The following is a 224,347-nucleotide window of genomic DNA, read 5'->3' on the forward strand; positions in this document are numbered from 1 at the left end:
GCACGCTCGCCGAGGCGGCCCTCGCCGACCCCGCTCAACGCTCGGATCTGTTGCCCCGGGCGGTGGCGCTGTCGGCGCGCATGGGCGACATCATCGACGACCTGCTGACCCGGGCCCGCCTCAACGCCGGCGTCCAGCACCTGAACAAGGAGCTGCTCCGGCTCGATCTGCTGGTCGAGAGCATCGTCGATCAGCTGGCCGACCCGGTGGGCGGCCCCGGCGCGCGGGCCCAGGTCACGTTCCACTCCGAGGAGTGCACGGTCCGGGCCGACGCCCACCTGGTCACCCGCGCGGTGGCCAACCTGGTCGAGAACGCGCTGAAGCACGGTCACCACCCGGGTGTCGCGCCCGAGGTGGACGTCGTCGTGCTGCGGCCCGGGCGGATCACGGTCTCAGACCGCGGCCCGGGCATCGATCCGAACGTGGCGTCCGCGCTGTTCGGCCGCTTCCGGAGCGACGGTGGCTCGATCGGCCTGGGGCTCTCGATCACGCTCTGGGCGGCCGACCTGCACGGCGGAAAGCTGACCACCGCCGCCCGGCCGGGCGGCGGTGCGGTGTTCGAACTGGTGATCCCGGCCTGAACCCCGGGGACCGGGCCTGAACCCCGGAGACCGGGCCTGGACCCCGGAGCCGGGGCCTAGCGGTTGCGCGGGATCGTGCCGGTCTCGTCGAACGACGGGGGGCGCTCGTCGCGGCCCCGTGACGACTGCGGGGTGCCGGGCCCGGCGCTCCAGCCGACGTCGTCACGCTGCGCCGGCACGTCGGGGAACCGGCCGGTGCGTGGCGTGCCGTAGGTGGCGGGCTCGGACGAACGCCGCTGTTCGGGTAAGCGCCGGTCGTTCTCGTACTGCTGGTCGTCGGGCGAGGCGGGCCGGGAGCCGTACACCCGGGGCTGCGGCCGCTCGTCGGGCCGGGACGCCGGGGTGGCCGACCAGCCGCCACCGGGCGGGGTACCCACCGGCGCGCCGGACACCGGAAGCGACACCGTGCTGTCGTCGACGTTCGCTGCCACCGGTGGCTCGGGCTGCCCGCCGCCGGTGACTCCGGAAGCCGCGGCGGGCGCGGCCGGCGTCGACGCGCCACCCTTCTTGCCCAGGTCCTTGGGGAGCAACTGGGGCCGCCGCTGGGCCGCGACGTCCTCGATCCAGCCGAACGCGAGCATGCCCAGGATCGTCAGTACGACGGCGATGACCGCGCAGACCGCGGTACCGGCGGTCTCGCCGAGCTTCCAGACGCCGACCTTGTCGCCGACCGGGTAGCTGAGCTCGATCGCGACGTTGTGCCACAGGTAGATCACCATGGCGCGGCCGTTGACGATCGTGATCAGGCGGTCGAGCGCCTTGTTGTTGCCCACCCAGCTGAACTTCGGCGCGAAGCGCAGCAGGATCAGCACGATGCCGAATGAGAAGATCGCCTGCCCGGCCGGGATCAGGTTGAAGTCGTAGCTGTTCTCCTCCTGGTGCGTGAACGCCCAGAAGGTCGCGAGCGCGGCCAGCGCCAGACCGCCGGTGACCACCGCCGGTACCGGGATCTTCTTGAGCATCCCCTCGCGGTGCGCGAAGCCGAGCAGCCAGAGCGAGAGGAACGTGAAGCCGTCGGTGAGCACGCCTTCGCCCAGCTCGCCGGCCCAGCCGAAGCCGATCTTGCCGGTCGCGACCCCGACCATGACCAGCAGCGGGATCGTGATCATCGTCCGCGGGTACCAGCGGAACAGGATGAGCAGCAGCGGCGAGAGCAGGATGAACCAGACGATGCTCCGCATGTACCAGAGCGGCTCGGTGAGCGAGGCCGCCCACTCCGAGCCGGGCGGGTCGGACAGCGGGAAGATCCAGAACACCAGACGCCAGAGCGGCGGACGCTCGTCGGCCGGCCAGCCGTGCCAGAACATCAGCGGGATGCCGATGAGCCCGGCGAGCCAGAGGACCGGCAGTAGGCGCTGGAGACGGTTCTTGATCGTCTTCAGCGCGCCGCGGTCGAGCGAGCGGACCATCAGCGACCCGGAAATCGCGAACAGCAGGCCCATGGCCGGCCAGAAGCCGAGCCACGCCTCGGTCGAGAAGATGTGGTAGACGACCACCCAGAGGATGCAGAGGAACCGAAGAACGTCGAAGTAGCGGTCCCGGCCCCCGGTCGAGGCGCGCGCAGGCGTTTGCGTGGTCACCGAACCATGATCACCTTCTGAACGGGTGCGCATGGTTGTTTCAGGGAACTAAGTCCAGCGCACAGTGTACATTTACCGACACTCTTCGTCCTATCGGCCCACTTGATCGGGGCGATCGTCCGAGCGCGGACGCGACGTACCGTACTCCGCCGACGGGTAGTGGCCACCGGCCCGGGGGTCGGGATTCCGACCCTGCGGTCCGTACTGCTGCGGCGGGTACTGCCGGGGGTCGTACTGCTGCGGAACCTGCTGGCGCGGATCGCCGTACCGCGGGTCGGGGGCGTACCGGGGGTCGCCCCCGTAGGGCTGCTGATTGCCGTACTGGGCCGGGGCCGGGGCCGGGGCGGGGGTCGGCGGCATCGGCGGTGACTGGGGGGCCGCCTCGGCGGCAGCACCCGGCTGGAGCGGCGCGGCCAGCACCTTCACCTTCCCGGGTACCAGCTCGGGCTTCCGCCGCGCGGCGACGTCCTCCACCCACCCGAACGCCAGCACGAAGACGCCGACGAGCACCCAGGTCAGCGGGAACCAGGCGACCCAGATGTCGATCCCGAACTGCTCGAGCACGGTCATCGCGATCAGGATCGCCGCGTTGTGCCAGAGGTAGATCGTCACCGCGCGGGAGTTGAAGATCGTGATGATCCGGTCGATCACCGCGTGGCGCTGCAGCCACTCCATCCGCGACGAGTAGCGCATCAGGATGAACACGACGCCGAACGAGTAGAGCGCGAGCGTGAGGCTGCTGTTCTCCACCGACCAGGCCTTGCGGCCCTCCTCGAGCGCCTCGGCGTTACCCGGCCCGGCCAGCCAGCCGAGGCCGGCGGCGATCACCACGCCGCCGATCGCGAACAGGGCCGGCAGCGGCAGGCGCTTGATGATGCCTTCGGCGTGCGCGAACCCGATCAGCCAGCAGCCCAGGTACACGAGGACGTCGTTGAACGTGCTGCCCCACCAGTCGTCCAGCGGGAGGATGCCGACCTCGGCCAGGCCGAGCAGAGCGAACGGCAGGGCGAGAACCAGCCACGGCACCTTGCGGAACGGCTTGAGCAGCAGCGGCGACAGCGCCACGAACCACAGGTACGTCTTCAGGTACCAGAGGACGCCCCACGCGACCTCGCCCCACTCGCTGCCCGGCGGGTCGCCGACCGGCAGCAGCCAGAACGCCAGCTGCCAGAGTGGGGAGTCGCCGTTGGCGCCGTAGCTCCACTCCCGCGGTGCGCCGTCGTGCCAGATCATCAGCGGGATCCAGATCGCGCCGAAGGCCCAGACCACCGGGAGCAGGCGGCGGAACCGGCTCTTGATCGCGGCCAGCGCACCCTTGTCGATCGAGCGCACCATGAGCGTTCCGGCGAGCGCGAACATGACGCCCATCGCGGGGAACCAGGGGAAAATGGCGAAGCCGAACGCGTGGTAGGTGACCACTCGGATGATCGCGACCGCGCGCAGCGTGTCGAGATAACGGTCGCGGCCCTTTGCGGGGGTCGCCTTCGGCGCGGGCGCAGGGGCAGTCACGGACACGAGCACATGTTCCGGGAATGAGATGAAGTTTGGATGAGGAGAACAACTTCGGTTTGCTGCGAATGTTCACAGCCGTGCGGACATATCACGTGAGTGACCCCAGACCGCCGCCCGATCGGGGGTGTATGAGAGCGGAGTCACGCGGACGGTACGCTGCGGTGACGGGTCGACGCGCCTCCGCTGCCGGTGTTCACACCCGGCCTCCGCCCCCCATCTGAACGAGGAGTCATCCCTGTGTCCGAGCGCACGCTGGTTCTGATCAAGCCCGACGCGGTCCGCCGCGGCCTGATCGGGGAGGTGCTCGGGCGATTCGAGCGCAAGGGCCTGAGCATCGACGCGCTGAACCTGCGCACGGTCGACGCCACGCTCGCCGACGAGCACTACGCCGAGCACCTCGAGCAGCCCTGGTACCCGCCGCTGCGTGAGTTCATCACGTCCGGTCCGCTGGTGGCGCTCATCCTCTCCGGCGACGAGGCGATCTCGGTCGTCCGGACGCTCATCGGCGCCACCGACGGCCGCAAGGCCGCAGGCGGCACGATCCGCGGTGACTTCTCGCTGTCGAACCGCGAGAACCTCGCGCACGCGTCGGACTCGCCGGAGTCCGCTGCGCGCGAGATCAAGATCTGGTTCCCGGAGGCCTGAGCCTCCCACCGACGAACGAGGCCGCATCACGCTCCGAGCGTGATGCGGCCTCGTTCGTCGGTGAAGCCCGGGCTCAGTGCCGGCTGCGGCGCGGTTCCTCCGGCTGTCCCTCGGCCGGCGGGCGCTGCGCCGGGTAGCCGTTCCGGCGCGGCGGCTCGCGACGGGCCTCGCGGTACGCCTCGCTGTAGTCGGCGGTGGGGTGGTTCGCCACGTTGCGGTACTCGGCGTTGTAGTCGGCGGTCGGGTGGTCGTAACCCCCGAGCGGTGCGCCGTACTGCCCGGTCTCGTACTGCTGGTACCGGTGCGCGTCCGGCGTTCCGTGGCCGTTCTGCGGGTGCCCGGCCGGCCCGGCGGGGCGCTGCTGCGGGTACCGGTCGGGCTGGGTGTACTGGCCCTGACCGTACGGGTCGGGCCGTCCGTGCTGCTCCGGGCGGCCGTACCGGTCGTCGGGCCGGCCGTACCGATCGGGCGCACCGTACTGGTCCGGCCCGCCGTAGGGGCGTTGATCGTCGCCGGGACGGGCGGCGTTCGCGGCCACCGGAGCCGGGGTGTCCTCCGCCGCCTTGGCGGCCAGCTCGGCGGCGTGCTCCGCGCGCCGTTCCGCCGCCGACGGCCCCACCGGGAACAACCGCGGTTTGCGCCGAGCCGCCAGGTCCTCCACCCACCCGAACGCCAGCACGCACAGCGCGACGAGCACCCAGACGGTCAGGAAGTCCCAGGCGGGGTTCTCGACCAGCCCTTCCGGGAGCCAGCGGGTCAGCCAGTCGTCGATCGGGTACGACGCGTCGATCATCACGTTGTGCCAGAGGTAGATCGTCACGGCACGGTTGTTGACGAGCGCCACCAGCCGGCCGAGGAACGGTGTCCGGCCGATCCAGCTGGCGTCGGGAGCGAAGCGCAGCAGCGGGATGATGACCGCGATCGACCACAGGGCGTTGGCCAGCGGGATGCCGTTGAGGTCGTAGGCCTCGCCGGCGTCCGCGTCCTGCGCGGGGTGCCCGAGCGCCCAGGCAATACCACCGATCGCGCACGCCGCCACGAGGGCGATCAGCGCCGGCATCGGGACCTTCTTCAGCTTGCCGGTGCGGTGCGCGAACCCGAGCATCCAGCACGGAGCGAACATGCCGAGCGTCGAGACGAGGTCCCACAGGTTGCCCTCGTCGGGCGAGGGCAGGACGCCGAAGGCCTGCAGCAGCACGAGGCCGAGCGGCGCGACGAGCGTCGGGACCGGCCACTTGCGGAACGCCTTGAGCAGCAGCGGGCTGAGCGCGACCAGCCACAGGTAGGTGCGCAGGTACCAGAGCACGACGGTGAAGTTCGTGCCGAACTCGTTGCCGGGCGGGTCGAAGATCGGCACCACCCAGAAGATCAGCTTCCAGAACGGCACCGGTTCGCCGGTGTTCGGGTCGGTCCAGTTGGAGAAGGCACCACCGCCCCAGATCATGACCGGGATGATGATCAGGCCGAACAGCCACAGGGCCGGGAGCAGCCGCCGTGCCCGGTTCTTGATCACGGTGAGCGGAGGCTGTTTGTCCAGCGAGCGCACCATCAGACCGCCGGCGAGCGCGAACATCACGCCCATCGCCGGGAAAAGCCAGCTCAGCCAACTGCCGCCGAACGTGTGGTACGTGACCACCCGGATGATCGCCGCCGTGCGGAGGGCATCCAGGTAGAGCTCACGGTTCGGGCGCTTGGTGGGGCGATCGCTCACACCCGAGATCATTGATGTCTCTCCATGAGGGGATCGTGAGAAGCCAGGGGCACCTGTGGAGCGATTCAGGTGCAAATCAGGAGCTCGTCCGGACCGGGGCGTCCTGCCCGGGGAACGCCGACCAGGCCACCTCGCGGACGAGCAGCGTCGTCGGTGCGACACGCACCTCACCACCGGCGATGCCCACCGCGTGCACGATCCGGACCGGACGGCTCTCCTCGGCCGGGAACTGGTCGGCACGCAGGAGGCGCAGCGCCCACGGATCGGCCGGCTCCGGCGCGCGCGTGGCCGGGTCGTCGCCCCCGACCGCGTCCGGCACGGTCGTCTCGGGGTCGGGAGCGGTGACGGCGTCGGTGACGCCATCGGTGGCCGCGGGAGGCGCGCCCGTCGGGGGCCTCGTGCGCACCGGTCCGCGGAGGGATGACAGCGGCGGCTCGGCCGGGAGGCGGGGGAGCAGCGTGGGCCGGCGGTCGGCCGACACGTCCTCGATCCAGCCGAACGCGACCACGCCCAGACCGACGAGCACCAGCGCGAGAACGAAGCACGCCGCGGTACCCGCCGCGGTGCCGAGCCCCCAGACGCCGAGCGCGGAGCCGATCGGAAAACTGAGCGCGAGCGCGACGTTGTGCCACAGGTAGATCACCATCGCGCGCCGGTTGACGATCATGACCAGCCAGTTCGCCGGTAGGTACGGCCACCACCGCCGCTCCAGACCGGCCCACGCCGGTGCCGGGCGGAGCAGGAGCAGCACGGTGCCGGCCGAGAACAGCAACTGCGCGAGCGGGATCAGGTTCAGGTCCACCGAACCGGACGCCGGGTGGGTGAACGCCCAGACGACGCCGGCGACCGCGAGCACCGAACCGGCGACCAGCACGGTCACCCGACGGGCGTGCGCGATCCACTCGTCGCGGTGCGCGAAACCCAACAGCCAGCACGGCAGGTAGATCGAGGCGTCGCGGACCACCGCACCGAACCGCTCGCCGAGCGTCCACACGTCGAAGAGACCGGTTCCGATCGCGACGGCCACCGTGGCCGGGACCAGCACCGTCATCCGCGGGAAGCGCCGAAACAGCGGCAGCAGCAGCGGTGAGAGCAGCAGCAACCACAGGTAGGTCCGCAGGTACCAGAGCGGTTCGGTGAGCGCGCCGGCCCAGTCCGCGCCCGGTGGGTCGGAGAACGGCACCACCCAGAACAGCAGTTCCCAGCGCGCCTCCGGACGCCAGCCGAAGCCCACCATCACCGGTACCGCCAGCGCGGCCGTCGCCCACAGCGGCACGAGCAGACGCCGTAGCCGCCGGCCGACCGCGCGGCGGGTGGAGGTGTCGAGCGAGCGGGCGGTCAGCGACCCCGCGATCGCGAACAGCAGCCCCATCCGCGGCCAGTACGAGAAAACTGCCAGCGGGAACATGTGGTACAGCACGACGTACGCGATGCACGCGGCGCGCAGGACGTCGAAGTAGCGGTTCCGATCGCGGGGCGGAGCCTTCGAGGGTTGACGGACCGTCACGTGAACGCGCGTGGGGGGAGCGTCGACGACAGGCTTCGCGGGGGCTAAAGCGGTCACTGGCCCATAATTGCCCGATTCGCCGGCGTCATGGGGGACGCCTCTCGGTGATCACTACCAAAAGGGGGTGATCAGGGGAGCGAAACGGTCCGAAAGGCCAAATGTTCTCGACTAGACGTTTCGGTTGCGCAGAACCTCGAGCGCTTTGTCGGCATGGACCGACATGCGAAGTTCACTGCGGACGACCGCGAGCACACGCCTGTCGACGTCGATGACGAACGTGTGGCGCTTGACCGCCAGCGGGCCGAGGCGACGCTTGACGCCGTACTCGGCCGCGACCGTGCCGTCGAGGTCGGACAGCAGCGGATAGTCGAGGTTGTGGCGGCCGGCGAACTCCGACTGCACCTCGACGCGGTCGTTGCTGATGCCGATGCGCTGGGCTCCGACGGCCGCGAACTCCTTCGCGAGGTCACGGAAGTGGCAGCTCTCGGCGGTGCAGCCGGGGCTCATCGCGGCCGGGTAGAAAAACAGGACCACCGGTCCGCCCTCGGCCAGCAGGGTGGTGAGCTTGCGCGGCACACCGTCCTGGTCGGGCAGTTCGAAGTCCGGGGCCAGCTCACCTGTGTCCATCGTCGACCTTCGTAGCGCGGTTCGTCCGTGGTCACTCTCGCAGCCGCGCTGCGGTCCCGCCAGTCGGTGCGGGCAAGGCTGGTGGCCTTGCCCGCCGTCCGGAGGTCAGGCGACGCGACGCGGGCCAGACCCGCGGCGACGACGGCCGCCGCCGCGCTCGCTGTGCGCCGCAGCGCCGCCGGCCGTGTAACCACTGGCGCCGTTGCTGTCGGAGGTGTAGACCGACCCACCGGACCGGCCCGCGCCGCTCCGGCTCCGGCCGTTCGCGCCGCCCCGGCCGCCGTTCTCGCCGGTCGCGCCGCGGCCGCCGTGCGCCGCACCGCCCCGGCCGCCCGCCGACGACCGGCCGGCGGGCGCCGCTCCGTCGCGCTGCGCGGGTGCTGTGCGCCGCTGGCCGGCGGCCACCGGAGCCTCGTGCGTCGCGCCTCGCCCGGCGCCCCGTCCGCCGCTACCACGCCGCGAACGGCCGGCACCGGCCGGGCTCTCGCCCGCGCGTCCGCCGCGGGAGTCGGTCGCCGCGCCGCCCCGGCCGCGCCCGGCCGTGGCCGTCTGCGCGGGGGCCTGCGGTGTGACCGGCTCGGCCGGCGGGCCGGTGAGCTCGACGATCTCGGCCGCGCCGGGCCTCACCGCGACGGTCTTCGGCGCGATGCCCGCGCGGCGAGCCAGGGCGCGGACGTCGGACTGCTGGTCGGGCGTCGCGATCGTGACGACCACGCCGCTGGCGCCGGCCCGGGCGGTGCGCCCCGACCGGTGCAGGAACGCCTTGTGCTCCGCCGGCGGGTCGACGTGTACGACGAGCGCGACGTCGTCCACGTGCACGCCGCGCGCGGCGATGTCGGTGGCGACGAGCACCTTGACCGCACCCGACGTGAACGCGGCGAGGTTACGCTCACGCGCGTTCTGCGCGAGGTTGCCGTGCAGGTCGACGGCCGGTACCCCGGCCGCGGTCAGCGACCTCGCCAGCCGCCGCGCCCCGCTCTTGGTGCGGGTGAACAGCAGCGACCGGTCCCGCCCGGAGGCGAGCTGGCGCACGACGTCGGCCTTCGTGTCCGACGCGACCTGGAACACGTGGTGCTCCATCGTCGCGACCGGGGCGACGGCCGGGTCGACCGAGTGCGTCACCGGCTGGTGCAGGTACCGGCGCACGAGCACGTCCACGCCGTTGTCGAGCGTGGCCGAGAACAGCAGCCGCTGGCCGTTGGTCGGGGTGCGGTCGAGCAGACGCTTCACCGAGGGCAGGAAGCCGAGGTCGGCCATGTGGTCGGCCTCGTCGAGCACGGTGATCTCGACGCCGCCGAGGTCGCAGTGCCCCATCCGGATCAGCTCCTCGAGCCGCCCGGGGCAGGCCACCAGCACGTCGATGCCGCCGGCCAGCACGCTGATCTGCTTGCCCAGGCCGACCCCGCCGAACACGGTCGTGGTGGTCAGCCGGGCGGCGTCGGCGAGCGGACGCAGCACGGCGTGCACCTGCGTCGCCAGCTCACGCGTCGGAACGAGGACGAGCCCGCGCGGGCGACCGGCGCGCCGGGGCGCCTTCGCGGTGGCCAGCCGACTGACCACCGGGAGTACGAACGCCAGCGTCTTGCCGCTGCCGGTGCGGCCGCGCCCGAGCACGTCCCGGCCGGCGAGCGTGTCGGGCAGCGTGGCGGTCTGGATCGGGAACGGCGTGTGGACGCCGTCCGCGGCCAGCGCGTCGACGACGACAGCCGGAACACCGAGGTCCAGGAAAGTGCGGGCAGGGGAGTGCGACTGCTCAGCTGAGAGCAAGGAAGTCCTTCCAGATGACGGAACGCCCGGCTCGGGCGGCGGCTCGCAGTGCCGGCGAGCTCGGTGACGAAACCTCACGTCCAGGGCCCGCCACATTGCGTGCCGCTACACCCAGCCGGCGAGCGCGCCGGCCGATTCCGTCGTTCCGACGCCACTCTACCGGCACCAACCAGCGCGATCGCCCGCCGATTCCCGCCGCTCCCCTCCCGCACCTGGCCCGACCGTCCGAACGGACCGCCCGCCGGCGCGTTCAGACCTCCAGCGGGGGCGCGTTCAGACCTCCAGCGGGGGCGGAGTGTGCGAGGTGATCGCGAGCCGGTTCCAGAGGTTGATCGTCCCGATCGCGAGGATCAGGTCGGCCAGGTCTTTCTCCTCCCAGACGGCGGCGGCCCCGGCGTAGACGTCGTCGGGAACGCCGTGTTCGCCCAGCCGGGTCATCGCGTCGGTCAACGCGAGCGCCGCCCGCTCCCGCCGGGTGAAGAACGGCGCTTCGCGCCACGCCGCCACCGCGAACAACCGGCGGCTGTCCTCGCCGGCCGCGAGCGCGTCCTTGGAGTGCATGTCGACGCAGAACGAGCAGCCGTTGAGCATCGACGCGCGTAGCTTGACCAGCTCGAACACGACGGGCTCGACGTTGCTCGCGACGTACTTCTCCAGTGCCAGTACGGCCCGGTAGCCGTCCGGCGCGAGCTGGGCCGCGGAGATCCGGGGTTCGATGGTCACGGTGTTTTCGGTCATGACTCCCAGGACGAGCCGGGAAAAAGAAACGTGACCGGGCGCGGTAGGCTTGATCCACAGGCATCGACCCGGCCATCACCGGTGAGCCTCCGGAAGAACGGTCCGCCGGACCTAGTAGAACCGGACGGGTAAGGCCCGTCACAGCCGAGACAAGAGCGGGTCTCCCCGGAGACCAAGCGAGGTGGTACCGCGGGCGTTCGTGCCCGTCCTCGCACACGAGGAAGTCCGAGACCGTGTGCGAAGGGAAGCGTCCGATCATGGCGTATCCGCAGAACGACCCGAAGAAGCCGGTACCGGCTGCCGCGTCGTTCCCCGAGATCGAGCAGCGAGTGCTCGACCACTGGAGCAGCGACGCCACGTTCCAGGCCAGCATCGACGCCCGCCCGGCCGGGGAGAACGGCAGCAACGAGTACGTCTTCTACGACGGCCCGCCGTTCGCCAACGGTCTGCCGCACTACGGCCACCTGCTCACCGGTTACGTCAAGGACCTGGTCCCGCGTTACCGGACGATGAAGGGCGAGCACGTCGAGCGCCGCTTCGGCTGGGACACCCACGGGCTGCCCGCCGAGGTCGAGGCCGAGCGTCAGCTGGGCATCTCCACCAAGGCCGAGGTGCTCGACCTGGGCATCGCGAAGTTCAACGACGCCTGCAAGGCCTCGGTGCTGCGCTACACCCAGGACTGGGAGCGCTACGTCACCCGCCAGGCCCGCTGGGTCGACTTCGAGAACGACTACAAGACGCTCGACACCGACTACACCGAGAGCGTGCTCTGGGCCTTCAAGACCCTGTTCGACAAGGGCCTGATCTACGAGGGCTTCAAGGTGCTGCCGTACTGCTGGCGCTGCGAGACGCCGCTGAGCAACACCGAGACCCGGATGGACGACGTCTACCGGTCGCGGCAGGACCCGGCGGTGACGGTCGCGTTCACGCTGGAGACCGGCGAGAAGCTCTGGGTCTGGACGACCACGCCGTGGACGCTGCCGAGCAACCTGGCCGTGGCCGTCGGACCGACGTTCGAGTACGCGAAGTTCTCGAACGGCACCGAGACGGTCATCCTCGGGGCGGCGCGTACCGGCGCCTACGAGAAGGAGCTCGAGGGCTTCGAGCAGGTCGGCACCGTGACCGGGGCCGACCTCGTGGGGCTGCGCTACACCCCGCTGTTCGACTTCCTGACCGGCCGCGACGACGTGGACAACGCCTGGCGCGTGCTCTCCGGTGACTTCGTCACCACCGAGGACGGCACCGGCGTCGTGCACATGGCACCGGCCTTCGGCGAGGACGACCAGAACCTCTGCAACGCCAACGGCATCCCGACGATCGTCACGGTCGACGAGCACACCCGCTTCACCGCGCTGGTGCCGCCGTACCAGGGCCTGCAGGTGTTCGAGGCGAACAAGCCGATCAGCCGTGACCTGCGGGAACAGGACAAAGTCGTCCGTCAGGACTCGTACGAGCACCCGTACCCGCACTGCTGGCGCTGCGACACGCCGCTGGTCTACAAGGCGGTGTCGAGCTGGTTCGTCGAGGTGACGAAGTTCCGCGACCGCATGGTCGAGCTGAACAAGCAGATCACCTGGGTGCCCGGCCACGTCAAGGAGGGCTCGTTCGGGAAGTGGATCGCGAACGCGCGTGACTGGTCGATCAGCCGCAACCGGTTCTGGGGTGCGCCGATCCCGGTCTGGAAGTCCGACGACCCGACCTATCCGCGGGTCGACGTGTACGGCTCGCTGGACGAGATCGAGCGCGACTTCGGGGTGCGCCCGGACGACCTGCACCGGCCCTACGTCGACGACCTGACCCGGCCGAACCCGGACGACCCGACCGGGCGCTCCACCATGCGGCGGGTGCCCGAGGTGCTCGACTGCTGGTTCGAGTCGGGCTCGATGCCGTTCGCCCAGGTGCACTACCCGTTCGAGAACACCGAGTGGTTCGAGAACCACTACCCGGGCGACTTCATCGTCGAGTACATGGGCCAGACCCGGGGCTGGTTCTACACGCTGCACGTACTGGCCACCGCGCTGTTCGACCGTCCGGCGTTCACCACGTGCGTCTCGCACGGCATCGTGCTGGGCAACGACGGCACCAAGATGAGCAAGTCGCGCCGCAACTACCCCGACGTCTACGAGATGTTCGACGTCTACGGTGCCGACGCGATGCGCTGGTTCCTGATGTCGTCGCCGATCCTGCGCGGTGGGGACCTCGTCGTCACCGAGAGCGGCATCCGGGACAGCGTCCGGCAGGTGCTGAACCCGCTGTGGAACGCGTACTACTTCTTCACGCTGTACGCGAACGCGGCGGACTACTCGGCCGTCCGGCGGACCGACTCGACGAACGTGCTCGACCGGTACGTGCTGGCGAAGCTGCGTGACCTGGTCTCGGACACCACCGAGTCGCTGGACGTCTACGACATCTCGGGTGCCTGCGCCGGCGTCCGGAGCTTCTTCGAGACGCTGACGAACTGGTACATCCGGCGGTCGCGGGACCGGTTCTGGGCCGGCGACGCGGACGCGTTCGACACGCTCTACACCGTGCTCGAGACCGTCACGCGGCTGACCGCTCCGCTGCTGCCGATGCTCACCGAGGAGGTCTGGCAGGGTCTGACCGGCGGCCGGTCGGTGCACCTGTGCGACTTCCCGGACGCGTCCGAGCTCCCGGCCGACGCCGAGCTGGTGGCCGCGATGGACCGGGTGCGTGACGTCGCGTCGTCCGCGCTCTCGCTGCGGAAGGCGAAGAAGCTGCGGGTGCGGCTGCCGCTGGCGTCGCTCACCGTGGCGGTTCCGGACGCCGCGGCGCTGGAGCCGTTCCGCGACCTGCTCGCCGACGAGGTGAACGTCAAGGAAGTGCTGCTCCAGCCGGACGTCGACCTGGCCTGCTCGAACGTGCTGACCGTCGTTCCCAGGGCGCTGGGGCCGCGTCTGGGCAAGGACGTGCAGCGGGTGATCAAGGCGGTGAAGGCCGGGGACTGGTCGTCGGCGGACGGCACCGTCGTCGCCGGTGGGGTTCCGCTCCAGGACGGGGAGTACGAGCTGAAGCTCGTGCCGACCGAGCCGGACCGGTCGGCCGCACTGCCCGGCAACGTCGGTGTGGTCGTGCTCGACCCGGAGCTGACGCCGGCGCTGCTGGCCGAGGGCGTGGCGCGGGACGTCGTCCGGGCCGTGCAGCAGGCGCGCAAGGACGCCGGTCTAGACGTGTCGGACCGGATCACGCTGCGCCTTGAGGCTCCGGACGACGTCGTCTCCGCGGTGCGGGCCCACCAGGACTTCGTCGCGGCCGAGGTGCTGGCGTCGGCGGTCGAGTTCGGTCCGGTGGCGGACGCGGCGCACGCGGCCGAGGTCGGCGAGGGCGCTCCGATCCGCGTGGGCGTCGCCAAGCGCTGAGCCGGATGGGCCGTGCACTTTCGGGTGTACGGCCCATTTCGGTTGTTATGTAGTATTAAGGGCGTGTGGGGGGAATGGCGACTAGGCGTCGGTAAAAGCACCGGGGGCGGGATCATGCTCGTCGCCGCCGTGCTGGCGGGCGGCCTCGCGTTCACCGGCTGGCAGATCGGGCAGATGCGTGCCGACGGCGGCCCGGTGCAACTCGCCGAGCGCGGTCCGCTTCCGCAGGACCCCACCACCTGGCCGACGTCGTCGGGCGATCCGAACGAGCAGTCCCAGCAGGGTGCGATCGCGCCCGGCCCGCCGCCGGAGTCGGTCGAGGCCACCGGGAGCCCGACCGCGTCGCCCAGCCCGGTCCCGGTGCCCACCGGCCGCTGGGCGGGCATGGCCAGCGTGACGGTCACCGGCGGCGACCAGGGGTGCCGGGCGAACACGAAGACGTTCCGCACGCCGGCCGTCCTGCGTATCGAGGCCCCGCTGCGCGGCGACGGCAACGCCGTCCGGGTCACGTTCGAGTCCGACGACCCGGCCGCCGAGGGGTCGTTCCGGGTCGCGTCGAGCGTGCCGTCGACCGGCCGGGCCGCCACCCGGTGGTGGGTGCTGTCCGGCAACGGCGCCGGGGGTTTCGTCGGGCGGCTGTACCGCCCGGCCGAGGACCCGGTGCGGGACGCCGGTGAGATCGACAACCTGCTGTTCGCGACGCGGAGCCTCGACCAGCAGTGCGGCGCGCTGCTCTCCGCGCCGCTCAGCTTCCCGCTCGGGTCGGGGTCGTCGCTGCGGCTGACGGGGCAGGGTGCGCAGCGCAGCGTGCTGGTGACCGGGCGCACCAGCGACACCACCCGCTCGTTCCAGATCGCGTGGGCGTCAACCTGACGCGCGGGGTGAGCGGATCAGCAGTGCGGCCTCGAAGTCGTCGGTTCCGGCGGCGTAGAAGTGGGGCGTGTCCGCGCGGAAACGGACGTACGCCCCTGCCGTGGCCTGCTGCGGCGCCTCGACCGGACCGACGGTGGCGTCGCCCCGGAACACGGTGAGGTGCTCGGTGACCCCGGCCCCGTGGGCAGGTGACACCTGGGTCGCGCCGGCCCGGATATGGATCCGGTAGAGCTCGTACGTCGCGTCCGGCTCCTCGATCACCTCCAGGAGCGTCGCCTCGCCCGCCGCGCCCCGCACGACGGTCGCGGCCGTGTGCGGATCGCCTGCCGCCGGGGGGCTCAGCACGGCGGCGAGCGGCACGCCGAGCCGGCCGGTCACCGCGTAGAGCGTCTCCAGCGTGGGGTTGCGCACGCCGGTCTCCAGGCCGGAGAGCGTCGCCTTGCCGATCCCCGCCCGGCGCGCCAGTTCGGAGAGCGAGATCCCACGCTCCTCCCTCAGCGCGCGGATCCGGCGGCCCACCGCGGCCGGGTCGTCGTCCAGCGCCGCCGCTCGGGGAGCCGGGGCGGTCGGGGTTGGGCGGTCGTCGGACATGTGGTTATCCTGGCGCATCGAGCATCGTTCCGTTTATGGAACGGTCGTGAGGAGGACCGATGCTTCAGCCGGTGTTGGCCGGAGTCGTGACGGCTCTGGTCGGGTTCGCGAGCTCGTTCGCCGTGGTCATCGCCGGCCTGCGCGCGGTCGGCGCGGATCCGGCCGAGGCGTCGTCCGGCCTGCTGGCGCTCTGCGTCGCGACCGGTGTGACCGCGGTCTGGCTCAGCGTCCGGTACCGGACGCCGATGACGATCGCCTGGTCGACGCCCGGCGCGGCGCTGCTCGTCTCCACCGGCGCGGTCGACGGCGGATTCCCGGCCGCGGTCGGCGCGTTCCTGGTGGCGGCGCTGCTCGTCGTCGCAGCCGGTCTGTTCGGGCCGCTGGCCCGCTGGATCGCCGCGATTCCGGCGCCGGTGGCGAGCGCGATGCTCGCCGGCGTGCTCCTCGACCTGTGTCTCTCGCCGGTGCGTGCGGTCGTGGAGACGCCGCTGCTCGCGTTGCCGGTGATCGTCGTCTGGGCGCTGCTGACCCGGTTCGCCCGGGCCTGGGCGGTGCCGGCCGCACTCGTCGTGGCCGCGGCCGGGGTCGCGATCACGCGGTTCGACGAGGGCCTGGACGCCACGCTGCGGCCGACCGTCGCCCTCACCGCGCCGACGTTCGAGCTCGGCGCGGTGGTGAGCATCGCGCTGCCGTTGTTCCTGGTGACGATGGCCGCGCAGAACGTGCCGGGGATGGCGGTGATGGCCAGTTACGGGTACCGGCCGCCGCTGCGCCCGGCGCTGGTGACGACCGGGCTGGGAAGCGCGATCGCCGCGCCGTTCGGCGGGCACGCGATAAACCTCGCGGCGATCAGCGCCGCGTTGGCCGCCGGGCCCGACGCCCACCCCGATCCGGAGCGGCGGTGGATCGCGTCGGTCTCCGCGGGGGTCGGGATGACGCTGCTCGGGCTCGGCGCCGGGCTGGCCACCGCGCTGGTCGTCCTGGCGCCGCCGGTGCTGATCGAGGCCGTCGCCGGCCTGGCGCTGCTGGCCGCGCTCGGCGCCGCCTTGACCGCCGCGCTCACCTCGGCCGACTCGCTGTCCGGCGGGCGCGAAGCGGCGGTCGTCACGTTCGTCGTCACCGCGTCCGGGGTCACGCTCGCCGGCGTCGGCGCCGCGTTCTGGGGTCTGCTCGCCGGTGGGGCCATCCTCCTGCTGTTCCGCCGCCGGTCAGACCGGCCGGTGGACGTGGAAGTACTTGGGGCCGATGAAGCAACCGACCGCGCACAGTAGGTAGCCGAAGATGCTGAGGTAGGCGCCCGGCTCGAGCTCGGCGCCCTCGGGGAGCGACGCGAGCGCGGAGAAGTGCACCGCGGCGAAGCTGAGCAGGCCCAGCCCGGCCAGGATCCGGTAGCCGGCGCCCTTGAGCTTGAACAACAGGATCGCGACGCCGACGTACACGACGAACGCGACCAGCAGGATCACGCCGACCACCCCGACGGCCAACCCGGTGCCCTCGGTGTTGAATTCGCTGCCCATCGCCCCGGCGGCCGCCCCGACCAGCACCAGCGACAGCACGGTCGACCCGAAGAACGCCAGCCCGATCAGGACGTAGATGACGCCGTAGGTGATGCGCCAGCCGGCGTTGTCGGTGGTGCCCGCCATCGAGAGGAAGAACGCCCAGACCGCGATGACCAGCCACACGTACCCGAAGTACTGGCTGCTCCAGGTCTTCATCGCGTCGCCGCCGACGTCCCAGAGGTTGCCCATCAGGTCCCAGAGGTTGAACGTCTCCGGACCGGTGTCGACCCAGGGCAGCGACGGGCAGACGATCCCGACGATGAGCAGGCCGACCAGCGGCAGCGCGATCGCCGCCGAGGTGCGTGACCGCTTGACCGTGCGCAGCCCGGCCGGCGGCGGTGCGTAGGCCAGGTGCGGTGGCAGCGGCTGCCCCGGTAGCGGACCGGCTCCGTACGGTGTCGCCGGCGGGTAGGCCGGCGGTGGGTAGTAGGACGGAGGGCCGTAGGGCGGGCCTGGCTGCATGGTTCGGAACTCCCCGTAAGACGAGTGGTCAGCGTACCGAGGAGAACTCTGGTGCCTTCCGGGCTCGAGCGGATCCTCAGTTCGTGCCAGACGCGGCGAGCGGCCGGCCGTGCGCCGGTGCCGGAGCGCCACCAGGTAAGCGTGGCCTAACGTGACCGGTCGTAGAGTGGGCGCGTGGCCGCCGACTTCGAATACTTCGTCGCTTCTCCCGACCGGATCGCCTCGCTCGACCTGGGTCGCAGCCCCGCGAGCCAGTTGCCGTCGGCGACGGCCGCCGACCTGCCCGGCGTCGACCCGGCATTGGTGCTGTTGGCGTTGGTCGAGGTGCTCAGCACCGAGGAGTACGAGGCGCTGCTGGCGAAGGGGCCCGGCGAGGTCGTGCACGACGGCGGCGACGCGGGGCCCTGGGTCATCGCGATCGACGATTTTGTGGTCGCGGCGATCCAAGGTGCCGACGGCGATCCCGAGATGGAGTGGGACGACGCGGTCGCGCTGTGGAGCGGGCTGACCGAGCTCGACGAGGGCACGTTGCTCGAGACCACCGACGAGCTGCGCCGACTGTGCGGTCACGTCGACGCGGAGCACCGGCTGTACTGCTGGGCGAAGCATTAAAGGTGCCTTAAACGGTGCAACCGACGGCCTTCTCCTCACTTATGTGGACGCTCAACGTCCACATAAGTGAGGAGAACCAATGCGAGGTCGCCAATGGGGCGTCGCCGTCTTGCTCGGCGCGCTGGTGATCAACGGGGGAGGTGTTGCAGTCGCCGCCGAGGAAAGTAGCGGAGGGCGTTCCCCGGCCGCCGACGCACGACTTGCCGCCGCACTCCAGAAAGCCGTCGACGGACAGAAGTTCGCCGAGGTGCTCGACACGGTGCCGCCGTCGACGTCCGCGGCCAAGGAGCTCTACCGCACCGAACTCGCGCCGGACGACAAGGGCCGGTCGGCGGCGTCCGCCAAGCTCGCCGCCGCCGCGGCCCCGATCCACCAGACACCGCAGCTCGACGCGACGGTCATCAAGCTCGACCGGGCCGGACGGCCGATCGCCGCGGCGGACGTCATCCTGAGCCCGCAGTACCCGAACGGCAAGATCATCCCGCTCGACGCGAACCTGACGACCGACCAGGTGCGCTGGCGCCAGTGGGACGACGCGACCTGGGACAACGGTGCCCGGGGCACCGTCGACATCGTTCCCGGCCGGGAGAACGCCCCGGTCGACTTCATGTCGCCGTACCCGGCGTCGGTGCTGAAGCTGATGGTCGGCTTCGGCATCCTCCGGATGGTGGACGCCGGCGAGCTGAGCCTCGACGACACGTACACCTACACGCCGGTCGGGACGCCGAGCTCGCTGTGCGGTGGCGCGCGGGCGGCCACGTCGATCACCCAGCTGTTCGACGAGATGATCACGGTGTCGTCGAACCCGTCGACGTGCGCGCTGATCAAGCTGATGCACGAGCGGGGCAAGATCGACGGGCTCAACCAGCAGTTCGTCGACCTCGGCCTGCCGACGCTGCGGGTGAAGGGCACCAACCCCAACACCGGGGGCACGTGGGCGAACGCGGTGACGATGAGCTCGATCGACACCGCCAAACTGCTCCTGCTCTTCAACGGCTCCCCGGGGACGCTCTGGAAGACGCCGTCGGGGACGCCGGTGAACGCGTCGGTGCTCAGTGCTTCCTCGCGTTCGTACCTGCTCGGGAAACTGGGCGAGCAGGGGCTCAACCAGGTGCTCTCGACCACGAACTACTGTGGGCGCGCCTACCCGCCGCCGGGGATTCCGCAGGTGACGCCGTCGCGCTGGATCGACCCCGCGACCGGGGTCGTGTCGGTGGCCGGACGCAACTACGGGCAGGACGTGCGGCCGTGCAACGCGGCGGCGACCGTGACGTTCGCGCACAAGACCGGGCTCGCCGACACGTCGGGTAACGACGCGGGCATCGTGAAGTCGCTGCCGGGCAAGCCGTTCCGCTCCTACATCGTGTCCGTGCACTCGAACCTCGGGTACCGGTACGTCGACGCGGACCGGCCCGCGGATCCGGCCGGGGTGTACCCGGTCCAGTACACCGAGAAGCTGGCCCTCCTGGGCCGGGCGATCAACGCGCTGTAACCGGACGGGGTGCGGGGTTCACGCCCCGCACCCCGATTCGCTAGGCGGCTTTCGACGCCGCGATCCACCGGTCGACGACGTCGGCCAGGACGGCCAGGGGGAGCGAACCCCCGGCCAGGACCACGTCGTGGAAGGCCGAGAGCTCGAAGGAATCACCGAGCTCCTTCGTGGCTCGGGCCCGCAGCGACTGGATCTCCAGCCGGCCGACCATGTACGACAGCGCCTGCCCGGGATACGCGATGTACCGATCGATCTCGGTCGCGCACTCCTTCTCCGACACCGGCGTGTGCGTGAGCATCCAATCCAGCGCCTGCTGCCGCGACCACCCCATCGCGTGGATCCCGGTGTCCACGACCAGCCGTCCGGCCCGCCACGAATCGGTCGCGAGTACCCCGAGACGCGCCACGTCGTCGGAGTACAACCCCATCTCGTCGGCCAGACGCTCGCAGTACAGCCCCCACCCCTCGGCGTAGGCGGTGTCGTTGAGCAGCCGCCGCGCCAGCGGCAGCGCGGTGAGCTCCTGGGCCAGCGAGATCTGGAAGTGGTGCCCCGGCACGGCCTCGTGGAACGCCACGACCTCGGCCATGTGCCGGTTGCGCTCGGTCGGCGCCGACGTGTTCAGGAAGTAGGTGCCCTTCCGCGACCCGTCGATCGCCCCCGGCAGGTAGTACGCCGGCGGCGCACCCGGTGCCGCGGCCGCCGGAACCGGTTCCACGACGCACTCGGTCGAGGGGAGACGCCCGAACCAGCCCGGTGCGGCCGCCCACGCCCGGTCGACGGCGGACCGCGCCTGCGCGAGCATCTCCTCGCTGTCGGAGTAGCGCAGCGCGGGGTCGGTACGCAGACGCCGGAAGATCTCGGTCTGGTCGCTGGTGCCGAAGACCCGGCTGCCGGTCTCGGCGTACTCCGCCTCCAGCGCGCTGATGATCTGCAGGCCGACCTGGTGCAGCTCCTCCGGCGTGCGGTTCGTGGAGGTGTGCTTGCGCGCCAGCGTCGCGTAGATCCGCTCACCGCCGGGTAGGTAGGTGAGCCCCACCCGGTCGTCGGGGCGGCCGGCCGGCAGCATCTCGTCGCGCAGCAGATCGCGGTAGGTGGTGAGGGCGGGAACCACCGCCTCGGCGAGCAACCGATCGCGTTCGGTGGCGAACGCCTCCTGGTCGGCGACGCCGGGGCCACCGGCCACCCGCAGGCCCGAGAGGTCCTCGTCGGCGAGCACCCGGTCGAGGTGGTCGATCGCGGCCCGCACCAGCGACGCGATCGGCACCCGACCGGCCGCGACGCCTTCCCGGTGCCGCTCGCCGACCGCGGCGAAGTACGACGGGAACTGCCCGAGCCGGGCCAGGAAGCCGGCCGCCTTCTCCGGCGTGACCAGCGGCACGCGGGGCAGCAGGTCGATCAGCGTGGCCGCGGGGGCCACGAAGAAGTCGGTGATCGTCCACTCGACCGTGCGCAGCTCGGAAACCTCTCTCGTGGTGCCCGCGACGTGCGCCACGAAGTCCCGGGTCTGCCGGTCGGTCTCGCTCGTGACCTCGAGCGCGGCGGCGCGATCGGCCAGGTCACCGAAGAGGGCGCCGTAGCGCTCCTCGGCCGCCAGCGTCATGTCGGCCAGGCCGTCGTCGTAGCCGGGCAGGCCCAGGAGCGACGCGCCGAGGGGATCGGACTGACATACCAGCTCGAGCAGCTCATCAGCGAGTGAGGAAGCCGTTACGGAGGGATCGAGAGTCACGAGGAAAACCGTACGTCAACCGGACGGACGATGTTCCTCGATCCAGTCGTCGATGCGCTCCCACCATCCGTAGAGCCATTCGACCTGTTGGTCGGCGTCGTCGCGGGGGACCTCGGCCGCGGGCACGAGCCAGAACCGCATCGTGATCGTCTTGTCCATCGGCAGCTCACGCCACACGTCGGCGACCGTGAGCATGTGGTCGAGTCCGGTGTGGGCGACGAGCAACACGTCGGCGTCCTCCGGCGCGGCCGTCAGCGCGGCCACCACGCCACCGGGGCGCGGCGCCAGCACGTGGATCATTTCCTCGGCGCGCTGGGCGGCCCGGTGCAGACCACGTTTCTTGAGGCTCGCGATGATCTTCGCGCGGCGCTTCGGGGTGAAGTTGCCGCCCTCCGGGAAGATCACGAACGCGTCGTTCTCGTCCAGGCCGGTGGCCAGCGCCGCGATCTGGGCCTCGACCGCGTCGCCGCTGGCACCGGGGTTCGGCGAGATGAACCGGCTCGGCAGCCGGTTGAGCAGCACGTCGACCGCCGGATCCCACTGCATCGTGTCTTTGAGGACGATCCGGGGCTCGCGCGCGTACTTGTTGATGAGCGCGTTCGTCAGCAGGAACGAGTCGCCGGGACCGGCGTGCCGGCAGAGCACCAGCAGCGGCCGCCCGGGATGGGCGTCGGGGTCGGGCCCGTCGGTCGTGATCTTCAGCTTGAGCACGCGCCCGGCCTGCTTCGAGGCGATCTTCAGCACCCACCCGACCAGCTGGTAGTGCCGGACCTGGAATTTCGGGCTGCGCACCCGGGTGGCGCTGCACCCCGCGGCCAGCCACAACCCGAACAGCTCGATCAGGACGACGAGCTCCATGACCAGGTAGACGGCCACGAGCCAGACGACCCGGAGCAGCCGGCGGCGGCCCTTTAAGCCGATCGAGACCAGGCCCACCCCCAGCAGCCAGATCGGCATCGTGAGCAGCAGCCCGAACAGGATGCCGGCGAACGCCGGAGCCACGACGACGCGGCGGAACCACCGGGGGATCGGCATTCGTCAGACCAATCCGCTCTCGACCAGGTAGGCGGCACTGGCGCGGTAGGCGCTCTCGATCCGCGGTTCGATCCGGTTGAACGACCGGTAGGCGAGCGGACCGGACGTGTCCGACGACAGGCCGGTGGGTAGCACGTGCACCTCGATGTTCGTCGGCAGCGACGCCATGTCACGGGCGAACCGGTGCCGCCGGGCGATCTCGAACGAGACCATCGCCACCTCCCAGGGTCTGGTCGGCACCTGCAGCGGGCGCTCGATGCGGCCGACCTGGAGGACGAACACCTGGTCGGCTCCGAGTTCGATCGCGCGGCTGACCGGGATGCTGTTGACCAATCCGCCGTCGAGATAGTGCTCGCCGTCGATTTTCACCGGCGGCAGCAAACCGGGCACCGCGCAGGAGGCGAGTACCGCGTCGATGAGAGGGCCCTCGCTGAACCACCGCTCGGCGGCACGCTCGATCGAGGCGGCGCAGCACTGGAACGTCGTCGGGAGATCTTCGAAGGTCAGGTCTTTGAGCGGAGCGAGCAGCGCACGCAGCGGCTGGGCCGTGTGGGCGTGGGTGCCGCTGCGGACGAGCTGGCCGACCTGGCGGGCGACGTTCGCGCGGAAGACGTCCTTGGCGGCGGTGGAGGACCAGAGCTCGGTGAGCCGTTCCTCGGCCTCCTGCGGCGGCACCGCGGCGATGACGACGCCGTTCAGCGCGCCGATCGACGTGCCGACCACGAGATCGGGGTGGATGCCGGCCTCGTAGAGCGCGCGGACCATGCCGACCTCGACAGCGCCGAGGACGCCACCCCCTCCGAGGACGAATCCGACGGTACGGCCCATGCTGCGATCCTCACACGCCGGTACGACAGGACCGGGCGCGGCCCGGAGTGTCGACATCGGATCCCGTGTTTACTCTTGGTGGTTTTCGGTTGGGTCTTCGGTCTACTACTGGGTTTTCCGTCGGCTACGTTGGCGCAGGGGGTTAACACGGACGCTGAGGTCCTTCCCGTACCTGATAGCAAGGATGGTCATGACCGGCGACTACCCACCCTCGGACGGATCGCCTCACCCGCGTTCGGTGGGGTGGGCGGCCGGGGCCCCGGCGCGACCAGGGGCGTCGCCGGACCGTGCGGAGTCTCCGGAGGGCCCCGAGGACGAGTCGGGGGGCTTGTCGCGGACCGGCTTGATCCAGCGGATCGAGCAGCGCCGGAACCGTCCGGACGAGCGGGGACGACACCCGGACGACGGCGACTACTACCTGGACTATCTGCAAACGGCGGGGCATCGGGTATTAGGGCCGGCCGACGGGGGAGATGCGTGGTCGGACGACGGCCGGCCTCCGGGGCGGGACGATTCGGACGCCGGCCGGGGGTGGGGTGAGGACGCTCCGGAGCCGGATTCGGGTCGTTCTCCGGTGCCGCGGTTCGAGGAGCCTCGGTACGAGGAGCCTCTGTACGACGACGAGTCGTCGTATCCCGAGCGGGGGCGTTCGCGGCGGCGGGGTGCGGAGGACGTGGAGTCGCGGTACGAGGACGAGCCGTATCCCGAGTCGGGCCGGTCGCGGCGCCGGGAAGCGGAGCCGCCCTACGACGAGGAACGCGGGCCTTCGCGACGCGGCGGGGAGCCGTATCCCGCTGGTGAGGGGCGTTCGTCCCGACGCGGTGCCGACGATTCGACCCGCCCGATCGAGGGCGGCCGGGCCGCCGCCCGCCGGGCTCGGGAGGCCGCGGAGGCGCGGGGTCACGACGCGGTCGCGGAGGCGCGAGGTTACGACGCGGCCGTGGAGGCGCGAGGTTACGACGCGGCCGTGGAGGCGCGGGGGTACGACCCGGTGTCGGAGGGGTATGACCCGGCGGCGGCGCGGGGGTATGACCCGGCCGCGGGCGAGCGGGGGTACGAATCCGAGGGCCGTTCGAGGCGAGATCCGGACGACTCGGGCGGCTGGTCGACCGGTGACTTGGACCCGGCGTGGGAGAACCGGGAGTCGGGCCGCTCCGGGCGGGCGAGCGCTTCGGTCCCTCGCCAGCGTGGGAGCCGCGACTTCACTGACCGCGACTTCACTGACCGCGACTTCACTGACCGCGGTGGCGCCGACCGCGATGGCGCCGACCGCGATGGCGCTGGCCGTGATGCGATCCGCGGCGTTACCGACCGTGACGCGATCCGAGGCCGCGATGCCGATCGGGATGCGCTCCGCGACCCGGGTGACCGCCGCCATGGCACCCACGAGCCTGCTTCCCGCGAATCCCGGGGCCGCGAGTCCGGGGGTCGTGAGTCCGGGAGTCGTAACCCCGAAAGCCGTGAGCCCGGGAGTCGTGAGCCCGGGAGTCGTGAGCCCGGGAGTCGTGAGTCCGGGGGTCGTGAGTCCGGGGGGCGTGAACCGGGGAGCCGTGAGCCCGGGAGTCGCGAGGCTGGTGGCCGTGAGCCCGGGAGCCGTGGGCGCGCCGGTCGGGAGCCGGGTAGTCGCGAGTCCGGTCGCCGGGACCCGGACGGTCGCGAGCGCCGAGCCCGTGAGCCTCGTGAGCCCGGTGGCCGGGATCCGGTTCGGGACACCGGCGATCGGGGTCGCGGCGCTCGGGAGCCCGGCGGCCGGGATGCCGGCGATCGGAAGTACGGCGGCCGCGAACCCGCTGATCGGGACGCGGTTCGCGACACCGGCGGGCGGGGCCGCGACACCGGCGGGCGGGGCCGCGACACCGGCGGGCGGGGCCGCGGCTCCGGCGGGCGTGACCGCGACACCGGCGACCGCGACACCGGCGAGCGAGGCATCGGCGGGCGGGCCTCCGGCGCTCCGGTGAGCGGCGCTGCCCAGGTGAGCGTCGCTGCCCCGGTGAGCGGCGCTGCCCCGGTCTACGGCGCGGTGTCCGTGAACGGGGTGGCCCCGGTCAGCGGCTCGGCCCCCACCCGCGGCGCCGCCTCGGTAGGCGGCGTGGCCCCCGTGAGCGGCGCGGCCCACGACTACGACGCCTACTACGACCACGACGCACCCCCTAGGTACGGCGGACCTCACGGGCACGGCGAACCCCTCGAGCACGGCGAACCCCACAGGCACGGCGGACCCCATGCGCACGGCGGACCCCACGGGCAGGGCGCGTCGCACGGTCGTGGAAGCTCGCCCGGCCGAGGTGCAGCACCCGTGGGTGCCGTGGCCCCGGTGAGCGGCTCGGCTCCCCGCCGGGGTGCAGCTGCCGTAGCCCCGGTGAGCGGCTCCGCGCCTCGCCGAGGTGCGGCGTCCGTCGGTGGCGTGGCCCCGGTGAGCGGCTCGGCTCCCGGCCGAGGTGCGGCATCGGTGGGCGGCGTGGCCTCGGTGGGTGGTGTCGCCCCGGTGAGCGGCACCGCGCCGGGGCGGGGCGCCGCTGCGGTGGGTGGCGTGGCTCCGGTCAGCGGATCTGCGCCCGGTCGGGGCGCCGCCGCCGTCGGGGGAGTGGCCCCGGTGAGCGGCTCCGCTCCAGGACGAGGCGCGGCCCCGGTGTACGGCGCCGGACCCGCGAGCGGCGCGGCCTCGGTGGGCGCCAACCCGGCCGGCTCGTTCGGCGGGCCAGCACCGGCGAACGCGCCCGGCACCGCGCCCCCGATCTACAACGGCGCCCCAGCGGTCGGCGGAGCAGCGGTCGGCGGAGTAGCAGCCGTCGGAGGCGCCGCCCCCGCCGTACCGATGGGCGGAGTCGCCCCGGTCAGCGGCGCGGCCTCCGGCCCGACCGCCCCGGTCGGCTGGAACGTCACCGGCGACATTCCCTCCGCCTGGTCCGAGGACCGCCCCCGCGGAGCCTCGCTCGAACCGCCGGACTTGGGTCCCAGCGCGACCCAGCCGATCTTCACCAAGATGATGCTGCTCGGCCTCACCGGCGCCGGCCTCGTGATCGCGATCGTGTCGTGCCTGCTCGGCTCGGTCGTCGGCATCCCGCTGCGCGGCGAATCGGCCCCCGAGGTCAACGTGAAGGTGTCGGTCTCGCCGTCGCCCGTCTACGTCACGGTCACGCCGAGCGCCCCCGACGGAGCCGCCCCCAGCGACGGCACCCCTAGCGACGGCACCCCCGACCCCGGCGACGGCGCCCCCACCCCCTGACGACCGACCCAGGAACACCAAAAAGGCCCATAGCTACTCCGCTATGGGCCTTCGCTGTCTACTGTGGCGCCCCACCTACGATGGCGAGGGGAGCATCGTCGCCGTCACCTGATTCGACAGCTCATTGGTGCGTACGGTCTCGGGGAGGTCCCGGCCGGCGTCAGTCGAGGTCGGTCTCGATGCCGTGCCGGGTGAGGGTGTGCACGGCGGCGTCAGAACCGCCGGCGTGTGAAGCCAGCTCCGCGAAAGCGCGGCGCTCGCCCTTCTCATCGACGAGACGGGCCCAGGCGTCCCGGGCGTGCCGGGCCGACCGTGCACGCACCAGGGCGTTCGCGTCGGTTCCGGAGAAAAACATGTCGCACTCCTACTCTTCCGGGCGCTCCTTGCGCCCACGTCAACTGTAACGATCCAGAAGGCGGTCGTCATCCGCTGGAGGACGTGATCGTGGTCATGGCTCCGACGCTTCCCGGCCGACCAGTACCCTGGGGATCACTATGAGCGTCCAGTCGGTCTTCCCTCGCCTCGAAAACCTGCTCCCCAAGGTGCAGAAGCCGATCCAGTACGTCGGTGGCGAGCTGAACTCCACGATCAAGGACTGGGACGCCCACCCGGTGCGGTGGGCGCTCATGTACCCCGACGCCTACGAGGTGGGCCTGCCCAACCAGGGCATCCAGATCCTCTACGAGATCCTCAACGAGCGCCCCGACGCGCTCGCCGAGCGCACCTACGCGGTCTGGCCCGACCTCGAGAAGCTCATGCGTGAGAACGACGTCCCGCAGTTCACCGTCGACGCGCACCGTCCGGTGAGGGCTTTCGACGTGCTTGGCGTCTCCTTCGCCACCGAGCTCGGCTACACCAACCTGCTCACCGCGCTGGATCTCGCCGGCATCCCGATGAACAGCGCGGACCGCACCGAGGACCACCCGATCGTGCTCGCCGGCGGTCACGCCGCGTTCAACCCCGAGCCGATCGCCGACTTCATCGACGCCGCGGTGCTCGGCGACGGCGAAGAGGCCGTCAACGAGATGACCGACGTCATCCGCGACTGGAAGGCCGAGGGTCGCCCGGGCGGCCGCGACGAGGTGCTGCTGCGCCTGGCCCGCACCGAGGCCGTCTACGTCCCGCGCTTCTACGACGTCGACTACCTGCCTGACGGCCGCATCCAGCGGGTCGTGCCCAACCGGGCCGACGTGCCGTTCCGCATCCGCAAGCGCACGACGATGGACCTCGACGCCTGGCCGTACCCGAAGCAGCCGCTGGTGCCGCTGGCCGAGACCGTGCACGAGCGCGCCAGCGTCGAGATCTTCCGGGGCTGCACCCGGGGCTGCCGCTTCTGCCAGGCGGGCATGATCACCCGGCCGGTCCGTGAGCGGTCGATCACCGGCATCGGCGAGATGGTCGACGCGTCGCTCAAGGCGACCGGCTTCCAGGAGGTCGGGCTGCTGAGCCTGAGCAGCGCCGACCACTCCGAGATCGCCGAGGTCACGAAAGACCTGGCCGACCGCTACGAAGGCACGAGCACGTCGCTGAGCCTGCCCTCCACCCGCGTCGACGCGTTCAACATCGACCTCGCGAACGAGCTGTCGCGCAACGGCCGCCGCTCGGGCCTCACGTTCGCCCCCGAGGGCGGCAGCGAGCGCCTGCGTCGCGTCATCAACAAGATGGTGAGCAAGGACGACTTGATCCGCACGGTCACGGCGGCCTACTCCGCGGGCTGGACGCAGGTCAAGCTCTACTTCATGTGCGGGCTCCCGACCGAGACCGACGAGGACGTCCTCGAGATCGCCGAGATGGCGCACGACGTCATCCGGGCCGGTCGCCAGGCCGCCGGTCGTAAAGACATCCGCTGCACGGTCAGCATCGGTGGATTCGTCCCGAAGCCGCACACTCCGTTCCAGTGGGCGGCCCAGGAGGACCCCGACGTCGTCGACGACCGGCTGCGCAAGTTGCGCCAGGCCATCAACGCCGACCGCGGCCTCGGCAAGGCGATCGGCTACCGCTACCACGACGGCAAGCCGAGCCTGATCGAAGGCCTGCTCAGCCGCGGAGACCGCCGGGTCGGCCGGGTCATCCGGAAGGTCTGGGAAGAGGGCGGCCGGTTCGACGGCTGGCACGAGCACTTCTCCTACGAGCGCTGGATCGACGCCGCCAAGACGGAGTTGGAGCCACTCGGTGTGAGCCTCGCCTGGTTCACCACCCGGGAGCGCGAGGAGCTGGAGGTCCTGCCCTGGGACCACCTCGACTCCGGTCTGGACAAGGAGTGGCTCTGGGACGACTGGCAGGACGCGCTCGACTCGGTCGAGCAGGACGACTGCCGCTGGACGCCGTGCTTCGACTGCGGCGTTTGTCCCACGATGGACACCGAGATCCAGATCGGCCCCACCGGTAAGCGGCTTCTGCCGCTAACGGTAGTTAACAGCTGAAGGAGCCCGCCCTGTCTCGAATGCCCGACGGTCCGCCGCCGCCACCAGTCGTCCAGCGAGTCCGGCTCCGGTACACCAAACGTGCCCGGCTCCGCTTCACCTCGCACCGCGACTTCGCCCGCGCGTTCGAGCGGGCACTCCGCCGTGGCGGCGTACCGATCGCGTATTCGGCCGGGTTCAGCCCGCACCCGAAGGTCTCCTACGTCGGTGCGGCGCCGACCGGTGTGGCCAGCGAGGCGGAGTACCTGGAGATCGGCCTCGCCAAGGTCGTCGACGTCGAGCAGGTCCGGCAGATGCTCGACCGGGCGCTGCCGCCGGGTATCGACATCCTGGAGGCGGTGGAGGCCACCGGCGGGTCGCTGCCGGATCGAATCGACGCTTCCGAGTGGCGAATCGAGCTTCCCGGGGTAAGCACCGTTCGGGCGCAGTCGGCCGTGGCTGCGTTGCTGGCGGCCGGGACCGTGCCCGTCGAGCGTCGGACAAAAAGCGGTCAGCGGACGATCGATGTGCGATCTGCGCTGGTCAGCGTGGTTGTAGTGGAGGAGGTGGGGCCGGCCGGAACGACAGGTACCGCCTCCACCGAGGCCGAGCCGGGAGTGTCCACGGCTGACGCGGACGTTCCCTGTGCGATAATGATTTGCGTTGTACGGCATACGACACCCGCTGTACGACCCGATGACATCCTGACCGGTCTGCGCCACGTGGTTGCCAGCGCCGATCTGGACCCGGCGGAGCCACCCCGCGCCACACGTCTGGCGCAGGGAGCCCTCACCGCCGAAGGCCGGATCGACGACCCGCTCGAGGCCGACCGCGGCGGGCTCGCCATCGGTGCGTCGACCTAACCGGCGCGAATAAGAGACTCGGCGGTCGTCGGATTCTCCGGCTTCCGCTTGACAGCACCGATACGACACGCCCCTGAGTGGCCGCGGACACGCGCCCGGGGGCGGACGGGAGACTTGCCCGGATGCTCGACAACGAGCTGACCGGGGCCGGTTCGGCGGGGGAGATCCCCACCGGACAGACCACCGGTAGCACCACTAGTGACAGTTCCGCCGCCTCGACCGGCGCCGGCGCTCCGACGACCCCGGAACCGGCCGCGCGCCCCGCACGGCGACGTGCGGCCCGCCGACCGGCCGGGCCGCCGGCCGACCCGCCGTCGAACGGCCCCGATCTACCGGCCGACGCCGTGCCGGCGGCGGTGATCGCGCCGTCACCCGCGCCCGCTGACGACACGAACGCCGCTGACCTCGCCGACCCGGCGTGGCCCGTCGTGCCCGCTCCGGTGGCCGACGAGCCCGCTGCGGCCGAGCCGGCCCCGCGCCGCCGAGCCACCCGCTCGCGCCGCCGCGCGGCCGAGCCCGAGGCCGTCCCCGACGCGCCCTCGACCAGCGAGACCCCTGGCGTGCCCGCGGCGAGCGCCGAGGCCCCAGCCGGGCCCGCCCTGGCCGAGCCAGCCACGGCCGAGCCCGCCACGACGGAGGCCCCGGCCGACCCGACGCCGCCCGACGTGGCCGTCGAGGTCACCCCACCCCGTGCCCGCCGTCGCCGCCGCGCGGCCGGCGCCGAGCCCGAGGCCACCGAGCCACCGGTCGCGGCCAGCACGGTGACCAGCGGGGTCGCCGACCAGCCTCCGGCCGCGACCGAGGCCGCGGTCGTCGAGGAGACGCCCGCGCCGACCTCACGCCGTCGTCGGCGGTCCGCCGGCGCTCCCGCGGCGACCACCGGGGCCGACGCGCCCGAACCGATCGCTGCGGGCGACGGCGCCTCCGTGACGTCGGCACCGAAGACGGACGTGCCCGACGCCGGTGCCGCGGAAGCGGCCACCGGCGAGCCGGGCCTGCGCACCGCCGACACCCCGTTCGCCGGCACGGAAGCGGCGGAGCAGCCGTCCACGCACCGCACCCGCGTCCGCCGGGCTCCGATGGTCACGTTCATGGCGCCCGACCCGGCCGCGGTGCCGTTCCGGGCCCCCGAGCCCGAACCCGAGCCGGTCGAGGACGAGATCGAGCCGGCCGACGAGCTCGAAGACACCGAAGACACCACGAACGACGAGACCACCGCCGACGCCGACGCGGACGCGGACGCCGACAGCGACGAGGACGGCAGCGACGAGAGCCGCCGCCGTCGCCGCCGGGGTCGCCGGGGCCGGGGCCGCGGCCGGGGCGAGAACGGCGGGGAGGCCGGCGACGCCGACTCCGACGAGCAGTCCGCGGACGACGAGTCCGACCCGACCGCCTCCGACGAAACCGACGAAGCGGACGACGAGTCCGCCGACGGTGCCGCCGACGGTGACGAGGACGGCGGCACCAGCCGTCGTCGCCGCCGTCGTCGCCGCCGGGGAGCCGGTGACGCCGAGGTCTCCAGCGACGACCCGCCGAACACCGTGGTCAAGGTGCGGCAGCCGGCTCCGGCCGCGCCGCCCCGCTCGATCGAGGACGAGGTCCAGGGCGTCAAGGGCTCGACCCGCCTGGAGGCGAAGCGTCAGCGTCGCCGCGAAGGCCGGGAGAGCAACCGCCGGCGTCCGCCGGTGTTGTCCGAGGCCGAGTTCCTGGCCCGCCGGGAGGCCGTCGAGCGGGTGATGGTCGTCCGCCAGGTCGGTGACCGCACCCAGATCGCGGTGCTCGAGGACGACGTCCTGGTCGAGCACTACGTGACGAAGGCCAGTTCCGCCGCGTACGCGGGCAACGTGTACCTCGGCCGGGTGCAGAACGTGCTGCCGAGCATGGAAGCGGCGTTCGTCGACATCGGCAAGGGCCGCAACGCGGTGCTCTACGCCGGTGAGGTGAACTGGGACGCCGCTGGGCTGGAGGGTCGCCCGCGCAAGATCGAGGCCGCGCTCCGGAGCGGCGACTCGGTGCTCGTGCAGGTCACTAAGGACCCGATCGGACACAAGGGCGCCCGCCTGACCAGCCAGGTCAGCCTGCCGGGCCGCTTCCTGGTCTACGTCCCCGAGGGGCAGATGACCGGCATCAGCCGGAAGCTGCCCGACACCGAGCGCAAGCGCCTCAAAGACATCCTCAAGAAGATCGTGCCCGAGAACGCCGGTGTGATCATCCGCACCGCGGCCGAGGGCGCCAGCGAGGCCGAGCTGACGCACGACGTCGAGCGGCTCGAGGCGCAGTGGCAGGCGATCAAGGAGAAGTCGACGAAGGGCAGCGCGCCTTCGCTGCTGAACGCCGAGCCCGACCTGGTCATCCGGGTCATCCGGGACGTCTTCAACGAGGACTTCTCCAAGCTCGTCGTGTCCGGCACCGAGGCCTGGCCGGAGGTGGAGGAGTACGTGCGTGACATGTCTCCCGACCTGGCCGAGCGGCTCGTGCACCACACCGCCGAGACCGACGTCTTCGCGGCCTACCGCATCGACGAGCAGCTCATGAAGGCGCTCGACCGCAAGGTGTGGCTGCCGAGCGGCGGTTCGCTGGTGATCGACCGCACCGAGGCCATGACGGTCGTCGACGTCAACACCGGCAAGTTCACCGGGCAGGGCGGGAACCTCGAGGAGACGGTCACCCGCAACAACCTGGAGGCCGCCGAGGAGATCGTCCGCCAGCTCCGGCTGCGCGACATCGGCGGCATCATCGTCATCGACTTCATCGACATGGTGCTCGAGGGCAACCGCGAGCTCGTCCTCCGCCGCCTGACCGAGTGCCTCGGCCGGGACCGGACGAAGCACCAGGTCGCCGAGGTGACGTCGCTGGGGCTGGTGCAGATGACCCGCAAGCGGGTCGGCCAGGGCCTGCTGGAGGCGTTCAGCGAGACCTGCGAGACGTGCCGCGGCCGGGGCGTCATCATCCACAGCGAGCCGTTGATCGGTCGCCAGACCGGCGGGAACGGCTCCAACGGGGGCAACGGCGGGAACGGCCATCAGCACGCCGAACCGGCCGTGGCCGAGGTCAAGGAGGGCCGTCGCAGCCGCCGGAAGCGCGGTGGTGGCGGCGGGGGCGAGCCGGTCGGGCCGACGGCGGCTCCGGCGGTGGCCGCGGCCGCGGCGGCGATCCACGCCGCGAGCGCCCGTGCGGTCGCCGTGCCGGCCGACGATGACGACGACGACGCGCTCGTCGTCGACGAGATCGTCGAGGCCGAGGGTGACCTCGCGTACGACGTTCCCGACGCGGAGATCGAGCCGGTCGTGACGAGTGGCGCCGCCACGGCGCACATCGCCGCGGCTGCCACGGTCGAGGACACCGACCCGCTGAAGCCCGCGGACCAGATGGTCGTCAACGGTGTCGCAACTGTTCCGGCGATCGCCGAGCCCGCACCGGACGAGGTGCTCGTCGGTGAGCCGGCGCCGGTGAAACGGCCTCGGCGAGCCCGCCGGGCCGCGTCGCGTCCGGCCGGGCCACCGGAGGGGGCAGAGGCCGACTGACCTGGGCCGAGACCCTCGGTTCGTCGTTCGCGCACCCGGTACGGTAGTCTTTCCGTTGGCGCGTTCGCCGCGCCCCCGCTGTCTGCGCGCTAGTAGGCCAGGCAAGCACGCACGTCAGTTCATTGTCTTCCAGAGCAGGTAGGAGACCCGCGTCTCATGTACGCCATCGTCAAGACCGGCGGCAAGCAGTACAAGGTGGCGGTCGGCGACGTCGTCGAGGTCGAGAAGATCTCGGGCGCGCCCGGTGACGCGATTACGCTGCCGGCTCTGCTCGTCGTCGACGGTGAGGGTGACAAGGTGGACGTCACCCACGAGGCGGCCAAGCTTGCGGCCTTCACCATCTCCGGTGAGGTCGTGGCCCACACCAAGGGCCCCAAGATCAAGATCCACAAGTACAAGAACAAGACCGGCTACCACAAGCGTCAGGGTCACCGTCAGCCGCTGACCCAGATCAAGGTCACCGGGATCGAGAGCGGGAAGTAGGTCTTAGCGACATGGCACACAAGAAGGGCGCATCGTCCTCCCGTAACGGGCGTGACTCCGCCGCCCAGCGGCTGGGTGTGAAGCGCTTCGGCGGTCAGGTCGTGAAGGCCGGCGAGATCATCGTCCGCCAGCGCGGCACCCACTTCCACCCGGGCGACCTCGTCGGCCGCGGTGGCGACGACACGCTGTTCGCGCTGGCTCCGGGCGCGGTGACGTTCGGCAACAAGCGTGGTCGCAAGACGATCAGCATCGTCCCGGCGGAGGCCTGAGCCCGCCGGGTAGCGCAGTAAACAAAGGCGGGTCGGGCATACCGACCCGCCTTTGTCGTGTTCACCTTCTGACATCAAGATTGAGGAGTCACCGTGGCGACGTTCGTCGACCGAGTGGTGCTGCACGTCACCGCCGGTGATGGCGGCCACGGATGTGCCTCCGTGCACCGCGAGAAGTTCAAGCCGCTCGGCGGCCCCGACGGTGGCAACGGCGGCAAGGGTGGTGACGTCGTACTCGTCGTGGACCCGCAGGTGCACACGCTGCTCGACTTCCACTACCGGCCCCACGCCAAGGCGACGAACGGCCGCCCCGGGATGGGCGCGAACCGTTACGGAGCGAACGGCACCGATCTGGAACTGCGCGTCCCTGACGGCACCGTGGTGCAGGCCGAGGACGGCGAGATCCTCGCCGACCTGACCGGCGTCGGCACCCGGTACGTGGTGGCGCAGGGCGGTCACGGTGGTCTGGGCAACGCGGCGCTGGCCACGGCCAAGCGCAAGGCGCCCGGGTTCGCGCTGCTCGGCGAGCCCGGCGAGAGCCACGACGTCGTCCTCGAACTCAAGAGCGTCGCCGACGCCGGGCTCGTCGGTTTCCCGAGCGCCGGGAAGTCCTCGCTGATCGCGGTCGTGTCGGCGGCACGGCCGAAGATCGCCGACTACCCGTTCACGACGCTGGTGCCGAACCTGGGTGTCGTGACCGCGGGCGAGACCGTCTTCACGATCGCTGACGTGCCGGGACTGATCCCGGGCGCGGCCACCGGGCGCGGCCTCGGGCTGGACTTCCTGCGCCACATCGAGCGCACCGCCGTGCTGGTGCACGTCGTCGACACCGCCACCGAGGAGCCGGGGCGTGACCCGGTCGCCGACATCGACGCGCTCGAGGCCGAGCTCGCCGCCTACGGTGGCCTGGAGGACCGGCCGCGGCTGGTCGTGCTCAACAAGGTCGACGTGCCGCACGGCCGGGAGATGGCCGAGATCATCCGGCCCGACCTGGAGGCGCGCGGCTACCGGGTGTTCGACGTCTCGACCGTGACCCGGGAAGGGCTCAAGCCGCTGCTGTTCGCGCTCGCGGCGATCGTCGAGGAGGAGCGGGAGCGGCGTGGTGCGCCGGACCCGACCCGGATCGTGCTGCGGCCGGCCGCCGTGGACGAGACGCCGTTCACCGTGGAGCCCGACGACGAGGGCGGCTTCCTCGTGCGGGGCACCAAACCCGAGCGCTGGGTGCGCCAGACCGACTTCCAGAACGACGAGGCCGTGGGTTACCTCGCGGACCGGCTGGCGAAGCTGGGCGTCGAGGAGGAGCTGGCGAAGTCCGGTGCGCACGCGGGCGACGCGGTGACGATCGGCGGCGTGACGTTCGACTGGGAGCCGACGCTCGGCGGAGCGGCCGAGGTGCTGCTGACCCGTCGTGGCGAGGACCCCCGCCTCGCGCTCACCGACCGGGCCGGTGCGTCCGATCGGCTGCTCGCACGTCGTCGGCGCCGGGGGCAGAACCCGGAGAAGGGCGGCGAGCGCGGCATCCACGACTACGGCGACGATCTATGAGGTCGGCCGTCGCGGGCGCGCAGCGGATCGTCGTGAAGATCGGTTCGTCGTCGTTGACCGTCCGCGGGGGCCGGCTGGCCACCGAGCGGATCGACGCGCTCGTCGACGTGCTGGCCGAGCGGCGGAAAGCCGGCGCGCAGATCGTGCTGGTGTCGTCGGGGGCGATCGCGGCCGGGATCGCGCCGCTGGGGCTCTCCCGGCGCCCGCGTGATCTGGCCACCCAGCAGGCCAGCGCTTCGGTGGGGCAGATGCTGCTGGTGGCACGCTACGCGGCCTCGTTCGAGCGGTACGGCCTGACCGTGGGCCAGGTCCTGCTGACCGCGGACGACATGATCCGCCGGGCGCACTACCGCAACGCGAGCCGCAACTTCGAGCGGCTGCTGGAGCTCGGCGTGGTGCCGATCGTCAACGAGAACGACGCGGTGGCCACGGACGAGATCCGGTTCGGTGACAACGACCGGCTGGCCGCGCTGGTGGCGCACCTGCTCCGAGCGGACGCGCTGGTGCTGCTCTCGGACGTCGACGGGCTGTACTCGGGGGACCCTCGTCAGCCCGGGGCACGTCTCGTTTCCACAGTTCTGTCCGCTGCTGATCTGAACGATGTCGTGGCCGGCTCGGTGGGCGCTTCCGGGGTCGGTACCGGAGGCATGGCGAGCAAGGTCGCGGCGGCGCAGGTCGCGACGTCGGCCGGTGTGCACGTGGTGTTGACATCGGCGCCGAGAGCGGCCGACGCGCTGGCCGGGGCCGACGTGGGTACGTACTTCGCGCCGACCGGCCGTCGGCTGCCGACGCGGCTGCTCTGGCTGCGGCACGCCACCACGCCGCGCGGGCACCTGGTGCTCGACGACGGTGCGGTGGAGGCGGTCGTCTCGCGGCGGGCGTCGCTGCTCTCGGCCGGGATCACCGCGGTGTCGGGGGACTTCGTGGCGGGGGACCCGGTGGATCTGGTCTCGTCCGCGGGAATGTCGGTGGCTCGTGGTTTGGTCGCCTACGACGCTTCGGAGCTGCCGCCGCTGCTCGGGAAATCCACGCACGCGGTCGGGCCGAAGTACCGACGCGAAGTCGTTCACCGGGACGACCTCGCGTTGCTCTAAGATTGTTGAACAATCTAGGCGAAGGAGCAGGCGATGACGACCGAGCAGGAGGTCCGCGCCGTCGCGGCCCGGTCCAAGGAGGCCGCCGCCGAGCTCGCGCCGCTCTCCCGGGCCGAGAAGGACGCGGCGCTGCTGGCGATGGCCGACGCGCTGGTCGCGGCGTCCGCGTCGGTGCTCGCCGCCAACGAGCGCGACCTGTCCGCGGGCCGGGAGGCCGGGCTCGCCGAGGGCTTGCTCGACCGGCTGGCGCTCTCCGAGGAGCGCATTGCCGGGATGGCGCAGGGCCTGCGCGACGTCGCCGGCCTGCCCGACCCGATCGGCGAGGTCGTGCGCGGGTACACGCTGCCCAACGGCCTGGAGGTGCGCCAGATCCGGGTGCCGCTCGGTGTCGTCGGGATCATTTACGAGGCGCGTCCGAACGTGACCGTCGATGCCGCGGGGCTGTGTCTGAAGAGCGGTAACGCCGCTCTGCTGCGGGGGTCGGCGTCGGCGCACCACTCGAACACCGCGCTCGTCGGGGTGCTGTCGGAGGCAGCCGCGAAGGCCGGTCTGCCGGCCGACGCGGTGCAGCTGGTGCCGGGGGTCGACCGGGAGTCGGTCACCCATCTGATGCGGGCCCGCGGCCTGGTCGACGTGATCATTCCGCGCGGTGGCGCCGGGCTGATCAAGAACGTCGTCGAGAACTCGATCGTGCCGGTGATCGAGACCGGCGTCGGCAACTGCCACGTCTACGTCGACGCGGCGGCCGACCTGGAGATGGCCGCGTCGATCACGATGAACTCGAAGGTGCAGCGGCCGAGCGTGTGCAACGCGGCCGAGACGCTGCTCGTGCATTCGTCGGTGGCGGCCACCTTCCTGCCGGTGGTCGGGGCGCAGTTGCACGAGGCCGGCGTCACGCTGCACGTGGACTCCAGGGCTGCGGCCTCGGTGCCGTCGGGGCCGCTGACCGTGCCGGCCACGGACGCCGACTGGGAGACCGAGTACAACTCGCTTGACCTCGCGGTCCGGGTCGTCGACTCAGTAGACGAGGCCGTCGCGCACATCCGGCGCTGGGGGAGTGGGCACACCGAGGCGATCGTCTCGTCCGACACCCGGGCGATCCGGCGCTTCAGCTCGCGCCTGGACAGCGCGGCCGTGATGGTGAACGCGTCCACCCGGTTCACCGACGGTGGCGAGTTCGGCTTCGGGGCCGAGATCGGCATTTCGACGCAGAAGCTGCACGCGCGCGGTCCGATGGGCCTGCCGGAGATGACGAGCACCTCCTACCTGGTGACCGGCGACGGACACGTGCGGTGAGGCGTTCGGTTCGATGACGTGACGAGGCTCCCAATCCGGTTGGGCTTCCGGGGTCTTCGCGGCCGAGATGCGAAGATTTTCGGATGAGTGAAGGGCGTCCGCCCCGGCGGGTCGGGATCATGGGCGGCACGTTCGACCCGATCCATCACGGCCACCTCGTCGCGGCCAGCGAGGTCGCGAACATCTTCGCGCTCGACGAGGTCGTCTTCGTCCCCACCGGCAACCCGTGGCAGAAGGACGACGCCAAGGTCAGCCCGGCCGAGGACCGCTACCTGATGACGGTGATCGCCACCGCGTCGAACCCGCGGTTCTCGGTCAGCCGGGTCGACGTCGACCGCCCCGGTCCGACCTACACGATCGACACGCTGCGTGATCTGCGGCGCCTGCGCGGGCCCGACGTCGAGTTGTTCTTCATCACCGGTGCGGACGCGTTGTCGGCGATCCTCTCCTGGAAGGACGTCGACGAGCTCTTCGGCCTGGCCCACTTCATCGGGGTCACGCGGCCCGGCTACACGCTCTCCGACGACCACCTCCCGCAGGACGCGGTGACGCTCGTCGACGTCCCGGCGATGGCGATCTCGTCCAGCGGGTGTCGTGACCGGGTTCGAGCGGGTTTGCCGGTTTGGTACCTGGTGCCGGACGGGGTCGTCCAATACATCGAGAAGCGGCGCCTGTACCGGCCGTAATCGCTTCTGTCGTCTCTGGACGGATGTTTCGCCGATAGCGGCCCACGGGCATTCATGCCGTGAGCTTCGTCAGCAGCTTATCTGTCCAGAAGGGGGCAGTGTCGAAATGAGGAACGCAGGCCGCGCGGTGATGGCGATCACCGTCACGTTGGTTTTAGTCATCTGTTTGGGGATCTTCTTCGTGCTGGCGAACGCCAACCAGACGAACATGATCGTGGACTTCGTGACTGACATCGGCCGATGGCTGACCACGCCGTTCCAGAACCTGTTCTGGATGGACAACCGTGACCAGGCGGTTCTCGTCAACTGGGGAATCGCGGCCGTGGTCTACCTGTTCGTCGGGTCGGCGCTGGCCCGGCTGGCGCGACGCGGCTGAGCTTTAACACCGAAGGACGCCCGGGTTCGCCCGGGCGTCCTTTTATTTTTCGACGTTTGTTACCTCGTGGGCTACGTTTCTGCTGCTGTTTCGACGTCGAGCGGCCGCACGCCGACGATCGGCGTCGGAACGTGAGACGCTTGATCCTGGAATTGTCAGTTACAGGAAGGGGCCGCCGTGGCCGTCTCCGCCCGAGCAAACGAGCTGGCGCTCGCCGCCGCCCAAGCCGCCTCCGACAAGCTCGCCACCGACATCGTCGTTCTCGACGTCAGCGAGCAGCTCGTCATCACCGACGCGTTCGTCATCGCCTCGGCGCCGAACGAGCGCCAAGTGTCGGCGATCGTCGACTCGGTCGAGGAGCGGCTGCTGGGGATGGGTGCCAAGCCGGTACGCCGCGAGGGCGAGCGCGAGGGCCGCTGGGTGCTGCTGGACTTCGTCGACATCGTCGTCCACGTCCAGCACGCCGAGGAGCGGTCGTTCTACGCCCTGGAGCGGCTCTGGAAGGACTGCCCGGTCATCCCGTTCGTGGACGCCGCACTGGCCGACACCGGTAACCAGCAGTGACCGCTCGCCGGGTCCTGATCTGGCGACACGGACGAACCGAATGGAACGCCGCCGGCCGGATCCAGGGCCAGACCGACGTCCCGCTCGACGAGACCGGAGTGCAGCAGGCACTCCAGGCCGCGCCGTACCTGGCGGCCGAGGAGCCGGACGCGATCGTCAGCAGTGACCTGCAGCGGGCGTTCCGGACGGCCGAGGCGCTGGCCGCGCTGACCGGGCTTCCGATTAGCGTCGACCCGCGGCTGCGCGAGACCGGTTTCGGCCCGTGGCAGGGGCTCTCGCACGCCGAGCTCGCCGAGCGCTGGCCGGCCGAGTACGCCGAGTGGAAGCGCGGCGAGACGCCGGAGGTGCCGGGGATCGAGCGTCCGGCCGAGGTCGTGGCCCGGATGCGCGACGCGCTCGCCGACGCGCTGGGCGCGGTCGACGGCACGCTCGTCGTCGTGTGCCACGGCGGCGCGGCCCGTCGTGCGGTGCAGGCGCTGACCGGCTGGAGCGACGAGGTGGCCGCGCAGCTCGCGGCGCTGGGCAACTGCCGGTGGACGGAGCTGCGCCTCTCGTCGACGCGGGGTTGGCGGCTGCACGCGCACAACGTCGGCCCGCTGACCGGGGCCGCGTCCAACGACGAGCCGTCGACGGCCGCCGATGCCGAGCCGGCCGCTGACGACGAGCTGATCAAGGCCTCGGAACGGGGCTAATGTTCGTGCATGGCACCGCACGTCGCCGTCGTCACGGACTCCACCTCCGACATCCCGCGTGACCTGGTGGCCCGGTACGACCTGACCGTGGTGCCGACGTTCGTCACGATCGGCGAGGTGACCGGGCGCGAGGGCGTCGACATCAGCTCGGCCGACGTCGCGGCCGCGTTGAAGCAGGGGCGTGGCCCGGTGACGACGTCCCGGGCCACACCGCATTCGCTCGGTGAGGCGTACCGGCTGGCGTTCGCGCGCGGGTACTCCTCGGTGGTTTCGATCCATTTGTCGGCCGGGCTGTCGGGGACGTACGAGGCGGCGATGCTGGCCTCGGCGTCGGCTCCCGGCCCGGTGACCGTGGTCGACTCGCGGTCGATCGCGATGGGGCTCGGCGCGGCCGTGCTCGAGGCCGCAGGTGTCGCGCAGGCGGGCGGATCCTCGTCCCAGGTGGCGTCGGCGGCCGTCGACGCGGTCGAGCGCAGCACCGTCTTGTTCTACGTGGACACTCTGGAGCACCTGCGTCGGGGCGGGCGGATCAGTGCCGCGGCCGCGTTGATCGGCACGACGCTGTCGGTGAAGCCGATCCTGCGCGTGGAGGACGGGCAGATCGTCGTGGCGGAGCGGGTGCGCACCTCGGCTCGGGCGTTGGCGAAGCTCGAAGCGCTGGCGGTCACGGCGGCGGGCGTCGACGGAGCGGACGTGGTGGTGCAGCACCTGGCCGCACCGGAGCAAGCGGAGGCGCTGCGGGAGCGGCTGTTCGAGCGGGTGCCCCGGCTGGGACGGGTGTTGATCGGCGAGGTCGGGCCGACGGTGGGGACCCATGTGGGCCCGGGCTTGGTCGGCGTGGCGGTGACCCGCCACAAGTAGCACACCGAGGGCCCGTGGGCGGCTGTCCACAGCGCGCCGGGTTGTGCACAGCCCGGGTTCTCGCGGCTCTCGGGGGCCGGCGAACGAGCCTAGGTTCGGCCGACATGGGACGCCGAGAGGTGGTACGAGACGCGTCGATCGCGCGGTCGCGCGTCGAGGTGCTGTTCGATGACCCGGTTTCCGCGGTGCCGCTGCCGGGGGAGGAGCTCGGGTCGGCGGGTGGGTGGCGCCGGTGGATGCCGGAGAGCGTGCGGGGCGCGGCCTTCGGGCCGGGGCGGCGTGGAGTGTGGACGCTCGCGGTGGTGGCGCTCGTCGTCGCGCTGGTGGCCGGAATCGCGGCCTGGCGGGCGCGGCCGGACGCCGAGCCGGTCGACACGGCCACGATCGTGGATGCGCCGTCGCGGTCCGGGGTCGCGTCGGCGTCTCCGTCGACGGCGGTGGTGGCGGTCTCCGGCCGGGTACGGCGGCCGGGCCTGGTGCGGTTGCCGGCCGGTGCCCGGGTCGCGGACGCCGTGAACGCGGCGGGCGGCGCGTTGCCCGGCACCGATCTCAGCGCCCTGAACCTGGCCCGCAAGGTGCTCGACGGTGAGCTGATCGCGGTCGGGGTGCCCGGCGCCGCCCCCGATGCGCCCACCGCGGGCGGCTCCGGCTCACCGCTCGATCTGAACGCCGCCACCGTCGAGGACTTCGACGGCCTGCCGGGCGTCGGTCCCGTGCTCGCCGAGCGGATCGTCGCCTACCGCACCGAGCACGGCGGCTTCCGCTCGGTCGACCAGCTGCGCGAGGTCGACGGCATCGGCGACAGCCGCTTCGAGAAACTCCGTTCCCTGGTCCGGGTGTGACCGGCCACGATCGCCGGCCGGCCGCGGGGGCGGTGGCGCGGGCGCCGCTGGATCTACGCCTCGCCGGGGTGGCGCTGGGTGCGTGGGCGGCGACGTGGTGGTGTCTCGGTCACGGGCCCGGTGCCGCCGCGGTGGTGGCCGGCGGCGCGGCCCTGGTGGCGATCGCGGCGGGTCTCCGGGCCCGGGCTTCGGCGCGGCGATGGGGCGGGGTCGCGTTGGGGGTGGTGGGCGTGGCGTTGGGGGTGGGCATGGGGGCCGTGGCGGCGGCGCCGCGGTTGGTGGAGCGGGATTCCGGAGCGCTGGCCCGGGCGGTGGAGCGTTCCGGTCCGGTCGGGATGCGGCTCGTGGTGCGTGACGACCCGCGTCCGGCCGCGTCGCGGCGCGGCGGCGCGCCGCTCTGGGTGGTCGCCGCGTCGGCCGAGGAGATCACGGCCGACGGGGTCCGGCACATGACCTCCGGACGAGTGCTCGTGCTCGGCGAACACCCGGACTGGGCCGGACTGCTGCCCGGCCAGCGCGTCACCGTCGACCGCGGCCGTCTCCTCGCCCCGCACCGCCGTGACCTGACGGCGGCGGTCCTGCGCACCGCGGCCCGGCCGTGGAGGCTCGGGTCCCCACCCTGGTTGCAACGCGTGGCCGGGTCGCTGCGAACCGGCCTCCAGGAGGCCTGCGCACCGCTCCCCGGCAAACCTGGCGGCCTCCTCCCAGGCCTGGTGGTCGGTGACACCTCGAAGCTCGACCCGAGCGTCGACGACGCGTTCCAGCAGACCGGCATGACCCACCTGACCGCGGTCAGCGGAGCGAACCTCGCGATCCTGGCGGGGCTGGTGCTCGCCGCGCTCCGTGGCGTCCGCGCCGGCCCCGGCTGGTCCGCCGCACTGGCGGCGCTCGCCATCGCCGGCTTCGTGATCCTGGCCCGGCCGTCGCCGAGCGTCGTCCGCGCGGCGGCGATGTGCGGGCTCGGCCTGCTCGCGCTGGCCCTGGGGCGTCCCCGCGCCGCCGTCCCCGCGCTGTGCGTCTCGGTCGTGTTCCTCGTGCTCCTCGATCCGGCGCTCGCCGCCGCGCCGGGCTTCGCGCTCTCGGTCGCGGCCACCGCCGGTCTGCTGCTCGTCGCACCGGCCTGGTCCGGTGCGCTGAAGCGGCGGGGCGTGCCCGCCGTCGCCGCCGACGCCCTCGCGGTGCCCGCCGCGGCGCAGGCCGCCTGCTCGCCGCTGATCGCGGCCTTCACCGGCACGGTCAGCCTCACCGCGATCCCCGCGAACCTGCTCGCGGCACCGGCCGTCGCTCCGGCCACCGTACTCGGCCTGCTCGCCGCGGTCACCGCGCCGGTCGCGATGCCGCTCGCCACCGCACTGGCCTGGCTCGGGCAGTGGCCGGCCTGGTGGCTGGTGGAGGTGGCCGAGCGCGGCGGCCGCGTGCCCGACGGTCTGCTGCCCTGGCCCGGCGGCGCCGCCGGGGGCTGGTTGCTCGCGGCGCTGCTGGTCGCGGCCGCCTTCGCGGCCCGGTGGCGTCTGCCCCGCCGACTGATCGCGGTCGTCGGTGCCACGGTGGTCGTGGTCGCGCTGCCTATCCGGGTGGCGGCGCCGGGCTGGCCACCGCCGGGCTGGGTGGTGGTCGGGTGCGACGTCGGCCAGGGCGACGCGGTGGTGCTCCGGGCCGGGGCCGCGTCCGCGGTGGTCGTCGACGCCGGCCCCGACCCGGCGCCGGTCGACGCCTGCCTGCGGCGGCTGGGCGTCGAGCACGTCCCGATCCTGTTCCTGAGCCACCTGCACCTCGACCACATCGGCGGCCTCGACGGGGTGCTCCGCGGCCGGAGCGTCGGGGCGATCGCGATCGGGCCGTACCGGGAACCGCCCGAAGGCGCGGCGGCGGTGAGCCGGGAGGCGCGCCGGCACGGCGTCCGCATCGTGTCGTTGACCGCGGGTGGGCGGCTGACCGCCGGAGCGGTCGGCATCCGGGTACTGGGGCCGCTGCGCGTGCTGCGCGGCACCCGGTCGGACCCGAACAACAACAGCCTGATCCTCCGCGCCGACGTGCGATCGGTCTCCGTCCTGCTGCCGGGCGACGCCGAGCACGACGCCGAGCGGGCGGTGCTCTCCGCCGGTGAACCGCTGGACGTGGACGTGCTCAAGGTTCCGCACCACGGCTCGGCCTGGTCGGATCCGGCGTTCCTGGACGCCGCGCACGCCCGGGTGGCGCTGGTGGAGGTCGGCGCCGACAACGACTACGGGCACCCGGCTCCGGCCGTCCTCGCGCACCTGGCCCGGCAGGGCGCCCGGGTGCTGCGTACCGATCGGAGCGGAGATCTGGCCGTGGTCGCGCTCGCCGACGGCACGCTGTCCACCGCGGTTCGAGGGCGTCAGGGGTGACATATGGTGCACAGTGCGAGCGCGGGACCGCACCGTTGCGCGCACCGTGCAACGATGTTCGTCATGCCTGGCTCGGCTGCCCCCTCCACACTCGCGCCGCTGCACCTCGTCCTCGGGGACGAAAGTTTCCTCGCTGGACGCGTGGTCGCCGACGTGGTCGCCGCCGCCCGCGCGGCCGACCCGGAATGTGACGTCCGCGAACTCGACTACACCCAGCTGACGCCCGGCGCGCTGCCGGAGCTGTTCAGCCCGTCGCTGTTCGCCGAAGCGCGGGTACTCATCGCCCGCGACGCCCACACCGTGGGCAAAGACCTCGCGGCCGCGCTGCTGCAGCACGCCACCGCGCTCGCGAAGGACCCCAGCAGCGGCATCATCCTGGTCGTCACCCACCTCGGGCAGGCCCGCGGCAAGGCCCTGAGCGACGGGCTGAAGAAGGCCGGCGCGGAGACCACCACGGTCGCCAAGATCACCAAGCATCGCGAGAAGGTCGGGTTCATCCGGGACGAGATCCGCCGGGCCGGCGGGAAGGCGAGCGAGGAGGTCGCATCGCTGATCCTCGACGCCGTGGGGCCCGACCTGCGCGAACTCGCGTCGGTGTGCAGCCAGTTGGTGGCCGACACCGGTGGTCGCGTCGACCTCGATGCCGTGCGTCAGTACCACCGCGGGCGCGCGGACGTGACCGGCTACACCGTCGCCGACGCCGCGATGATCGGGGACACCGCCGGTGCTCTCGAGGCGCTGCGCTGGGCGCTGGCGATCGGCGTCGACCCGGTGCCGATCGCGGACGCGCTCGCCGACGGCGTCCGGAGCGTGGCGCGGGTAGCCGGCGCGCGGGGGAGCGGCTATCAGTTGGCGAGCACGCTGGGGATGCCGCCGTGGAAGGTCGAGCGGGCGCAACGCCAGGGCCGGGGTTGGTCCCCGGCCGGGCTGGCCACCGCCGCCCGGGTCGCCGCCACGGCCAACGCCGACGTCAAAGGCGGCGCCGACGATCGCAACTATGCGCTCGAGCGGGCGGTGCTCGCGATCGTCTCGGCCCGGGAAGTCCGGTGACGGGGCGGTTACTCACGGCTTTCCGGTCAGCACCAGCGCACAACCAGCAGCGCCCGCTGTACGCGCGGATCCTGCGTCTGCGCCACGTCGAGCCGGGCAAGGTGCTGTGCGCGCTGTTCTTCGAGGGCTCGATCGTGCTGGCGATGCTGCTGGCGTTCGCTGACCTGGTGAGCTGGTGGGGAGTGCTGGCCACGCCGGCGGTGGTGGCGGCGATGGTGAAGCTGAACGACGTGGTGGTGGGACGGCTACCGGATCCCCATGCCGCGCGGAGGCCTCGGGTGCGCCCAGAGGCACCGTTGTCTGAAGCCGCTGCGGCGGGTTCGGCTGGTGGGGTGGGTTTGGCGGGCGGGGTGGGTTCGGCTGGCGGGGCGGGTTTGGCGGGCGGGGCGGGTTTGGCGGGCGGGGCGGGTTCGGCGGGCGGGGCGGGTTCGGCGGGCGGGGTGGGTTCGGCTGGCGGGGCAGGCGGGATGGCTGGGGAGCCGGATACGGCGGCGGCGCTCGGGATCGTTCGGGTTGGGTCGGAGGATGCCGACGTGACCGTGCCGTTGCCACCGTTGCGGGCCAGCGATCCTGGCGCTGCACCGGATCGGCGCTGACGCTTTCTGGTGTTGTTTCGGCCGGCGCTTCGTCGCCGGGTCTGCGGGCTTGTGCCTGGGCCTGCGTCTGCGCTCATATGTGGGTCCGCGCTCGGGCCTGGGTCTGAGCCGCGCTCGTGTCTTGGTCTGTGCGTGTCTGGGTCTGAGCCTGGGTCTGCGCGCTCGTGCTCGGCGTGCGGGCTTGTGCTCGGCCTGTGGGCTTGTGCTCGGGCTGTGGGCTCGTGGTCAGCTTGTGCGCTCATGCCCGCCTGCGCGCTCACGCGTGGTTTGCCGGCTGAGGACTGGCCCGCGCTGGTGTCTGGCCTGCACCCCAGTGCGATCTCTGTGCCCGGCCGGCCGGCTTTCGCGCTTACGCCGATTCGAGCCATCTGCCGTTAGCGGACTGGAGCTTGCAGTGGTTGCGGCCAGTTCGAGCGATCAAGTATCGGTGGAAGGATTCGTGCTCTTGATCCCGCTTCGGGCGGTATAGGAGGTTCCGACTTCGCCGCTGGAATTGGGCTGGACGGTCGGCCCGAGCCGGGGGCCGACGACGGTCGGCCCGAGCCGGGGGCCGACGACGGTCGGCCCGAGCCGGGGGCCGAAAATGACGAAGGCACCGACCCTGTACGGGCCGGTGCCTTCGGTGCGTGCGGGCTCAGAGAGCGGCGGCGCGCTTCGCCATGGCCGACTTCTTGTTGGCAGCCTGGTTGGCGTGGATGACGCCCTTGCTGGTCGCCTTGTCGAGCGCGCGGGACGCGTTGCGGAGCTCGGTGAGCGCCACCTCGCGGTCGCCGGCGTCGGCAGCGGTGCGGAACTTCCGGATCGCCGTCTTGAGCGACGACTTGACGGCCTTGTTCCGCAGGCGCGCCTTCTCGTTGGTCTTGATGCGCTTGATCTGGGACTTGATGTTCGCCACGCGTAAGCCTCGGGTCTGGTCGTATTGTGCTGGCAGGTTCCGGCGATGGCGGGATGCTCTCGTGCGAAACACTCTCGTCGAGCAGCGCACATCGCGCGCCCACCGCGCGAATAGCCAGGCTACCAGCTACGCCACGATGGGTTCAAAACGCCCGCTCGCCTCGTGCACCAACCGGCAACATTTCTGGGCCTCCATCGCCCCACTCCGTGCCGCCACGAATGTCTCCCCAGCTCGGAGTTCTCCCAGCCCCGGCACTTCTCCGGCCCCGCGACACCCCGGCGCGTCCCCAAGGCCGGCGTCTCCCTAGGCCCGGCACCACCCCAAGGCCGGCATCTCCCCGGGCCCGCCACCTTTCGGCCCGGCACGTCCTCAGGCCTGGCACCTGGCGGGCCGCACATCCCGAGGCCCGGTACATCCGAGCGCCTCGGATGTACCGGGCCTCTCCGGGCGCCGGGCACCTCCGGGCCCGGCCTACGGCACTGCGGCGCCTCCTCCGGATCCCGTCACCTCCCCAAGCGGCCGGGCCCCGGCACATCTCCGGCCTACGGCACCTCCCCGAGCTCTCGGATCCCGGCACCTCTTCGGGTCTCGGCACCCTCCTCGGGTTCCGGCACCTCTTGGGCTCGGGCACCTCACCCTGCTCGGGCACCTCACCCTGCTCGGGCACCTCACCCTGCTCGGGCACCTCACCCTGCTCGGGCACCTCACCCAGTCCCCTGCACCTCACCCAGTCTCCGGCACCTCTTGGGTCCCGGGCATCTCTTCAGGCTCCGGTGCCCCTCCCACCCCTGCGCGAACTATCGCCGCCCTCTGGGTCCCGCCCCCTCATCGCGCCCCGTTCCTGCGCCCGTCCTCGCCGCCCCGTTCCTGCGCCCGTCCGCGCGTCCCGTGCCTGCGCCCATCCCAACGCGGGCCGTCACCACCCTTTACGCCCCGCCCTGCCCGAGCTGTCACCGCATCTGCCGACCCGATTCGTCTCGGGTGGCCGCTGCGGTAGGGCGCGGGAGACGACTACCTCCGGCCCGTGGGAGAATTGGGGTGGTGCCGACTCATGCGTCGGTGAACCGGTGCGCCGGGCAGCACGAACAGCCCCGCACCACTCAACGTCTTATAGGAAGAGAGGGACACCCGCGTGCCCCCGACGCCGCGCCCGGGATCCACCGACCCGAGCCTGATCCGCAACTTCTGCATCATCGCGCACATCGACCACGGCAAGTCGACCCTGGCCGACCGCATGCTGCAGATGACCGGCGTCGTCAACGAGCGTCAGATGCGAGCCCAGTACCTGGATCGCATGGACATCGAGCGCGAGCGCGGGATCACGATCAAGTCCCAGGCCGTCCGCCTGCCCTGGGAACTCGATGGAACCACTCACATCCTGAACATGATCGACACCCCGGGCCATGTCGACTTCACGTACGAGGTCTCCCGGTCGCTCGCGGCCTGTGAGGGCGCGGTCCTGCTCGTCGACGCCGCTCAGGGCATCGAGGCGCAGACGCTCGCCAACCTCTACCTGGCGCTCGAGAACGACCTGCACGTCATCCCGGTGCTCAACAAGATCGACCTGCCGGCCGCGCAGCCCGAGAAGTACGCCGAGGAGCTCGCGAAGCTGATCGGCTGCGAGCCCGAAGACTGCCTCAAGGTCTCCGGCAAGACCGGCGTCGGTGTCCAGCCGTTGCTCGACGAGATCGTCCGCCAGTTCCCGGCCCCGAAGGGTGACGCGAACGCCCCGGCTCGGGCGATGATCTTCGACTCGGTCTACGACACCTATCGCGGCGTCGTCACCTACGTCCGGGTCATCGACGGCCAGCTCAACTCCCGCGAGCGCATCAAGATGATGTCCACCGCGGCCACCCACGAGCTGCTCGAGCTCGGCGTCATCTCCCCGGAGCCGGTGCCCTCCGACGCGCTCGGCGTCGGCGAGGTGGGGTACCTGATCACCGGTGTGAAGGATGTCCGCCAGTCCAAGGTCGGTGACACGGTCACCAACAACGCCAAGCCGGCGCAGCAGAGCCTTCCCGGGTACGCCGAGGCCAAGCCGATGGTGTTCTCCGGCCTCTACCCGATCGACGGCTCGGACTACCCGATCCTCCGCGAGGCGCTGGACAAGCTCCAGCTCAACGACGCTGCGCTCGCGTACGAGCCGGAGACCTCGGCCGCGCTCGGTTTTGGCTTCCGCGTCGGTTTCCTCGGCCTGCTCCACCTGGAGATCATCCGGGAGCGGCTCGAGCGCGAGTTCGGCCTCGACCTGATCGCGACCGCGCCGAACGTCGTCTACCGCGTGATCATGGACGACACGACCGAGCACATCGTCACGAACCCGAGCGAGTTCCCACACGGGAAGATCGAGTCGGTCTTCGAGCCGGTGGTGCGGGCCACGGTGCTGGCGCCCAGCGAGTACATCGGCGCGATCATGGAGCTCTGCCAGTCCCGGCGCGGCACCCTCCAGGGCATGGACTACCTGTCCGAGGACCGGGTCGAGCTGCGGTACTCGCTGCCGCTGGCCGAGATCATCTTCGACTTCTTCGACCAGCTGAAGTCGCGCACCAAGGGCTACGCGAGCCTCGACTACGAGACCACCGGCGAGCAGGCCGCCGACCTGGTGAAGGTCGACATCCTGCTCCAGGGCGAGCAGGTCGACGCGTTCAGCGCGATCGTGCACAAGGACAAGGCCTACAACTACGGCACGACGATGGCCCAGAAGCTCCGCGAACTCATCCCGCGGCAGCAGTTCGAGGTGCCGATCCAGGCCGCGATCGGTGCTCGGGTCATCGCCCGCGAGAACATCCGCGCGATCCGCAAGGACGTCCTCGCCAAGTGCTACGGCGGTGACATCTCCCGGAAGCGCAAGCTGCTCGAGAAGCAGAAGGAAGGCAAGAAGCGCATGAAGATGGTGGGCCGCGTCGAGGTTCCCCAGGAGGCCTTCATCGCCGCGCTCTCCACCGGGGACGCCAAGGAGTCCGGCAAGAAGAGCTGACGTCGTCCGAGCGCTGCCCGTGCCAGGACTTCCGAACGGGCAGCGCATCTCTCGGCCTCAGACCTCGAGCGGCGGACGACGCAGCAGCGACCACGCCGGCGCCGCGGCGGCCACCACCGCCAGCACCAGGCAGACCGCGATGGACACCCCCAGCGGGATCCACGGAATGGACGGGGACGCCTCGCCCACGACCCGGGACAGCGCGCTCGTCAGGCCCAGCAGGCTGAGCACGGTCGCGGCGATCGCCAGCCCGCTGCCGACCAGCACCACCAGCGCCGCCTCGGCGACCACCACACGCAGCCCCTGGCGGGGCGTCGCGCCGGACAGCCGCAGCAGCGCCAGTTCCCGGCGTCGATCGAACGTCGCCATCAGCAGCGTGTTGACGATCGCCAACCCGGTGTAGAGCAGTGCGACCCCGAGCAACGCGGTCAGCGCGAGAGTGTTGCCTTCGTCGGCCTCGGCGCTACGTAGGTCGGCGTAGGCGGTGCGGTCGATCGCCTGCCCGCCGAGCGGCGTCACCGCCGAGCGGACCGCGTCGGGCGAGCCGCCACGCACGTACACCGCGTCGGCGAGCGCCGAGGGGTCGTGTTCCCGGACGGTCTCGATCGGCAGCAGCACGCTCGTCGACTGGATCGACGCCACGACGGCGGCCACCCGCAGCTTCGACGTCACCCCGTCGGCGAACGTCACCCGCACCGAGTCGCCCACGTCCAGCCCGGAGATCTCCGAGGCCGTGATCGTGCCCGGCCGCAGGTCGGCCAGCGAGCCCTCGACGACGGCGACGTCGAGCGTGCGACGCAAGGTGGCCGGGTCGACGCCGAGCGCGGAGCCACTCAGGTCGTGGCCCTCGTACACACCGTCGGCGTTCTTCGGGACGACCTCCCACACGGTCGTCGCGAGCGTCGCCGACACGGTGGCGTCGGGTACGGCGGCGCGGACCGCAGCCGGAACGTCGGCGTTCAACCCGGGACCGTCGCCGGGCACCACGATCACGTCCGCGGTGAGCCGCGCCCGCAGGTCGGCGTCGGTGGTGTCGGCGAGCGTCGCGATCGCTCCGATCATCGACCCGGCGACGCCGACCGTGACCAGCACCGGCGCCGCCGTCGACGCGACCCGCCGGACCGCGGTGAGCGCTCCCTGCCGCACCAGCATGGGCCCGGCACCGCCTGCCCTCGCGAGCGGTGCGGTCACCAGCCGGATGACCGGCGGTATCACCACCGGCGCCAGCAGCGCGAACGCCACCACGAACAGCTCCCCGACGAAGACGGTGAGCGCGATCGCGCCCTCACCGTCGACCCCCACGGCCGCGACGATCGACGCGATCGCGCCGGCCAGGAACAACAACCCGAAGACCCACCGGCCGACGGTCATCGTGCGACGCTCCACAGTCGCGTCACGGAGGGCATCGATCGCCGGGACGCGACCGGCTCGCCGGGCGGCGGCCCACGACCCGATCATCGAGACGACCAGCCCGACGCCGAAGCCGATCGTGAGCGGCCAGAACCGGGCTCGCGGCGCGAACGCCTCCGGCACCAGGTCGGCGTTCTCCAGCAGCACGGCGTACACCGTCGAGAGCGGGACCCCGAGCAGCGACCCGACCGCCGCGGCCAGGCCGCCGACAACCAGCGCCTCGACGTGGACCGAGCGGCGTACCTGCCGTGGCTGCGCCCCGACCAGCCGGAGCAGCGCGAACTCCCGGCGCCGCTGCGACACCGCGAACGCGAACGTCGAACCGACCACGAAGATCGCCACGAAGCCCGCCAGTCCGGCGGAAATGCCGAGCAGGGCGGTGGCGTCGTCCAGCTGCTGCCGCCCCGGATCGGGCTCGGCGAACCAGCGGTCGGCCCCCGTGCGCACGGTCGTTCCCGCGCCGGCGACGCGACGCACGGCCACCGCGACCGCGTCGACATCGTGCGAATCGGTGAGGACGCCGACGGCGCGCACCGTTCCCCACCGCGCCGCGGCAGCGTCCGAGACGTAGACGGCCGGCCCGTCGACCAGACCGGACACCCGCAGCCGATGGTCGCCGTCGGCCAGGCGCGCGGTGACCGTGCCGCCGGGCGCGACCCCCGCCTCGCGCCCGAGCACCACCTCGCCGTCGCCCGGCGCCGAGCCCGACACCAGGCGGACCCCGGCCAGCCGGCTGCTGGCCCAGCCACGACCCTCCTGGACGCCGACGGCAGCGACCCGGACCGAGAACGCGCGGTCGGCGATCGCGGCCGTGACGCCCGGGACGGAGGCGAGCCGCTTCTCGACGCCGGGCGGAGGCGGCGGGGGAGCCGCGACGATCGAACCGTCGTCCTGCCGAGTGCCCTGCACGACGATCGGCGCCTCGGGGTAGAGCGTCAGCGCGGTGGACAGCCCGTCGCGCGCGCCCACGCCGGCGAGCAGCTCCGCGGCACCGCTGATCAGCGCGGCGCCGAGCGCGACCGCGACGATCGTGCCGAGCAGCCCGGTCCAGCGGGCCTTCAGAGTCGTCAGCGTGAACATCAGGCTTCCAGGTGGGCGAGTCGGGCAGCGACAGCATCCGGGGTGGGGCCGACAATTTCGCCGACCAGACGACCGTCGGCGAGGAAAACCACCTGATCGGCATAGGAGGCAGCCACCGGATCGTGGGTCACCATGACCACCGTTTGGCGTTGCCGGTCCACGATTCCGCGCAGGAGCGCGAGCACCTCGCGGGACGTGGTGCTGTCCAGTGCGCCGGTGGGCTCGTCGGCGAACAGCACGGCCGGACGGGTGATCAGCGCGCGGGCGATCGCGACGCGTTGCTGCTGCCCGCCGGACAGCTCGGTGGGGCGGTGGCGGGCACGGTCGGCGAGCCCGACGGCGGCCAGCGCGTCACGCACTTCGCTGCCGGACGGCCGGCGCTTCGCGAGCCGCAACGGCAGCTCGACGTTCTGCGCCGCGGTCAGCGACGGGAGCAGGTTGAACGACTGGAACACGAAGCCGATCCGGTCGCGGCGAAGCAGGGTCCGCTGCACTTCGTTGAGTTTGTGCACCTGGACGCCGGCGACCTCGATCGCGCCCTCGGTGGGGGAGTCGAGGCCGGCCGCGCACTGCAGCAGCGTCGACTTGCCGGAGCCGGACGGACCCATCACCGCGGTGAACGAGCCGGTGGGAAATGTGAGCGAGACGCCATCGAGTGCGGTGACGTGCTGGCTGCGTGAGCGATAGACCTTCCGGACGCCGTGCAGCGCGGCGGCGACCCCGGTGTTCGTGTCGGTGGCGAGCATGACTCCAGCGAACCGTCCGGGGCGCCCGGGGTCACGGCGGGAGAATGGTGTCCTCGAGGTAGAGCCAGGTCTACTTCGGGCGGTCGGCGAATTGTCGTAGGGGTGCCCTAGGTTGCTGGGCATGGCACTCGACCTCATCGCGCTGCTGCCCGAGCCGTGGCAGGCCGTCCTCACGCCGTTCCTCGACCGCGACCGGGTCGCTGAGCTCGGGCGGTTCGTCGAGCGGGAGTACGCGGAACAGACCGTCTATCCGCCGGTCGACGACCTGTTCGCCGCGTACCGGCTGTGCGCGCCCGACGACGTCCGGGTACTGCTGCTCGGGCAGGACCCGTACCACGGCCCGAACCAGGCGCACGGGCTGTGCTTCAGCGTCCGCGAGGGCAACCGGGTGCCGCCGTCGCTGCGCAACGTCTTCAAAGAAATGGCTGCTGACGTCGGCACGGAGATGCCGAAGAGCGGTGAGCTGACGGCGTGGGGTCAGCAGGGCATCTTGCTGCTCAACTCGGTGCTCACGGTACGTGGCGGCAAGCCCGGCTCGCATGCCAACAAGGGCTGGGAGGAGTTCACCGACGCCACGATCCGGGCCGTCAACACGCTCGATCACCGCGTGGTGTACCTGCTCTGGGGTAGCTATGCCCGCAAGAAGGCCGCGCTGGTCACGAATCCGGAGCACGTCGTGCTCGAGGCGGGCCACCCGAGCCCGATGAATCCCCGTGGGTTCCTCGGTAGCCGGCCGTTCAGTGCCACGAACAAAGCGCTCACCGACGCCGGTCTGCCGGAGATCACCTGGGAGCTCACCGCCTGAAGCAGGCTCGACCCTGAGAAGTATGTCCAGCTCTACCGACACCGGGGCGGAGGCCACCTACGGTCGATCGTATGACTGGCACCCGCCCCATCCCGACGCTTCCCGGTGACCCGGCCGGCTCGGGGGCCACGTCCAGTGCGATGGCTCCCGCCGACGCGGCCGACTCGAGAACCGCAGCCAGCGGTCTCGGCTCGGCGGGCGCGCTCGGCTCGGCCGCCAGCACGCTCGGCTCCGCGGGCCAGCTCGGCTCGGCAGCCAGCCCCCTCGGCTCCGCGGGCCAGCTCGGCTCCGCAGGCCTAGTCGGCGCCGCGGGCTTGGCGGCCACCGGCGATCAGTCCGGCCCGCCCGCTGCGGCTACTGGTCACGCGGGAGCCCACGGCCCAGCGGACGTCGGCCACTCGGGCGGCCCCAGCGGCTCGGGCGACCCCAGCGGCTCGGGCGGCCCCAGCGGCTCGGGCGGCCCCAGCGGCTCGGGCGACCCCAGCGGCTCGGGCGACCCCAGCGGCTCGGGCGACCCCAGCGGCTCGGGCGACCCCAGCGGCTCGGGCGACCCCAGCGGTCCCCACCCCACCGAACCCTTCAACACACCCGGCCCAGGCCCCGGCGGCCTCACCGCCCCCACCCCCACCCCCACCGAAAACCAGCGCCCCCGCACCGCCTGGCAAGCGCTCACCCGTCCCCCGAAGAACTTTCTGCTCTCCTCCTGGCCCTGGCGCTCTCTGATCTATCTCGCCTCCGGGAGCGTCTTCGGCCTCGCCGTCGCCATCGGGCTCGTGGTCGTCGCGATGACCGGCGCGGTCCTTTCGCTCTTCGCGATCGGGCTCGCCGTTCTCGCGCTCCTGCCGCTCGTCGGGCTGATCATCGCTCCGATCGAGCGCCGGCGGCTGCGCCTCGTCGACGCCGAGCCGATCGGCAACCCGCATCGGCCGCCGCCGGGGCCGGGGCCCTGGGCCTGGTTCAAGCACCGGTACCGCGAGGCCGCCACCTGGCGCGAGCTGGCCGCCACGATCCTGCTCTCGGTGCTCGGCATCGCCGATATGGTCGGGCTGTCGGTCGCGGTCACCAGCGTCGGTCTGCTCCTCGGGGCCCCGGTGGTCGTCGCGGTCGACAACTCGGCCGAAGGCGCGATCATGTTCGGCGGCTGGCACATCGAGTCGGTCGCCGAGTCGCTGCCGCTCGTCCCGATCGGCGCGCTCCTGGCGGTCCTGATCGCGTACTTCGTCACCGCGTGGGCCGCCGGCCGGGCGCAGCTCACCCGCATCCTGCTGGCGCCCCGCGAGGCCGAGCAGGGCGAACGGGTCGTGGCGCTGACCCGCTCCCGGGCCCGCCTGGTCGACGCGTTCCAGGCCGAGCGTCGCCGCATCGAACGTGACCTGCACGACGGGGCGCAGCAGCGGCTCGTCGCCCTCACCGTCGAACTGGGGCTCGCCCGGCTCGACCTGCCGGCCGGGTCCGACGTGTCCCGGCGGGTGGGGCACGCGCACGAGCAGGCCAAGCTCGCGCTGGCCGAGCTGCGTGAGCTGATCCGCGGCATCCACCCGCAGGTGCTCACCGACCGTGGCCTCGCCCCGGCGATCACCGACGTGGCGGGGCGGACGGCGGTGCCGGTGAAGGTCGACGTGAAGGTGCCCCGGCGGCTCGCGTCGGAGATCGAGGCCGCCGCCTACTTCGTCGTCACCGAGGCATTGGCGAACGTGGACCGCCACAGCCGGGCCACCAGCGCCGAGGTCCGCGGGTCGATCGCCGACGGGCGCCTGAGCGTCGAGGTCATCGACGACGGCGTCGGCGGCGCGAACCCCACCGCGGGCAGTGGTCTGGTCGGTCTCGCGGACCGGGTCGCGGTCGTCGACGGCGTACTCACTCTCGTCAGCCCGGTCGGGGGCCCTACTCTGCTGCGTGTGGAGATCCCCGTCAGGTGAGGATCGTTCTCGCCGAAGACAGCGTCCTGCTCCGAGAAGGCCTCGTCGGCCTGCTCACCCGCTACGGCCACGAGGTGGTGGCCGCGGTCGGTGACGCCCCCGGCCTGGCCGAGGCGGTGAGAACCAAAGATCCCGACCTGGTGGTCACCGACGTCCGCATGCCGCCGACCCACACCGACGACGGGCTGCGCGTCGCGGTGCTTCTCCGCTCCGAGCGGCCGAACCTGCCGATCCTCGTGCTCAGCCAGTACGTCGAGCAGACCTACGCCGCCGAGCTGCTCGACACCGCCGACGGCGCCGGCGTCGGCTACCTGCTCAAGGACCGGGTCGGCGACGTCGACGACTTCGCCGACGCGGTGACCAGGGTGGCGAGCGGCGGCACGGTCGTCGATCAGGAGGTCATCCGGCAGCTGCTGCGCCGGCGCTCCAATCCGCTCGACCGGCTGACCGGGCGGGAGGAGGAGGTGCTGGGGCTGATGGCGGAGGGCCGCTCGAACGCCGCGATCGCCCGCAAGCTCGTCGTCACCGAGGCCGCGGTCACCAAGCACATCGGCAACATCCTGGCCAAGCTCGACCTGCCGATCGACGCCGACGACCACCGTCGTGTACTGGCAGTTCTCGCCTATCTTCGTAGGCTTGCCCTATGAGCGAGGTCGTCTCCGTCAACATCGGCGTCCACCGGGTGGTGCCGTGGACGCAGAGCATGGGCAGCACCGGGATCGACAAGCGCCCACAACCGGGCCGCGTCCGCGCGGTCGGCGTCGGGCTCGAAGCCGACGTCATCGTCGACACGAAGAACCACGGCGGGTACGACCAGGCCGTGTACGCCTACGCGAGCGAGGACGCCGACTGGTGGGAGCAGGAGCTGGACAAACAGCTCTGGCCCGGCGCGTTCGGGGAGAACCTCACCACTCGCGGCGTCGACTGCACCGGCGCGGTGATCGGGGAGCGCTGGCGGGTCGGGAGCACCGTGCTGGAGGTCAGCTGCCCGCGCATCCCGTGTCGGACGTTCGCCGGTTTCTGGGACGTCCCGCACCTGGTCAAACGCTTCACCGAGCAGGGTCGGCCCGGCGCCTACCTGCGGATCGTCGACGAGGGGGACCTCGGTGCCGGTGATGCCGTCGAGATCACCCACCGGCCCGGCCACGGCGTCACGATCGGCGAGGTCTTCCGCGCCCTCACCGGGGAGCGGTCGCTGGCCGCGAGAATCCTCGAAGCCCCCGAGCTGCCGGAGTCGATCCAGCACCGGGCGCAGCGGATGCTCAGCTTGACGCAGCCATCCTGACCTCGACGAACGCCTCGTCGGGTGCGGTCGTGTCGGGCACCCACTTGCCGCTGTCCGCAGTCCAGACGTCACCGTCGAACGCCACCCGCCGGACGCCGAACTCGTGGGCTTTGGCGACGAACCAGTGCGCCGACTGCCAGCCCAGGCGGGATTTCGCGCCGCCGCCCACCGCGACGGTGAGGATCGGTGTGTCGCCGTCGACGCTCGGGTTCACGGTCAGTTTCCCCAGGTCGGCGGCGAGCTCGGCGACCAGGGCCGTGCTCGCCGGCTGGCCCGACATGTCGGGCGGGCGCCGCAGCTGACAGGTGACCGCGCCGGCCTCGTCGCCGAGCAGCGCGGCGGCCAGCGTCGTCGCGTCGGACTCCCACTTCTGGTACAGCTCCGGGTGCGCGCTGCGCTGGACGGCCTGGGCGGCGTCGGTGAGGCGCATCTTCTGCCAGCCCCGCACCCGGACCAGGTGGTCGTAGAACTCGCCGGCGGCGTAGCGGGGGTCGGACAGCTCCTCGGGCGTTCCCCAGCCCTGCGACGGACGCTGCTGGAACAGCCCGATCGAGTCGCGGTCCCCGGCGTCGAGGTTGCGGAGCTTGGACTCCTGGAGCGCGGTGGCGAGCGCGATCGCGGCGGCCCGTTCGGGCAGGTCCCGGCGTGCCGCGGCCGCCACGATCGTCGCCGCGTGCGTCAGCTGGTCGGGCGCCAGGCGGACGACGTCGTTCGAGGCGTAGCTGCGGCAGGTGTCGGACAGGAAGGGCACATGCAGCTTGGTGAGCCTGGAGACGCTGACGATCGTCACCGTGACCAGGGCTACCAACACGACCGCCAGCACGGCCGCTTTGCGCATCTGACCTTCCTCCGTCCCGCAAACATATTCAGCGTTTGTGAACAACGATCAGGGGGTAACTCGGGTGCCCGCTGCCTGAGCCTACGACGTCCAGGTCCGCCCTAGGTGAGACGGCACTGGCACACTGGGGTGATGGCTGGACCTCCGCCCGACGGGCAACCCGCCCCGGACGACGGTCACCTCCCCGAGAGTGCGCTCAACCGGCTCGGCGAGCGTGGCTTCGGAATCTACGTGCACGTGCCGTTCTGTGCTGCCCGTTGCGGGTACTGCGACTTCAACACGTACACACCCAGCGAGAACGCCGGTAGCGCGGAGACCTGGCTCGCCGCCGCGCTCGCCGAGATCGACCTCGCAGGCACCGTGCTCGCGCCGGCCCCCGGCGGTCTGCCCAGGGTGGACACGATCTTCGTCGGCGGTGGCACCCCGTCGCTGCTGCCCGTCGACTACCTCGCGCGCGTCGTCGAGCGGGTCGGCGACGTGTTCGGCCTCACGTCGGGCGCCGAGATCACCACCGAGGCGAATCCCGAGTCGGTCGACGCGGGCGTGTTCAGCAGCCTGCGCTCCGCCGGTTTCACCCGGGTCTCGCTCGGCATGCAGTCCGCCCGCTCGCACGTGCTCGCCGTCCTCGACCGCCGCCACACGCCCGGCCGGGCCGTGCAGGCCGCTCAGGAGGCCAGGGCGGCCGGCTTCGCGCACGTCAACCTCGACCTCATCTACGGCACGCCCGGCGAGACCGACGAGGACTGGGCGGCGTCGCTGGCGGCGGTGGTCGCCGCGGGGGTCGACCACGTCAGCGCGTACTCGCTGATCGTGGAGGACGGCACCCGGCTGGCCCGGCAGATCGGCCGTGGCGTGCTGCCGATGCCCGACGACGACGTGCTCGCCGACCGGTACCTGATGGCCGACGAAGCGCTGACCGGCGCCGGCCTGCACTGGTACGAGGTGTCGAACTGGGCCGCGGACGAGGCGGCCCGCTGCCGGCACAACGAGCTCTACTGGCGCAGCGGCGACTGGTGGGGCGTCGGTCCCGGCGCGCACAGCCACGTCGGCGGCGTCCGCTGGTGGAACGTGCGCCATCCGGCGCGCTACGCCGACCGGCTGGCGGCCAAGACCTCGCCGGCCCAGGCCCGCGAGGTGCTCGAGCCCGACGACCGCCGGGTCGAGGACGTGCTGCTGCGTCTGCGTCTGGCCGAGGGCTTGCCGCTGTCAGCTCTGGACGCCACGGGGCGAACCGCCGCTGTGCGGGCGACGAACGACGGCCTGCTCGACGGGGGAGCGCACCGTCAGGGCCGGGCCGTGCTCACGCTTCGCGGCCGCCTGCTGGCCGACGCGGTCGTGCGCGCGCTGCTTACTTGATCAGCTTCATCGACAGGGGATACGGGTAGAACTCGTTGTTCGACGCCTTGACCCCGGCGATGATCCCGAACGCCACCGAGATCACGAACGTGGCCAGCGGCAACACCCAGAGGACGATCGCGCCGAACCCGAGCGTCACCGCCGAGCCGCAGAAGAAGACGACGAGCGCGACGACGTTCGCGATCGCCCAGGTGATGTGGAAGTTCAGTGCCTCCACCGAGTGCGCTCGCACGGTGGGGTTCGTCGGGCCCTTGCTGGTGTAGGCGATCAGCGGCGCGACCCAGCCGGCCACGGTGCCGCCGACGACCACACCGGCCACTCCACCGAAGTGGGCGACCATCAGCCACGTCTTCGTGTCGTCGACCGGCTTCGGCGGGTAGCCGTAGCCGGGCTGCGGCTGCCCGTACGGCGTTCCGTACGGAGGCTGCTGCCCGTAGGGCGCCCCGTACGGCCCCTGGGTCCCGTACGCCCCACCCGAGGTCGGCGACCCGCCGGACGAGGTCGGATAGGACGGCCCGGAGGCGGGATAGGGCTGCTCTGACCCGTAGGGGCCGGGAGCGTTCGGATCGGTCACGCACGCAGAGTACGGCCGTCAACCGAGGGGAACCCCATACTTCGGTAACCGATCCGACACAGCGAGCGGGTTAGGCTGGTGCCCGCGTGACGAAGGCGAGAGGGCAAAGGTGGACCAGTGGAGGAGACGCGGTGGCTCAGCCCGGATGAGCAGCGAACCTGGCGCTCGTACATCGAGGCGAACCGGCTCCTGAACGAGGCGCTGGACCGGCAGTTGCAACGAGACGCCGGCATGCCCCACACGTATTACGAAATCCTCGTCCGGCTCGCCGACGTGCCGGGGCACAGCCTGCGGATGAGCGAGCTGGCGCACTCGTCCCTGTCGTCCAGGAGCCGGCTGTCGCACGCGGTCTCCCGTCTGGAGGAACGCGGTTGGGTGCGGCGGGAGAGCTGTCCCACCGACGGACGCGGGGCGCTCGCCGTCCTGACCGACGAGGGCTTCGCGGTGCTCGAAGCGGCCGCGCCCGCCCACGTCGCCGAGGTACGCAAGCGCCTGATCGACCTGTTGACCCCGGAGCAGGTCGATCAGCTCGGCGAGATCGCCAGGGCGATCTGTGCCGGAATGAACGAGACGGTGCGCGCGTAATCGCGTCGTCACGGGAAGTGATTTCTCTGCGCGGAGGTGATTCTCCCCGCACGAAGGAAGCGGATGACCCGCTCCGCCCCGTATGCTTGGCACTCTCAGTACTGGAGTGCCAGCAGTGCGGTCGGGGAGGTGACGGCGTGACGCTCGACGAGCGCAAGCTGTCCGTTCTCCGCGCGATCGTCCAGGACTACGTCAACACCGAGGAGCCGGTCGGCAGCAAGTCGCTGGCCGAGCGTCACCAGTTGGGCGTGTCCCCGGCGACGATCCGCAACGACATGGCGGTGCTGGAGGAAGAGGGCTACATCGCCCAGCCGCACACCAGCGCCGGCCGCATCCCCACCGACAAGGGCTACCGCCTCTTCGTCGACCGGCTGGCCGGGATCAAGCCGCTGTCGGCGGCCGAGCGGCGCGCGATCCAGACGCTCCTCAACGGCGCGATCGATCTCGACGACGTCGTCACCCGCACCGTGCGGCTGCTGGCGCAGCTCACCCGGCAGGTCGCCGTGGTGCAGTACCCGAGCCTCACCCGCAGCTCGGTCCGCCACGTGGAGCTGGTGCAGCTGAGCGTCAACCGGCTGCTGCTGGTGCTCATCACCGACACCGGCCGGGTCGACCAGCGCACCGTCGAGTTCCCGTCCGGCATCAGCGACGACGACGTCAACGTCCTGCGCAGTGCGGTGAACAACGCGCTCGTCGGCCAGCGGCTCTCGGACGCGCCGACCCGCGTCGAAGAACTGCTCGACACGATCGCGCCCGCCCTCCGCCCCGCGCTGACCACTGTCGCGAGCGTTCTGCTGGAGACGCTCGTCGAGCGGCGCGAGGAACGGGTCGTCCTGGCGGGCACGGCCAACCTCACCCGCAGTACGGTGGACTTCCGGGGCTCGGTGTTCCCGATCCTCGAGGCGTTGGAGGAGCAGGTGGTGCTCCTCAAGCTCGTCGGCGAGGTCGACTCGCCGAGTATGTTGCGGGTCCGGATCGGCGACGAGAACCAGGTTGAAGAGTTGCGGGGCATATCAGTGGTGACAACGGCCTACGGTGCTGGTGACACCGCATTGGCAGGCCTCGGGGTGGTCGGTCCGACTCGGATGGACTACCCCGGCACGATCAGCGCAGTCCGCGCCGTGGCGCGGTACGTCGGTGAAATTCTCGCAGGGAACTGAAGCGGGGCTGGGCAGGGATATGCCTTCCGGAGTTGGGGACACACACGTGGCGAAGGACTACTACGGCATCCTCGGGGTGGCGCGGGACGCGACGCCCGAGGAGATCAAACGGGCCTACCGCCGGCTCGCGCGCGAGCTGCATCCGGACGTGAACCCTGACGCCGAGGCGCAGGAGAAGTTCAAGGACGTCTCGGTGGCGTACGAGGTGCTCTCCGACCCGGCCAAGCGCGAGCTGGTCGACCTCGGTGGGGACCCGATGGCGCCCGGCGGCGGCGGCGCGAGCGGCCCCGGTGGTCCGTTCACGATGGGCTTCCAGGACATCATGGACGCCTTCTTCGGCGGCGCCACCACCCGCGGCCCACGCCCCCGTACCCGCCCGGGTTCCGACGCGCTGATCCGCCTCGACCTCGATCTGGTCGACATGGCGTTCGGCGTGAACCAGGAGCTCACCGTCGACACCGCGGTGCGGTGCACGACGTGTTCGGGCGCCGGGACCGCGCCCGGCACCCACCCGGCCACGTGTGAGGTCTGCGGTGGCCGCGGCGAGGTGCAGACCGTCCAGCGCTCGTTCCTCGGCCAGGTCATGACGTCCCGCCCGTGCGCGGCCTGCCAGGGCTTCGGCACGGTCATCCCGCACCCCTGCCCGGGGTGTGCCGGTGACGGCCGGGTGCGCAGCCGCCGCACGCTCACCGTCAAGGTGCCCGCGGGCGTCGAGGACGGCATGCGGATCCGGCTGGCCGGCGAGGGCGAGGTCGGCCCCGGCGGCGGCCCGCCCGGAGACCTCTACGTCGAGGTGCACGAGCGCCCGCACGACGTCTTCACCCGTCAGGGCGACGACCTGCACTGCCGGGTCTCGCTGCCGATGACCGCCGCGTCGCTCGGCACGAACATCAACCTCAAGACGCTCGACGGCGAAGAGCAGATCGAGGTCAAGGCAGGCACCCAGCCCGGCACGGTCGTGCGGGTCCGCGGCCGCGGAGTGCCGCACCTGCGCGGCAGCGGCCGCGGTGATCTGCACGTGCACCTCGAGGTGCGTACCCCCACTCGGCTCGATGCCGAGCAGGAGCGTCTGCTGCGCGAACTGGCCAAGCTGCGGGGTGAGGAGCGCCCGGAGCCGATGCGGCAGCAGGGCGGTTTTTTTTCCAAAGTCCGTGACGCGTTCAACGGACACGCCTAGACGGAGCGCTCGTCCGACGTCCGACGAGCAGAGATGACTGATCCCGTCTTTCTCGTGGATGAGTTGCCGCCGGTCGGCCCGGCGGTGCTCGACGGGCCCGAGGGCAGGCACGCCGCGACGGTGCGCCGCCTCGGCCCCGGCGAAACGCTGCTGCTCGCGGACGGCGTCGGCGGCCGCGCCTCGTGCGTCGTCGTGGCCGCCGACCGCGACTCACTGCGGCTGGACGTCCGGACCGCCGAACGGGTGCCCCGGCCGACGCCGACGGTGACCGTCGTGCAGGCGCTGCCGAAGGGTGATCGCGGCGAAGCCGCGGTCGAGATGATGACCGAGGCCGGGGCCGACACGATCGTGCCCTGGTCGGCGTCGCGGTCGGTCACGCGCTGGAAGGAAGCCCGCGGCGACAAGGCGCTCGCGCGCTGGCGCAGCACCGCGCGGGAGGCCGCGAAGCAGTCCCGGCGGCTCTGGCTGCCCGAGGTCGCGGACCTCGCGTCCACTGCGGACGTCCGGAAACTGCTGTCCGTGCACGACGCCGCGTTCGTGCTCCACGAGGACGCGACCGCGCCGCTGGCCGGGACGTCGCCGGCCGCGGAGATCGGGACGATCGCGCTGGTCGTGGGGCCGGAGGGTGGCATCGCCCCGGATGAGCTGGAGTCCTTCGTGCAGGTCGGCGCGGTGCCGGTGCGCCTGGGCCCCACCGTGCTGCGCACGTCCACCGCGGGCGTGGCGGCACTCGCTGTCGTCAACGCGCTCACGTCACGTTGGCGTTAACGCGCATAACAGTACGTCTGGCCGGTTACTCTCGAGTTGCGGCGGTGAGAGGAGACCGGGATGCCACCGACCGGCGAGGCGACGGCTGCCTGTGAGCGTGTGATCCGCACGCTGCAGGCCGAGGAACGAGTTCCCGCCGTGGCGGCCGCGGTGGTCAGATCCGACCGTCCCGGGTGGAGCTTCGCGCTCGGCGACGCCGGCGCCGGCACACCGGCCGGGCCCGCGACGCAGTTCCGGATCGGCTCGGTCACCAAGACGTTCACCGCGGTCCTCGTCCTGCAGCTGCGCGACTCCGGAATGCTGGACCTCGACGACCAGATCGACGCCCACCTGGCGCTGCCCGCGCACGGCCAGCTGACGATCCGCAGCATCCTCAACCACACCTCCGGTCTCCAGCGCGAGCCATGGGGCAATCTCTGGGACACCCTCGACGTCCCGGACGACACCCGGCTGCTGGAGGAGGTCGCGAAGGCCGAGGCCGTGCTGAGCCCGCGGCGCCGGTGGCACTACTCGAACCTCGGTTTCGCGCTGCTCGGGCACCTGGTCAGCGCCAAGACCGGCGCGGCGTGGGCCGAGGTGCTGCAGGACCGCCTGCTCGACCCGCTGGGGCTCTCCGACACGACCGTGCTGCCCCGGGGTGACGCCGCTCAGGGCTACCTCGTCGACGCCTACTCCGACCACGCCCGCCCGGAGCCGCACTTCGACCTGCGGGGCGCCGCGGCTGCCGCGCAGCTCTGGAGCACCGCGGGTGACATGGCCCGCTGGGCGCTGTTCCTGGCCAAGCCGGACCCCGCCGTGGTGGCCCGGTCGACGCTCGAGGAGATGTACGAGCCGGTCGTGGTCACCGACCCGGTGAACTGGCACACCGGCTGGGGGCTGGGGCTGCAGGTCGCGCCGCAGGGCAGCGGCTCCGATCGGGCGGTGGACATCGGGCACAACGGCGCGATGCCCGGCTTCCTGGCCGGGGTGTGGTGCCGTCGCGGGGTGGAGATCGGGGCCGCCGTGCTCGGCTCGTCGGGCACCGCCGCCGGGATCACGTCGGCGCCGCACAAGCTGATCGCGGAGTCGCTGCGGCTCGATCCGGTCCGGGTCGAGCCGTGGACGATCGGCGGTCCGGCGCCGCGGGAGTACGCCGGCATCCTCGGCCGCTGGTGGTCGGAGGGCAGCGAGTTCGTGTTCCGCTGGACGAAAGGCCACCTGGAGGCGCGGTCGGCGTCGGCGGTGGCCGCGGCTCCGCCGGCGATCTTCGCGTTCGAGGCGCCCGACCTGTTCCGCACCGTGTCCGGGCGTGAGGCGGGCGAGCGGCTGGAGGTCTTCCGCGGCCCCGACGGCGCGGTCGACTACATGCGCTGGGCCACCTACCGGTTCACCCGCGACCAACAGACTTACGCCTGATTCTCAGGAGCCACACCCCGACCCTGCCCGGTAGGATTGGAAGGCAGAACAAGTCCCGAGAACGGAAGCAGGCGGAAGCGGCCACCCCGGCCGGCCCATGGCAGAAATCAAAGCGCCCACCACGGCGCAAACCCGCATCGTCGTCCCCGACGCCCACGCGATGGTCTCCCTGCTGGGCTCCGGTGACGCCATTCTGACCCTCATCGAGCGCTCGGTCGCCGCTGACGTGCACGTGCGCGGCAACGAGATCACGCTCACCGGTACCCCCGCCGACAACGCCTTCGCCGAGCGGCTCTTCGCCGAGCTGCTGACGCTCGTCGAGCGCGGCGAGGTGCTGACGTCGGACGCGGTGAGCCGCACGATCGCGATGCTCAAGTCGAACAGCGACGAGCGTCCGGCCGAGGTTCTCACCCTCAACATCATCTCGAGGCGTGGACGGACGATTCGTCCGAAAACGCTCAACCAGAAGCGCTACGTCGACGCGATCGACGAGCACACGATCATCTTCGGCATCGGCCCGGCCGGCACCGGCAAGACGTACCTGGCCATGGCCAAGGCCGTCCAGTCGCTGCAGGCCAAGCAGGTCAACCGCATCATCCTGACCCGGCCGGCGGTCGAGGCGGGGGAGCGGCTGGGCTTCCTGCCGGGCACGCTCCACGAGAAGATCGACCCGTACCTGCGTCCGCTCTACGACGCGCTGCACGACATGGTCGACCCGGAGTCGATCCCGCGCCTGATGCAGGCCGGGACGATCGAGGTCGCCCCGCTGGCTTACATGCGCGGCCGCACGCTCAACGACGCGTTCATCATTCTCGACGAGGCCCAGAACACCACGGCCGAGCAGATGAAGATGTTCCTCACCCGGCTCGGGTTCGGCTCGAAGATCGTCGTCACCGGCGACGTGACCCAGGTCGACCTGCCCGGCGGCGCCACCAGCGGCCTCCGGGTGGTCCGGGAGATCCTGGACGGCGTCGAGGACGTGCACTTCGCCGAGCTCTCCAGCAGCGACGTCGTGCGTCACCGCCTGGTCGGCGACATCGTCGACGCGTACGCGCGGTACGACTCCGACCACGCGCCGGCACCTCGCGACGGCGGTGGCCGCCGTGCCGCCGGCGGTCGCTCCGCCCGGCGCAGCTGACGCGGTGTTGGATAGGACCATGTCGATCGAGATCTCGAACGAATCGGGCCACGAGGTGGACGAGGCAGCGCTGCTGTCCGTCGCCAGGAGCACCCTGGACGAGATGGGTGTCAACCCGATGGCCGAGCTGTCGATCCTGTTGATCGACGTCGGGTACATGGCCGAGCTGAACCATCGCTGGATGGAGAAGACCGGCCCCACCGACGTGCTCGCGTTCCCGATGGACGAGCTCGACGCCGACCGCGGCCCGGGCGCGGACGAGGACGGCCCGGAGCCCACGCTCCTGGGTGACGTCGTCCTGTGCCCGGCCGTGGCCGAGAAGCAGGCCAAGGTCGCCGGCCACAGCACTCCCGACGAGCTGATGCTGCTCACCGTCCACGGCATCCTCCACCTGCTCGGTTACGACCACGCCGAGCCGGAGGAGGAGCGGGAGATGTTCGGCCTGCAGAACCGCCTGGTCAGCGCGTACCGCCGCAGTATCGGCATTCCGGCGGTCGCTGACATCCCGCTCAAGCCGACCGTCTCCGACCACTGATGAGCACCCCCGGGCTGCTCGCGGTCGCGGTCGGTCTCGTCGTCGTCGCCGGTGCGGTGGCCGCCGCCGACACCGCGTTCAACCAGATCTCGCGCGCCCGCGCCGAGGAGATGCTGCGCGCGGGCACCCGCGGCGCCGGGAACCTGCTGGCGCTCGTCGGCAACCTGCCGGTGCACGTCAGCCTGCTGCTGCTGATCCGGCTGGCCTGTGAGCTCACCGCCACCACGCTGGTGGCGATCGTCGCGATCGACCGCTGGGGCCCCGGCTGGGTGGCCGGCATCGTCACGGCCGCGAGCATGACCGTGGTCAGCTTCGTGCTGGTCGGCGTCGGCCCGCGGACGATCGGCCGGCTGCACCCGTATCCGGTGGCGCTGGCCAGCGCCGGCATCACCCGGTGGCTCGGCCGGGTGCTCAACCCGCTGGCCCGCCTGCTGATCCTCGTCGGCAACATGGTGACGCCGGGGCGCGGCTTCCGGGAGGGCCCGTTCGCCACCGAGACCGAGCTGCGTGAACTCGTCGACCTCGCCGAGGAGCGGGGCGTCGTGGAGAGCGAAGAGCGGGAGATGATCCACTCGGTCTTCGAGCTCGGCGACACGATCGTGCGCGAGGTCATGGTGCCGCGCCCGGAGATCGTCTGGATCGAGCGGACGAAGACCGTGCGGCAGGCGACGTCGCTCGCGCTGCGCAGTGGTTTCTCACGCATCCCGGTGCTCGGCGAGAGCATCGACGACATCATCGGCGTCGTCTACCTCAAGGACATGGTCCGGCGCGTGCAGGGTCAGCCCGAGGCCGACCGGCAGCTGCGGGTCGAGCAGATCATGCGCGACGCCGAGTTCGTGCCCGAGTCCAAGCCGGTCGCCGACCTGCTGCGTGAGATGCAGCAGCGGCGCATTCACATGGCGATCGTCATCGACGAGTACGGCGGCACCGCCGGGTTGGTCACGATCGAGGACATCCTCGAGGAGATCGTCGGGGAGATCGCCGACGAGTACGACAACGAGCGGCCGCCGGTCGAGAACCTCGACGACGGCGCGGTGCGGGTCACCGCCCGGCTGCCGGTCGAGGACCTCGGTGAGCTGCTCGACGTGCGGCTGCCCGACTACTCCGACGACATCGAGACCGTCGGTGGTCTGCTGGCGCACGAGCTGGGCAAGGTGCCGATCCCCGGCGCGAGCGTCCGGATCCAGAACCTGGAGCTGACCGCGGAGAGCGCCGGTGGGCGCCGCAACCGCATCGACACGGTGCTGGTCCGGCGGCACGAGCCCGAGCCCGCAGAATCACCGGCCGAGGAGACGCACACCGCCGATGTCTGAGCTAGCCCCGGAAGACGCGAAGATCGTCACGCTCGCCCGCTCCACCCGGGCGCGCAACGGCACCCCGGAGGGTGCGGCGGTACGTGACACCGACGGCCGCACCTACGCGGCCTCCAGCGTCGCGCTGCCGTCGCTGGGGCTCTCCGCGCTGCAGGTGGCGGTGGCGATGGCGGTGTCGAGCGGTGCTCCCGGCCTCGAGGCCGCCGCGGTGGTCACCACGTCCGGCCAGGCCGACGCCGAGGGCGTCGCCGCCGTCCGTGACCTGGCGCCGGGCGCCTACGTCCTGGTCGCGGACCCGTCGGGCACGGTCGTCTCCCGTTCGTAGGACGCGCTCCGGCGCAGCCAGCCGACCGTCCGGGTGGGAGAATGAACGAGTGAGCGATTTCCATGCGGGCTTTGCGTGCTTCGTCGGTCGGCCCAACGCGGGTAAGTCCACGTTGACGAACGCTCTGGTCGGGACCAAGATCGCGATCACCAGCAGCAAACCGCAGACCACGCGGCACACCGTCCGCGGCATCGTGCACCGCCCCGACGCGCAGCTCGTCCTCGTCGACACCCCCGGTCTGCACAAGCCCCGCACGCTCCTCGGCCAGCGCCTGAACGATCTGGTGCGCACCACCTGGGCCGAGGTCGACGTCGTCGCGCTGTGCGTGCCCGCCGACGAGCCGGTCGGCCGCGGTGACAAGTTCATCGCCGACGAGATCGCCGGGCTCAAGAAGAAGAACGTGCTCGCGATCGTCACCAAGACCGACCTGGTGGACAAGAAGCGCCTGGCCGAGCAGCTGCTCGCGGTCTCCCGGCTGGGAGAGTTCGCCGAGATCGTGCCGGTCTCGGCGAAAGCCGGCGACCAGGTCGACCTGCTCGCGGACCTGCTGGCCAAGTACCTGCCGGAGTCCCCGCCGCTCTACCCCGACGGCGAGCTGACCGACGAACCCGAGATGGTCATGGTCGCGGAGCTGATCCGGGAGGCCGCGCTGGAGGGCGTCCGCGACGAGCTGCCGCACTCGCTGGCCGTCGTCGTCGAGGAGATGGAGCCCCGCGAGGGCCGCGACGACCTGCTCGACGTCCACGCGACCGTGTTCGTCGAGCGGCCGAGCCAGAAGGCGATCGTGCTCGGCGCCGGTGGCGAACGCATCAAGCACGTCGGAAGCACCTCGCGGCGTCAGATCGAGGCCCTGCTCGGCACGCGGATCTTCCTCGACCTGCGGGTGAAGGTCGCCAAGGACTGGCAGCGCGACCCGCGTCAGCTGCGGCGGCTGGGTTTCTAGTTGCCGCTTTATCGGGACATCGGCGTCGTCCTCCGGGTGCAGCAACTCGGTGAGGCCGACCGCATCATCACGCTGCTCACCCGCCGCCACGGCCGGATCCGAGCGGTCGCGAAAGGGGTCCGCAAGACCAAGAGTCGGATCGGCGGGCGGCTCGAGCCGTTCAGCCACGTCGACGTGCAGTTCTACGAGGGCCGGTCGCTCGACGTCGTCAGCCAGGTGGAGACGCTCGACCCGTTCGGCAAGTACCTCGTCGACGACTACACCCGGTACACGACCGCGAGTGCGATCGCGGAGACCGCCGAACGGCTGACCGCCGAGGAACGAGAACCGGCGCTGCGTCTGCACCTGCTCACGGTCGGCGCGCTGCGCGCACTGACCGTCGGCGAGCACGACGCACCGCTGGTGCTCGACGCCTACCTGCTGCGCGCGATGAGCTACGCCGGCTGGGCCCCCGCGCTGATGGAGTGCGCGGTGTGTGGCCTCCGCGGTGCTCACCGTGCGTTCTCGGTGCAGGCCGGTGGATGCGTCTGCGGTAACTGCCGCCCGCCGGGTTCGGCGTCGCCGTCGACGGAGGCGCTGGAGCTGATGGTGGCGCTGCTCGACGGCGACTGGAACCACGCCGGGCGCACCGAACCGCCCACCCGACGCGAGGCGAGCGGTCTGGTCGCGGCCCACCTGCAGTGGCATTTGGAGCGGGGCCTACGCTCGTTGCCGCTGGTCGATCGCACGAACGTAGGGGAGAACTTTCGATGAGCAAGCGGCGAGAGCCGGTCCGGCCGCCGACCCCCCACGTGAGCGGGGCGCGTCCACCGGCGATCCCCGCCGACCTCGTGCCCAAGCATGTCGCGCTGATCATGGACGGCAACGGCCGCTGGGCCAAACAGCGCGGCCTGCCGCGCACGGAGGGTCACAAGCGCGGCGAGGACTCGCTGTTCGACGTCATCGAGGGATGCATCGAGATCGGGGTCAAGTACCTCTCCGCGTACGCGTTCTCGACCGAGAACTGGAAGCGGTCGCCGGACGAGGTCCGGTTCCTGATGGGCTTCAACCGCGACGTGATCCGACGCCGGCGCGATCAGCTGCACGCGATGGGCGTCAAGGTTCGCTGGGCCGGCCGACGTCCGAAGCTGTGGCGGAGCGTGATCGCCGAGCTCGAGGACGCGGAGGAGATGACCCTCGGGAACGACGTGCTGACGTTGCAGTTCTGCGTGAACTACGGCGGGCGCGCCGAGATCGCGGACGCGGCCGCCGCGATCGCTCGGGAGGTCGCGGCCGGGCGGATCTCGCCGGACAAGGTCAACGAGAAGTTGTTCGCGCGCTACCTCGACGAACCATCGATCCCGGACGTCGACCTGTTCGTGCGCTCCTCCGGTGAGCAGCGGATTTCCAACTTCCTGCTGTGGCAGTCCGCCTATGCGGAGCTGGTGTTCGACGACACGCTGTTCCCGGATTTCGACCGGCGCAACATCTGGCGGGCGTGCGAGACGTACGCATCGCGTGACCGCCGCTACGGGGGCGCGATTCCGAATCCGGTGTCCATTCACGACCCGGTCGGTCAACCGAACTAACTGACGCTAGGTGAAAGTGAGTGAACGCTGCGTCACTCTACCGAACGTCGATCGCGCAAGGTCCTATGGATGTCGGGCGGTCTCGCCCGACGGTCGCGGGGTACGCCTCGCCGGGGAGCGTCGGGTGGAGAGCGGTCGGGCACCGGTTCCCGGTCTGGTGCCCGACCGCGCGATCGACGCCCGGCGGCGGCAACTCCGGACGCCGCTGGTCGCGGTCCGCTCTCCCCGGCGTTCGTTGCGGGCCCTTCGGACGCTGGGTGATGATCCGGGCGCGGCGGCTATGGAAACCCCACCTGAAGCCGCTGCGCCCGGGCGGACCCGTCGACCGCCATGGGCTGAGGGCGATGCAGCTCATGGCGGCTCGGCGGTCGCTGACCCACTCGCGGTCGCAGCGAAATTGGGCACCGCCTCGGGGAGGTGGCGACCCCTCCCGAGACGATGCCGCTGGCTGATAGTGTGCACCCCCTCACCCTCTGCCGCTGATTGTTCTCCGAAAAGAATGAATGTCTTATTCACCTGTGGTGCCTGTGAGTAAGAAGCGGCGTATCGGGTCGGTCGAGCTCCTCGCGGGCATCCTGATCGCGGTCGTCGTCCTCCGCGGGCCTCTGATCACCGCGTTCGACAGCCCGGCCGCGCGAACCTGGGCCACGATCTTCGTCTCGATCGTCGTCCAGGCCCTGCCGTTCCTCGTCTTCGGTGTCCTGATCAGTGCCGCGATCGCGGTCTTCGTCCCGACGTCGTTCTTCGTCCGTGCGCTCCCGCGCCGGGCCGCGCTCGCGGTGCCGGTCGCCGGGGTGGCCGGGGTCGCGCTGCCCGGCTGCGAGTGCGGGTCGGTGCCGATCGCCGGTGGCCTGGTCCGGCGGGGGGTCGCGCCGGCGGCGGCGCTCACGTTCCTGCTCTCGGCGCCGGCCGTGAACCCGGTCGTGCTCGTCGCCACCGCGGTGGCGTTTCCCGGCCGCCCCGAGATGGTCGCCGCCCGGTTCGTCGCGTCGGTGCTCACCGCGATGATCGTGGGCTGGCTCTGGCTCCGGTTCGGCCGCGCCGACTGGATCCGGCTGCCCCAGCGGCCCGACCTGAGCACGACGCCGAAGTGGACGGCCTTCTGGCTGAGCGTCCGGCACGACGCGATCCACGCCGGCGGCTTCCTCGTCGTCGGTGGGCTCACGGCCGCGTTCCTCAACGTCACCGTGCCGCGCCGGTGGTTGGACGCGCTCGCCGACCAGCCCGTCCTCGCGATCCTGGCGCTCGCGCTGCTGGCGGTGCTGCTCTCGATCTGCTCGGAGGCCGACGCGTTCGTCGCGGCGTCGCTGAGCCAGTTCTCGCTCACCGCGCGGCTGGCGTTCCTGGTCGTCGGCCCGATGATCGACGTGAAGCTCTTCGCGATGCAGGCCGGCACGTTCGGCCGCGGGTTCGCGCTGCGCTTCGCGCCGCTGGTGTTCACGACCGCGGTGCTGATCAGCGTCGTCACCGGGAGTGTGTTGCTGTGAACCGTGAGGCGCAGAGCATCGTCCTGCTCCTGATCGGTGGTGCGCTGCTCCGCCTCACCGTGTTCTCCGACGTCTATCTGCGGTACGTGAAGCCCGGGCTGCGGTGGTACCTGGTCGCGGCCGGGGTGGTGCTCGTCGTCGCGGGCGCGATCACGCTCTGGCGCGACCTGTTCGGCGAGGAGAGCGAACACACCGGCCCGAAGGTCGCCTGGCTGCTGCTCCTGCCCGTGCTCACGATCTTCCTGATCGGCCCGCCGTCGCTCGGTTCGTACTCCGCGGAGAAGCAGGGCGCGGCCGCGGTGCAGCAACCGCGTTCGGACCTGCCGCCGCTGCCGGCCGGGAACCCGGTGGAGCTGTCCGTGCTCGACTACGTCACGCGCGCGCTCTGGGAGGACGGGGCCTCGTTCCGGGGGCGCCAGGTCCGGCTCACCGGTTTCGTCACGGTGGACGGGCGCGGCACCGCGTACCTGACCCGCATCGTGCTGAGCTGCTGCGCCGCGGACGGTCGTCCGCTGAAGGTCGCGCTGGCCGGGGTGCCGCCCTCGACGCTCGAACGGGACGTCTGGATCACGGTGGTCGGCGGTTACGACCCCACCCGGCACACCGACCCGGTCAGCGACGAGACCGTCCCGACGATCGCGGTCCGCACTCTCACCCGGATCGACGAGCCCACCGAGCCGTACGACGCGTAGATCGCCGGGTGCCCTGGAGTTCGAGGCTGGGCACGCCGCGCGGCCGCCGGAAATCGGCGCCGAACAACAGGTGCGGTTCGCTGATCGCCCAGGCTCGGAGCGCACCGAGAACGGTGCGCAGACGCTCCTCCGCAGAGCGGCCGGCGTCCCGCGTGGCCACGTCGTCGAAGTCGCCGGTGACCAGCGCGTCACGGTTGGCGAAGTACCAGTGGAGCGTCGGCCCCGACAGCCCGTTCTCGCGCGCGATCGCGTTGAGCGAGAGCGCTGCGGCGCCCGACCCGGCGAGCGGACGGAGCGCGCGTCGATAGTTGTGAACGTGCGGTCGGGATGTGGTCGTCCGGGTCGAGGCCTCCGGAGTCAGGGCAGGCGGCGCTACCCAGGGCCGGGATGCGTTCCCGTTCGCCCCCGGCTACGACCGCGTCGCACGATCGTCCGGGCCGGGGCGCGCAGCAGTTCCGGGCCGGGTCGCGTGTCGCGGCGGTGACACGCACCGGCGCCCGAGCCGAGCGGGCCGTCGCCCGCCGGTCTGGATTCGGCCGACGCGGGCGCGCTCGTGACCACCGTGCGCTTCGCGGCGCCGAACTTCCGCACCGATCCGGCCACGGCAGCGGTGTCGGGGACACTCGAGGCGGTGGTTACCAGGCGCTAGCCGCGCCACCGAGCCGCGGAGGCCCGGCTACCGAGCCGCGGAGGCCCGGCCACAGGCCGCGGAAGCGCGGCCGGATCACCGGCACGGCGGCGGACGTGGCCGGGCGACGGCTCAGCTGCGGGCGGCGCACTCGGCGCAGGTGCCGAAGATCTCCAGGGTGTGTGAGACGTCGGCGAAGCCGTGTTCGGACGCCACGCGGTTGGCCCAGCTCTCCACGGTGGGGCCGGCGACCTCGACGGTGCGGCCGCACACCCGGCAGACCAGGTGGTGGTGGTGCCCGCTGGAGCAGCGCCGGTAGAGGTGTTCGCCGCCCGGCGGGCGCATCACGTCGATCTCTTCGGCGTCGGCCAGGGCCTGGAGCGTGCGGTACACGGTGGTGAGGCCGACGGATTCGCCGCGCTGGCGCAGCAGTTCGTGCAGCTCCTGTGCGCTACGGAACTCTTCGACCTCGCCGAGCAATGCCATGACTGCCGTCCGCTGACGTGTGGTTCGGCCGACACTCGCTTGCATTGGGGCATCCTCTCCGGCCCGCGAGACGGGCTCCCACCCATCCTCTCAGGTCATATGCCGTAACCGCGATGTGTCGGGGGACCTAAGCCGTGTCCTGCGAATCCGTGCTCGACTGCGGCTCCGCCTGAGCGGTGCCTCGCTGGGAGCGAGAATCGCAGGACACGGCCTCACCGATCACGTGGGGGAATGTGCGGAGTGGGCTACCGCGTCACGCACGACGTGCGCTACGTGGGAGTCGGTCAGGGAGTAGGCGACCTCGCGGCCGCGGCGGTGCGAGGTGACGACGTCGGCGGCGCGGAGCACGCGCAGGTGCTGGGAGACCAGCGGCTGCGGCACGCCGAGCGCGTCGACGAGCTCGTGGACGCAGAGCGCACCCTCGTCGAGGCGCATCACGATCGCGATGCGCAGCGGCGACGCCAGCGCACGCAGCAGATCTGCCGCGGGGGTGTACCCCGCCACCTCGTCCCCCGGTGCGGAGAGAGCGGTGAGGGTGACCTCGGCGTCGGGCTTCATCGGCCCGGGACGCCCGCGCCGGTGGGTTCGGCCGCGACCGGATCGGGCGCGGGAGCCTCCGGGGCCGGCCGGGAGGGGCGGGCGGCCGCGCGGCGCTGCCAGCCGTGGACCGCGGCCGCCACCGCGGTCACGACGACGAACACCAGGACGGCGAGGACGACGATCGACGCACCCGACGGAACGTCCAGGTAGAACGAGCCGACCGCGCCGGTGAGCGCGACCGCGACGCTCAACCCCATCGCACCGGCCAACGTCGCGGCGAACCCCCGCGCAACCTGCTGAGCGGTGGCCACCGGGATCACCATCAGCGCGCTCACCAGCAGCACGCCGACGACTCGCATCGCGACGGTGACGGTGACCGCCGCCGAGACCGCCAGCAGGATGTTGAGCAGCCGCACCGGCACGCCCGACACCCGCGCGAACTCCTCGTCGTGGCAGATCGCGAACAGCCACGACCGCAGCCCGACGGTGAACAGCAGCACCGCGACCGCGAGCACGCCCATCACGATCAAATCGGACGGTCTCGTGGTGAGCAGTGACCCGAACAGGTATCCGAGCAGGTTGTTGTTGCCGCCGTTCGGCGCCAGGCTGATCAGCAGCACACCACCGGCGATACCGCCGTAGAACAGCAGCGACAGCGCGACGTCGCCGGAGGCACCGCCGCGGGAGCGGATCAGCTCCACCGCCACGGCGCCGAGCGCGGCCACGACGACCGCGCTGAGCACCGGGGACTGGCCGGTGAGGAACCCGAGCGCGACGCCGGTCAACGCGATGTGCCCGATGCCGTCACCGACGAGCGACATCCGCCGCTGCACGAGGTAGATGCCGACCGCGGGCGCGGTGAGGCCGACCAGGACCGCCGCGATCAGCGCCCGGACCATGAAGTCGTAGTGCAGGATGCTCATCGGTTCACCGCCTTGGCCGGCCCGGCGTGGTCGGGAACGCCGTCCCACTCACCGTGCGGGCTCGCCGTCGGGTTGCCGTGGACGTGGTGGCGATCGGTGTCGATCCAGTACCCGCCGACGTGCCCGTCGGCCCACGGCGCACCGTCGTGGGCGATCCGGCCGTGGTCGAGGACGATCGTCCGGGTGATCAGGTCGGCCAGCGGCCCCACCTCGTGCAGCACGACGAGCAGCGTGGTGCCGCGCTCGACCAGCCGCTCGACGGTCTCGGCGAACGCGCGCTGGCTGGCCGCGTCGACCCCGGCGTTGGGCTCGTCGAGCACCAGCAGATCGGGGGAGCCGGCCAGCGCCCGCGCGATCAGCACCCGCTGCTGCTGGCCGCCGGAGAGCGTCGAGACCCGTTCGCGGGCGCGGTCGGCGAGGCCGACGGTCTCCAGCGCGTCGGTCACGGCCGCCCGGTCGGCGGCGGACGCGAAGCGCAGGAAACCGCGGCGGGCCAGCCGGCCGCTGGTGACCACCTCGCGCACGGTGGCCGGCACGCCGGTGGCGGCACCGGCCCGCTGCGGCACGTACCCGACGCGCTGCCAGTCGTTGAACCGCGCGGTGGGGGTGCCGAACAGCGAAACGGAGCCGCCGGCCAGCGGAACCAGCCCCAGTAGCGTCCGGACCAGCGTCGACTTGCCGGAACCGTTGGAACCGAGCAGGGCGACGACTTCGCCGGCGGTGACCGAGAGTGAGACGTCGCGGAGCACCGGACGTTCGCCGAGCACGACCGTGGCGTGCTCGGCGGCGGCTACCGGGGATGATTCGTTCACTGGCACTGCAATGCGCCTCGCAGGGTTGTCAGGTTGGTGCGCATCACGGAGAAGTAGTCGTCGCCGCTGTTCTTCTCGATGCCCTCGATCGGGTCGAGGACCTCGGCCTTCGCGCCGACCTCGGCCGCGAGGGCCTCGGCGATCTTCGGGCTGACGAGCGTCTCGAAGAAGATCTCCTTCACCCCGTTCTGCTTCGCGTAGTTCGCCACCTCGGCGAGGCGGGCCGCGGACGGCTCCTCTTCCGGGGTGAGGCCGGTGATCGCCACTTGCGTGAGACCGTACCTCGCAGCGAGGTAACCGAACGCGTTGTGGCTCACGACTATCGTTTTCTCCTGACAGCTCGCCAGGCCCGTCCGGTATTCCTCGTCGAGCGTGCTCAATTTCGTGTCCAGCGCCTTGGCGTTCGCCGTGAATTCCGAGGCGTGGTCCGGGTCGAGGTCGCCGAGCTTCTTCGCCACCGCGTCCGCGATGCCGGCCAGGCGGGTGGGGTCGAGCCAGACGTGCGGGTCCTTGCCCTTCTCGTCCTCGTGCAGCTCGCCCTCCTCCAGCGGCACGTAGCCGTCCTTCAGCGGTTCGACGGTCGCCACGTCGAGCGACTTGTCCTTCGCGCCGCCGTCCACCGCGTCGTCGACGGCGGGCTGGAAGTCGCGCAGGTAGACGACCGCGTCGGCGTCCGTGACCTCGGCCACCTGCTTGGGGCTGAGCTCGAGGTCGTGGGGCTCGGTGCCGGGCTCGACGAGGTTCGTCACCGACACCCGATCACCGCCGACCTGCTGCGTGACGTACTGCAAGGGATAGAAGGCGGCGACGACATCGAGCTTGCCGTTCGCGGCGGCAGCGTCGGAGTCGGAGGAGGAGCAGCCGGTTGCCGCCGTGGCGACGCCGACAGCGAGCAGCGCGGTGAGGGCCGCGCGGAGGGGTCCGCTGTACATGACAACGATTCTCATTACTGATGACAACGAATGTCAATCTCGAGGCGGGGGTACTTGCGTTGTTACTTTGAGTGATTGTGCCTCGTTCGCTCAGACCTTGAGGACCGCGAGCAGGAGCAGCACGCCCACCACCGCGGCCCGGCCGAGCCGCGCCATCGGGGCCGCGGAGTCCCAGCCCAGCCAGGCGAGCCAGGCGACGAGCGCGGCGATCAGCACGATGAAGGCCGCGCCGAAGACGCCGGGGAGGAACGCGCCGGCCAGCACGAGCGCCATGACCCCGAGGATGAGCACGAGCCGCGGCAGACGCAGCAGGAACGTCAGCAGGGTGGTGGAGCGGGATCCCAGCTCGGGCACGGGGGATTGCCTCCTGAGTAGCGTGTGGGGGACATCATCGTGGCATTCGGAGGAGACGCCTTGCTGGTCATCAGCCGGTTCGACGTACCGGAGGCGGACGGAGAAGGCTTCCTGGAGCGGGCACGGGCGGCGCTGGCCGCGTTCGCGGCGCGCCCCGGGTTCGTCCGCGGACGCATCGGGCGCTCGGCGGACGTGCCGACGGCCTGGGCCCTGACCACCGAGTGGGAGTCGGTGGGCAGCTTCCGGCGCGCGCTCTCGGACTTCGACGTGAAGGTGCACGCGAGCACGCTGCTGGCCGAGTCGAGCGACGAGCCGAGCGCGTTCGAGGTGATGGGCAGCTGGGACGGCCCCGTGGAGACGGCCGGGCGCACCGACCGGGCCTTGGACGCGGACACCACTCGCGTGGGTGACCGTCCTGTTACGCGCGGGTAGCAACCTCGGGTATCCGTTCCGGGCGGGGTGAGGCAGGCTGAGGGTGTGCGGAGCGAACGGTCATGACCTGGGTTCCCCCCTCTAGCGGGGAGAGCAGCCGACAACCGGCCGGCGAGCCCTACGACCCACCGGTCCCCGGCTCGCCCCCCGGCTACGACGCCCCCGGCTACGACGGTTCGGGATATGGCGGCTCCGGATACGGCGGTCCCGGCTACGGGTCGCCGGCTCAGGGTGGGCCGGGGTACGGGCCGGCTGGTCACGGTGGTGCCGCCCCGCGCAGCCCGGCCCCCGGTGGTCCTCCGCACGGCGTCGGGACGAAGGCGGTCTCGGAGCGGGAAGCACGTCGTCAGCGCGCCCTGCGCGCGCTGCCGCCACCGCCGAGCGCGCCGGCGGGCATGGGGGCCGTTCCCGCCTTCGCGCCGCCGATGCCGCGCCCGAACCGCACCGTGCTGATCGTGTCGCTGGTGCTCGGCGCCACGCTCCTGCTCTGCTGCGGTGGCGGCGTCGGCGGGGTCGGCGGCCTGCTGTACTACACCTACGAGAACCAGCGGGACGACGCGGTGACCGCGGTGCAGTCCTACCTGGGTGATCTGCAGAACGCGCGGTACGACCAGGCCTACGGACGGCTCTGCGCCGAGGCGCGCTCCGAACGCAGCCTCGGTGAGTTCACCGAAGCCGAGCAGGTCGCCGGCCAGGTGGGCAGCTTCGCGGTGAGCGATCAGCCGCAGACCGACCAGGACGGCAACTGGGTGGTGGCCGCTCAGGTCACGCGGCAGGGCAATTCGGTGCGGTCCGAGCTCTTCCCGGTCACCTTCGAAAGCGGCAGTACGGTATCGGTCTGTCCCGGATAACCGGCATCTCGGTATCCACAGGGACGAAATGGGGTGGCGGCTGCCCCGACCCGGCGGGGTAGCCTGGCACGTCACAACCCGCCGAACTGCCAGTCCGGATGGAGAGATCCCGGTGTCCGCCGATCGTATGGACGTCATCGTCAACCTGAGTAAGCGACGGGGCTTCGTGTTCCCGTCGAGCGAGATCTACGGAGGCCTCCGGGCGTCCTGGGATTACGGTCCGCTCGGCGTCGAACTGAAGACCAACGTCAAGCGCCAGTGGTGGAAGACGATGGTGACGGGTCGCGACGACGTCGTCGGCCTCGACTCGTGCGTGATTCTCGCGCCCGAGGTCTGGAAGGCGTCGGGGCACGTCGAGACGTTCTCCGACCCGCTGACCGAGTGTCAGAGCTGCCACAAGCGCTTCCGTGCCGACCACCTCGAAGAGGCGTACGAGCACAAGCACGGCAAGCCGCCGGCGAACGGCCTGGCCGACGTCAACTGCCCGAACTGCGGCACGAAGGGCGCGTTCACCGCGCCGCGCCAGTTCTCCGGGCTGCTCAAGACGTTCCTCGGCCCGGTCGAGGACGAGACCGGTCTGGCCTACCTGCGCCCGGAGACCGCGCAGGGCATCTTCATCAACTACCGCAACGTCGAGCAGACCGCGCGGAAGAAGCCGCCGTTCGGCATCGCGCAGCAGGGCAAGAGCTTCCGCAACGAGATCACGCCCGGAAACTTCATCTTCCGCACGCGTGAGTTCGAGCAGATGGAGATGGAGTTCTTCGTGGTGCCCGGCTCCGACGAGGAGTGGCACCAGTACTGGATCGACACGCGTCTGCAGTGGTACGTCGATCTGGGCATCAACAAGGAGCGGCTCCGGCTCTACGAGCACCCGAAGGACAAGCTCTCGCACTACTCGAAGCGCACCGTCGACATCGAGTACAAGTTCGAGTTCACCGGCACCGAGTGGGGTGAGCTCGAGGGCATCGCGAACCGCACCGACTTCGACCTCAACGCGCACTCCAAGGCCTCCGGCGCCGACCTCTCCTACTTCGACCAGGAGAAGGGCGAGCGCTGGACGCCGTTCGTCATCGAGCCGGCGGCCGGTGTCGACCGCACGGTGCTGACGTTCATGCTCGACGCGTACGCCGAGGACGAGGCGCCGAACGCCAAGGGCGTGCTGGAGAAGCGCACCGTGATGAAGTTCGACCCGCGGCTCGCGCCGGTGAAGGCGGCGGTGCTTCCGCTCTCACGCAACACCGACCTGTCGCCGAAGGCTCGCGACCTGGCGGCGAAGCTGCGTCAGCACTGGAACGTCGACTTCGACGACGCCGGGGCGATCGGCCGGCGGTACCGCCGTCAGGACGAGATCGGGACGCCGTACTGCATCACCGTCGACTTCGAGACCCTCGACGACCAGGCCGTGACGATCCGCGAGCGCGACTCGCGGTCGCAGGAGCGGGTCGGCCTCGACGCGGTTGAGGGGTACCTGGCTCAGCGCCTGATCGGCTGCTGAACGATCTCCGCCAGGTCGGGGCAGGTCCGGTAGTCGGGGTGGGGGCACTCCAGCCCCCGCTCGACGAAGGCCAGCTCCTGCTGTGCCAGCGCGATGCGGTCCTCCAGCAGCTTCTTGCGGCGCTGGAGGACCGCGGTGCGTTCGGCCACGTCGCGGATCGCGAACATCTCGCGCAGCTCGCCCAGCCCCATGCCCAGTTCGCGTCCGCGCTGGATGAACCGCACCAGCCGGACGTCGAGATCGCTGTAGCGGCGCTGGCCGCGGCTGCGCTGCGGGCTGAGCAGCCCGGCGTCCTCCCACTGGCGCAGGAGGTGCTGGCTCACACCGCAGGCGTTGCTGACCTCGCCTATTGACCTCATGTGAACATTAGGGTCCACGGTTGACGGCATGGTCAACATGATTGAGTCGCTGGCCCACCGGGTGCTGACGTCCGCGTCGGTGGTCGCCGTCACCCGGCTCGGTTCGGCGGTGCACGAGGTGACGCTCGAGGCTCCGGAGTTCGGCACCTGGCGGTGCGTGCCGGGGCAGAGTGTCCGGCTGTTCGTCGGCAACGGATTACGTACCTACTCGGTGTGGACGCTCAGCGGGTCGACGCTGGTGCTGCGGGGTTTCTCGCACGCGGACGGGCCGGGGAGCCGTTGGATGGCTTCGGCGCAGGTGGGGTCGCGGGTCGCTCTGACCGCACCGAAGGGCGTGTTCGTGCTGGATCCGGCCGCGCCGTGGCACTTGTTCGTCGGCGACGACACCGGCGCCGTGCCGTTGCTGGCGATGCGTGCCTCGCTGCCGGCTTCGGCGTCGGTGCTGGGCATCGTGGTTTCGCGGGAGGAGATACCGCCGCTCGGGGCACCGTTGCCGTGGCGCTCGTCGGGGACGTTGCTGGACGCGGTGCGCTCACTGGAGCTGCCGTCGTCACCGGGGGTGGCATACGTGGCGGGGGAGCAGAAGGCGTGCCTCGCGGTGCGCGACCACCTGCGGACCTCGCTGGGGTGGCCGCGGAGGTCCGTGCGGGTGTCGGCGCACTGGACGCCGGGCAAGCGGGGCCTGGAGTAGCCGGCTGCGCCCCGCCCGGTGGGCGGGTAAGGATGGGGGCATGCGTGAACTCGGGCGGACGGTGGCGGAGTGGTTGGGCGCGGGGCACCGGGTCGCGGTGGCGCGCGTCGTGGACGTGCACGGCTTCGGGGCGGTGCCGGCCGGTGAGGTGCTGGCGGTGCGCGACGACGGAGCCCGCGCCGGGGAGCTGTTGCGCGGGGTCGCCGATCCGGTGATCTCCGGTGCCGTGCCGGCGGCGCTGTCGGGGGCGCCGTCGGTGGTGAATGCACCCGTCGGGGAGTCGGACGCGGTCGCCGCCGGGTTGGCGTGCGCGGGTTCGGCCCGCGTGCTCGTCCACGCGGTGTCCGACGCGTCGGTGTGGACCGCGCTGGCGGAGGGTTCGCCGGTGGCGCTGGCGACGTCGCTGGTCTCGGGAGAGTCGACGGTCCCGGGTTCGCCGGACGGGCCGGACGGGGCCGTCGCGGCGGAGGCGTCGCGGTTGCTCGCGGCCGGCGCCACCGGGCGTTCGGTGGTGGGGGACGTGCTCGTGGACGCGTGGGTGCCGACGCCGAGCGTCGTGACGATCGGCGGGGGTGTGCTGGCCGCGGCGATCGCGGCCCAGGCCGAGCTCCTCGGGTGGGCGGCCCGGAACGTGTCGACGGTCTCCGAGGCCGTCGCCGAGGTCGCCGCGTTCGGGCCGGCCGACGTCCTGGTGCTGCTCGACCACGACCCGGCGATGGACGAGGTGCTGCGCGTCGGGCTCTCCCACGGGCGGGGTTTCCTGGGTGCGCTCGGGTCGCGTCGCACCCAGGCTGCGCGTCGCGAACGCCTGCTCGCCGCCGGGGTCCCCGCCGACGCGGTGGGGCGCGTCCACGGCCCGGTCGGGCTCGACCTAGGTGCGCGCTCACCGGCCGAGACCGCGGTGAGCATCGTCGCCGAGGTGTTGGCGACCCGCTCCGGTCGTGGTGGCGCGGCCCTACGCGCGTCGGACGTCGCGATCCACTGAGCGAGGGAGCCCGAACCAGGGCAGGACGGTGTTCTCGAACCGGGTCAGCGCGTCGATCCGCTCACCGGCGAGGCCGAGAACGTAGAGGCCGGTGCCGTGGCTGATGCCGGTGGGCGTCCGCAGGTACGCGCCGAACGCCGGCTGGCCGTTGGCGCGCGTCGGCACGAGATCGAACCGCCGGCCGGTCGCGAAGATCCGGGCGAAGAAGCGGGTGACGAGTTCGCGCCCCTGGTATTCGAACGGGGTCGGCGGCATCGAGATGAAGACGTCCTCGGTCAGCAGCGCCACCAGGGCGTCGACGTCGGCCGACTCCCATGCTTCGACGAATCTCGCCGTGATCGCGTCTTCGGTGGCCGAGCCCGGTGCGGGCGGGTCCTCGGTCGCTCGCCGGTGTCCCAGGGTGGCCCGAGCGCGCTTGAGCGCACTCTTGACCGACTCGACGCTCGAGTCGAGCATCTCGGCCACCTCGTCGGCCCGGAAGCCGAGGACGTCGCGCAGCACGAGCACCGCGAGCTGCCGGGGCGGCAGCGCCTGCAGCGCGGTGACGAAGGCCAGCGAGACGGCCTCGGTCTGCTCGTAGCGAGCCTCCGGCCCGGCCACGTCGGCCAGTAAGGCGTCGGGGAACGGCTGGAGCCAGACCGTGTCGCTGAGCCCGGTCGGCTGGGGCGCGTCGGCGACCGGCGGCGCCCACTCGGCGACCGGACGCCGACCGGCGGCGCGGCGTGCGTTGAGGCACTGGTTGGTGGCGATCCGGTAGAGCCAGGTGCGCAGCGACGCGTGTTCCCGGTACCCCCCGAGTCCTCGCCACGCGGCCAGCAGGGTGTCCTGGAGCGCGTCCTCGGCGTCCTGGAACGAGCCGAGCATGCGGTAGCAGTGCACCCGCAACTCGACCAGGTGCGGCCCGGTCAGTTCGCGGAACGCGTCGTTGTCGCCGTTACGAGCCTTGGTGATCAGATCCGGTGCCACGTGCTCCCCGTCCGTGTCGTGCGGTTGGTCCTACTGACACCGCCGGGAAGCGAAAAGGGGCGGCCCCTTTCGTCGAATCGCGGTGTCTACCCCAGTGGTAGCCGACTCCGGCACGACGGGAGAACCCGAATGGGAAAGATCGTGATCACGACGAACGCCACGCTCGACGGGGTCGTTCAGGACCCCACCGGAGAGGAAGGGTTCGACCGCGGCGGCTGGTTCGAGCGCTTCGGCGGGGCCGACCTCGCGGAATGGGCCCGGGTCGAGACCGAGGAAGCGCTCGGTGCCGAGGCCCTGCTGCTCGGCCGACGCAGCGACGAGTGGTTCGGCACCCGGTGGTCGTCCCGGACCGGGGTCTGGGCGGACCGGCTCAACGCGATGCCGAAGTACGTCGTCTCCGCGACGCTCGAGCGCCCGGCCTGGACCAACGTGACCGTGCTGCGCGGCGACGTCGCCAAGGAGGTCGCGGCGCTGAAACAGGCCGTGGACGGGGAGATCCTCGTCTACGCGAGCTATCAGCTCGGTCGGGCGCTGCTCGAACACGACCTGGTCGACGAGGTGCGTCTGGTCGTGTTCCCGGTGGTCCTGGGCGCCGGCGTCCGCCTCTTCGGCGCGACCGGTGCCGCCAAGCCCCTGCGACTCCAGGAGAGCCGTGCGCTCGGCGACAACCTCACCTTCCTTCGCTTCCAGGCCTGACGAGGAGCAATCATGCCCACCGACGCGATCCGCGAACTGATCGACCGCTTCGCCGTCACCGACGTGCTGTCCACCTACGCCCGACTCGTCGACGAACGGGACTTCGCCGCCGTCGGCGCGCTGTTCACCGACGACTGCGTGGCGGAGTACGGCGTCCGTGAGTCCGACGTCCTGCGCTCCTCGGCCGCGGTGACCGACTGGCTCGCCACGCAGCTCGCCGACGGGACCGCGACCAGCCATCACCTCTCGAACGTGACCGTCGCCTTCCCCGACGCCGACCACGCCGAGACCACGTCCTACGTCCACGCGTGGCACGGCGTCGCCGGAGCCGACGTCGACCCGGTCGTCCTGGCCCGCTACGTCGACCGGTTCGAACGGACGCCGACCGGCTGGCGCATCGCGCACCGCCGCATGTTCGCCCACGGGCTCATCGGCTTTCCCGACGGCGTGATCCGGCCGCTCGTCCGCCGGGAGCCTGCGGCCGTCGCCGACGGCGGCTCGTGACCGCGGGACCCGCGACCGCCCAGCGCTGGGCGGTCGCGGTGACGGCGCTCGCCGGGCTGCTCGTCACCCTGGATGCGCTCGTCGTCACCACCGCGCTCGGCGCGATCCGGGCCGCGTTCGACACGTCGGCGGAGGCGCTGGAGTGGACGGTCACGGCCTACGTCCTGACGTTCGCGGTGCTGCTCATGCCGGGGACGGCGCTGGGGGACCGGTTCGGGAGGCGGCGCGTGTTCGTCGCCGGGCTGGTGACGTTCGCGGTCGCGTCGGCGGCCTGTGCGCTCGCCCCGACGGTGGGCGCGTTGATCGCGGCCAGGGCGTTCCAGGGCGCCGGTGCCGCACTCGTCATGCCGCTGGCCCTGGCGTTGCTGAGCACGGCCGTTCCGCCCGACCGGAGGGCCGGTGCGCTCGGGATCTTCACCGGCGTGACCGGGGTGGCGGTACCGCTGGGTCCGCTGCTGGGCGGGGCCGTGGTCTCCGGGATCTCCTGGGCGTGGATCTTCTGGATCAACGTGCCGGTGGTCGCGGTGCTCGTCGTCCTGGCCTCCACCCGGTTGACCGAGTCCTTCGGCCCGCGGAACCGGACGGACCCGGTGGCGCTGCTGTTGGTGGCCGGGGCGGCGCTCGGCCTGGTCTGGGGCCTGGTGCGCGGTAACGCGGCCGGCTGGACCAGCGTCGAGGTGCTCTCCAGCCTGGTGGCCGGTGTGCTGCTGGTCGTCGGGTTCGCCGGGTGGCAGCGGCGGGCCGCCGAACCGCTGGTCCCGGCCGACGTGCTCGGCTCCCGGGCCTTCGTGGTCGGCGCGGTGGCGATCTTCCTGCAGTGGGGCTCGGTGCTGGGCGCGCTCTTCTTCATGGCCCAGTTCCTGCAGGACGGTCTCGGGTTCAGCCCGTTGCGTGCCGGGCTCGGGCTCGTGCCGTGGGGCGCGACGACGTTCCTCGTGCCGCCGATCGCCGGTCACTTCATCGGCCGCGTGGGGGTACGGCCGTTCATCGTGGCCGGTCTGGGGCTGCACGCGGCGGCGATGGTCTGGATCGCGGTGATCGTCGACCCGGGCCTGGGGTACGGGCAGTTGATCGCGCCGCTCGTCGTGTCCGGTACCGGCGTGGCCCTGGCGCTGCCGGCCACCCAGGCCGCCGCGCTGAGCGGGGTCGGACCGGGGTCGGTCGGAGCGGCGTCGGGGGCGTACAGCACGATGCGCCAGCTCGGCGGCGTGTTCGGCGTCGCGGTGGTGGTGTCGGCGTTCCTCGCCGCCGGCAGCTACGCGTCGCCGCGGACCTTCGCCACCGGTTTCGCGGCCGCGCTCGCGGCCTGCGCGGCGTTGTCGCTGGTCGGAGCGCTGACCGGCCTGGTCGCGCCCCGGTCGTCCGCGCCGGCCGCCCGTCCGGTGGTGACCGGCCGGGTGACCGCGTCGTGAGAGTCCACCGCCGGGCGGCCCCGGTGTCGCCCGGCGGTGGACGTGAGACGCTGGAGGGCGTGTCTTCCGCTCCGACCGTCGTTCGTCCGCTCACCGTCGGCCCGCACACCGTCGACCCGCCGGTGGTCCTGGCCCCGATGGCGGGCATCACGAACGTGGCGTTCCGGCGCCTCTGCCGGCAGTACGGCGCCGGGCTCTACGTGAGCGAGATGATCACGACCCGCGCGCTCGTCGAGCGCAACCCGAAGACGATGGGCCTGATCACGTTCGCGCCCGACGAGCAGCCCCGCTCGATCCAGCTCTACGGCGTCGACCCGGACGTCGTCGGGCGGGCCGTCGACATGGTCGTGCAGGAGAACCTGGCCGACCACGTCGATCTGAACTTCGGCTGCCCGGTCCCGAAGGTCACCCGCAAGGGCGGCGGATCGGCGCTGCCGTTCCGCCGGAAGTTGTTCGCGCAGATCGTGCAGCGGGCGGTGCGGGCCACCGCGGGCACCGACGTCCCGGTCACCGTCAAGATGCGCATCGGTATCGACGACGACCACGTCACGTTCCGCGACGCGGGCCGCGCGGCCGAGGACGCGGGCGTCGCCGCGGTCGCGCTCCACGGACGGACCGCCGTGCAGTTCTACGGCGGCCGCGCGAACTGGGAGCCGATCGCCGAGCTCGCCGCCGCCCTCGAGGTTCCGGTGCTCGGCAACGGCGACATCTGGGAGGCCGACGACGCCGTGCGCATGGTCACCGAGACCGGCTGCGCCGGAGTCGTCGTCGGGCGCGGCTGCCTCGGCCGCCCGTGGCTCTTCGCCGACCTCGCGGCGGCGTTCGCCGGGCGCCCGGATCGGGTGCGCCCCGACCTCGGCCAGGTCGCGACGACCATGCGCCGGCACGCCGAGCTGCTCGCCGAGTGGAAGGGTGAGGCGTGGGGCCTGCCCGACTTCCGCAAGCACGTGGCCTGGTACCTCAAGGGTTACCCGGTCGGGTCGACGATCCGGCGCGAACTGGGCATGGTGAGCACCCTCACCGAGCTCGACGACCTGCTGGGCAAGCTCGACCCGGCCGCACCGTTCCCCACCACCGAGATCGGCGAACCCCGCGGCCGCACCACCGGCGCCCGCCGCGTCGTCCTGCCCGAGGGCTGGCTCGACGACCCCGACGCTCTGACCGCCCCCACCGACGCCGAACTCGACGTCTCCGGCGGCTGACGGATCAGGCTGAGCGGACCGGGGTCGCTTCGGTGACGGCGGACATCGGGAGGGCGCCGTAATAGTGGGGGTAGGGGTCGCCGCCGGTGCTGGACTCCCAGCGGAGGCTCTCGCCGAGGGGGTCGGTGTCCACGGCCAGCAGCATCAGGTCGGTCTCGCCGGCGAAGAAGCGGTCCAGGGTGCCCGGCAGCTGGGCCGCGGTCGAGAGGTGGACGAAGCCGTCACGGAGGTCGTCGGGCGAGCCTTCGTACTGCTCGGTGGCCTGGGCGGCCGCCCACTCGTCGGCACGGAGAACTTTGTACACGGTCGTCACCCGGCAACCGTATCGCCGGATCAGTCCCGGACCCAGACCCGCCCGACGTCGGGCACGGCCCAGAACGTGCTCACGAACATCCCTTGCACCTGCGACCCGCGCAGCGCCAGCCGCCGCTGGTCGAAGTACGGGATCGCCGGCGCGAACTCGGTCAGGATCCGCCGGGCCAGCGCTCCGTAGGCTTCGGCCGCGTCACCCCGGTCGGGCAGCGTCGCGATGCGGGCCAGTTCGGCGTCGACCGACGGCTCGTTCAAATAGCTGATGTTCGTGCTGCCGACGGCGCGGATGCCGGAGCTCGAGTAGAGCGGGCCGAGCATCGCGTTGCCGTCCAGGTAGTCCGGCGCGTACTCGCACAGGTACAGGTCGTAGGGGTTGGTGCGGCGCGCGATGGCCGCCGCGAACTGGTCCTGGCGCACCGGACGCAGCTCCACGGTCACGTTCGCCCGCGCGAACGCCTCCTTCACCGCGGCCGCCAGCTGGTTGCCGTCCGGTGTGTCCCGGAACGCGTAGACGAGGTTCACCCGGGCGTCGCCGAGGAGGGCGCGCGCCTTGGCCGGGTCGCCCGACCGCTTCGTCCGGTCGGGGTTGGCCGGGTAACCGGGCACGCGGGGGGAGAGCAGGCTGCTCGCGTAGTCCCCGACCAGGTCGGTGCCGGTCGAGTTGAGCGCGGCCTCCGGGTCGAACGCCAGCGCGAGCGCGCGGCGGCGTGCCGGGTCCTTCACGCGCGACGCGTTGAAGCACAGGTCCCGGTGCCCGGTCCCGACGCCGTCGACCAGCCGTCCGGTCTGCCGCTGGTCGTAGACGTTCTCGATCTGGGTCGGGTCGAGGGTGCTGAGCTGGACGCTGCCCGGCTGTTCGTCGCTCATCATCAGGCTCGTCACCGCCGCCCGGTCCGGGAGGAAGCGGACGTCGTAGCGCTCGGGGTAGGCGACGCGGATCGGGTCGGTCGCCGGGTTCCAGGCCGGGTTGCGCTCCAGCGTCAGCGACTTGCGCAGTTCGTGCGTGACGACGCGGTACGGACCGGTGACCGGGACCGGGTCGGCGTCGGAGTAGCGCCAGCCGCTCGGGACGGCCGCGGTCGTGGGGAGCGCGGCGACCGTGGGGAGGTCGGGGTGCGGAGCCGGGAACGTCAGCCGGAGCGTCCGGTCGTCGGGGGCCTCGACACCCGGCGGGTACGGCGCTTTCGGGGTGGGGCCGGTGTACACGGCGCGGAAGTCCGCCTGGCCGGCCAGCCAGCGCTGCAGGTACGTGAAGCCGGTGGCCCGCTCACCGAACGAGCGCGCGATGCCGTTCGCGACGTCGCGTGCGGTGACCGCCTGGCCGTCGGCGAATTTGACGCCGGGGCGGATGGTGAACTCCCAGGTGCGGCCGCCGTCGGAGCTGCGGCCGGTGTCGGTGGCCAGATCGCCGACGAGGGTCGCGCCGGTCAGCCCGTCCTCGCGGTACCCGGTGAGGGTGCGGGCCAGGAGGCGGGAGCTGCCCATCATGCCGTCGGGGTAGCGGTTCTGCACCGGGTCGAGTTCCCAGTACTGCGCCTGCGCGTACACCGTGACCGTGCCGCCGCGTCGGGCGCCGGGCACGGCGGGGGCCGGGCCGGTCGCCGCGTCGTCCGCGGCGTACTGCTTCACGGTGAGGTCGGGCTTCGATGGTGCGACCGCCCGGTGGTTCTGCTCGGGCCACTGCGCCCAGATCACACCGGCACCGGCCGCCACGGCCAGCACCACGGCCGCCGCGGTCGTGCCCAGCGCCACCCGCCGCTTCCGCCCTCGCCGCCCGGCACCCCGGTCGGCCTCCGCGACGCTGACCGGACCTCCGACGGCACCACTTGCTTCGTCGGGTTCCCCCACGGTCGGAGGGGGCGTGGTGAACTCGGCGGTCAGCGGATGCGGCGAGTTCAGGTGCACGGTCGTCCGGCTCACCTCGTCGGCGTCCGACGGAGTGACGCGGGCCGGCGGTGGCACCGACGGCAGCACCCCGGGGCGCTGCAGCGTCAGGGCGGCCAGCAGTTCCTGGGTGCCCGGCCGCTCACCGGGTTCCTTGCGTAACGCGGCCGCGACGAGGTCACGCAGCGGCGCGTCGAGCTCGCCCAGCCCCGGCTCCCGCTCGAGCGTCCGGTAGAGCATCACCTCGGGCGGACCCACCCCGAACGGGGGAGTGCCCGAGCCGGCGAAACACACCGCCGCGCCCCAGGCGTGCACGTCGGTCGCCGGCGTGACCGCGGACCCCCGGAACTGCTCCGGCGCCATGTACGGCGGCGATCCGATCGCGCCGCTGGTCAACCCGCTCACCAGGTCGGCCGCGCGGGCGATGCCGAAGTCGATCACCCGCGGCCCGAACCGCGACAGGATCACGTTGCTGGGCTTCAGGTCACGGTGCACGATCCCGGCCTCGTGGATCGCCACCAGCGCGGTCGCGATCCCGATCGCCACCGCGTCCAGGGCGCCGCCGTGCAGCGGACCCTGCTCCTCCACGACGTCCTGCAGCGTCGGTCCGTCGACGAACTCCGTGACCAGGAACGGCTGCTCGCCCTCGACGTCGACGTCGAGCACCGCGGCCGTACTGAACCGGGCCACCCGCGCCGCGAGCGTGGCCTCCGACCGGAACCGGGTCCGGAATTCCGGGGCGTCGGCCAGGTGCGGATGGATCACCTTGACCGCGACCTGACGCGTGCGCCCATCCGGTTCTTCGGCGACCCCCGCGTAGACGATGCCCATGCCGCCGGCACCGAGACGGCCGACGAGCCGGTAACGGCCGAGCCGCTGCGGGTCCTTGTCACGAAGCGGCTGCACGCCCACCTCTTCCCGCAGGCCGTCCGGTTCCGCGGGCAGCGTAGCGAGGGTCCACCAAGGAGAAACTGTGGGGCCTTTCACGTGCGCTTTTGGGTATCTCTGTTCTCTGAATCGGAACAGACCGACCAACTCGGGTGCGACTGCTCACAACGGGTGCTGCGGTGGGTACGCCCTCATTAACCTCGGCCCATTCCCGCTCCCGCTCCCCTACGGAGGCCGCGATGACGGACCAGCAGAAGTACGTCTACGACTTCTCCGAGGGCAACAAGGACCTCAAAGACCTGCTCGGCGGCAAGGGCGCCAACCTGGCCGAGATGACGAACCTCGGGTTACCGGTGCCGCCGGGTTTCACGATCACCACCGAGGCGTGCACGGTCTACCTCGAGACCGGTGAGACACCCGAAACCCTCGACGACGAGGTGACCACGCACCTCGAGGCCCTGGAGCGGGCACGCGGCAAGAAGCTCGGTGATCCGGACGACCCGCTGCTGGTCAGCGTCCGTTCCGGCGCGAAGTTCTCGATGCCCGGGATGATGGAGACGGTGCTCAACGTCGGGCTCAACGACCGGTCGGTCGAGGGTCTGGCCCGGCAGGCCGACAACGAGCGCTTCGCGTGGGACTCGTACCGCCGGCTGATCCAGATGTTCGGCAAGACCGTCCAGAACATCGAGGGCGAAGCGTTCGAGGACGCGATCGACGAGATCAAGCGTGAGAAGGGCACCGAGAACGACCTCGACCTGGACGCCGGCGACCTCCGGAAGCTCGTCGACGTCTACAAAGGCATCGTGCGGGAGCACACCGGCGCGGACTTCCCGCAGGACCCGCGGGAGCAGATGACCGCCGCCGTCAACGCGGTGTTCGACTCCTGGAACTCCGACCGGGCCGTGCTCTACCGGCGCCAGGAACGCATCCCGGCCGATCTCGGTACGGCGGTAAACGTTGTCGCGATGGTGTTCGGCAACATGGGGATGGACTCGGGGACCGGGGTGGCCTTCACCCGCGACCCGGGCACCGGTGAACAGGGCGTCTACGGCGACTACCTGCAGAACGCGCAGGGTGAGGACGTCGTCGCGGGCATCCGCAACACCGTGCCGCTGCAGGACCTCGAGAAACTCGACAAGACCTCGTACGACCGCCTGATGGACATCATGGCGACGCTCGAAGGGCACTACCGCGACCTCTGCGACATCGAGTTCACGATCGAGGCCGGCCACCTCTGGATGCTCCAGACCCGGGTGGGCAAGCGCACCGCGGCGGCCGCGTTCCGGATCGCTTCGCAACTGGTCGACGAAGGGGTCATCGACCTCGACGAGGCCGTGCAGCGAGTAACCGGGGAGCAGCTCGTCCACCTGATGTTCCCGCAGTTCGACACGTCCGCGAAGGTGCACCAGCTCGGCCGGGGCATGTCGGCGTCGCCGGGTGCCGCGGTGGGCAAGGCCGTGTTCGACTCCTACACCGCGGTCAAGTGGTCGCGGTCGGGCGAGAACGTCATCCTGGTGCGCCGGGAGACCAACCCCGACGACCTGAACGGAATGATCGCGGCGCAGGGCATCCTGACCAGCCGCGGGGGCAAGACGTCACACGCGGCGGTGGTGGCGCGGGGCATGGGCAAGACCTGCGTCTGCGGCGCCGAGGAACTCCAGGTCAACACCAAACGCCGCTTCATGACGGCGCCCGACGGCACCGAGGTGCACGAAGGCGACGTCATCTCGATCGACGGCTCGACCGGCCGGGTGTACCTCGGTGAGGTGCCGGTCGTCGACTCGCCGGTGGTGGAGTACTTCGAAGGCACGGTCGACGAAGCGGACGACCTGGTGCAGGCCGTCGACCGGATCATGAAGCACGCCGACACGAAGCGCCGGCTGGGCGTCCGGGCCAACGCCGACACCGAGGAGGACGCGGAGCGGGCCCGCCGCTTCGGAGCCGAAGGCATCGGGCTGTGCCGCACCGAGCACATGTTCCTCGGTGAGCGGCGCCAGCACGTCGAGCGGCTGATCCTGGCCGAGGACGACGAGCAGCGCGACCAGGCCCTGGAGGCGCTGCTCCCGCTGCAGCGCTGGGATTTCCTGCAGCTGCTCACCGCGATGGACGGGCTGCCGACGACGATCCGGCTGCTCGACCCGCCGCTGCACGAGTTCCTGCCGAACATCACCGAGCTCTCGGTGCGGGTGGCGCTGGCCGAGTCGCGGGGGGAGAAGAACGAGAACGACCTGCGGCTGATGCAGGCCGTGCACCGGCTGCACGAGGCCAACCCGATGCTGGGCCTGCGCGGCGTCCGGCTCGGCCTGGTCGTGCCGGGGCTGTTCAACCTCCAGGTCCGGGCCATCGCCGAGGCGGCCGCCCAGCTGGTGAAGCTCGGCAAGGACCCGAAGCCGGAGATCATGATCCCGCTGGTCGGGTCGGTGCAGGAGCTGGAGATCATCCGGGTCGACGCCGAGCAGGTGCTGCGTGAAGTCGTCGAGGACACCGGCGAGGAACTGAACATCCTGATCGGGACGATGATCGAGCTGCCGCGGGCGGCGCTGACCGCGGACCAGATCGCGGAGAGCGCCGAGTTCTTCTCGTTCGGAACCAACGACCTGACCCAGACGACGTGGGGCTTCTCGCGCGACGACGTCGAGGCGGCGTTCTTCTCCACGTACCTCGAGGTCGGGATCTTCGGGGTGTCGCCGTTCGAGACGATCGACGTCGACGGTGTCGGGGAGCTCGTGCGGATCGGCACCGAGAAGGGACGGGCGACGCGTCCGGGCCTGAAGGTCGGGGTGTGCGGGGAGCACGGCGGTGACCCGGACTCGGTGCACTTCTTCAACCGCGTCGGGCTCGACTACGTGAGCTGTTCGCCGTTCCGGGTGCCGGTGGCGCGGCTCGAGGCGGCCCGGGCCACCGTGGCGCAGGAGGGTGGCTCGGACAGCCGCTGACCGGTACCCGGGCGCCACCGCGAACACGGTGGCGCCCGGGTCACGCTTCCCGCGGCGGTGCCGTCGATTCGCGCCGCACCAGTTCCATCGGGGCGCCGACGGTCTCGGAAACCGGGGCGTCCGGATCAGTGGTGGTGAGCTTCTCGACACCGCGCCGGCCGAGTTCCTGGAGGGGCATCCGCACGGTCGTCAACGCCGGCACCAGGTACTCGGCGAACGGCAGATCGTGCACCGCGACGATCGACAGCTCGGACGGCACCCGGACCCCGCAGCGGTACGCCGCCCGCACCGCGCCGATCGCCGACGTCACGTTCGCGACGAACACCGCAGTGGGACGCGGGGTGCGTCCGAGCAGCTCGGTCATCGCCTGGAACCCGCCGTCGGCGGTGTAGTCCGCGCGCACCGCCAGCCCCGGGTCGGGCGTCGCACCGTGCCGCCGCATCGCGGCCCGGTATCCGCTCGCGCGCCGGGACGCGGTGTCCGATCCGTCCGGACCGGCGAGGTGCGCGATCCGCCGATGCCCCAGGTTGACCAGGTGCTCGACCGCCATCGCGGCCGCGCCCTCGTCGTCCAGGACGACGTGGCGGGTGGCGTCGGCCATGCTCCGGTTGAGCAGCAGCCAGGGCATGCCGGACTCGCGCAGCGCCGCGGGCGTCGCCGTCACGCCCCCGGCGAGCAGCAGCCCGTCCACCCGGCCGTCGGCCAGCAGGTCCAGGTACGGCTGGGCCGAGTCCGCGACCCGCCCGGAGCCGGTCACCAGCACACACCCCCGCTCCGCCGCCGCGGCCTCCGCGCCCGTGACGATCTCGGCGTACACCGGGTCGGCGTGGTCGGGGACGAACAGGCCGATTGTGCGGCTCCGGCGGGTGCGCAGCGTCCGGGCGGCCGCGTTCGGCCGATAGCCGAGCGCCTTCACCGACGCGAGCACCCGCACCCGGGTCTCCGGGCGGATGTTCAGCCCCGGATCGCTGTTCATCACCCGCGAGATCACCGACCGGTCAACCCCCGCGTGCGCGGCGACGTCCGCGAGCGTGACGCGTTTCCCTGGTTTCACAGCGCAGATTCTTCCGGTCGCTGCCCGTCGCCGGAGCGATCCGGCACCTCGACGACGGTCGGCTGATCGTCGTGTCCCGGGGGTTCCGGTTCGCCGCGGTAGGCGATCGGGGCTACAGCGAGCCCGTCGGGCCGTCGGGCCGCCGGGTCGGCAAGTCGATCGGGCCGGCAAGTCGATCGGGCTGGTGACGGCGTCGGGTCGGCGAACGGGTTTGGGTCGGCAAGCCGATCGGGCTGGCGACGGCGTTGGGTCGGCGAACGGGTTCGGGTCGGCAAGCCGATCGGGTCGGCGAACGGGTCGGGGATCCGGTGCCGGGTGGCCGGGTGGCGGTGGTGCCGGGCGGTCGGGTAGTTGAGCCGAGCCAGCCGTCGGTGTTCTCCGCGGGAGTGTGCCGGCGGCAGTGCGGATGGTCGTCGAGGTGGAGGCCGGGAAGTCGCTCGCGCCATCCGCCCGTCGGCTTCGAGGAGTTGCGACGTATGCCGGTCCCGGCGGTGCCTTTTGACCAGGGCGAGGCGCGGCGAGGGCAACGAGCACGAGGTCGAAGTCAATCAATTGACCGGAGTGTTGGCCTGTTTCAGCGCTCGCGAGCAAACGCTTGACTAGCCTGCTGTGCCTGCTGTGCCTGCTGTGCCTGCTGTGCCTGCTGTGCCTGCTGTGCCTGCTGTGCCTGCTGTGCTCACGGTATTCGGCTGCGCGGCCTGTCTGCGGGGGTCGATCGCCCTCTGCGGTTGATGGCACGCTGCGGCAACAGGGGGGCGAGGTCGTCTGATGCCCGCGGCGCTCGAGTGCGCCCGCTGGCGCCGCGCTGTATCTGCTGTGTCTGGCTGCGCTCAGTGCGCACGGCTGGGCTGCTTGTTCGCAGCGGTCGGCGCCCTTGCGGTCGATGGCGCCGCGGCGAGAGCGGTCGTGGCCTGCCCGCGCGGCTGCCTGCACTCACGGTGCTCATAGTGCCTGCGGACCCCGACATGGCCAGCGTTTCCTGCGGTGCCGGTGCTCCATGCGGACCCGGTGCTTCCTGCGGTGCAGGTGTATATGCGGTGCCCGTGTTACTCACAGCGCCCGTGTTACTCACAGCGCCCGTGTTACTCACAGCGCCCGTGTCATCCGCAGTCTCATGCCTCCCTCCGGTTCCCACACCCTGTGATGCGTGCGGTGCTCGCGTGTGCCCGCGGCGCTGCCTATGCCCGGCGCTCACCGGTGCCCGAAGCGCCAGCCGTGCCCGAAGCGCCCAATCGTGCCCGAAGCGCCCAGTCGTGCCCGCAGGACCCGACCGTGCGAGCAATGCCCGTATGCCCTCGGCGACCACCCGCACCCGTAGTGCGGGCTGCGCCCGCCGGCCCTGCCCGCGCCCACCGACCCCGCCCACCCCTATCGGTCAATGACACCCTGGCGGGAACGGAGTGACGTCACGCCCAGATCGGCCCGATGGCCGGCCGCGGCGCCCTCGCGGTGGCCGCTGCCGCTCAGATACCGCGGCCCCATCGTCCCCAACCTCGGAAAAGCCTCCGCGAACCGGGTGTCGACCACCCGCCGCCGGTCGGCCAGCACCACTTCGGCCGAGCGACCGGCCGCGCTGGTGGACGTGGTCTGCGCCCGGGCCCGCTCCTCCGCCTCGGCCAAGCGGTGGTGGATCGTCGCGCTGAACCCCACGATCCAGGACCGCCGGTAGGCCGCGACGTGCTCCCCGGGCGGAACGCGCGCCGCGAGCACCCCGCGTACCGCCTGCAGCAGCAACGACGTGAACAGGATCTCGGCGCGTTCGATGTCGGACGCGAACCCGAACAGCAGCGCGGTCGTGTCCCGCCCGCGGTACCCGGACTTGTGGACCACCCGCAGCCCCATCGCCCTGGCGATTCCGGCCAGCAGCCCGAACTTGTCCCGCGCGTACGGCGGATCCACCGGGATCTCCCGGTCGGCGATCCCGTCGGCGGTCTCGTCGCCGTCGGCGAGCATCGCCCGGTCGACCCCGTACCGAGCCATCAACTCGGCGGCCTTCGCGGTGAACGTCTCGGCCTCGGCCGGGCTGGCCGCGGCGTCCTCGGCCTGTGCGAGCAGCTTGCGGATGACCGCGAGCTTGGCGTCCGTCGAACTCATGCGCCCCACCCTCACAGCTCCCGGACCCCACGTCGACACCCGCCGGAGTCGCTGTGGATATCCCACCCGCCTAGGCTCGGACCCATGCCGCAAGAGCTGCTGGTGATCGTCAACGAAGGCGCTGGCAGTACCGAACTCGCCGCCGTCGACAAAGCGGTCGAGGTCCTGCGCCGCGTCGCCGACGTCGTGGTGGCGCGTACGGCCGACCTCGACGCCCTCGGCGCTGCCCTGCGCATCCATCGCGAACGCACGACCGTGCTCGCCGGCGGTGACGGGTCGCTGCACGCCGCGGTGCAGTTGCTGTACGACGCCCACCAGCTCGATCCACAGCGTCCGTTCGGGCTGATCCCGCTGGGTACGGGCAACGACCTGGCGCGCACGCTCGGCATCCCGCTCGACCCCGTCGCCGCCGCCGAGACCGTGCTGGACGGCTACGCCCGCGCGCTCGACATCGCGGTCGACAACACCGGCGAGGTGCTGGTGAACGCCGCTCACGCCGGCGTCGGCGCGGAGGCCGGCCGGCTGGCGTCCGGCTGGAAGCCGACGCTCGGCGTCGCGGCCTACCCGCTCGGCGGCCTGGTCGCGGGCTTCACCAGCGAGGGCTGGCACATGGCCATCGAAGTGGACGGCGAGCAGGTCCACGGCCCCGAGACGCCGGTGCTGATGCTGGGTATCGGCAACGGGCGTTCGATCGGCGGGGGCACGCCGCTGGCGCCGAACGCCGAGCCCGACGACGGCCTGCTCGACGTGGTGGTCGCCGCCGTCCAGGGCCCCCGTAACCGGTACGAGTACGGCCTGGCGCTGCGTAACGGCGTCCACATCCGCCGGGAGGACGTGCAGGTCTACCGGGGCGGCACGGTCGTGCTGAAAGTCCCCGACGGTGCCGACGTGTTCCGGGTGAACACCGACGGCGAGATCAGCGACGAGGTGACCCACCGCTCCTGGGACGTGAAACGGGGCGTCTACTCGATCCTGGTCTCGGGCTCGGCGCGGGCCGTCTGGTGACCGACCCCGGCGCGGAGCGGCTGGTCGCCGAACCGGCGAAGGACCCCGGCACCGGCCGCACTCCCTACCAGCGCGACCGGGCCCGCGTCCTGCACTCGGCGGCGTTCCGCCGGCTCGCCGCCAAGACCCAGGTCATCACCGCCAGTGGGGACGACTTCCTGCGCACCCGCCTCACGCACTCGCTGGAGGTCGCCCAGATCGCCCGCGAGATGGGCGTCGCGCTCGGCGCCGACCCGGACGTCGTCGACACCGCCGGGCTGGCGCACGACCTGGGGCACCCGCCGTTCGGCCACAACGGCGAGGACGCGCTCGACGTCGTGGCGCAACCGGCCGGTGGCTTCGAGGGCAACGCCCAGACCCTGCGCGTGGTGAGCCGGCTGGAAGCGAAGGTGCCCGGGGCCGGCCTCAACCTCACCCGCGCGACGCTCGACGCGATCACGAAGTACCCGTGGGGCCGGAAACCGGGCACCCGGAAGTTCAACGTCTACCCCGACGACCAGCCGGTCTTCGAGTGGTACCGGGAGCAGGCTCCGCCGGACCGGCGGTGTCTGGAAGCCCAGATCATGGACTGGGCCGACGACGTGGCCTACTCCGTCCACGACCTGGAGGACGGCGTGCACGCCGGCCACGTCCGGATCGAACTGCTCGCCGACCCGGACGAACGCGACGCGCTCTGCGCCGACGTGGCCCGTGTCTACTCGCCGGAGTCCCCGGGCGACCTGCGTGCGGTGCTCACCGAGCTGCTCGCCGAGCCCGTCGTGGAGGGGCTCGCCCGGTACGACGGCAGTCACCTCGCGCAGTCCCGGCTCAAGCAGGTCACCAGCGCACTGGTCGGGCGGCTGTCCGCGGTCGCGGTGCGGGCCACCCGGGAGAAGACCGGTCCGGGCCCGCTGCGTGGCTACGCGGCCGACCTGGAGATCCCCCGGCGGGCCCGGGCCGAGTGCGCGCTCCTCAAAGGACTCGCGCTGCGCTACGTGATGAACCGCCCCGGCGCGAACGCGCGCTACGTCCGGCAGCGCGAGATACTGACCCGGCTGGTCGAGGCCCTCCTGCACCGGGCTCCGGACGCGCTCGACCCCATTTTCGCTCCGCTCTGGAAGAGCGCCGCCGACGACGCCGCCCGCCTGCGCGTCGTCATCGACCAGGTGGCGAGCCTGACCGACCCGGCGGCGGTCGCCTGGCACGACCGCCTCGCCGGACCCCTGGAAGGAGCACCGCAATGAAGTACGCCCGGCTCGGCCGCACCGGTCTGGAAGTCTCCCGGATCTGCCTGGGTTGCATGACCTACGGCGATCCGGACCGCGGGAACCACAGCTGGACGCTCCCCGAGGACGAGAGCCGCCCGTTCATCCGGAAGGCGCTCGACGTCGGCATCAACTTCTTCGACACCGCGAACGTCTACAGCGACGGCAGCAGCGAGGAGATCGTCGGGCGCGCGCTGCGTGACTTCGCCAAGCGCGACGAGATCGTCCTGGCCACCAAGGTCAACGGGCGGATGCACGAGGGCCCGAACGGCGCCGGCCTCTCCCGCAAGGCGATCCTCGCCGAGATCGACAACAGCCTGCGCCGCCTCGGCACCGACTACGTCGACCTGTACCAGATCCACCGCTTCGACCCCCAGGTGCCGATCGAGGAGACCGCCGAGGCGCTCCACGACGTCGTGAAGGCCGGTAAGGCGCGCTACATCGGCGCGAGCTCGATGTGGGCGTGGCAGTTCGCCAAGTACCTCCACGTCGCCGAGAAGCACGGCTGGACCAGGTTCGTCTCGATGCAGAACCACTACAACCTGCTCAACCGGGAGGAGGAGCGGGAGATGATCCCGCTCAGCATCGACGCCGGCGTGGGCGTCATCCCGTGGTCGCCGCTGGCCCGGGGCCGCCTCACCCGCGACCCCGAGGTCACCACCAACCGCAGCGAGAGCGACGCGTTCGGCAGCCGGCTCTACGACGTCGAGGCCGACCGGGCCGTCGTCGCGGCGGTGGCACGCATCGCCGAGGAACGCGGTGTCCCGCGGGCGCAGGTGGCCCTCGCCTGGATGCTCGCCCGGCCCGGTGTCACCGCGCCGATCATCGGGGCGAGCAAACTCTCGCACCTGGAGGACGCGGCGGCCGCGGTCGACCTCGACCTCTCCGCCGACGAGATCGCCGCCCTCGAGAAGCCGTACGTGCCGCACGCCGTCGTCGGTTTCTAGGCCGTGGCCGAGGGGCCCAGGGCGGTCACTCCACCGGGTGGCCGTCCAGGGTCCAGAAATGGAAACCGCCGAGCATTTCCTTGACGCGGAAGCCCAGTTCGGCCAGGCGCAGCGCGGACTTGGTGGAGCCGTTGCAGTGCGGGCCGTCGCAGTAGGTGACGTACATCGCCGCGCGGTCGAGGTGCCCGGTGCTCTCCGCGGTGATGCTCCGGGTCGGCAGGTTCAGCGCCCCGGGGACGTGTCCGGCGGCGTACTTCTCCGGCGACCGGGCGTCCACGACGACGAACCCCGTGACGCCATGCGACAGGTCGCTCGCGACGTCGGCACAGTCGGTTTCGAAGCGGAACCGTTCGCTGAGGCGAGCCACCGCCGCCTCGGGTTCGGCCGCCGGAACGCGGGTGACCAGCCCGCGCAGGACCTTCATCGGGCCAGCTCCAGCCTGCGCACGGCGGTGGTGCGGCCACCGAGCTCGACCGCTCCGTCGCCGGTCGGGCCGGCGATCAGGACCGAACCGACGCCCTGGTGGATCTCGACCCTGCGGCCGAGCTTCCCGACGAGCGCGACCGCGGCGGCGCCGGTAGCTTCGTCCTCCTGAATGCCCATATCGACCGGGAAGGACCGGGATCGCACTATTCCGGCGGCCTCGTCGATCCAGGCCCAGACGTACTGCTGGCCCTCGGTCGGCAGCGGGTAGTTCTCGACCTCGGCCGCGCTGCCGAGCTGCCGGAAGTCGAACTTCGGTGTCCATTCCGGACGGGCGGTCACCCAGGTCAGGTCCGTCTCGTAGCGGACCGCGACGGTCCCCGCGGGCGGGCGCAGCGCGTCGACCGGGGCCTTCTCCCGGGCGAGCAGCCAGGCGGTGCCGACGGTCGGGTGACCGGCGAACGGCAGCTCGACGGCGGGGGTGAAGATCGTGATCGCGCCGGTGGCCGCGTCGTCGACGAAGACGGTCTCGCTGTAGCCGAGCTCGGCCGCGACGCCCTGACGGTCGGCCCGGAGAACGCTCGCACCGTCCAGGACGACGCCGAGCGGGTTGCCGGCGGTACCGTCGGGACCAGGGAAGACCAGCAGTTCGTGCACCTCGATGCTCATGCCGCTGAGCATGCCGTGCCGACGTCGGTTCAGTCGACTGGCAGCATTGCCCACTATCGCAAGAAGACTGCCAGAAGGGGTCGCCGCCGATTGTCGGGGGTTCGCCATAGACTCGACGCCGTGGCGGGGCGGATCAGGGACAGCGACATCGCGTTGGTGCGGGAACGGTCACCGATCGTCGACGTCGTCGGTGAGCGGGTGACGCTCCGGCCGGCGGGCGGCGGCACGTTCAAAGGGCTGTGCCCCTTCCACGACGAGAAAACGCCGTCTTTCAACATCAACCCGGCTAAAGGCGTCTACTACTGCTACGGCTGCGCCGAGGGTGGCGACGTCCTGAGCTTCGTCATGAAGACGGAGATGCTGACGTTCTCCGAAGCGGTCGAGCGGATGGCCGCCCGGGCGGGGATCCAGCTCACCTACACCGAGGCCGGGCCGGCGCCGGTGCGCAACACCGGCCAGCGTCAGCGGCTCATCGCCGCGCACACCGCGGCCGCCGAGTTCTACGCCGAGCAGCTCGGCACCCGCGACGCGATGCCCGCGCGCGAGTTCCTCGCCGCCCGGGGCTTCGGGCCCGACGCGGCCCGCCAGTTCGGCTGCGGGTTCGCCCCCGCCGGCTGGGATGCGCTCACCAAACACCTGCGCGGCCGCGGCTTCACCAACGAGGAGCTGGTCACCGGCGGTATCTCGAAGGCCGCGCGGTCCGGGTCGCTGATCGACCGGTTCCGCGGGCGGCTGGTCTGGCCGATCCGCGACCTCGGCGGCGAGGTGATCGGGTTCGGCGCCCGCCGCCTGCTCGACGGCGACGACGGCCCGAAGTACCTGAACACCCCCGAGTCGCCGATCTACAAGAAGTCGCACGTCCTCTACGGCGTCGCGAACGCGAAGAAGGACATCGCGAAGCAGCAGCGCGCGGTCGTCGTCGAGGGCTACACCGACGTGATGGCCTGCCACCTCGCCGGTGTCGTCACCGCGGTCGCCACCTGCGGCACCGCGTTCGGCGCCGACCACATCCAGGTGCTGCGGCGCCTCCTGATGGACCAGGACGAGTTCCGCGGCGAGGTCATCTTCACCTTCGACGGCGACGCCGCCGGGCAGAAGGCCGCGGTGCGCGCGTTCGAGGACGACCAGCGCTTCGTCGCCCAGACGTTCATCGCGGTGTCGCCGCAGAACATGGACCCCTGCGAGCTGCGGCTCGCGCACGGCGACTCCGCGGTGCGTGACCTGGTGGCCCGCCGCGAGCCGCTCGTCGCGTTCGTGCTGCGGACGCTGCTGGCGAAGTACGACCTGGACACCGTCGAGGGCCGGGTCGCCGCACTGCGCGCCGCCGCACCGCTGGTCGCGCGCATCAAGGACCGGGCGCTGCGGCCGGAGTACGCGCGCAAGCTCGCCGGTGACCTCGGCATGGACCTGGAGCCGGTGCTCAAGGCGGTCAACGAGGCGGCCGGCAAGGGCGGCGGCAAGGGCGGGGGCGGTCGCAACGCGGCCCCGAACGGGAGGGCGCCGCGTCAAGGTGGTGCGCCCGAGGCCGAAGACGACGCGCCGGTGAGCCCGGCCGGTGGGCGGCCCGACCCGGCCGACCGCGCGCTGATGGTGGAGCGCGAGGCCATCAAGCTCGCCGTGCAGGAGCCGGTGCTGGCCGGGCCGCTGTTCGACGCGGTCGGCGAGGACGCGTACACCAACCCGGCGTACCGGTCGGTGCGGCGCGCGGTCGCGGTGGTCGGCGGCGCGGTGGTCGGTACGTCCGGGCCCGAGTGGGTGCAGGCGCTCATCGACGCGTGTGACGACCTGGTCGGCAAGGCGCTCATCGTCGAGCTGGCGGTCGAGCGGCTCTTCAACGACGGGGAGATCGATCCCCGCTACGTGTCCGCGCAGATCAACGAGGTGCAGCGGCTCGCGACGGTGCGGCGCGTCGTCGCGGTCAAGTCGAAGTTGCAGCGGGTCAACCCGGTCGACGCCGTGGACGAGTACATGAAGCTCTTCGGTGAGCTGGTCGCGCTCGAGCAGTATCTGCACGGGCTGCGCGAACAAGCGATCGGAGGCCTGTGATGAAGCTCCTCGACCGGCTGTTCCGCCGGGACGCCCCGCCGGTGACGCCACCGCTGGACCCGGCCGACCGGGTCGTGTCGTGGGCCACCACCGCGGAGGCGGTCGCGGTGGCGAGCGTGCACGCGCTCTGGCTGCCGCCGAAGAAGGGCGTCTCCGATCAGGAGTGGCACCGGCTCGGCTGGCACGAGATCCACAAGGCGGTGTGGCGCGACGGGTCGCTCGTCGTCACGCCGGGGGTCGAGGTCGAGCCCGGGGTGGTGGCGGACGGCGCGGTGCGTCGGCTGCGGCTGCCCGACCCGCGTGACCTGCCGGTCCAGGTGCGGGAGCGGGTCGAGCGGAGCGTCGCGCACACCGAGCACCACGCGCTGAGCGGCGGTGGGGGAGTCCGGGTGGTCGCCAGGCGCGTGCCCGGCCACGACGGCCTGACCTGGCAACTGCGCTTCGACGACCCCGCCGACCGGAGTTCCGACGCCGCCCGGGCCGAAGCCGAGGTCCTGCTCGACGCCGCCCGCGCCACCCACGAGCCCGTCTAGCTCCGCAGGTAGGTCAGGACGGCGAGGACACGGCGGTTGTCGTCACCGGCCTGCTCCAGGTCGAGCTTCGTGAAGATGCCGGTGATGTGCTTGCCGATCGCGGCGTCGGTGACCCGCAGCTGCCGGGCGATCGCGGCGTTCGACCGCCCCTCGGCCATCAGCGCGAGCACCTCGCGCTCCCGCTCGCTCAGCCGCTGCAACGGGTCGCGGTTGCGCCGCAAGAGCTGTCTCACCACCTGGGGATCGACGACCGTGCGTCCGGCCACCACCTGCGCCACCGCGTCGACGAACGCCCCGACGTCGGTGATCCGGTCCTTCAGCAGGTAGCCGACCCCGGCGTTCCCGGGGGAGTCGAGCAGCTCGGCGGCGTAGGTCAGCTCGATGTACTGGCTGAGCACGAGCACCGCGAGCCCGGGACGCCCGCTGCGCAGCGTCACCGCGGCTCGCAGCCCGTCGTCGGTCTCGTCCGGCGGCATCCGGACGTCGGTCACGACCAGGTCCGGATCGAACGCCGACGTCGCCGACCGCAGCGAATCGGCGTCCCCCACCGACGCCACCACGTCGTACCCGAAGCGGGACAGCGCGGCCGCGATGCCCTCCCGGATCAACGCGCCGTCCTCGGCGAGCACTACTCGGACGGCGCGCACGGCAGCTCCACCCGCAACACCGTCGGCCCACCCGGCGGACTCACCAGCGCGAGCCGGCCGGCCGCCGCGGCGACCCGGTCGGCCAGGCCGGCCAGACCGCTGCCCGGGGCCGCGGAAGCGCCGCCCACCCCGTCGTCCCGGATCTCGACGACCAGCCGGGAGCCCTCCTGCCCACCGGTCACCGACGCACTCGAACACCCACTGTGCCTGGCCACGTTGGTCAGCGCCTCGCACACCACGAAGTACGCGGCCACCTCCACCGACGACGGCAGCCGCCCGGGCAGCTCGAGCTCGACGTCGACCGGGACTCCGGACCGGTCCGCGAGCTCGGCGACGGCGGCGGGCAGGCCCCGATCGGTGAGGATCCGCGGGTGGATACCGCGGAGGAACTCCTGGAGTTCGTCGAGCGCGCGCCGGGCGTCACCGTGGGCACGTTCCACGAGCGTGCGCATCTCGTCGGGCCCGGCCAGACGGGCCAGGCCGAGCGTCATGCCCAGGGCGACGAGACGCTGCTGCGCACCGTCGTGCAGGTCCCGTTCGATGCGGCGGCGTTCGGCGTCGAACGCGTCCACCAGGCGGGCGCGCGACCGGACCAGCTCGACGACGTTCTCGTCGGTGACGCCGCGCCGCGGGGCGAGGAACGCCCGGGCGAGCCGCGCCCGCCCGGCGGCGTAGAGCCGGATGAGATACCCCGCGAGCGGCAGCGCGAGCACCCCGACGACCGCGGCCGCCCAGGCCTGCCCCGGCGTGGTGACGAGCACCAGCTTCAGCACCTTGACCTCGTCGAACCAGGCCTGCAGCACCGGTGAGGACATCAGCGACAGCGGCACCGCGACGCCGTAGCCGAGCACGGCCAGGTCCAGCCACCACAGCAGGCCGCCGAGCAGCAGCGCGTACGCCAGCTCCCGCCAGCTGGCGCGTTCGTGGAGCCGGCAGCTCAGCCAGGCGCGCAGACCGGGCCGGTCCGGCTCCCGGTGCGGGTCGCCGTCCACCCCCAGCCGGCGACGCTCGACCCAGCCCACCGGCAGCCCCGACAGCAGCACGGCCCCCAGGATCGGCAGCCCGATCAGCACCGGCGCGGTGAGGGCGCCGACCGTGACCAGCCCGAGCAGGAGCACCGCCGTGACCGCGCCGGTGACCACTCCGGTCGCGAGGGACACCACGGCACGCATCACGGTCGGACCCTACGGGTGCGGTGCGGCCACGACAGTAGAGAAACCACTACCTCCGACGTCGAAGCAGGCCTGGTGCGTGCCGGTCGTCGCTCCGCTGTGCTCGACGGCATGGACGATCAGGCGGTAGGGCTGCGTGGGGTCACCAAGACCTACGGGCGGAAATCGGCGCGCGTGACCGCTCTCGACGGCGTCGACCTCGACTGTCCCGCCGGGACGTTCACGGCGGTCATGGGGCCGTCGGGGTCGGGGAAGTCGACGCTGTTGCAGTGCGCGGCCGGGCTCGACCGGCCCGACCGCGGGAGCGTGCTGGTGGCCGGCGTCGACCTCACGCGGTTGAGCGAGACCCGGCTGGCGCGCCTGCGCCGGGACCGGATCGGCTTCGTCTTCCAGTCGTTCAACCTGCTGCCGTCGCTGACCGCGGAGCAGAACGTGGGGCTGCCGCTCCGGCTGGCCGGCCGTCGCCCCGGACGGGACACGATCCGCGGGGCGCTCGCCCAGGTCGGGCTGGCCGGCCGGGAGCGGCACCGGCCCGGCGAGCTGTCCGGGGGGCAGCAGCAGCGGGTCGCGATCGCCCGCGCCCTGGTGAGCGCGCCGCCGGTGCTCTTCGCCGACGAACCGACCGGTGCGCTGGACAGCGCCGCCGGGAGGGGCGTGCTGGAGATGCTGCGCGCGATGACCGGGCGGACGATCGTGATGGTGACGCACGATCCGGTCGCCGCCGCGTACGCCGACCGCGTGGTGTTCCTCGTCGACGGGCGCCCGGTGGAGGAGCTCGACCGGCCGACCCACGCGTCGGTGGTGGAGCGGATGGCCCGGCTGGCGGAACCGGCGTGCTGACCGTCGCGCTCAGTACCCTGCGGTCCCGCTGGACGACGTTCGTCACGACGGTGCTCACGCTGACGCTCGGCGTGGCGTTGATCGCCGCCGCCGGGGTGGTGATCGCGGGCACGGTGACCGCACCGGACCGCCCGCCCCGGCGGTACGCGGCCGCGCCGGTGGTGGTGACGCCCCGCGACGAGCTGCGTGTCCCGACCGCGAACGGGGTGCAGGTGATCCCGCTGGCCGAATCCCGCGGTCTCCGGCCGGAGGTGGTCGCGCGTGTGACCGGGCTGGGCCCCGCGGTGATCGACCGGATCTTCCCCGCCGGCCTCGCGGGCAGTGAGCCCGGCGCGGTGGGCCGGCCGTGGGCGGCGGCCCGGCTCGGGAACTACCGGCTCGTGACGGGCCGGGGCCCCCGGAAGGCCACCGAGGTCGTCGTCCGCGACGGCGTGGCCGGGGTCGGGGTGGGGAGCGCGGTGACCGTGCTGACCGCGGCCGAGATCCGGGTCTACAGGGTGGTCGGGCTGACCGCGCCGGTCCCGTTCGAGCAGGCGATCTTCTTCACCGACGCCGAGGCGGCGCGGCTCTCGCCGCGGGTCGACGCGGTGGCGTCCGGGGCCGCGCCGGCGGCCGTCCGAGCGGCTCTCGGCGACGACGCCCGGGTATCGACCGGAGCCCGGCGCCGGGCGCTCGACCCGGATCACCGCGCCGACACCGAGGCCCTGGTCGCGGCGAACGCGATCGTCGGGACCGCAGCGGGGGTGTCGGGGTTCGTCGCGGTGTTCGTGATCGCGTCGACGTTCGCGTACGCGGTGGCGACCCGGCGGCGCGAGCTGGCGCTCCTGCGTACCTCGGGTGCGACCCCCGGCCAGGTCCGCCGGTCGGTGATCGCCGAAGGGCTGCTGCTGGGCGTGGCCGGGTCCGCCGCCGGGTGCGCGCTGGGCGGACCGCTGGCCCGTGGGGTGGCGGTGTGGCTCGTCGACAACGGGCTGGCTCCGCCGTGGTTCACGGTTCCGGACCCGCGCTGGCCGTTCGTCGTCGCGTCCGGGGCGGGGGTGCTCACCGCGCTGCTCGGGGTGGTGGCCGCCGCCCACCGCGCCGGGCGGATCCGGCCGGTGGAGGCGCTGCGCGAGACCGCGGTCGGAACCCCGATGACGCCGGGCCGCTGGATCTTCGGCCTGGTGACGTTCTCCGGCGCGCTGTTCATGCTCGTGGAGCCGGTGGTGGCCGCGCCCGCCGCGGCGCTCGGCCGCAAGCACTACCTCCCGGCGACGATGCTCCTGCTGGTCGCGATCGCGTTGCTCGCGCCGCTGGTCGTGCCGCCGCTGGCGCGTCTCCTCGGGACGCTTACCGGGCTGCTCGCCCGGCAGGCGGCGCTGACCGCGGCCAGGCGTACCGCCGCGATGGCGGCTCCGGTGCTGCTCACGGCCGGTCTGGCCGGTGGTGTGCTGACGGTGACGGCGACGATCGACGCCGCGAAGTCCGCGGAGCGCGAAGGCCTGGCAGTCTCCTCGGAGCTGGGCCTGGATCCGGACGCGGTGGCCCGCGTCCGCGCCGTGCCGGGCGTGGCGTCGGTGAACGTCGTCCGTCCGACCGTCGTCTACGCCGCCGACGACGACGCGGCGGTCGTGCGGCACACTGCGCGCGCGGTCGACCGGGTCACCGGGGTGCCGGTGCTCGCCGGTGACCCGTCGGCCCTCGACGATCAGTCGATCGTGGTGGACGCGGAGTTCGGCTGGTCGGTGGGGGAGCACGTCCAGGTCTGGCTGGCCGACGGGAGCCCGCGTTCGTTCCGGGTCGTGGCGGTGGTGCGCGAGGGCGTCGGCGGCAACGGGGCGTTCCTGTCCGGCCGCCACGCCGGGACGGCGGTCGCGTCACGGGTGGAGGTGAGCGTGGCGCCGTGGGCGTCCCGGGCGGAGGTCTCCCGCGCGATCGAGGCCGCTGTGCGGGGGCGTGGGGAGCTGGCTACCACGAGGACCTCGCGGCGCGCGCAGACGCTGGGGCTGCAGGTCATTCTCGGGCTGGCGACGGTGCTCGCGGTGCTCTCGATCGTCGGGACGACGCTGATGGCGGCACGCGACCGGCGCGGCGAGTCCGAGTTGCTCGGCCTGGCCGGGGCGACGCCGCTGCAGGTGGTGCGGGCCGTGTGCGCGGAGGCGCTGCTGGTGTCGGCCCTGGGCCTGGTTCTCGCCGCAGCGGCGACGGTGTTGTCGAGCGCAGCGCTGTGGCTGTGCCTCTGGCAGCTGACGGGCGGACCGCTACCGGTCGTGGTGCCGTGGGGCCCGGTCACCACCGTGGCCGCGGTGTGCGTCGGGGTGACGGTCGTCTCCGCCCTCGTTCCGGCACTGTGGACGCTCGGAAGGGCGTCGACGAAGCGGCGGGCGCCGGCGTCCGCGGTTTAGGGTGGGCGCCGTGCTCATCGACCGCAATCCGCTGCCCGACGGTATCGACGAGCGGCTCCGGCGGCAGCTGTCGTTCATCGCCGAGGTCGATCAGCTCAAGACCGTGCTGCGGGCCTCGCCGCTGGCGGCGGCCGAGCGGCGGGAGAACGACGCCGAGCACTCGTGGCACCTCGCTCTGATGGTGCTGCTGCTCGCCGAGTACGCCGACGAGCCGATCGACGTCGGGCACACGATGCGGCTGGTGATCGTGCACGACCTGGTGGAGATCCACGCGGGTGACAGCCCGGTGTTCGACCCGGCCGCGGTCGTGGGGCAGCGGGAACGCGAGGAGGCCGCGGCCGACCGGCTGTTCACGCTGCTGCCCGACGACCAGGCGACGCACCTGCGCGCGTTGTGGGACGAGTTCGAGGCCGGTGCGACGCCCGAGGCGCGCTTCGGCAAGGCGATGGACCGGCTCGAGCCGATGCTGCTCAATTGGCTCACCGGGGGCGGGACGTGGCACATGCCCGGGGCCACCGAGAGCACGGTCCGGGCCCGCGAGTCCGGGGTGGTCGCCGGTTCCACGTCACTGGGCGCGGCAACCGGCCGCCTGGTCGACGAGGGGATCCGCCGCGGCTGGATCCGGCCCGACGGGCCCGACCTCGAGCCCTCCAGCGGGGGCTGAGCGCGACGGCAGGCCGATGGCCAGCCCGGCGGCCACCACCGCGATACCCACCCACACGAGCACGCCCGGCACCGGCTGTCCCAGCATCACCCCGCACAGCGCCGCCGACACCGGCGCGACGCCGGTGAGCAGCCCGGCGCGGCTGCTCCCGAGGTGGGCGACGCACGTGTACCAGAGCACGAACGCCAGCGCGGTCACCGCGACCGCGAGGTAGACGATCGCCCCGACCTCGGCCCGGCCGAACTCCGACACCGCGGTCGGGCCTTCGCGCACGACGCCGATCACCAGGAAGGCCACCGCGGCGATCCAGGTGGTGTGCACCGAGACCCCCCACGGCCGGAGCCGCCCGAGTACCGGCACCGCCAGCAGCGTGAACGCGGCCTCGCTCGCGAACACGACCACCGCCCACAGCAGCCCCAGGCCGTCGCTGCGCCCGAGTCCTTCGACCAGGCCCGCTCCTGCGGTCACCACGAGCGCCGCGACCAGCGCACGCACGCTCGGCCGGGCGCCTTCCAGCAGCGGTCCGACCGCCGCCATCAGCACCGGGACGCTCGCCACCGCGACCCCCAGCACGGCCGGCTCGGCGTGCTGGGATCCCTGCACGAGGGCGATGTTGAACACCACCAGGCCGGTCACCGCGATCCCGCTCAGCCAGAGCCACTCCGCTCCCCGCGGCCGGACCAGGCGCTGTCCGGCGAGCCGGGCGAACCCGATCAGCAGCACGCAGGCCAGCGCGTAGCGCACCGCCTGCACGGTGAACAGCGGGCTACCGACGAGCAGCGACGACACCGCGACGCTCCCGCCGACGAACACCATTCCGGTCGCGCCGGACGCGGCCGCTAGACGTGAAGTGAGCATGCAGCCATGCTGGGGTCCGAACATGGTCCGGTTGAAGGACCATTTGTGGCGCGAAAAGGTGGACCAATGTCGGCGGGGTCGGACTTCCTGCAGCTCCGGGCCGAGGCCGCTCCGGCCAAAGGCATCACCACCTGGCTCGTCGACGCCGTGCGCGTCGCCGTCGTGGACGGCCGTCTCGGGCCGGGGGCGCGGCTGCCCGCGACACGTGATCTCGCCGCTGATCTCGGGGTCTCCCGGGGCGTGGTGGTCGAGGCCTACCGGCGCCTGGTCGACGAAGGGCTGGCCGAGGCCCGCACCGGCGCCGGCACCGTCGTGACCAACCGGCTGGCCCCGCTCGCGCCCCCGCCGCCCGGGCGCGGGCCGGACGGGGTGGCGTTCGATCCGGCCGGGTTGCGGTTGCCGCTGGGGCCGGGGGAGGGCATCGAGTTCGACCTGTCGCCCGGGCGGCCGGACCTGGCCGCGTTCCCGCGCGCGGCCTGGCTCCGTGCGGAACGGGCCGTGCTCACGTCGATGACCAGCACCGACCTGGGCTACGGCGATCCGCGCGGCACGCTGTCGCTCCGCCGTGAGCTGGCGGTGTGGCTCGCGCGCACCCGCGGCACCCGGGCCGAACCCGACGACATCCTCGTGGTCGCGGGAGTCGCTCAGGCCCTCGCCCTGGCCGCCAGGGTCCTCGGGGCGCGGGACGTCGCGATGGAGGACCCCGGTTCGCGAGGAGCCCGGGACCAGATCACCAGCTGGGGTCTGCGCCCACGGCCCGTCCCGGTCGACGAACACGGCCTCCGCGTCGAGGACCTGGTCGCCACCGGGCTGGACACCGTGCTGCTCACGCCCGCCCACCAGTTCCCCACCGGCGTCGTGCTCAGCCCGGCTCGCCGCCGCGAACTGCTCGCCTGGGGCGGCCTCGTCCTCGAAGACGACTACGACGCCGAGCACCGCTACGACCGGGCCCCGGTCGCCGCGCTCCAGGCCTCCGCGCCCGACCGCGTCGTCTACATGGGCAGTACGTCGAAGACCCTCGCGCCCGGCATGCGCCTGGGCTGGATGATCCCGCCGCGCGCGACGCGCGACGACCTGATCGCCGTCAAACACTCCACCGACCTGGGGAACCCGGCCCTGTCCCAGTTGGTGCTGGCCCACCTGCTGCGATCGGGGGAGTACGAGCGCCACCTCCGCCGGGTCCGCCAGCGTCAGCGCCGTCGCCGCGACGCGCTGTTCGCCGCGCTCGAGCAGCACCTCCCCGCCGCCCGCGTCGAGGGCGTCGCCGCCGGTCTGCACCTGCTGATCACGCTCCCCGGTGAGATCCCCGACACCGTGCTGGCCGAGCAGGTCGCCGAGGTCGGCGTCCGGGTGCACCCGCTGTCCTGGCACCGCACCGCCCCCGGGCGGCCCGGACTCGTGATCGGTTATGCCGCACATCCGCCGAATCGGCTCGAGGAGGCGGCCCGCCGAATGGGCGCACGACTCGGCATGGTGGTGCGAACGGACATCACAAGGTAGGAAAAACGCCATGGCACTCGTCGCTGGCGTCGACTGTTCGACGCAATCCACCAAGGTCCTCATCTGCGATTCCGAGACCGGCGAGGTGGTCAGGCAGGGCCGGGCCCCGCACCCCGACGCCACCGAGGTCGACCCGGCCATCTGGTGGTCGGCACTGCAGACAGCATCCGACGGTCTGCTCGACGGTGTCGAGGCGATGGCCGTCGGCGGCCAGCAGCACGGCATGGTGACGCTCGACGCCGACGGGAACGTCGTCCGCCCGGCGTTGCTCTGGAACGACACCCGTTCGGCCGGCGCGGCCACCGACCTGATCGACGAGCTCGGCGGGGCGCAGGCCTGGACCGACGCGGTCGGCCTGGTGCCGGTCGCGAGCTTCACGGTCACGAAGCTGCGCTGGCTCGCCGCGCACGAACCCGAGCAGGCGAAGCGGGTCGAGCAGATCCTGCTGCCGCACGACTGGCTCACCTGGAAGCTGTCCGGCCGGAGCATCGCCCCCACCACCGACCGCGGCGACGCGTCCGGCACCGGTTACTGGTCGGCCGCGACCGGCGAGTACCGCCTCGACCTGCTCGAGCGCGCGTTCGGCCGGGAGATCGGCGTCCCCCGCGTGGCCGCGCCCGCCGAGATCGTCGGCCGGACCCCGGAGGGCATCGCGCTCGCCGCCGGTACCGGCGACAACATGGCGGCCGCGCTGGGGCTCGGTGCCGGCCCGGGTGACGTCGTCGTGTCCCTGGGTACGAGCGGCACGGTGTTCGCGGTGGCCGAGGCGTCGACGAACGACCCGAGCGGGTTCGTCGCCGACTTCGCCGACGCCACCGGCCGGTTCCTGCCGCTGGTCTGCACGCTCAACGCGGCGCGGGTGCTGACCGCGGCGGCCGACCTGCTCGGCGTCGACCTGGACCGTCTTTCGGAGCTGGCGTTGGCCAGCACACCCGGCGCCGCCGGGCTCACGCTCCTGCCGTACCTGGACGGCGAGCGCACCCCCGACCTCCCCGACGAGACCGGGCGGATCACTGGTCTGACCAGGGCAAACGCTCGCCCCGAGAATCTCGCGCGGGCCGCGGTGGAGGGCATGCTGCTCGGTCTGGCCGACGGCCTGGACGCCGTCCGCCAACACGGGGTGCCGGTCCGGCGGGCGCTGCTGATCGGCGGGGCCGCGATGTCGCCGGCAGTGCGCGCGGTGGCTTCCGGGATCCTCGGCGTTCCGGTCGACGTGCCTGCGCCCGGCGAGTACGTCGCGCTGGGCGCCGCGCGCCAGGCGGCGTGGGCGCTCTCGGGTGCGGCGGAGCCGCCCCGGTGGACGGTCGCGGCCGAGCACACCCCGGACGCGACCGACGACTACTCCGGGGCTCGTGACCGCTACGCCCAGTTTCGTACCGGCGTGCAAGAACTTTCGTCTCGATCGAACAAAAGTTAGGCGTCTGTAATCCGAAAGACTCTGGACACCGACTGGAAGCGGGCTCTACGGTCTCCCCACGCCTTGTGACGCAGGCAACCGTGGGAAGGCTGCGCAATGACGCCTCGGCCCCGACCCGACAACTCCGCTCAGTCCCAGATCCTCCTGACCCTTCGTAACGAGGGGCCCGCCTCGCGGGCCGAGCTCGGCGACCGGCTCGAACTCCCGCGAGCCCGGCTGGCCGCCGAGCTGACCCGTCTGAACGAACTCGGCCTGGCCCGCGACGGTGGGCCGGCCGCGTCCCGGGGTGGCCGGCGCTCGACGATGGTCGAGCTCGACCCCGACCTGCGGTTCATCGGCGTCGACCTCGGCGTGACGTCGGTGACCGTCGAGGTCACCGACGGCTCGTTGGAGCCGGTCGCCTCGATCGAGGAACCGATCGACATCCGGCGCGGCCCGGAGGCCGTGCTCGACCGCATCGACGACCTGGTCGAGAAGGCCAGGGTCGACGGGCACCTGCCCCGGCTGGCCGGGATCGGCCTCGGTGTTCCCGGCCCGGTGAGCTTCCGCGACGGGGTTCCGGTGTCGCCGCCGATCATGCCCGGCTGGGACCGCTACCCGGTGCGCGAGGAGCTGGCCGGGCGGCACGGTTGCCCGGTCGTCGTCGACAACGACGTCAACATCATGGTCGTCGGTGAACGCGGCGGCGGGGTGGCCCGGTCGATCGAGGACCTGCTGTTCGTGAAGGTCGGCACCGGTATCGGCTGCGGCATCGTGGTCGGTGGCCAGGTGTACCGCGGGGTCGACGGGTGTGCCGGCGACATCGGGCACATCCAGGTGGACCCGCACGGCCCGGTGTGCGCCTGCGGCAACGCCGGGTGCCTCGAGGCGATGTTCGGCGGCGCCGCGCTGGCCCGCGACGCGCTGGCCGCGGCACGCAGCGACACGTCGCCCGCGCTGGCCGAGCGCCTGCGCCTGAACGGCACCGTGACCGCGGCGGACGTCGGCGCCGGCGCGACCGAGGGTGACCCGGTCTGCATCGGGCTCATCCGCGACGGCGGGCGACGGCTCGGCGGGGTGCTGGCCTCGCTCGTGAGCTTCTTCAACCCGTCGATGATCGTGATCGGCGGCGGCCTGGCCGGGCTCGGCCACCTGCTGCTGGCCGAGGTGCGCTCGGTGATCTACCGCCGGTCGCTGCCGCTGGCCACCCGGAACCTGCCGGTCGTGCTGTCCGAGCTCGGGGCCCGCGCCGGCGTCGCCGGCGCGGCGACGCTGGCCAGCGATCTCGCCTACGGATCGGTGACACCATGACAGAGCCTTTGCTGCGGCTGTCCGGGATCGTGAAGACGTTCCCCGGCGTGCGCGCGCTCGACGGCGTGGACCTCACCGTCGCGCCCGGGGAAGTGCACTGCCTGCTCGGGCAGAACGGCGCCGGGAAGTCGACGCTGATCAAGGTGCTGTCGGGGGCGCACCAGCCCGACGAGGGCACGATCGAGTGGCAGGGATCGGAAGTCCGGTTCGTGCGGCCGACGGCCGCGCTGAACGCCGGGCTCGCGACGATCTACCAGGAACTCGACCTCGTCGACGACCTGACGGTCGCGGAGAACGTGTTCCTCGGGCACGAGCCGCGCCGCCTCGGGTTCAGCTCGCGCGGGGCGGCGCGCCGCCGCACCCGGGAGCTGCTCGGGCGGCTCGGCCACGCGGAGATCCCGGCCGGTCGTGAGGTCGGCCGGCTGCCCGCCGCCGGCAAGCAGATCGTCAGCATGGCGCGGGCCCTCTCGCACGACGCGCGGCTGATCATCATGGACGAGCCGTCCGCGGTGCTCGCGCACGACGAGGTGGAGAACCTGTTCCGGGTCATCCGGGACCTGACGTCGGCCGGGGTCGCGGTCATCTACATCTCGCACCGGCTGGCCGAGATCCGCGAGATCGGCGACCGGGTCACGATCCTCAAGGACGGCCGCACGGTCGCGGTCGACCTGCCCGCGAAGACGACCCCGACGAACGAGGTCGTCCGCCTCATGACCGGCCGCAACGTCGAATACGTCTTCCCGCAGCGGGCCGCAACCACCCCCGGCGAACCGCTGCTGCGGGTCACCGACCTGGGCCGCCAGAAGGAGTTCAGCGACGTCTCCTTCGAGGTCAAGGCGGGGGAGATCGTCGGGCTGGCCGGTCTCGTCGGCGCCGGTCGCTCGGAGATCCTCGAGACCGTCTACGGGGCGCGGAAGGCCGCCACCGGCACGGTCGAGATGGACGGCAAGCCGATCCGCCGCGGCAGCGTGAAGGCCGCGGTCGCCGCGGGCATGGGCTTGGCTCCCGAAGAGCGCAAAAGCCAGGCGCTCCTGCTCGGCGAGCCGGTCTACCGCAACGTCTCGCTCGCGTCGCTGCGCCGGTTCTCCCGGTTCGGCTTCGTGCGGCGGGGGGCCGAGCGGACCGAGGTCGGGGCGGTCACCCGATCGCTCGACCTGCGCCCGGCCGATCCCCGCCGTGCCATGCGGACGCTGTCCGGCGGCAACCAGCAGAAGGCCGTCGTCTCGCGCTGGCTCCTGGGCCGGACCCGCCTGCTGCTGCTCGACGAGCCGACCCGCGGCGTCGACATCGGTGCCCGTGCCGAGCTCTACGCGCTGATCCGCTCGCTCGCCGACCAGGGCGTCGGCGTGCTGATGGTCTCCAGCGAAGTTCCCGAAGTGCTCGGTCTCGCCGACCGCGTCCTGGTCGTGCGAGAGGGAAGGGTCGTGCACGAAGCGCCGGCCTCCGACCTGACCGAAGCCCAGGTCCTCGACCTGGTCATGGCCGGGGAACGCGTCACCACCTCCCGCTGAACCCCCGACTTGCGCAGTGCGCACCCCCTCCCGCCACCGCATTGGAGCGAGGCGCTCATGACTGATCCCACCAGACCCCCGACCGACCCGACCACCACGCCGGAGCCCCCGGCCTCGGCTTCCGGAATGGGGCCGGCGCCGGTCGCCACGGTTCCGCCGGCGGACGAGCAGGCCCGGGTCGAGGCCGCGGCGGCCGACGCCACCCCCGCGGCCGAGGCGGGCCCGCTCCGGGCCCGGCTGGCGGCCCTGTCCGAGGGCGGCGCCACCCGCAACATCGGGCTGATCGTCGTCCTGGTGATCCTGTGCATCGTCGGGTTCGCCACCGCCGACACCTTCGCCACCACCGGCAACATTCGCACCATCCTCACCAACGCGTCGGTGATCGGCGTCGTCACCGTCGGCATGACGTTCGTGATCATCGGCGGTGGCATCGACCTGTCGGTCGGCTCGATCGTCGGGCTCGCGTCGGTGTGGTGCACGACCGTGGCCACCCAGTCCTACGGCCCGTTCGTGATGGTGCTCTGCGCGCTGCTCGTCGGCCTGATCGTCGGCCTGGTCAACGGCGCGCTCATCGCCTACGGACGACTGGTGCCGTTCATCGTCACGCTCGGCATGCTCATCGGCGCCCGCGGGCTCGCGCAGCAGATCGCCGGCCTGCAGACCCAGGTCGTCAAGAGCGAGACGTTCAACGGGATCGCCGACGGGGCGTTCCTCGGGGTTCCGTACCTGGTCTGGCTGCTGCTCGGCACGTTCGCGATCGGCTGGGTCGTGCTGAACCTGACGACGTTCGGTCGGCGCACGGTCGCGGTCGGCGGCAACCCCGAGGCCGCGCGCCTGGCCGGCATCGACATCCGCCTGCACACCGCGTTGCTCTACGGGGTGTCCGGACTGTGCTGCGGGCTCGCCGCGGTGATGCTCACCGCCCAGACCGCGTCGGGTTCCTCCACGAACGGCCAGAACTACGAGTTGGACGCCATCGCGGCGGTGATCATCGGCGGAACGCTGCTCACCGGCGGCCGCGGCACGCTCGTCGGCACCTTCCTGGGCGTGCTCGTCTTCACGCTGATCACGAACCTTTTCATTCTGAACAATCTGTCCACGCCGGTGCAGAACTTGGCGAAGGGCCTGATCATTCTGGGCGCCGTGCTGCTGCAGCGTCGCCGCTCGGAGTCCGCGACCTAACCCTGCTTTCCGTTCACTCGCCGCCGTTCGTCGCCCGACGGTGGTTCGCCGACTTGCGTAATTCTCGTATTTCTCAAAGGAGAGAACCATGAGTGACGTCATCAGTGGCCCGCGAAGCGGGCTCGGACGACGGGGCTTCCTCTTCGGGGGAGCCGCCGTAGGCGCGACCCTGCTCGCGGCGGGGTGCACCTCGAACGACTCCGGCGACGACCGTCCGGAGACCAACACCAAGGCCGTGGGCGGCGACAACGCCGCCAAGGGCACGCAGGTGACGATCGGGTTCTCCGCGCCGCAGGCCGACCACGGCTGGATCGGCGCGATCGCGAAGAACGCGGAGGCGCAGGCCAAGACGTTCGAGGACGTGACGTTCGAGCCGGTCGAGCCGACGAACGACGTCGCGGCGCAGATCGCGGCGATCGAGACGCTGATCACGAAGAAGGTCGGCGTCCTCGTCGTGCTGCCGAACGACGGCAAGCAGCTGACCGCGGTCGCGGCCAAGGCGATGGCGGCGGGCATTCCGGTCGTCAACCTCGACCGGGTCTTCGACTCGCCGCTGGCCTACCGGACCTGGATCGGTGGGGACAACTACGGCATGGGCGTCTCCGCGGGCAACTACATCGCGGCGCAGCTCAAGGGCAAGTCGAACCCGGTCATCGCCGAGATCGCGGGCATCGACTCGCTGCCGCTGACGCAGGACCGGTCGCGGGGATTCAAGGACGCGCTGGCCCGCGCGGGCTTCAAGGTGACCAACCGGGTCGCGGCGGAGTTCACCGTCGCGTCGGGCCAGCAGGTCACCTCGAACCTGCTGCAGGCCGCACCGAAGATCGACGCGGTCTGGAACCACGACGACGACCAGGGCCTCGGTGTGCTGGCCGCGATCCGGCAGGCCAACCGCAGTGAGTTCCTGATGGTCGGCGGCGCCGGCTCGCTGGACGCGATGGAGCTCATCAAGGCCGACAACTCGGTGTTGAAGGCGACCGTCACCTACAGCCCGAGCATGGCGTCCTCGGCCATTTCCATCGCGCGGCTGATCGGCCAGAAGAAGGGCTTCTCCGACCTGGTCGAGAACGACGTCCCGGCGAGCATCACGCTCTCCTCGGCAACCGTGACGAAGGAGAACGTGGACCAATACCTGAAGACTGGATTCCGTTCATGAGCAAAGCTGAACTCGGTGTCGGCATGGTCGGGTACGCGTTCATGGGAGCCGTGCACTCGCAGGCATGGCGCACCGTGAACCACGTATTCGACCTGCCGGTCGGAGTGCGGCTGGCGGCCATCGCCGGTAGGGATCCGGTAGCCGTGAAATCGGCCGCGGAGCAGCACGGGTGGGCGGCGTCGGAGACGGACTGGCAGGCGTTGATCGCGCGTGACGACGTGCAGATCGTGGACATCTGCACGCCGGGGGACACGCACGCTGCGATTGCCATCGCGGCCCTTGCCGCAGGCAAGCACGTGATCTGTGAGAAGCCCTTGGCCAACAGTGTTTCCGAGGCCGCCGACATGGCCGCGGCGGCGGCCGACGCGGCCGCGCGGGGCGTCCGCTCGATGGTGGCGTTCAACTACCGGCGGGTGCCGGCGCTGGCGTACGCGCGGTCGCTGGTGGCCGCCGGCCGGATCGGGACGCTTCACCACGTGCGGGCGGCGTACCAGCAGGACTGGCTGGTGGATCCGTCCGCGCCGCTGACCTGGCGGATGCAGAAGGAGCGGGCCGGGTCCGGAGCGCTCGGGGACATCGCGGCGCATATCGTCGACGCGGCCCAGTTCGTGGTCGGCGACGTGCTGTCGGGGGTCTCGGGGCTGCTGGAGACGTTCGTGTCGTCGCGGCCGCTCTCGGGTGGGTCCGGGCTGTCGGCGGCCTCCGGTGGCGCCGGCGTCGGGGACGTGACCGTCGACGACGCGGCGGTGTTCTTCGGGCGGTTCGCGCAGGGCGGCATCGCGACGTTCGAGGCCACCCGGTTCGCGACCGGGCGGAAGAACGCGATGCAGCTGGAGATCTACGGGTCCGACGGCGGGATCCGGTTCGACTTCGAGCGGATGAACGAGCTGTTGTTCTTCGACGGGTCGTCGCCGGACGAGGAGAACGGGTTCCGGCGGGTGCTGGTGACCGAGCCCACGCACCCGTATCTGGGTGCGTGGTGGCCGCCGGGGCATCCGCTCGGGTACGAGCACACGTTCACGCACGAGCTCCGGGACTTCGTCCTGGCCATCGGCTCCGACTCGGACCCTTCGCCGTCGTTCGCCGATGGCTTGCAGGTGCAAAAGGTGCTGGAGGCCGTTTCGCTCAGCGCTTCCCGCGGATCCGGATGGGTGGAGGTCTGATCATGCCGAGGCCAGTGACGTTGTTCACCGGACAGTGGGCCGACCTGCCGTTCGAGGAGGTGTGCAAACTCGCGTCGGGCTGGGGGTACGACGGGCTCGAGATCGCGTGCTGGGGTGACCATTTCGACGTGGCGCAGGCGGTCTCCTCACCGTCGTACGTGGCGTCCCGGCGGGAGATCCTCGACCGCTACGGGCTCAAGGTCTGGGCGATCTCGAACCACCTGACCGGTCAGGCGGTGTGCGACAACCCGATCGACGAGCGTCATCAGGGGATCCTGTCGCCGGCGGTGTGGGGTGACGGGGACGCCGAGGGAGTGCGTCAGCGGGCCGCTTCCGCGTTGAAGGACACGGCGCGCGCTGCGCGTCTGTTGGGTGTGGACACCGTGGTCGGGTTCACCGGGTCGTCGATCTGGCACCTGGTGGCGATGTTCCCGCCGGTCCCGCCGTCGATGATCACCCGCGGCTACGAGGACTTCGCCGCGCGCTGGAACCCGATCCTGGACGTGTTCGACTCCGAGGGCGTGCGGTTCGCCCACGAGGTGCACCCGTCGGAGATCGCGTACGACTACTGGTCGACGGTGGCCGCACTCGACGCGGTGGAGCACCGGGAGGCGTTCGGGCTGAACTTCGACCCGTCGCACTTCGTCTGGCAGGACCTGGACCCGGTCGGGTTCCTCTGGGACTTCAAGGACCGGATCTACCACGTGGACTGCAAGGAGTCGGTCAAGCAGTTCAACGGACGCAACGGTCGGCTGGGCTCGCACCTGCCGTGGGGCGACCCGCGCCGGGGCTGGGACTTCGTGTCGACCGGGCACGGCGACGTGCCCTGGGAGCCGGTGTTCCGGATGCTCAACTCGATCGGCTACTCGGGGCCCATCTCGGTGGAGTGGGAGGACGCCGGAATGGATCGGCTGGTGGGGGCGCCGGACGCGCTGGCGTTCGTCCGCAAGCTCACGTCTATCGAGCCGCCCGAGGCGTCGTTCGACGCGGCGTTCAGTTCTGGTTCGTGAGTTTGTTCGTGGGGCGGTGACAACCGGACGGGAAGGTACAGGCGTCTAGTTTCGTGTGGGCTCGAGGCTCGGAACTCCGGGCGAGCATCACACGGGACGGGCAGCGCTCGTCCGGGGAGTGACCACCGCACGGGGGCGCGTGGCGTCGCACGGGGGCGGGGTCGACGCGGCGACACCGCACGGCGGTGGCCGGCGGGTGTTCGGGGCTCGGGCCCGGGCACTCGCCGGACAAGACGAGGGCCCAGCCGTTTCGGCTGGGCCCTCGCTCTGTGGCGCGCGACCGCCGGTGTGTGCGTCGGCGGCCGGCGGTCCGGACCGACCGGTTCGCGGTCGGCCAGGAATCGTTCGGTTCCCTCGTCGATCTCCTCGTCAGAGGGAACCGTTGGAGCCGGCCGGGCGGGGGGTGTGGACGGAGGGTGCGCCGGTGGCCGGGCCCGCGGTGACCGTCGGCTCCGGGCTGCCCGACGAGCCGAGCAGGTTGTTCACCTTCGCCCCGATGGCGGTGCCGGCCAGCTTGTCGTTGGCCACGTCCTTGGCCGTGCTGACCAGGCTCCCCGCCTGTGCCTGGAGAACACCCGTCGCTTCCTGGACGGTCGGGTTCTCCTTGACCTTGGCCGCGGTACGACGGATCTGCTCGTACCGCTCGCGCCCAGCCTTGGTGCCCAGCACGTAGCCGATGCCAACGCCGGTGATGAAGAGCAGCTTGTTACGCATGTCGACTCCTGAAGTCGGCTTCCGGGTGGTTGCCAGTCGTGAGAAGGTGATGCCCGACGGGGGTCTATCCCACACCCGTAGTACCAAACTGACGCTTGTCCGTGGGTTCGGCGGAGCGTCCACCGTCGGGTGGGCGACCGCTGTGGCGGGGGCGGGGCCGGGATGTTGTAGGCTTGCCAGGCACGTCGCCGAGAGGCGGCGGGTGGTGAGGCATTCCCCCGTAGCTCAATTGGCAGAGCATTCGACTGTTAATCGAAGGGTTACTGGTTCGAGTCCAGTCGGGGGAGCATTTACCAGCGGAAACGCAGTCAGGCCCACCTCTTGCAGGTGGGTTTTTGACATTTTACTGACAGTTTTCCGGGAACTTGAACCGCTGTTGGGCGGCTTCCGACGGTAGTCCAGAAGCCGCCCAACTCGGGCTGTCGCCGCGTCAGTAGCGGCGGGGCCGCCAGGTCGGCGTGGACCGCCGCGGCGGTGGGCCGTGCCGGGGTGGCGGTAGAGCGCCGGCCGTGGCTGCCGCCTTCCGGCGGGCCGCAGCCACCGCGGCCGTGATCCACTGGACACTCGCGCCCCGGCGGAGCTCGGCGATCAGGCTACGACCACCGTCGGTCTCGCCGAGCAACTCGCGAGGCCGGACGTCGGCGTTTGCGAGCCCACGGGCGGGAGCCGCATCGTCGGGTTCCAGGCCAACCGCCCACCACTGGGCAGATTCGTTCGCCGAGAAGAACGCACCAGCCCACTGGAGGCCGATACGTGCCGCCTCGGCGTGCGAGAGGCGAGGCCATTGGTGGCGAGCGGCCGTCGCGTGGCGATCACCCTCGCGCTGGGCCGGCGTGCGGCGGCGCGAGCGCGGTTGTGATTTCTCGACGCCGCTCGCCAGCCAGGACAGCAGCCGAGCCTCGCCCTCGTCGAGACCGTCGCGCCGGGTCTTCGGCGTCGGTGCCAGAAGCGGCGAGCCGAACAGCTTCGGGCTTGGCTTCGGGGGTGCTGCGTTGCCTGTGTCTCCGGGACTTCCCGGTTTCCTGGTCGTGGCTTTGTTGGGACGGAGTGCTTCTCGCAGCCGGCTGGCTTCGTCTTCGGGAACAACACTGGTCGGCGCCCAAGCTTCGATGCCAAGGCGAGCAGCCAGAGCGAGGACGGCTCCTTCGTTGGTGCCGAAGTCGGACGCGATCTTCGAGATGGTTGTGACGGTGTCCCGGTTGGTCCGCGCGGTCGCGCGGTGACCATCGGCGGAATTCGTCAATCAACTCCCCCTTAGGGCACGGCGTTGCGATTGTTGCTAACGCCTCCGAGTGCCGATCGGCGAAGCGGATCGTGATGTGGAAAGGTCGCTGCCCCGGCGACCCGAACCTCAGACAGAGGTCTCACGGCTTCCCGATCGAACACGTGTGCCACGATACCGCTTAACTGTCGAGTGTGGTGCAAGTGACTCACCATGCGCTGTTGCGCGTCGGCCGTCACCGATAGGTTGGCGACAATGCAGCTGCAGACGGGCTCCGAGGTAGCCGCCGACCAGCCCGCCGGCCCCGCCAGTAGCCCCGTGTCCGCAGTAGACGTAGGCGCTTGAGGCCGACCAGCAAGGTGGAGCCTTCGTGGCTGGCGACGCTCAGCGGGAGCGACAGAGCCTCGAAGAGGTCCCAGCAGATGAAGACGGTAGTAGCGATGACATCGCACAGATCGTCGCCGGCGTCCTCATGCCCCTGCTCCGATAACGTCGCACGGCGGCGGACTCAACCGAGGGTGGCATCGCTCACGCGACCGCCATCGCCACCCTTATCCGCATCACCAGCGGCACCTATTCGATAGGCGGTAGGACGGTGCCCGACGGGGTAACGTCCAGGCGCCCTCGATCCTGTCCGTAGCGTCGTAGTTAGGGCGTCCCACGTCGCTCGCCCCGGAGCCGCCCAAGGGAGTTCACGGTGACGAACAAGACGGAACCGGGTTGGAGCGATCAGGTCGTCGCACATGTCCGCCGGTTCTGGGACGGCCGGCTGCGAGCGATCGATCCAGCACGGATCCACCCAGATCTTTCCGCCGTCACCCGTCGATACCTCAGCGACGTCGGCTTACCCGACTTCGCACCCCGGTGGGGTTTCGAGTGCATCGCCGACCGGACGGATCAAATCCTGACCCGGGACGGCCGCGATTACGTGGTGGTGGGCGGCATCCGGGGCACGAGCCTGTTGTACGGCATCGACGTTCGAACCGATCAAGTGTTCTGCGTCAACTCGCAGGACCCCATGGACGAACCCGAGCTGATGAACACGACCGTCGCACTCTGGGTGCTCAGCGCCGGCGCTGTCGATCGGGAGATCATCTCGCAGATCGGGGTGGTGGAACCGGACTCCGCGGAGGCAGGAGCCGTGGTCGAGCGGGTCCGCCAGTTCCTCACCGCGATGGACCCAGTGGCGATGCGGTACGAGAGAGGTCGCACCTGGCACGGATACCTGAACAGCTTCGAGGACTAGCGGACGAACCGACCACGACAGCGCCGAGACGCTGCGGCACGACGAGCGAGCCGAGCGGACAACCCCGCATAGTCGCACCAGGCATGACGATGTGCTCGCGCGAAGGCTGACGGCAACACCAGACAACGCTGGACGAGTCAATCGCTCGATACAGAGCTTCCTGCTCGCGGCCAGAAGAGGACGCTCGAACAGGGCGAGTTCCCTCGTGCCCTAAGGTTCGCGGATGGCATGGGGAGTGCACGAGTTGCTGGCGCTCTTGTCGGTGGAGCACGATTTCCACCGACGTTGGGAGATTCGCTGCAATATCGCGAAGGCGCCGGATGCCGCGGCGGTGCTGCGGGGAATACGTCGCCATGGTCCGAGCCGGTTGCGTGCCGCCGCCCTTGACGCTCTCATGCATCTCGAAGGGGAATCGGGCCTGGATCCGAAGGACGTGGCTGCGGTCGAGCGCCTCATCCGAATTCGTCAGCGCAACGATGTCCTCACACCGGTCATGTCGATCGAGACGACTTGGTGGTGCATTCGCGAACTCGATCAGGCGACGGTGATGGCTTCGCTCGGGCTGACCTCACCCAGGCCGGTGACGTACAAGCTGGCCAACAGCGTCATGGAGATCATCGACTCGGACGACGAGTCCGGTCTTGTCTACGTCGGTCCGGAGATCAACGGATGGGCGCCCGTTGTCGGTCCTTGGTGCGACGCGTTCGGCGATCGGGCTGAGGAAGCACGATCGACCGTCGAGCGCCTGAGCGCGGATAGCGGCGAGGTGCACGCGTTCTCCTTCAGCGCGTACAACAACGGGACCGCGTGGCTGGTCGCAAGGAACGGCGTCACGATACGTCGCTTCAGTACTTTCGACCCGCAGGATTCGACCGGCGACCCGCTGCCAATCGAACAGGACTGGATGAGTGCACGTGGTCTTCCAGGCCGACCGGAAGACCACTGCAGGTACAACGACCACGGCGTCCTCGTGTACGTCGGCGAGTTCGCCGACATGATGGAGGACTTCTATCAGGCCAACGATGTCGCCGCCGCGGTCAGCGTCGACGTCGGGTGGAAGCATCCTCATGACGCCCTCATCCACGGCAGCCCTGTGCTTGCTGCCGTGCCGGACGCCGGGCCGGTAACGCTGCCGCCTGGCATGTATGAAGTCTGATCAGGTCTCGTGTCGATTGACGCCCTAAACTCGTTATGACAGTTAAGGTCGCGAGCGTTCGCGCTGGCACGCATCAGCATCCTTCGTGGTGCCCGGGGTGTGGGAGGCGTTTCAGGCGGCGTGGATGTTGAGTTTTTCGAGAATGGTGTTGGCTCCGGTTGGGGTGTTGCGTCCGTAGTAGTGGTCCTCGGTCATGCTGACTTTGGCGTTGCCGAGTTGGTCGGCGGCGGCGCGGCTGGTGAGGCCGGCTTCTTTCATGAGGGTGGCGACGGTGCGGCGGAAGATGTGGCTGGTGAGCCAGGGGTAGCCGGCGTAGGTGAAGGCGTCTTTTTGGTCGGCTTCGGTGTTTGAGGGGTCGCGGAGTTTGCCGCGGGCGGAGAGGAACACCGGTCCGGTGGCGAACGCGGGTCGGTGCATCTGCAGCATCTGGACGCACCAGGTGGGGAGCTCAAGGGTGCGTTTGCTGAGTTTGTTGGATTCGTCCTCCTGGATGATCAGCCCAACGCTTTTGATGCTGACGATGTTGCCCGGACCCGGACAGTCGAGGCGCCCAAGTCGAGGTCTTCCCAGTGGACGGCGGAGGCTTCGCTGATGCGGAGGCCAGTGGCGAGCATGAACGCGACGAGGTCGGGGACGTCGCGTTTGATCGCCCGGTCGTCGTAGGTGAGCCAGATCCGCAGATCCAGGACCTGCTCAACGGTGAGCGCGCTGGGCATCTTCTTCGGCTTGACCGAGATGGTGCCGGTGTCGCGGACGGCGTTGCGGCCGAGTAGATCGTGCCGGGCGGCGTAACCGCAGATCCCTGATAGCACCGAGCGGGCGGTCTTGGCGGTGGCGGCGCCGCGTTGCGCTTTGACCGCTGAGAGGTAGCGGTCGCAGGTGGCGACTTTGTCCAGTTCCCGGATACGCAGGCCACCGATGCCGGGTTTGAGGCACCGTTCGATGTTCCCGGCGTACTGCTGGAGTGTGGACACACCCTTGCCCTCGTTCTCCAGCTCCGTGAGCCACGCCGCGGCCACGACGGTTACCAGCGAGTCGGGACCAAGATCCGCGCCGCCGCCGACGTAGATCCGGTCGCGGACGGCGATGTCGAGGGCCCGGCAGGCTTGGCCTTTGGTTTTGCCGACGCGGGTGATTTCGCGGGTGACGCCGTCGTAGTCGCGGTAGTAGGCGCGGGCTTTCCAGGCCCGTCGGCGGGTGGGATAGATTCGGTAGATTCCGGCGGTGCCGACTTCCAGCGGTGGTCGTCCCATGGGCTGTCCTTCCAGAGTGGTTGGCCTGACTTAGCCCTGGAATATGAGGCATTAGACCGCTTCTTGGCGCCTAACAACGAGCACAATCGATTCGCCGTTTCCGCAGGTCAATGCCGGCTAATGCGCCGCAAGGAACACTGACGAACGGTGGTGCTCATCGTGACTGCCGTACTTGAAGGGTTACTGGTTCGAGTCCAGCCGGGGAGCATTTACCAGCGGAAACGCAGTCAGACCCACCTCATGCAGGTGGGTTTTTGACATTTACTGACAGTTTTCCAGTGGGTCCTGGTCCCGCTCATGTCCGGTTCATCCGCCTGGTGATGCCCGCGATCACCGTCGTGGCAAGCAGCCAGCCGGCCGGAACGGCAGCCCACGCCACCCAGCGGGTCGGTCCGACGGGTGTGAAGGCCCGCTCTTGACCGAGGTCGAGGATCGGCAGGATGAGGTCGAGCGCGTAGGCGACGGGTTGGAAGTCGAGGCCGTCGCTTCGAAGTGCTCGAGGCGGCTCGGCATGGAAGGTAAGCGTGGGATCACGACGCGCAGCGTGGTTCAGCCGCACCAGTGAGCAGTTTGCCCAGCGCAATCGGACCACGCTGATCAACGGCGCCGAGCTTAAGCACCTCACCAAGGAGCATCTTCGTATCGACGTCATCCCCGGTGCGAATCCACCTCGACGGCTTCGCGCGTCGGAGAATCGACGGACCGGCAAGCCTGGACCGGCGGCAATCTAGCGGCTTCAGCTGTGGCGACTGACCTTATTGGTGTGAACTGGCAGCGCGTGATGGTCGGCGACAGTGGGGAAAACATTCCAGACTGAGCTCCGCATTCCACCAGGGGTCGGTTGCGCAGCCCTCCTCGAAATGCCACCAGCCGCCGGACACGCCGTCGGTGAGCACCTGCTTGATCTCGCGGAAGCGGGCATCGGCGGGAACGTCGAACGCGACGAGCGGCAGCTGCGCGCTGAACACCTCGCCGCCCGAGCCGAAGTGGGCGAACTTCGCATGCGCCGCCGACGGGTCTGGCCCCAGCGGGCCGGAAGGAACCGGCAGTCCCCGGATCACGCAGTGCCCGGAAGCCTGCACCTTTCCCGGGACGACCGCACACCGTCCGCGTTCGTCTCGAACCGAACCACATCGCCTTGCGCCACGCCGTCCGGCACGAAGGGCACGTTGTCCACCCGGGCCGTGTCGGCGCTCAGCTGAGTCGCCCACAACCCTCCCCGTCGGTTCGACGCGTGTCAGCACGGACGTCGACCACGACGCGGCAGCGGGTGGCTGGGCCGTCGTGCGAGTTCACGACCGGCATGACAGATGCGCTCGTTTCCGGAACAACGATCATGGCCTATCGAGCGTCAGGCGCGAGGTGAAGGCGCCGGGGGTCGAGCGCACGGTCGCGGTCGGCTGACGAATGGTGGCGACCGTTCACCCCGGCTACGTCGTGGCGTCGGTCGTGACCGGCACATGGACGCCAGCCGCGGCGCGTATTGACGATAGTTTTCATTTTCGTTTAGGGTCCGCTCGCGGGATCCGACCGGTACGTGACCGTCGGGATGAGCGACGGAGACACGATGACCACGACCCTCATACGCACGGAGACCGGCGCCGCCGCGCGGCGACCGGGCGGGCCGCCGTTCGCGTCGCCGCGCCGGTTCGCCGGGCTTCTCGGCGCGCTGACGCTGGCGCTGCTGGTCGTCGTCGTGCTCGGCGTCGCGATCGGCGCGGTCCGGATCGCCCCCGGCACTGTCCTCGACGTGATCGCCCACCATCTGGGCCTGCCGGTCACCGGTCTGGACCCGATCGCCGACCAGATCATCTGGACGACGAGGCTGCCCCGTGCCGTCCTCGCGGTCGTCGTCGGCGCCGGCCTGGCGGTCTCCGGAGCGGTGATCCAGGCCGTCGTCCGCAACCCACTCGGCGATCCGTACCTGATCGGGGTCGTACCCGGTGCCGGCCTGGGGGCGGTGACCGTGATCGTTCTCGGTGCGTCCGCGACGGCGGGGCTCTCGCTGTCCGCGGCGGCGTTCGTCGGGGCGCTGGTCGCCTTCGCCCTGACGTTCCTGCTCGGTCGCCGGCACGGGCACTGGCCACCGGCCCGGCTCGTGCTCGCAGGCGTCGCGGTCGGCTATCTGGTGTCGGCGGTGACCTACTTCCTGCAGACGATCGCGACGCCGAACCAGGTGACGCGAGTGCTGTTCTGGAGTCTGGGCAGCGTCTCCAGCGCCCGCTGGGAGCAGTTACCGCTGCCCACGGTGGTGGTAGCCGCGGCGACGATCGGCCTGGTCCTGCAGGGGCGCCGGCTCAACGCGCTGGCCAACGGCGTGGAGATGGCCGGTGCGCTGGGCATCGCGGTCGGCCGGTTCCAGTTCGGCCTGATGCTCGTGGTCGCGCTGATGACCGGGACCCTGGTCGCGGTGTCCGGCGGAATCCTGTTCGTCGGGCTGGTGGTGCCGCACGTCGCCCGGCTCCTGGTCGGTGCCGAGCATCGCCGGATGCTGCTGTGTTCGGTACTGCTCGGCGCGGTGTTCCTTCCGCTGGCCGACATCGCCGCCCGGACGGTCCGCGCGCCGGTGGAGCTGCCTATCGGCATCGTCACCGCCGCCCTCGGCGCCCCGTTCTTCCTGTGGCTGCTCCGTTCCTCCCACCACGGGAGCCGATGATGCGCGTCTCCGCCACCGGGATCGACGTCGCGATCGCCGGCCGCACGATCGTGGCCGACGCCGTGCTGGACGCGCCGTCGGGCGCGTTCGTCGGACTGCTCGGACCCAACGGCTCCGGGAAAACCACGCTGCTGCGCACTGTCTACCGGGCCTTACGCCCCGCACGCGGGGCCGTGCTCCTCGGTCATACCGACGTGTGGAGCCTGACCGCCCGGCAAGCGGCCCGCCGCACCGCCGTCGTGATGCAGGACGATCCGACCGAGTTCGAGTTCACTGTCCGCGAGGTCGTTGGCCTCGGTCGCGTCCCGCACCAGAACCTGCTCGGTCGTGCGACCGGCGAGGACCAGCGCGCCGTCGACGCCGCGCTGGCCCGCACCGGCGTGGAGCATCTCGCCGAGCGACCGGTCAGCAGCCTCTCCGGGGGTGAGCGCCAGCGGGTGTTCCTGGCCCGGGCGCTGGCTCAGGACACGCCGATCCTGGTGCTCGACGAGCCGACCAACCATCTTGACGTCACGGCCCAGCTCGAACTGCTCGAGCTGGTGCGGGGTCTGGGCGTCACCGTGGTCGCCGCGCTCCACGACCTCAACCTCGCGGCCGCCTACTGCGACCAGATCTGTGTCCTGCGCGCCGGGCGGCTGGTGGCGTCCGGGCCGGTCGCCGACGTGCTGACCGCGGATCTGATCGCCGAGGTCTACGGCGTGCGCGCCGCGCTCGTCACCAACCCACTGACCGGGCAGCGCGGTTTTGCCTTCGCGCCGTCCCCGGAATCCGTCACCCAGATGAAGGAGCACGTATGAGCAGCCGGCTCAGATCCGCAGCCCTGTCGATCGGTGCCGCTGCGGCGCTCACCCTGGCGGTCGCCGGGTGCGGGGGCGAGGGCACCGTCGCGCAGGCGTCCGCGTCCCGTTCGGCCGGCGCCGACTATCCCGTCACGGTCGAGAGCTGCAAACGCTCCGAGACGTTCACCGCCGCGCCGCAGCGGGTCGTCCTCGGCTGGGCGACCTCCATCCGGACGCTCGCCGCGCTCGGCGTCGCTGACCGGGTGACCGGCTACGTGAGCGGCAGCAACGTCAAGGTGCCGGATGGATTCACGGCGACCGAGGTCTCCCCGGACTTCCAGCCGGCCAAGGAAGCGGTGCTCGCCGCGCGCCCCGACTTGTTCCTGGCGAACGACGAGAACCAGATCTCCGGCCAGCAGGGCACCGCCACACCCGACGACCTGGCCGCCCAGAACGGGCACGCCTACGTGCTGGGCGGCTACTGCCTCGCCGCGCCGGCGCCCGGCACGGTGGACGCCGTCTACGCCGACGTCGAGAAACTCGGGAAGATCTTCGGCGTCGGACCGAAAGCCGTCGACGTCGTCGCTGATCTGAAGAAGCGGGTCGCGCAGGCGCAGAAGCCGCGCGGTAACGCCGCTCCCGCGAAGGTCGCGATGATCCAGGTCTACGACGGCAAGGTCTACGCGCTGTCCGGGTCGTACTACAACGCGATCCTCGAAGGTGCCGGGCTGACGAACGTCTTCGGCGACTTGAAGGAGAACTTCGCCGAGATCAGCGCCGAGAAGGTGCTCACCGTCAAGCCGGATGCGCTGTTCATCGCCCACGACGATCCTGCGGGCGGTGACGAGGCGCTGGCCGCCGCGCGGAAGGAGTTCGCCGCGAGCCCTGCGGTGACCGCCGGGAAGATCTTCGGGATCTCCAACCTCGAGATCAGCGGCGGCGGCGTCAACATCGTCACGCTGATCGAGCAGACCGCGAAGCAGGCGTACGGCGCCTGAGCGCGACCTCCCGCCCGACGGACTCGTGGCCCGGACGGCGGGCAGTACCTCGGCGGCGACGCGTTGGATCGACTCCAGGACCCGCTCGGGACCGCCGGCAGCCTCCACGGCGAGCAGCAACCGACCGGCGCCGTAGTCGTCCGGCCCGCCCTCCCCGCCGGGAAGGGACCCCGGCGGGGAGGAACAGGTCGATCACCGGTGATTCAGGGGTCGCGCGGCTCAGCAGTCACGCAGTTCGGGGGACTGGTTGAGCAGCTGACCGCGCACCGACACGAACTCCTGGTACTCGGCACCACCGACGGCTTCCGGGCGGAACGCGCCGACCCGGTGGCAGTTCTGGAACGCCAGCGTGACGCCGAAGTGGCGCTCCAGGCCACCGCGGATCGCGTCGCTGGCCAGGGCACGCAGCAACTGGCCGCGCTCGGCCTCGGTCGGGGGCGGGGTGGAGTCGTCGGCGAACGGCGCGGTGCCGGACTCCAGGTCGGCGATCACACCGGTGACGACCGACCAGGCATACGGCAACGAGGTGCGGATGCAGTCGACGAACTCGGCGTCGGTGGCTTCGCCGCGTTCGGCGCGTTCGAGCAGAGCGGTGGGGACGTCCAGGGACATGGGTGCTCCTTTCGAGGGGATCGGCCCGCGGCGCCGGGACACGACGCCGGAGGCGGTGGTCGTGGCGGTCACGTCGGGCCTGAGCGCGGTGGACCGGGCGGATGACGGCACTGCTCCACTCGCGACGCTGCGAGCGAGCCTCTTCCCGGTCAGCGCTCTGAAAATGCATATCACGTTCATATAGCTGAACGCGATCGAAAGATCACTTTAGGTGTTGAGAATCGAGATTCGCGCCCGCTGAGCATAATTGCAAACCGTTGTCATTTCCGTATTGGAGGGTGCTTGTGGACTGGCCCGGGTTCGGCGGCTTCTTCGTGGCGCGAACGGTGTCCTGGGCCGGCTCGGCACTCACGCTGGTCGCGCTTCCCGTGCTCCTGTACGAGCGCACCGGCAACGCCGCGCTGACCGGACTGGCCACTGCGCTGGAGGCGCTGCCCTACCTGCTGCTCGGCCTGCCGGCCGGTGCGCTCGCCGACCGCTGGGACCGGCGCCGCACGCTCGTCGTCACCGCACTCCTGAGCGGGTTGCTGCTGGCCAGCGTGCCGGTTGCCGACGCTTGGGGTGCCCTCACGCCCGCCCACGTGCTCGTCGTCGCCGGCGGTGTGGCGACGCTGTTCGTCTTCTCGGACGCGGCCACGTTCGGAGTGCTGCCCACGCTGGTCGGCCGGGACCGGATCGCCGGCGCGACCGGTCGGCTCAACACCGCCAATACGATCGTGACGGTGGCCGGCCCGGCCGTCGGCGGACTGAGCATGGCGGTGTTGGGCCCGGCCTGGACGCTCGGCCTGGATGCCGCCTCGTTCGCCGTCGCGGCTGTCCTGCTGCACCGTCTCGTCCTCCCGCCGGTGACGGTCCCCGAAGGTCCTCGACGGATGCGGGCGGAGATCGCCGAAGGGCTGCGGTTCCTGTGGAACCACCAGGCGATCCGATGGCTGACGCTGCTCGGCGTCGGCAACAGCCTGACCGGCGGCGCGGTGCTGGGCCTCGTGGTCGTCGCCGCGGTGCGCAACCTGGACCTCGGTGAGAGCGACGGCCGGATCGGCTTGCTCTACGCCGCCGCCGGCGCGGGAAGCCTGCTAGCCGGGATGCTGCTCCCACCGATCCGGGGCCGGCTGACGGTCGGCCGGATCACGCTCGCCGGGCTGCTGGCCGGCTGGGTCGCGGTCTCGGCCTGGGCGCTCAGTACCGGGTTGGTCGGAGGGCTCGTCGCGCTGGCCGCCTGGCAGGCCGCTCACGTCCTGGTCAACCTCAACGGCATCGTGTTGCGGCAGGAGTCCACCCCGGATGCGTTGCAGGGCCGCGTCAACACCACCGCCCGGATGATCGCCTGGGGCGGCCAGCCGCTCGGAGCCGCGCTCGGCGGCGTTCTTGCCGAGGTGTTCGACGTGCGGGCCGCGCTGCTGATCGCGGGCGCCGGGGTCGCAACGTCCGCGCTGGTCGGAGCCGGTGGCCGGCTGTGGCGCCTCGACGTGCGGACGCCGCGGCCCGAACCGGTCGTTCGCCCCTGACTTCGGAGAACCCCTTGCCCGCAACCGGGAGGGCCGTTTACCGTCACTCTCGTAATGAAAACGGTTTTCATTACAGAGAGGAGCCTCCCATGGAGTCGTTCTCGTTCGAGCCCATCGAAGAGCCCGTGGTCATGTCGGCCCTGCAGGGGCCGGGAACCAATGCGCTGGTGACCAACCCGTTCGCGTTCGAGGACGTGCAGGAGCCGGTGGTGATGTCGGCGCTGCAGGGCGTCGGCACCAACGCGCTGGTCGCGAACCCGTTCGCCTGGGCGCACTGACCCGGCCCTACCGCAGTGCCCCGCGCTCCGGCGCGGGGCACTGCCCCGTCCGAGTCCTTCTGGCAGACCGGAGCGTCCATGACCGACCACGTCACCCTCGCCCCTGGCCATCACCTCTTCCGCGGCGCCGACGACGTCTGGCGCCTCTACGCACCGGGCGACCAGATCACCCGCATCGGCGGCCCCGACGAGGCGCTCGCCCACGCGCAGAACCGCCTCCACAACACGGCCGAAGCCGGCGGAGGCGAGCTCGTCGACGAGCTGGAGCGCGGCCTCGCTCGCCGCGGTGCGCTCGCGCAACCGGTCCGGGCGGACTCGCAGGCGGCACAGCCGTGGACGGTGGTCGTCGCAGGCGACAACCCGATCGGACGCGCGGTGCGGACTCTGCTGGAGCCGTACGCCGATCTGCGTCCGCCCTGCGCCGGCGCTCTGACCGAGGACGACGTCCGCGCAGCGGACACGATCGTGACCTGCGGAGGATGGCTCACGGACCAGGCCTGGAGTGCGCTCGACGACTGGTGCCGCCGGCATGGGACCGCATGGCACCTGAGCTACGTCGAGGGCACGCGCCACTATCTCGGGCCGATGTACGTGCCGGGCCGCACGGCGTCCTATCGCGACACCCGAGGACGGCGGCTGGCTGCCTCCGGGGTTCCCGATGAACTGCGCGGGTTCTGGGCCTACTTGGAGAGTGACGCTGCGCTGCCTCCGGTGCCCTGGCCCGATCCGGCGGGTGCGGCTGTCGTCGCCGGCCTTCTCGTCGGTGACCTGCTGCGGTACCGGCGGACGGGCACTCCCGCCGCAGCGGGACACCAGCTCGGGTTCGATCCGGCTCACGCGACGGTGACCCGGCACCCGGTGCTCCCGCTCCCGGAAACCGCCTCGGTTCCGGCGGGAACAGCTCGGTGACGCCCCGGCTCAACCTCCGCGTCCCCGGGGAAGACGGCACACCGCTGGCCACCGATGTCTACCCGGCGGCCGCTCCGGCGCCGGTCGTCGTGACCCGCACCGCCTACGGGCGCAGCGCACACCGGGCGGAAGGCCAGGCGTGGGCGGCTCGCGGATTCGCCTTCGTCGCCCAGGACGTCCGTGGCCGCCACGACTCCGACGGTGCCTGGAGCCCTTACCGCAACGAGCGCGCCGATGGTGCCGCGCTGATCGACTGGGTGCTTCGCCGGCCCTGGTGCGACGGGCGGCTGGTCACCACCGGCGGCTCTTACGCCGGGTACACGGCCTGGGCCGCCGCCGTGACCCGCCCCGACGCGGTCCGCGCGGTGCTCAGCACCGGCCCGGCGATGGGCCTCGACCGTGTCAAGTTCGACCCGGCGGGCATCCTGCGGCTCGCCGAGCACGCCACCTGGTGGCTCACCCGCGCCGAGTCCCGCACCAGCCGCGAAGGCCTGGTCACCGAGGTCGCGAGGCGCGATCCGCAGTGGCTGCACCACCTGCCGGTCGTCGGCATCGCGGAGCGCATGTGGGCCCGCCTGGAGCACTGGAGCGACACCATCACCGGCGGACCCGGCGCGGAAGGACCGGAAGCGATCACTGACGCCGAGTTGGCCGCCTTTCCCGGCGCGGCGTTCCACGTCGGCGGCTGGTACGACCTGCTGCTCGCCGAGACCCTACGCCAGTGGGACGTCGTCGGATCCGCGGTCAGCCCCCGGCCGGGGCGGCAGCTGCTGCTCGGTCCGTGGGACCACGGATTCGTCTGGGCACCGACCACCCGCATCGGTGGCCGCGACCACGGCCCGGACTCCCGGATACCGCTCGGGCCGCGCCAGGTGAGGTGGCTGCGCGAGATCCTCGGCGGCGCCCGACGAAGCCGGGCCGACGTATTCGTCGTCGGGGCCGGCTGGAGCAGCTCGCCCGCATGGCCACCGCCCACCGCCCCCACGGTTCTCTGGGCCACCGGCGACGACACCCTCGCCGACACGCCACCGGACACCGGAAGCGCCCGGACCTACGTCTACGACCCGAAGGATCCCCTGCCGTCCAGCGAGCCCGGCGCCGACCGGGCGGAACTCGAGGGGCGCACCGATGTCGTCCGCTGGTGCGGGCCGGCGCTGGACCAGCCGATGACCCTCGCCGGAACACCCTGCGTGGTCCTGTCCGCTTCCACCGATGCGCCGGCCACCGACTTCGTCGTCCGGATCTCCGAGCGGACGACCGACGGACGGGTGCTGCCGCTGGCCTCCGGAGCCGTCGACACGTCGCGGAGCGCGGGCCCGGCCCACCGCATCCCGCTGACCCCGATCGCGGTCCGGATCCCGGCGGGCTCGCGCCTGGTGCTGGAAGTCACGAGCAGCGACTTCCCGTACCTCGCGCGGTCACTCAACACCGGCGCCGACCGCTACACCACCACCGACACCGTGGCGGCCACTCAAACCATCCACGCCGGGCCCGGCGGCACCCGGGTCGAGCTTCCGGAGCAGGTGACATGACACTGGATGCCCCCACCCCCGCCGAAGCCTTGCTCGTCGACCCCCGGTTCGGGCTGCTGACCGCCGTCCGTCCCGACCCGTACCCGGAGATGCCGGCCGCGTGGGTCGGCTACGGTGCCGCCGTCGCCGACACCAGACAGTTCACGGACTGGCACGCCGACCCGTTCGGCTTCGGAGCCGCGGTCGGCGATCCCGACCGGGCCCGCCGCGCCGCGATCGGCGAGGCCGTCGAGCGCTACTGCGGCCGCGTCGTGCCACCGGACCTTTTCCGGGGCAGCTGGCGGCAGTGGGGTGAGAACGCGCTGGACCCGGAGACGTTCGCCCTGTACTCCGACCGGCAGTACGCGACGCCGGGATTTCCTTTCGTGCCGTTCGGCCGGGACACCGAGGCCGAGTGGGTCGAGGGCAGAGACCTCCGCGACCACTCCCCGGTACTGGTGCCCGCCACCTCGGTCTACCTCGACTACCGGCCACCGGGCCGTCGCCCGCTGCACGCGCTCTCCTACGCGGGCATCGCCGCCGGTACCGACCGCGAGCACGCCGAACGGTTCGCGCTCGAGGAACTCTTCGAGCGGGACGCGACCACGATCTGGTGGGCCAGCGGCGCCCCGGCCGAACTCGTCGCCGACGGCTACCGCGTCGTCGACCTGCTCGACGACCGGCACGCGGACCGTCGACGAGTGCGGCTGCTGCGGGTGCCGTCACCGTTCGGCGTCCCGGTGCTCTGCGCGTTCATCGAGGACGCCGACCGGGGACTGGTGGCCTTCGGCAGCGCATGCCGGGCGGACCCGGTCGAAGCTGGACTCAAGGCGCTCGTCGAAGCGCTCGGCCTGCTGCAGATGACCGCACAGCTGGCCGACCCGGACAGCGAGCTCTGGAGTGCCCGGCAGCGCGGAACGATCCTGCCGCACACGTTCGTGGCGTTCCGCGCCGACCGCCGGTACTCCGAGAGCTTCCGCGCCGACTACCGGGATCTCGTGGATCTACCCGCGCTCGCCCAGCTCTACCTCGACCCCCGGATGCAGGGCTCACCGCTGGAGCGGCTGCGCCCGGAGTCGCCCCGGATCGCGCTCGCCGACATCCCGCGGATCGCGGATCCCTACGAGAGCTACCTGGCCAAGCTGACCGACGCCGGTCACCGAATCGTCTCGGTCGACGTCACGACACCGGACGTGCGGGCCGCCGGGCTCTGCGTCGTCCGGGTCGTCGTCCCGGGCCTCTACGGCAACGCCCCGGCTGCGTTCCCGTACCTGGGCGGGCGTCGGCTCTACGAGGTACCGGTGGACGCCGGCTGGATCGACCGACCGCTCACCGAGGACACGCTCGTCCGCGACCCCCTTCCCCTGGCATGAACAGCCGGATCGACCCACGGGTCGTCGCCGCGCTGGTCGACGAGCGGACCGGCATCCTCCGCCGGGTCGAGCGCCGACCCGTCCCGGCCCACGTGCCGCGGTCGTTCACGCTCGTCCGGTCCGTCATTGCCGACAGCTCCGCGTTCAGCGACTGGGTCAGCGACACCGCCGGCGCCGGGTACACGTTCGGTGATCCGGACGCCGCTCTCGCCGCGGCCGTCGGCGAAGGCATCGAGCGGTACTGCGCCCACCTGATCCCGCCCGGCTTACGCGTGGCGCGCCATCGCGACGTGGACGGCGACGCGATCGACCCGGCCACGATCGCCCTCTACTCCCGCGACCAGTACGCCCAGCCCGGCTTTCCCTTCGCGCCCCTGGACGCTGACACCGTCACCGAGTGGGCCGACGGCGCGGACCTCCTCGACCGCCGCCCGATGGCGGTTCCCGCCGCGCTCGTCTGGCCCGGCCATCACCGGCTGGCCGACCGTCCACTCGCACCCGTGCTGCAGGCGGGACTGGCGGCCGGCCCGACCCGGCAGATCGCCGAGCAGCACGCGCTGGCCGAGGTGATCGAGCGGGACGCGATGACGCTGGGCTGGACCGGGCGGGCGGGCCTGCGGCCGGTGGAGCCGCCGCCGTGGCTGTCCCGGCTCGCGCGCGGTCCGCATCGTCGGCTGGAAGCGTCGTTCCTGGCGTTCCCGAACGAGTTCGACGTGCCGGTGATCGGGGCGCTGCTCTCCGACCCGGAGACCGGCCGGCTCGGCCTGGGCACCGGCTGCCGTTCCGGGCCGGTCGCCGCCGCGCTCAAGGCGCTGGGCGAGGCCCTCCAACTCCTGTTGCTGCTGGGTGAGTACGACGACCCGGCCGGGCCATTCGCCGCAGCAGCCAGGCACCCGACCAGCCCGCTCAGCCCGTGGCGCGCCGACCGCTCCTACCTCGCGCAGCGCCGCGACGACCTTCGCGACGTCGTCGACTACGGCGCCCACCTGCAACTCGCGCTCGACCCGGCCTATCAGAAGCGGTTCGCCGACGAGCTGGCCGAAGCCGTGCGGGACCGGACGCCGTGGGCACTGCCCGACGAAGACACCGGGGATACGCCGGACCTGGTACGTCGCTCGGCCGAGCGCGGGCACCGGCCGGTGTCGGTCGATCTGACGACCCCGGACGTTCGGTCGGCCGGGCTGACCGTCGTTCGGGTCGTCGTTCCCGGGTTGTACGGCAACGCCGCCGCGGGCCTGCCCTTCCTCGGCGGTGAGCGGATGCGCCGCGCGCTGAACGGGCGTCCGTACCGGGCGCTGCCGCTGCCGCACTGACCGGAGGCTCAGCCGTCGTAGGGATCGCGCGGCGCGGAGACACGCTCGAAGGTCCCGACGGTCAGTTTCGTCGCTGACCGGGTCGGTGGCCGGCTTGCCGTCGTAGCGGCCGGTCACCGTGACCCAGGTGTCCGGGGTCAGGCCGCCCGGCACCGATCCGGCCAGCCGGATGCGCAAGGCCTGCCCGTCGGCGGCGCAGCAGCTGATCGAGATCCGGGTCAGATGGACCGCAGCGCCACCCCGGCCAGGCCCGCCACCGGCACGGCCAGCGCGGGCGGCCGGGGCAGCGCGCGGGCGTAGAACCCCGCGGCACGAACACCGCCATCGCCGCGCCGATCAGCATGCCCAGGGCCAGGAACGGCAGCGCCTGCACGGCGATCGCCACGAACACCGTCGCCCAGGTTCGCATCGCGGGAGTGTCGAAGACCTCGGTCAGCGGGCCCCGCGCAAGGAGCAGCACGACCAGGAGCGCGCCCAGCGCCTCCATCGACCCCGGCCGCCAGCGGCCGCGCCCGTGCAGCGGCAGGTCAGCCAGCTCACTGGACACGTTACGGCCCAAGTGCTCATCGGTGATCGACGCGGCGGCACGCGGTGCGGCACGGACCGTGCCGGAGCGGCCCGGGGCAACCGGCCAGTGTTATCTTCAGATGGAAACGATATCGATTGTCATATTCAGGAGTGCGTATATGGTGGCCTCACGAAGTCGATGGACGTTAGGCGCGGTCGGCCTGGCTACCGTCGCGACGCTGGTGGCGGGCTGCGGTTCGTCGGACGACGGGGCCACGACCGCCGCGTCCGACGGTGCGAAGAGCACTCAGGTCGTCGCCTCGACGAACGTCTACGGCGACATCGTCAAGCAGATCGCCGGAGACTCGTCCAAGGTCGAGATCACCTCGATCATCAGCGACCCCTCACAGGACCCGCACTCGTACGAGGCGAACACCCAGACCCAGTTGAAGCTGTCGAAGGCCGACCTCGTCATCGAGAACGGTGGTGGTTACGACGACTTCATGGACACGATGCTCAAGAGCGCGAACAACGGCGACGCCACCGTGCTCAACGCGGTCGAGGTCTCCGGAAAGACCGCGCCCGCGGACGGTGAGCTGAACGAGCACGTCTGGTACGACCTGCCGTCGATCGAGAAGCTCGTCCCCAAGATCACCGAGGCGCTGAGCGCCGCGGACACGTCCGAGAAGGCCACGTTCGAGGCCAACGCGAAGACTTTCCTCGGCAAGGTCCAGCAGCTGGAGAGCGCCGCGGCCGCGATCAAGGCGAAGCACAACGGTGAGGGCGCGGCGATCACCGAGCCGGTCCCGGTCTACCTCCTGCAGGCCAGCGGCCTGGTCGACAAGACCCCGGAGGAGTTCAGCGAGGCCGTTGAAGAAGGCACCGATGTCCCGGCGGCCGTGCTCCAGGAAACCCTCGGTCTCTTCACCGCCAAGCAGGTCAAGGTACTCGCCTACAACGAGCAGACTGCCGGGCCGGAGTCGGACAAGGTCGTGGCCGCCGCGAAGTCCGCCGGTGTCCCGGTCGTCGCGGTCACCGAGACCCTGCCGCCGGGCAAGGACTACGTGAGCTGGATGAGCGGCATGCTGTCCTCGCTCCAGACCGCCCTCGGCTGAGCCATGGCAGCCCCGAGAAACGACCTGCTGGAGGTCAGGCGAGCGACGCTCGCCTACGGTTCGCGGGTGATCTGGCAGGAGCTCGACCTGGCCGTGCGGCGGGGTGAGTTCCTGGCCGTGCTCGGCGCGAACGGGTCGGGAAAGACCAGCCTGCTCCGGGTCGTTCTCGGCCTCCAGCCGCTGAGCTCCGGCACCGTCCTGGTCGACGGGGCCCGACCGCGCCGCGGAAGTAACGCGGTCGGATACGTCGCGCAGCAGCGCGCCAGCGACTCGCCCATGCCGCAGCGGGCCAAGGACCTCGTCGGCCAGGGCCTCGACGGCCACCGGTGGGGTATCGGGCTCCCCGGCCGGGACCGGGAGCGACGGATCCGGGCCGCGCTGGACGAAGTCGGAGCGCTCAGCTACGCCGACTGGCCGATCGGCGCGCTCTCCGGCGGTGAACAGCAGCGCGTCCGGATCGCGCAGGCGCTCGTCGCCGACCCGCGATTACTGCTCTGCGACGAGCCGCTCTCCTGGTTGGACGTGACCAGCCAGCAGACGATCAGCAGCCTGGTCGATCGGTGGCGGCGGGAACACGACAGCGCGGTGCTGTTCGTGACCCACGACATCAACCCGGTGCTGCCCTACGTCGACCGCGTGCTCTACATGGCCGGCGACGGGCAGCACCGTCTCGGCACCGTCGACGAGGTACTGACCGGCGACACACTCAGCGCCCTGCACGGCGCGCCCGTCGATGTCGTCCGGTTGCGCGACCGCATCGTCATCGTCGGGCTGCCCGAAGCCGCCCATCCGCACGGGGCGCACCCGGACCCGGCGCACCCGGACCCGGCGCACCCCGAGCCGGCGCGCCCGGAGAAGGTGCACTCCGCATGACCGTCTCCGTCCTCGCCGACGCGCCTCCGAGCTTCTGGCACCAGATCTTCAACTTCGACGACTACGGCCAGCTGCTCGCGCTGGTGCACAACTCGCTCATCGCCGGCGCCGTCCTGGGTGTCGTCGGTGGGCTGGCCGGGGTGTTCGTCGTGATGCGCGACCTGCCGTTCGCCGTCCACGGCATCAGCGAGCTGTCGTTCGCCGGGGCGTCCGGAGCGCTGCTGCTCGGTGCGAACGTCGTCGTCGGGTCGCTGGCGGGGTCGGTGATCGCGGCCCTGCTGATCGGTGTGCTGGGCAGCCGGGCACGCGACCGGAACTCGATCATCGGCGTGCTCATGCCGTTCGGGCTCGGGCTCGGCGTCCTGTTCCTCGCGCTCTACAAAGGCCGTGCCGCGAACAAGTTCGGCTTGCTCACCGGGCAGATCGTGGCAGTCGACACCCCCCAGCTGTCCTGGCTGGTCGGTGTCTCGGTGGTCGTACTCCTGGGGCTGCTGGCGATCTGGCGACCGCTGCGCTTCGCCAGCCTCGACGCCGAGCTGGCCGCGGCCCGTGGGGTGCCGGTGCGGTTGCTCTCGCTGGCGTTCATGCTCCTGCTGGGACTGGCCGTGGCGGTGGCCGTCCAGGTCGTCGGCGCCCTGCTGGTACTGAGCATCATCGTGACGCCGGCCGCCGCAGCGGCGCGGGTGACCGTCGCGCCAGCCCGGATGGTGGCCTTCAGCGTCGCGTTCGCCGTGGTCTCGCTGCTCGGCGGGATCCTGCTCGCACTGGGCAGCAGCGTCCCGATCAGCCCGTACGTGACCACGATCGCGTTCGCGATCTACCTCGTCTGCTGGCTCATCGGTGCCCGGCGGCAGCGGCGAGGCTGGTCCTCGGCACGAGCCCTGCCGTCGCGGACTCCCGTCGTCACCGCCGCCTGAGCGCCGCCGGGCGTCCCCGGGCCGGATCGTCGGCCCGTGGCGGCTGGTCGCCGGGCGCCCGGCGGTGCCGTCTGCGACTGGGCGCCCGGCTCGATCCGGGGGCGGGGCTTCGTGCCGACGGCGGCGCAATCGGCGCAGGTTCCGAACATCTCGACCCGGTGACTGACGTCGGTGAAGCCGCTGTCGCGCACCACCGCGTCGACCCAGGCCTCACTGGCCGGCGCGGTGACCTCGATGGTTGCCAGGCAGGACCGGCAGATCAGGTGATGGTGATGCACCGGCGTGCAATGGCGGTACATCTGCTCCCCGTGTACGCCGTGGACCGCGTCGACCTCACCGGCTTCGGCCAGCGTCTGCAAAGTGCGGTACACGGTCGCCAGGCCCAGCTCCACACCACGAGCCCGCAGCGCCGTGTAGATCTGCTGGGCGCTGCGGAACTCCGGCGTCTCCTTGAGGAACGCGTGCACCGCCGTGCGCTGCCTGGTCGTGCGCATTCCCGCAAGCGTTCCCTCGGCCATCGCTTCGCTCCTCGTGCGCCTGTAGCCTCGACCCACCTTATCGCCAATGATAATCATTACCGAAAAAGATGAGCGGGAGCGTACTTCACGGGCGACGACGAGCACCGGGAGTCCGGCGAGCTGCTGGCCGGGCTCAGCGCTGAACGCCTGCGATGAGTTCGCCGGCGCCGGCCCCGGTGACCGCAGGACCGGGGACAGCCGACGGGGAATCCGCACTCAGCAGCGTCTCCAGCGCGCCCAGCGACAGCAGGCGGAGCAGGCTGTTCAAGCCGGTGAGGTCGGGGTCGGCCACTACGGTCGCCAGCCCGGTACGCAGCGCCGAGGGCGCCAGCACGCGACTGCCCGTCGGCCCGGCCGTGGCCATCTCGATCAGCGCGTCACCGTGCCGAGTGAGCAGGCCGACGATGGCGGCTTGGCCGATCCGTTGACCCGCCTGGAGGTGGAACGCGCCCTTCGGGCGGTCGGCCAGTGCCGGGTCGGGCAACAGTGGCGTGATTGCCTGCCGGAGGATTCGTTTGTCCCACAGCAGGTCCGGGCGTAGCTCCGGCGGGACTGACAGCGCGTGGGCGACGAGGTCGACGTCGAGGAAGACCGGACGGCTCTCGGCGGAGAACGCCGCGGCCATGCGGTCCTCGTGCCAGCAGTTGTACTGCTGCAGGCCGGCGCGCATCGCGGTGATCCAGTACTCGTACGGATCCGACGGCAAGTCGGGGATCTGGGTCCGTAGCCAGTCGTCGTTGAGCCACTGCTCGGGCAGGTGCTCGCCGAGTGCGCGCGTGGCGCCCGGTAGCCGGTCGAGTGCGTGCCGCTGCCGTCCGAGGCGGAGCGCGTCGAGAAAGCCGTCCCAGCCGCCGGGCGGGTCGTGGGCGAAGCCCGCGGAGTAGCCACCGTTGAACTCGTCGCTGCCCTGCCCGGTGAGGACCACGGTGTACGGATCCCCGGCGGTACGTGCGGCGTGCAGCGTCGCCAGTTTGTAGTACTGCTCCGGCCCGGCGAGCGGTGTCTCGGTGGTGCGCAGCACCCAGCACCAGTCCGCGAGGTCCAGCGCCTGTTCGGTCGTACGGGTGTCGGCGGTTCCCAGCGGCAGTCCGAGGCCCGCGGCGGCGCGGACCGCAGCGGGGTAGTCGGTGTCCTGCGTGGACGCGGACAACACCGTCCAGGCGGTCAGCTGCCGGTGCTCGGCCGCCAGAGCGGCGACGGCGACCGAGTCGATACCGCCGGAGAGGAGCAGCGTGACCGGTGCGTCGGACAGGCACGCGCGGTCGACCGCTCGGCGCAGTAGCCGCCGGTACTCGTCCACGTACTCCTCGGGCTCGGTGACCGGGCCCGTCCCGATCGCCCACGAGTGGTAACGCCGGGAGCCAATCGCTCCCGTCGCCAGGTCGACGGTGACGATCGCGCCAGGCGGAACCGTGTGCACGTCCCGGAAGTGGGTGACGTCGTCGCGCAGCACTCCGCGGCGCGCGGACAGGAAGGCCGAGCCCGTCAGGACATCCGCCCAGTCCGGCTCGGCTGCGACGCGACCGGAAGCGAACAGGCCTTTCAACTCCGACGCGACGTAGAGCCGGTCGCCGCGGACGGCCCAGAACAGCGGCTTGGTGCCGAACGGATCCCGCACCAGCCGCAGCGTCCGCTCCCGACTGTCCAGAATCACGGCGGCGAACATGCCGCGCAGCTGGGCGAACGTCGCGTCGCCGAGAAGCGGGACCAGGTCGGCGAGGACGCGGCAGTCGGCGTCGCTCGCCGGGAGCCGGTGTCGCCGGCGCAGCTCGGCGTGGTTGTAGATCTCGCCGTTGACGGCGATGAGCCAGCGGCCGGTCGGGTCGGTGAAGGGCTGCTCCCCGTCGGGGCCACCGTTGACGGTCAACCGCCCGAACCGCATCGCGGAGTGCGTGGCATCGTTCACGGACGCGGAATCCGGTCCCCGGTGTCGTTGAGCATCGGCCATCGCCGCCGCCGTGCCGCGGTCAGCGAGAACGAGTGGGCGGTCGCCCAGCGAGAACACCGCAGCGATTCCGCACACGCGCCCGACTGTATCCGCGCCGGTGAGGCGGGCTGAGTCAGGCGACCTCGTCCGCGTGCCGGATGGCGTCCAGGACGATGTGTGCGACGTGGTCGTCGACCAACGAATACTCGATCTCCCGGGCACGCCGGTGCGCCTCGACGACACCGGCGCCGCGCAGGATCCGCAAGTGCTGGGACACCAGCGGCTGACTCGCCTCGAGCGCTGCGACCAGCGCGTGGACCGGCTTGGGTCCTTCGGCCAGCTCACGCACGATGCCCAGCCTGATCGGCGCGGCGAGTGCGCGGAGCAGGTCGCTCGCCGGTTGCAGTCGCTGGGTCACCCCGTCCGGGGGTGGCGGGCCGACCGTCATATGCAGAAATTAGCATTCTTCACTACCGGTGACGACGGCCGTGCCCACCGCTGCCGTCAGTGGTCGTCCCAGTGGCCGTCGTGCGGAGCGTGACGGTGGCCGTCGTGGACGTAATCGGTGTGGTCCCCGTGGCTGACCGCCGGGTGGCCGCAGTCCGTGCCGTGCTCGTGCGCATGCTCGGCGTGGACCCGGTGGGCCACGGGCTCGCACTCGTCGACGTGGTCTTCGTGGACACGATGGACGTGGCCGTCGTGCGCGTAGTCGGTGTGGTCCTCGTGCGCGAACGCGGTGTGGCCGCAGGTGTCGCCGTGCTGGTGGTCGTGCTCGGTGTGGGGCTTGTGGGCAACGGGCGTGGTCATGCCAGGTCCTCTCTTCGACTAAGACATAGTGACATTAGCATATATTGATTTCCTTATATGTCGGCGGCGAAGCGGCGGGCGGTGAGGCGACGCCCCGGTCCGCGATCGGCTCGTGGTCGTCGCTCGCGTGGACCGCGCGCAGGAGGGCCGGGCCGCCCTCGCGGGTCCGGTCGGCGAGCGCGTGCGGGTCGGCGGGGCGCTGGGGGCGCGTCGAGGGTCGCCGGCGCATGTCCTACCGTAGAGCACATGACAATCATTTTCGATAACTCGATGCGATGAGTACGCGCTGCCAGGTGACCGGGGTCGAGTCGGTGGTCGCTGAAATCCGGGCGCGGGGGGAGAAGGTCTGATGGCGCGCAACGAGATCCGGCCGATCATCAAGCTCCGCTCCACAGCCGGGACCGGCTACACGTACGTGACCCGCAAGAACCGCCGCAACGACCCGAACCGGCTGACGCTGCGCAAGTACGACCCGGTCGTCAAACGGCACGTCGAGTTCCGGGAGGAGCGCTGATGGCCAAGAAGAGCAAGATCGCTCGCGACGCGCGGCGGCGGGTGATCGTCGCCCGCTACGCCGAGCGCCGCGCGGAACTCAAGCGGACGATCGCCGATCCGCGCGCGACGGACGACGACCGGGCCGCGGCCGTCGCTGAGCTGGCGCGCCAGCCCCGGGACGCCAGCCGTACCCGCGTCCGCAACCGCGACGCCGTCGACGGCCGTCCGCGCGGGCACCTGCGGAAGTTCGGGCTGTCCCGGGTGCGGTTCCGGCAGATGGCCCACGCCGGCGAGCTACCCGGCATCAGCAAGTCGAGCTGGTAGGAGATCTGATGGCTGTTCCCAAGCGCAAGACCTCGCGCAGTAACACGCGCTCCCGCCGGGCGAATTGGAAGGCTCAACCGCTGCAGCTGGTGCCGATCACGGTGGACGGCCGAACCGGACGGGTGCCCCGGCGTCTCGTCCGCGCCTACCAGCTCGGCATCCTCCAGCTCGACTGAATCCAGCCCGTCCCGGCGTCGACCGTCGGGGCGGTGCGCCGACCCCGGAGGCAACAGGCGCCGCCTCCGGCCGGCGGGCCCTCCCCGCTCCGGGCCGGCGCAGCCGTCTCCCGCCTTTGGTCCGACGGTGCGTCCGGACGCACCGTCGGACGGGTTATCGGACGCTGACGCTCTTACGGGTGGCTCCACCACGAGCACCGAGGACCCGCAGCGCGCCGTGCGGCCGGGTGCGTCAGCGCTCGATCATCGCCATCTGGGCCTCGGTGTGGTGGCCGCCCTCGGCGACCGGCAGGTCATTCAGGGTGGCGATCTGCTTTTCGGTCAGCTCGACGCCGTCGGCGGCGATGTTCTCCTCGACGCGGCTGACGCGCTTGGTGCCGGGGATCGGGGCGATGTCGCCGCCCCGGGACACGATCCAGGCCAGGGCGACCTGCCCCGGCGTCGCGCCCACCTCGTCGGCGACGGCGCGGACCTCGTCGGCGATGCGGAGGTTCCGCGCGAAGTTCTCGCCGGTGAAGCGGGGGCTGGACTTCCGGAAGTCGCTGTCGTCGAGGGCCTCGATGTCGGCCGGGGTGCGCAGCGCGCCGGTCAGGAAGCCCTTGCCGAGCGGCGAGTACGCGACCAGGCCGATACCCAGCTCGCGCAGGACCGGCAGCATCTCGTCCTGGTCGCGGGTCCAGAGCGAGAACTCCGACTGCAGCGCGGTCACCGGGTGCACGGCATGGGCACGGCGGACCGTGTCGATCCACGCCTCGGAGAGACCCACGTACCGGATCTTGCCCTCGGCCACCAGTGCGGCCAGTGCGCCCATCGTGTCTTCGATCGGCGTCTCCGGGTCGACGCGGTGCTGGTAGTACAGGTCGATGTGGTCGGTGCCCAGCCGCCGCAGTGACCCCTCGACCGCGGTGCGGATGTTGGCGGGGCGGCTGTCGAGGTTCCCGGGGCGGTCGCCGGTGTGGGAGACCAGGCCGAATTTGGTGGCGAGCACCACCTGGTCCCGGCGGCCTTTCAAGGCCTGACCGACGAGTTCCTCGTTGACGTAGGGGCCGTAGATCTCGGCGGTGTCGATGAGCGTCACGCCCAGGTCGATCGCGCGGTGGATCGTGCGGATCGACTCGGCGTCGTCGGTACCGGCGCCGGTGAAGCCGTGGGACATGCCCATCGCTCCCAGCCCGATCCGGCCGACCTCGAGGTCACCGAGCTTCGCGGTACGCATCGCTCAGGCCTCCGGGATCGCGCGGCCGAAGGTGGCGAGCGTGACGTCGGTCGGCTCCGGGCCACCGCGCTTGCCGGTCTCCAGGCCGTCGATCGCGGCCAGCTCGGCGTCGGTGAGCCGGAAGCCGAAGACGTCGAAGTTCTCGGCGATGCGGGCCGGCTTCACCGACTTCGGGATCACCTGGCGGCCCTGCTGGAGGTGCCAGCGCAGCATCACCTGGGCCGGGGACTTGTCGTGCTCCTTCGCGATCCGGCCGATCGTCGGGTCGTCGAGGGTGCTGGTGTGGCCGGACTCGCGGTAGAAGGTGATCCCACCGATCGGCGCCCACGCCTGCGTGAGGATGCCGTGCGCACGCCCGAACTCCTGCACCTCGCGCTGCTGGAAGTACGGGTGCACCTCGATCTGGTTGACCGCAGGGACGACGCCCGCGGTGTCCAGCAGCGCGGTCAGGTGGTCGACCATGAAGTTGCTGACGCCGATCGCGCGCACTGCGTCGTCGGCCAAGAGCTTTTCCAGGGCGCGGTAGGCGCCGAGTGTGCGGTCGAAGTCCGACGGGAGGGCCTGGTGCAGGATCAGTAGGTCGATCCGGTCGAGGCCGAGCTTGCGGGTGGCCTTCTCGAAGCCGTGCAACGTCTCGTCGTAGCCGTAGTCGCTGATCCAGATCTTCGTCTCGACGAAGACCTCGTCGCGGGCGGGACCGGAGTCGGCGATGGCCTCGCCGACCTGGCGTTCGTTGCCGTACGCGGCGGCCGTGTCGATGTGCCGGTAACCGGTCTCCAGCGCCGCGGAGACAGCGGTGCGGGTCGCCTCCGGCGGGGTCTGGAACACGCCGAGCCCCAACGCGGGGATCTCGACGCCGTTGTTGAGCGTCAGAGCGGGAGTGTTTTCCGGCATGGTTGAGCCCTCGGAAGTAGGGAAGTGCGGGTCACTTCGCGGTGAGATCGTGGGTCGCGGCCCAGCTGGCGAGCATCTTCAGCCCGTCGGCGGCGGGCGTTCCCGCGGCCGCGGTGTAGACGTTGAGCCGCAGCCCGGGTTCGGACGGGAATTCCATGGCCTGGTAGTCGAGGTCGAGCCGGCCGACGACCGGGTGGTGCAGCCGCTTCTGGCCGCTGCGGTGATATTTGACGTCGTGCGAGGCCCAGCGCTGACGGAAGACCTCGCTGCGGGTGGAGAGTTCCCCGACCAGTTCGATCAATGCACGGTCGTGGGGATCACGTCCGGCCTCCAGCCGCAGCATCGCGGCGGCGTCGTCGGCGATCCGGTCCCAGTCGACGAAGAACTCCCGCGCCGCCGGATCCAGGTAGACGAAGCGGCTGGTGTTCGCCGGCCGCCGCGGATCCGCCAGGACCGGCGCGTACAGGGCCCGAGCCAACCGATTCATCGCGACGATGTCGAAGCGCGCGTTGCGGACCCACGCCGGAGCGTCCGTCATCGCGTCCAGAACCTGCTGGACCACCGGCCGGACGCTCGTCGGCTGAGCCCGCCGGGGCCGGGTCTCCGGCCCCGCGGCTCTGGCCAACGCGAACAGGTGCTCACGCTCGGCCTCGTCCAGCCGGAGCGCCAGGGCGAGCGAGTCGAGCACGCTCTCCGAGGCGCCGGCGAGGTTCCCGCGCTCCATCCGGACGTAGTAGTCGATCGAAACCCCGGCCAGCAGCGCGACCTCTTCCCGGCGCAGCCCTTTCACCCGCCGGTGACCGCCGTAGACCGGAAGCCCGGCCTGTTCCGGCGTGATGCGCGCGCGCCGCGAGGACAGGAACTCGCGGATCTCCGCGCGGTCGATCGGGGCCATGTCTCCACGGTAGGCCGCGTGTCGCGATGAGGGAGGGTCTGTCATTACCCCTGAGCGGCGGTCCTCCGGCCGGGCCGCCTGACGTTCAGCCGGGGCCGCTCCGGCGGGCCTGGCTCGGGGTCTCGTTCGTCCAGCGCTTGTACGCGCGGCGGAATTCGCGCGGATCGCTGTAGCCGAGCTCGGCCGCGATCGCCGTGATCGAGCGGCGGGTGTTCGAGAGCAACGTGTCCGCGTGCCGGCGTCGCACCCGGTCCTGGATCTCGCCGAAGCCCTGCCCGGCCTCGGCCAGGCGGCGGTGCAGGGTGCGGGGGCTGACGCCGAGTTCGCCCGCGACCTGCGTCGCCGTCTTCCGGGCGCGGAGGTCGGTGCGGAGCGCGCCCTCGACCGCGGCGACCAGGGCGTCCACCGGATCCGGGTCGAGCAGCGCCCGGGTGGCGCTCAGCGCCGCCTCGAAGTGGGTCGCGTTCGCGGTGGGGATGCGGCGCGTCTCCAGGGTGCGGGGGAGGGTCAGCGTCGTGCGGTCGCTGTCGAAGGTGACCGGGAAGCGCCAGAGCCGCGCGTACGCCGACGCCCAGGGCGGCGGTGGGTACGTCAGGGCCGCGGCCGTCGGCCCCGAGGACGTGCCGAACGTGAGCCGGATCAGCGTCACGATCCCGGCGAACGCCTCCTCGGTGAGGAAGACCAGCAGGTCCGGCTCCCGAGTGCGGGGGACGAGTTCGACGACGGTCTCCTCGTCGGTGTGGGTGCTGAAGAAGTCCACGAGCGTGCCCGACCCCTGGTGGTAGTCGAGCGCGACGCGGATGGCCTCGGCGACGGTGGCGGCCGAGCGCATCGCGGTCCCGAGCGGCCCCCAGGTGAGCAGGGGGTCCCGGTTGCCGATCAGCAGCCCGAGCGGCCCGGCCGGCAGCGCGGTCAGCGCCCGGCGGATCACGGTGACCGCCTGCCGGTAGGACACCAGCGTGCCGGGTTCCTCCAGCCGGGCCCGGTCCAGCCCGGTCCCGGCGAACCAGCCGCCGGTGGCGACCTCGTGCTGGTCGGCGACGTCGAGCAGGCCGGTGAGCACCCCCGGCGGGATGGTGGCCCGCGAGAGCGTCCGGTCCTCCATGCGCCCGTCCTCGGAGGTAGGTCTTCGCGCCACGACGGGGGGCAATGTTGCCACAAGCGTCACGCGACGCGCATCAACCTGCGGTTTCGTCCTTACGGTCTCCCCACATTCGCGCATCGACGCTGAGGAGAACCGATGAGGATCGGCTGCGTGGGCGTCCACGTCCTCGACCATCTGGTGATCGGCATCGAGTCGATCCCCGAACACGGCGGTGGGCAACTCGTCGAGACGATCCGGCTCAGCGCCGCCGGCACCGCCGGGGGGACGGCGCTGGTCGCGGCTCGCCTCGGGGCCGAGGTCCGCAGCATCGGAGTGATCGGCACCGACGCGCTCGGCGACACCCTGCTCGCGCTGCTGGCCCGCGACGGCGTCGACACCGGCGGACTGGTGCGCACCGACGGCCACCAGACGTCGGCCTCGGTGCTGCCGATCCGGCCCGGCGGCGACCGCCCGGCCTGGCACTGCATCGGTGCCAACGGGGCGTTCACCATCGACGACGTCCGCGACGAGCAGCTCCACGACCTGACCCACCTGCACCTCGGCGGCCCGGAGTTCCTCGGCGGCGACGCGGCGGCCCGGCTGTTGCGGCGCGCGCACGAGCGGGGCACGACGACGTCGGTCGACGTCCTGGCACCCGGCGATCCCGGGCTGCTGGCGTGGATCGCGGCCGCGCTGCCCTACACCGACTACCTGCTCCCCAACGACGAACAGGTCCGCGGTTTCACCGGCGCGACCGACCTGGTCGACGGCGCGCGGGCCCTGGTGGAGCGGGGTGCCGCCTGCGTCGCGGTCACGCGGGGAGCGCGTGGTGCGCTGGTGGTCACCGACGACCAGGTCGTCGACGTGCCCGCCTACGCCACGCGGGTCGTCGACACCAGCGGATGCGGCGACGCCTTCAGCGCGGGCTTCCTGCGCGGCCGGTCGCTCGGGTTCGACCTGCGTGGGTCCGCCGAGCTCGGCTGCGCGACCGCGGCCCAGGTCGCCGGTGGCCTCGGCACCGACGCGGGCACCTACACGCTCGACGACGTGCTGGCCTTCGCGGCGACCGCGGACCGGCTGCCGGTCCGATGAGGCCGCCCACGCTGATGGTGTCGGCCGCGTACGCCGCCCAGGGCGTGGGGTACGCCGTGGTCGTCACCGCCCTGCCGGCCGCGAAGGACCGGATGGGCTTCAGCGACGCGGTGGTCTCCGCGGTCCTGCTCGGGGTCTGCGTCGCCGCCGCGCTCGGCTCCGGGCTGGCCGACGCGGTCGCCGTGCGCCGCGGGAGCCGGGTCGCGCTCTGCGTCGGGTTCGGTGTGCAGTTCGTCGCGCTGCTGGGAATCAGCCTCGCTCATCAGCTGCCCGTCTACCTGGTCGCGGTCGCTCTCTACGGATTGGGCCTCGGCACCGTCGACGCCGGCAGCAACATGCAGGGCACCGCGCTGCAGGCCCGCGCCGGGGTACCGCTGCTCGGCCGTCTCTACTCGGTCTTCACCGTCGGGAGTGTCCTCGGTGCGCTCCTGTCCGCGGGCGTGGCCGCACTGGGCGTCTCCGCGTTGACGCTCGTCGGCGTCGTCGCGTTCGTCCAACTCGGGCTGGCGTCGGCGGGCCGCACCCGGTTCCTGCCGACGCTGCCCGCGTGCACCGCCGACCGGGCGCCGGCGACACCGCTGCCCCGGGCCGGGATCTGGGCGGTCGGATCGCTGGTGCTCGTCGCGTACGTCCTCGACGCCGCGGTGTCGACGTGGAGCACGATCTACCTCGCCGACGGGCTCCGGGCCTCGGCGGTGCTCGCGCCGGTCGCCTACGCCGCCTACCAGGCGATGGTCCTGCTGACCCGGCTGGTGACCGACCCCGCGGTCGTGCGGTGGGGCCGCTCGGCGGTCGCGGTGTCGGCGCTGCTCTTCGGGGCGGCCGGGTGCGCGCTGATCGTCCTCGGGCCCGCCGCCCCGGTGGCCGTGGCCGGATTCGCCGTCGCCGGGCTGGCCGTCGGGGCGGTGGTGCCGATCGCGTTCGCCGCGGCCGGCCGGCTGCTCCCGGCCCGGAGCGACGAGGTGATCGCCCGGGTCAACGTCTTCAACTACGCCGGCGCCGTCACCGGGGCGGTGATCCCCGGCCTGCTGGGCACCGGCGCGGCCCTCCGCTTCGGGTTCGTGGCCCCGGCGCTCGCGCTCCTGCTGGTGCTGCCCGTCGCGCGCCGGCTCACCAGTTCCGTCCCCCAAGGAGAACCAGCATGACCGACGTCGACGTCGTCGTGGTGGGTGCCGGGCTTTCCGGCCTCACCGCGGCGCGCAACCTGCAGCAGCGCGGACTGAGCGTCCGGGTGTTCGAGGCGCTGGACCGGGTGGGCGGCCGGGTCCGCTCCGCCACCGTCGCCGGTGCCGTGGTGGACCTCGGCGGCACGTTCGTCGGGCCGGGCCAGGACCGCATCCTCGCGCTGGCCGACGAGGTCGGCGTCGGCCGCCACCCGACGCACGACTCCGGCGACAACCTGCTCCTCTGGCGCAAGGACCGCAGGCGCTACCGCGGCCTCGTCCCCCCGCTGGGCGCGGCCGGCCTCGTCGACCTGGTCCGGGTGCGGTCCGCCCTGGAGCGGTTGAGCCGGACGATCCCGGTCGGACGCCCCGGGGACGCGCCCGGCGCGGCCACCCTCGACGCCCAGACGCTCGGGTCGTGGCTCGCGGCCAAGCACGCCTGCCGGGGGACGCACGACCTGATGGCCGTGGTCAGCCGGACCTCGTGGGGATGTGAGCCGTCCGAGCTCTCGCTCCTCCACGCGCTGCACTACGTCGCCCAGGCCGGTGGGCTGGACGCGCTGCTCGGCACCCGCGGCGGCGCGGTCGAGCGGCACTTCGTGGAGGGCGCCCACGCGGTGGCGGCCCGGGTGGCCGACGGGCTGGGGCCCGGCACCGTCCGGCTCGGCACGCCGGTGCTCCGGATCGACCGGGCCGGGGACGGCGTCACCGTCCACACCGACGACGGCCCGACGACCGCCCGCCGGGTGATCGTCGCCGTGCCACCGGCGTTGCGGCGGCGGATCCGGTTCGCCCCGGAGCTGCCCTCGGCGCACCGCCGGCTCGCTCAGCGCTGGTCGCCGGGGATCCTGTCGAAGATCTACGCGGTCTACGACACGCCCTTCTGGCGCGGGGGCGGCCTCAGCGGCATGTCGATCTCCGACGAGGGCCCGGTCTTCATCACGTTCGACACCAGCCCTCGCGACGCGTCCCGGGGCGTCCTCCTGGGGTTCGTCGGGGGTGACTACGCCCGGGACTGGGACGCGGTCGGCGCCGCCGAGCGTCGGATCCGTGCGCTCTCGGCCCTGGCCGACCTCTTCGGGGACCGCGCGCTCCGGCCGCTCGGCTACACCGACCACCGCTGGGGCGAGGAGGACTGGCTCGGCGGCGGTCCCACCGCGGCGCCGGGCCCCGGGGCCTCGGCCGGGCTGCACACCCGGCTGACCGAGCCGGTCGGCCCGATCCACTGGGCCGGCACCGAGACCGCGACCCGCTGGGCCGGACACCTGGACGGGGCGGTCTCCGCGGGGGAGCGCGCCGCCCGGGAAGTCACCGTCGCACTCACGCTGGAGGCCGTCCGATGACCTGGAGCCACCGTCACAGCGAGCTGACCACGGCCACCCCGGCCCAGCTCTGGACCCGCTGGACCACCGCCGGGTCCTGGCGGATCGACGACCCAGGCGTCGAGTGGGCCCGGTTCGACGGCGCCGTCGTCGAGGGAGCCACCGGAGTGGTCAAGACCCACGGCGCCCCGGCCCGGACGATCGAGTTCACCCGCGTCGAGCCCGGCCGGGCGATGGACTTCACGATCCGCCTGCCGCTGGCCACCCTCGCGATCACCCACGACATGGAACCGGCCGCGGGCGGGACACGCACCACCCACGGCGTGGTTCTCGACGGCCCGCTGCACCGGGTCTACGCGCTCCTGCTCGGCGGGACGCTCGCGCGCGGGCTGCCCACCGTCGTCCGCAACGTGACCGCCGGTGCGCTCCGGGACGGCGACGCATGACCGCCCGGCTCTCCGCGCTCGCCGCCGTGCCCGGCGATCGCGGCCGCATCACCGTGGAGTGTCCGGTCGACGGGGAGCCGATCGGCGACATCCCCCGGGCCCGTCCCGACGACGTCGCGTCCGCCGCCGCCCGCGCCCGGGCCGCGCAGGCGGCGTGGAGCCAGGTGCCGGTGGCCGAGCGCGCGGCCGTCGTCCGTCGTTTCGGGCGGTCGGTGCTGACGCGGCAGGCCGAGATCCTCGACGTCATCCAGCGCGAGAGCGGGAAGTCGCGCGCGGACGCCTTCGAGGAGGTGCTCGACGTCGCCCAGGTCAGCCGGTACTACGCCGCCGTCGGCCCCGGCCTCCTGCGGACCCGCCGACGACGGGGTGCGATCCCGGCGCTGACCGTCACCCACGAGGTCCGCCACCCCAAAGGGCTGGTCGGGGTCCTCTCACCCTGGAACTATCCGTTCTCCCTCGGGATCTCCGACGCGCTGCCCGCGCTCGTCGCCGGCAACGCGGTGCTGGCCAAGCCGGATCACCTGACGCCGTTCTCGTGCCTGCTGGCCAAGGAGCTGCTGGCCGGGGCCGGGCTGCCCGAGGACGTGTTCACGGTCGTCACGGGTATCGGCGCCGAACTCGGCGAGGCCGTGGTCGGTTGCGTCGACTACGTGATGTTCACCGGCAGCACCCGGGTCGGACGCCTCCTCGCGGCCCGCGCGGCCGAACGCCTGACCGACTTCTCGATGGAGCTCGGCGGCAAGAACGCACTGCTGGTCCGGGCCGACGCCGATCTGGGCCTGGCCGTCCCCGGGGCGGTCCGCTCCTGCTTCGCGAACTCGGGTCAGCTGTGCGTCTCCACCGAGCGCCTCTACGTCGACACGGCCGTCTGGGACGACTTCGTGCCCCGGTTCGTCGACGCGGTGCGTGACCTGCGTCTAGGGCACGGGCTCGACTGGTCCTACGACCTGGGGCCGTTGATGTCGACGCGTCAGCTCGGGACCGTCCAGCGGCACGTCGACGACGCGGTCACCCGTGGCGCCACCGTGCTGACCGGCGGAAAGGCCCGCCCGGACCTGGGGCCGACCTTCTTCGAGCCGACCGTGCTCACCGGCGTCACCGCGGCCATGGAGGCCTTCGCCGAGGAGACGTTCGGTCCGGTCGCCTCCCTCTACCGGGTCGACGGCGACGACGACGCGGTCGCCCGGGCCAATCGGAGCGAGTACGGGCTCAGCGCCTCCGTCTGGACCCGTGACCACGCCCGCGGCGAACGGCTGGCGGCCCGCCTGCGCACCGGAAACGTGAACGTCAACGAGGGCTACGCGGCGACCTGGGGATCGGTCGACGCGCCGATGGGCGGATGGGGTGCCTCCGGCACCGGGACGCGGCACGGAGCCCAGGGGCTGCTGAAGTACACGAACGCGCAGACCGTCGCGCGCCAACGCCTGCGTAACCTGAGCAAGCCGCCCGGCGTCCGCGGCGAGGTCTACGCCGGCCTGATGACCTGGGCCCTCCGGGCACTCAGCCGCGGAGACGTCAGGCGAGCGTGAGCTCTGCGGCGCCGAACGACACCGAGAAACGCTTGCACCAGACGGTGACGCTGCGCAGACCGTCCAGTTCGGCCGCCACGGGCAGGTCGTACACCTGGTCGCCGCGGTTGCCGCGGAGCGCGGCCACCTCCAGGTAACGGCCGTCGTCGAAGACGTGCCAGCCGGGTCGCCCGGGGCGGACGGCCTGGTCGGTCAGCCAGACCCGCAGGTCCGGCCCGTCGGAGGTCCGTAGTCCGATCAGGACGAGCTGGTGCCGGCCGTCGGGGCGTTCGATCAGCTGGACACGGCCGCTGGTCTCGTGCTCGTGGGTGACGAAGCTGCCGGTCGCCACCAACCGGTTGCCGACGGGCGAGGCGCCGGCCGACGGGCTCGTCGTCGGGGTGGCCACCACCGGCACCTCGTCGGCGACCGTGGTGTCGGTGGCCAGGCGCCACGGCTGGAACCAGTACAGGCCGAAGCCCGCGCCGGCCACCAGTACCGGGACGAGCACCCACGTCAGCAGTCTCGGGAACATGACCCGACGCTAAAGGCGATGAGTGCGTCGCGACCCTTACGAACCCCTTACGTCCAGTTGATCGCGACCCGGTGGCGCCACGTTTCGAGCGCGTCGAGGTCGCCCCGGACCACCAGCCGCTCGGAGCCGGAGCGGTTCCACAGCAGACGGTAGAGGTCGGACGCCCGCCCGGTGAGCGTGAGCGTGGGCGGGTGCGCGCCGGCGTCGACCAGGAGGCCGCTGGGGGTGAGCTGCACGGTCCAGGCGGCGTCGACGTCGTCGGCGGCGAGCGCCAGCGACACGGCCGGATCGGCGGTGATCCGGGCGGCACGGCGGGCGAGGAAGCCGTGGAGGAGCTCGTCGATGCCGTCGGCGGCGAACCCGGGCTCCCAGTCCGGAGCCGACGCGGTGGCGGCCTCGGCGTCGGCGCGGTGGATCGCGGTCTCGTGGGCTTGGCGCCGGGCCCAGAACGCCAGCGGTGAGGGCGCCGCGAAGAACGTCCAGCAGTGCAGCGCCGGGTCGGCGTCGGTGAGGGTCCGGACGAGGTCGCGGTGCCCGTCGGAGAACCAGCCGAGCAGCGCGTCGTCCGCCGGGGCGTCGAAGAACCGCTTCTCGTCGGCCGCGCCGAAGGGGTCCGGCCGTCGGGTGGTGACGAGGGCGGCGGCCCACCGGTGGACCCCGCCGAGGTGGGCGAGCAGGTCACGCACCTGCCAGCCGGGGCAGGTCGGCACCGCCGCGTCCGGCCCGGCCCGCTCGGCGGCCCGGCTCAGCGCTTCACCGTCGCGACGCAGCACGTCCACGTAGTCGTCGATACGCACCGCGTCATCGTGCCGCACCACGCGGTCGTGCCGCACCACGCGGCCGTCAGGAGGCGGACGGCGCCCGGGTGGCGCGGTGGTAACCCACGGCCGTGACGGCGAGCGCCGCACCCCATCCGACAAAAACGACGAGCGTGAGGACGACCGCCCAGCCGTCCACGACGTCCGACCAGTTCCGTGATCCGTCCAGCAGCGAGCGGACGAGCACTCCCGTGCTCAGCCCGCCGTACGCGATCAGCGCGATCGCGACCGCCCCGGCCGGCACCAGCGCCAAGAGCCGGGGAACGCTCCGATCGCCCACCACCGGCACCCACCGCGGGAACTGCTGCCCCCACCGCTGCGCCAGCCCGAGCGCCAGCAACCCCGCGACCGGCGGAACCGCGGTGATCGCCAGCGCGGATCCGAGCGACAGGTTCCGCTGGATGTCGTCGAGCTCCGCGCCGGAGATGCCGAACGGAACGTCGAGTGCCCAGAGCGCGTGGGGGAGCGCCCACCCCACCAGCGGTATCGCGACCGCGACGTAGGCCGAGCGGCGGACCCACGGGGCGACCGGCCGGTACGCGGACGGCCCGCGGGCCGGTCGGGGTGCGAGCCGCGCGAACAGCACCGCCCCGGCCAGCAGCGCGAGCCGCGCGGTCACGTCGCGCCAGTCGGTGGGACGCCCGGCCAGCCCGGCCGGGATCTCGAACAGCAGGTGCAGCGGGAACGCGGCCGTGGCCAGACCGGCCGCGACCGTCCACAGGACCACCGCGGGTGGCTTCCACAGCACCACGCCGGCCAGCAGGACGCACAGCCCGAGCGCGCCCCACCCGGACCAGAACGGCAGTTCGGCCACCTGGGCCGCCCCGCAGCCGTCCGACGGGTGGACCACGTGGGTCCGGTCGCACGCGGTGTAGCCCCAGCGCCCGCCGAGGAGCCAGTACACCCGGATCAACGCTTCGCCGGCCAGAAAGATCAGCACCATGGAACCCAGGCTCGCCGGGCCGAGCGCCCGGGAACTCCCCTAGCGGGGCCAGGAGCCTCCCTCCTCCGGGGGAGCGACCACCCGGCCCCGTACGCGAGGATCGCCTTCTGCGTCCGGTCGTGGGTCTTCACGGTCTCGACGCCAGCCCCCGGAGCTCCGCAGCGGACGGCCCGGCCGCGAGCAGCCGGAGAACGTCGAGCGCGCGGCTGGTCAACGGGAGCTCCTGCGGCGCGTTCCCGGAGGCCGATCAAGCCCGTCCGTGCCCCGGGGCCGCGGACCCACCGGGTCGCGCGGCTCGATCATGGCCGCGTGGGGCGTCACCGCCACCGTGACGACGCCCGCGGTGAGCCCGCGCGCCGGTCGAATCGTGCGGCGCACGGGCGATGCGGTTGCGCTCGGCCCGCGTGCGCGCGGTCGCCTCAGCCGCCGCCACCGGCTCTGCGACGGTCTCCTCGGGCGCCGCACCGGCTCTGCGGCGGTCTCCTCGGGCGCCGCCACCTGCGCTGTGGCGGTTACCTCGGCCGCCGCCACCGGCGCTGTGGCGGACGGCCCGAGCGCGCCGACCAGCCCCGCTGACCAGGTGCGGCGCGAACCCCGGCGCGAACGGCAGCGCGAACCGCAGCGCGGCTTCCCACGCCAGCGGCCCGGGCGCCGGAGCCGGGAGATCCAGGTGAGCAGGACCCCGGCGGTGGCGATGACGCGCCGGACCAGCACCGCACCGCGCGTCCTCCGAAGAGAATCTTCTCCTTGACAAAAAAATTTGTCCGTACGACGCTGAGCGCATGCAGGACATCGCCGTGATCGAGGACGCCGCCGCCGCGGAGGCCTCACTCGATCCGATCCGGGCCCGGATCCTCGCCGAACTCGCGGAGCCCCACACCGCGACCACGCTCGCGAACCGCCTCGGGCTCGCGCGCCAGAAGGTCAACTACCACGTCAAGACGCTCGAGCAGCACGGGCTCGTCGAACTCGTCGAGGAGCGGCGCAAAGGCAACATGACCGAGCGGGTGGTCCGCGCGTCGGCCGCCGCGTACGTCATCTCGCCGGCCGCGCTCGCCGCGGTCGCACCCGATCCGTCACGGTCGCCCGACCGGTTGTCGGCGCACTGGCTGCTCGCGCTGGCCGCGCGGCTGGTGCGGGAGACCGGCGCGCTCATCAACGGTGCGGCCCGGGCCGAGAAGCCACTGGCCACCTTCGGCCTCGATGCCGAAGTGCGCTTCGCCAGGCCCGCCGACCGGGCCGCGTTCCTCGGCGAGCTGACCGCGTCGCTCGCCGAACTGATCAGCAAGTACCACTCGGAAGCCGGGAGAGAGCACCGCGTCGTCATCGCGGTGCACCCGAGCATCACGGAAGACGGAGACAAATCATGAGCCACCCCTTCGAGATCCACGGCGAGATCACCGTGGACGCCACCCCCGAGCAGGTCTGGGACGCGATCACGACTGGGCCGGGCGTCGACTCCTGGCTGATGGGGCGCACTGTGGTCGACGGCGACGGCAAGACCAGCACGTTCGAGATGTTCGGCAGCACGTCGACCGCGAACATCACCACGTGGGAGCCGGGGCACCGGTACGCCACCGCGGAGGACAAGAACCCCGACGGCACGTTCACCGCGTTCGAGTGGCTGATCGAGGCCCGCGACGGGGGCGGCGCGGTCGTGCGTTTCGTGCACAGCGGCGCGCTCGGTGACGACTGGGAAGCCGAGTACGACGGGCTCTCGGTCGGCGACCAGGCGTACCTGACCAAGCTCGCGGTGTACCTCGAGCACTTCGCGCCCCGCACGGCGACGCACTCGACGTTCCTGCCCGGGCCGGTCACCGAGGGCTCGTGGGCGGCGATGACCGCGGCGGTCGGCGCCGGCACCGACGCGGCGGACGGGCAGCCCGCCCGGCTCACCGTGCCCGGCATCGAGCCGGTCGAGGGCGTCGTGGAGTTCGTCCACGCGACGAGCTTCGTCGGCATGCGCACCGGCGATGCGATCTATGTGCTGATCCACGGCTACAACGGGATGATGTTCGCGACCGCGCACTACTTCGACGACCGCGACCGGTCGGCCGAGATCGAGGCGTGGCAGGCCTGGCTCGGCTCGCTCGGGTAGTGCAGGCGCTACCTCGGCTGACCAGTTGGCGGCAATGATCCGGGCGCCCGTCCTCGCCACGATTGACGCATGACGAACAAGGCGAACATCTTCGGGAAGACGGCGCTCGTGCTGGCGGCGGCGGCCGCACTGACCGGCGTCGCGGCGAGCCCCGCCGCGGCCACCGGCGGGCCCAGGGTCGACGACGCCCTGCAGCGCGAGGTGGCCCAGCACGTTCTCGAGGCCGGTCCGCCCGGGTACCTGGCCCGGATCGACAACGGCCGTCAGGTCTACACCCTGGCGCGGGGCGTTGCGGACAAGAAGACCGGCCGCCCCATCAAGGCCACCGACCAGTTCGAGGCCGGCAGCAACACCAAGACGTTCACGTCCGTGCTCGCGCTGCAGCAGGTCGACCGCGGCCGGCTCAGCCTGGACGCTCCGGTCGAGAAGTACCTGCCGGGAGTGGTGCCGAACGGGAAGAACATCACCGTCCGGCGGCTGCTCAACCACACCAGCGGACTGTTCAGCTACACCGGCGACGAGAACTTCTTCGCGAACATGGCCAAGGACCCCCAGCACGTCTACACCGACGCCGAACTGCTGAAGATCGCGTTCAAGCACCAGCCCTACTTCGCGCCGGGCAAGGGCTGGCAGTACTCCAACACCAACTACACGCTGCTCGGGATGATCCTGCAGAAGCAGACCGGCAAGTCGATGGCCACGCTGGTGCAGGAGCGCATCGCCGGTCCGCTGGGGCTCGAGGACACCTACTACGCCGACCCGCGGGCCACCGACACCGGTGAGGGCTTCGCCCACGGGTACGCGATCGAGTTCGCCACCGGCAAGCCGGGCTACACCGACACGTCCAGCTGGCCGATCGGCAGCTGGGGCGGGGCGGCCGGCGCGATCGTCACCACGGCCGACGACCTCTCGACGTTCCTCTCCGGCGTGCTGCAGGGCAAGCTGTTCTCGGCGGCCCAGCTCACGCAGATGAAGACGACGGTTCCGCTGCCGGAGGCCTTCCCGATCAAGGGCGGCTACGGCCTCGGCCTGTTCAAGACCGACTCGCCCTGCGGGACGGTGTGGGGCCACGGCGGCGACACGATGGGGCACCACAGCACGGCGGTGGCCACCGAGGACGGTCGGCGCACCGCGGTCACCGACTCGACCGGTGAGCCGCTCGAGGCCACCGAGAACGCCGGCGTGAAGCGGTACTACGAGGCTCTCGTCTTCGGCGCCGACGCGGTGACCACGTGCCAGATGCTCGGCCGCCCGGTCCCGGCCGAGGTGCTGGCGAGCCTGCGCGGCAAGTGAGCAGCTAGCTCCGCTCCCGGATCCGATGTAGAGCCAGCTCTACGTCGGATCCGGGATCTTGCCGTCCTGACCGGGGCGGTCCGCGTTGATGTGCTTGCCCGATGACACAAACCGTGGAGGCTCCACCCCGCGCGACGACGATCTGGCCCTTCCTGGCGCTCGCCTTCGGTATCGCCTGGGGCTGGATGGCGCTCAGCTGTCTCGTGTTCGACCTCTCGTTCGCGAACCCGCTCGTACAGATCCCCTGCGGGTTCGCGCCGGCCATCGCGGCGGTGGTGGTGCGGCGGTGGATCAGCCGGGAGGGCTTCGCCGACGCCGGTTCGCGGCCGCGGTTGCGGGCCGCCTGGCCGTACTACGTGCTGGCCTGGCTGGTGCCCTTCGGGATCGCCGCGGTCGTGCTGGTGATCGCGGCCGCCTCGGGGAAGTGGGACCCGGCGCTCGACGAGGTGGTACCCGGTCTGCCGGTCTGGGTGCTGCCGCTCGCGCTCGGCCTGCTGGCGCTGGTCACCACCCCGCTGTTCTGGGGCGAGGAGTTCGGCTGGACCGGCTACCTGCTCGTGCGCATCGCCCCCGGCCGCCCGCGCGTCGCCGCGCTGGCGGCCGGTCTGGTCGCGGCGATCTGGCACTACCCGCTGGTGCTCACCGACTACGACCAGTACGGCAACGTGCTGCTCGGTCTGGTCGGCTGGACCGCGTGGATCATGTGCCAGGAGGTGTTGCTGGCCTGGCTACGCGAGCGCAGCGGCAGCGTCTGGCCGGCCTGCCTGGCGCACGCGGGCAACAACATGATTCTGGCGCCGCTGATCGGGGTGCTGATCACCACCGGCGCGTTCAGCAACGAGGTCGTGAACTTCCTCGTCGTCGCGGTGCTGATCGTCCTCGCGCTCCGGCCGCTGCTCACCGCCCACCGATGAGCCGGTCGGCGAGGGCGGCCAGCGTCCGGAAGTCCTCGGCCGCCGGAAGACGGTCGCGCGGGTGGTCGGGGTTGGAGTCGAGGACGACGTACTCCGCCCCCAGCTCGATCAGCGTGCGGAAGTCGGCCGCGACCTGGTCGAGGCTGCCGGTGCCGGGTGCCCGATCGGGTGCGGAGTCGTGAGCCGTCACCCGGGCACGCATCCGGGGGCAGAACGCGACCCCCTGCGTCTTCGGGAGCCCGACGTCGCGCAACCAGTCCAGCGGAGCGTTGTTCGGGTGCCAGGCGTCGCCGTGGGCCACCGCCCGGCGCAGCACCGCGGGCGCGGTGCCGCCGATCCAGATCGGAGTGTGCCGGGCCGGGCCGGTCGCGACGTCCCGGTAGTCGACGAACTCGCCGCTCGCCGACGTGACCTCGTCGCGGAGCGCGGAGCGGATCGCGGCCACGTACTCCTCCGACGCCCGTCCGCGACCGGCGAAGTCGAGCCCCAGCGCCTCGAACTCGTCGGACGCCCAGCCGGCCGCGACGCCGAGCACGAAGTGCCCGTCGGTGAAGTCGTGCAGCGCGGCCGCCATCGAGGCGGTGAGCAGCGGGTGGCGGTACGGCAGGATCGTGACCGTCGTGCCGAGTTCGAGCCCGTCGGCGTAGCCGGCCACCCAGCCGAGGGTGGTGAACGGGTCGTAGAACGGCGGCGGGTAGAGGTCGGCCACCTGTGGGGTCACGGCCACGTGGTCGGACATCATCGCCAGCGTGAACCCGTGGTCCTGGGTGAACTTCACCCAGTCGCGCATCTCGCGGGGCGAGGTGGTGAAGTTCGGGATGTTGATGCCCAGCTTGACCACCGCGGTCAGCCGTTCAGGTAGCGCGCGAACGGCGCGGTGGCCTCGGCGTGGGTGGCGTGGCGCGCCTCGAACACGTCCGGCGCGGGCACCGGGTAGCCCAGGTCGGGGATGTCGGTGGCCTGCGCGGCGTACCAGATGACCGCGATTCCGGTGGCTTGCGCCGCCCGGCAGCACATCGGGCAGGGCTCGCAGCTGGAGTAGATCTCCGCGCCGCGCAGGTCGAGCGTGCCGAGGTTCCGGCAGGCCGCCCGCACGGCTTCCACCTCGGCGTGCGCGGCGGGGTCCAGGTCGCGGAGCACGGTGTTGACGCCGGTGGCCAGCACTTCGCCGTCACGGACCAGCAGGGCGCCGAACGGAAGTTGTCCGGAGGCGGCGTTCTGGGTGGCGAGGTCGACCGCTCGACCCAGCAGTTTCGGATCCATGCGGACCTTGTTACCAGTCGCTGGAAGTCGGACGTTTACATATGTAGTTCGTCGGCATATTGTGACGGCATGCCTGACCGTATGCGTGAACCCACGTACTTCATCCTCGCCGCGCTCCAGGACGAGCCCCGCTACGGCTACGCGATCATCAAGCAGGTCGAGGTGCTGTCCCAGGGGCGGGTCACGTTGGCCACCGGCACGCTCTACTCCGCGCTGGACCGCCTCACCGCGGAGGGGTTCGTCGGCGTGGTGCGTGAGGAGATCGTCAACGGCCGGGCCCGGCGCTACTACGAGGTCACGCCGGACGGCCTGGCGGCACTCCGGGCCGAGGCCGCCCACCTGGCCAACGCGGCCAAGGTCGTGACCGACCGGATGACGCTGCGCCCGGCGACCGGTCTCGCATGAGCGGCGACCTCGAGCGGCGCTACGCGCGCGTCCTCCGGCTCTACCCGAAGGCCTACCGGCGCGAGCGCGGCCCCGAACTCCTGGCGACGCTCCTGGAGGCGTCCGCCCGCCCGAAGCGCCGGGAGCTCCCGGCGCTCCTGCTGGGCGCGCTGCGTGCCCACGCCGGGTCGGACCGCCGGACCGCCGGGGGCACCTGGGTGGCCGCGTCGCGCGTCGCCGCGCTGATGGTGCTGGTCTACGCGATCACCACCGCGCCCGTCCGGGCCGGCATCACCCTCGCGTACGGCCTTCCGCACGGCTGGTGGCTGATCGAGCAGAGCCTGCCCGAGCTGGTCGCGGCGCCGGTGGGGCTGCTCGCGCTGGCCGCCGCGGTGCTGGGGCGCCACCGGATCGCGCTCGGCGTCACCTCCGTCGCGTTCCTGGTGGGGTTGGGGACCTGGCTGACCGACACCGCTCTCGAGGCCGGCTTCTTCCGCTACCTGTTCGCGGCGCTGCTGCTGCTACCGGCGGTCCGGACGGCCCCGCCTCCGGTCTCCGGGCTGCTCAGGTACGCCCTCTCCGCGCCCGCGCTGCTCGTCGCCGCCGACCGGATCGGGGAGGACGTCGTCCCCGCCGTGGCCGGGATCGTGGGCTTCGGCGCGTTCGTCGCCGTCTGGTTCGTCGCGCTGTTCTGGGCCGTCGTCGACGAGCGCGTCACGCTGGCCGTGGGGCTGTTCTTCCTCGCCGAAGCCCTGCTCTGGCCGATCGTGCTCGCGGTTTTCACCGCCGGGGGTGCCAGCGGGAACCTGACCGGGCTCGCGGTCACGATGGCGCTCACCGCGCTCGTTCCCACCGTGTTGCTCTCGGTCTCCGCGATCGCCGTCCGGCGCCAGGCTCGCCTCTAGGATCCGTCCCGGTAACTCTTCGATCAGCCCGCGCCCGGCCGATGGGGCTATGACGAGGATCCTCCGAGCCGGGGAGGGGCGTGCTCGACGGACTGCGCGGCCGACTGAACGCCAGTCGCTTTCGGCGTCCGGTGATCGCCACCGGACCCGCGATGGCGGCCATCGCGGGAGCGGCGTACCTGGCCGGTGGCGTCATCGGGCTGTTCTCGGCCGTGCTGCAGCAGGACAGCGACGGCGACGTTTACGTGCTCGCGTTGTCACTGGTCGCGATCGCGCTGGGGTGCGGCCTGGGGATCGTCGCGGTCCGCGGGCACCGGCTGCCGGAAACCTGCTACCACCTGCTGGCGCTCGCCCCGATCGGCGTGATCACGCTGGGAATCCGGGCCGAGCGGGAGAGCCTGCTCGCGATGGCGCTGGCGTCCCTGCTGATTCTCGTGACGATCTTCGCGTTCGCGTTCTTCACCTGGGTGGCCGCCTGGAGCCTGCAGGTCCTCTCGGTGGTGGCGTTGATCGGGGCGAAGCTGGCCTGGGACGCGATGCCGTGGATGGCGGCGGTCGCGATGTCCGTGCAGAACGTCATCCTCGCGGTGATCCTCGGCTGGCTGGTCCGTGCCGCGGCCCGCGCGGAGACCGACGATCTCACCGGTCTGCCGGATCGCCGCGGGTTCGAGCGGGCGCTGGCGTCCGCGCTCGACCGGGCGGCACGCATCGATCGCCCGTTGAGCCTCGCGTTCCTGGACCTGGACGACTTCGCCGCGGTCAACGAGCAGCGGGGGAGAGCGGCCGGGGACCAGCTGATGCACCTGGTCGCGCAGGAGTGGGCGGCGCTCGTCGGGTCCGACGGGGTGCTGGCCCGCTACGGCGGCGATCGCTTCGCGCTGCTGCTGCCGCTCTCCGTCTCGCAGGCGTCCGAACTGCTGGAACGGTTCCCGAGGGAGTTCTCGGCCGGTATCGCCGGCCGGTGCCTCGACGACACGCCGGTCACGCTGTCGGGACGGGCGGAGGCCGCGCTCGAGGAGGCCCGCCGGGCCGGGGGCAGCCGCGTCTTCTGCAGCGCGGACGGTGCCGCCGACAACTGGGCCGAGATGGCCGCCGCGCTGTCCGCGGGTGAGTTCACCGTCGTCTACCAGCCGATCGTCGACCTGGGCTCCGGGCGGACCACCGGGGCCGAGGCGCTGCTCCGGTGGGTCAGGGCCGACGGTGCTCCGGTGTCGCCGGTCGACTTCATCCCCCGGGCCGAACGCAGCGGCTTCATCGTCGAACTCGGCCGGTTCGTGCTGGAGACCGCCGGCCGGGAGGCCGCGGCGTGGGCCGTCCCCGGCAAGATCACGGTGAACGTTTCCGGCCGCGAGCTGCACCAGCCCGGCTACTACGACCAGGTCACGACGACGCTGATGACGACCGGTCTCCCACCGGGACGCCTGGTCCTGGAAGTCACCGAGAGCATGCTCGAAGCCGACTCGCCGGTCGCGCTCGAGACGCTGCGGCGGCTCCGCGCGCTCGGGATCCGGATCGCGGTGGACGACTTCGGTACCGGGTGGTCGTCGCTGAGCCGGCTCGACCGGCTACCGGCGGACATCCTGAAGATCGACAGGTCGTTCGTCGCCGCGATCGCGCCGGAGGCCACGTCGGCGCCGCTGGTCGCCGCGATCACGGCGCTGGCGGCGGCGCTCGGGCTACGCACGGTCGCCGAAGGCGTCGAGGAGGAGCACCAGGCGACTGTGCTCGCGCGCCACGGGGTCGACGAGGTGCAGGGCTGGCTCCACGGACGCCCCGGCGACAGCGCGGCGATCCGCGCGGCTCTCGGCCGCCCCGCCGTCGACCGCCCGGATCTTCCCGTCACCGACCGGGTGAGCCACTGACGTCGTTTTGTCTTCGCCGGGCTCGATCGGCGCCGATGAGCAGCGTGTGAGACGTGTCCCCGGGTGGCTCGTGCCCCTGTTCGCCGCCGCGTGCGGCGTGCCTTCGGCGATCGCGCCGGGCAACGCCTGGGCACACGGCTGCTACCTGCTCGGCTTCGCCTCGTTCGTCGCCCTCGGCTGGGTGCGTCTGCGCACGATCTCCGGCCCCGCCCGCACCGGCTACGGCCTCATCCTCGGCGCGCTCAGCGTCTGGCTGGCCGGTGACCTGCTCTACGACGCGCTGAGCCGATTCGTCGGGCCACCCGGCGAGGTGAGCGCGTCCGACGTCTTCTGGGTCAGCGGGTATCCGCTGCTGGCGATCGGGCTGGTGCACCTGGTGCGGCTGCGCACGTCCGGGCGGCTGCGCGAGGGCCTGCTCGACGCGATGACGCTGGCCACCGTCATGGCCTGGCTGTGCTGGCAGTTCGTGATCCTCCCGGCCGCCGAGAACCAGCGGCTCGCGCTGCCGGTGGTCGTCGGCGCGCTCTACCCGCTGGGCGACGTCGTGCTGTTCGCCGTCGTCGCGATCCTCGTCCTGGCGCCCGGCTCGAGGGGCGGACCGACCCGCTTCGTCGTCGGCGCGCTCACCCTGACGCTGCTCGGGGACGTTCTCATTTCGATGCTGCCCGCGGTGTTCGAGGACCTGACCCGGGCCGTCCAGGCCGATCGGCTCGACGGTGTGCTGCTGGTGGCCAACAGCCTGTTCGTGTCGGCGGTCGTGCACCCGAACGCGGCGAAGATCGCCGAACCCGCTCCGGCCGAGCACCAGAAACTGCACCCGGCCCGAGTGGTCTTCCTCGGGATCCCGCTGGTCACGATGCCGTTGTTCGCCGGTCTCAACAGCTTCACCGGCGTGGTCAGCCGCGCCTCCCTGGTCGTGTCGATCGTCCTGCTGACCTCGCTCGTGCTGGTGCGGTTCGTGCTCGTCGTGCGCGGGCAGGAGGCGATCCGGGCCGAACTCGCCCACCAGGCCCACCACGATCAGCTGACCGGCCTGGCCAACCGGCCGGCTCTGCGCACCGTGCTCGACCTGTCGCTGTCGGCCCCGCGCGACGCCTACGGGCCGGTGCTCTTCTACCTGGACCTCAACGGCTTCAAGCAGATCAACGACCGGTACGGCCACGCCGCCGGTGACGTCGTGCTGGTCGAGTTCGCGCGCCGGCTCACCGGGGTGCTCCGGCACGGCGACGTGGCGGCCCGCCTCGGCGGGGACGAGTTCGTGGTGCTCTCCGACTGCGTCGAGACGCCGGCGGAGGCGGGCGCGATGGCCGGGCGGCTCCAGGCGCTCACCGTCGCGCCGGTCGTGATGGACGGCGAGCGGCTCACGGTGGGCGTCAGCATCGGCGTGGCCGCGGCCGACGACCTGGAGCACCCCGACGTCGACGGGCTGCTCGCCGCGGCCGACGCCGACATGTACCGCCAGAAGACCGCCCGCCGGTCACTCCAGGACGCCTAGGCCAGGGACTGGGTGCCCAGCACGATCGCCAGGTCGAGGCGCTCGGCGTCGGAGGTGCCCGGTTCGGCGGTGTAGACCATGATGCGCAGTTCGTCGGTGGCGACGACGAGCGTGTCGCAGTCGAGCGTGATCTCCCCGACCGCCGGATGGTCGATCACCTTCTGCCGCGTCGGTTCGCGCCCGGCGTTCGACGAACCGGATTCCCACAGCTCGACGAACCGGGGGCTCAGCGCGCCCAGATCCTCGACCAGGCGGGCCAGCGCACGGTCCGCCGGGTAGCGGGCGAACGTCAGCCGCAGGTCGGCGATCAGGCCGGCCTGCACGTCGGCCTCCTCCTCGGCCGTGTGCACGGTCCGGTTCCCCGACCCGGCCAGGTGCCGCCACACCGCGTTGCGTTCGATCCCGCGCCAGCTCGACGTGTCGCCCATCAACGCCTCGTACGGGGCGTTCGCGACGACGAGCGTCCAGGTCGCGTCGTACACCACGACCGGGGTGGTCGAGAGCCGGTCGAGCAGCCGCTGCACGCTCGGGGCCAGCCGCGAGGGCACCAGGTCACGCCCCGGCGACGCGTGCCCGGCCAGTTCGTACAGCAACGCGCGCTCGGCGTCGGAGACGCGCAGCGCCCGGGCGAGGGCCTCGACGACCTGAGCCGACGGCGACGTCGCCCGCCCCTGTTCCAGGCGGGTCAGGTAGTCGGCGGAGATGCCGGCGAGGCCGGCGAGCTCCTCGCGGCGCAGGCCACTGGCCCGGCGGCGTCCGGTGGCCCGCAGGCCGACGTCCCCGGGTGCGACGCGGTCACGCCGGCGGCGCACCGTCCGGCCGAATTCCCACGAGTCCACGCGACCAGTCTGCGCCACCGCGCGCGGGTCAGCCTGGCCCCGTCAGACCTACGACGACGGCCGGGCCTTCGGCACCACCGAGCCGTCCACGAGCGAACCGCCGAGCTTCTTCTGACGGCTCGCGGCCTCGGGTTTCGTGCTGGCGGAGACCGTCCACCCCGGGCCGACGACGTACCACCCGCCGAAGCCGGCGGCCTCGTAGAGCCACACGTCCCGGAACTTGTCCGCCGGGAACGTCGTCACGGCGAACAGGGCGCCTTCGGTGCCGCACATGCCCTGGCGCAGTTCCTTGGCCTGGATGCGGATCTCGGGGGTGCAGTCCAGGTGTGAAGCGATCTGCTCGACGGTGCCGGTGACCGGTGGTGACACGCTCGGTGACGGCGACGAGGCCGGTTTCGGATCCTCGCCGGAACACCCGGCCAGCACGCCGCAGACCAGAGCCACCGCCAGCGCGTCGCGATGTATCCGTCCCATGACCCGATTGACGTGAGCCGCAGCTGCTCGGTTCACTGGCGTGACCGGTTTAGCCTGGGTAACTGTGGCAGTGAAGCGCATTGTGGTCGCCGTGGTCGGAGCGGTTCTGCTCCTCGTCGGCGTGGCTCTGTTGGTGCTGCCCGGCCCGGGCCTGCTGCTCGTGCTCGCCGGGCTGATCGTTCTCGCGTCGGAGTTCCCCGGGCTGGAGCGGCACGTCGAGCCGGTGCGCAGGCAGGCGATGCGAGCGGCGGACGAGAGCGTGTCCTCGCCCTGGCGGATCGCGGGGACGGTGGTGTTCGGCCTGTTCATGATCGGCGCCGGGGTGGTGTGGGGGGTCGTGGACTCGCTGCCGCTCAGTGGGTGGAGCACCGGGACGAGCCTGATCCTGTCCGGGCTGGTCGTCCTCGGCCTGCTGGTGTGGAGCTACCGCCGGGTGCGCTCGCAGGCCAAGGCGTAGGCACTGCGTGTGGCGTGACGTTCCCCGGCGCATCCGGGTGCCGGTGTTCGTGCTCGTCGCGGTGATGCTGTACGGCGGGGTCGTGCACGTGGTGCAGCTGGCCACCGGCGGGTGGCCGCCTTACGGCTGGGCGCCGGGATGGCTCGCCGCGTACTTCACGGCGCTGACCGTGCTGGATCCGCTGGCGGCGGGCCTGGTGTTGGCCCGCCGCGCGTCCGGGCTGTACCTCGCGGCGTTCGTGCTGGTCACTGATGCTGCGGCGAACGCCCACGCCACGTACGTCGTCACCGACGGCGGGATCGTGCCGCGGATCGCCCAGGGGGTGATCAGCGTGCTCGCCGTGGGATCGGTGATCGTGGCGTGGCGTGCGCCTACCTGGGTGGCCGGGAAGGCCAGTCGGAGGGCGGGGACAGCGTCACCCGGGCGCGGGCCTCGGGAGTGCGATCGAACCACTCGTAGTCGGTCTGGATCGTGACGACGCCCGAGCCGGGTTCGTACTCTCCCGACGAGCGCTGCCGGACCAGGACGTCGGTGTCCGCCGTCACCCAGACGTCGAACGCTCGACCTGCGGTGCGGGGCTTCGCGAGGTGGACGGTGTCCACCCCGTTGATCGTCTCCCGGCCGACCGCGCGCAACGTCGTCTCGGTCTTCAGCCAGGCCCGCATGTTCTCCGGGGTGGCCAGCGGGATCGAATTCTGCTCCGGGCGGCAGGACCACCAGGTGCGCTCGTTGCGGTCGACGCAGATCGCGGTCATCGACGTGCGCATGTTGTAGCCGATGTCGATGCCCGGCCCTCCGCCGTCGATCTCGACCTGGTCGTCGGTGACCGGGTCGCGCCAGATCTCGGTCTTCTGTTCGCCCTGCTCGCCGTCGGAGTACGTGGTGATGTGCAGGATGTAGGGCCCCTTGGTGCGCAGCGTGCGGTCGAGCGGCGGGGCGGCGCTGGTCAGCCGGTCCGTCGACGAGCCGCCCGGCTCGGCCAGCGCGTAACCGGCTCCGCCGATGGCCAGCACGGCCACCGCGGCCGCCGACACGACGGCCCGGCGGTGTCGCGTCCGTCGGCGCTGGGCCGTGCGCGCTCCGGCGATCAGGTCCCGGTCGACGTGGTAGCCGGCGGCGACCTCACGCATCCCGGCCGCGAGGTGGTCTTCGAGCGGACTGGTCATCGGTGTGCTCCTTTCGGTTCCGGCGCGTCCTCGAGAGGCCAGGAGGCGGTGTGCGCACGCAGGTTCTTCAGACCGCGCGCGGCGGTGGATTTGACGGTTCCGGTGGAACAGCCGAGCGCCCCGGCGATCTCGACCTCGCTGAGCCCTTCGAAGTAGCGCAGCACCAGCACGGCGCGCTGCCGGGGCGTCAGCTCGCCCAGCGCCTGCACCAGCGCGAGGCGCAGGGTCAGCGCCCCGGCGCCGTCGGGCTGCGCCACCGCCGGAGCGAGGTCGGTGAGCACCTCGGGCCGGCGCCGCCGCCGTCTCCAGCTGTCCACCGCCAGGTGGTAGAGGATCCGGCGGAGGTAGGCCTCCCGGTCGCCCTCGATCCGGTGCCACTGGCGCATCATCTTCTCGATCGCCGCCTGCAGCAGGTCCTGGCCCGCTTCCCGGCCACCGGCGAGGAGCCCCGCGGTGGCCAGCAGCGCGTCACTGCGGGTGGCGATCAGTGCGTCGAGGCCTTCGTAGTGATTTTCTCGGTGACGTAGCACGTGTTCCCTTCCCGTCACCCTCCAAGGACGTCGGCGGTGGGACGCGCGTTGTCGGGCCGGGCGGGAATTCCGAAGCGGACGACGCGGGCCACCGCCAGGGCCCCGGCGAGCACGATCACCGCGACGAGCGCGAGCCCGATGTCGGGCGTCCACAGCCGGGTCTGGCTCAGGTCGACGCCCATCGCGGCGGGGAAGCCCCAGGCCGCGATCGCGACGAGCGCCCCGCACGGGAGCAACCACGCGATCAGCCGCACCACCGAGCGGCGCCGCGGCCGGTGCGGGCGGAGCGACCAGGCCAGGAGCACCACCAGGACGAACGCGACGACGAGCGGAGCGATCGTCGCGGCGGCGAAGAGCGGATCGGGGTCCGAGCCGGTCGGCGTCGCCCCGGCGGCGATCCGGGCCAGGTCGAACGCGGCCGCGGCCAGCTCGCCGTCGACCGTGGGGGAGTAGGCGTTGGCCAGCACCACCACGCCGAGATCCGAGCCGGGCACCAGGACGACGTGGCTGAAGTACCCGGGCGTCGCGCCGGCGTGCCAGGCGATCCGGTCGCCGTCGAGTTCGCTCTCCCGCCACCCGAGCCCGTAGCGCCCCGCGCCGAAGTCGGCGACGCCCTTCTGCGTCAGCGCGATCCCGGCCGGTGAGAGCAGCTGCGTGCTCCCGTAGCGTCCGCCGCGCAGTTGGGCGGTGACGAAGTGGGTGACGTCGCCGAGGTCCGCACCGAGGTAGCCGTAGGCGACTCCGGAGGGGTCGTAGGCCGGGTCGAAGCGGCGGGGATGGCCGAAGTAGAGGCGGTGGCCGGCGGGGAGCGACACGGCGTCGGCGGTGGTGGCGACGGCGTGATCCATGGCGAGCGGGTCGAGGACGGCGGTGTGGAGGTGGTCGCCGAAGGACCGGCCGGTCACCGCCTCGACGACGGCCGCCGCGGCCAGGTAGTTCGCGTCGCTGTACTCGTGCTCGCCGGGCGCGTGGCCGGGTTCGAGCTCGCGGACGGCGCGGCCCAGCTCGTCGGCGTCGGACCCGAAGCGGTCGGTGCGCAGCGCCCACTGCGCCAGCCCGCTGGTGTGGGTGAGCAGCTGCCGGACCGAGATGCCGGCCGGGAACTCCGGCAGGTAGGTGCGTACCGGCGCGTCGAGGTCCACCCGGCCGCTCTCCACCAGCTGCATCACCGCCAGCGCGGTGAACGGCTTGGACACCGAGCCCAGTAGGAACGGGGTGTCGGCGGTGACCGCGTCGCCGTCGCCGTCGGTGCCCCAGGTGCGGCTGTGCACCACCTCGTCGCCGCGGACGACCGCGAAGGCCAGGCCCGGTAGCCGGTGCTCGGATTGATACCGGCGCATGTAGTCGTCGGTCGGATCGGACGCGGCCGCGGCGGCCGGACCGGCCCCGACCACCAACAGGACCAGCACTAACAGAAGAAGACGCATCCCCTTGCTCCGTGATCGTATCGCCATACGGTTATTCGCGATGCATACCGTACCGCGATATGGTTATCCCGTGCCAAGGGTTGCCGATCACGAAGCGCGCCGGCGTCAGGTCGCCGAGGCGGTGGAGCAACTGATCGCCGACGACGGCTACGACGGCGTCACGGTCGCGCGCACGGCCGCCACGGCCGGCATCTCCGTCGGCCTCGTGCAGCACTACTTCGCCACCAAGGACGACATGCTGCTGCACACGTTCACGGTGCTGCGCGAACGCGTCGAGCGGCGGACCATGCACGACGCCGAGCAGGCCGGTCAGGCCGGAGCGCGGATCGAGCACATCCTGGTTCCGGCGCTGCGCGAGATGCTGCCGCTCGACGAGCGCCGCCGCCGGGAGCGCCGGGTGCTGCAGGCGTTCGCCGGGCGGGCGGTCGAGAACCCGCGGCTGGCCGAGGCGCTGCGGGCCAGCAACGCCCACCTCGAAGGGGTGCTGGCGCAGGCGATCAGCAACGGCAAACTCTGCGGTGAGGTCGTCGCGGCGGTGAACGAGGCCGACGAGGCCGCGCTGCTCCTCGCCCACGTCGACGGGCTCGCCCAGCTCCTGTACTTCGACCCCGAACGGTCGGCGGCGCAGACGGCACTGGCCGACCACATCCACCGCCTGTTCCCCGGCCCGTGCCATCATCCCCGCGCATGAGACACCACGTGCTGACGACGATCGCCGGTTACCTCGCGACGCGACACCGGAGCCACCCGCTGCGTGTGGGCGTCGACGGGATCTGCGGCGTGGGCAAGTCGACGTTCGCCCGCGAGTTACGGGCGGCCCTGGCCGAAACGGGCCGGCCGGTCGTCCTGGTGGACTCCGACGGGTTCCACCACGTGCGTGAACGCCGCTACCGGCAGGGACGCGACTCCGCCCGCGGCTACTACGAGGACGCGTACGACTTCGACGCGCTGGTCACGGACGTGCTCGTCCCACTCGGCCCCGGCGGCTCGCGGGTGTACGCGCGCCGGGTGCACGACATGGCGACGGACGAGGTCGTCGTGGGCGACACCGCGCCCTGCCCGCCCGACGCGGTCGTACTGTTCGACGCGACATTCCTGCAGCGCGACGCCCTGCGTGCGCACTGGGACGAGGTCGTCTACCTGCACGCCGACGTGGAGACCGCGACCGGGCGCGGCGTGGCCAGGGACGCGGCGCGGCTCGGTGGGCCGGAGAAGGCGAGGGCCGCTTTCGCGGGGCGCTACACGGCGGCCTGCCGCATCTACCTGGACGAGCAGCGGCCGCGCGAGCGAGCCTCGATCGTTGTCGACCACAACGACCCGGATAGGCCCTTCGTGGAGCGAATGCCGGGTTGAGCCCCGTCACTCCGGGAAACTTCTGGGGAAGCCCAGGCGTCAGACGGGTGACGGGGAGGTGCGATGGGCTGGAGTGCGGTAGTCAGCGTGGCGCTGGCGGTGGTGGCGGTCGTGATCGCGTTCGGGGTCGTGATGGCGAGCCGGCCGGCGACCCGGCGGCTCGTCGGCGTGCTCCCCGCGCCCGGCCGCACGGCCCAGAGCGTGATCGTGCTGGTGGCCGGCGCGGCCGTGGCGGTGGCGTTGATAAACGTCTTCCTGGCGCTCCTCGACGGCGTCCGGGAGAACGACGACCTCACCCGGTTCGACCGGCCGATCGTCGAGTGGGTGGCCTCCCACCGCACCGGCTGGGCGAACTCGCTCGTCATCGCGCTCACCGACATCGGCGGCAAGGCCGGTCTCACGCTGCTGCTCATCGCGGTCGCGATCGTGATCGCGGTCCGGCTGCGCTCGTGGCGCCCGGTCGCGCTCGCGGCGGTCTCCGGCGGGGGCGGTGCGCTGCTCGTCACCGGCATCAAGGCCCTGGTCGCGCGGGACCGCCCGGATCCGCTGCTGCGGGCGGTCACCGAGGACGGGTTCTCGTTCCCGTCCGGTCACTCGGCCAGTTCGCTCGTGGTGCTGTGCACGGTCGCGTGGCTCGTCTCCAAGGCCGTCACCAGCAACACGATCCGGGCGACGATCTGGGTCGCGGCCGTGCCGCTGGCCCTGGCGATCGGGCTCTCCCGGATCTACCTCGGCGTGCACTACCCCACCGACGTGCTGGCCGGCTGGGTGCTCGGCGCGACCTGGCTGATCACGGTAGCTCTCGCGGTGCGGCTTCCGAGCTCACCGATCGTTCCGCTGATCCGGCGCCGCCGACCCGCACCGGAGCCGGCCGAGCCGGTGGAAGCTGACGCTCCAGCGCGTCGATGAGCGCGCGCATCTGGGCGAGCTGCTCACGCACCGAATGCTCCGGTGACCCCACGACGAGTTTCGCGTCGCGCTCGTCCTCGTGCGCTTCCTGCAACGCGGTGAGCACCAGCCCCACCAGCAGGTTCGTCAGCAGATAACACGCGGCGACCATGTACGAGACGTAGTACAGCACCGCCCACGACGTCACCTCGCGCCCGGCTTCGAGGGTGTCGGTGATGCCGTCCAGCGAGAGCAGCAGGAACAGCGTCAACATGGCCTGGCCGACGGTGCCGAACCGCTCCGGGTAGGCCTCACCGAACATCATCCACCCGAGCATCGCGTACCCGTAGAGCACCAGCACCGTGACGAGCAGGAAGCTGGCCAGCCCCGGCAGGCTCCGCCGGATCCCCACCAGGATGACGCGCAGGCTCGGGAACAGGCGGAACGTCCGCACGATCCGGGCCAGCCGCAGCAGGCGCAGCAGCGTCACGTTCTCGCGCACGCCGGGCAGCAGCGGCGCCGCGACGATCACCAGGTCGAACAGGTTCCAGCGGTCCCGGAAGAACCGGCTCGGCGCCTCCAGGTGCGCGCCGAACCGGACCGCCAGCTCGGCCGCGAACCCGAGGACGCACGCGTACTCCACGGCGTGCAGGAGCGGGCCCGCGGCCGACACGACCGGGTCGTACGTCTCCAACCCGAGCGCGACCGCGTTCACCATGATCACGACGAACCCGGCCAGGTTGAACCACGGCGCCGCGACCACCTCCCGGCACGACCCGGCGAGCCGACGCAGCACTATCCGGATCATGCTGGTCGCGGTCTCCTCACCCGATCGTGTGTCGAGATCGGACCCTATGTCAGCGCTCGGTGAGGTTCGGGGCTGGGGTCCGCAGGGCCCAGCGGAACGCGCCGACCAGGAGGTCGAACACCAGGAACGCACCGAGGGTGACGCCCAGCAGCGGCATCGCCCAGGCGACGAACAGCGTCACCGGGATTCCGACGACCAGGAACCATCGGGGGAGCGTCCGCCAGCCACCGCGCGGCGGCGCGGAGCCCAGCGGCGCTTTCCGGTCGGCGCGGGTGGGACGTCGCTGCCACCACATCCGGTAACCCCAGACGATCACGCACAGCAGGCCGAGCGCGAGCGCCGCGAGCAGCACCTGGTTGACGACACCGAACAGCTCGCCCATGTGCGCGCGGATGCCGATCTTCGTCAGCTTGGCCAGGAACGGCCACTCCGCGTACGCGACCCGCTCGGTGACCTCGCCGGACACCGGGTCCACCGCGACCTGGTCGAAGCTCACCGGCCAGTTCGGCTTGTCCTGCGCGACGCTGTACGCCGTGCCCGCGTCGGCCGGGATCGTGATGTCACGCCGGCCGTCCATCGGGCCGGCGGCGGCGAGGACCTCCTCGAGCGTCCGGCCCGCCGGGAGGTCGGTCTCGCGCTCGCCGGTCGGGGCGCCGCCACCGTGGTGGCCACCGGCCGGGGCCGCGTCGCTCTCGCCGAGCGCGGTGTTCAGCGCGGGCGCGTGGCCCTGGACGGCGTCGAGCGCGGCGCCGAACCGGGCGCCGGCGTACTGCGACCAGGTCAGCCCGGTCGCGGACAGGAACAGCAGCCCGACGACGATCCAGACGCCGATCGACGCGTGCCAGCCGCGGGTCCGGCGCACACCCTTCGCGGTGAGATCCGGCATCAGGGCCCGGCGCCGCGCCGCCCGCTCACCCCGGTACGCCCGCTTGCGACCGATCCAGAGCACGAGACCGCCGAGCGAGATCACCCACAGCCAGGAGGCGGCGAGCTCGGAGTACATCCGCCCGGTGTCGCCCAGGTTGAGCGTGCGGTGGAAGCCGTCCAGCCAGGTCTGCAGCGGCGTCGCGTTGTACCAGGTGGTGAGCTGGCCGCGGACCTCGCCGGTGTACGGGTCGACGTAGACGGTGTGCACCTTCTCGTCCGCGCTGAGCTCCGGCACCGAGAACGCGATCTGCGTCGTGGCCTCGGGGTCGTCGAGGACCGAGACCGTGCTCAGCGTGCCGTCGGGATGCGCTTTCCGGGCGGCGGCCACCTGATCGGCGAGCGGCACCGTCGTGTCGCCGACCCGGTCGACGTAGAGCTCGTGGCCGTAGACGACGTCGTTGAGCTGCGGGGCCAGCGTGTAGGCCAGCCCGGTCAGCGCGGCGATGAACAGGAACGGCGCGACGAAGACACCGGCGTAGAAGTGCAGCCGGCGCAGCAGCGCCCACCGGGCCGGGCGCTTCACCGCGGGCGCCGGCACCTCCACCGGTGGGTCGGCGAGCGCGGTGGATTTCACGTCGTCACGTGGGGGATCGGCGTTGATGGTCATGAGAACTCCACGAGTAAGCGCGGTGGGACGCGACGTGGCGTCCACCGGAGAAGGCGAAGGAACCGCCGACCTGGGGTCAGCGGGAAGTCGAGTGAGCGGCCCCGGAACGGGGCTGCGGCACGGAACGGGGCCGTGGCACGGCGCGACGCGCCGCGGCGCGCGCTGTGGTCAGCGCGGGGCGAGGAGAAGCGCGGGTGGGCCGCGGCGGGTGGCGCTGCGCAGCCAGGTCGGCTCGGGCGGCGGGGCCGCGAGCTCGGCCGTGCGCGGGCGGAACCGGCGCGGCGCGGGCGCGGGAATCCGCAGCGCCGCGAGCGCGAACAACACCCCGAGCGCGGGCAGGCGCTGGGCCAGACGACGCACCAGGCGCCAGACCGCGACCTCACCGGCGTGCAGCCAGAGCGCCGCCAGGCCACCGGCCACGACGTGCCCGGCGATCATCGTGCCGGGGCCGTGGGCCGGAACCATGACGTGCTGGGTCGGCATCATCGAGAACACCAGGTGCAGCCCCAGCTGGGTGACGGCCAGGGCGGCGGCGATCGTCGGGAGCCCACGCTGACGTCCGGTCAGCGGCAGCGCCACCGACAGCACGAGGCCACCACCGGCCAGCACGGCGAGCAGCGGCGGAACCTCACCGTGCGCCCAGCTGTGCAACGCGACCGAGAGACTCAGGCAGACGAGCACGAACACCAGCGCACGCGCTTCACGCAGCAGCCCCGGCCCTGTCATGCCCGAGATCATGTCACGCCGGCCCACACCCCTCCGACGAGCCGCGCCCGCGACCGGTTCAACCAGGAGGGCGGGCGAAGTGGATGGTGGGCCGGCCGTCGGCGCCGGTGGACACCAGGGCCGACACCCCGTACACCTCCCGGATCGTCTCCCGCGTCAACACCTGCGCCGGGGTACCGGCGGCCACCGCGCGCCCCCGGTGCAGCAGCACCACCGAATCGCAGAACATCGCGGCGAGGTTCAAGTCGTGCAGCGCCACCACCGACGTCACCGGCAACGCGCACACCAGCGCCAACAGCTCCAGCTGGTGTCCGATGTCCAGGTGGTTCGTCGGTTCGTCGAGCAGCAACTCCCGCGGCTCCTGCGCCAGCGCCCGGGCGATCTGCGCCCGTTGGCGCTCCCCGCCGGAGAGCGTGCGCCACTCCTGGTCGAGGTGCGTGGTCAACCCGGTCCGCGCGGCCGCCGTCAGTACCGCCGCCGAGTCCGCGGCCGACGGGGCGGAGAGACCACGCCGGTGCGGTACCCGCCCGAGCGCGATCACGTCACGCACGGTCAGGTCGACGTCGGTCACCGCGTGCTGCTCCACCACGGCCAGCCGCCGCGCGAGACCCCGCCGCCCCAGCGACGACAGCGGCGCGTCGTCGAGCGTCACCACCCCGGCGGACGGCCGCCGGAGCCCGGCGAGCACCCGCAGCAGCGTCGATTTCCCCGATCCGTTCGGGCCGAGCAGGCCCACCGTGCTGCCCGGCGCGGCGTCCAGGTCGACCGCGTCGACGATCAGCCGCCCCCCGGCGGCCCAGCTCACGCTCTCGGCACGCAGGCTCACCGCACCCTCCGCCCCAGCACCACCGCGAACGCGGGCACCCCGATCAGCGCGGTCACCACGCCGACGGGTATCTCCTGCGGCTCCAGCAGCGTGCGCCCCAACGTGTCGACCCAGACCAGGAAGATCGCGCCGACCAGCGCCGTGGCCGGCAGCAACCGCCGGTGCGCCGGGCCGACGAGGGCCCTGGCGGCGTGCGGCAGCACCAGCCCGACGAACCCGATCGCGCCGGCGGCGCTCACCAGCACCGCGGTCAGCAGCGCGGTCACGCCCAGCAGAACCGCTCTGACCACCACGACGGGGACGCCGAGCGCGGCCGCGGCGTCGGCGCCGAACGCGAACGCGTCGAGCGACAGGGCCAGGCCGGCGCAGACCGCGAACCCCACCGCGAGCACGGCCGCGCACAGCACCACGTCACCCCAGCCGGCGCCACTGAGCGAACCGAGCAGCCAGAACAGCACGCCCCGGGTCTGCCGGGCGTCGGCCGAGGAGATCACGACGAACGACGTGACCGCCGCGAACAGCTGGGTGCCGGCGACACCGGCGAGGATCAGCCGGTCGGTCGTGCCGCCGGCGATCCGGGCCAGCGCGAGCACCAGCGCGAACGCGACCACCGCGCCGAGGAACGCCCCGAGGCCGAGGCCCACGCTCCCGGCGCCGACGCCCAGCACGAGGACGAGCACCGCGCCGGTCGACGCCCCGGACGAGATGCCGAGCACGTACGGATCGGCGAGCGGGTTGCGCAGCAGCGCCTGGAGCACCGCGCCGCAGAGCGCGAGCCCGGCGCCGCACACCGCGGCGAGCAGCGTCCGGGGCAGGCGCAGATCCCAGACGATCGCGTCCCGGATCGTCGAGAGCCTGGACGGCGGCCCGCCCAGATGCTCGGTGACCACGGCGAACACGTCACGGACCGAGAGGTCCGCCGGTCCGATCGTGATCGCCACCGCGACCGACACCACGAGGACGCTCACCCCGATAAGCGCGCCGAGCCCGAGCCGCGCCATCTACTCGGTCCCGTACCCCAGCTTCGTCAGGCCCGCCGACACCTTCTCCACGGCCTGCACGGTGCGCACGCCCGGGTCCATGTCCGAGCCGGACAGGACGACGTACCGCTTGTTCTTCACCGCGGTGAGCCGGCGCGCGACCGGGTCGGACTCCAGGAACGCGATCTTCGCGGCGGCGCTGTCGCCGTCGTCGCCGCGGGTCAGGTCGGCCAGCACGAGCACGTCCGGATCGCGGTCGAGGATGCTCTCCCAGCCGGTCTCGGGCCAGAGCTGCTTCCCGTCGGCGAACGCGTTCTTCGCTCCGACGGCCGCGGTGACCAGGCCCGGAGTGCCGCAGCACCCGGCGATGTACGGCGCCTTCGTGCTCGAGTACCACCACGCCAGGCTGACGTCACGCGCGTCCACCGCGGTCGCCATCCGCTTCTTCAGCGAGTCCACCAGCGCGGTGCCGCGGTCCGGCACGTCGAACAGCGTCGCCAGGTCGGTGATCTCCCGGTAGAGGTCGTCGATCGTCAGCGCGCGGGTCTGGGTGGCGTCCTGCCCGGTGCACTCGCTCGACGAGAGGTACGTCGGGATCTTCACCTGGTCGAACCTCGCGCGATCGGCGACGCCCTCGGCCGTGTACGTGTAGGCGAACGTGGTGTAGACGAAGTCCGGCTCGTCTTCGAGCAGCCGCTCGAACGACGGGAAGTCCTTGGCGATCCGCGGCACCTTCGCGTTGGCCGTGGCCAGGGCGGGCAGCACCGGGTCGCTCCACGAGGCGGTCCCGGCCATCCGGTCCTCGAGCCCGAGCGAGAGCAGCAGCTCGCTGGCCGGCTGGCTGATCGACACGGCTCTCTCGATGCGTTTGCCGACGCTCACCGAGCGGTCGCAGTTCGTCACGCTGATCGGGTAACCGGAGTCCGGGGCGGTGGACCCGGCGGCCCCGCCGCAGCCGGTGAGGAGGAGCAGGCTCGCGACGAGCCCATGACGTAACCGCATGCGGTACCTCGAGAGATCGCGGACCCGATCGCGAGGCCCGTAGCCGATCCGCCGCCCTGGTGGACGCCGGTCGCCAGCAGGTCTTCGGACTCGGGTTCGACCGGCCGCGGCGCCTTCCCAGGCAGGGAGCCCAGTGGCCTGTACCGCGGCCGTCCCCCTCACCGCTGCGCGTCAGTCCCGGATTCGCACCGGGTTCCCTGACCCACCTCGTGGGTTGACTGGCGTCCCGACCGTAACACGCAGGCCTTTCAGCGCCCGGTGCTCGCCCTGGTGACGTTCTCGTAGCGCCACTCCGCGACGCCGAACAGCGTCGCGAAGCCGGTGATCAGCACGATTCCCCACACCATCCGGTTGGACCGGTCGCCCCAGTCGCCGGCCCGGTCGGCCTGGTCGTTCTGCGCGTCGATGAGCGTCGTCCAGTCCGCCTCGTCGCTGGTGAGCGCGGTCGCCATCCGCTGGTCCAGCTGATCGTCCGCGCGTGGCGTACGCGCCATCGACGCGGCGATGCGGTCGAGCGCCGCGGACGCCCGCTCCTCGGCCGCCGCGACCGCGCGTCGGTCGGCGGCCTCCGACGGCGTGGCGGACTCCGCGCTCAGTTCCCGGGCGCGGGCCCGCACCCCCACCTCCTGGGCGACCTGCCGCCCCTGGGTCAGGAACTCGGTGCGCGCGGTGCTCGCCGCGATGTCCGTGGTCAGCACCGCGGCCAGCCGGGCGGCGGTGGCCTGGGAACGCTGCTCCTCGGCTCCGAACACGAGTTGAGCCAGGGGGAGGACGGCGCCCACCGCCCACAGCGTCAGGATCACCACGGTGACCTGCCGGTGCCGCCCCGCGGCCGACTGACGCGGCTGTTCGACGAGTTCGGCGACCTCCTGCTGGCGGCGCCGGTGGCGGGCCCGGTAGTGGACCGCGGCCAGCAGCGCGGCCAGGAGGCTCGCCCCCACGGCGCCCAGCGCGTACCGGAGACCGTCGGCGCCCGCGGCGTCACCGTCCCGGAGCGCGGACGCCGGATCGGGAATCGGCTCTCCCGCGGCCCGCTGCTCGTCGAGCTCGGACCGGCGCAGGACGCGCAGCCGGGCGACGACGTCCGCGCCGCCGTCGTCGGTGGTGTACTGCCGATCGGCCGGGAGCGTCGCCGGGAAGTACTTGCGGTTCGCCGCGCGCAGGCTGTCCGCGGTGGCCCGGGCGGTGTCGCGCTGGGTGGCGGCGAGCGGGTTGTCGGCGCTGAGCCGGTCGAGCTCGGTGGCGAGGCGTTCGTCCACGACGATGCGCAACGCCTTGGGCGCCTCGTCGCCGTAGACCGCGCGGACCTGCTCCTGGATGGCCGACGATCGGGCGACCTCCTGCCGGACCGACCCCTGCCACCCGTCGTTCGCCGCGCTGTAGGTCACGGTGGCCTGGCCGGCCAGCGCGGCCGCCACGACGAGCCCGGCGAGCTGCGCGATTCCCCGGAGGCCGCCGAGCCACCGGTACGGGGTCCTCACCGCTGTCTCGTGAAGACCGCGTCGACGCCACCCGCGTCCGTGAGGTGCAGCTCGTCGCCGTCGACCTGCCAGGTGTACGAGCCGGTCCGGGTGGGGGTCGACCGGTCGTAGTCACCGCCGGAGTCGTCGGTGGCCCGCCGGGAGACGGTCGCCGTCCGGCCCACCAGCCGGAGCGCGGCGCTGTTCACCTGCGCGACGCCGTCCTCGACACGCTGGAGCGTGTAGACACCGCCGGACTCGACCGGTGAGTAGACCTCGACGCTGCGGTAGGTGCCGTCCGGGAGGAAGCGGATGGCCACCTCCATCGTGTCGGTCGAGCGGCTCCAGACGCCGAGGAGCACGTCCAGCGCCGTGACCGGTGCCGTCTCGGTCTCGTCGACGGGGGTCGGTGGCGCCGGAGCCGCGGTGGTCGCGTAGGCCGGGTCCGGCACGTACGGCGACGAGTCGCCGCCGCAGCCGGTGGCCAGCGCTCCCGCCGCGACGAGCGCGAACCCTGCGGCGGCGCGGCCGGTCCGAGATCTGACGGTGCTCGACATGGGACTTCCTCCGGGCCGGGATCGGTTACCGGATATACGGAGAGTGATTCCCTTCGGATCGACAGTAGTTGGCCCCTCTTCGGGGGCGCGTGGGCCGGCCGCGCGGCCGTGGACTTACTGGATCGTGTGAGTCAAACCTCACACAACTAGCCGCTCGGCTAGCGGATGCTCCGATCGGGAGGCACCATCTGACTTGGTGTCGTCTCCGTTCCGACCGAGGATCCACATTGGCAACCCTGCTGTACCGACTCGGCCGCGGTTCGTTCCGCCGTCGCAATCTGGTGGTCGCTCTCTGGCTCGTGGTGCTCGTCGCACTGGGGGGCGCCGCCGTCGCGTTCAAGGGCGCGACCACGAACGACTTCGCGTTACCGGGCACCGAATCGCAGCGCGCGCTCGATGCGCTGGCCCGTGAGTTCCCGGCCGCGAGCGGCGCCACCGGAACGATCGTGGTGGCCGCGCCGGAAGGCAAGAAGCTCACCGACCCGTCGTTCGCGGCCGCGGTCACCGGCCTGGTGAAGGAAGCCGCGTCGCTGCCCGGCGTCGTCGCCGCGGTCGACCCCTACAGCGCCAGGGCGCTGACGCCCGACGCCCGGTACGCGCTGATCCAGGTGCAGTTCGAGAACCGCGCCGACGAGATCACCGAGGACGAGCGCACCGCGTACGAGAAGTCCGGCCGGGCCGCGCTGGACTCGGGGCTGCAGGTCGAGCACGGCGGCGAGGTGATGAGCTCCCCGCCGGAGGTCGGCGGCACGGAGGCCATCGGCGTCGTCGTCGCGCTGCTCGTCCTGCTGGTGACGTTCGGCTCGCTCGTCGCCGCCGGCATGACGATGCTCAACGCGTTGATCGGCGTCGGCGCCGGAATGGCCGGCCTGTTCGCGCTGACCAGCGTGATCGAGCTGAACAGCACGGCGCCGATCCTCGCGCTGATGCTGGGCCTGGCCGTCGGCATCGACTACTCGCTGTTCATCACCTCACGGCACCGCCAGCACCTGGCCGACGGGCTCGACCCCGAGGAGGCCGCGGGCCGGTCGGTCGGCACGGCCGGGTCGGCGGTCGTGTTCGCCGGTATCACGGTCGTCATCGCGCTGGCCGGCCTCTCGGTCGTCAACATCCCGTTCCTCACCGCGATGGGCCTGGCCGCCGCCGGCACGGTCGCGGTCGCGGTGCTGGTCGCGGTGACCCTGCTGCCCGCGCTGCTCGGTTTCGCCAAGCTGCGCGTGCTGTCCCGCAAGGCCCGCGCCGAGCTCGCGGCCGAGACCGGAGCGGAGCCCCGGCACGCCTCGGACGAGGTCGCCGAGAAGGACAGCGAGGGGCCCGGCAAGCACGAGGGCACCACCAGGGAAGCGTTCGGGTTCCGCTGGGCACGGCTCGTCATCAAGCTGCGTGTCCCGGTCATCATCGTCGGCATCCTCGGGCTGGGCCTGCTGGCCATCCCGGCCAAGGACATGCGCCTCGGCCTGCCCGACCCGAGCCAGGCCGCCGAGGGCACGCCGGCCCGCGCGGCCGCGGACCTGATCAGCGAGGGCTTCGGGCCCGGCTTCAACGGACGCCTCGCGCTCGTCGTCGCGGCCGACACCCCGGAGCAGACCGGCGCCGCCGTGCAGAAGGTGAACCAGGCGCTGGCCGGCACGCCGAACCTGGTCGCGGTCGCGCCGCCGAACTTCAGCCCGGACAAGCGGACCGCGCTGCTCGGCATCATCCCGAAGGACGGCCCCACCGCGGCCGGCACCGAGACGCTCGTGCACGACGTCCGCGACCGCACGGCCGGTATCGAGGGTGCCGACGTCTCGCTGACCGGCCAGACCGCGATCGGCATCGACGTCTCCGAGAAGCTCTCCGACGCGCTGCCGATCTACCTCGCGCTCGTCGTCGGACTCTCGGTTCTGCTGTTGATGCTGGTGTTCCGGTCGATCCTGGTGCCGCTCAAGGCCGCGGCGGGCTTCCTGCTCACGGTCGGGACGACGTTCGGCATCACGGTGTGGATCTTCCAGGAGGGGCACCTGGCGGGCCTGGTCGGCGTCTCGACGCCGGGGCCGCTGGTGAGCTTCCTGCCGATCCTGCTGATCGGCATCCTGTTCGGCCTGGCCATGGACTACGAGGTGTTCCTCGTCTCGCGGATGCGTGAGGACTTCGTCCACGGCGAGGGCGCGCAGGAGGCTGTGGTCAGCGGCATGGGCCACGGCGCCCGGGTGGTCACGGCGGCCGCGCTGATCATGACCAGCGTGTTCGCCGGGTTCGTGCTGATCGACGACCCGACGATCAAGTCGGTCGGCTTCGCGCTGGCGCTCGGCGTCGCGGTCGACGCGTTCATCGTCCGGATGACGATCGTGCCCGCGGTGATCTCGCTGTTCGGGCGGGCGGCCTGGTGGCTTCCGCGCTGGCTCGACCGGGCGCTGCCGAACGTCGACATCGAAGGCGAGAAGCTCCGTGAGCACCTCGCCGAGACCCCGGAGCGGGAACTCGAATCCGTGTCCCGGTAACAAATCCGACGAGCGCGATGTTCGCGCTGCTCGAGAGAACGAATGAATCGATTGCCGGGGTAGCTACTGGTGAGTAAATTCACGCTTCGTGAGTGCCACGTCGCTACCCCGGCGATTGGACGCGCGGCGTAACCGCGATCTGATCCTGCGCGTGGCCGCCGAGGCGTTCACCCGCGACGGCGAACTCGTCTCGCTCGACGACGTCGCGCGCCGCGCCGGTCTGGGCCGCGCCACCGTCTACCGCCACTTCCCGGACCGCACCGCGCTCGGGTTCGCGGTCGCGACCGAACGGCTGGTCGACCTGGCGCGCCGGCTGGAGACGGCGTCGTTCCGCGAGCTGCTCCACGCGGTGCTCGTCGAACAGCAGCGGTTCCGCGACCTGCCGCGGCGCCGTTACACCGACGCGCTGCTCACCGTGTTGCGGCCCGCGTTCCGCCGCGCCCACGAGGAGGGCCGGCTGCGTAAGGATCTCGAGCTCGCCGACCTGCCGATCGTCTTCGAGATGGTGGATGGTGTGGCCGAGCGGCTCGTTCAGGCCCTTCTAGACGGACTCTTCGAGAAAGCCGCGTAGTCGGGGGCCTACTCTAGGGCGCGTGACTGCGAACCCGGTTTTCCGTCTGGTCGTGTCCGGTGGGGGCACCGGTGGGCACACGTATCCGGCGCTCACGGCCGTGCGTGCTCTCCAGGCGCGGCTCGGCGGCGCGCTCGAGGTGCTCTGGATCGGCTCGGCGAACAGCCTGGAGTCGCGGGTGGCCGAGGCCGAGGGCATCCCGTTCGCGTCGGTGGCCACCGGGAAGGTCCGGCGGGACCGCAACCCGCTGAAGATGCTCTCCGGGGCGAACCTGAAAGACATGGCGAAGGTGCCGGTCGGCGCGAACGAGGCCCGCTCGCTGGTGGCGAAGTTCAAGCCCGACGTCGTGCTCGCCACCGGCGGGTACGTGGCCGTGCCGGTGGGCCTGGCCGCGAAGGTGACCCGCCGCCCGCTGGTCGTGCACGAGCAGACCGTGCGGCTCGGCCTCGCGAACCGGGTCCTGGCCCGCTTCGCGGCGAAGGTCGCGCTGTCCTCGGAGTCGAGTGTGGAGCTGCTGCCGGAGAACGCGCGGCCGATCGCGGTGGTCACCGGCAACCCGGTCCGGCCGGCGGTGCTGAACGGCGAGCCGCAGAAGGCGATCGAGGCGCTCGGCCTGCAGGGGTTCGACCCGGCGCTGCCGACCGTCTACATCACCGGCGGCGCCCAGGGGGCGCAGCAGATCAACCGGCTCGTGGCCGAGCTCCTGCCCTGGCTGCTCACCCAGGCCAACGTGCTGCACCAGTGCGGGCCGCGCAACGTCGAGGAGCTGCGGGCGCGGGCCGCGGCGCTGCCGGTGGAGCTGGCCGCGCAGTACCACGTCACCGGCTACCTGGGCTCCGAGCTGCCCGACGTGCTCGCGCTCGCCGACGTCGTCGTGTCGCGGAGCGGGGCGGGCACGGTGGCCGAGCTCACCGCGCTGGGCAAGGCGTCGGTGCTGATCCCGTACGCGGCCGCGGCCGGGAACGAGCAGGCGCACAACGCGCAGCACCTCGCCGACCACGACGCCGCGGTCGCGCTGATCGGGGACCTGACCTCCGACCAGTTGCGTGACGCGGTGGCGCCGCTACTGGCCGACCCGGCCCGCCGCCGTCAGGTCGCCGACAACGCCCGCGCCCAGGGGCGTCCGGACGCCGCGGACCGCCTGGTCGACGTGCTGCTCTCGGTCGCTACGGCAGCTTCGTGACCGACGCCACCCGGCGCAGCAGTTCGGGCACGATCCACTCGGCCGACTCGACGGTGAAGTGCAGTCCGTCGGGGCGCGGGGTCTTCCCGCCGACCGTGTCGGGGCAGCGCTCGCCCTCACAGAGCAGGTCGTTGAGCGAGAGCGCGCTGACCCGCCCGCCGAACTCCTCGGCCACGTTCTCGCGGAGCGCGGTGTAGGAGTCGACGACCGCGTCGGTCGCGGTGCGCGCGCAGGCCGAGTCGCTGTGGCCGAGCCGGCGGCACAGCGACTCGGACATCGGGGTGGTGTCGATCCACACCACCCGGGCGCCGCCCGAGGTCAGCCGGGACATCGTGGCCCGGAGCCGCTCGGCCACGAACGCCTTGTGCGCGTCGGTGTCCGCGTCCAGCGGGTCGCCGTCGGCGCCGCGCACACGGTAGGTCTCCCAGCGCGAGTGCACCAGGATCACGTCGGGCCGCACTTCGTCGAGCAGCCGCTGCTGGACGGTGGGCACCACCTCGGGGCAGATCGCCCCGGTGCTCCACGGCGACCCGTCGGCCTCCACCATCAGCAGGCCCTCGACCGAGCAGGAGCTGACGCTGGCGTCGGTGTACGACCAGTTGCGTTCCTTCGCGGCCTCGGCCAGGCCCGGGGCCAGGCTCTTGACCACCGAGTCACCGACCGTGGCCAGGCGGAGCTGGGTCGTGGTGCCGGCGGCGACGAACGTGCGCGGCGTCGAGAGCGTCCGGACGTCCTTCGGCTCGATCGGTACCGGCGCGGTGGCCGCCGCCGTGCCGGCGAGCGTGACGCCGACGACCGCCGCGATCGCGGTGGGGGCGGCGAACGCGATCCGCGGTCCGGTGAAGACCCGTCCGCGCCGGATCGGCTGTTCCACCAGGTAGTACGACGCGGTGGCGAGCGCGAGGGTGCCGCCGATCTTGACGCCGACCTCGACGGCGCCGGTGGTCGTCCCGGCGTCGTCCACCCAGCAGTAGACCGGCCAGTGCCAGAGGTAGATGCCGTAGGAGAGCCGTCCGGCCCACACCACCGGGGCCCGGGTGAGCAATCGCGCCGGGTGGTCGATCGTGCCCAGCACCAGCACGGCGGCGACGAGCGCGAACACGACGGCGCCGCCTCGGTAGAACCCCACCCACTCGTCGGGCATCAGCACGAACGCGCCCAGCACCGCGATGCCCGCCGCCACGGTGTGAGCCCGCCGGAGCGGGCCGATCCGGAGGCGCACGAGGGCGGCGCCGGCACCGATGAGGAGTTCGTGGACGCGGGTGTCGGTGCCGTAGTAGGCCCGCGAGGGGTCGTCGGCCTGGTAGCGCACGGCCATGAGCACGGCCGACACGGTCGCGAGCACGGCGATGACCAGGCCGAGTCCCTTGACGCCCAGGGCGCGCAGCACGACCAGCACCAGCAGCGGCCAGACCAGGTAGAACTGCTCCTCGATCGCCAGCGACCAGGCGTGACGCAGCGGCGACGGGGCCGCGAAGGCGTCGAAATAGGATTGGCCGGAGCCGATCAGGTGCCAGTTCGCGCCGTAGAAGATCGTCCACAGGCCATCCGCGCGCAGCGTGGCGAGCTGCGACGGATCCACCGTCCGCCACCCGACCGCCATCACCGCGGTCACCACCAGCAGCGCCGCCGGGAGCAGGCGGCGCACCCGGCGGAGCCAGAACCGCCCGAGGTCCACCCGGCCCCGGGCCCGCCACTCCTCGACCAGCAGCGTCGTGATCAGGAAACCCGACAGGACGAAGAACAGGTCGACGCCGAGGAAGCCACCGGGCAACCACGGCGCACCGAGGTGGTACACGAGCACGGCACCGACCGCGATCGCCCGCAGACCGTCGAGAGCCGGGCGGTAACCGAGCGTCCCGTCGCTGCCAGTGGTACGGACCGGGGGAACGAGCGCGGCTGAAGAGGTCATCCTGGCCGACGTTAGCCAGCGAAACTGTGGACCAAACGTTACGTCAGAGCGGCATATGTCTCAGGTCGGCGGGTCGCGAAGAACGGGAACAGCGTGAGCCAGTCCCGCCGCTGGTCCAGGTCGAGCGTGGCGACGAGCGCCGCGTCGCCGGTGCGGCCCGCCTCGACCAGCACCCGTCCGTAGGGGTCGGAGATGAACGAGGACCCGTAGAACGTGACGTTCCCCTCGTCGCCCCAGCGGTTCGGCACGACCATGAACAGCCCGTTGGTGATGCCGTTGCCGACGATGACGTGCCGCCAGAGCGGTGCGGTGTCGAAGTCGGGATGGTCCGGTTCGGTGCCGATCGCGGTGGGGTAGGCGAGCAGGTCCGCGTCGCCGAGCGCGTACAGCCGTGCGACCTCCGGGAACCACTGGTCCCAACAGGTCGGCAGCCCGATCCGCGCGTTCTCGTACCCGACCGGCGCGTAGGCGTCCGGATCGTTCGGGCCCGGCCGGAAGTACCGGTCCTCGTAGTAGCCCGCGGTCTGCGGGATGTGGGTCTTGCGCCGCCGGCCGAGCAGGGTTCCGTCCGGGGCGACCAGGAACGCGGTGTTGTAGCCCAGCCCGTCGTCGCCCGGATGCCTTTCGAAGATCGAGGCGTGGACGGCCGCGCCGGCGGCCCTGGCCGCAGCGGCGACGAACCGGCGGGTCGGGCCGGTGTCCAGGTCCTCGGCCGACGCCGTGGCGTCGCCGACCGGAACCGTGTCGGCCGGATAGCGGCTGAGCGTGAGCTCGGGCAGGAACACGATCTGCGCGCCGGCCTCGACGGCGGTGAGCACGCCGTCGAGCAGCACGGTCCGGTGTTCGTCGGGGTCGGGATGCCAGCGGGTCTGCACCAGCCCGACCGTGAGCGGTGTGCGCTCCGGTGGGCCGGTGCGCGCGGGGGAGTCGGTGGAGGGGGCGACTCGCAGGTACATGAGCTAGGCCTTCGGCTGTTGTTGCGTGATGCAGTGGACGCCACCGCCGAACCGGAAGATGTCGCGGGCGTCGACCTGGACGACGTCCCGGCCGGGGTAGGCCTCGGCCAGGATCGCGGCCGCCTTCTCGTCCTGCGGATCGTCGAACGCGCACCCGACCACGAACCCGTTGCCGAGGTAGTGGTTGACGTACGAGTGGTCGACCGGGCGTCCCTCGAACTCGGCGACCGTCGGCGAGGGGAGCTCCACGACCTCCAGACGCCGTCCGGCGGCGTCGGTGGACGTGCGCAGGATCTCGGCGATCTCCTTCATCGGCGCGTGATCCGGGTGACCGGGATCGGGCTGGGTGTGCACGAGCACGGAGCCAGGCCGCGTGAACGTCGCGACGACGTCGACGTGGCCGCGGGTACCGAACTCGTCGTAGTCGGCGGTGAGGCCGCGGGGCAGCCAGATCGCGGTGGTGGTGCCGAGCCGCTGGTGCAGCTCGTGCTCGACCTCGGCGCGGGTCCAGCCCGGGTTGCGGTCGGGGTCGAGCTGCACGGTCTCGGTGAGCAGCACCGTGCCGGCGCCGTCGACGTGCAGGCCACCGCCCTCCTGGGTGAGTGGCGACCGGTCGACCTCCACCCCGGCGGCGCGGCCGACGAGCGTGCCGAGATGCCGGTCGCGGCCCCAGGCGGCCCAGGACTGGGCGCCCCAGCCGTTGAAGCGCCAGGCGGTCGCCCGGGTTCCGCCCTCCTGGTCGAGGACGAACGTGGGGCCGGAGTCGCGCAGCCAGGCGTCGTCGAGGGCGACCTCGACCAGGTGGATCCGCGGGTCGAGAAGGCTCCTCGCGGCGCTGTGGTCGCCTTCGTCGACGAGCATCTCGACCGGCTCGTAGCCGACGATCACGTTGGCGACGTCGGCCCAGGCTTTCCGGGCGGCGGCCAGGGACGGGCTGTCGTGTTCGTCGAACGTGGCGTTCGGCGTGGGGAAGGCCATCCAGGTGGCTTCGTGCGGTGCCCATTCGGGGGGCATCCGGACGGATCTGACGAGTGAGTTCCGGCGCCGCGTGGGCCTGCGTCCACGTCCGGTCGTTCGTAGTGAGCCCGTGTTCAGCACAGGATCCAGCCACCCCCGCGGTAAAGAGCCGGTGAGCACCTCGGTGACGACCCACGCGCAGGTCGGGTGCGGCGCAACTGATGCTAGGGGCCGCTTGCGGCGTTCGCAGGCGGATTGTGATTTCGAAATCACTCTCCGAAGTGGTCTTGCACCTTCGGCTGGTTTTCGGTGCCCGTTGGTCTCATCGATGGCATGACAGACGCAACTCCGGACGCCGACGCTCGGCTGCTCGAGGAGACCCTGTTCGAGGTCAAGAAAGTCATCGTCGGTCAGGACCGGCTCGTCGAGCGGTTGCTGACCGCGCTGCTCGCCGGCGGACACATCCTGCTCGAAGGCGTGCCCGGTGTCGCGAAGACACTGGCCGCCGAGACGCTCGCGATCGCGGTGGGTGGTTCGTTCCGCCGAATCCAGTTCACTCCCGATCTGGTGCCCTCGGATCTGCTGGGCACCCGCATCTACCGGTCGAGCCGGGAGAGCTTCGACGTGGAGCTCGGGCCGGTGATGGCCAACCTCGTGCTCGCCGACGAGATCAACCGCGCACCGGCCAAAGTGCAGTCCGCGTTGCTCGAGGTGATGGCCGAGGGCCAGATCTCGATCGGCGGCCAGACGCACCCCACGCCCCGCCCGTTCCTCGTCCTCGCCACCCAGAACCCGATCGAGAGCGAAGGGGTTTACCAGCTGCCGGAAGCGCAGCGTGACCGCTTCCTGATGCGTGTCGTGGTCGGCTATCCGGACGACCGCGAGGAGCTGGCGATCCTGTACCGGATGGGCGGGGTGCGGCCGGTGGCTCGCCCGGTGCTCTCGCCCGCGTCGCTGCTCCGGCTACAGGACCGGGCCCGGGACGTCTTCGTGCACCACGCGCTGGCCGAGTACGTCGTCCGACTCGTGATGGCGACGCGCGAGCCGGCCCGCCACGGCCTGACCGACGTGGCCGCGCAGCTCGCCTACGGCGCCTCGCCGCGGGCGACGCTGGGTCTGGTGTCGGCCGGTCGCGCGCTGGCGTTGCTCCGGGGGCGCGGGTACGTGCTCCCCGGGGACATCCTGGACGTCGCGTCCGACGTGTTGTCCCACCGGCTCGTCCTGTCGTTCGACGCGCTGGCCGACGGGATCGCGGCCGAGACGATCGTCGCGCGGATCGTGGACGCGGTGCCCCGGCCGACGATCGCGCCGAGCCAGGACCAGGGCGGCCCTGGCCTCGGGGTGGCGGCGTGACCGTCTCGCTGGGGGAGCTGACGCCGGAGCGCCGCCTGCGTCGGCTCGAGCTGATGATCACCCGGCGGCTCGACGGGCTGCTGCAGGGCTCGCACCTGGGGTTGCTTCCGGGGGTCGGCAGCGAACCGGCCGGGAGCCGGGAGTACCGCGCCGGCGAGGACGAGGTGCGGCGGATGGACTGGTCGGTCACCGCGCGGACCACCGTGCCGCACGTACGCACCGTCGACGCCGACCGCGAGCTGGCGACGTGGGTGCTCGTCGACGGCAGCGCGAGCATGGACTTCGGCACGGCCGAGGTGGAGAAACGGGAACTCGCGGTCGCGGCCGTCGCCGCGGTGGGCTTCCTCACCGCTGGCGCGGGCAACCGCCTCGGCGCCCGCGTGGTCGGTGCCGACGGCGTCCGCCGGTTCCCGGCCCGGGGTGGCCGCACGCACCTCCTCGGGATCCTGCGTACGCTGCTGTCCCGTCCGCGGGTCTCGCAGCCCGCGCCCCCGCGGGCTGTTCCGTTCCGCCGCCGCACGGTCGTCGACCCCGGCGCGGTGCCCGGGCCCGGGCTCGCCGAGGGGATCGCGGACCTCGGTCGGAGCGTCCACCGGCGCGGGCTGGTCGTGGTGGTCTCGGACTTCCTCGACGGGCTCGACGAGGACGGGCTCGGGGACGCTCCGCCGACCTGGGAACTGCCGCTGCGCCGCCTCGCCGCCCGCCACCAGGTGCTCGCGGTGCACGTCACCGATCCGCGTGAACACGAACTCCCGGACGTCGGTGTGCTCACGATCGTCGACCCGGAGAGCGGGCAGCGCCGCGAGGTGCCGACCGCCGCCCGCGACCTGCGCGAACGCTACGCGGCCGCGGTCGGACGACAGCAAGCGACGATCGCCGGCGCGATCAACCGCGCGGGCGCCGCCCAGCTGGCGCTGCGCACCGACCGCGACTGGGTCGCCGACATCGTCCGCCACGTCTACGCCCAACGCCGCCTGGGCCGGGCCGCCCGCCGACTACCGAGGTGACGCCGAAATGACCTGGCTTTCTCCGGAACGGCTGTGGCTGCTGGCCGGCGTCGCGGCGCTGGCGATCGGCTACCTGATCGCCCAGCGCCGACGCAGCCGGTACGCCGTCCGCTTCACGAACCTGAAACTGCTCGACCGGGTCGCCCCGCAGCGCCCGGCCTGGCGCCGGCACGTACCGGCCGGCCTCTTCCTGGTGATGATCGCGCTGCTCGTCGTCGGGTTCGCCCGCCCGCAGGCCGAGGTGCAGGTGCCGCGCGAGCAGGCGACGGTCGTCGTGGCCGTCGACGTGTCCCGCTCGATGCTCGCGTCCGACGTGGAGCCCGACCGGCTCAGCGCGGCCAAGGACGCCGCGCACGAGTTCGTCGAGAACCTGCCCGGGCAGTTCCGCGTCGGTCTGGTCGCGTTCGCGGGCAGCGCCGCGGTCGTCGTGCCGCCGGGCACCGACCGGGCCGCGCTCGACGCCGGAATCGAGCGCCTGACCGAAGGCGTCGCCGGCGCGGGCGGTACCGCGATCGGCGACGCGATCTCCGCGTCGCTCGACCAGATCCGGTCGTCCGCGCCCGGCGAGGAGCGCCCGCCCGCGCGGGTCGTCGTGCTCTCGGACGGGGCGAACACCGCCGGGCAGAACCCCGACGAGGCCGCCCGCGCCGCCGCCACCGAAGGCGTCCCGGTCGACACGATCTCGTTCGGCACCGCGAACGGCACCATCGCGGCGTTCAACGCCGCCGCGCAACCGGTGCCGGTGGACGGCGAGACGCTGCGCGCCGTCGCCGACGCGGCCAGCGGTCGGTACTTCGAGGCCGCCGACGCGGAGGAACTGCGTGCCGCGTACGCCGACATCGGGAGCCTCGTGGGGTACGAGACCGAGGTGCAGGACATTTCGGCTCGATTCATCGGGGTTGGTCTGTTGTTCGCGGTGCTGGCCGCGCTGACGTCCCTGTTCTGGTTCGCCCGCCTCCCTTAGGAGGGATGCACAATGTCCGGATTGGGATCCCCTCGCGGCCCGGAGTTCTTCTCCCCGCGGTTACGCCGTACTCCGTCGTTGGCCGCTCCGCCGGTTACTCCGCTGGGGTCTTCATCGGGTGCCCCGCTGGGGTCTTCATCGGGTGCCCCGCTGGGGTCTTCATCGGGTGCCCCGCCGGGGTCGTCGTCGGGTGCCCAGCCGGGTTTCTCGCCGGTCGACGCCGGTGGGATGCCGGTGGGGCCGCCGTCCGGGGCTTCGGTGGGGGCGCATCCTGGGTCGCTTCATGGTGTGCCCTACGGAGTGCCGCACGGGGTGCCTTATGGGGTGCCGCACGGGGTGCCTTATGGGGTGCCGCCGGGCGGGGCGGGGGACGGGCGGCGGAGGTGGCCGGGGGCGGTCGCGGCCGGCCTGCTGGTGATCGCCCTCTCCGCCGGGGCCGGGGGCACCGCGGGTCACCTCGCCGGTGCCGACGAACCCCGCTCGGAAACCGTCGCCACGAGCACGGCCCAGATGGTCACGGCGGCCGCGCGGGCCCTGCCGGGCGTCGTCTCGGTCCAGGTCCGCGACGGCTCGCGCGGAGCGTCCGGATCAGGCTTCGTCTTTGACGACCGCGGACACATCGTGACGAACAACCACGTCGTGGCGGCCGGTGGTTCCGTGAGCATCGTGGGCAACGACGGGCGGCGGTACGACGCCGAGATCGTCGGCACCGACGCGACGAGCGACATCGCGGTGCTGCGCGTCACGTCGGCCGCGCGGTACGAACCGCTCGACCTCGCGGACCTGAGCCGCACCCGGGTGGGGGAGCCGGTGCTCGCGCTGGGATCCCCGCTCGGGCTCTCCGGCACGGTCACCGCCGGTATCGTCAGCGCGCTCGACCGCGAGGTGCGCCTCGGCGGCTCCACCCGGCAGACCGCCGTCCAGACCGACGCCTCGATCAACCCCGGTAACTCGGGCGGACCGCTCGTCAACTCCCGGGGAGAGGTCGTCGGGGTCAACACCGCGATCGCCACGCTCGAGGGCAGCGGATCGATCGGAATCGGGTTCGCGATCCCGATCGATCGCGCCCGACAGGTGGCCGCCACGCTGATCAGCCGTGGATAGTCGAACGATGCGGTTGTTAGTGGTGGAAGACGAGGAAGACCTGGCCGAGGGCCTGCGCGTGGGGCTGACCCGGACCGGCTACGCGGTCGACGTCGCGGTGGACGCCACCGAGGCGTACGACCGGCTCACGGTGAACGAATACGACCTGATGCTGCTGGACGTCAATCTGCCGGACGGCGACGGCTTCGAGCTGTGCCGGTCGGTCCGTGCCGGTGAGGCGGGCAACGGAGATCTCCGCGTCCTGATGCTCACCGCGCGTGGCGGGCTCGACGACCGCGTCCGCGGCCTGGACGAGGGCGCCGACGACTACCTCGTGAAGCCGTTCCACCTGGCTGAGCTGCAGGCACGGATCCGGGCGCTGCTCCGCCGCGACACGAACGGCACCACGGCCCGCCTCGTCGTGGGTGAGCTCGTGCTGGACACCGCCCGGCACACCGTCGCGCTGCGGGGGAAAGCGTTGAACCTGACCAACAAGGAGTTCGGCGTCCTCGAGTACCTGATGACCCGCCCCGGGCACGTCGTCTCGAGCGAGGAACTCCTGGAACACGTCTGGGACGCCAACGCGGACCCGTTCACGCAGACCGTCCGGGTCACGGTGGGCACACTGCGCCGCAAGCTCGGTGAGGGCTCGATCGAAACTGTCGTAGGCCGTGGCTACCGTCTTCGGGAGGAAGGGTGGTGAAAAGACCGGAATTCTTCCGTTCGATCCGTTTCCGGCTCACGGTGATCTATTCGACGCTGCTCTTCGCGCTGGCCGGTGGGGCGCTGGCCATCACCTACGTCGCGGTCTCGGAGACCACCTCGCCGCGTCCGATCTCGCAGCAGACCGCGAAGGTCTACAACACGCAGTGGAAGTTCGTGGGTACGACGACGGTCGCCGAGGTCAGCGAGATCGAAGCGGCGGTCAACTACAACACGTTGCAACACCTGCGCAACTACTCGGCGATCGCGCTCGGCGGGCTGTTCGTGGCCAGCCTCGGCATCGGCTGGGTGCTGTCCGGGCGGGTGCTGCGCCCGGTCGGCGCGATCGCCCGCACCGCGCGAGACATCCAGGCCACCGATCTGTCGCGGCGCATCCACCTGCGCGGCCCGCACGACGAGCTGCGCGAGCTGGCCGACACGATCGACTCCATGCTCGACCGGCTCGACGACGCGTTCTCCGCCCAGCGCCAGCTGATCGACGACGCGTCGCACGAGCTACGCAGCCCGCTCGCGATCATCCGCACCCACCTCGACGCCTCGCTGAACACCGAGGACGCGTCGCCGGAGGAGCGTCGCCGGTCCGTGGCCGTGGTCGATCGGGCCACCACCCGGATGTCACGCCTGGTGGAGGATCTGCTCGCGACCGCGCGTCGCGACGCGAGCGCGATGACCGACACCGACGTCGACCTGTCCACCGTCGCCCGCGAGGCCGGCGAAGAGTCGTTCCTGCCCGAACGCCCCCTCGGTCTGCGCTACGCGACCGTCCCCGGCCTGCACTGCATCGGCGATACCGACGCGCTGCGCCGCGCCGCGGGCAACCTGTTGTCCAACGCGGTGCGGCTGGCCCCCGAGGGCTCCACCGTGACGATCGCGACCGGGCGGGTGGGGTCCTGGCTCTGGCTGGCCGTCGCCGACGAGGGGCCGGGCATCGCCGCCGAGGATCTGCCGAAGGTGTTCGACCGCTTCTGGCGCGGGGCCAACGGCAAGGCGTCGGGGCGCGAGCGCCGCACCGGTCTCGGGTTGGCGATCGTGCGTCAGATCGTGGAGTCGCACGGTGGCCAGGTCACCGCGTATTCGACACTGGGCGTCGGCAGCACGTTCGTGTTCTGGCTCCCCGCCGCCGACCGTTCCGACGAGGAGCCCCCGCCGACAGCCGATCCGTTGAGCGACACGGTGGCGCGCCGGTAGCGGGGCCGCGCCGGGAGCGGTAGCGGGTCGGTAGCGGGGCCGCGCCGAGTGCGGTGGCGCGTGGGGAGCGGGGTCGCGCGGGGCAGGCCGGTCAGTGGGTGCGGCCGGCGCGCCAGTAGCCGCAGAACATGATGTGGTTCTTCGGTACGCCCGCGTTCACCCAGTGCCGACGGAGGCCGGTCGGCAGGCTCTGCTCGCCGACCACCCAGCCGTAGAACGGCTCCGCGGGCGTCGCGAGCGCGGTGGCCGCGGCGAGCGCGGCCCGGCCGGGCGTCGCGTGCGCGTCACGTACGACCCAGGTCACGCCGACGCCGTCCGGCGCGATCAGTTCCTGCTCGTCCTCGGTGGACGGCACCTCGACGATCGCGTCACCCGTGGTGTCGGCCGGGAGTGAGGCGAGCACACCGGCGAGGGCCGGTAACCCCGACTCGTCCGCGACGAGCCGCACGCGGCGGAGACCGTCCGGCGGGTTGAATCCGACACCTTCGTCGATGATCGCGACGGGATCGCCCTCGGCGCACGTCGCCGCCCAGGTGGCAGCCGGACCCGCAGCGCCGTCCCCGTGAAGCACAAAATCGACGTCCAGCTCGGGCCCGCCGGGCCCGGCGTCCCGGTACGCACGCACCGAGTAGCTGCGCAGAGTGGGCCGGTCGACCTTCGAGGTGGTCAGGTATTTCAGGAACGCCATCGTGTTGAGCTTCTGCGGCACTTTCGCCAACGAGGCGTCTGACACCGGGATGAACAACCGGAACCACTGGTCGAACCCCATCGGCACGAAGCGCTCGACGTCGCCGCGACCGAGCGTGACCCGGGCGAAGTGCGGCGACACCTGCCGGCGCCGCAAGACGTGCATCGTCAGCGGCTCGGCGAGCCGCGGCTTGATTCGGGTGGCGCTCAAATTCTGCCGAGCCATGCGTCCGTCCTAAAGTTAGCCTTACCTAAGTTAGCTCACTGTAGGGCGTGTTTCAGACGCGCCGGAAGAGGTGGCGGCCGTGCAATTTGCGGAAAGCCGCTTGCGCGGATCGGCTAATGTGGAGGTGGGTCGAGGCGAAAGCGCTACAGGGGTCGGTGAGCGCGATGACAATCCGTGAACGTTGCCGGACAAAATCTTTTCGACGACGACTGCACGCAGCCGCCTGCGTCGCGGGCCGCGAAGCGTGCACCGAGGGGGATAGCGCACGTCGCGTACTGAACGCGACCTACCGAGCGGCCTACCGAAGCCACGTGGCGTCGATGCTCCTGGAGCCGATCAAGAAGTAGGGGCTGTTCGGCGGGGAGGGGCGGCAGGCGCCTTTGCTGCTCGAGGCAGAGGCGCCTGGCGTTTGTGGGCGGGGTGCAGGTGCGCCTTTGCTCGGTAGGCGGGGGCCATTTCGGTAGGGCGCCTTCAAGCGGTGCGGTGCCAGGCGCCTTCGGTCGGTGGGTCTTCAGCGCGCGGCGCTTCGGGCGGTGTGCCGCGGGGCCGGGTTTCTATTCCGTGGGTTCGGGCGTTTCGTTCCGCGGGGTGGGTGTGCTGCGTTCCGCGGGGTGGGTGTGCTGCGTTCTGCGGGGCAGGTGTGCGCGCTCCGACGGAGCAGGTGTGCTCCGCACGGAGCAGGTGTGCGCGCCCCGGGGAGGGTGCCCTACTCCGTGGGGGCCGGGTGTCTCGTTCCGGGCGTCGCAGTATCGGGTGTTCCTATTCCGTTGGGCGCAGGTGCCAGGTGTCGCCGGTACGGGCGGCGGTGAGGCGGGGACGCCAGCCCAGCTCGACCTGATCGACCAGGCCCTCCGGTAGGAGGATCGGGCCGAGCGTGCGCCCATCCGGGGTTTCGAACACGATCGAGTCCACGTTGATGACCCCGATCCGCAGCGGAGTGCCACGGAGCCACTCGTCGATCGGATCGGTAGGAGCAGGTTCGTCCTCGAGCCAGAGTTGGAGCTCCTCGAGAAACTCCTCGAGGCCGTCATCAGCCTCATCGCCCAGTTCATCATCGCCCAGTTCATCGTCGCCCGAGCCCGCGCCGGTGGCCTTCCCGCCGCCTGCGCTCCCGTCGCTTCCGGTCGTGCCGCTTCCAGTCGTGCCGCTTCCGGTCGCGCCGTCCGTGGCCGCGGCGTTTGTGAGCGCGGAGTTCGTGGGTGCGGGGTTAGCGGGCGGGGTGCGCTCGACGTCGGACTCGCTCGTGTGCGCGGGGTCTGTGGCCGCCGGGGCCGCGGAGTCGGTAGTGGTGGGGTCAGCGGCCGGTTCGCGGGTGGGAACGGGGTCGCCGGCCCGAAAGGGAAGCCCGGTGCGTTCCCCAGTAGGCCGACCAAGGGTGCTAGCCGGTCGCATAGCCGCCACCAACTCGGCCGGAAGCCCTCGCCGAACAGGCGCTCCCCCCTCGCCGGCCACTGGCTGCCCAGCCGACACCTCCCGCCCCTCCGCGCCAAGCGCAGCCCTCTCACCTTGCGGTGCGGCTCCACCTCGCGGCGAGGCCTCCGTATGAGATCCGGTCTCGCCTCGCGATCCGGTCTCGCCTCGCGATCCGGTCTCGCCTCGCGATCCGGTCTCGTCCCGCGGCGCGGTCTCGCCTCGCGGCGCGGATTCGGCGGGCGGCGCAGCCTCGCCCCGCGGCGCGGATTCGGCGGGCGGAGAAGTGTCGTCCTGCGATGCGGGGTCGGTACGTGGCGCAGTCTTGTCCCGCGATGCGGGTGCGGTGCGCGGCGCGGCAGGTGCCGACTGATTCCTTTCCGGCTCGGCGGGCTCGCGGGGAGGCGCAGTCGTGGTGGGGCGGTGTCGTGCGGTGGATTCTGCAGGTTCGCGGTGCGGTGCCGCCTCGGCGGGCTGGCGGACCTGTTCGGCCGCGGCTGGTTGGCGGCGCGAAGGGGCGCCGGGAACCTCCCGGAGGGGAGGGGTGTCGGGCGCCTCGGCGCGGAAGGGCGCACCGGATGCCTCGCGCCGGAAGGTCGCGTCGGTGTCTTCGCGTCGGAAGGGTGCGTCGGTGTCTTCGCGGTGCGGAGGGGCTTGGGCGGCTTCGCGGCGGAAAGGCGCGTCGGTCGCTTCGCGGCGGAAGGGCGCGTCGGTCGCCTCGCGTCGGAAAGGTGCGTCGGTGGCTTCGCGGCGGGAAGCGGGGCTCGGGGCGTCGGCCCGGGACGGGGGGCCGACGGTTTCGGCGCGGTGAGGCGCCATCGAGGGCTCGCGCCGGGATGGAGCCACGGAGGGCTCGCGCCGGGGTGGGGGTGAGGAGGGGGTGCGGTGCTGGTCCGGGGTGGGCGGTTCGGGGCGGAAGGCGGGCGCTTCGACCTGGGCGCGCGGAGGGGCGTTCGTTTCGCGCCGAGGAGCGGACGCTGGATCGGAGGCCAGCGCGGCCGCTCGACCGGCCAGCGCCGCATCGACCACCACCCATTGCACGCGGTGTTGCTTCACCGCCGTGCCGAGCCGTCCCCACAGGTCGTTGTTGCGTGAGTCGGACACCGCGCCCTGGGTTCGTGCGGCGACGCCGGCTCGCACGTACTCGTTGTCGGTGAGCACCAGCACGGAAGTGGGTCGCGTCAGGCATTCCACCGCGTTGACCACGGCCAGGAGGCTCATCCGCTCGCGTGCGGCGCCGGCCTCCGCGCCGGAGAGTTCGCGCCGCGACGGGCCGTGCGTCAGCAGCACCCCCCACCCACCGTCCGCGCCGGACGCGTAGACGACGACCCGCTTGTCGTCGGCGGCAGGAACCTGCTCGACCACGCTGTGCCTCCTGGAGCTCCGTGTCCCTCGCCATCTTGCCGGGTGGCGGGGGTCGATGCCTGTTCCGGCCTCAGCAGAAACGCCCCGATCCGAGTCACCTCGTCCTACCTGGACGCGATGCCCGGACCTTGATCAGCCCTCGGGAGCGGTCGAACCGGCCCCCGTCGCCGCCCCGCCGCCGGCTTCTGCGGTCAGCTCCATGCCCACGACCAGAGCTCAAGAGCGGTCGGCCCTACCACCTTGATCGGTCTTGCCACTGCGCCAGGCGCCCAAGAGCGATTGGCCGCTGGTGCTTCGGTCGGCTCCGCCGCTGCTGCCTTGCTCGGCTCCACCAACGCGGCCGCCGTGGGTCCGCCATCCGCCGCGGTCGGCCACGCCGCCGCGATCAGGTCTCCAACATCGATCAGCCCCGCCACACCTGCCGGACCCGCCACCGCAGTTGCCCCTGCTACGCCATCAGGCCCCAGAACAACCGCCCGGGCCCGCGAACAGCCCAGCGCCGCGACCAGCCAGGCCCCGCGACTACCCAGGTCCGCGACTACCCAAGCCCCCCGATCTGCCCAGCGCCGCGATCTGCCCAGCGCCGCGATCTGCCCAGCGCCGCGATCTGCCCGGACCCGCGGCCAGCCCGGACCCGCGGCCAGCCCGGACCCGCGGCCAGCCCGGACCCGCAGGGAACCGGTCAGTCCTGCGAAGAGAGCAGCGCCTCTACCCGCTGGATCAGCTTGCTCGGGGCGAACGGCTTCGTCACGTAATCGTCGGCGCCGGCGGCCAAGCCTGCGTCGACCTCCTCCTGGCCAGCCGACGCGGAGATCATCACCACTAGCGTGTCGCGCAGCTCGGCGTCGGCACGCACGGTTTCGCAGAAGCTCAAGCCCGACGTGTCCGGGAGCTGCACGTCGAGCAGCACCAGCTCCGGGCGCGTCGAGCGGAGCATGGACAGTCCCTCGGCGCCCGACCTCGTCGACGTGACCTCATGCCCCACCGACCCCAACTTGCGCGCCATCAACTCGCGCATGTCGGGTTCGTCTTCGACGATGAGGATGCGTGCCACCCTCTCATTCTACTCAATAGGGACGAAATTTCCGCAGCTAGGCTGCGTCGCATGAGTGACCTCTCCGACTTGTCGGCGGCGACGGCGGAGTTCGCCGCGGTCCGTGCCTGGCAGCCCTGGCACACGCCGAAGAACCTGGCCATGGCGTTGTCGGGTGAGGTGGGTGAGTTGACCACCCTCTTCCAATGGCTGACGCCCGAGGAATCAACCGCCGTGATGGCCGACGAGAAACTGGCCGACGAGGTGCGCGACGAGCTCGCCGACGTACTGCTCTACCTCGTGCAGCTCGCCCGGGTGCTCGACGTGGACCTCGCCGAGGTCGCCCGAGCCAAACTCGCCCGCAACGAACACCGCTTCCCACCACCCCAGAACTGATCCCGCCCCGGACGTGATCTCACCTCACGCGCGATCTATCAACCTCGCGAGCCCGTCCAACACCCGCTCCAGGCCGAACTCATAAGCGTGCGCAGGGTCGTAGGCACCGTCGTGGGCCGCGCCCGCTGCGCTGCCCACCCGGGCGGCGAGTGGGTAGCGCGACGCGTCGAAAACCCGCTCCAGCAGCGGCTGGTTCGCCGCCCACCACTCGCCGTCGCTCATCGCGCTCTCGTACCGGGCGGCGCGGACGTCGGCCGCGGCCCGGGCGCACGTCTCCACGAAGCCGAGGACGTAGGTCAGCGCGGCGTCGATCGTGACGTCGTCGAGCCCGAGGCCCTCGAACGCCGACAGTTCGTGGTCGTACTTCGCCATCAGGCCCGGTCCGAGAACCGGACGGCTGGTGGAGACGGTGGCGACCCAGGGGTGCCGCGCGTACATGTCGCGGTTGTCGGAGGCCACCGCCGTGACCCTCGCGCGCCATCCGTCTCCGGGCGGTGTCCGGGGCATGGTGGCGTAGACGTGGTCGAGCATCAGGTCGAGGAGCTCGGCCTTGCCCGGCACGTAGGTGTAGAGCGTCATCGGGGCCACGGCCAGCTCGGTGGCGACGCGGCGCATCGTGACGGCGTCCAGGCCCTCGGCGTCGGCGATCGCCAGCCCGACGGCGAGCACCCGGTCCACCGAGAGCGTCGGCTTGGGGCCGCGGCCGGACGGTTGGGTGGGCTCGCGCCAGAGCAGGGCGAGCGTGCGGGCGGGATCGCCGGCGCTACTGCGGTCGGACGGCACTGGCCACCTTCTTCGTACGTCGTACATTGTACGACGTACGAATATACCGGGAGTGAAAGTGCGAGTCACCGCGTCCGCCGTGTCGTTGAACGTCGACGACGTCCCCGCGTCGAGTGGGTTCCTGCAGAAGCACTTCGGGTTCCGGGAGGAGATGTCCGCGGACGGCCTTTCGTCGTTGAAGCGTGACGACGCCGCGATGAACGTGATCTACCTGCGGCGCGGCCTGGCCACGCGGCCGAGCGACTTCCGTGACACGGGCGCGGCCGGCGTCCTCGTGGTGTTCGTCGTCGACGATCTGAACGCGGAGGCCGAGCGGCTACGGGCGGAGGGTGTCGTGCTCACGCACGAGCTCACCGAGGAGCCGTGGGGTGAGCGGTTCCTGCAGGTCACCGACCCCAACGGAGTGATCGTTCAGCTCGTCGAGTGGGTCACGCCGGCGGCGTGAGCCGGATGCGGCGAGGGGCGATCCACGCCCCCCGCCGCACGGGCGCGCCTCCCGCACCCGGTCGGAGGCGCGCCCCCGTGCCGCGCCTCCACCCCGAACCAGTCCGCACCCCGGCCGAAAACCCGCGCTCCGGCCGAAAAGCCCACACCCCCGACCCAAAAGCACGCACCCCCGCCGAAGCCCCGCACCCGGCCGAAGCCCCGCACCCGGCCGAAACCCGCACCCAAATCCCACGACCCGGGTCCAAGCCCAGACCCGAAACCAGCACTCCCGTCAACGCGTCGGTGCAGGAGCCGCCGGACTCGTCGGAACTGCCGGACTCGTCGGAACTGCCGGACTCGTCGGAGAACCCGTCGGCGACGCCGACTCGGACGGAACCGGCGACTCCGACGGCGTCGGACTGATCGGCACGCTCGCCACCCCCGTCGGAACCCGCGGGTTCAACCCCGGCAACTGCTCCGCGACCGGCGCCCGCCCGTCGTCGGTGCAGTACGCCGGATCGATCGACGGGTCCACCGTCCGCGGGTACACGTTCTCCGCGACCCCACCGTCGGTGCGGGTCCGCTGCTCGGTCGGGCAGCTGCCCGACAGCACCACCGGGTTGCCGTTCTGGTCGAACACCTGCGCGTCCCGGATCAGCTGCCCGTCGGGCCCGTAGACCCGCAGGTCGCTGGCGTCCGCGAGCTGACCGCCCGAGTAGTAGCTGCCGGTGTCGTAGTAGTCCGACCCGTTCGACGACGTCATGATCGCCAACCCCACGAGCCCGACGAACACCCCGCCGGCGATCACCGCGCGGCGGCCCCAGCGTCCGAACCCGTCGCTGCGCCGCCCGAGCCACACCGACCCGTAGGCGGCCAGCGCCGCGAGCACCAGGAACACGACCGCGTCGCTGTCGGAGTCCGGCAGCACACCCGAGAACCCGCCGAGGAAGATCGCGGCGACGACGACCGCGAAGAGGTACCCGCGCAGCACCCACCAGCCCGGTCGCAGCTCGGGCAGGAACGCCACGAACTGCCGGTACGCCGGCACCGAGTCGAGCCGGCCACGCACCCGTTCGGACACGCTTCGCAGCCGGCGCGTCGCGGTCACGTTCGGGGCGGGGGCCAGCCCCGCCGACGCGCGTAACTCCGCGGCGTACGCCTCGGGACGCCCCAGCCGCTGCTCCAACGACGCCGCGGTGAGCGTCTCCGGCGACTCGGCGCTGATGTCGGCGAGGTGAGCGGAGAGGTCCTCGATCAGCTCGTTCCGCTCGTCTTCCGGCAGATCGGCCAGCGCAGCCCGGACCCGCTGGAGGTACCGGTCGGCTTCGGTACCGACGGTCGGCGCGGTCATTTCCACTCCTCCCTACGGTCGGAGGCCCCACGCAAGAACTCGGTCATGCCACTGCCTCCCCGGTCAACAGGTCGTCCATGGTCCGGGCGAAGCCGGCCCAGATCTTCGTCGACTCCGCGAGCTGGAGCCTTCCGGCGTCGGTGATGCCGTAGTACTTGCGGTGCGGGCCTTCCTCGCTCGGTACCACGTACGAGGTCAGGCACCCGGCCTGATAGAGACGCCGCAGCGTCCCGTAGACCGAAGCGTCCCCGACGTCCGCAAGCCCGGCGCCCCGCAGCCGGCGCAGCACGTCGTACCCGTAACCGTCCGCGTCCCTGATGACGGCGAGTACGGCCAGGTCGAGCACGCCCTTGAGCAACTGTGTGGTGTCCACGTCCACCTCCTGCGGACGGGACACTACTGCGCATTGCGTTATACCGGCAAGAGGGGGGCTGAGGTTGCGCTGCGCTTCGAGGCCCCTACGCAGCGTGCTGGGCCGGATTTATCAAATAATTGCGAACAATGCTATTCGCCGTCGTCACCGGCGCGTTCAAAACATTTGTTCCGACGCCGATCGGGCGCGTTATCAGCGTCCACGAACGACTAACGCCCGGACGACGTGGTGCTGTCGTCCGGGCGTGCGGGAGCGGGGCGAGATGTTCGCGCTACTCCATCGTCAGCCGGAGAAGGCGGGCTGCTCGCTGTTCGCGGCGGGGCGGCCCGCGGGTGCGGAATCCGCATCGGACTCCGACTCCGAGAAGTGACCGCGGTAGCGCTCGACGACCTCCTTGGGCAGGCGGCCGCGAGCGCTCACGTCGATACCGCTGGCCTCGGCCCACTCGCGGATCGCCGCGTTTTCCGCGCGCGTGCTCGACGCCCCCGGGGTGCTTCCGGCCTGCTTGCGTCCCTTTCGGACGGTGCTGCCACCGGTACGCCGACCGGCCCGCACGTATTCGTCGAGAATCTCGCGGAGCTTGGTCTGATTAGCCGCGCCCAAATCGATTTCGTACTCGACACCGTCGATCCCGAAGTTCACCGTCGGACGGTCGACGACAGTCGGGTCGATTTCTGAGTTATCGAGGTCATCGGTGAGAATGACCAGTTCTTTCCTCGCCATGCCGGGCATAATACAGCACCTTGTTAGGAGTCCCGATAAAGGGGTGGGAAATGCCGATACCCGGGTGTCGCACATTTTTTCGGCGTCCACCAGCTGTTGACTCCTGATTTGTCCGCATTATCGTGGGGAGGTTCGTGCCGTGTCCGAGGGGGGCACGGCGGGAAGAGGGGGGTACGCCATGGCGAAGAAGAAGAAGGACAAGAAGAAGAGCGGCAAGAAAAAGAAGAAGTAGCCGCTCGATCCGGGGTGCGGACGTCCTGCGGGGCGTCCGCACCTTCGTGTCCGGCGGCGCGACGGAGGGAACTCATGAGCTGGTACACCCCGGAGCGGCAGCTGTTACGTGCCAGCACCCGGCGCTTCACCGAGCGGGAGATCGTTCCGCAGTTGCCCGCCTGGGAGGAAGCCGGCGAACTGCCGCGCTCCCTGCACCGCGCCGCCGCGAAGGCCGGCCTGCTCGGGGTCGGGTTCCCGGAGAGCGTCGGCGGGAGCGGCGGTGACCCGATCGACGTCCAGATCATCGTCGAGGAGATGATCCTTTCCGGCGGGTCGTCGGGGCTGATCGCCGGGCTGTTCACCCACGGCATCGGCCTGCCGCACCTGGTCGCGGCGGGCGATCCCGACCAGATCGACCGCTTCGTCCGCCCGGTGCTCGCCGGTGAGAACATCGCCGCGCTCGCGGTCACCGAGCCCGAAGGCGGCTCGGACGTCGCCGCGCTGCGGACCCGCGCGGTCCGCGACGGCGACCACTACGTCGTCACCGGGTCGAAGCTGTTCATCACCTCCGGCGTGCGCGCCGACGCCGTCACCACCGCGGTCCGTACCGGTGGACCGGGGGCCGGTGGGATCTCGCTACTGGTGATCGAGCGCGGAACGCCGGGCTTCACGGTCTCGTCGCCGCTGAAGAAGATGGGCTGGTGGTGCTCCGACACCGCGGAACTGCGGTTCGACGGCGCCCGGGTGCCGGCGGCGAACCTCGTCGGGGCCGAGAACTCCGGGTTCGGCCAGCTGATGACGCAGTTCGCGGCGGAGCGGCTCGGGCTCGCCGTGCAGGCGTACGCGACCGCGGCCCGGTGCCTCGCGCTCACCCTCGACTGGGTGAAGATCCGCGAGACCTTCGACCGCCCACTGGCCTCGCGCCAGGTCGTGCGGCACAAGCTGGCGGAGATGGCGCGCCAGGTCGACGTCTCACGGACCTACACGCGGGCGGTGATCGACGACTGGCTCGCGGACCCGACCCGCGGTGACCTCGTGTCCCGCGTCGCGATGGCGAAGAACACCGCGGTCGAGGCCTGCGACGAGGCCGTCGACACGGCCGTGCAGTTGCACGGCGGCCTGGGCTACCTGCGTGAATCCGAAGTGGAGCGGCACTACCGCGACAGCCGGATCCTCGGGATCGGCGGCGGCACCACCGAGATCATGACCGAGCTGATCGCCCGGCTGCTGCTCGCGTGAGCGCCGGACCCTCCGGCGGCGCGAGGCCACCGGAGGGTCCGCCGGTCACACCTTCAGCGGGGCCGCGGTGGCGGCCACCACCTCGTCCACGGTGACGCCCGGCGCGGTCTCGACCAGCTCCAGGCCGTTCGGCGTCACCTCGATCACCGCGAGGTCGGTGATGATCTGCTGCACGCACGCCTTGCCGGTCAGCGGCAGCGAGCACTCCTCCAGGATCTTGGCGCTGCCATCGCGCGCCACGTGCTCCATCACGACGATGACCCGCTTGGCCCCGTGCACCAGGTCCATTGCGCCGCCCATGCCCTTGATCATCTTGCCGGGGATGACCCAGTTCGCGATGTCGCCGGTCGCCGAGACCTGCATGGCCCCGAGGATCGCGACGTCGATGTGACCACCGCGGATCATCGCGAACGACATCGCGGAGTCGAAGAACGACGCCCCGGGCAGGAGCGTGACGGTCTCCTTGCCGGCGTTGATCAGGTCGGGGTCCTCGTCGCCCTCGTAGGGGTAGGGCCCGACGCCGAGGATGCCGTTCTCCGACTGCAGCGTGACGTGCACACCGTCGGGCACGTAGTTCGGGATCAGCGTCGGCAGCCCGATGCCGAGGTTCACGTACTGACCGTCACGCAGCTCCAGGGCCGCCCGTGCGGCCAGCTGCTCACGCGTCAACGCCATGTCTCAGGCCTCCGAACGGGGTCGGGTGGTGCGCTTCTCGATCTGCTTGCCCTCGACACCCACCGGCCCGACCACCCGCTGCACGAAGACCCCGGGTACGTGAACCTGTTCCGGGAGGATCGACCCCGGCTCCACCAGTTCCTCGACCTCGGCGATGGTGATCCGCCCCGCCATCGCGACGAGCGGGTTGAAGTTCCGGGCCGACTCGTGCATCACGAGGTTGCCGTGCCGGTCGCCGACCGCGGCGCGCACCAGCGCGAACTCGGTGACGATGCCCTCCTCGAGGACGTACTCCTGGCCGCCGAACTCCCGAACTTCCTTCGGGGGCGACGAAACCACCACGTCACCGGACGGTCCGTACCGCCACGGCAGCCCGCCGTCGGCGATCATCGTCCCCACGCCGGCGGGCGTGAAGAACGCCGGGATTCCGGACCCACCGGCGCGCAGCCGCTCGGCCAGCGTGCCCTGCGGGGTCAGCTCCACCTCGAGCTCGCCGCCCAGGTACTGGCGCGCGAACTCCTTGTTCTCGCCGACGTAGGAGCCGGTCACCCGGGAGATCCGGTGGTCCTTGAGCAGGACGCCCAGCCCCCAGACGTCGACCCCGCAGTTGTTCGACACGACCCGGAGGTCGTCGACGCCGGTCGCGTGCAGGGCTTCGATCAGCACGTGCGGGATCCCGCACAGCCCGAACCCACCCACGGCCAGCGACGCGCCGGCCGCGATATCCGCGACCGCTTCCGCCGCTGACGACACCACTTTGTTCGCGCTGATGTCACACCTCCGCTATGTCGACCGTCTTATATTGCGTGACGGTATCTCGCCTGGTCAGTGTGTTCAAAGCACGCCAGCCGGCGGTCAGCTTTGTGCCGTGAACCCCGACGCCGTGACGAACGGCTCGATCGGCCGGGCCTCGACGCCGGCCACCACCCGGTTGACGGTCCCACCCAGCAGTTCGACGCTGGTCTCGACGACGTCGCCCGGCGCCAGCGGAGCGTGGAAGTCCCGGCCGTGGCGGCCCCACAGTTCGGCCAGGCAGCCGCCCTGGCAGGTGCCGGACCCGAGCAGGTCGCCGGGGCGGATCTCGGTGCCCCGGGAGGCGTAGGCGGCCAGGGCCGGGAACGTCCAGGCCATGTTGTCGAGCCGGTCGCAACCGACCAGCTCACCGTTCACCCGCACCTCCATGCGCAGGTCGAACGACGAACCGGACGCGCGCGGCGCCAGCTCGTCGGCGGTGACGAAGTACCGGCCGAGCGTGGTCGCGGTGTCCTTGCCCTTGGCCGGGCCGAGCTTCAGCGTCATCTCGTGGAACTGGACGTCGCGGGCGGAGAAGTCGTTGAGCACGACGTAACCGGCGATGTGGTCCGCCGCCTCGTCGACGGTCAGGTCACGGCCGGTGCGTCCGACGACCGCCGCCACCTCGAGCTCGAAGTCGAACGCGACGCAGTTCGGCGGTACCGGGACGTCCGCGGTCGGACCGGTGATCGCGTACGGGTTGCTGAAGTAGAACGTCGGGATCTCGAAGAACTCCGGTGAGACCGTCGCCGCCGGGTCGAACAGCTTGACGATGCCCGCGGTGTGCTCCGGGAACGTCGAGAAGTCGCGGAACGTCGTGGGTTCGAGCGGCGCCAGCAGCTCGGCGTCGGCCTCGGCGGTGACGGTCGCGCGCTCGCGCAGCGCGGCCTCGGCGACGGCGGCCAGACGGCCGTCGAGCAGCGGGATCAGGTCCCGCTCGCCGGGCAGGTCGACCAGGTCGCCGCGGTCGACGACGGCGAGCTGTGGGCCGGACGCGGTGTTCCGCCGGACGATCCTCATCGAGCGCCTCCTCGGTGCTGTCTGGACGTCACGCTAGGGCGCCGGGCCAGGGGCACGGAAATAGACGTTCCGACTAGTGGTGATCGGCTTCCTCGATGGTTCGTATCGACAAGATCCATTTCCGCAGGTGTGTCGGGCGACCGTACGGTTTCCGGGTGGAGAGGAAGGCGCCGCGATGACGCACGCTGTTGATCTGCACGCGCACGCGTTGGTGGGGCGAGCCGAAGGGCTGGTCGCCGACGAGCCGGCGCTCGCGCGGTCCCGGGTCGCCGAGGCCCGTGCGGCGGGGGCGGAGAGCAGCGCGGTCAACCGGGAGCAGATCGCCGCGATCGTGCCGGCGCTCACCGACCCCGCCCTGCGCCTCGCGGCCATGGACCGGGCCGGGCTCGACGTGCAGGTGGTCAGCCCGATGCCGATCCACCACTACTGGGCCGGGGCGCCGCTCGCGGAGAGGTACGCGCGCACGGTGAACGACGGCATCCTGACGCACTGCGCGGCCGCTCCGGACCGGCTGCTGGGTCTGGGCACGGTGCCGCTCCAGCACCCCGCGCTGGCCGTGTCCGAGCTGACCAGGGCCGTCGCCGACGGGCTGCGTGGCGTCGAGGTCTCGACGTACGTGGACGGGCGCGAGCTGTCCGACCCGTCACTCGAGCCGTTCTGGGCCCGCGCCGAGGAACTGGGCGCGATCGTGTTCGTGCACCCGTGGGGCTGCACGCTGGGGGAGCGGCTCGACCTGGCGTACCTGTCGAACACGATCGGCAACCCGCTGGAGACGACGCTCGCGCTGTCGCGGCTGATCTTCTCCGGGCTGCTCGACCGGCGGCCGGGGCTGCGCATCGTGGCCGCGCACGGCGGCGGCTACCTGCCGGTGTACTCCAGCCGCGCCGACCACGCCTGGGAAGCGCGGCGGGACGCGCGCACGTGCGCCTCACGCCCCAGCGAGTACCTGCGCCGGTTCTGGTACGACTCGCTGGTCTACACCGGCGAGGCGCTCGACCGGCTGGTCGCCGCGGTCGGCGCGGACCGCGTCGTGCTCGGCACCGACCATCCGTTCGACATGGGGGTCACCGACCCGCTCGACCGGCTCGCCCTCGCGTCCCTCGACGCCGATTCGGCCGACGCGATCCGCGGCGGCAACGCCACCGCACTCCTGGGGATGAAATGACCGACGTCGATTCCGCGATCGCGACGATGGCGGCCGAGTGCCGCAACTGGGGCCGGTGGGGACCAGACGACGTGCTCGGCACCCTCAACCACCTCGATGTCGACGCTCGTCAGCGCGCCGCCGCGCTGGTACGCCGGGGTGCGTCGTTCTCGCTCTCGATGCGGTTCGAGGCCGACGGCCCGCAGAAGGGGTGGCGCCGGCGCACGAACCCGGTGCACACGATGCTCGACACCGGCGTGGACGCGGTGGCCGGTCACCAGGGTTTCCCGCACGGCATCGGTGGCGCCGACGACGTGATCGCGATGCCGCTGCAGTGCGCGACGCAGTGGGACGGGCTCGGCCACATCTTCGACCGGGGCAAGGCCTGGAACGGGCGCCCGGCCGAACAGGTGGTGAGCTCGCTGGGTGACCTGGTCACCGGTATCGAGCACATGGCCGCGGACGTGGCCGGGCGCGGCGTACTCCTGGACGTCGGGCGCGAGTTCGGTACGGACGGCGTGCTGCCCGACGGGTTCGCGATCGGCGTCGACCACCTGGAACAGGTGGCTTCGGCCCAGGGGGTGACCGTCGGGCGCGGGGACATCGTGCTGGTGCGCACCGGGCAGCTCGGGGCGTGCCGTTCGTTGCCGGGCTGGGGCGAGTTCGCCGGTGGGGCGGCACCGGGCCTCTCGTTCTGGACGGCACCGTGGCTGCACCGCACCGAGATCGCCGCGATCGCGACCGACACCTGGGGGTTCGAGGTGCGGCCGAACGAGTTCCCGGTCGCGTTCCAGCCGCTGCACCAGATCGCGATCCCGAACATCGGGCTCCTGATCGGCGAGATGTGGGACCTCGACGCGCTGGCGGCGGACTGCGCCGCCGACGGCGTCTACGAGTTCTTCCTCGTCGCGGCCCCGCTCCCGATCACCGGCGCGGTGGGGTCCCCCGTGAACCCCCTGGCGCTCAAGTGATCAGGCCGAGGTCGATCTCGGGGTAGAGCGGGAAGTCGCGCAAGAGGTCGCTGGTGCGGGTGCGTGCCTCGGCGGCGACGGCGCTGTCCAGCGCGAACTTGGCCTTGCTCGAGCCGTCGGTCGTCACCGCGGCCAGCACGGTCGCGATCACGTCCGCGATCTCGGCGATCTGGTCGGCGCCCATGCCGAGCGTCGTCACCGCCGGCGTTCCCAGGCGCAGGCCGCTCGTGTACCAGGGCCCGTTCGCGTCGAACGGCAGCGAGTTGCGGTTGAGCGTCAGGCCCACCGACCGCAGCGCGCTCTCGGCCTGCCGCCCGGTGAGCCCGTAGCTCGCGGCGACGTCCACCAGCACGATGTGGTTGTCGGTGCCGCCGGTCAGCACCTCGACCTTGCGCTGCTGCAGCTCGGCCGCGAGCGTCCGCGCGTTCTCGACGACGTTCGCCGCGTACGACGCGAACGACGGTTCGAGTGCTTCGGTGAACGCGACCGCCTTCGCCGCGATCGCGTGCGGCAGCGGCCCGCCCAGCACCGTCGGGCACCCCTTGTCGACGGCGTCGGCGAACTCCGACGTGCACAGCACCATCCCGCCGCGGGGACCGCGCAGCGTCTTGTGCGTGGTGGACGTGACGACGTGCGCGTGCGCGACCGGGTCGTGGTCACCGGTGAACACCTTCCCGGCCACCAGCCCGGCGAAGTGCGCCATGTCGACCATCAGCACCGCGCCGACCTCGTCGGCGATCTCGCGCAGCGCCGCGAAGTCGATCAGGCGGGTGTACGCGCTGTATCCCGCGAGCAGGATCAGCGGGCGCACCTCGCGCACCTGCGCACGCACGGCATCCAGGTCGAGCAGCTTGGTCTCGGGATCCACCGTGTACGACCGCGCGTCGAACAGCCGCGCCGAGACGTTGAACCGGTACCCGTGGGTCAGGTGACCGCCGGAGTAGTAGTCCATGCCGAGCAGCTTCTGGTCGAGCACCTCCCGGCGGAGCTCGGCCCACTCGGCGTCGGTGAGCGCGGACGCGTTCTTGCGCCCGAACTTCTCGATGATGCCGCTCTCGACCCGGGTGGCCAGGATGCTCAGGAACGCGACCAGGTTGGCGTCGATACCGGAGTGCGGTTGCACGTAGGCGTGCTCGGCGCCGAACAGCTGCCGGGCCAGGCCGGCCGCGTGGGCCTCGATCGTGTCGACGTTGTCGCAGCCGGCGTAGAAGCGGTGGCCGGGCGCGCCCTCGGCGTACTTGTCGGTGAACAGGTTGCCCTGCGCCAGCTGCACCGCCAGCGAGCTGAAGTTCTCGCTCGCGATCAGCTTCACGTTCGACCGCTGGTCGGTGAGTTCCTGCACGATCCCGCCGGCGACCGTGGGGTCGACCGTGGTGATCTGGTCGAGCGAGGCGAAGAACGCCAGGGCTCCGGGATCGGGGGCCGCTCCCTCGAGGCCGGCCAGGTAACGCAGGGCGCTGAGCTCGGACATGGTGGGGCGTGACCTCCCGGTTCGGGGCTGCTCGTGTTCGGGGGGCGATGATACGGACCTCCACCGACAACGGCCGCCCCGATGGGCTCTCACCTGCAACTTCGGTGATACCGACGTGCTCCTTTACTGCACCTGTGGACATCTCCCCACGGGGTTGTCCGGTGACGTAGCGTGGTGGCACTAACCCTGGCGGGGGTGGTCTGCTGTGTCACTGCATAGCGCGGTCGTCGACGGATACCGTCCGGCGGGCCTCGACGGACTTCGCTCGGCCGACCCCGAGGTCGCCGAGATCCTCACGGCGGAGTACGACCGTGTCCGGCACGGCGTGCAACTGACCGCGAGTGAGAACTTCACGTCCGCGGCGGTCCGCGCGGTGCTGGGCTCCACCCTCGGCGACAAGCACGCCGAGGGGTACCCCGGCCGGCGGTACTACGGCGGGTGCGAGTTCATCGACCAGGCCGAGGAACTGGGCCGGGCCCGGGCGTGCGCGTTGTTCGGCGCCGAGCACGCGAACCTGCAACCGCACTCGGGCACGCTGGCCAACCTCGCCGCGTTCGCCGCGCTGCTGGTTCCGGGCGATACGGTGCTGGCGATGGAGCCCCGCTACGGCGGTCACTTCACCAGCGGCAGCAGCCGGAACTTCTCCGGGAAGTGGTTCCACACGGTCGGGTACGGCGTCCGCCGGTCCGACGAGCGCCTCGACTACGACGAGATCCGCGATCTGGCTCGCCAGCACCTGCCGAAGCTGATCGTCTGCGGGCCCACCGCGTACACGCGGTTGATCGACTACGCGGCGTTCCGCGAGATCGCCGACGAGGTCGGAGCCTACTTCCTGGTCGACGCGGCGCAGATCAGCGGGCTGGTCGCCGGTCGCGCGGTGCCGTCGCCGGTGCCCTATGCGGACGTGGTCACCACCACCTCCCACAAGTCGCTGCGTGGCCCGCGGGGCGGCATCGTCCTCTGCACGCGTGCGCTGGCCCGTCGCGTCGACAACGCGGTGTTCCCGTTCCTGCAGGGCGCGCCGCAGATGAACAACGTCGCCGCGAAGACGGTCGCGCTGGGCGAGGCGGGCGAGCTGGCGTTCGTCGACTACGCCCAGCGGGTGCTGGCCAACGCGTCCGCGCTGGCCGACGGGTTGGAGAGCGCCGGGCTGCGTCTGGTCACCGGCGGCACCGACAACCACATGGTGCTCGTCGATCTCGGTGACGCCCAGGTGAGCGGCGCCGAGGCCGAGCAGCGTTGCCGTGACGTCGGCATCCTGCTCACCAAGCACGTGTTGCCGTTCGACCACCGGCTGCCCGAAGAGGCATCCGGGTTGCGTCTGGGCACGCTGGCGTCCACCACGCAGGGCATGACCGAGGCCGACATGGAGTTCGCCGCCGAGCTGATCGTCCGCGCCATCCGCGGCGAGCAGGGCGTGGGTGACGACGTCGCCGATCTCGCGGCGCGCTACCCCTGTTACTCGCCACACTGAAACGATGGACGTCCTGGAGACGCTGCGGCGGATCTGTCTGGCACTGCCGGAGGCCACCGAGCGGATCAGCCACGGGGCACCGACGTGGGCGGTGCGCGACAAGCGGACGTTCGTGACGTTCGCCGATCACGTGCACGGTGACGAGCACGTCGCGTTCTGGTGTCCGGCGCCGCCCGGTGTCCAGGAGGAGATGGTCGCCGTCGAACCGGAGCGGTTCTTCCGGCCCCCGTACGTGGGGCCGAGCGGCTGGCTCGGTGTCCGGCTGGACGGTCCCGACGTCGACTGGGACGAGATCACCGAAATCGTCACCGAGGCGTACCGCTGCGTCGCGCCGAAGACGCTCGTCGCTCGCCTCGGTACCGTTATCGATCAGTGATCAGCATTAATCCGTTTTGGTCCCGGTAGCTCCGCACTCCGGCTAGGTTCGAGCACCACCTGTGTCGGACCGACCCGGAGGCGCCGCTCATGCCGTTATCCGATTTCCGCCCGAGACGCGCGCTCGTCGCGCTCACTGCCGCAACCACGCTCGCCCTCGCCGCCGCCACCCCCGCCGCGGCCGCTCCGCCGGACCCCGGCGCCGCGCTGTCGAAGAAGCTGACGTCGGCCGTGACCACCGAGGGCGTGTTCGGGCACCTGCGCCAGTTCCAGAAGATCGCCGACGCCAACCGCGGTACCCGGGCGTCCGGCACGCCGGGCTACGACCGGAGCGCCGACTACGTCGCGCGGAAGCTGCAGCACGCCGGTTACCGGGTCAGCAGGCAGAGTTTCGAGTTCCCGTACTTCCAGGAGCTCAACCCGTCGAAGTTCAGCCAGGTCAGCCCCGCGCCGAAGACGTTCGTCAACGGCACCGACTTCGAGACGCTCAGCTTCTCCGGCGACGGCGCGGCCCAGGGCACGGTCACCGCGGTCGACGTCAACCTGACGCCGCCGCGCGCGTCGACGAGCGGGTGCGAGGCCACCGACTTCGCGAACTTCCCGAAGGGCAACATCGCGCTGCTGCAACGCGGCACGTGCGACTTCGGGGTGAAGGCGACAAACGCGGCGGCGGCCGGTGCGGTCGGCCTCATCGTGTTCAACCAGGGCAACGGCACCGAGGCGGCGAACCCCGACCGGTTCGAGCTGTTCGAGGGCAACGCCGGTGGGCCGGTGCCGATCCCCGCGATCACCGTGCCGTACGCGCTCGGTGCGCAGCTGGCCGGTACGACGAACACCGTCGTCCGCATCGAGACCGACACGTTGTCGGAGACCCGCACCACCCAGAACGTGCTCGCGGAGACGCCCGGCGGGCGCGCGGACAACGTCGTCATGGCGGGTGCGCACTTGGATTCGGTGCCCGAGGGGCCCGGGATCAACGACAACGGCACCGGGAGCGCGGGTCTGCTCGAGGTGGCGTTGAAGTACGCGCCGCTGGCGAAGAAGTCCCCGAACAAGGTGCGGTTCGCCTGGTGGGGTGCGGAGGAAGGTGGGCTGCTCGGTTCGGCGCACTACGTGTCGGCGTTGACGCCGGCTCAGGTCGCGGACATCGGGCTGTACCTGAACTTCGACATGATCGGGTCGCCGAACTACCTGCTCGCGGTGTACGACGGGGACAACTCGACCGGGACGGGAACGCCGCCGGCGGGCTCCGGTGCGCTCGAGACGATCTTCCGGAAGTACCTGGCGAGCCGGGGTCAGCAGGTCGTCGACACCGAGTTCGACGGGCGCTCGGACTACGGGCCGTTCATCGCCGAGGGCATCGGGATCCCGGCCGGTGGGCTGTTCACCGGGGCCGAGGGGAAGAAGTCCGCGGCTGACGTCGCGAAGTTCGGCGGGGTGGCGGATGTCGCGTACGACCCCTGCTACCACCAGAAGTGCGACAGCCTGTCGCCGAAGAAGGACGGCGCCGACGCCGCGGTCTACCAGCGGTTGACGAAGGCGTACGGGAAGAAGCTGGTCGGGAACATCAACGTGTTCGCGCTCGATCTGAACTCCGACGCGATCGCGGACGCCGTGGCCAGGCTGGCCTGGAACACCAGCGGGATCTCCGAGCCCGGTGACGCTCCCAAGGCCGCCGCGGCCGCCGCCCCCAGCGGCGGCGGGCAGGGCCCCGTGCCGACCGTTTGACCGAACGCATTTCCGCATCACGGAGCGGGCCCGCGCGAAGGCGCGGGCCCGCTCCGCGTGTCCGGCGCGGCGCGTCGGGGGAGTGGTCGTCAGCGTGATCGCGTAATGGGACTAATCTCCTGAATCGGGATTAATCGACGTCATCCCGTGGAGAAGGCATGCGCGCTCGCACCCGCCGCAACCGTCCGACGCGAGCCGTCGGAGTCGTGACGACACTCGTCGTCGCCGCACTGACCGGTGTGGCCGCCCACCAGATGACCGCGACCGCGACCCCGACCCGGGCGATCCGGCCCGCACCGGCCCCCACCACCGAGCCGACGCGCACCCCGGGTGCGACTCCGTCGAGCACCCCGGGCACCCCGGCCGCGACGCCCCCCGCGGAGGCCGGTCTGGCGGCCGGGCGCGCGCTCGCGGCCCAGGTGACCGTCGACGGCGTCCTGTCGCACCTCCGCGCGTTCCAGCAGATCGCCGACGGCAACAAGGGCACGCGGGCGTCCGGCGTCGGGCACGGCTACACCCGCAGCGCCGACTACGTCGCCGGCCACCTCGAGGCCGCCGGCTACCGCGTCACCCGGTCGAAGTTCGAGTTCCCGTACTTCGAGGAGGTCCGCCCGACGACGTTCCGGCGCACCGCCCCCACCACCCACCCGTACCGGGCGACCATCGACTTCCAGATCCTCAGCTATGCCGGTTCCGGTGCCGTCGAGGCCCGCGTCCACCCGGTCGACGTGACCCTGCGGCCGCCTCGCGCGTCCACCAGCGGCTGCGAAACCGCTGACTTCGCCGGCTTCCCGCGGGGCGCGATCGCGCTGGTGCAGCGCGGATCCTGCGACTTCAGCGTGAAGGCCCGGCACGCCGTGGCCGCGGGCGCGGCCGGCCTGATCATCTTCAACCAGGGCAACGGCACCGGCCGCGACCGGCTCGACGCGTTCGGCGGCACCCTGCAGGAGCCGTTCCGGATCCCGGCCATCGGGGTGTCGTACGCGGTCGGCGCCGAGCTCGCCGCGTCGCCGGCGCGGAGCGTCCGCATCGAGACCGAAACGCTGTCGGAGACGCGCACCACCGAGAACGTGCTGGCGGAGCTGCCCGCGAAGCGGGCCGGACGCACGGTGATGGTCGGGGCGCACCTGGACTCGGTGCCCGCCGGGCCCGGGATCAACGACAACGGCAGCGGGAGCGCCGGGGTGCTCGAGGTGGCGCTGCGCTACGCCGAACTGGCCCGTACCAGCAGCACGCCCAACACCCTGCGGTTCGCCTGGTGGGGCGGCGAGGAAGCCGGGCTGCTCGGATCCCAGCACTACGTGGACTCGCTGACCTCGGCGGAGCGTGAGCGGATCGCGCTGTACCTCAACTTCGACATGATCGGCTCGCCCAACTACGAGCTCGGCGTGTACGACGGCGACCGCGGACCGACCGGCTCGGCGGCGATCGAGAAGTTCTTCCAGGGCTTCCTCGCCGACCACGGGCAGAAGTCGACGGCCAGCGAGTTCAACGGACGGTCGGACTACGGGCCGTTCATCGCGAAGGGCATCGGCATCCCGGCCGGTGGGATGGACACCGGGGCCGAGGGGATCAAGCCGAAATCGGCGGTCGCGAAGTTCGGCGGTGTGCCCGGCGTCGCGTACGACCCCTGCTACCACCAGGCCTGTGACGGGCTGGGGGCGGTGAAGGACAAGGATCGTCGCGACGACTACCGCCGGCTCGCGCGGGCGTACGGGAGCCGGCTGGTCGGCAACGTGAACGTCGTACCGCTCGACCTGATCAGCGACGCGATCGCGACCGCGGTCGGCCGGTACGCCTACGACGTGTCCGACGTCGTGGGCTCGGCGACCCCGGCGCCCTAGGCGAACGACCGGGCGCTGGGGCGGCCCTGGCCGCCGTCGACCGCGATGTTCGCGCCGGTGATCCAGGACGCCCGGTCGGAGAGCAGGAACGCGGCGACGTCACCGATCTCCTCGGGGTGCCCGAGCCGGCCGAACGGGAACTCGTTGGCCCGGAAGTTCTCGAAGCGCTCGGGGTCGTTCGCCTTCAGGTGCGCCCAGCCGCCGCCCTCGAACAGGATCGAGCCCGGGCTGATCGCGTTCACCCGCACGTTGAGCGGCGCGAGTTCCAACGCGAGCGTGGCCGCGAGGTGGATCTCGGCCGCCTTCGCCGCGGCGTAGGCCGTGCGCGGCCCGGGCTTCATGCCGGTCACCGACGCGACGAACAGCACCGAACCGCGGCCGGCCGCCTCGAGGTGGGGGAGTGAGGCCTTGGTCAGCGCCGCCGCGTGACCGACGTTGAGCGCGTACGTGCCGAGGAAATCGTCGACCGTGCCGGTCCGCAGGTTGCCGTTGCCCTGGGTGCCCCCGGCGTTGGCGACGACGCGGTCGAGGCCACCGAGCGACTCCGCCACCTCGTTCACCGCGACCTCGAGCGCGGCGGGGTCGGTGACGTCGGCGACGACCGTCACGACCGGCCGCCCGTGACGGCCGACCTTCTCGGCGGCGTCGGCCAGGTCGTCGGGCCCGCGGGCGATCAGCCCCACCCAGGCACCTTCGCGGGCCAGCGAGTCGGCGATCGCCAACCCCAGCCCTCGGCTGCCCCCGGTGACGACCGCGCGTGCCCCGTCCAGACCCAGATCCATCCCGACCTCCTGCTCCGCCTGTATCGGGAGCAACGGTACTGGCTGCCGGGACCATCGAGTCTCTCGATATAGCTAGGCTAACCTAACTTCCGTGAGAGGCGCCGTGGTCGGACGACAGCTCGCGGTCTTCGGCATCGCCGTCGCCGCGCTGGGCTGCGTCGTCGTGCTGAGCTTGATGGTGGGGCGGCAGTCGATCGCCCTGGTGAACGCGGTCCGCGCGCTGCTGCCCGGTGCGCACGGCGAGATCGCCGACATCGTGCGCGGTCTCCGGTTGGAGCGCACGGTGGTCGGCGTCGTCGTCGGCCTAGCGCTCGGCGGCGCGGGCGCGCTCATGCAGGCGCTGACCCGCAACCCGCTGGCCGACCCCGGCCTGCTCGGCGTCAACGCGGGCGCGGCCGCGGTGATCGTCACCGGCTTCACGTTCTTCGGCATCACCAGCGGTTACCCGCAGGTCTGGCTCGCCCTCGCCGGCGCCGCGATCGGGTCGGTCGCCGTGTACCTCCTCGGCGGCGGCGGACGCGCGGCGACCACGCCGGCCCGTCTCGCGCTCGCCGGTGCCGCGCTCACCGCCGTGCTCTTCGCGTACATGAACGGTCTCGCGATGCGTGACCAGGACACGTTCGACGAGATGCGGTTCTGGGTGGTCGGCTCGGTCGTCAACCGCGGGTACGACGGGCTCGTCGCCGCGCTGCCGTTCATCGCGACGGGGGCGGTCGTCGCGCTGCTGGTGGCCCCGGCCCTGAACGCGCTCGCGCTGGGCGAGGACACGTCACGCGCGCTCGGGCTCGGCGTCGGGCGGACCCGGGCTTTGACCGGCGTCGCGATCACGCTGTTGTGCGGCGGGGCGACCGCGGTGGCCGGGCCGATCGTCTTCATCGGCCTGACCGTGCCGCACGTGGCGCGCTGGCTCGTCGGCGCCGATCAACGCCGGGCGGTGCCGCTCTCGATGGTGCTGGCCGCGTTCTTCCTGGTGCTCTGCGACACGCTCGGGCGGGTCGTCTCGGGTGGTGCGGAGATCCAGGCCGGGCTGGTGGCGGCGATCTTCGGCGCCCCGATCTTCATCGCGCTCGTGCGCCGACGGATGCTGGCGGCGGCATGACCGCGGTACCTGTGCTCGCGGCGGGGCCCGTCGTGCTCCGGGTCCACCGTCGTTCGGTGGTGGTGTGTCTCGTCCTAGGCGTTCTGCTCCTGGCCGCGATCGTCCTGTCGCTCGCCGCCGGCACCAACTCGTTCCCGCTGGACCAGGTGTTCACGGCGGTGTTCGGTGAGGGCAAACCCGCCACCGAGCTGATCGTCGCCGAGCTGCGTCTGCCCCGGGCCGTCACCGGTGCGCTCGTCGGTATCGCGCTCGGCATCTCCGGCGGGATCTTCCAGTCGCTGACGCGTAACCCGCTCGGCAGCCCCGACGTCGTCGGCTTCGGACAGGGCGCCACCACCGGTGCGCTGGTCACGATGCTCCTGCTGCACGGCGGGTTCGTCGCGGCGTCGTTCGGCGCGGTGGTGGGTGGCGTGGTCACCGCGGCGCTGGTGTTCGGTCTGGCCTACCACCGCGGCAGCATCGCGCCACTGCGGATCGTGCTCGTCGGTCTCGGGCTCGCGCTCATGCTGATCTCGGTCAACCAGCTGCTGATCGTGCGGTCGCAGCTGTACGACGCGCAGAGCGCCTCCGCGTGGATCGTCGGCAGCCTCGCCGGGCGCGAATGGAACCAGGTGAAGCTGATGGGCGCGGTGCTCGTCGTCGGACTCGTGGCCTGTGTGTTCCTGATGCGGCCGCTGAGCCTGAGCGAGTTCTCCGACGAACGCTCGATGAGCCTCGGCCTGCGGATCGGACGGGCGCGGTTCGCGGCCGTCGGCACGGGTGTACTGCTCGCCTCGGCCGCCGTCGCCGCCGCCGGTCCGATCCAGTTCGTCGCGCTCCCGGCGCCGCAGATCGCGCGCCGCCTCACCCGCGCGGCGGGCCCGAACCTCACGGCGTCCGGCCTGACCGGCGGGCTGCTGCTCGTGCTGGCCGACTTCCTCGCGCGGGAAGCGTTCCAGCCCCGGCTCGTGCCGGTCGGTGTGGTCACCGGGGTCGTCGGTGGTCTGTATCTCGCCTGGCTGCTGAGCCGCGAATGGAAGAAGGGCCGGGCATGACCCGATTGAAGGCTGAGCACGTCGCGCTCGGGTACGACGGGCGCACGATCGTGCCCGACCTCGACCTGGCGATCCCCGACGGGTCGTTCACCGCGATCGTCGGTGCGAACGGCTGCGGGAAGTCCACGTTGCTGCGTGGCCTCGCGCGGCTGCTGAAGCCGGGGCGCGGCTCGATCGTGCTCGACGGCAAGGCCATCCACGAGTACTCCTCGAAGGAGGTCGCCCGGCGGCTCGGCCTGCTGCCCCAGTCGCAGACCGCGCCCGACGCGATAAGCGTGCGTGACCTCGTCGCCCGCGGCCGGTACCCGCACCAGACGCTGCTGCGCCAGTGGTCGCCGGCCGATCAGCGGGCCGTCGACTCCGCGCTCGAGCTCACCGGCGTGACGGAGCTGGCCGGGCGGCTCTTCGACGAGCTCTCCGGCGGCCAGCGCCAGCGCGTCTGGATCGCGCTGGCCCTCGCCCAGGAGACCGACATCCTGCTCCTCGACGAGCCGACGACCTATCTCGACATCGCCCACCAGATCGACGTGCTCGACCTCTGCGCGCGTCTGCGTACCGAGCGCGGCTCGACGCTCGTCGCCGTGCTGCACGACCTCAACCTCGCCGCCCGCTACGCCACGCATCTCGTCGCGATGAAATCCGGCGCGATCGTGGCCTCGGGGCACCCCGTCGAGATCATCACGCCCAGCCTCATCGAGCAGGTCTTCGGCCTGCCCTGCCAGGTCATCGACGACCCGGAGTCCGGCACGCCGCTCGTGATCCCCCGCATGTCTACGTTGAAGGAAGTCACCTCGTGAAAATTCGCGTCGCCGGCGTCGCTCTGGTAGCGGCCTTTTCGCTCGTTCTCAGTGCGTGCGGTGGTACGGAGAGCGCCGACTCCTCATCGGCCTCCGCGCCGGCCGGGCCGTTCGAGTACAAGGACGCCCGCGGCAAGGACGTCAAAATCTCGAACACCCCGACGACGGTCGTCGCGCAGAGCACCGTCGCCGCCGCGCTCCTCGACGCCGGCTACCAGGTCAAAGGCGCTTACGGCGAGCTGACGCCCGGCGCCGACGGCAAGTTGAGCTACCAGGCCGGCTCGCTGGACCCGACCAAGATCGAGGTGCTCGGCAAGACCTACGGCGAGTTCGACACCGAGAAATACGCGCTGATGAACCCCGAGCTGCTGATCGACTACACGTTCGACCAGAAGGGCCTGTGGTACGTCCCGCAGGCGCAGGCTTCGCGCGTCGAGAAGCTCGCGCCCACCGTCGCCGTGCCCGGCAACTACAAGACCACCGACGAGGCCATCGAGACGTTCGTCGAGCTGGCCGGCAAGCTCGGCGCGGACACCTCGTCGCCGGCGCTTTCCAAGGCGAAGTCCGACTACCAGGCCGCGCTGGCCGAGGTGGCTTCGGTCGCGAAGTCGTCGGGGCTCAAGGTCGCGATCATGTCGCCGGGCAAGGACAGCCTGTACGTGGTGAACCCGGCGATGCTGCCGGAGGCCACCACGCTGAAGGGCCAGGGCCTCGACGTCATCGACCCGACCAAGGCCACCAAGGACGTGTTCGCCCAGCAGAGCTGGGAAGAGGCGACCGGCTACCGCGACGTCGACGTGATCCTCGTCGACGCCCGCAACTACGACGCCGCGAAGGCCGACCTGGCGAAGATCGCGACCTGGGCCAACCTGCCCGCGGTCAAGGCCGGCCAGGTCTACCCGTGGTACGCGTCGGCGCCGTACTCGTACACCTCGTACGCGAAGATCTACCAGGAACTCGCTACGGATCTGGGTGCGGCGAAGAAGCTCTAGGTCGTGTCCTGCGAATCTCGCTCGCAGCGAGGCACCGCTCAGGCGTCGTCAGGCAAGGCGGAGGAATATCCGGATACCGTTGTTGTATCCGGATGTTCCGACAACGCGGCCTGACGGCGGCTGAGCGGAGCCGCAGCCGAGCACGGATTCGCAGGGCACGGCCTAGTCTGGGGGCATGGCGATTGCCGAGGAGCTCATCGCGGGGATCATCTCCAGCGTGCTCGCGGTGCTGCTGGTGGAGATCTACCTGTGGTTACGCAGGCGCTACCGGCAGCGGGCGTTACGTTGGCTGGTCGGGACCGACACCGTCTCGGTGATCACCCCCGTCTACCCGTGGGCCGAGAACGCCCACCCGGCGGGTCTGCTGACCACGTACGACGCGATCGGTCTGGCGCACGTGCTCGAGGCGTGCAACCGCGTCGGCACCGTGCCGGTCGTCACGCGCAGTGGTGAGTCCGCCGAGAACTCCCCGCTCGACGTGGTGGCGATCGGCGGCCCCTCGGGCAACCAGGTGACCTCGACGTTCCTCAAGGCGTACTGCCCCGGCTTCGAGATCATCACCGACCCGGTCACCGGCCAGCTGTCGTACCGCTGCGGTGACCGGGTGTTCACCCGCTCCGACGACGAGACGTTCGCGTTCATCGTCCGCCTGTCGCCACGCGAGACCGGGCTGCCGGGCACCGCGCTGATCGCGTGGGGGCACTCGGCCGTGGCGACAGCATCGGCCGGGTACTACCTGGCGAAGTACCCTTCGGCGCTGCGGAAGGTGGGGAAGGGATCGTTCTTCGTGGCGATCTCGGTGCGGGGCGTGCTGGGGTACCGCTCGTTCGACACCCGCCCGACCGATCTGACGAGGACGGCGTTCGCCCCGCCGGTCGGCGGTTCGCGTCCGGTCGACGGGGCCGGTACGGGTGCGGGTTCGTCCCCGGCGCCTGCCGTGGGTTCGGCGCCCGCCGTGGGTGCGGCGTCGGCCGCGGGCTCGGTGTCGGACTCGGTCTTGGATTCGGACGCGGAGCGGGAGCCGGAGCCCCGTCGCCGGTTCGGCCGTTCGAGCCGTTCGACCCCGGCACCGCGCTCCCCGGCCACCGGCCGCTCCCGGGTGGCGGACGCACTGGACGACGTCCGCGCCGAAACCTCGGCCGTCACCACCGCCGATCCGACCCCGACCGGAACC

At 71.7% G+C, this 224,347-nt stretch carries 216 protein-coding genes, 1 tRNA gene and 1 riboswitch (2 of these 218 only partly in view); of the genes, 131 read left to right on the plus strand and 86 right to left on the minus strand.

Translation table 11 applies throughout. The features are described 5' to 3' along the window. Window positions 1-581 carry the 3' end of a sensor histidine kinase gene (locus CRYAR_RS07140; protein ID WP_084700186.1) on the plus strand. It extends 784 nt beyond the left edge of the window, so the window shows 581 of its 1,365 coding nt (coding positions 785-1,365); its start codon lies off the left edge, out of view; it ends in the stop codon at window positions 579-581. Between the two features lie 56 nt (window positions 582-637). Here CRYAR_RS07140 and CRYAR_RS07145 read toward each other — a convergent pair whose 3' ends face one another. Then, window positions 638-2,161, minus strand: a complete 1,524-nt coding sequence (locus tag CRYAR_RS07145; protein WP_169745008.1) for an acyltransferase family protein — start codon at window positions 2,159-2,161, stop codon at window positions 638-640. 90 nt (window positions 2,162-2,251) lie between these two features. Next, window positions 2,252-3,670 carry an acyltransferase family protein gene (locus CRYAR_RS07150; protein WP_211247315.1) on the minus strand — a complete coding sequence of 473 codons (1,419 nt, stop codon included), beginning with the start codon at window positions 3,668-3,670 and terminating at the stop codon, window positions 2,252-2,254. Window positions 3,671-3,910: 240 nt separating this feature from the next. On the opposite strand from CRYAR_RS07150, the gene ndk reads away from it, so the two are divergent. Then, window positions 3,911-4,318, plus strand: a complete 408-nt coding sequence (ndk, locus tag CRYAR_RS07155; protein WP_035849238.1) for a nucleoside-diphosphate kinase — start codon at window positions 3,911-3,913, stop codon at window positions 4,316-4,318. Between the two features lie 73 nt (window positions 4,319-4,391). Here the strand turns inward: ndk and CRYAR_RS07160 are convergent, their stop codons facing one another. The 5 genes from CRYAR_RS07160 to CRYAR_RS07180 all read right to left on the minus strand — a co-directional run bounded on the left by CRYAR_RS07160 (window position 4,392) and on the right by CRYAR_RS07180 (window position 10,668). Continuing rightward, a complete protein-coding gene (locus CRYAR_RS07160) occupies window positions 4,392-6,029 on the minus strand; it encodes an acyltransferase family protein (protein WP_169745009.1) in 1,638 nt (545 codons plus the stop codon). A 76-nt stretch (window positions 6,030-6,105) separates the two neighbouring features. Beyond that, window positions 6,106-7,536 carry an acyltransferase family protein gene (locus CRYAR_RS07165; protein WP_051569873.1) on the minus strand — a complete coding sequence of 477 codons (1,431 nt, stop codon included), beginning with the start codon at window positions 7,534-7,536 and terminating at the stop codon, window positions 6,106-6,108. 168 nt (window positions 7,537-7,704) lie between these two features. Beyond that, window positions 7,705-8,163: a peroxiredoxin gene (locus CRYAR_RS07170; RefSeq protein WP_035849239.1), complete on the minus strand. Its 459-nt coding sequence runs from the start codon at window positions 8,161-8,163 to the stop codon at window positions 7,705-7,707. A 105-nt stretch (window positions 8,164-8,268) separates the two neighbouring features. Then, window positions 8,269-9,930 (minus strand): DEAD/DEAH box helicase, encoded by a 1,662-nt coding sequence (locus CRYAR_RS07175; RefSeq protein WP_051569874.1) that lies wholly within the window; start codon window positions 9,928-9,930, stop codon window positions 8,269-8,271. 273 nt (window positions 9,931-10,203) lie between these two features. Further along, a complete protein-coding gene (locus tag CRYAR_RS07180) occupies window positions 10,204-10,668 on the minus strand; it encodes a carboxymuconolactone decarboxylase family protein (RefSeq protein WP_035849241.1) in 465 nt (154 codons plus the stop codon). 257 nt (window positions 10,669-10,925) lie between these two features. On the opposite strand from CRYAR_RS07180, the gene ileS reads away from it, so the two are divergent. Both ileS and CRYAR_RS07190 read left to right on the plus strand, forming a co-directional pair. Beyond that, a complete protein-coding gene (gene ileS, locus CRYAR_RS07185; RefSeq protein ID WP_035849243.1) occupies window positions 10,926-14,045 on the plus strand; it encodes an isoleucine--tRNA ligase in 3,120 nt (1,039 codons plus the stop codon). 114 nt (window positions 14,046-14,159) lie between these two features. After that, window positions 14,160-14,918 (plus strand): hypothetical protein, encoded by a 759-nt coding sequence (locus CRYAR_RS07190; protein ID WP_035849245.1) that lies wholly within the window; start codon window positions 14,160-14,162, stop codon window positions 14,916-14,918. Here the strand turns inward: CRYAR_RS07190 and CRYAR_RS07195 are convergent. Further along, window positions 14,910-15,509 (minus strand): helix-turn-helix domain-containing protein, encoded by a 600-nt coding sequence (locus tag CRYAR_RS07195; protein WP_051569875.1) that lies wholly within the window; start codon window positions 15,507-15,509, stop codon window positions 14,910-14,912. The two genes, CRYAR_RS07190 and CRYAR_RS07195, sit on opposite strands and share 9 nt — an antisense overlap. 59 nt (window positions 15,510-15,568) lie before the next feature. Between CRYAR_RS07195 and CRYAR_RS07200 the strand changes: the two genes are divergently transcribed. Next, window positions 15,569-16,780, plus strand: a complete 1,212-nt coding sequence (locus tag CRYAR_RS07200; RefSeq protein ID WP_051569876.1) for a benzoate/H(+) symporter BenE family transporter — start codon at window positions 15,569-15,571, stop codon at window positions 16,778-16,780. Here CRYAR_RS07200 and CRYAR_RS07205 read toward each other — a convergent pair. Beyond that, on the minus strand, window positions 16,718-17,530 hold the full coding sequence (locus tag CRYAR_RS07205; RefSeq protein WP_035849247.1) for a hypothetical protein: 813 nt from the start codon (window positions 17,528-17,530) through the stop codon (window positions 16,718-16,720). The two genes, CRYAR_RS07200 and CRYAR_RS07205, sit on opposite strands and share 63 nt — an antisense overlap. 174 nt (window positions 17,531-17,704) lie before the next feature. Here CRYAR_RS07205 and CRYAR_RS07210 point away from each other — a divergent pair, with 174 nt between their 5' ends. Further along, the gene (locus CRYAR_RS07210; protein WP_035849248.1) at window positions 17,705-18,142 is read left to right on the plus strand and encodes a hypothetical protein; all 438 of its coding nucleotides are present in this window, start codon (window positions 17,705-17,707) and stop codon (window positions 18,140-18,142) included. A gap of 79 nt (window positions 18,143-18,221) precedes the next feature. Beyond that, window positions 18,222-19,634, plus strand: coding sequence for a serine hydrolase (locus tag CRYAR_RS07215; protein WP_084700198.1), 1,413 nt, complete (start codon window positions 18,222-18,224; stop codon window positions 19,632-19,634). 40 nt (window positions 19,635-19,674) lie between these two features. Here the strand turns inward: CRYAR_RS07215 and CRYAR_RS07220 are convergent, their stop codons facing one another. From CRYAR_RS07220 to CRYAR_RS07230, 3 genes are read right to left on the minus strand one after another with little or no spacing between them, the layout of a single operon-like run. Continuing rightward, entirely contained in the window at window positions 19,675-21,360 is a 1,686-nt protein-coding gene (locus tag CRYAR_RS07220) for a DUF885 domain-containing protein (protein WP_035849250.1), read from the minus strand. A gap of 15 nt (window positions 21,361-21,375) precedes the next feature. Then, entirely contained in the window at window positions 21,376-22,395 is a 1,020-nt protein-coding gene (locus tag CRYAR_RS07225; protein WP_035849252.1) for a lysophospholipid acyltransferase family protein, read from the minus strand. Window positions 22,396-22,398: 3 nt separating this feature from the next. After that, window positions 22,399-23,223 (minus strand): patatin-like phospholipase family protein, encoded by an 825-nt coding sequence (locus CRYAR_RS07230; RefSeq protein ID WP_035849254.1) that lies wholly within the window; start codon window positions 23,221-23,223, stop codon window positions 22,399-22,401. Between the two features lie 1,670 nt (window positions 23,224-24,893). Here CRYAR_RS07230 and CRYAR_RS49450 point away from each other — a divergent pair. Beyond that, window positions 24,894-25,181, plus strand: coding sequence for a hypothetical protein (locus CRYAR_RS49450; protein WP_245620411.1), 288 nt, complete (start codon window positions 24,894-24,896; stop codon window positions 25,179-25,181). 491 nt (window positions 25,182-25,672) lie between these two features. Then, window positions 25,673-26,449: a hypothetical protein gene (locus CRYAR_RS46855; protein ID WP_157017449.1), complete on the plus strand. Its 777-nt coding sequence runs from the start codon at window positions 25,673-25,675 to the stop codon at window positions 26,447-26,449. Window positions 26,450-26,609: 160 nt separating this feature from the next. Here CRYAR_RS46855 and CRYAR_RS07245 read toward each other — a convergent pair whose 3' ends face one another. After that, on the minus strand, window positions 26,610-26,804 hold the full coding sequence (locus tag CRYAR_RS07245; RefSeq protein WP_035849258.1) for a hypothetical protein: 195 nt from the start codon (window positions 26,802-26,804) through the stop codon (window positions 26,610-26,612). A 139-nt stretch (window positions 26,805-26,943) separates the two neighbouring features. Between CRYAR_RS07245 and CRYAR_RS07250 the strand changes: the two genes are divergently transcribed. The 17 genes from CRYAR_RS07250 (at window position 26,944) to CRYAR_RS48505 (ending at window position 45,961) form a co-directional block, all read left to right on the plus strand. Continuing rightward, window positions 26,944-28,872, plus strand: coding sequence for a TIGR03960 family B12-binding radical SAM protein (locus CRYAR_RS07250; RefSeq protein ID WP_035849260.1), 1,929 nt, complete (start codon window positions 26,944-26,946; stop codon window positions 28,870-28,872). 20 nt (window positions 28,873-28,892) lie between these two features. Next, window positions 28,893-29,714 carry a TIGR03936 family radical SAM-associated protein gene (locus CRYAR_RS07255; RefSeq protein WP_035849262.1) on the plus strand — a complete coding sequence of 274 codons (822 nt, stop codon included), beginning with the start codon at window positions 28,893-28,895 and terminating at the stop codon, window positions 29,712-29,714. Window positions 29,715-29,836: 122 nt separating this feature from the next. Next, complete coding sequence (locus CRYAR_RS07260) at window positions 29,837-33,238, plus strand: ribonuclease E/G (protein WP_051569879.1); 3,402 nt, start codon at window positions 29,837-29,839, stop codon at window positions 33,236-33,238. 156 nt (window positions 33,239-33,394) lie between these two features. After that, complete coding sequence (gene rplU, locus CRYAR_RS07265) at window positions 33,395-33,721, plus strand: 50S ribosomal protein L21 (protein ID WP_035849265.1); 327 nt, start codon at window positions 33,395-33,397, stop codon at window positions 33,719-33,721. An 11-nt stretch (window positions 33,722-33,732) separates the two neighbouring features. After that, a complete protein-coding gene (gene rpmA, locus CRYAR_RS07270; protein WP_035849268.1) occupies window positions 33,733-33,990 on the plus strand; it encodes a 50S ribosomal protein L27 in 258 nt (85 codons plus the stop codon). 93 nt (window positions 33,991-34,083) lie between these two features. After that, window positions 34,084-35,535, plus strand: coding sequence for a GTPase ObgE (obgE, locus tag CRYAR_RS07275; RefSeq protein ID WP_035849270.1), 1,452 nt, complete (start codon window positions 34,084-34,086; stop codon window positions 35,533-35,535). Continuing rightward, complete coding sequence (proB, locus tag CRYAR_RS07280) at window positions 35,532-36,629, plus strand: glutamate 5-kinase (RefSeq protein ID WP_035849273.1); 1,098 nt, start codon at window positions 35,532-35,534, stop codon at window positions 36,627-36,629. Before obgE ends, proB begins: the two co-directional genes overlap by 4 nt. Window positions 36,630-36,662: 33 nt before the next feature. Further along, complete coding sequence (locus CRYAR_RS07285) at window positions 36,663-37,925, plus strand: glutamate-5-semialdehyde dehydrogenase (RefSeq protein WP_035849275.1); 1,263 nt, start codon at window positions 36,663-36,665, stop codon at window positions 37,923-37,925. A gap of 83 nt (window positions 37,926-38,008) precedes the next feature. Next, window positions 38,009-38,611, plus strand: a complete 603-nt coding sequence (gene nadD / locus CRYAR_RS07290) for a nicotinate-nucleotide adenylyltransferase (RefSeq protein WP_063725675.1) — start codon at window positions 38,009-38,011, stop codon at window positions 38,609-38,611. A gap of 130 nt (window positions 38,612-38,741) precedes the next feature. After that, window positions 38,742-38,987, plus strand: coding sequence for a hypothetical protein (locus tag CRYAR_RS07295; RefSeq protein ID WP_035849281.1), 246 nt, complete (start codon window positions 38,742-38,744; stop codon window positions 38,985-38,987). A gap of 177 nt (window positions 38,988-39,164) precedes the next feature. After that, window positions 39,165-39,551 (plus strand): ribosome silencing factor, encoded by a 387-nt coding sequence (rsfS, locus tag CRYAR_RS07300; protein WP_035849283.1) that lies wholly within the window; start codon window positions 39,165-39,167, stop codon window positions 39,549-39,551. Then, complete coding sequence (locus CRYAR_RS07305; protein ID WP_063725676.1) at window positions 39,548-40,243, plus strand: histidine phosphatase family protein; 696 nt, start codon at window positions 39,548-39,550, stop codon at window positions 40,241-40,243. Before rsfS ends, CRYAR_RS07305 begins: the two co-directional genes overlap by 4 nt. A gap of 9 nt (window positions 40,244-40,252) precedes the next feature. After that, the gene (locus CRYAR_RS07310; protein WP_035849286.1) at window positions 40,253-41,104 is read left to right on the plus strand and encodes a DegV family protein; all 852 of its coding nucleotides are present in this window, start codon (window positions 40,253-40,255) and stop codon (window positions 41,102-41,104) included. A 104-nt stretch (window positions 41,105-41,208) separates the two neighbouring features. Beyond that, window positions 41,209-41,946 (plus strand): ComEA family DNA-binding protein, encoded by a 738-nt coding sequence (locus CRYAR_RS07315; RefSeq protein WP_084700208.1) that lies wholly within the window; start codon window positions 41,209-41,211, stop codon window positions 41,944-41,946. Next, entirely contained in the window at window positions 41,943-44,315 is a 2,373-nt protein-coding gene (locus CRYAR_RS07320; protein ID WP_051569881.1) for a ComEC/Rec2 family competence protein, read from the plus strand. The genes CRYAR_RS07315 and CRYAR_RS07320 overlap by 4 nt, the downstream gene beginning before the upstream one ends. 63 nt (window positions 44,316-44,378) lie before the next feature. Next, window positions 44,379-45,365 carry a DNA polymerase III subunit delta gene (holA, locus tag CRYAR_RS07325; RefSeq protein WP_035861203.1) on the plus strand — a complete coding sequence of 329 codons (987 nt, stop codon included), beginning with the start codon at window positions 44,379-44,381 and terminating at the stop codon, window positions 45,363-45,365. Beyond that, on the plus strand, window positions 45,362-45,961 hold the full coding sequence (locus CRYAR_RS48505; RefSeq protein WP_211248084.1) for a hypothetical protein: 600 nt from the start codon (window positions 45,362-45,364) through the stop codon (window positions 45,959-45,961). Before holA ends, CRYAR_RS48505 begins: the two co-directional genes overlap by 4 nt. 634 nt (window positions 45,962-46,595) lie before the next feature. On the opposite strand, the gene rpsT is transcribed toward CRYAR_RS48505, so the two are convergent. Further along, window positions 46,596-46,856, minus strand: a complete 261-nt coding sequence (gene rpsT / locus CRYAR_RS07340; RefSeq protein WP_035849289.1) for a 30S ribosomal protein S20 — start codon at window positions 46,854-46,856, stop codon at window positions 46,596-46,598. Between the two features lie 1,132 nt (window positions 46,857-47,988). Here rpsT and lepA point away from each other — a divergent pair. Continuing rightward, a complete protein-coding gene (lepA, locus tag CRYAR_RS07345; RefSeq protein ID WP_035849292.1) occupies window positions 47,989-49,833 on the plus strand; it encodes a translation elongation factor 4 in 1,845 nt (614 codons plus the stop codon). Window positions 49,834-49,890: 57 nt separating this feature from the next. On the opposite strand, the gene CRYAR_RS07350 is transcribed toward lepA, so the two are convergent. Together CRYAR_RS07350 and CRYAR_RS07355 are read right to left on the minus strand one after the other, a co-directional pair. Beyond that, window positions 49,891-52,323 carry an FtsX-like permease family protein gene (locus CRYAR_RS07350; RefSeq protein WP_051569882.1) on the minus strand — a complete coding sequence of 811 codons (2,433 nt, stop codon included), beginning with the start codon at window positions 52,321-52,323 and terminating at the stop codon, window positions 49,891-49,893. Continuing rightward, on the minus strand, window positions 52,323-53,069 hold the full coding sequence (locus tag CRYAR_RS07355) for an ABC transporter ATP-binding protein (RefSeq protein WP_051569883.1): 747 nt from the start codon (window positions 53,067-53,069) through the stop codon (window positions 52,323-52,325). The genes CRYAR_RS07350 and CRYAR_RS07355 overlap by 1 nt, the downstream gene beginning before the upstream one ends. Before the next feature lie 121 nt (window positions 53,070-53,190). On the opposite strand from CRYAR_RS07355, the gene ung reads away from it, so the two are divergent. The 4 genes from ung to CRYAR_RS07375 all read left to right on the plus strand — a co-directional run bounded on the left by ung (window position 53,191) and on the right by CRYAR_RS07375 (window position 57,078). After that, a complete protein-coding gene (gene ung, locus CRYAR_RS07360) occupies window positions 53,191-53,874 on the plus strand; it encodes a uracil-DNA glycosylase (protein WP_035849295.1) in 684 nt (227 codons plus the stop codon). Window positions 53,875-53,945: 71 nt separating this feature from the next. After that, window positions 53,946-55,793: a sensor histidine kinase gene (locus tag CRYAR_RS07365; RefSeq protein WP_211247317.1), complete on the plus strand. Its 1,848-nt coding sequence runs from the start codon at window positions 53,946-53,948 to the stop codon at window positions 55,791-55,793. Next, window positions 55,790-56,440: a response regulator gene (locus CRYAR_RS07370; RefSeq protein ID WP_035849297.1), complete on the plus strand. Its 651-nt coding sequence runs from the start codon at window positions 55,790-55,792 to the stop codon at window positions 56,438-56,440. The genes CRYAR_RS07365 and CRYAR_RS07370 overlap by 4 nt, the downstream gene beginning before the upstream one ends. Further along, window positions 56,437-57,078, plus strand: a complete 642-nt coding sequence (locus tag CRYAR_RS07375; RefSeq protein ID WP_035849300.1) for an MOSC domain-containing protein — start codon at window positions 56,437-56,439, stop codon at window positions 57,076-57,078. Before CRYAR_RS07370 ends, CRYAR_RS07375 begins: the two co-directional genes overlap by 4 nt. Here the strand turns inward: CRYAR_RS07375 and CRYAR_RS07380 are convergent. Continuing rightward, on the minus strand, window positions 57,056-57,916 hold the full coding sequence (locus CRYAR_RS07380) for a hypothetical protein (RefSeq protein WP_035849302.1): 861 nt from the start codon (window positions 57,914-57,916) through the stop codon (window positions 57,056-57,058). The two genes, CRYAR_RS07375 and CRYAR_RS07380, sit on opposite strands and share 23 nt — an antisense overlap. A 132-nt stretch (window positions 57,917-58,048) precedes the next feature. Here CRYAR_RS07380 and hemW point away from each other — a divergent pair, with 132 nt between their 5' ends. Beyond that, window positions 58,049-59,272 (plus strand): radical SAM family heme chaperone HemW, encoded by a 1,224-nt coding sequence (gene hemW / locus CRYAR_RS07385; RefSeq protein WP_035849303.1) that lies wholly within the window; start codon window positions 58,049-58,051, stop codon window positions 59,270-59,272. Here the strand turns inward: hemW and CRYAR_RS07390 are convergent. After that, entirely contained in the window at window positions 59,265-59,846 is a 582-nt protein-coding gene (locus tag CRYAR_RS07390) for a DUF4870 domain-containing protein (protein ID WP_035849305.1), read from the minus strand. The two genes, hemW and CRYAR_RS07390, sit on opposite strands and share 8 nt — an antisense overlap. 117 nt (window positions 59,847-59,963) lie before the next feature. Between CRYAR_RS07390 and CRYAR_RS07395 the strand changes: the two genes are divergently transcribed. The 14 genes from CRYAR_RS07395 to CRYAR_RS07460 all read left to right on the plus strand — a co-directional run bounded on the left by CRYAR_RS07395 (window position 59,964) and on the right by CRYAR_RS07460 (window position 72,932). Continuing rightward, a complete protein-coding gene (locus CRYAR_RS07395) occupies window positions 59,964-60,431 on the plus strand; it encodes a MarR family winged helix-turn-helix transcriptional regulator (RefSeq protein WP_035849307.1) in 468 nt (155 codons plus the stop codon). Window positions 60,432-60,568: 137 nt separating this feature from the next. Continuing rightward, the gene (gene hrcA / locus CRYAR_RS07400) at window positions 60,569-61,591 is read left to right on the plus strand and encodes a heat-inducible transcriptional repressor HrcA (protein WP_035849309.1); all 1,023 of its coding nucleotides are present in this window, start codon (window positions 60,569-60,571) and stop codon (window positions 61,589-61,591) included. Between the two features lie 46 nt (window positions 61,592-61,637). Further along, complete coding sequence (dnaJ, locus tag CRYAR_RS07405) at window positions 61,638-62,768, plus strand: molecular chaperone DnaJ (RefSeq protein WP_035849311.1); 1,131 nt, start codon at window positions 61,638-61,640, stop codon at window positions 62,766-62,768. A 33-nt stretch (window positions 62,769-62,801) separates the two neighbouring features. Continuing rightward, window positions 62,802-63,536, plus strand: a complete 735-nt coding sequence (locus CRYAR_RS07410; protein WP_035849314.1) for a 16S rRNA (uracil(1498)-N(3))-methyltransferase — start codon at window positions 62,802-62,804, stop codon at window positions 63,534-63,536. A 60-nt stretch (window positions 63,537-63,596) separates the two neighbouring features. Then, a complete protein-coding gene (locus CRYAR_RS07415) occupies window positions 63,597-64,931 on the plus strand; it encodes a serine hydrolase domain-containing protein (RefSeq protein WP_051569884.1) in 1,335 nt (444 codons plus the stop codon). A gap of 97 nt (window positions 64,932-65,028) precedes the next feature. Next, window positions 65,029-66,069 carry a PhoH family protein gene (locus CRYAR_RS07420; protein WP_211247318.1) on the plus strand — a complete coding sequence of 347 codons (1,041 nt, stop codon included), beginning with the start codon at window positions 65,029-65,031 and terminating at the stop codon, window positions 66,067-66,069. A 19-nt stretch (window positions 66,070-66,088) separates the two neighbouring features. After that, the gene (gene ybeY / locus CRYAR_RS07425; protein WP_051571948.1) at window positions 66,089-66,604 is read left to right on the plus strand and encodes an rRNA maturation RNase YbeY; all 516 of its coding nucleotides are present in this window, start codon (window positions 66,089-66,091) and stop codon (window positions 66,602-66,604) included. After that, on the plus strand, window positions 66,604-67,917 hold the full coding sequence (locus CRYAR_RS07430) for a hemolysin family protein (protein WP_035849318.1): 1,314 nt from the start codon (window positions 66,604-66,606) through the stop codon (window positions 67,915-67,917). Before ybeY ends, CRYAR_RS07430 begins: the two co-directional genes overlap by 1 nt. After that, complete coding sequence (locus tag CRYAR_RS07435; RefSeq protein WP_035849321.1) at window positions 67,910-68,242, plus strand: cytidine/deoxycytidylate deaminase family protein; 333 nt, start codon at window positions 67,910-67,912, stop codon at window positions 68,240-68,242. The genes CRYAR_RS07430 and CRYAR_RS07435 overlap by 8 nt, the downstream gene beginning before the upstream one ends. Before the next feature lie 49 nt (window positions 68,243-68,291). Then, window positions 68,292-69,185 carry a GTPase Era gene (gene era / locus CRYAR_RS07440; protein ID WP_035849323.1) on the plus strand — a complete coding sequence of 298 codons (894 nt, stop codon included), beginning with the start codon at window positions 68,292-68,294 and terminating at the stop codon, window positions 69,183-69,185. Continuing rightward, complete coding sequence (gene recO, locus CRYAR_RS07445) at window positions 69,186-69,938, plus strand: DNA repair protein RecO (protein WP_035849325.1); 753 nt, start codon at window positions 69,186-69,188, stop codon at window positions 69,936-69,938. Next, a complete protein-coding gene (locus CRYAR_RS07450; RefSeq protein WP_035849327.1) occupies window positions 69,935-70,753 on the plus strand; it encodes an isoprenyl transferase in 819 nt (272 codons plus the stop codon). Before recO ends, CRYAR_RS07450 begins: the two co-directional genes overlap by 4 nt. Before the next feature lie 503 nt (window positions 70,754-71,256). Continuing rightward, window positions 71,257-72,240, plus strand: a complete 984-nt coding sequence (locus tag CRYAR_RS07455) for a permease (RefSeq protein WP_035849329.1) — start codon at window positions 71,257-71,259, stop codon at window positions 72,238-72,240. Then, window positions 72,237-72,932, plus strand: coding sequence for a TIGR03943 family putative permease subunit (locus CRYAR_RS07460; RefSeq protein WP_035849332.1), 696 nt, complete (start codon window positions 72,237-72,239; stop codon window positions 72,930-72,932). The genes CRYAR_RS07455 and CRYAR_RS07460 overlap by 4 nt, the downstream gene beginning before the upstream one ends. Here CRYAR_RS07460 and CRYAR_RS50615 read toward each other — a convergent pair. From CRYAR_RS50615 to CRYAR_RS07490, 7 genes are all read right to left on the minus strand, one after another. Beyond that, the gene (locus CRYAR_RS50615; protein WP_084701782.1) at window positions 72,892-73,293 is read right to left on the minus strand and encodes a TetR family transcriptional regulator; all 402 of its coding nucleotides are present in this window, start codon (window positions 73,291-73,293) and stop codon (window positions 72,892-72,894) included. The genes CRYAR_RS07460 and CRYAR_RS50615 overlap by 41 nt on opposite strands. Window positions 73,294-73,692: 399 nt before the next feature. Then, on the minus strand, window positions 73,693-74,091 hold the full coding sequence (locus CRYAR_RS07465; protein WP_035849334.1) for a Fur family transcriptional regulator: 399 nt from the start codon (window positions 74,089-74,091) through the stop codon (window positions 73,693-73,695). A gap of 174 nt (window positions 74,092-74,265) precedes the next feature. Beyond that, complete coding sequence (locus tag CRYAR_RS07470; protein ID WP_084700212.1) at window positions 74,266-74,604, minus strand: ArsR/SmtB family transcription factor; 339 nt, start codon at window positions 74,602-74,604, stop codon at window positions 74,266-74,268. Further along, entirely contained in the window at window positions 74,601-75,509 is a 909-nt protein-coding gene (locus CRYAR_RS07475) for a metal ABC transporter permease (protein ID WP_035849336.1), read from the minus strand. The genes CRYAR_RS07470 and CRYAR_RS07475 overlap by 4 nt, the downstream gene beginning before the upstream one ends. Beyond that, window positions 75,506-76,327 (minus strand): metal ABC transporter ATP-binding protein, encoded by an 822-nt coding sequence (locus CRYAR_RS07480; RefSeq protein WP_425389362.1) that lies wholly within the window; start codon window positions 76,325-76,327, stop codon window positions 75,506-75,508. Before CRYAR_RS07480 ends, CRYAR_RS07475 begins: the two co-directional genes overlap by 4 nt. Beyond that, window positions 76,318-77,253, minus strand: a complete 936-nt coding sequence (locus CRYAR_RS07485; RefSeq protein ID WP_035849338.1) for a metal ABC transporter solute-binding protein, Zn/Mn family — start codon at window positions 77,251-77,253, stop codon at window positions 76,318-76,320. The genes CRYAR_RS07480 and CRYAR_RS07485 overlap by 10 nt, the downstream gene beginning before the upstream one ends. Before the next feature lie 90 nt (window positions 77,254-77,343). Then, entirely contained in the window at window positions 77,344-77,607 is a 264-nt protein-coding gene (locus CRYAR_RS07490; RefSeq protein WP_051569886.1) for a DUF6703 family protein, read from the minus strand. Between the two features lie 39 nt (window positions 77,608-77,646). Here CRYAR_RS07490 and CRYAR_RS07495 point away from each other — a divergent pair, with 39 nt between their 5' ends. The 3 genes from CRYAR_RS07495 (at window position 77,647) to CRYAR_RS07505 (ending at window position 80,385) form a co-directional block, all read left to right on the plus strand. After that, the gene (locus CRYAR_RS07495) at window positions 77,647-78,039 is read left to right on the plus strand and encodes an antibiotic biosynthesis monooxygenase family protein (RefSeq protein WP_211247320.1); all 393 of its coding nucleotides are present in this window, start codon (window positions 77,647-77,649) and stop codon (window positions 78,037-78,039) included. Between the two features lie 62 nt (window positions 78,040-78,101). Next, on the plus strand, window positions 78,102-78,890 hold the full coding sequence (locus tag CRYAR_RS46865) for a hypothetical protein (protein WP_157017457.1): 789 nt from the start codon (window positions 78,102-78,104) through the stop codon (window positions 78,888-78,890). A gap of 127 nt (window positions 78,891-79,017) precedes the next feature. Further along, window positions 79,018-80,385, plus strand: coding sequence for a glycine--tRNA ligase (locus tag CRYAR_RS07505; protein WP_035849341.1), 1,368 nt, complete (start codon window positions 79,018-79,020; stop codon window positions 80,383-80,385). On the opposite strand, the gene CRYAR_RS07510 is transcribed toward CRYAR_RS07505, so the two are convergent. Beyond that, entirely contained in the window at window positions 80,364-80,744 is a 381-nt protein-coding gene (locus CRYAR_RS07510) for a MerR family transcriptional regulator (protein WP_035861232.1), read from the minus strand. The two genes, CRYAR_RS07505 and CRYAR_RS07510, sit on opposite strands and share 22 nt — an antisense overlap. 28 nt (window positions 80,745-80,772) lie before the next feature. On the opposite strand from CRYAR_RS07510, the gene CRYAR_RS07515 reads away from it, so the two are divergent. Then, window positions 80,773-81,435: a siderophore-interacting protein gene (locus CRYAR_RS07515; protein ID WP_084700218.1), complete on the plus strand. Its 663-nt coding sequence runs from the start codon at window positions 80,773-80,775 to the stop codon at window positions 81,433-81,435. 40 nt (window positions 81,436-81,475) lie between these two features. Beyond that, entirely contained in the window at window positions 81,476-82,420 is a 945-nt protein-coding gene (locus CRYAR_RS07520) for an XdhC family protein (protein ID WP_051569889.1), read from the plus strand. On the opposite strand, the gene CRYAR_RS07525 is transcribed toward CRYAR_RS07520, so the two are convergent. After that, window positions 82,391-83,386 (minus strand): sigma-70 family RNA polymerase sigma factor, encoded by a 996-nt coding sequence (locus CRYAR_RS07525; protein WP_035849346.1) that lies wholly within the window; start codon window positions 83,384-83,386, stop codon window positions 82,391-82,393. The genes CRYAR_RS07520 and CRYAR_RS07525 overlap by 30 nt on opposite strands. 129 nt (window positions 83,387-83,515) lie before the next feature. Here CRYAR_RS07525 and CRYAR_RS07530 point away from each other — a divergent pair, with 129 nt between their 5' ends. Genes CRYAR_RS07530 through dusB form a run of 4 tightly spaced genes read left to right on the plus strand, consistent with a single transcriptional unit; the run spans window position 83,516 to window position 87,200 of the window. Beyond that, on the plus strand, window positions 83,516-84,082 hold the full coding sequence (locus CRYAR_RS07530; protein ID WP_035849349.1) for a dihydrofolate reductase family protein: 567 nt from the start codon (window positions 83,516-83,518) through the stop codon (window positions 84,080-84,082). A 12-nt stretch (window positions 84,083-84,094) separates the two neighbouring features. After that, window positions 84,095-84,586 (plus strand): nuclear transport factor 2 family protein, encoded by a 492-nt coding sequence (locus tag CRYAR_RS07535; RefSeq protein ID WP_035849352.1) that lies wholly within the window; start codon window positions 84,095-84,097, stop codon window positions 84,584-84,586. After that, on the plus strand, window positions 84,583-85,998 hold the full coding sequence (locus CRYAR_RS07540) for an MFS transporter (RefSeq protein WP_035849354.1): 1,416 nt from the start codon (window positions 84,583-84,585) through the stop codon (window positions 85,996-85,998). The genes CRYAR_RS07535 and CRYAR_RS07540 overlap by 4 nt, the downstream gene beginning before the upstream one ends. A 50-nt stretch (window positions 85,999-86,048) precedes the next feature. Beyond that, window positions 86,049-87,200, plus strand: a complete 1,152-nt coding sequence (gene dusB / locus CRYAR_RS07545; RefSeq protein ID WP_051571950.1) for a tRNA dihydrouridine synthase DusB — start codon at window positions 86,049-86,051, stop codon at window positions 87,198-87,200. Between the two features lie 4 nt (window positions 87,201-87,204). Here dusB and CRYAR_RS07550 read toward each other — a convergent pair whose 3' ends face one another. Both CRYAR_RS07550 and CRYAR_RS42845 read right to left on the minus strand, forming a co-directional pair. After that, window positions 87,205-87,513: a DUF952 domain-containing protein gene (locus tag CRYAR_RS07550; protein WP_035849357.1), complete on the minus strand. Its 309-nt coding sequence runs from the start codon at window positions 87,511-87,513 to the stop codon at window positions 87,205-87,207. Between the two features lie 20 nt (window positions 87,514-87,533). Next, complete coding sequence (locus CRYAR_RS42845; protein ID WP_157017459.1) at window positions 87,534-90,302, minus strand: ABC transporter substrate-binding protein; 2,769 nt, start codon at window positions 90,300-90,302, stop codon at window positions 87,534-87,536. Window positions 90,303-90,523: 221 nt separating this feature from the next. On the opposite strand from CRYAR_RS42845, the gene ppdK reads away from it, so the two are divergent. Then, window positions 90,524-93,220, plus strand: coding sequence for a pyruvate, phosphate dikinase (gene ppdK / locus CRYAR_RS07560; protein ID WP_035849360.1), 2,697 nt, complete (start codon window positions 90,524-90,526; stop codon window positions 93,218-93,220). 40 nt (window positions 93,221-93,260) lie between these two features. On the opposite strand, the gene CRYAR_RS47950 is transcribed toward ppdK, so the two are convergent. Continuing rightward, window positions 93,261-94,274, minus strand: coding sequence for a LacI family DNA-binding transcriptional regulator (locus tag CRYAR_RS47950; protein ID WP_035849363.1), 1,014 nt, complete (start codon window positions 94,272-94,274; stop codon window positions 93,261-93,263). Window positions 94,275-95,642: 1,368 nt separating this feature from the next. Next, window positions 95,643-96,368, minus strand: coding sequence for a DUF2786 domain-containing protein (locus CRYAR_RS07570; protein ID WP_035849366.1), 726 nt, complete (start codon window positions 96,366-96,368; stop codon window positions 95,643-95,645). A gap of 84 nt (window positions 96,369-96,452) precedes the next feature. Between CRYAR_RS07570 and CRYAR_RS07575 the strand changes: the two genes are divergently transcribed. The 3 genes from CRYAR_RS07575 to CRYAR_RS07585 are packed head-to-tail and all read left to right on the plus strand — an operon-like array spanning window position 96,453 to window position 99,564. After that, on the plus strand, window positions 96,453-97,373 hold the full coding sequence (locus tag CRYAR_RS07575; protein WP_035849368.1) for a diacylglycerol/lipid kinase family protein: 921 nt from the start codon (window positions 96,453-96,455) through the stop codon (window positions 97,371-97,373). Next, complete coding sequence (locus CRYAR_RS07580) at window positions 97,370-98,596, plus strand: deoxyguanosinetriphosphate triphosphohydrolase (RefSeq protein ID WP_035849370.1); 1,227 nt, start codon at window positions 97,370-97,372, stop codon at window positions 98,594-98,596. The genes CRYAR_RS07575 and CRYAR_RS07580 overlap by 4 nt, the downstream gene beginning before the upstream one ends. Continuing rightward, window positions 98,593-99,564: an aldo/keto reductase gene (locus CRYAR_RS07585; RefSeq protein WP_035849372.1), complete on the plus strand. Its 972-nt coding sequence runs from the start codon at window positions 98,593-98,595 to the stop codon at window positions 99,562-99,564. The genes CRYAR_RS07580 and CRYAR_RS07585 overlap by 4 nt, the downstream gene beginning before the upstream one ends. Before the next feature lie 25 nt (window positions 99,565-99,589). On the opposite strand, the gene CRYAR_RS07590 is transcribed toward CRYAR_RS07585, so the two are convergent. Continuing rightward, complete coding sequence (locus tag CRYAR_RS07590) at window positions 99,590-99,988, minus strand: rhodanese-like domain-containing protein (RefSeq protein ID WP_051569891.1); 399 nt, start codon at window positions 99,986-99,988, stop codon at window positions 99,590-99,592. Then, window positions 99,985-100,656 (minus strand): PhzF family phenazine biosynthesis protein, encoded by a 672-nt coding sequence (locus tag CRYAR_RS07595; RefSeq protein ID WP_035861246.1) that lies wholly within the window; start codon window positions 100,654-100,656, stop codon window positions 99,985-99,987. Before CRYAR_RS07595 ends, CRYAR_RS07590 begins: the two co-directional genes overlap by 4 nt. A gap of 120 nt (window positions 100,657-100,776) precedes the next feature. Between CRYAR_RS07595 and dnaG the strand changes: the two genes are divergently transcribed. Both dnaG and CRYAR_RS07605 read left to right on the plus strand, forming a co-directional pair. Continuing rightward, window positions 100,777-102,702 (plus strand): DNA primase, encoded by a 1,926-nt coding sequence (gene dnaG / locus CRYAR_RS07600; protein WP_035849378.1) that lies wholly within the window; start codon window positions 100,777-100,779, stop codon window positions 102,700-102,702. After that, window positions 102,702-103,235: a hypothetical protein gene (locus tag CRYAR_RS07605; RefSeq protein ID WP_035849379.1), complete on the plus strand. Its 534-nt coding sequence runs from the start codon at window positions 102,702-102,704 to the stop codon at window positions 103,233-103,235. Before dnaG ends, CRYAR_RS07605 begins: the two co-directional genes overlap by 1 nt. Here CRYAR_RS07605 and CRYAR_RS07610 read toward each other — a convergent pair. Next, a complete protein-coding gene (locus CRYAR_RS07610; RefSeq protein WP_084700222.1) occupies window positions 103,232-103,882 on the minus strand; it encodes a response regulator in 651 nt (216 codons plus the stop codon). The two genes, CRYAR_RS07605 and CRYAR_RS07610, sit on opposite strands and share 4 nt — an antisense overlap. Beyond that, on the minus strand, window positions 103,864-105,054 hold the full coding sequence (locus CRYAR_RS07615) for a sensor histidine kinase (protein ID WP_051569892.1): 1,191 nt from the start codon (window positions 105,052-105,054) through the stop codon (window positions 103,864-103,866). Before CRYAR_RS07615 ends, CRYAR_RS07610 begins: the two co-directional genes overlap by 19 nt. A gap of 111 nt (window positions 105,055-105,165) precedes the next feature. Between CRYAR_RS07615 and CRYAR_RS07620 the strand changes: the two genes are divergently transcribed. From CRYAR_RS07620 to CRYAR_RS07630, 3 genes are read left to right on the plus strand one after another with little or no spacing between them, the layout of a single operon-like run. Beyond that, window positions 105,166-105,894, plus strand: coding sequence for an ATP-binding cassette domain-containing protein (locus tag CRYAR_RS07620; protein WP_035861248.1), 729 nt, complete (start codon window positions 105,166-105,168; stop codon window positions 105,892-105,894). Then, window positions 105,888-108,278: an ABC transporter permease gene (locus CRYAR_RS07625; protein ID WP_035849382.1), complete on the plus strand. Its 2,391-nt coding sequence runs from the start codon at window positions 105,888-105,890 to the stop codon at window positions 108,276-108,278. The genes CRYAR_RS07620 and CRYAR_RS07625 overlap by 7 nt, the downstream gene beginning before the upstream one ends. A gap of 10 nt (window positions 108,279-108,288) precedes the next feature. Continuing rightward, entirely contained in the window at window positions 108,289-108,942 is a 654-nt protein-coding gene (locus CRYAR_RS07630) for an HD domain-containing protein (protein ID WP_211247322.1), read from the plus strand. Here CRYAR_RS07630 and CRYAR_RS07635 read toward each other — a convergent pair. Then, window positions 108,844-109,800 carry a DMT family transporter gene (locus tag CRYAR_RS07635; RefSeq protein WP_035849385.1) on the minus strand — a complete coding sequence of 319 codons (957 nt, stop codon included), beginning with the start codon at window positions 109,798-109,800 and terminating at the stop codon, window positions 108,844-108,846. The genes CRYAR_RS07630 and CRYAR_RS07635 overlap by 99 nt on opposite strands. Window positions 109,801-109,866: 66 nt before the next feature. Between CRYAR_RS07635 and pdxR the strand changes: the two genes are divergently transcribed. The 8 genes from pdxR to CRYAR_RS07675 all read left to right on the plus strand — a co-directional run bounded on the left by pdxR (window position 109,867) and on the right by CRYAR_RS07675 (window position 120,029). Then, window positions 109,867-111,300 (plus strand): MocR-like pyridoxine biosynthesis transcription factor PdxR, encoded by a 1,434-nt coding sequence (pdxR, locus tag CRYAR_RS07640; protein ID WP_035849387.1) that lies wholly within the window; start codon window positions 109,867-109,869, stop codon window positions 111,298-111,300. Between the two features lie 10 nt (window positions 111,301-111,310). Continuing rightward, window positions 111,311-112,717 (plus strand): xylulokinase, encoded by a 1,407-nt coding sequence (gene xylB / locus CRYAR_RS07645; RefSeq protein WP_035849389.1) that lies wholly within the window; start codon window positions 111,311-111,313, stop codon window positions 112,715-112,717. A 96-nt stretch (window positions 112,718-112,813) separates the two neighbouring features. Beyond that, a complete protein-coding gene (locus CRYAR_RS07650; RefSeq protein ID WP_035849391.1) occupies window positions 112,814-114,007 on the plus strand; it encodes an ROK family transcriptional regulator in 1,194 nt (397 codons plus the stop codon). After that, window positions 114,004-115,518 carry a sugar ABC transporter ATP-binding protein gene (locus tag CRYAR_RS07655; protein ID WP_035849394.1) on the plus strand — a complete coding sequence of 505 codons (1,515 nt, stop codon included), beginning with the start codon at window positions 114,004-114,006 and terminating at the stop codon, window positions 115,516-115,518. Before CRYAR_RS07650 ends, CRYAR_RS07655 begins: the two co-directional genes overlap by 4 nt. A gap of 57 nt (window positions 115,519-115,575) precedes the next feature. Next, entirely contained in the window at window positions 115,576-116,700 is a 1,125-nt protein-coding gene (locus CRYAR_RS07660; protein WP_084700224.1) for an ABC transporter permease, read from the plus strand. A gap of 88 nt (window positions 116,701-116,788) precedes the next feature. After that, window positions 116,789-117,856, plus strand: coding sequence for a substrate-binding domain-containing protein (locus CRYAR_RS07665; protein WP_035849397.1), 1,068 nt, complete (start codon window positions 116,789-116,791; stop codon window positions 117,854-117,856). Continuing rightward, on the plus strand, window positions 117,853-119,019 hold the full coding sequence (locus CRYAR_RS07670; RefSeq protein ID WP_035849398.1) for a Gfo/Idh/MocA family protein: 1,167 nt from the start codon (window positions 117,853-117,855) through the stop codon (window positions 119,017-119,019). Before CRYAR_RS07665 ends, CRYAR_RS07670 begins: the two co-directional genes overlap by 4 nt. A 2-nt stretch (window positions 119,020-119,021) precedes the next feature. Beyond that, entirely contained in the window at window positions 119,022-120,029 is a 1,008-nt protein-coding gene (locus CRYAR_RS07675; RefSeq protein WP_035849400.1) for a sugar phosphate isomerase/epimerase family protein, read from the plus strand. 369 nt (window positions 120,030-120,398) lie between these two features. On the opposite strand, the gene CRYAR_RS48510 is transcribed toward CRYAR_RS07675, so the two are convergent. After that, window positions 120,399-120,743: a hypothetical protein gene (locus tag CRYAR_RS48510; RefSeq protein WP_051569893.1), complete on the minus strand. Its 345-nt coding sequence runs from the start codon at window positions 120,741-120,743 to the stop codon at window positions 120,399-120,401. 214 nt (window positions 120,744-120,957) lie between these two features. Here CRYAR_RS48510 and CRYAR_RS07685 point away from each other — a divergent pair. Then, window positions 120,958-121,030 (plus strand) — tRNA-Asn (locus tag CRYAR_RS07685). A gap of 143 nt (window positions 121,031-121,173) precedes the next feature. Here CRYAR_RS07685 and CRYAR_RS46875 read toward each other — a convergent pair. Continuing rightward, window positions 121,174-121,986, minus strand: coding sequence for a hypothetical protein (locus tag CRYAR_RS46875; protein WP_157017461.1), 813 nt, complete (start codon window positions 121,984-121,986; stop codon window positions 121,174-121,176). A gap of 676 nt (window positions 121,987-122,662) precedes the next feature. Here CRYAR_RS46875 and CRYAR_RS07690 point away from each other — a divergent pair. Together CRYAR_RS07690 and CRYAR_RS42850 are read left to right on the plus strand one after the other, a co-directional pair. Further along, window positions 122,663-123,211 carry an SUKH-4 family immunity protein gene (locus tag CRYAR_RS07690; protein ID WP_035849403.1) on the plus strand — a complete coding sequence of 183 codons (549 nt, stop codon included), beginning with the start codon at window positions 122,663-122,665 and terminating at the stop codon, window positions 123,209-123,211. A gap of 223 nt (window positions 123,212-123,434) precedes the next feature. Further along, window positions 123,435-124,367 (plus strand): hypothetical protein, encoded by a 933-nt coding sequence (locus tag CRYAR_RS42850; protein WP_051569894.1) that lies wholly within the window; start codon window positions 123,435-123,437, stop codon window positions 124,365-124,367. Window positions 124,368-124,478: 111 nt separating this feature from the next. On the opposite strand, the gene CRYAR_RS46880 is transcribed toward CRYAR_RS42850, so the two are convergent. From CRYAR_RS46880 to CRYAR_RS50625, 5 genes are all read right to left on the minus strand, one after another. Further along, entirely contained in the window at window positions 124,479-124,793 is a 315-nt protein-coding gene (locus tag CRYAR_RS46880) for a site-specific integrase (RefSeq protein WP_051569895.1), read from the minus strand. 68 nt (window positions 124,794-124,861) lie between these two features. Continuing rightward, window positions 124,862-125,620: a site-specific integrase gene (locus tag CRYAR_RS46885; RefSeq protein ID WP_051569896.1), complete on the minus strand. Its 759-nt coding sequence runs from the start codon at window positions 125,618-125,620 to the stop codon at window positions 124,862-124,864. A gap of 295 nt (window positions 125,621-125,915) precedes the next feature. Beyond that, the gene (locus CRYAR_RS46890; protein WP_157017469.1) at window positions 125,916-126,221 is read right to left on the minus strand and encodes a hypothetical protein; all 306 of its coding nucleotides are present in this window, start codon (window positions 126,219-126,221) and stop codon (window positions 125,916-125,918) included. A 154-nt stretch (window positions 126,222-126,375) separates the two neighbouring features. Next, window positions 126,376-126,681, minus strand: coding sequence for a DUF4265 domain-containing protein (locus CRYAR_RS45030; RefSeq protein WP_245620415.1), 306 nt, complete (start codon window positions 126,679-126,681; stop codon window positions 126,376-126,378). Beyond that, the gene (locus CRYAR_RS50625) at window positions 126,678-126,797 is read right to left on the minus strand and encodes a hypothetical protein (RefSeq protein WP_342673826.1); all 120 of its coding nucleotides are present in this window, start codon (window positions 126,795-126,797) and stop codon (window positions 126,678-126,680) included. Before CRYAR_RS50625 ends, CRYAR_RS45030 begins: the two co-directional genes overlap by 4 nt. A gap of 390 nt (window positions 126,798-127,187) precedes the next feature. On the opposite strand from CRYAR_RS50625, the gene CRYAR_RS07710 reads away from it, so the two are divergent. Genes CRYAR_RS07710 through CRYAR_RS07720 form a run of 3 tightly spaced genes read left to right on the plus strand, consistent with a single transcriptional unit; the run spans window position 127,188 to window position 130,053 of the window. Further along, window positions 127,188-128,276, plus strand: a complete 1,089-nt coding sequence (locus CRYAR_RS07710) for a FecCD family ABC transporter permease (RefSeq protein WP_157017471.1) — start codon at window positions 127,188-127,190, stop codon at window positions 128,274-128,276. Next, window positions 128,276-129,073: an ABC transporter ATP-binding protein gene (locus CRYAR_RS07715; RefSeq protein WP_051569897.1), complete on the plus strand. Its 798-nt coding sequence runs from the start codon at window positions 128,276-128,278 to the stop codon at window positions 129,071-129,073. The genes CRYAR_RS07710 and CRYAR_RS07715 overlap by 1 nt, the downstream gene beginning before the upstream one ends. After that, the gene (locus CRYAR_RS07720) at window positions 129,070-130,053 is read left to right on the plus strand and encodes an ABC transporter substrate-binding protein (RefSeq protein WP_035849405.1); all 984 of its coding nucleotides are present in this window, start codon (window positions 129,070-129,072) and stop codon (window positions 130,051-130,053) included. The genes CRYAR_RS07715 and CRYAR_RS07720 overlap by 4 nt, the downstream gene beginning before the upstream one ends. 219 nt (window positions 130,054-130,272) lie before the next feature. On the opposite strand, the gene CRYAR_RS07725 is transcribed toward CRYAR_RS07720, so the two are convergent. Beyond that, on the minus strand, window positions 130,273-130,665 hold the full coding sequence (locus CRYAR_RS07725) for an SCO5389 family protein (protein WP_035849408.1): 393 nt from the start codon (window positions 130,663-130,665) through the stop codon (window positions 130,273-130,275). A gap of 284 nt (window positions 130,666-130,949) precedes the next feature. Here CRYAR_RS07725 and CRYAR_RS07735 point away from each other — a divergent pair, with 284 nt between their 5' ends. From CRYAR_RS07735 to CRYAR_RS07760, 6 genes are all read left to right on the plus strand, one after another. Further along, the gene (locus tag CRYAR_RS07735) at window positions 130,950-132,173 is read left to right on the plus strand and encodes an MFS transporter (RefSeq protein ID WP_035849411.1); all 1,224 of its coding nucleotides are present in this window, start codon (window positions 130,950-130,952) and stop codon (window positions 132,171-132,173) included. 89 nt (window positions 132,174-132,262) lie between these two features. Beyond that, the gene (locus CRYAR_RS07740; RefSeq protein ID WP_035849414.1) at window positions 132,263-132,451 is read left to right on the plus strand and encodes a streptamidine-related RiPP repeat protein; all 189 of its coding nucleotides are present in this window, start codon (window positions 132,263-132,265) and stop codon (window positions 132,449-132,451) included. Window positions 132,452-132,529: 78 nt separating this feature from the next. After that, window positions 132,530-133,360, plus strand: coding sequence for a hypothetical protein (locus CRYAR_RS07745; protein ID WP_051569898.1), 831 nt, complete (start codon window positions 132,530-132,532; stop codon window positions 133,358-133,360). Continuing rightward, the gene (locus CRYAR_RS07750) at window positions 133,357-134,892 is read left to right on the plus strand and encodes a CocE/NonD family hydrolase (RefSeq protein WP_035849416.1); all 1,536 of its coding nucleotides are present in this window, start codon (window positions 133,357-133,359) and stop codon (window positions 134,890-134,892) included. Before CRYAR_RS07745 ends, CRYAR_RS07750 begins: the two co-directional genes overlap by 4 nt. Further along, window positions 134,889-136,244: a YcaO-like family protein gene (locus CRYAR_RS07755; protein ID WP_035849418.1), complete on the plus strand. Its 1,356-nt coding sequence runs from the start codon at window positions 134,889-134,891 to the stop codon at window positions 136,242-136,244. Before CRYAR_RS07750 ends, CRYAR_RS07755 begins: the two co-directional genes overlap by 4 nt. Further along, complete coding sequence (locus tag CRYAR_RS07760) at window positions 136,241-137,557, plus strand: YcaO-like family protein (RefSeq protein ID WP_035849420.1); 1,317 nt, start codon at window positions 136,241-136,243, stop codon at window positions 137,555-137,557. Before CRYAR_RS07755 ends, CRYAR_RS07760 begins: the two co-directional genes overlap by 4 nt. Before the next feature lie 61 nt (window positions 137,558-137,618). On the opposite strand, the gene CRYAR_RS48515 is transcribed toward CRYAR_RS07760, so the two are convergent. Beyond that, on the minus strand, window positions 137,619-138,104 hold the full coding sequence (locus CRYAR_RS48515; RefSeq protein ID WP_035849421.1) for a hypothetical protein: 486 nt from the start codon (window positions 138,102-138,104) through the stop codon (window positions 137,619-137,621). Between the two features lie 139 nt (window positions 138,105-138,243). Here CRYAR_RS48515 and CRYAR_RS07770 point away from each other — a divergent pair, with 139 nt between their 5' ends. The 3 genes from CRYAR_RS07770 to CRYAR_RS07780 are packed head-to-tail and all read left to right on the plus strand — an operon-like array spanning window position 138,244 to window position 140,969. Continuing rightward, window positions 138,244-139,179 (plus strand): metal ABC transporter solute-binding protein, Zn/Mn family, encoded by a 936-nt coding sequence (locus tag CRYAR_RS07770; RefSeq protein WP_035849423.1) that lies wholly within the window; start codon window positions 138,244-138,246, stop codon window positions 139,177-139,179. Window positions 139,180-139,182: 3 nt separating this feature from the next. Continuing rightward, window positions 139,183-140,052 carry a metal ABC transporter ATP-binding protein gene (locus tag CRYAR_RS07775; RefSeq protein ID WP_051569899.1) on the plus strand — a complete coding sequence of 290 codons (870 nt, stop codon included), beginning with the start codon at window positions 139,183-139,185 and terminating at the stop codon, window positions 140,050-140,052. Beyond that, window positions 140,049-140,969, plus strand: a complete 921-nt coding sequence (locus tag CRYAR_RS07780) for a metal ABC transporter permease (RefSeq protein WP_051569900.1) — start codon at window positions 140,049-140,051, stop codon at window positions 140,967-140,969. Before CRYAR_RS07775 ends, CRYAR_RS07780 begins: the two co-directional genes overlap by 4 nt. Here CRYAR_RS07780 and CRYAR_RS45035 read toward each other — a convergent pair. The 4 genes from CRYAR_RS45035 to CRYAR_RS07795 all read right to left on the minus strand — a co-directional run bounded on the left by CRYAR_RS45035 (window position 140,870) and on the right by CRYAR_RS07795 (window position 144,221). Then, on the minus strand, window positions 140,870-141,487 hold the full coding sequence (locus CRYAR_RS45035; RefSeq protein ID WP_084701784.1) for a Fur family transcriptional regulator: 618 nt from the start codon (window positions 141,485-141,487) through the stop codon (window positions 140,870-140,872). The two genes, CRYAR_RS07780 and CRYAR_RS45035, sit on opposite strands and share 100 nt — an antisense overlap. A 133-nt stretch (window positions 141,488-141,620) precedes the next feature. Further along, window positions 141,621-143,393 carry an asparagine synthetase B family protein gene (locus tag CRYAR_RS07785; RefSeq protein ID WP_169745010.1) on the minus strand — a complete coding sequence of 591 codons (1,773 nt, stop codon included), beginning with the start codon at window positions 143,391-143,393 and terminating at the stop codon, window positions 141,621-141,623. 154 nt (window positions 143,394-143,547) lie between these two features. After that, window positions 143,548-143,862, minus strand: coding sequence for an ArsR/SmtB family transcription factor (locus tag CRYAR_RS07790; protein WP_035849428.1), 315 nt, complete (start codon window positions 143,860-143,862; stop codon window positions 143,548-143,550). A gap of 56 nt (window positions 143,863-143,918) precedes the next feature. Next, window positions 143,919-144,221, minus strand: a complete 303-nt coding sequence (locus CRYAR_RS07795; protein ID WP_035849430.1) for a hypothetical protein — start codon at window positions 144,219-144,221, stop codon at window positions 143,919-143,921. Window positions 144,222-144,570: 349 nt separating this feature from the next. Here CRYAR_RS07795 and rpmG point away from each other — a divergent pair, with 349 nt between their 5' ends. The 3 genes from rpmG to rpmF are packed head-to-tail and all read left to right on the plus strand — an operon-like array spanning window position 144,571 to window position 145,216. Beyond that, window positions 144,571-144,735 carry a 50S ribosomal protein L33 gene (gene rpmG, locus CRYAR_RS07800; RefSeq protein ID WP_035849433.1) on the plus strand — a complete coding sequence of 55 codons (165 nt, stop codon included), beginning with the start codon at window positions 144,571-144,573 and terminating at the stop codon, window positions 144,733-144,735. Continuing rightward, complete coding sequence (gene rpsN, locus CRYAR_RS07805; RefSeq protein WP_035849436.1) at window positions 144,735-145,040, plus strand: 30S ribosomal protein S14; 306 nt, start codon at window positions 144,735-144,737, stop codon at window positions 145,038-145,040. The genes rpmG and rpsN overlap by 1 nt, the downstream gene beginning before the upstream one ends. Before the next feature lie 8 nt (window positions 145,041-145,048). Beyond that, entirely contained in the window at window positions 145,049-145,216 is a 168-nt protein-coding gene (gene rpmF, locus CRYAR_RS07810) for a 50S ribosomal protein L32 (protein WP_035849439.1), read from the plus strand. Window positions 145,217-145,448: 232 nt separating this feature from the next. On the opposite strand, the gene CRYAR_RS07815 is transcribed toward rpmF, so the two are convergent. The 4 genes from CRYAR_RS07815 to CRYAR_RS07830 all read right to left on the minus strand — a co-directional run bounded on the left by CRYAR_RS07815 (window position 145,449) and on the right by CRYAR_RS07830 (window position 149,326). Continuing rightward, window positions 145,449-146,432, minus strand: coding sequence for an aldo/keto reductase (locus tag CRYAR_RS07815; protein ID WP_035849442.1), 984 nt, complete (start codon window positions 146,430-146,432; stop codon window positions 145,449-145,451). 3 nt (window positions 146,433-146,435) lie between these two features. Continuing rightward, window positions 146,436-147,326, minus strand: a complete 891-nt coding sequence (locus CRYAR_RS07820) for an aldo/keto reductase (protein ID WP_035849445.1) — start codon at window positions 147,324-147,326, stop codon at window positions 146,436-146,438. A gap of 31 nt (window positions 147,327-147,357) precedes the next feature. Beyond that, a complete protein-coding gene (locus CRYAR_RS07825; protein ID WP_035849448.1) occupies window positions 147,358-148,221 on the minus strand; it encodes a helix-turn-helix domain-containing protein in 864 nt (287 codons plus the stop codon). Window positions 148,222-148,306: 85 nt separating this feature from the next. After that, window positions 148,307-149,326, minus strand: coding sequence for an AraC family transcriptional regulator (locus CRYAR_RS07830; RefSeq protein ID WP_051569901.1), 1,020 nt, complete (start codon window positions 149,324-149,326; stop codon window positions 148,307-148,309). A gap of 135 nt (window positions 149,327-149,461) precedes the next feature. Between CRYAR_RS07830 and CRYAR_RS07835 the strand changes: the two genes are divergently transcribed. The 5 genes from CRYAR_RS07835 to CRYAR_RS07855 are packed head-to-tail and all read left to right on the plus strand — an operon-like array spanning window position 149,462 to window position 154,857. Next, window positions 149,462-150,397 (plus strand): carbohydrate kinase family protein, encoded by a 936-nt coding sequence (locus CRYAR_RS07835; protein WP_035849451.1) that lies wholly within the window; start codon window positions 149,462-149,464, stop codon window positions 150,395-150,397. Next, window positions 150,394-151,542, plus strand: coding sequence for an MFS transporter (locus CRYAR_RS07840; protein ID WP_035849454.1), 1,149 nt, complete (start codon window positions 150,394-150,396; stop codon window positions 151,540-151,542). Before CRYAR_RS07835 ends, CRYAR_RS07840 begins: the two co-directional genes overlap by 4 nt. Next, complete coding sequence (locus CRYAR_RS07845) at window positions 151,539-152,903, plus strand: flavin monoamine oxidase family protein (RefSeq protein WP_035849457.1); 1,365 nt, start codon at window positions 151,539-151,541, stop codon at window positions 152,901-152,903. Before CRYAR_RS07840 ends, CRYAR_RS07845 begins: the two co-directional genes overlap by 4 nt. Continuing rightward, entirely contained in the window at window positions 152,900-153,328 is a 429-nt protein-coding gene (locus tag CRYAR_RS07850; RefSeq protein ID WP_051569903.1) for an SRPBCC family protein, read from the plus strand. The genes CRYAR_RS07845 and CRYAR_RS07850 overlap by 4 nt, the downstream gene beginning before the upstream one ends. Next, window positions 153,325-154,857, plus strand: a complete 1,533-nt coding sequence (locus CRYAR_RS07855; protein WP_035849461.1) for a succinic semialdehyde dehydrogenase — start codon at window positions 153,325-153,327, stop codon at window positions 154,855-154,857. Before CRYAR_RS07850 ends, CRYAR_RS07855 begins: the two co-directional genes overlap by 4 nt. On the opposite strand, the gene CRYAR_RS07860 is transcribed toward CRYAR_RS07855, so the two are convergent. From CRYAR_RS07860 to CRYAR_RS07870, 3 genes are read right to left on the minus strand one after another with little or no spacing between them, the layout of a single operon-like run. Continuing rightward, window positions 154,844-155,371, minus strand: a complete 528-nt coding sequence (locus tag CRYAR_RS07860) for a DM13 domain-containing protein (protein WP_035849464.1) — start codon at window positions 155,369-155,371, stop codon at window positions 154,844-154,846. The two genes, CRYAR_RS07855 and CRYAR_RS07860, sit on opposite strands and share 14 nt — an antisense overlap. Before the next feature lie 47 nt (window positions 155,372-155,418). Further along, window positions 155,419-156,168, minus strand: coding sequence for a maleylpyruvate isomerase family mycothiol-dependent enzyme (locus CRYAR_RS07865; RefSeq protein WP_035861274.1), 750 nt, complete (start codon window positions 156,166-156,168; stop codon window positions 155,419-155,421). A 46-nt stretch (window positions 156,169-156,214) separates the two neighbouring features. Next, window positions 156,215-157,132 (minus strand): hypothetical protein, encoded by a 918-nt coding sequence (locus tag CRYAR_RS07870; protein ID WP_035849467.1) that lies wholly within the window; start codon window positions 157,130-157,132, stop codon window positions 156,215-156,217. A gap of 782 nt (window positions 157,133-157,914) precedes the next feature. Here CRYAR_RS07870 and CRYAR_RS07875 point away from each other — a divergent pair. From CRYAR_RS07875 to CRYAR_RS07890, 4 genes are all read left to right on the plus strand, one after another. Further along, window positions 157,915-158,502: an ArsR/SmtB family transcription factor gene (locus CRYAR_RS07875; RefSeq protein ID WP_157017478.1), complete on the plus strand. Its 588-nt coding sequence runs from the start codon at window positions 157,915-157,917 to the stop codon at window positions 158,500-158,502. Beyond that, window positions 158,499-159,230 carry an SRPBCC family protein gene (locus CRYAR_RS07880; protein ID WP_035849469.1) on the plus strand — a complete coding sequence of 244 codons (732 nt, stop codon included), beginning with the start codon at window positions 158,499-158,501 and terminating at the stop codon, window positions 159,228-159,230. Before CRYAR_RS07875 ends, CRYAR_RS07880 begins: the two co-directional genes overlap by 4 nt. A gap of 69 nt (window positions 159,231-159,299) precedes the next feature. Beyond that, entirely contained in the window at window positions 159,300-160,523 is a 1,224-nt protein-coding gene (locus CRYAR_RS07885) for a serine hydrolase domain-containing protein (protein WP_051569904.1), read from the plus strand. Between the two features lie 101 nt (window positions 160,524-160,624). Continuing rightward, window positions 160,625-161,437 carry a CPBP family glutamic-type intramembrane protease gene (locus tag CRYAR_RS07890; protein ID WP_157017480.1) on the plus strand — a complete coding sequence of 271 codons (813 nt, stop codon included), beginning with the start codon at window positions 160,625-160,627 and terminating at the stop codon, window positions 161,435-161,437. Here the strand turns inward: CRYAR_RS07890 and CRYAR_RS07895 are convergent. Both CRYAR_RS07895 and CRYAR_RS07900 read right to left on the minus strand, forming a co-directional pair. Next, window positions 161,421-162,278: an LLM class flavin-dependent oxidoreductase gene (locus CRYAR_RS07895; RefSeq protein WP_211247324.1), complete on the minus strand. Its 858-nt coding sequence runs from the start codon at window positions 162,276-162,278 to the stop codon at window positions 161,421-161,423. The two genes, CRYAR_RS07890 and CRYAR_RS07895, sit on opposite strands and share 17 nt — an antisense overlap. A 5-nt stretch (window positions 162,279-162,283) precedes the next feature. Then, window positions 162,284-162,700 carry a nucleoside deaminase gene (locus CRYAR_RS07900; RefSeq protein ID WP_051569906.1) on the minus strand — a complete coding sequence of 139 codons (417 nt, stop codon included), beginning with the start codon at window positions 162,698-162,700 and terminating at the stop codon, window positions 162,284-162,286. A 69-nt stretch (window positions 162,701-162,769) separates the two neighbouring features. On the opposite strand from CRYAR_RS07900, the gene CRYAR_RS07905 reads away from it, so the two are divergent. From CRYAR_RS07905 to CRYAR_RS07920, 4 genes are all read left to right on the plus strand, one after another. Continuing rightward, on the plus strand, window positions 162,770-163,105 hold the full coding sequence (locus CRYAR_RS07905) for a PadR family transcriptional regulator (protein WP_084700232.1): 336 nt from the start codon (window positions 162,770-162,772) through the stop codon (window positions 163,103-163,105). Then, window positions 163,102-163,989 (plus strand): hypothetical protein, encoded by an 888-nt coding sequence (locus CRYAR_RS07910; RefSeq protein WP_035849471.1) that lies wholly within the window; start codon window positions 163,102-163,104, stop codon window positions 163,987-163,989. The genes CRYAR_RS07905 and CRYAR_RS07910 overlap by 4 nt, the downstream gene beginning before the upstream one ends. Before the next feature lie 152 nt (window positions 163,990-164,141). Then, a complete protein-coding gene (locus CRYAR_RS07915) occupies window positions 164,142-165,851 on the plus strand; it encodes a putative bifunctional diguanylate cyclase/phosphodiesterase (protein ID WP_157017482.1) in 1,710 nt (569 codons plus the stop codon). A gap of 46 nt (window positions 165,852-165,897) precedes the next feature. Then, window positions 165,898-167,346, plus strand: coding sequence for a GGDEF domain-containing protein (locus tag CRYAR_RS07920; protein WP_157017490.1), 1,449 nt, complete (start codon window positions 165,898-165,900; stop codon window positions 167,344-167,346). Here CRYAR_RS07920 and CRYAR_RS07925 read toward each other — a convergent pair. Both CRYAR_RS07925 and CRYAR_RS07930 read right to left on the minus strand, forming a co-directional pair. Then, window positions 167,343-168,185 (minus strand): helix-turn-helix transcriptional regulator, encoded by an 843-nt coding sequence (locus CRYAR_RS07925; RefSeq protein ID WP_035849472.1) that lies wholly within the window; start codon window positions 168,183-168,185, stop codon window positions 167,343-167,345. The genes CRYAR_RS07920 and CRYAR_RS07925 overlap by 4 nt on opposite strands. Window positions 168,186-168,233: 48 nt before the next feature. Next, complete coding sequence (locus tag CRYAR_RS07930) at window positions 168,234-168,659, minus strand: hypothetical protein (RefSeq protein WP_051569909.1); 426 nt, start codon at window positions 168,657-168,659, stop codon at window positions 168,234-168,236. A 64-nt stretch (window positions 168,660-168,723) separates the two neighbouring features. Between CRYAR_RS07930 and CRYAR_RS07935 the strand changes: the two genes are divergently transcribed. Next, window positions 168,724-169,116, plus strand: a complete 393-nt coding sequence (locus tag CRYAR_RS07935) for a PGPGW domain-containing protein (RefSeq protein WP_035849473.1) — start codon at window positions 168,724-168,726, stop codon at window positions 169,114-169,116. Between the two features lie 7 nt (window positions 169,117-169,123). Beyond that, a complete protein-coding gene (locus CRYAR_RS45040; protein ID WP_157017492.1) occupies window positions 169,124-169,591 on the plus strand; it encodes a hypothetical protein in 468 nt (155 codons plus the stop codon). Here CRYAR_RS45040 and CRYAR_RS07940 read toward each other — a convergent pair. Genes CRYAR_RS07940 through CRYAR_RS07950 form a run of 3 tightly spaced genes read right to left on the minus strand, consistent with a single transcriptional unit; the run spans window position 169,488 to window position 172,239 of the window. Then, window positions 169,488-170,282: a hypothetical protein gene (locus CRYAR_RS07940; protein ID WP_035849475.1), complete on the minus strand. Its 795-nt coding sequence runs from the start codon at window positions 170,280-170,282 to the stop codon at window positions 169,488-169,490. The two genes, CRYAR_RS45040 and CRYAR_RS07940, sit on opposite strands and share 104 nt — an antisense overlap. Next, window positions 170,279-170,830: a SigE family RNA polymerase sigma factor gene (locus tag CRYAR_RS07945; protein ID WP_211247325.1), complete on the minus strand. Its 552-nt coding sequence runs from the start codon at window positions 170,828-170,830 to the stop codon at window positions 170,279-170,281. The genes CRYAR_RS07940 and CRYAR_RS07945 overlap by 4 nt, the downstream gene beginning before the upstream one ends. Then, entirely contained in the window at window positions 170,827-172,239 is a 1,413-nt protein-coding gene (locus CRYAR_RS07950; RefSeq protein ID WP_169745011.1) for a serine hydrolase domain-containing protein, read from the minus strand. The genes CRYAR_RS07945 and CRYAR_RS07950 overlap by 4 nt, the downstream gene beginning before the upstream one ends. A gap of 70 nt (window positions 172,240-172,309) precedes the next feature. Here CRYAR_RS07950 and CRYAR_RS07955 point away from each other — a divergent pair, with 70 nt between their 5' ends. The 3 genes from CRYAR_RS07955 (at window position 172,310) to CRYAR_RS45045 (ending at window position 174,501) form a co-directional block, all read left to right on the plus strand. Beyond that, on the plus strand, window positions 172,310-172,930 hold the full coding sequence (locus CRYAR_RS07955; RefSeq protein ID WP_035849477.1) for a TetR/AcrR family transcriptional regulator: 621 nt from the start codon (window positions 172,310-172,312) through the stop codon (window positions 172,928-172,930). Continuing rightward, a complete protein-coding gene (locus tag CRYAR_RS07960) occupies window positions 172,927-173,592 on the plus strand; it encodes a nucleoside/nucleotide kinase family protein (protein WP_063725678.1) in 666 nt (221 codons plus the stop codon). Before CRYAR_RS07955 ends, CRYAR_RS07960 begins: the two co-directional genes overlap by 4 nt. Window positions 173,593-173,655: 63 nt before the next feature. Then, window positions 173,656-174,501 carry a phosphatase PAP2 family protein gene (locus CRYAR_RS45045; RefSeq protein ID WP_084700239.1) on the plus strand — a complete coding sequence of 282 codons (846 nt, stop codon included), beginning with the start codon at window positions 173,656-173,658 and terminating at the stop codon, window positions 174,499-174,501. On the opposite strand, the gene CRYAR_RS07970 is transcribed toward CRYAR_RS45045, so the two are convergent. From CRYAR_RS07970 to CRYAR_RS08005, 8 genes are all read right to left on the minus strand, one after another. Further along, the gene (locus tag CRYAR_RS07970; RefSeq protein WP_035849478.1) at window positions 174,383-175,288 is read right to left on the minus strand and encodes an ion transporter; all 906 of its coding nucleotides are present in this window, start codon (window positions 175,286-175,288) and stop codon (window positions 174,383-174,385) included. The genes CRYAR_RS45045 and CRYAR_RS07970 overlap by 119 nt on opposite strands. 49 nt (window positions 175,289-175,337) lie before the next feature. Continuing rightward, window positions 175,338-176,822, minus strand: a complete 1,485-nt coding sequence (locus tag CRYAR_RS07975; protein ID WP_084700241.1) for a PepSY-associated TM helix domain-containing protein — start codon at window positions 176,820-176,822, stop codon at window positions 175,338-175,340. Window positions 176,823-176,990: 168 nt separating this feature from the next. Then, window positions 176,991-177,548 (minus strand): hypothetical protein, encoded by a 558-nt coding sequence (locus tag CRYAR_RS07980; protein ID WP_157017494.1) that lies wholly within the window; start codon window positions 177,546-177,548, stop codon window positions 176,991-176,993. A 58-nt stretch (window positions 177,549-177,606) separates the two neighbouring features. Then, entirely contained in the window at window positions 177,607-178,374 is a 768-nt protein-coding gene (locus tag CRYAR_RS07985; protein WP_035849479.1) for an ABC transporter ATP-binding protein, read from the minus strand. Next, the gene (locus CRYAR_RS07990) at window positions 178,371-179,375 is read right to left on the minus strand and encodes a FecCD family ABC transporter permease (RefSeq protein ID WP_035849480.1); all 1,005 of its coding nucleotides are present in this window, start codon (window positions 179,373-179,375) and stop codon (window positions 178,371-178,373) included. The genes CRYAR_RS07985 and CRYAR_RS07990 overlap by 4 nt, the downstream gene beginning before the upstream one ends. Further along, window positions 179,376-180,356, minus strand: coding sequence for an ABC transporter substrate-binding protein (locus tag CRYAR_RS07995; protein WP_035849481.1), 981 nt, complete (start codon window positions 180,354-180,356; stop codon window positions 179,376-179,378). 58 nt (window positions 180,357-180,414) lie between these two features. Then, window positions 180,415-180,594, minus strand: a riboswitch (cobalamin riboswitch). Between the two features lie 10 nt (window positions 180,595-180,604). Then, window positions 180,605-181,837 (minus strand): hypothetical protein, encoded by a 1,233-nt coding sequence (locus tag CRYAR_RS08000; protein ID WP_035849483.1) that lies wholly within the window; start codon window positions 181,835-181,837, stop codon window positions 180,605-180,607. Beyond that, entirely contained in the window at window positions 181,834-182,373 is a 540-nt protein-coding gene (locus tag CRYAR_RS08005) for a hypothetical protein (RefSeq protein ID WP_035849484.1), read from the minus strand. The genes CRYAR_RS08000 and CRYAR_RS08005 overlap by 4 nt, the downstream gene beginning before the upstream one ends. A gap of 227 nt (window positions 182,374-182,600) precedes the next feature. Here CRYAR_RS08005 and CRYAR_RS08010 point away from each other — a divergent pair, with 227 nt between their 5' ends. The 3 genes from CRYAR_RS08010 to CRYAR_RS08020 all read left to right on the plus strand — a co-directional run bounded on the left by CRYAR_RS08010 (window position 182,601) and on the right by CRYAR_RS08020 (window position 186,607). After that, the gene (locus tag CRYAR_RS08010) at window positions 182,601-184,853 is read left to right on the plus strand and encodes an MMPL family transporter (protein ID WP_035849486.1); all 2,253 of its coding nucleotides are present in this window, start codon (window positions 182,601-182,603) and stop codon (window positions 184,851-184,853) included. A gap of 88 nt (window positions 184,854-184,941) precedes the next feature. Further along, window positions 184,942-185,424, plus strand: coding sequence for a TetR/AcrR family transcriptional regulator (locus tag CRYAR_RS08015; protein WP_157017496.1), 483 nt, complete (start codon window positions 184,942-184,944; stop codon window positions 185,422-185,424). A gap of 22 nt (window positions 185,425-185,446) precedes the next feature. Beyond that, entirely contained in the window at window positions 185,447-186,607 is a 1,161-nt protein-coding gene (locus CRYAR_RS08020; RefSeq protein ID WP_035849487.1) for a UDP-N-acetylglucosamine--N-acetylmuramyl-(pentapeptide) pyrophosphoryl-undecaprenol N-acetylglucosamine transferase, read from the plus strand. Here CRYAR_RS08020 and CRYAR_RS08025 read toward each other — a convergent pair. From CRYAR_RS08025 to CRYAR_RS08035, 3 genes are read right to left on the minus strand one after another with little or no spacing between them, the layout of a single operon-like run. Continuing rightward, entirely contained in the window at window positions 186,591-188,519 is a 1,929-nt protein-coding gene (locus tag CRYAR_RS08025; protein ID WP_051569915.1) for an acyltransferase family protein, read from the minus strand. The genes CRYAR_RS08020 and CRYAR_RS08025 overlap by 17 nt on opposite strands. A 38-nt stretch (window positions 188,520-188,557) precedes the next feature. After that, window positions 188,558-189,475, minus strand: coding sequence for a nitrilase-related carbon-nitrogen hydrolase (locus CRYAR_RS08030; protein WP_035849489.1), 918 nt, complete (start codon window positions 189,473-189,475; stop codon window positions 188,558-188,560). Window positions 189,476-189,478: 3 nt separating this feature from the next. Beyond that, complete coding sequence (locus tag CRYAR_RS08035) at window positions 189,479-190,489, minus strand: agmatine deiminase family protein (RefSeq protein ID WP_035849492.1); 1,011 nt, start codon at window positions 190,487-190,489, stop codon at window positions 189,479-189,481. Between the two features lie 276 nt (window positions 190,490-190,765). Between CRYAR_RS08035 and CRYAR_RS08040 the strand changes: the two genes are divergently transcribed. The 6 genes from CRYAR_RS08040 to CRYAR_RS08065 all read left to right on the plus strand — a co-directional run bounded on the left by CRYAR_RS08040 (window position 190,766) and on the right by CRYAR_RS08065 (window position 196,750). Further along, window positions 190,766-191,785 carry an AAA family ATPase gene (locus CRYAR_RS08040; protein WP_035849494.1) on the plus strand — a complete coding sequence of 340 codons (1,020 nt, stop codon included), beginning with the start codon at window positions 190,766-190,768 and terminating at the stop codon, window positions 191,783-191,785. A gap of 53 nt (window positions 191,786-191,838) precedes the next feature. Further along, window positions 191,839-192,792 carry a DUF58 domain-containing protein gene (locus CRYAR_RS08045; protein ID WP_084701792.1) on the plus strand — a complete coding sequence of 318 codons (954 nt, stop codon included), beginning with the start codon at window positions 191,839-191,841 and terminating at the stop codon, window positions 192,790-192,792. 7 nt (window positions 192,793-192,799) lie between these two features. Further along, window positions 192,800-193,756, plus strand: a complete 957-nt coding sequence (locus tag CRYAR_RS08050) for a VWA domain-containing protein (RefSeq protein WP_035849497.1) — start codon at window positions 192,800-192,802, stop codon at window positions 193,754-193,756. A 312-nt stretch (window positions 193,757-194,068) separates the two neighbouring features. Further along, complete coding sequence (locus CRYAR_RS08055) at window positions 194,069-194,860, plus strand: S1C family serine protease (protein WP_211247327.1); 792 nt, start codon at window positions 194,069-194,071, stop codon at window positions 194,858-194,860. A gap of 7 nt (window positions 194,861-194,867) precedes the next feature. Beyond that, a complete protein-coding gene (locus tag CRYAR_RS08060) occupies window positions 194,868-195,542 on the plus strand; it encodes a response regulator transcription factor (protein ID WP_035849499.1) in 675 nt (224 codons plus the stop codon). After that, window positions 195,539-196,750, plus strand: a complete 1,212-nt coding sequence (locus CRYAR_RS08065) for a sensor histidine kinase (RefSeq protein ID WP_035861319.1) — start codon at window positions 195,539-195,541, stop codon at window positions 196,748-196,750. Before CRYAR_RS08060 ends, CRYAR_RS08065 begins: the two co-directional genes overlap by 4 nt. A gap of 91 nt (window positions 196,751-196,841) precedes the next feature. On the opposite strand, the gene CRYAR_RS08070 is transcribed toward CRYAR_RS08065, so the two are convergent. The 3 genes from CRYAR_RS08070 to CRYAR_RS08080 form a co-directional block, all read right to left on the minus strand. Further along, entirely contained in the window at window positions 196,842-197,663 is an 822-nt protein-coding gene (locus CRYAR_RS08070) for a siderophore-interacting protein (protein ID WP_211247328.1), read from the minus strand. A 759-nt stretch (window positions 197,664-198,422) separates the two neighbouring features. After that, complete coding sequence (locus CRYAR_RS45050; RefSeq protein ID WP_084700245.1) at window positions 198,423-200,438, minus strand: RNase H family protein; 2,016 nt, start codon at window positions 200,436-200,438, stop codon at window positions 198,423-198,425. A 682-nt stretch (window positions 200,439-201,120) separates the two neighbouring features. Next, a complete protein-coding gene (locus tag CRYAR_RS08080) occupies window positions 201,121-201,492 on the minus strand; it encodes a response regulator transcription factor (protein WP_035849506.1) in 372 nt (123 codons plus the stop codon). Window positions 201,493-201,543: 51 nt separating this feature from the next. Between CRYAR_RS08080 and CRYAR_RS08085 the strand changes: the two genes are divergently transcribed. Continuing rightward, a complete protein-coding gene (locus CRYAR_RS08085; protein ID WP_051569917.1) occupies window positions 201,544-201,867 on the plus strand; it encodes a nucleotide pyrophosphohydrolase in 324 nt (107 codons plus the stop codon). Between the two features lie 24 nt (window positions 201,868-201,891). On the opposite strand, the gene CRYAR_RS08090 is transcribed toward CRYAR_RS08085, so the two are convergent. Next, on the minus strand, window positions 201,892-202,650 hold the full coding sequence (locus CRYAR_RS08090; RefSeq protein WP_035849509.1) for a TetR/AcrR family transcriptional regulator: 759 nt from the start codon (window positions 202,648-202,650) through the stop codon (window positions 201,892-201,894). Between the two features lie 58 nt (window positions 202,651-202,708). Between CRYAR_RS08090 and CRYAR_RS08095 the strand changes: the two genes are divergently transcribed. After that, window positions 202,709-203,095, plus strand: a complete 387-nt coding sequence (locus CRYAR_RS08095; RefSeq protein WP_035861323.1) for a VOC family protein — start codon at window positions 202,709-202,711, stop codon at window positions 203,093-203,095. Between the two features lie 273 nt (window positions 203,096-203,368). Here the strand turns inward: CRYAR_RS08095 and CRYAR_RS08100 are convergent, their stop codons facing one another. From CRYAR_RS08100 to CRYAR_RS08110, 3 genes are all read right to left on the minus strand, one after another. Further along, the gene (locus tag CRYAR_RS08100) at window positions 203,369-204,427 is read right to left on the minus strand and encodes a DUF1700 domain-containing protein (protein ID WP_035849511.1); all 1,059 of its coding nucleotides are present in this window, start codon (window positions 204,425-204,427) and stop codon (window positions 203,369-203,371) included. Window positions 204,428-204,470: 43 nt separating this feature from the next. After that, entirely contained in the window at window positions 204,471-204,800 is a 330-nt protein-coding gene (locus CRYAR_RS08105) for a PadR family transcriptional regulator (RefSeq protein ID WP_035861325.1), read from the minus strand. Window positions 204,801-205,082: 282 nt separating this feature from the next. After that, window positions 205,083-205,523: a histone-like nucleoid-structuring protein Lsr2 gene (locus CRYAR_RS08110; protein ID WP_035849514.1), complete on the minus strand. Its 441-nt coding sequence runs from the start codon at window positions 205,521-205,523 to the stop codon at window positions 205,083-205,085. A 306-nt stretch (window positions 205,524-205,829) separates the two neighbouring features. Here CRYAR_RS08110 and CRYAR_RS08115 point away from each other — a divergent pair, with 306 nt between their 5' ends. Beyond that, window positions 205,830-206,975, plus strand: coding sequence for an acyl-CoA dehydrogenase family protein (locus CRYAR_RS08115; protein WP_035849516.1), 1,146 nt, complete (start codon window positions 205,830-205,832; stop codon window positions 206,973-206,975). Window positions 206,976-207,020: 45 nt separating this feature from the next. On the opposite strand, the gene CRYAR_RS08120 is transcribed toward CRYAR_RS08115, so the two are convergent. From CRYAR_RS08120 to CRYAR_RS08130, 3 genes are all read right to left on the minus strand, one after another. Next, on the minus strand, window positions 207,021-207,650 hold the full coding sequence (locus tag CRYAR_RS08120) for a CoA transferase subunit B (protein ID WP_035849518.1): 630 nt from the start codon (window positions 207,648-207,650) through the stop codon (window positions 207,021-207,023). Window positions 207,651-207,653: 3 nt separating this feature from the next. After that, window positions 207,654-208,421, minus strand: a complete 768-nt coding sequence (locus tag CRYAR_RS08125; RefSeq protein ID WP_035849521.1) for a CoA-transferase — start codon at window positions 208,419-208,421, stop codon at window positions 207,654-207,656. A gap of 84 nt (window positions 208,422-208,505) precedes the next feature. Further along, window positions 208,506-209,462, minus strand: coding sequence for a fumarylacetoacetate hydrolase family protein (locus tag CRYAR_RS08130; RefSeq protein WP_051569918.1), 957 nt, complete (start codon window positions 209,460-209,462; stop codon window positions 208,506-208,508). Window positions 209,463-209,637: 175 nt separating this feature from the next. Between CRYAR_RS08130 and CRYAR_RS08135 the strand changes: the two genes are divergently transcribed. After that, a complete protein-coding gene (locus CRYAR_RS08135; protein ID WP_035849524.1) occupies window positions 209,638-210,627 on the plus strand; it encodes an amidohydrolase family protein in 990 nt (329 codons plus the stop codon). Next, on the plus strand, window positions 210,624-211,577 hold the full coding sequence (locus tag CRYAR_RS08140; RefSeq protein WP_035849528.1) for a cyclase family protein: 954 nt from the start codon (window positions 210,624-210,626) through the stop codon (window positions 211,575-211,577). Before CRYAR_RS08135 ends, CRYAR_RS08140 begins: the two co-directional genes overlap by 4 nt. On the opposite strand, the gene CRYAR_RS08145 is transcribed toward CRYAR_RS08140, so the two are convergent. Beyond that, a complete protein-coding gene (locus CRYAR_RS08145; protein WP_035849531.1) occupies window positions 211,570-213,048 on the minus strand; it encodes a glycine hydroxymethyltransferase in 1,479 nt (492 codons plus the stop codon). The genes CRYAR_RS08140 and CRYAR_RS08145 overlap by 8 nt on opposite strands. A gap of 205 nt (window positions 213,049-213,253) precedes the next feature. On the opposite strand from CRYAR_RS08145, the gene CRYAR_RS08150 reads away from it, so the two are divergent. The 4 genes from CRYAR_RS08150 to CRYAR_RS08165 all read left to right on the plus strand — a co-directional run bounded on the left by CRYAR_RS08150 (window position 213,254) and on the right by CRYAR_RS08165 (window position 218,469). Continuing rightward, window positions 213,254-214,522 carry a serine hydroxymethyltransferase gene (locus CRYAR_RS08150; RefSeq protein ID WP_211247331.1) on the plus strand — a complete coding sequence of 423 codons (1,269 nt, stop codon included), beginning with the start codon at window positions 213,254-213,256 and terminating at the stop codon, window positions 214,520-214,522. 4 nt (window positions 214,523-214,526) lie between these two features. Then, window positions 214,527-214,898 (plus strand): MmcQ/YjbR family DNA-binding protein, encoded by a 372-nt coding sequence (locus tag CRYAR_RS08155; protein WP_035849533.1) that lies wholly within the window; start codon window positions 214,527-214,529, stop codon window positions 214,896-214,898. Between the two features lie 89 nt (window positions 214,899-214,987). Continuing rightward, the gene (locus CRYAR_RS08160) at window positions 214,988-216,625 is read left to right on the plus strand and encodes a M28 family peptidase (protein ID WP_051569919.1); all 1,638 of its coding nucleotides are present in this window, start codon (window positions 214,988-214,990) and stop codon (window positions 216,623-216,625) included. A gap of 158 nt (window positions 216,626-216,783) precedes the next feature. Continuing rightward, window positions 216,784-218,469: a M28 family peptidase gene (locus tag CRYAR_RS08165; protein ID WP_051569920.1), complete on the plus strand. Its 1,686-nt coding sequence runs from the start codon at window positions 216,784-216,786 to the stop codon at window positions 218,467-218,469. On the opposite strand, the gene CRYAR_RS08170 is transcribed toward CRYAR_RS08165, so the two are convergent. Continuing rightward, window positions 218,466-219,251: an SDR family NAD(P)-dependent oxidoreductase gene (locus tag CRYAR_RS08170; RefSeq protein WP_035849536.1), complete on the minus strand. Its 786-nt coding sequence runs from the start codon at window positions 219,249-219,251 to the stop codon at window positions 218,466-218,468. The two genes, CRYAR_RS08165 and CRYAR_RS08170, sit on opposite strands and share 4 nt — an antisense overlap. A 91-nt stretch (window positions 219,252-219,342) precedes the next feature. Between CRYAR_RS08170 and CRYAR_RS08175 the strand changes: the two genes are divergently transcribed. The 5 genes from CRYAR_RS08175 to CRYAR_RS08195 form a co-directional block, all read left to right on the plus strand. Continuing rightward, entirely contained in the window at window positions 219,343-220,350 is a 1,008-nt protein-coding gene (locus CRYAR_RS08175; protein WP_051569921.1) for a FecCD family ABC transporter permease, read from the plus strand. Then, window positions 220,347-221,384 (plus strand): FecCD family ABC transporter permease, encoded by a 1,038-nt coding sequence (locus CRYAR_RS08180; protein WP_035849541.1) that lies wholly within the window; start codon window positions 220,347-220,349, stop codon window positions 221,382-221,384. The genes CRYAR_RS08175 and CRYAR_RS08180 overlap by 4 nt, the downstream gene beginning before the upstream one ends. Further along, on the plus strand, window positions 221,381-222,181 hold the full coding sequence (locus CRYAR_RS08185; RefSeq protein ID WP_035849544.1) for an ABC transporter ATP-binding protein: 801 nt from the start codon (window positions 221,381-221,383) through the stop codon (window positions 222,179-222,181). The genes CRYAR_RS08180 and CRYAR_RS08185 overlap by 4 nt, the downstream gene beginning before the upstream one ends. Further along, window positions 222,178-223,173, plus strand: coding sequence for an ABC transporter substrate-binding protein (locus tag CRYAR_RS08190; RefSeq protein ID WP_035849547.1), 996 nt, complete (start codon window positions 222,178-222,180; stop codon window positions 223,171-223,173). Before CRYAR_RS08185 ends, CRYAR_RS08190 begins: the two co-directional genes overlap by 4 nt. 175 nt (window positions 223,174-223,348) lie before the next feature. Next, window positions 223,349-224,347 carry the 5' portion of a hypothetical protein gene (locus CRYAR_RS08195; protein WP_035849549.1) on the plus strand. Its footprint extends 153 nt past the window's final position, so only the first 999 of its 1,152 coding nucleotides appear in the window; the start codon lies at window positions 223,349-223,351; its stop codon lies beyond the right edge, outside the window.

It is taken from the genome of Cryptosporangium arvum DSM 44712 (assembly GCF_000585375.1).
Lineage (GTDB): Bacteria > Actinomycetota > Actinomycetes > Mycobacteriales > Cryptosporangiaceae > Cryptosporangium > Cryptosporangium arvum.

Coding starts and splice junctions, on each gene's coding strand:
- CRYAR_RS07725 (WP_035849408.1), bottom strand. CDS start 130,665: ATGTCCCTGGACGTCCCCACCGCTCTGCTCGAACGCGCCGAACGCGGC.
- CRYAR_RS08135 (WP_035849524.1), top strand. CDS start 209,638: ATGACGCACGCTGTTGATCTGCACGCGCACGCGTTGGTGGGGCGAGCC.
- CRYAR_RS07745 (WP_051569898.1), top strand. CDS start 132,530: ATGACCGACCACGTCACCCTCGCCCCTGGCCATCACCTCTTCCGCGGC.
- CRYAR_RS08040 (WP_035849494.1), top strand. CDS start 190,766: ATGACAGACGCAACTCCGGACGCCGACGCTCGGCTGCTCGAGGAGACC.
- ung (WP_035849295.1), top strand. CDS start 53,191: ATGGCACTCGACCTCATCGCGCTGCTGCCCGAGCCGTGGCAGGCCGTC.
- pdxR (WP_035849387.1), top strand. CDS start 109,867: ATGTCGGCGGGGTCGGACTTCCTGCAGCTCCGGGCCGAGGCCGCTCCG.
- CRYAR_RS07585 (WP_035849372.1), top strand. CDS start 98,593: ATGAAGTACGCCCGGCTCGGCCGCACCGGTCTGGAAGTCTCCCGGATC.
- CRYAR_RS07260 (WP_051569879.1), top strand. CDS start 29,837: ATGCTCGACAACGAGCTGACCGGGGCCGGTTCGGCGGGGGAGATCCCC.
- CRYAR_RS07825 (WP_035849448.1), bottom strand. CDS start 148,221: ATGGCCCCGATCGACCGCGCGGAGATCCGCGAGTTCCTGTCCTCGCGG.
- CRYAR_RS07515 (WP_084700218.1), top strand. CDS start 80,773: ATGGTCAACATGATTGAGTCGCTGGCCCACCGGGTGCTGACGTCCGCG.
- CRYAR_RS08155 (WP_035849533.1), top strand. CDS start 214,527: ATGGACGTCCTGGAGACGCTGCGGCGGATCTGTCTGGCACTGCCGGAG.
- CRYAR_RS07870 (WP_035849467.1), bottom strand. CDS start 157,132: ATGGTGCTGATCTTTCTGGCCGGCGAAGCGTTGATCCGGGTGTACTGG.
- CRYAR_RS07815 (WP_035849442.1), bottom strand. CDS start 146,432: ATGCGTACCGCGAAGCTCGGTGACCTCGAGGTCGGCCGGATCGGGCTG.
- rpmG (WP_035849433.1), top strand. CDS start 144,571: ATGGCGCGCAACGAGATCCGGCCGATCATCAAGCTCCGCTCCACAGCC.
- CRYAR_RS07715 (WP_051569897.1), top strand. CDS start 128,276: ATGCGCGTCTCCGCCACCGGGATCGACGTCGCGATCGCCGGCCGCACG.
- CRYAR_RS07255 (WP_035849262.1), top strand. CDS start 28,893: ATGCCCGACGGTCCGCCGCCGCCACCAGTCGTCCAGCGAGTCCGGCTC.
- CRYAR_RS07770 (WP_035849423.1), top strand. CDS start 138,244: ATGGTGGCCTCACGAAGTCGATGGACGTTAGGCGCGGTCGGCCTGGCT.
- CRYAR_RS07465 (WP_035849334.1), bottom strand. CDS start 74,091: ATGCAAGCGAGTGTCGGCCGAACCACACGTCAGCGGACGGCAGTCATG.
- CRYAR_RS08070 (WP_211247328.1), bottom strand. CDS start 197,663: ATGGCTCGGCAGAATTTGAGCGCCACCCGAATCAAGCCGCGGCTCGCC.
- CRYAR_RS07930 (WP_051569909.1), bottom strand. CDS start 168,659: ATGGGACGGATACATCGCGACGCGCTGGCGGTGGCTCTGGTCTGCGGC.
- CRYAR_RS08045 (WP_084701792.1), top strand. CDS start 191,839: ATGATCACCCGGCGGCTCGACGGGCTGCTGCAGGGCTCGCACCTGGGG.
- CRYAR_RS07720 (WP_035849405.1), top strand. CDS start 129,070: ATGAGCAGCCGGCTCAGATCCGCAGCCCTGTCGATCGGTGCCGCTGCG.
- holA (WP_035861203.1), top strand. CDS start 44,379: ATGCCTGGCTCGGCTGCCCCCTCCACACTCGCGCCGCTGCACCTCGTC.
- CRYAR_RS07850 (WP_051569903.1), top strand. CDS start 152,900: ATGACCTGGAGCCACCGTCACAGCGAGCTGACCACGGCCACCCCGGCC.
- CRYAR_RS07380 (WP_035849302.1), bottom strand. CDS start 57,916: ATGCGCAAAGCGGCCGTGCTGGCGGTCGTGTTGGTAGCCCTGGTCACG.
- CRYAR_RS07960 (WP_063725678.1), top strand. CDS start 172,927: ATGAGACACCACGTGCTGACGACGATCGCCGGTTACCTCGCGACGCGA.
- CRYAR_RS08085 (WP_051569917.1), top strand. CDS start 201,544: ATGAGTGACCTCTCCGACTTGTCGGCGGCGACGGCGGAGTTCGCCGCG.
- CRYAR_RS07510 (WP_035861232.1), bottom strand. CDS start 80,744: ATGAGGTCAATAGGCGAGGTCAGCAACGCCTGCGGTGTGAGCCAGCAC.
- CRYAR_RS07740 (WP_035849414.1), top strand. CDS start 132,263: ATGGAGTCGTTCTCGTTCGAGCCCATCGAAGAGCCCGTGGTCATGTCG.
- CRYAR_RS07830 (WP_051569901.1), bottom strand. CDS start 149,326: ATGGAGGACCGGACGCTCTCGCGGGCCACCATCCCGCCGGGGGTGCTC.
- CRYAR_RS08030 (WP_035849489.1), bottom strand. CDS start 189,475: ATGTACCTGCGAGTCGCCCCCTCCACCGACTCCCCCGCGCGCACCGGC.
- CRYAR_RS07760 (WP_035849420.1), top strand. CDS start 136,241: ATGAACAGCCGGATCGACCCACGGGTCGTCGCCGCGCTGGTCGACGAG.
- CRYAR_RS07675 (WP_035849400.1), top strand. CDS start 119,022: ATGCCGAGGCCAGTGACGTTGTTCACCGGACAGTGGGCCGACCTGCCG.
- CRYAR_RS07375 (WP_035849300.1), top strand. CDS start 56,437: ATGAGCGAGGTCGTCTCCGTCAACATCGGCGTCCACCGGGTGGTGCCG.
- CRYAR_RS07570 (WP_035849366.1), bottom strand. CDS start 96,368: ATGAGTTCGACGGACGCCAAGCTCGCGGTCATCCGCAAGCTGCTCGCA.
- CRYAR_RS08145 (WP_035849531.1), bottom strand. CDS start 213,048: ATGTCCGAGCTCAGCGCCCTGCGTTACCTGGCCGGCCTCGAGGGAGCG.
- CRYAR_RS07215 (WP_084700198.1), top strand. CDS start 18,222: ATGCGAGGTCGCCAATGGGGCGTCGCCGTCTTGCTCGGCGCGCTGGTG.
- CRYAR_RS07940 (WP_035849475.1), bottom strand. CDS start 170,282: ATGACCAGTCCGCTCGAAGACCACCTCGCGGCCGGGATGCGTGAGGTC.
- CRYAR_RS07455 (WP_035849329.1), top strand. CDS start 71,257: ATGTCTTATTCACCTGTGGTGCCTGTGAGTAAGAAGCGGCGTATCGGG.
- CRYAR_RS46885 (WP_051569896.1), bottom strand. CDS start 125,620: ATGGGACGACCACCGCTGGAAGTCGGCACCGCCGGAATCTACCGAATC.
- CRYAR_RS08100 (WP_035849511.1), bottom strand. CDS start 204,427: ATGACCGCGCCGACCGTCGGTACCGAAGCCGACCGGTACCTCCAGCGG.
- CRYAR_RS07620 (WP_035861248.1), top strand. CDS start 105,166: ATGGACGATCAGGCGGTAGGGCTGCGTGGGGTCACCAAGACCTACGGG.
- CRYAR_RS07845 (WP_035849457.1), top strand. CDS start 151,539: ATGACCGACGTCGACGTCGTCGTGGTGGGTGCCGGGCTTTCCGGCCTC.
- CRYAR_RS07780 (WP_051569900.1), top strand. CDS start 140,049: ATGACCGTCTCCGTCCTCGCCGACGCGCCTCCGAGCTTCTGGCACCAG.
- CRYAR_RS07245 (WP_035849258.1), bottom strand. CDS start 26,804: ATGTTTTTCTCCGGAACCGACGCGAACGCCCTGGTGCGTGCACGGTCG.
- CRYAR_RS07450 (WP_035849327.1), top strand. CDS start 69,935: ATGAGCAAGCGGCGAGAGCCGGTCCGGCCGCCGACCCCCCACGTGAGC.
- CRYAR_RS07915 (WP_157017482.1), top strand. CDS start 164,142: ATGGCGGCCATCGCGGGAGCGGCGTACCTGGCCGGTGGCGTCATCGGG.
- CRYAR_RS07180 (WP_035849241.1), bottom strand. CDS start 10,668: ATGACCGAAAACACCGTGACCATCGAACCCCGGATCTCCGCGGCCCAG.
- CRYAR_RS07820 (WP_035849445.1), bottom strand. CDS start 147,326: ATGCCGGAAAACACTCCCGCTCTGACGCTCAACAACGGCGTCGAGATC.
- rpsN (WP_035849436.1), top strand. CDS start 144,735: ATGGCCAAGAAGAGCAAGATCGCTCGCGACGCGCGGCGGCGGGTGATC.
- CRYAR_RS07420 (WP_211247318.1), top strand. CDS start 65,029: ATGGCAGAAATCAAAGCGCCCACCACGGCGCAAACCCGCATCGTCGTC.
- CRYAR_RS08160 (WP_051569919.1), top strand. CDS start 214,988: ATGCCGTTATCCGATTTCCGCCCGAGACGCGCGCTCGTCGCGCTCACT.
- CRYAR_RS07615 (WP_051569892.1), bottom strand. CDS start 105,054: ATGCGTGCCGTGGTGTCCCTCGCGACCGGAGTGGTCACCGGCGCGGTC.
- CRYAR_RS07655 (WP_035849394.1), top strand. CDS start 114,004: ATGACAGAGCCTTTGCTGCGGCTGTCCGGGATCGTGAAGACGTTCCCC.
- CRYAR_RS07905 (WP_084700232.1), top strand. CDS start 162,770: ATGCCTGACCGTATGCGTGAACCCACGTACTTCATCCTCGCCGCGCTC.
- CRYAR_RS08115 (WP_035849516.1), top strand. CDS start 205,830: ATGAGCTGGTACACCCCGGAGCGGCAGCTGTTACGTGCCAGCACCCGG.
- CRYAR_RS07195 (WP_051569875.1), bottom strand. CDS start 15,509: ATGTCCGACGACCGCCCAACCCCGACCGCCCCGGCTCCCCGAGCGGCG.
- CRYAR_RS07535 (WP_035849352.1), top strand. CDS start 84,095: ATGCCCACCGACGCGATCCGCGAACTGATCGACCGCTTCGCCGTCACC.
- CRYAR_RS07355 (WP_051569883.1), bottom strand. CDS start 53,069: ATGCTCGCCACCGACACGAACACCGGGGTCGCCGCCGCGCTGCACGGC.
- CRYAR_RS07575 (WP_035849368.1), top strand. CDS start 96,453: ATGCCGCAAGAGCTGCTGGTGATCGTCAACGAAGGCGCTGGCAGTACC.
- CRYAR_RS08185 (WP_035849544.1), top strand. CDS start 221,381: ATGACCCGATTGAAGGCTGAGCACGTCGCGCTCGGGTACGACGGGCGC.
- ybeY (WP_051571948.1), top strand. CDS start 66,089: ATGTCGATCGAGATCTCGAACGAATCGGGCCACGAGGTGGACGAGGCA.
- CRYAR_RS08050 (WP_035849497.1), top strand. CDS start 192,800: ATGACCTGGCTTTCTCCGGAACGGCTGTGGCTGCTGGCCGGCGTCGCG.
- CRYAR_RS07230 (WP_035849254.1), bottom strand. CDS start 23,223: ATGGGCCGTACCGTCGGATTCGTCCTCGGAGGGGGTGGCGTCCTCGGC.
- CRYAR_RS07350 (WP_051569882.1), bottom strand. CDS start 52,323: ATGTTCACGCTGACGACTCTGAAGGCCCGCTGGACCGGGCTGCTCGGC.
- CRYAR_RS45045 (WP_084700239.1), top strand. CDS start 173,656: ATGGGCTGGAGTGCGGTAGTCAGCGTGGCGCTGGCGGTGGTGGCGGTC.
- CRYAR_RS48510 (WP_051569893.1), bottom strand. CDS start 120,743: ATGCGTAACAAGCTGCTCTTCATCACCGGCGTTGGCATCGGCTACGTG.
- proB (WP_035849273.1), top strand. CDS start 35,532: ATGAGGTCGGCCGTCGCGGGCGCGCAGCGGATCGTCGTGAAGATCGGT.
- CRYAR_RS46865 (WP_157017457.1), top strand. CDS start 78,102: ATGACCTGGGTTCCCCCCTCTAGCGGGGAGAGCAGCCGACAACCGGCC.
- CRYAR_RS07650 (WP_035849391.1), top strand. CDS start 112,814: ATGACGCCTCGGCCCCGACCCGACAACTCCGCTCAGTCCCAGATCCTC.
- CRYAR_RS07795 (WP_035849430.1), bottom strand. CDS start 144,221: ATGACCACGCCCGTTGCCCACAAGCCCCACACCGAGCACGACCACCAG.
- CRYAR_RS07205 (WP_035849247.1), bottom strand. CDS start 17,530: ATGCAGCCAGGCCCGCCCTACGGCCCTCCGTCCTACTACCCACCGCCG.
- CRYAR_RS07285 (WP_035849275.1), top strand. CDS start 36,663: ATGACGACCGAGCAGGAGGTCCGCGCCGTCGCGGCCCGGTCCAAGGAG.
- CRYAR_RS07475 (WP_035849336.1), bottom strand. CDS start 75,509: ATGAGCATCCTGCACTACGACTTCATGGTCCGGGCGCTGATCGCGGCG.
- CRYAR_RS07885 (WP_051569904.1), top strand. CDS start 159,300: ATGACGAACAAGGCGAACATCTTCGGGAAGACGGCGCTCGTGCTGGCG.
- CRYAR_RS08060 (WP_035849499.1), top strand. CDS start 194,868: ATGCGGTTGTTAGTGGTGGAAGACGAGGAAGACCTGGCCGAGGGCCTG.
- CRYAR_RS07855 (WP_035849461.1), top strand. CDS start 153,325: ATGACCGCCCGGCTCTCCGCGCTCGCCGCCGTGCCCGGCGATCGCGGC.
- CRYAR_RS07435 (WP_035849321.1), top strand. CDS start 67,910: ATGTCTGAGCTAGCCCCGGAAGACGCGAAGATCGTCACGCTCGCCCGC.
- ppdK (WP_035849360.1), top strand. CDS start 90,524: ATGACGGACCAGCAGAAGTACGTCTACGACTTCTCCGAGGGCAACAAG.
- CRYAR_RS07430 (WP_035849318.1), top strand. CDS start 66,604: ATGAGCACCCCCGGGCTGCTCGCGGTCGCGGTCGGTCTCGTCGTCGTC.
- CRYAR_RS07860 (WP_035849464.1), bottom strand. CDS start 155,371: ATGTTCCCGAGACTGCTGACGTGGGTGCTCGTCCCGGTACTGGTGGCC.
- CRYAR_RS07790 (WP_035849428.1), bottom strand. CDS start 143,862: ATGACGGTCGGCCCGCCACCCCCGGACGGGGTGACCCAGCGACTGCAA.
- CRYAR_RS07635 (WP_035849385.1), bottom strand. CDS start 109,800: ATGCTCACTTCACGTCTAGCGGCCGCGTCCGGCGCGACCGGAATGGTG.
- CRYAR_RS07595 (WP_035861246.1), bottom strand. CDS start 100,656: ATGAGCATCGAGGTGCACGAACTGCTGGTCTTCCCTGGTCCCGACGGT.
- CRYAR_RS08025 (WP_051569915.1), bottom strand. CDS start 188,519: ATGACCTCTTCAGCCGCGCTCGTTCCCCCGGTCCGTACCACTGGCAGC.
- CRYAR_RS07660 (WP_084700224.1), top strand. CDS start 115,576: ATGACTGATCCCACCAGACCCCCGACCGACCCGACCACCACGCCGGAG.
- CRYAR_RS07775 (WP_051569899.1), top strand. CDS start 139,183: ATGGCAGCCCCGAGAAACGACCTGCTGGAGGTCAGGCGAGCGACGCTC.
- CRYAR_RS07970 (WP_035849478.1), bottom strand. CDS start 175,288: ATGATCCGGATAGTGCTGCGTCGGCTCGCCGGGTCGTGCCGGGAGGTG.
- CRYAR_RS07590 (WP_051569891.1), bottom strand. CDS start 99,988: ATGAAGGTCCTGCGCGGGCTGGTCACCCGCGTTCCGGCGGCCGAACCC.
- CRYAR_RS07670 (WP_035849398.1), top strand. CDS start 117,853: ATGAGCAAAGCTGAACTCGGTGTCGGCATGGTCGGGTACGCGTTCATG.
- CRYAR_RS45035 (WP_084701784.1), bottom strand. CDS start 141,487: ATGGCCGAGGGAACGCTTGCGGGAATGCGCACGACCAGGCAGCGCACG.
- CRYAR_RS07900 (WP_051569906.1), bottom strand. CDS start 162,700: ATGGATCCGAAACTGCTGGGTCGAGCGGTCGACCTCGCCACCCAGAAC.
- CRYAR_RS07910 (WP_035849471.1), top strand. CDS start 163,102: ATGAGCGGCGACCTCGAGCGGCGCTACGCGCGCGTCCTCCGGCTCTAC.
- CRYAR_RS07190 (WP_035849245.1), top strand. CDS start 14,160: ATGCTCGTCGCCGCCGTGCTGGCGGGCGGCCTCGCGTTCACCGGCTGG.
- CRYAR_RS07880 (WP_035849469.1), top strand. CDS start 158,499: ATGAGCCACCCCTTCGAGATCCACGGCGAGATCACCGTGGACGCCACC.
- nadD (WP_063725675.1), top strand. CDS start 38,009: ATGAGTGAAGGGCGTCCGCCCCGGCGGGTCGGGATCATGGGCGGCACG.
- CRYAR_RS07415 (WP_051569884.1), top strand. CDS start 63,597: ATGCCACCGACCGGCGAGGCGACGGCTGCCTGTGAGCGTGTGATCCGC.
- CRYAR_RS07485 (WP_035849338.1), bottom strand. CDS start 77,253: ATGTACAGCGGACCCCTCCGCGCGGCCCTCACCGCGCTGCTCGCTGTC.
- CRYAR_RS07200 (WP_051569876.1), top strand. CDS start 15,569: ATGCTTCAGCCGGTGTTGGCCGGAGTCGTGACGGCTCTGGTCGGGTTC.
- CRYAR_RS07975 (WP_084700241.1), bottom strand. CDS start 176,822: ATGACCATCAACGCCGATCCCCCACGTGACGACGTGAAATCCACCGCG.
- rpmF (WP_035849439.1), top strand. CDS start 145,049: ATGGCTGTTCCCAAGCGCAAGACCTCGCGCAGTAACACGCGCTCCCGC.
- CRYAR_RS07520 (WP_051569889.1), top strand. CDS start 81,476: ATGCGTGAACTCGGGCGGACGGTGGCGGAGTGGTTGGGCGCGGGGCAC.
- CRYAR_RS07250 (WP_035849260.1), top strand. CDS start 26,944: ATGAGCGTCCAGTCGGTCTTCCCTCGCCTCGAAAACCTGCTCCCCAAG.
- CRYAR_RS42850 (WP_051569894.1), top strand. CDS start 123,435: ATGGCATGGGGAGTGCACGAGTTGCTGGCGCTCTTGTCGGTGGAGCAC.
- CRYAR_RS07950 (WP_169745011.1), bottom strand. CDS start 172,239: ATGCGTCTTCTTCTGTTAGTGCTGGTCCTGTTGGTGGTCGGGGCCGGT.
- CRYAR_RS07365 (WP_211247317.1), top strand. CDS start 53,946: ATGACTGGCACCCGCCCCATCCCGACGCTTCCCGGTGACCCGGCCGGC.
- CRYAR_RS07995 (WP_035849481.1), bottom strand. CDS start 180,356: ATGCGGTTACGTCATGGGCTCGTCGCGAGCCTGCTCCTCCTCACCGGC.
- CRYAR_RS07470 (WP_084700212.1), bottom strand. CDS start 74,604: ATGAAGCCCGACGCCGAGGTCACCCTCACCGCTCTCTCCGCACCGGGG.
- CRYAR_RS07665 (WP_035849397.1), top strand. CDS start 116,789: ATGAGTGACGTCATCAGTGGCCCGCGAAGCGGGCTCGGACGACGGGGC.
- CRYAR_RS07295 (WP_035849281.1), top strand. CDS start 38,742: ATGGCGATCACCGTCACGTTGGTTTTAGTCATCTGTTTGGGGATCTTC.
- CRYAR_RS07980 (WP_157017494.1), bottom strand. CDS start 177,548: ATGACAGGGCCGGGGCTGCTGCGTGAAGCGCGTGCGCTGGTGTTCGTG.
- rplU (WP_035849265.1), top strand. CDS start 33,395: ATGTACGCCATCGTCAAGACCGGCGGCAAGCAGTACAAGGTGGCGGTC.
- CRYAR_RS08110 (WP_035849514.1), bottom strand. CDS start 205,523: ATGGCGAGGAAAGAACTGGTCATTCTCACCGATGACCTCGATAACTCA.
- CRYAR_RS08035 (WP_035849492.1), bottom strand. CDS start 190,489: ATGCCCCCCGAATGGGCACCGCACGAAGCCACCTGGATGGCCTTCCCC.
- ileS (WP_035849243.1), top strand. CDS start 10,926: ATGGCGTATCCGCAGAACGACCCGAAGAAGCCGGTACCGGCTGCCGCG.
- CRYAR_RS08165 (WP_051569920.1), top strand. CDS start 216,784: ATGCGCGCTCGCACCCGCCGCAACCGTCCGACGCGAGCCGTCGGAGTC.
- CRYAR_RS46880 (WP_051569895.1), bottom strand. CDS start 124,793: ATGCTGCAGATGCACCGACCCGCGTTCGCCACCGGACCGGTGTTCCTC.
- CRYAR_RS07170 (WP_035849239.1), bottom strand. CDS start 8,163: ATGGACACAGGTGAGCTGGCCCCGGACTTCGAACTGCCCGACCAGGAC.
- hemW (WP_035849303.1), top strand. CDS start 58,049: ATGGCTGGACCTCCGCCCGACGGGCAACCCGCCCCGGACGACGGTCAC.
- CRYAR_RS07835 (WP_035849451.1), top strand. CDS start 149,462: ATGAGGATCGGCTGCGTGGGCGTCCACGTCCTCGACCATCTGGTGATC.
- CRYAR_RS07605 (WP_035849379.1), top strand. CDS start 102,702: ATGAAGCTCCTCGACCGGCTGTTCCGCCGGGACGCCCCGCCGGTGACG.
- CRYAR_RS07755 (WP_035849418.1), top strand. CDS start 134,889: ATGACACTGGATGCCCCCACCCCCGCCGAAGCCTTGCTCGTCGACCCC.
- CRYAR_RS07410 (WP_035849314.1), top strand. CDS start 62,802: ATGACTGATCCCGTCTTTCTCGTGGATGAGTTGCCGCCGGTCGGCCCG.
- CRYAR_RS08005 (WP_035849484.1), bottom strand. CDS start 182,373: ATGTCGAGCACCGTCAGATCTCGGACCGGCCGCGCCGCCGCAGGGTTC.
- CRYAR_RS07875 (WP_157017478.1), top strand. CDS start 157,915: ATGCAGGACATCGCCGTGATCGAGGACGCCGCCGCCGCGGAGGCCTCA.
- CRYAR_RS08140 (WP_035849528.1), top strand. CDS start 210,624: ATGACCGACGTCGATTCCGCGATCGCGACGATGGCGGCCGAGTGCCGC.
- rpmA (WP_035849268.1), top strand. CDS start 33,733: ATGGCACACAAGAAGGGCGCATCGTCCTCCCGTAACGGGCGTGACTCC.
- CRYAR_RS07990 (WP_035849480.1), bottom strand. CDS start 179,375: ATGGCGCGGCTCGGGCTCGGCGCGCTTATCGGGGTGAGCGTCCTCGTG.
- CRYAR_RS08130 (WP_051569918.1), bottom strand. CDS start 209,462: ATGAGGATCGTCCGGCGGAACACCGCGTCCGGCCCACAGCTCGCCGTC.
- CRYAR_RS07315 (WP_084700208.1), top strand. CDS start 41,209: ATGGGACGCCGAGAGGTGGTACGAGACGCGTCGATCGCGCGGTCGCGC.
- CRYAR_RS07530 (WP_035849349.1), top strand. CDS start 83,516: ATGGGAAAGATCGTGATCACGACGAACGCCACGCTCGACGGGGTCGTT.
- xylB (WP_035849389.1), top strand. CDS start 111,311: ATGGCACTCGTCGCTGGCGTCGACTGTTCGACGCAATCCACCAAGGTC.
- CRYAR_RS08180 (WP_035849541.1), top strand. CDS start 220,347: ATGACCGCGGTACCTGTGCTCGCGGCGGGGCCCGTCGTGCTCCGGGTC.
- CRYAR_RS07710 (WP_157017471.1), top strand. CDS start 127,188: ATGACCACGACCCTCATACGCACGGAGACCGGCGCCGCCGCGCGGCGA.
- CRYAR_RS07505 (WP_035849341.1), top strand. CDS start 79,018: ATGGACGTCATCGTCAACCTGAGTAAGCGACGGGGCTTCGTGTTCCCG.
- CRYAR_RS07225 (WP_035849252.1), bottom strand. CDS start 22,395: ATGCCGATCCCCCGGTGGTTCCGCCGCGTCGTCGTGGCTCCGGCGTTC.
- CRYAR_RS07310 (WP_035849286.1), top strand. CDS start 40,253: ATGGCACCGCACGTCGCCGTCGTCACGGACTCCACCTCCGACATCCCG.
- CRYAR_RS07890 (WP_157017480.1), top strand. CDS start 160,625: ATGACACAAACCGTGGAGGCTCCACCCCGCGCGACGACGATCTGGCCC.
- CRYAR_RS07840 (WP_035849454.1), top strand. CDS start 150,394: ATGAGGCCGCCCACGCTGATGGTGTCGGCCGCGTACGCCGCCCAGGGC.
- CRYAR_RS08170 (WP_035849536.1), bottom strand. CDS start 219,251: ATGGATCTGGGTCTGGACGGGGCACGCGCGGTCGTCACCGGGGGCAGC.
- CRYAR_RS08120 (WP_035849518.1), bottom strand. CDS start 207,650: ATGGCGTTGACGCGTGAGCAGCTGGCCGCACGGGCGGCCCTGGAGCTG.